Annotated in this window: 225 protein-coding genes, 3 tRNA genes, 1 other RNA gene and 2 pseudogenes (2 of these 231 running past the window's edge); 80 read left to right on the plus strand and 151 right to left on the minus strand. The window is 30.1% G+C overall.

From position 1 onward, the window contains the following. Positions 1-347, minus strand: the beginning of a protein-coding gene (sfsA, locus tag TOPB45_RS07090) for a DNA/RNA nuclease SfsA (RefSeq protein ID WP_013910154.1). It extends 811 nt beyond the left edge of the window; the window shows 347 of its 1,158 coding nt (coding positions 1-347); its start codon is at positions 345-347; its stop codon lies beyond the left edge, outside the window. A gap of 60 nt (positions 348-407) precedes the next feature. On the opposite strand from sfsA, the gene TOPB45_RS07095 reads away from it, so the two are divergent. After that, positions 408-965 carry an RNA methyltransferase gene (locus TOPB45_RS07095; RefSeq protein ID WP_013910155.1) on the plus strand — a complete coding sequence of 186 codons (558 nt, stop codon included), beginning with the start codon at positions 408-410 and terminating at the stop codon, positions 963-965. Positions 966-1,020: 55 nt separating this feature from the next. Beyond that, positions 1,021-2,799 (plus strand): GTPase HflX, encoded by a 1,779-nt coding sequence (gene hflX, locus TOPB45_RS07100; protein WP_013910156.1) that lies wholly within the window; start codon positions 1,021-1,023, stop codon positions 2,797-2,799. On the opposite strand, the gene rsfS is transcribed toward hflX, so the two are convergent. From rsfS to TOPB45_RS07190, 18 genes are all read right to left on the minus strand, one after another. After that, entirely contained in the window at positions 2,708-3,079 is a 372-nt protein-coding gene (gene rsfS / locus TOPB45_RS07105) for a ribosome silencing factor (protein WP_013910157.1), read from the minus strand. The genes hflX and rsfS overlap by 92 nt on opposite strands. Then, the gene (locus TOPB45_RS07110; protein ID WP_013910158.1) at positions 3,080-3,283 is read right to left on the minus strand and encodes a DUF6485 family protein; all 204 of its coding nucleotides are present in this window, start codon (positions 3,281-3,283) and stop codon (positions 3,080-3,082) included. Between the two features lie 10 nt (positions 3,284-3,293). After that, the gene (glmS, locus tag TOPB45_RS07115) at positions 3,294-5,138 is read right to left on the minus strand and encodes a glutamine--fructose-6-phosphate transaminase (isomerizing) (RefSeq protein WP_013910159.1); all 1,845 of its coding nucleotides are present in this window, start codon (positions 5,136-5,138) and stop codon (positions 3,294-3,296) included. A 3-nt stretch (positions 5,139-5,141) separates the two neighbouring features. Next, the gene (locus TOPB45_RS07120) at positions 5,142-5,444 is read right to left on the minus strand and encodes an HNH endonuclease (RefSeq protein ID WP_013910160.1); all 303 of its coding nucleotides are present in this window, start codon (positions 5,442-5,444) and stop codon (positions 5,142-5,144) included. A gap of 14 nt (positions 5,445-5,458) precedes the next feature. Then, positions 5,459-6,148, minus strand: a complete 690-nt coding sequence (cmk, locus tag TOPB45_RS07125) for a (d)CMP kinase (RefSeq protein ID WP_013910161.1) — start codon at positions 6,146-6,148, stop codon at positions 5,459-5,461. Then, positions 6,135-6,581, minus strand: coding sequence for a transcription antitermination factor NusB (gene nusB / locus TOPB45_RS07130; RefSeq protein ID WP_013910162.1), 447 nt, complete (start codon positions 6,579-6,581; stop codon positions 6,135-6,137). The genes cmk and nusB overlap by 14 nt, the downstream gene beginning before the upstream one ends. A gap of 3 nt (positions 6,582-6,584) precedes the next feature. Beyond that, positions 6,585-7,811 carry a type I glyceraldehyde-3-phosphate dehydrogenase gene (locus TOPB45_RS07135; RefSeq protein WP_201763794.1) on the minus strand — a complete coding sequence of 409 codons (1,227 nt, stop codon included), beginning with the start codon at positions 7,809-7,811 and terminating at the stop codon, positions 6,585-6,587. Between the two features lie 17 nt (positions 7,812-7,828). Continuing rightward, entirely contained in the window at positions 7,829-11,989 is a 4,161-nt protein-coding gene (locus TOPB45_RS07140) for a PEP/pyruvate-binding domain-containing protein (RefSeq protein WP_013910164.1), read from the minus strand. A 2-nt stretch (positions 11,990-11,991) separates the two neighbouring features. Further along, a complete protein-coding gene (locus tag TOPB45_RS07145; protein WP_013910165.1) occupies positions 11,992-12,993 on the minus strand; it encodes a type I glyceraldehyde-3-phosphate dehydrogenase in 1,002 nt (333 codons plus the stop codon). A gap of 12 nt (positions 12,994-13,005) precedes the next feature. Beyond that, positions 13,006-13,440, minus strand: a complete 435-nt coding sequence (gene rimI / locus TOPB45_RS07150; RefSeq protein WP_013910166.1) for a ribosomal protein S18-alanine N-acetyltransferase — start codon at positions 13,438-13,440, stop codon at positions 13,006-13,008. Beyond that, on the minus strand, positions 13,424-14,302 hold the full coding sequence (rapZ, locus tag TOPB45_RS07155; protein WP_013910167.1) for an RNase adapter RapZ: 879 nt from the start codon (positions 14,300-14,302) through the stop codon (positions 13,424-13,426). The genes rimI and rapZ overlap by 17 nt, the downstream gene beginning before the upstream one ends. An 11-nt stretch (positions 14,303-14,313) precedes the next feature. Beyond that, positions 14,314-14,820 carry a ribosome hibernation-promoting factor, HPF/YfiA family gene (gene hpf / locus TOPB45_RS08645; RefSeq protein WP_013910168.1) on the minus strand — a complete coding sequence of 169 codons (507 nt, stop codon included), beginning with the start codon at positions 14,818-14,820 and terminating at the stop codon, positions 14,314-14,316. Then, positions 14,813-16,240, minus strand: a complete 1,428-nt coding sequence (gene rpoN, locus TOPB45_RS07165; protein ID WP_013910169.1) for an RNA polymerase factor sigma-54 — start codon at positions 16,238-16,240, stop codon at positions 14,813-14,815. The genes hpf and rpoN overlap by 8 nt, the downstream gene beginning before the upstream one ends. Positions 16,241-16,250: 10 nt before the next feature. After that, positions 16,251-16,967, minus strand: a complete 717-nt coding sequence (gene lptB / locus TOPB45_RS07170; RefSeq protein ID WP_013910170.1) for an LPS export ABC transporter ATP-binding protein — start codon at positions 16,965-16,967, stop codon at positions 16,251-16,253. 12 nt (positions 16,968-16,979) lie between these two features. Continuing rightward, positions 16,980-17,447, minus strand: coding sequence for a lipopolysaccharide transport periplasmic protein LptA (gene lptA, locus TOPB45_RS07175; protein ID WP_013910171.1), 468 nt, complete (start codon positions 17,445-17,447; stop codon positions 16,980-16,982). 175 nt (positions 17,448-17,622) lie between these two features. Beyond that, on the minus strand, positions 17,623-19,242 hold the full coding sequence (groL, locus tag TOPB45_RS07180) for a chaperonin GroEL (protein WP_013910172.1): 1,620 nt from the start codon (positions 19,240-19,242) through the stop codon (positions 17,623-17,625). Between the two features lie 30 nt (positions 19,243-19,272). Continuing rightward, positions 19,273-19,563 carry a co-chaperone GroES gene (groES, locus tag TOPB45_RS07185; RefSeq protein ID WP_013910173.1) on the minus strand — a complete coding sequence of 97 codons (291 nt, stop codon included), beginning with the start codon at positions 19,561-19,563 and terminating at the stop codon, positions 19,273-19,275. Between the two features lie 91 nt (positions 19,564-19,654). After that, on the minus strand, positions 19,655-21,205 hold the full coding sequence (locus TOPB45_RS07190) for a bifunctional aminoglycoside phosphotransferase/ATP-binding protein (protein WP_013910174.1): 1,551 nt from the start codon (positions 21,203-21,205) through the stop codon (positions 19,655-19,657). An 87-nt stretch (positions 21,206-21,292) separates the two neighbouring features. Between TOPB45_RS07190 and TOPB45_RS07195 the strand changes: the two genes are divergently transcribed. From TOPB45_RS07195 to TOPB45_RS07235, 9 genes are all read left to right on the plus strand, one after another. Next, positions 21,293-22,039, plus strand: coding sequence for a slipin family protein (locus TOPB45_RS07195; protein ID WP_013910175.1), 747 nt, complete (start codon positions 21,293-21,295; stop codon positions 22,037-22,039). Positions 22,040-22,151: 112 nt separating this feature from the next. Continuing rightward, positions 22,152-22,376 (plus strand): YdcH family protein, encoded by a 225-nt coding sequence (locus TOPB45_RS07200; RefSeq protein WP_013910176.1) that lies wholly within the window; start codon positions 22,152-22,154, stop codon positions 22,374-22,376. Positions 22,377-22,449: 73 nt separating this feature from the next. Then, entirely contained in the window at positions 22,450-24,141 is a 1,692-nt protein-coding gene (gene ilvB, locus TOPB45_RS07205) for a biosynthetic-type acetolactate synthase large subunit (protein WP_013910177.1), read from the plus strand. 21 nt (positions 24,142-24,162) lie between these two features. Continuing rightward, positions 24,163-24,660: an acetolactate synthase small subunit gene (ilvN, locus tag TOPB45_RS07210; RefSeq protein WP_013910178.1), complete on the plus strand. Its 498-nt coding sequence runs from the start codon at positions 24,163-24,165 to the stop codon at positions 24,658-24,660. Between the two features lie 89 nt (positions 24,661-24,749). Continuing rightward, positions 24,750-26,696 carry a transketolase gene (locus TOPB45_RS07215; RefSeq protein WP_013910179.1) on the plus strand — a complete coding sequence of 649 codons (1,947 nt, stop codon included), beginning with the start codon at positions 24,750-24,752 and terminating at the stop codon, positions 26,694-26,696. Next, the gene (gene tatC, locus TOPB45_RS07220) at positions 26,689-27,435 is read left to right on the plus strand and encodes a twin-arginine translocase subunit TatC (protein ID WP_013910180.1); all 747 of its coding nucleotides are present in this window, start codon (positions 26,689-26,691) and stop codon (positions 27,433-27,435) included. Before TOPB45_RS07215 ends, tatC begins: the two co-directional genes overlap by 8 nt. A 1-nt stretch (position 27,436) precedes the next feature. Then, complete coding sequence (gene tatA, locus TOPB45_RS07225; RefSeq protein ID WP_013910181.1) at positions 27,437-27,670, plus strand: twin-arginine translocase TatA/TatE family subunit; 234 nt, start codon at positions 27,437-27,439, stop codon at positions 27,668-27,670. A 6-nt stretch (positions 27,671-27,676) separates the two neighbouring features. Then, positions 27,677-28,558 (plus strand): nucleotidyltransferase family protein, encoded by an 882-nt coding sequence (locus TOPB45_RS07230; protein ID WP_013910182.1) that lies wholly within the window; start codon positions 27,677-27,679, stop codon positions 28,556-28,558. Then, positions 28,555-29,490: an aminoglycoside phosphotransferase family protein gene (locus TOPB45_RS07235; RefSeq protein ID WP_013910183.1), complete on the plus strand. Its 936-nt coding sequence runs from the start codon at positions 28,555-28,557 to the stop codon at positions 29,488-29,490. Before TOPB45_RS07230 ends, TOPB45_RS07235 begins: the two co-directional genes overlap by 4 nt. A gap of 57 nt (positions 29,491-29,547) precedes the next feature. On the opposite strand, the gene TOPB45_RS07240 is transcribed toward TOPB45_RS07235, so the two are convergent. The 3 genes from TOPB45_RS07240 to dsrA all read right to left on the minus strand — a co-directional run bounded on the left by TOPB45_RS07240 (position 29,548) and on the right by dsrA (position 32,419). Further along, positions 29,548-29,811, minus strand: coding sequence for a dissimilatory sulfite reductase D family protein (locus tag TOPB45_RS07240; RefSeq protein WP_013910184.1), 264 nt, complete (start codon positions 29,809-29,811; stop codon positions 29,548-29,550). 20 nt (positions 29,812-29,831) lie between these two features. Beyond that, entirely contained in the window at positions 29,832-30,980 is a 1,149-nt protein-coding gene (dsrB, locus tag TOPB45_RS07245) for a dissimilatory-type sulfite reductase subunit beta (protein ID WP_049774835.1), read from the minus strand. Between the two features lie 140 nt (positions 30,981-31,120). After that, positions 31,121-32,419, minus strand: coding sequence for a dissimilatory-type sulfite reductase subunit alpha (gene dsrA, locus TOPB45_RS07250; protein ID WP_013910186.1), 1,299 nt, complete (start codon positions 32,417-32,419; stop codon positions 31,121-31,123). Between the two features lie 247 nt (positions 32,420-32,666). On the opposite strand from dsrA, the gene TOPB45_RS07255 reads away from it, so the two are divergent. The 3 genes from TOPB45_RS07255 to TOPB45_RS07265 are packed head-to-tail and all read left to right on the plus strand — an operon-like array spanning position 32,667 to position 36,890. Further along, positions 32,667-34,694: a GspE/PulE family protein gene (locus tag TOPB45_RS07255; protein ID WP_144011500.1), complete on the plus strand. Its 2,028-nt coding sequence runs from the start codon at positions 32,667-32,669 to the stop codon at positions 34,692-34,694. An 11-nt stretch (positions 34,695-34,705) separates the two neighbouring features. After that, positions 34,706-35,467, plus strand: coding sequence for a formate dehydrogenase accessory sulfurtransferase FdhD (fdhD, locus tag TOPB45_RS07260; protein WP_013910188.1), 762 nt, complete (start codon positions 34,706-34,708; stop codon positions 35,465-35,467). 25 nt (positions 35,468-35,492) lie between these two features. Beyond that, the gene (locus TOPB45_RS07265) at positions 35,493-36,890 is read left to right on the plus strand and encodes an MBL fold metallo-hydrolase RNA specificity domain-containing protein (protein WP_013910189.1); all 1,398 of its coding nucleotides are present in this window, start codon (positions 35,493-35,495) and stop codon (positions 36,888-36,890) included. On the opposite strand, the gene TOPB45_RS07270 is transcribed toward TOPB45_RS07265, so the two are convergent. Then, entirely contained in the window at positions 36,887-37,609 is a 723-nt protein-coding gene (locus tag TOPB45_RS07270) for a DUF3108 domain-containing protein (protein ID WP_013910190.1), read from the minus strand. The genes TOPB45_RS07265 and TOPB45_RS07270 overlap by 4 nt on opposite strands. 124 nt (positions 37,610-37,733) lie before the next feature. On the opposite strand from TOPB45_RS07270, the gene rpmB reads away from it, so the two are divergent. After that, on the plus strand, positions 37,734-37,931 hold the full coding sequence (gene rpmB, locus TOPB45_RS07275) for a 50S ribosomal protein L28 (RefSeq protein ID WP_013910191.1): 198 nt from the start codon (positions 37,734-37,736) through the stop codon (positions 37,929-37,931). Here the strand turns inward: rpmB and TOPB45_RS07280 are convergent. From TOPB45_RS07280 to xseA, 5 genes are read right to left on the minus strand one after another with little or no spacing between them, the layout of a single operon-like run. Beyond that, positions 37,928-40,105 (minus strand): RelA/SpoT family protein, encoded by a 2,178-nt coding sequence (locus TOPB45_RS07280; protein ID WP_013910192.1) that lies wholly within the window; start codon positions 40,103-40,105, stop codon positions 37,928-37,930. The two genes, rpmB and TOPB45_RS07280, sit on opposite strands and share 4 nt — an antisense overlap. Positions 40,106-40,157: 52 nt before the next feature. After that, a complete protein-coding gene (gene dxs / locus TOPB45_RS07285) occupies positions 40,158-42,023 on the minus strand; it encodes a 1-deoxy-D-xylulose-5-phosphate synthase (RefSeq protein WP_013910193.1) in 1,866 nt (621 codons plus the stop codon). A 3-nt stretch (positions 42,024-42,026) separates the two neighbouring features. Further along, complete coding sequence (locus TOPB45_RS07290; protein WP_013910194.1) at positions 42,027-42,932, minus strand: polyprenyl synthetase family protein; 906 nt, start codon at positions 42,930-42,932, stop codon at positions 42,027-42,029. Next, positions 42,919-43,179, minus strand: coding sequence for an exodeoxyribonuclease VII small subunit (xseB, locus tag TOPB45_RS07295; protein ID WP_013910195.1), 261 nt, complete (start codon positions 43,177-43,179; stop codon positions 42,919-42,921). Before xseB ends, TOPB45_RS07290 begins: the two co-directional genes overlap by 14 nt. A gap of 2 nt (positions 43,180-43,181) precedes the next feature. Beyond that, positions 43,182-44,552 carry an exodeoxyribonuclease VII large subunit gene (xseA, locus tag TOPB45_RS07300; protein ID WP_013910196.1) on the minus strand — a complete coding sequence of 457 codons (1,371 nt, stop codon included), beginning with the start codon at positions 44,550-44,552 and terminating at the stop codon, positions 43,182-43,184. Between the two features lie 203 nt (positions 44,553-44,755). Between xseA and TOPB45_RS07305 the strand changes: the two genes are divergently transcribed. From TOPB45_RS07305 to TOPB45_RS07335, 7 genes are all read left to right on the plus strand, one after another. Further along, positions 44,756-45,115, plus strand: a complete 360-nt coding sequence (locus TOPB45_RS07305) for a NifB/NifX family molybdenum-iron cluster-binding protein (protein WP_013910197.1) — start codon at positions 44,756-44,758, stop codon at positions 45,113-45,115. A gap of 107 nt (positions 45,116-45,222) precedes the next feature. Beyond that, positions 45,223-45,561, plus strand: coding sequence for a DUF5320 domain-containing protein (locus TOPB45_RS08815; protein WP_013910198.1), 339 nt, complete (start codon positions 45,223-45,225; stop codon positions 45,559-45,561). A gap of 92 nt (positions 45,562-45,653) precedes the next feature. Next, positions 45,654-45,971 carry a NifB/NifX family molybdenum-iron cluster-binding protein gene (locus tag TOPB45_RS07315; protein ID WP_013910199.1) on the plus strand — a complete coding sequence of 106 codons (318 nt, stop codon included), beginning with the start codon at positions 45,654-45,656 and terminating at the stop codon, positions 45,969-45,971. A gap of 17 nt (positions 45,972-45,988) precedes the next feature. Continuing rightward, positions 45,989-46,660 (plus strand): class I SAM-dependent methyltransferase, encoded by a 672-nt coding sequence (locus TOPB45_RS07320; RefSeq protein ID WP_013910200.1) that lies wholly within the window; start codon positions 45,989-45,991, stop codon positions 46,658-46,660. Further along, positions 46,657-47,499 (plus strand): ATP-binding protein, encoded by an 843-nt coding sequence (locus TOPB45_RS07325; RefSeq protein ID WP_013910201.1) that lies wholly within the window; start codon positions 46,657-46,659, stop codon positions 47,497-47,499. Before TOPB45_RS07320 ends, TOPB45_RS07325 begins: the two co-directional genes overlap by 4 nt. Then, positions 47,496-48,353: an ATP-binding protein gene (locus TOPB45_RS07330; RefSeq protein ID WP_013910202.1), complete on the plus strand. Its 858-nt coding sequence runs from the start codon at positions 47,496-47,498 to the stop codon at positions 48,351-48,353. The genes TOPB45_RS07325 and TOPB45_RS07330 overlap by 4 nt, the downstream gene beginning before the upstream one ends. A 160-nt stretch (positions 48,354-48,513) precedes the next feature. Continuing rightward, positions 48,514-48,735 (plus strand): hypothetical protein, encoded by a 222-nt coding sequence (locus TOPB45_RS07335; protein ID WP_013910203.1) that lies wholly within the window; start codon positions 48,514-48,516, stop codon positions 48,733-48,735. A gap of 42 nt (positions 48,736-48,777) precedes the next feature. On the opposite strand, the gene TOPB45_RS07340 is transcribed toward TOPB45_RS07335, so the two are convergent. From TOPB45_RS07340 to TOPB45_RS09270, 6 genes are all read right to left on the minus strand, one after another. Continuing rightward, on the minus strand, positions 48,778-49,212 hold the full coding sequence (locus tag TOPB45_RS07340) for a hypothetical protein (protein WP_013910204.1): 435 nt from the start codon (positions 49,210-49,212) through the stop codon (positions 48,778-48,780). A 31-nt stretch (positions 49,213-49,243) separates the two neighbouring features. Then, complete coding sequence (locus tag TOPB45_RS07345; protein WP_041430390.1) at positions 49,244-49,663, minus strand: RrF2 family transcriptional regulator; 420 nt, start codon at positions 49,661-49,663, stop codon at positions 49,244-49,246. Beyond that, the gene (cydB, locus tag TOPB45_RS07350; protein WP_013910206.1) at positions 49,659-50,681 is read right to left on the minus strand and encodes a cytochrome d ubiquinol oxidase subunit II; all 1,023 of its coding nucleotides are present in this window, start codon (positions 50,679-50,681) and stop codon (positions 49,659-49,661) included. Before cydB ends, TOPB45_RS07345 begins: the two co-directional genes overlap by 5 nt. A 2-nt stretch (positions 50,682-50,683) precedes the next feature. Continuing rightward, positions 50,684-51,988, minus strand: a complete 1,305-nt coding sequence (locus TOPB45_RS07355; protein ID WP_013910207.1) for a cytochrome ubiquinol oxidase subunit I — start codon at positions 51,986-51,988, stop codon at positions 50,684-50,686. Between the two features lie 150 nt (positions 51,989-52,138). After that, entirely contained in the window at positions 52,139-52,324 is a 186-nt protein-coding gene (locus tag TOPB45_RS07360; RefSeq protein WP_408033202.1) for a low molecular weight phosphatase family protein, read from the minus strand. Between the two features lie 28 nt (positions 52,325-52,352). Further along, positions 52,353-52,475, minus strand: a complete 123-nt coding sequence (locus tag TOPB45_RS09270; RefSeq protein WP_201763795.1) for a low molecular weight phosphatase family protein — start codon at positions 52,473-52,475, stop codon at positions 52,353-52,355. A 148-nt stretch (positions 52,476-52,623) separates the two neighbouring features. Here TOPB45_RS09270 and TOPB45_RS07365 point away from each other — a divergent pair, with 148 nt between their 5' ends. Then, the gene (locus tag TOPB45_RS07365) at positions 52,624-52,935 is read left to right on the plus strand and encodes a hypothetical protein (protein WP_013910208.1); all 312 of its coding nucleotides are present in this window, start codon (positions 52,624-52,626) and stop codon (positions 52,933-52,935) included. 121 nt (positions 52,936-53,056) lie between these two features. Continuing rightward, on the plus strand, positions 53,057-53,638 hold the full coding sequence (locus TOPB45_RS07370; protein ID WP_013910209.1) for an RNA ligase partner protein: 582 nt from the start codon (positions 53,057-53,059) through the stop codon (positions 53,636-53,638). Here the strand turns inward: TOPB45_RS07370 and lptE are convergent, their stop codons facing one another. The 3 genes from lptE to icd are packed head-to-tail and all read right to left on the minus strand — an operon-like array spanning position 53,639 to position 57,979. Continuing rightward, the gene (lptE, locus tag TOPB45_RS07375; RefSeq protein WP_041430393.1) at positions 53,639-54,145 is read right to left on the minus strand and encodes an LPS assembly lipoprotein LptE; all 507 of its coding nucleotides are present in this window, start codon (positions 54,143-54,145) and stop codon (positions 53,639-53,641) included. After that, complete coding sequence (gene leuS / locus TOPB45_RS07380; RefSeq protein ID WP_013910211.1) at positions 54,135-56,723, minus strand: leucine--tRNA ligase; 2,589 nt, start codon at positions 56,721-56,723, stop codon at positions 54,135-54,137. Before leuS ends, lptE begins: the two co-directional genes overlap by 11 nt. Positions 56,724-56,755: 32 nt before the next feature. Continuing rightward, the gene (gene icd, locus TOPB45_RS07385) at positions 56,756-57,979 is read right to left on the minus strand and encodes an isocitrate dehydrogenase (NADP(+)) (RefSeq protein WP_013910212.1); all 1,224 of its coding nucleotides are present in this window, start codon (positions 57,977-57,979) and stop codon (positions 56,756-56,758) included. Positions 57,980-58,077: 98 nt separating this feature from the next. Here icd and TOPB45_RS07390 point away from each other — a divergent pair, with 98 nt between their 5' ends. The 3 genes from TOPB45_RS07390 to TOPB45_RS07400 are packed head-to-tail and all read left to right on the plus strand — an operon-like array spanning position 58,078 to position 60,546. Continuing rightward, positions 58,078-58,758: a uracil-DNA glycosylase gene (locus TOPB45_RS07390; protein WP_013910213.1), complete on the plus strand. Its 681-nt coding sequence runs from the start codon at positions 58,078-58,080 to the stop codon at positions 58,756-58,758. Next, a complete protein-coding gene (locus TOPB45_RS07395) occupies positions 58,733-60,034 on the plus strand; it encodes an NfeD family protein (RefSeq protein WP_013910214.1) in 1,302 nt (433 codons plus the stop codon). Before TOPB45_RS07390 ends, TOPB45_RS07395 begins: the two co-directional genes overlap by 26 nt. Then, positions 60,031-60,546 (plus strand): hypothetical protein, encoded by a 516-nt coding sequence (locus TOPB45_RS07400; protein WP_013910215.1) that lies wholly within the window; start codon positions 60,031-60,033, stop codon positions 60,544-60,546. Before TOPB45_RS07395 ends, TOPB45_RS07400 begins: the two co-directional genes overlap by 4 nt. On the opposite strand, the gene TOPB45_RS07405 is transcribed toward TOPB45_RS07400, so the two are convergent. From TOPB45_RS07405 to TOPB45_RS07415, 3 genes are read right to left on the minus strand one after another with little or no spacing between them, the layout of a single operon-like run. Continuing rightward, complete coding sequence (locus TOPB45_RS07405; RefSeq protein ID WP_013910216.1) at positions 60,529-61,740, minus strand: pyridoxine 5'-phosphate synthase; 1,212 nt, start codon at positions 61,738-61,740, stop codon at positions 60,529-60,531. The two genes, TOPB45_RS07400 and TOPB45_RS07405, sit on opposite strands and share 18 nt — an antisense overlap. After that, a complete protein-coding gene (locus tag TOPB45_RS07410) occupies positions 61,740-62,507 on the minus strand; it encodes a tRNA (adenine-N1)-methyltransferase (RefSeq protein WP_013910217.1) in 768 nt (255 codons plus the stop codon). Before TOPB45_RS07410 ends, TOPB45_RS07405 begins: the two co-directional genes overlap by 1 nt. Positions 62,508-62,513: 6 nt before the next feature. Next, positions 62,514-63,905 carry an aminopeptidase gene (locus TOPB45_RS07415; protein WP_013910218.1) on the minus strand — a complete coding sequence of 464 codons (1,392 nt, stop codon included), beginning with the start codon at positions 63,903-63,905 and terminating at the stop codon, positions 62,514-62,516. A 125-nt stretch (positions 63,906-64,030) separates the two neighbouring features. Between TOPB45_RS07415 and TOPB45_RS09180 the strand changes: the two genes are divergently transcribed. The 3 genes from TOPB45_RS09180 to TOPB45_RS09185 are packed head-to-tail and all read left to right on the plus strand — an operon-like array spanning position 64,031 to position 65,218. Then, a complete protein-coding gene (locus tag TOPB45_RS09180) occupies positions 64,031-64,363 on the plus strand; it encodes a cation:proton antiporter (RefSeq protein WP_201763796.1) in 333 nt (110 codons plus the stop codon). Further along, positions 64,341-65,093, plus strand: a complete 753-nt coding sequence (locus TOPB45_RS09045; RefSeq protein ID WP_201763797.1) for a cation:proton antiporter — start codon at positions 64,341-64,343, stop codon at positions 65,091-65,093. The genes TOPB45_RS09180 and TOPB45_RS09045 overlap by 23 nt, the downstream gene beginning before the upstream one ends. Continuing rightward, positions 65,084-65,218 (plus strand): hypothetical protein, encoded by a 135-nt coding sequence (locus TOPB45_RS09185; protein ID WP_269077148.1) that lies wholly within the window; start codon positions 65,084-65,086, stop codon positions 65,216-65,218. The genes TOPB45_RS09045 and TOPB45_RS09185 overlap by 10 nt, the downstream gene beginning before the upstream one ends. A 5-nt stretch (positions 65,219-65,223) precedes the next feature. Here TOPB45_RS09185 and TOPB45_RS07425 read toward each other — a convergent pair. Both TOPB45_RS07425 and rpsT read right to left on the minus strand, forming a co-directional pair. Next, positions 65,224-65,297, minus strand: a tRNA-Ala gene (locus TOPB45_RS07425). Between the two features lie 4 nt (positions 65,298-65,301). Next, complete coding sequence (gene rpsT / locus TOPB45_RS07430; RefSeq protein WP_013910219.1) at positions 65,302-65,583, minus strand: 30S ribosomal protein S20; 282 nt, start codon at positions 65,581-65,583, stop codon at positions 65,302-65,304. Positions 65,584-65,738: 155 nt separating this feature from the next. On the opposite strand from rpsT, the gene TOPB45_RS07435 reads away from it, so the two are divergent. From TOPB45_RS07435 to TOPB45_RS07455, 5 genes are all read left to right on the plus strand, one after another. After that, positions 65,739-67,718, plus strand: a complete 1,980-nt coding sequence (locus tag TOPB45_RS07435) for an elongation factor G (RefSeq protein ID WP_013910220.1) — start codon at positions 65,739-65,741, stop codon at positions 67,716-67,718. Further along, positions 67,715-68,206, plus strand: a complete 492-nt coding sequence (locus tag TOPB45_RS07440) for a MogA/MoaB family molybdenum cofactor biosynthesis protein (protein ID WP_013910221.1) — start codon at positions 67,715-67,717, stop codon at positions 68,204-68,206. The genes TOPB45_RS07435 and TOPB45_RS07440 overlap by 4 nt, the downstream gene beginning before the upstream one ends. After that, entirely contained in the window at positions 68,193-69,248 is a 1,056-nt protein-coding gene (gene selD / locus TOPB45_RS07445) for a selenide, water dikinase SelD (protein WP_013910222.1), read from the plus strand. Before TOPB45_RS07440 ends, selD begins: the two co-directional genes overlap by 14 nt. A 126-nt stretch (positions 69,249-69,374) precedes the next feature. Next, complete coding sequence (locus TOPB45_RS07450) at positions 69,375-70,640, plus strand: double-cubane-cluster-containing anaerobic reductase (RefSeq protein ID WP_013910223.1); 1,266 nt, start codon at positions 69,375-69,377, stop codon at positions 70,638-70,640. A 14-nt stretch (positions 70,641-70,654) separates the two neighbouring features. After that, the gene (locus tag TOPB45_RS07455; RefSeq protein ID WP_013910224.1) at positions 70,655-71,413 is read left to right on the plus strand and encodes an acyl-CoA dehydratase activase; all 759 of its coding nucleotides are present in this window, start codon (positions 70,655-70,657) and stop codon (positions 71,411-71,413) included. Here the strand turns inward: TOPB45_RS07455 and TOPB45_RS07460 are convergent. Further along, positions 71,393-72,295 (minus strand): selenium metabolism-associated LysR family transcriptional regulator, encoded by a 903-nt coding sequence (locus TOPB45_RS07460; protein ID WP_013910225.1) that lies wholly within the window; start codon positions 72,293-72,295, stop codon positions 71,393-71,395. The two genes, TOPB45_RS07455 and TOPB45_RS07460, sit on opposite strands and share 21 nt — an antisense overlap. A gap of 159 nt (positions 72,296-72,454) precedes the next feature. Here TOPB45_RS07460 and fdnG point away from each other — a divergent pair, with 159 nt between their 5' ends. After that, on the plus strand, positions 72,455-75,496 hold the full coding sequence (fdnG, locus tag TOPB45_RS07465) for a formate dehydrogenase-N subunit alpha (RefSeq protein WP_013910226.1): 3,042 nt from the start codon (positions 72,455-72,457) through the stop codon (positions 75,494-75,496). Positions 75,497-75,513: 17 nt separating this feature from the next. Beyond that, positions 75,514-76,230 (plus strand): 4Fe-4S dicluster domain-containing protein, encoded by a 717-nt coding sequence (locus TOPB45_RS07470; protein ID WP_013910227.1) that lies wholly within the window; start codon positions 75,514-75,516, stop codon positions 76,228-76,230. A gap of 30 nt (positions 76,231-76,260) precedes the next feature. On the opposite strand, the gene TOPB45_RS07475 is transcribed toward TOPB45_RS07470, so the two are convergent. Genes TOPB45_RS07475 through TOPB45_RS07485 form a run of 3 tightly spaced genes read right to left on the minus strand, consistent with a single transcriptional unit; the run spans position 76,261 to position 78,689 of the window. Further along, the gene (locus TOPB45_RS07475; RefSeq protein ID WP_013910228.1) at positions 76,261-76,755 is read right to left on the minus strand and encodes a TlpA family protein disulfide reductase; all 495 of its coding nucleotides are present in this window, start codon (positions 76,753-76,755) and stop codon (positions 76,261-76,263) included. A 25-nt stretch (positions 76,756-76,780) separates the two neighbouring features. After that, complete coding sequence (lpxK, locus tag TOPB45_RS07480; protein WP_013910229.1) at positions 76,781-77,731, minus strand: tetraacyldisaccharide 4'-kinase; 951 nt, start codon at positions 77,729-77,731, stop codon at positions 76,781-76,783. Continuing rightward, positions 77,724-78,689 carry a flippase-like domain-containing protein gene (locus tag TOPB45_RS07485; protein ID WP_013910230.1) on the minus strand — a complete coding sequence of 322 codons (966 nt, stop codon included), beginning with the start codon at positions 78,687-78,689 and terminating at the stop codon, positions 77,724-77,726. Before TOPB45_RS07485 ends, lpxK begins: the two co-directional genes overlap by 8 nt. Before the next feature lie 115 nt (positions 78,690-78,804). Between TOPB45_RS07485 and TOPB45_RS07490 the strand changes: the two genes are divergently transcribed. Then, complete coding sequence (locus TOPB45_RS07490) at positions 78,805-79,299, plus strand: HIT family protein (RefSeq protein ID WP_013910231.1); 495 nt, start codon at positions 78,805-78,807, stop codon at positions 79,297-79,299. Here TOPB45_RS07490 and tyrS read toward each other — a convergent pair. The 5 genes from tyrS to TOPB45_RS07515 form a co-directional block, all read right to left on the minus strand. Further along, positions 79,296-80,504: a tyrosine--tRNA ligase gene (gene tyrS, locus TOPB45_RS07495; protein WP_013910232.1), complete on the minus strand. Its 1,209-nt coding sequence runs from the start codon at positions 80,502-80,504 to the stop codon at positions 79,296-79,298. The genes TOPB45_RS07490 and tyrS overlap by 4 nt on opposite strands. Next, positions 80,501-82,033, minus strand: coding sequence for a uroporphyrinogen-III C-methyltransferase (cobA, locus tag TOPB45_RS07500; RefSeq protein ID WP_013910233.1), 1,533 nt, complete (start codon positions 82,031-82,033; stop codon positions 80,501-80,503). Before cobA ends, tyrS begins: the two co-directional genes overlap by 4 nt. Before the next feature lies 1 nt (position 82,034). After that, on the minus strand, positions 82,035-82,952 hold the full coding sequence (gene hemC / locus TOPB45_RS07505) for a hydroxymethylbilane synthase (protein ID WP_013910234.1): 918 nt from the start codon (positions 82,950-82,952) through the stop codon (positions 82,035-82,037). Positions 82,953-82,964: 12 nt separating this feature from the next. Then, entirely contained in the window at positions 82,965-83,183 is a 219-nt protein-coding gene (locus TOPB45_RS07510) for an FmdB family zinc ribbon protein (protein WP_013910235.1), read from the minus strand. 114 nt (positions 83,184-83,297) lie between these two features. Further along, positions 83,298-84,656 carry a (Fe-S)-binding protein gene (locus tag TOPB45_RS07515; protein ID WP_013910236.1) on the minus strand — a complete coding sequence of 453 codons (1,359 nt, stop codon included), beginning with the start codon at positions 84,654-84,656 and terminating at the stop codon, positions 83,298-83,300. Between the two features lie 182 nt (positions 84,657-84,838). Here TOPB45_RS07515 and rfaD point away from each other — a divergent pair, with 182 nt between their 5' ends. Genes rfaD through lnt form a run of 3 tightly spaced genes read left to right on the plus strand, consistent with a single transcriptional unit; the run spans position 84,839 to position 88,209 of the window. Then, a complete protein-coding gene (gene rfaD / locus TOPB45_RS07520) occupies positions 84,839-85,822 on the plus strand; it encodes an ADP-glyceromanno-heptose 6-epimerase (protein WP_013910237.1) in 984 nt (327 codons plus the stop codon). Continuing rightward, positions 85,815-86,633 carry a transporter associated domain-containing protein gene (locus TOPB45_RS07525; protein ID WP_013910238.1) on the plus strand — a complete coding sequence of 273 codons (819 nt, stop codon included), beginning with the start codon at positions 85,815-85,817 and terminating at the stop codon, positions 86,631-86,633. Before rfaD ends, TOPB45_RS07525 begins: the two co-directional genes overlap by 8 nt. Then, complete coding sequence (lnt, locus tag TOPB45_RS07530; RefSeq protein WP_013910239.1) at positions 86,617-88,209, plus strand: apolipoprotein N-acyltransferase; 1,593 nt, start codon at positions 86,617-86,619, stop codon at positions 88,207-88,209. Before TOPB45_RS07525 ends, lnt begins: the two co-directional genes overlap by 17 nt. Here the strand turns inward: lnt and TOPB45_RS07535 are convergent. From TOPB45_RS07535 to TOPB45_RS07620, 17 genes are all read right to left on the minus strand, one after another. Further along, complete coding sequence (locus TOPB45_RS07535; RefSeq protein ID WP_013910240.1) at positions 88,169-88,741, minus strand: UbiX family flavin prenyltransferase; 573 nt, start codon at positions 88,739-88,741, stop codon at positions 88,169-88,171. The two genes, lnt and TOPB45_RS07535, sit on opposite strands and share 41 nt — an antisense overlap. After that, a complete protein-coding gene (gene deoC, locus TOPB45_RS08905) occupies positions 88,723-89,844 on the minus strand; it encodes a deoxyribose-phosphate aldolase (RefSeq protein WP_013910241.1) in 1,122 nt (373 codons plus the stop codon). The genes TOPB45_RS07535 and deoC overlap by 19 nt, the downstream gene beginning before the upstream one ends. A 5-nt stretch (positions 89,845-89,849) precedes the next feature. Further along, a complete protein-coding gene (locus TOPB45_RS07550; protein WP_013910242.1) occupies positions 89,850-90,953 on the minus strand; it encodes a class I SAM-dependent methyltransferase in 1,104 nt (367 codons plus the stop codon). Between the two features lie 4 nt (positions 90,954-90,957). Next, entirely contained in the window at positions 90,958-91,431 is a 474-nt protein-coding gene (locus tag TOPB45_RS08660; RefSeq protein ID WP_013910243.1) for a chemotaxis protein CheX, read from the minus strand. 18 nt (positions 91,432-91,449) lie between these two features. After that, entirely contained in the window at positions 91,450-93,072 is a 1,623-nt protein-coding gene (locus TOPB45_RS07560) for a methyl-accepting chemotaxis protein (RefSeq protein WP_013910244.1), read from the minus strand. Positions 93,073-93,099: 27 nt separating this feature from the next. Beyond that, positions 93,100-93,582 (minus strand): chemotaxis protein CheW, encoded by a 483-nt coding sequence (locus TOPB45_RS07565; RefSeq protein ID WP_013910245.1) that lies wholly within the window; start codon positions 93,580-93,582, stop codon positions 93,100-93,102. Between the two features lie 32 nt (positions 93,583-93,614). Then, positions 93,615-96,191: a hybrid sensor histidine kinase/response regulator gene (locus TOPB45_RS07570; RefSeq protein WP_013910246.1), complete on the minus strand. Its 2,577-nt coding sequence runs from the start codon at positions 96,189-96,191 to the stop codon at positions 93,615-93,617. A gap of 56 nt (positions 96,192-96,247) precedes the next feature. Then, entirely contained in the window at positions 96,248-97,108 is an 861-nt protein-coding gene (locus TOPB45_RS07575; protein WP_013910247.1) for an LD-carboxypeptidase, read from the minus strand. Next, on the minus strand, positions 97,093-97,857 hold the full coding sequence (locus TOPB45_RS07580) for a type III pantothenate kinase (RefSeq protein WP_013910248.1): 765 nt from the start codon (positions 97,855-97,857) through the stop codon (positions 97,093-97,095). Before TOPB45_RS07580 ends, TOPB45_RS07575 begins: the two co-directional genes overlap by 16 nt. After that, entirely contained in the window at positions 97,858-98,673 is an 816-nt protein-coding gene (locus tag TOPB45_RS07585; protein ID WP_144011501.1) for a 50S ribosomal protein L11 methyltransferase, read from the minus strand. It lies immediately after the preceding gene. A gap of 28 nt (positions 98,674-98,701) precedes the next feature. Then, positions 98,702-100,000, minus strand: a complete 1,299-nt coding sequence (locus tag TOPB45_RS07590) for a M48 family metallopeptidase (protein ID WP_013910250.1) — start codon at positions 99,998-100,000, stop codon at positions 98,702-98,704. Between the two features lie 311 nt (positions 100,001-100,311). Beyond that, positions 100,312-100,548 carry an FmdB family zinc ribbon protein gene (locus TOPB45_RS07595; RefSeq protein WP_013910251.1) on the minus strand — a complete coding sequence of 79 codons (237 nt, stop codon included), beginning with the start codon at positions 100,546-100,548 and terminating at the stop codon, positions 100,312-100,314. A 23-nt stretch (positions 100,549-100,571) separates the two neighbouring features. Further along, positions 100,572-101,081 carry a hypothetical protein gene (locus tag TOPB45_RS08665; protein ID WP_049774825.1) on the minus strand — a complete coding sequence of 170 codons (510 nt, stop codon included), beginning with the start codon at positions 101,079-101,081 and terminating at the stop codon, positions 100,572-100,574. Continuing rightward, positions 101,048-102,124 carry a prephenate dehydratase gene (pheA, locus tag TOPB45_RS07605; protein WP_013910253.1) on the minus strand — a complete coding sequence of 359 codons (1,077 nt, stop codon included), beginning with the start codon at positions 102,122-102,124 and terminating at the stop codon, positions 101,048-101,050. Before pheA ends, TOPB45_RS08665 begins: the two co-directional genes overlap by 34 nt. After that, complete coding sequence (locus TOPB45_RS07610; protein WP_013910254.1) at positions 102,111-102,365, minus strand: YlxR family protein; 255 nt, start codon at positions 102,363-102,365, stop codon at positions 102,111-102,113. Before TOPB45_RS07610 ends, pheA begins: the two co-directional genes overlap by 14 nt. Then, positions 102,358-103,617: a transcription termination factor NusA gene (nusA, locus tag TOPB45_RS07615; protein WP_013910255.1), complete on the minus strand. Its 1,260-nt coding sequence runs from the start codon at positions 103,615-103,617 to the stop codon at positions 102,358-102,360. Before nusA ends, TOPB45_RS07610 begins: the two co-directional genes overlap by 8 nt. Positions 103,618-103,641: 24 nt before the next feature. Then, a complete protein-coding gene (locus TOPB45_RS07620) occupies positions 103,642-104,109 on the minus strand; it encodes a ribosome maturation factor RimP (protein WP_013910256.1) in 468 nt (155 codons plus the stop codon). A 513-nt stretch (positions 104,110-104,622) separates the two neighbouring features. On the opposite strand from TOPB45_RS07620, the gene TOPB45_RS07625 reads away from it, so the two are divergent. Next, entirely contained in the window at positions 104,623-105,894 is a 1,272-nt protein-coding gene (locus TOPB45_RS07625; RefSeq protein ID WP_013910258.1) for an MFS transporter, read from the plus strand. A 24-nt stretch (positions 105,895-105,918) separates the two neighbouring features. On the opposite strand, the gene mgtA is transcribed toward TOPB45_RS07625, so the two are convergent. Continuing rightward, positions 105,919-108,351, minus strand: coding sequence for a magnesium-translocating P-type ATPase (gene mgtA / locus TOPB45_RS07630; RefSeq protein ID WP_013910259.1), 2,433 nt, complete (start codon positions 108,349-108,351; stop codon positions 105,919-105,921). Positions 108,352-108,639: 288 nt separating this feature from the next. Here mgtA and TOPB45_RS09275 point away from each other — a divergent pair. Beyond that, a pseudogene (locus tag TOPB45_RS09275) lies at positions 108,640-108,809 on the plus strand (carbon starvation CstA family protein); the annotation flags it as partial. A 275-nt stretch (positions 108,810-109,084) separates the two neighbouring features. Here the strand turns inward: TOPB45_RS09275 and TOPB45_RS07640 are convergent. Next, positions 109,085-109,159: transfer RNA gene (locus TOPB45_RS07640), tRNA-Gly, on the minus strand. A gap of 59 nt (positions 109,160-109,218) precedes the next feature. On the opposite strand from TOPB45_RS07640, the gene TOPB45_RS07645 reads away from it, so the two are divergent. From TOPB45_RS07645 to TOPB45_RS09190, 5 genes are all read left to right on the plus strand, one after another. Further along, entirely contained in the window at positions 109,219-110,607 is a 1,389-nt protein-coding gene (locus TOPB45_RS07645; protein WP_013910260.1) for an NAD(P)/FAD-dependent oxidoreductase, read from the plus strand. A 76-nt stretch (positions 110,608-110,683) separates the two neighbouring features. Further along, positions 110,684-111,805: a DNA polymerase III subunit beta gene (gene dnaN / locus TOPB45_RS07650; RefSeq protein WP_013910261.1), complete on the plus strand. Its 1,122-nt coding sequence runs from the start codon at positions 110,684-110,686 to the stop codon at positions 111,803-111,805. Positions 111,806-111,810: 5 nt separating this feature from the next. After that, positions 111,811-114,264, plus strand: a complete 2,454-nt coding sequence (gyrB, locus tag TOPB45_RS07655) for a DNA topoisomerase (ATP-hydrolyzing) subunit B (RefSeq protein WP_013910262.1) — start codon at positions 111,811-111,813, stop codon at positions 114,262-114,264. A gap of 6 nt (positions 114,265-114,270) precedes the next feature. Continuing rightward, positions 114,271-114,816 carry a hypoxanthine phosphoribosyltransferase gene (gene hpt / locus TOPB45_RS07660; RefSeq protein WP_013910263.1) on the plus strand — a complete coding sequence of 182 codons (546 nt, stop codon included), beginning with the start codon at positions 114,271-114,273 and terminating at the stop codon, positions 114,814-114,816. Continuing rightward, entirely contained in the window at positions 114,809-114,931 is a 123-nt protein-coding gene (locus TOPB45_RS09190) for a hypothetical protein (protein WP_013910264.1), read from the plus strand. Before hpt ends, TOPB45_RS09190 begins: the two co-directional genes overlap by 8 nt. A gap of 4 nt (positions 114,932-114,935) precedes the next feature. Here the strand turns inward: TOPB45_RS09190 and nrfD are convergent, their stop codons facing one another. From nrfD to polX, 8 genes are all read right to left on the minus strand, one after another. Then, positions 114,936-116,150: an NrfD/PsrC family molybdoenzyme membrane anchor subunit gene (nrfD, locus tag TOPB45_RS07665; protein ID WP_013910265.1), complete on the minus strand. Its 1,215-nt coding sequence runs from the start codon at positions 116,148-116,150 to the stop codon at positions 114,936-114,938. Beyond that, entirely contained in the window at positions 116,137-117,156 is a 1,020-nt protein-coding gene (locus TOPB45_RS07670; protein WP_013910266.1) for a 4Fe-4S dicluster domain-containing protein, read from the minus strand. Before TOPB45_RS07670 ends, nrfD begins: the two co-directional genes overlap by 14 nt. Positions 117,157-117,301: 145 nt before the next feature. After that, on the minus strand, positions 117,302-119,035 hold the full coding sequence (gene hmcA / locus TOPB45_RS07675; protein ID WP_013910268.1) for a sulfate respiration complex hexadecaheme cytochrome HmcA: 1,734 nt from the start codon (positions 119,033-119,035) through the stop codon (positions 117,302-117,304). Between the two features lie 13 nt (positions 119,036-119,048). Further along, complete coding sequence (locus tag TOPB45_RS09130) at positions 119,049-120,443, minus strand: (Fe-S)-binding protein (protein WP_013910269.1); 1,395 nt, start codon at positions 120,441-120,443, stop codon at positions 119,049-119,051. 21 nt (positions 120,444-120,464) lie between these two features. Continuing rightward, positions 120,465-121,136, minus strand: a complete 672-nt coding sequence (gene tmcC, locus TOPB45_RS07685) for a TmcC family electron transfer complex membrane anchor subunit (protein ID WP_013910270.1) — start codon at positions 121,134-121,136, stop codon at positions 120,465-120,467. Positions 121,137-121,152: 16 nt separating this feature from the next. After that, positions 121,153-122,415: an electron transfer complex subunit TmcD gene (tmcD, locus tag TOPB45_RS07690; protein ID WP_013910271.1), complete on the minus strand. Its 1,263-nt coding sequence runs from the start codon at positions 122,413-122,415 to the stop codon at positions 121,153-121,155. Between the two features lie 169 nt (positions 122,416-122,584). After that, positions 122,585-124,900: an AAA family ATPase gene (locus tag TOPB45_RS07695; protein WP_013910272.1), complete on the minus strand. Its 2,316-nt coding sequence runs from the start codon at positions 124,898-124,900 to the stop codon at positions 122,585-122,587. Between the two features lie 2 nt (positions 124,901-124,902). Continuing rightward, a complete protein-coding gene (gene polX, locus TOPB45_RS07700; protein ID WP_013910273.1) occupies positions 124,903-126,723 on the minus strand; it encodes a DNA polymerase/3'-5' exonuclease PolX in 1,821 nt (606 codons plus the stop codon). Between the two features lie 99 nt (positions 126,724-126,822). On the opposite strand from polX, the gene TOPB45_RS07705 reads away from it, so the two are divergent. Together TOPB45_RS07705 and TOPB45_RS07710 are read left to right on the plus strand one after the other, a co-directional pair. Continuing rightward, positions 126,823-127,923, plus strand: a complete 1,101-nt coding sequence (locus TOPB45_RS07705; protein ID WP_172632673.1) for a D-alanyl-D-alanine carboxypeptidase family protein — start codon at positions 126,823-126,825, stop codon at positions 127,921-127,923. A gap of 21 nt (positions 127,924-127,944) precedes the next feature. Beyond that, positions 127,945-129,252: a UDP-glucose dehydrogenase family protein gene (locus TOPB45_RS07710; protein WP_013910275.1), complete on the plus strand. Its 1,308-nt coding sequence runs from the start codon at positions 127,945-127,947 to the stop codon at positions 129,250-129,252. Here TOPB45_RS07710 and TOPB45_RS07715 read toward each other — a convergent pair. Genes TOPB45_RS07715 through TOPB45_RS07790 form a run of 16 tightly spaced genes read right to left on the minus strand, consistent with a single transcriptional unit; the run spans position 129,249 to position 145,189 of the window. Then, a complete protein-coding gene (locus TOPB45_RS07715) occupies positions 129,249-129,893 on the minus strand; it encodes an MBL fold metallo-hydrolase (protein ID WP_013910276.1) in 645 nt (214 codons plus the stop codon). The genes TOPB45_RS07710 and TOPB45_RS07715 overlap by 4 nt on opposite strands. Then, complete coding sequence (locus TOPB45_RS07720) at positions 129,890-130,420, minus strand: shikimate kinase (protein WP_013910277.1); 531 nt, start codon at positions 130,418-130,420, stop codon at positions 129,890-129,892. The genes TOPB45_RS07715 and TOPB45_RS07720 overlap by 4 nt, the downstream gene beginning before the upstream one ends. Next, complete coding sequence (gene aroA, locus TOPB45_RS07725; RefSeq protein WP_013910278.1) at positions 130,413-131,687, minus strand: 3-phosphoshikimate 1-carboxyvinyltransferase; 1,275 nt, start codon at positions 131,685-131,687, stop codon at positions 130,413-130,415. Before aroA ends, TOPB45_RS07720 begins: the two co-directional genes overlap by 8 nt. Continuing rightward, a complete protein-coding gene (locus tag TOPB45_RS07730) occupies positions 131,684-132,508 on the minus strand; it encodes a shikimate dehydrogenase (protein ID WP_013910279.1) in 825 nt (274 codons plus the stop codon). The genes aroA and TOPB45_RS07730 overlap by 4 nt, the downstream gene beginning before the upstream one ends. A gap of 6 nt (positions 132,509-132,514) precedes the next feature. Beyond that, on the minus strand, positions 132,515-133,195 hold the full coding sequence (locus TOPB45_RS07735) for a type I 3-dehydroquinate dehydratase (RefSeq protein ID WP_013910280.1): 681 nt from the start codon (positions 133,193-133,195) through the stop codon (positions 132,515-132,517). Next, positions 133,196-133,786 (minus strand): IMP cyclohydrolase, encoded by a 591-nt coding sequence (locus tag TOPB45_RS07740; protein WP_013910281.1) that lies wholly within the window; start codon positions 133,784-133,786, stop codon positions 133,196-133,198. It lies immediately after the preceding gene. After that, positions 133,779-134,948, minus strand: coding sequence for a radical SAM/SPASM domain-containing protein (locus TOPB45_RS07745; protein WP_013910282.1), 1,170 nt, complete (start codon positions 134,946-134,948; stop codon positions 133,779-133,781). The genes TOPB45_RS07740 and TOPB45_RS07745 overlap by 8 nt, the downstream gene beginning before the upstream one ends. A 3-nt stretch (positions 134,949-134,951) precedes the next feature. Next, positions 134,952-135,311 (minus strand): response regulator, encoded by a 360-nt coding sequence (locus TOPB45_RS07750; protein WP_013910283.1) that lies wholly within the window; start codon positions 135,309-135,311, stop codon positions 134,952-134,954. Positions 135,312-135,321: 10 nt separating this feature from the next. Further along, positions 135,322-136,944, minus strand: a complete 1,623-nt coding sequence (locus TOPB45_RS07755; RefSeq protein ID WP_013910284.1) for an AAA family ATPase — start codon at positions 136,942-136,944, stop codon at positions 135,322-135,324. Positions 136,945-136,985: 41 nt separating this feature from the next. Further along, on the minus strand, positions 136,986-139,340 hold the full coding sequence (gene priA, locus TOPB45_RS07760; RefSeq protein WP_013910285.1) for a replication restart helicase PriA: 2,355 nt from the start codon (positions 139,338-139,340) through the stop codon (positions 136,986-136,988). After that, the gene (locus tag TOPB45_RS07765; RefSeq protein WP_013910286.1) at positions 139,340-140,221 is read right to left on the minus strand and encodes a UTP--glucose-1-phosphate uridylyltransferase; all 882 of its coding nucleotides are present in this window, start codon (positions 140,219-140,221) and stop codon (positions 139,340-139,342) included. The genes priA and TOPB45_RS07765 overlap by 1 nt, the downstream gene beginning before the upstream one ends. A gap of 8 nt (positions 140,222-140,229) precedes the next feature. After that, the gene (locus TOPB45_RS07770) at positions 140,230-140,688 is read right to left on the minus strand and encodes a hypothetical protein (RefSeq protein ID WP_013910287.1); all 459 of its coding nucleotides are present in this window, start codon (positions 140,686-140,688) and stop codon (positions 140,230-140,232) included. Beyond that, positions 140,685-141,848 (minus strand): type IV pilus twitching motility protein PilT, encoded by a 1,164-nt coding sequence (locus TOPB45_RS07775; RefSeq protein WP_013910288.1) that lies wholly within the window; start codon positions 141,846-141,848, stop codon positions 140,685-140,687. Before TOPB45_RS07775 ends, TOPB45_RS07770 begins: the two co-directional genes overlap by 4 nt. 3 nt (positions 141,849-141,851) lie before the next feature. Next, positions 141,852-142,943, minus strand: coding sequence for a type IV pilus twitching motility protein PilT (locus TOPB45_RS07780; protein WP_013910289.1), 1,092 nt, complete (start codon positions 142,941-142,943; stop codon positions 141,852-141,854). Positions 142,944-142,996: 53 nt separating this feature from the next. Further along, a complete protein-coding gene (locus TOPB45_RS07785; protein ID WP_013910290.1) occupies positions 142,997-143,431 on the minus strand; it encodes an NIL domain-containing protein in 435 nt (144 codons plus the stop codon). Positions 143,432-143,446: 15 nt separating this feature from the next. Beyond that, on the minus strand, positions 143,447-145,189 hold the full coding sequence (locus TOPB45_RS07790; protein WP_013910291.1) for a YcaO-like family protein: 1,743 nt from the start codon (positions 145,187-145,189) through the stop codon (positions 143,447-143,449). 86 nt (positions 145,190-145,275) lie between these two features. On the opposite strand from TOPB45_RS07790, the gene mnmA reads away from it, so the two are divergent. The 6 genes from mnmA to TOPB45_RS07820 all read left to right on the plus strand — a co-directional run bounded on the left by mnmA (position 145,276) and on the right by TOPB45_RS07820 (position 150,066). Continuing rightward, positions 145,276-146,298, plus strand: coding sequence for a tRNA 2-thiouridine(34) synthase MnmA (mnmA, locus tag TOPB45_RS07795; RefSeq protein ID WP_013910292.1), 1,023 nt, complete (start codon positions 145,276-145,278; stop codon positions 146,296-146,298). Between the two features lie 62 nt (positions 146,299-146,360). After that, the gene (gene gatB, locus TOPB45_RS07800) at positions 146,361-147,791 is read left to right on the plus strand and encodes an Asp-tRNA(Asn)/Glu-tRNA(Gln) amidotransferase subunit GatB (RefSeq protein ID WP_013910293.1); all 1,431 of its coding nucleotides are present in this window, start codon (positions 146,361-146,363) and stop codon (positions 147,789-147,791) included. Further along, positions 147,788-148,918: an S-methyl-5-thioribose-1-phosphate isomerase gene (gene mtnA / locus TOPB45_RS07805; protein ID WP_013910294.1), complete on the plus strand. Its 1,131-nt coding sequence runs from the start codon at positions 147,788-147,790 to the stop codon at positions 148,916-148,918. Before gatB ends, mtnA begins: the two co-directional genes overlap by 4 nt. Before the next feature lie 7 nt (positions 148,919-148,925). Next, a complete protein-coding gene (locus tag TOPB45_RS07810) occupies positions 148,926-149,555 on the plus strand; it encodes a redox-sensing transcriptional repressor Rex (RefSeq protein WP_013910295.1) in 630 nt (209 codons plus the stop codon). Next, positions 149,552-149,992 (plus strand): dUTP diphosphatase, encoded by a 441-nt coding sequence (locus TOPB45_RS07815; RefSeq protein WP_013910296.1) that lies wholly within the window; start codon positions 149,552-149,554, stop codon positions 149,990-149,992. The genes TOPB45_RS07810 and TOPB45_RS07815 overlap by 4 nt, the downstream gene beginning before the upstream one ends. A 1-nt stretch (position 149,993) precedes the next feature. After that, a tRNA-Arg gene (locus TOPB45_RS07820) sits at positions 149,994-150,066 on the plus strand. On the opposite strand, the gene TOPB45_RS07825 is transcribed toward TOPB45_RS07820, so the two are convergent. The 15 genes from TOPB45_RS07825 to TOPB45_RS07890 all read right to left on the minus strand — a co-directional run bounded on the left by TOPB45_RS07825 (position 150,067) and on the right by TOPB45_RS07890 (position 164,999). Next, a complete protein-coding gene (locus TOPB45_RS07825) occupies positions 150,067-150,645 on the minus strand; it encodes a superoxide dismutase (RefSeq protein ID WP_013910297.1) in 579 nt (192 codons plus the stop codon). It abuts the tRNA gene before it with no gap. Between the two features lie 98 nt (positions 150,646-150,743). After that, on the minus strand, positions 150,744-151,145 hold the full coding sequence (locus TOPB45_RS07830) for a ferritin-like domain-containing protein (RefSeq protein ID WP_013910298.1): 402 nt from the start codon (positions 151,143-151,145) through the stop codon (positions 150,744-150,746). 180 nt (positions 151,146-151,325) lie between these two features. Further along, positions 151,326-151,686, minus strand: a transfer-messenger RNA (tmRNA) gene (gene ssrA / locus TOPB45_RS08835). A 46-nt stretch (positions 151,687-151,732) separates the two neighbouring features. Next, positions 151,733-153,190: a YcaO-like family protein gene (locus TOPB45_RS08680; RefSeq protein ID WP_013910299.1), complete on the minus strand. Its 1,458-nt coding sequence runs from the start codon at positions 153,188-153,190 to the stop codon at positions 151,733-151,735. Positions 153,191-153,194: 4 nt separating this feature from the next. Further along, the gene (locus tag TOPB45_RS08685; protein ID WP_013910300.1) at positions 153,195-153,611 is read right to left on the minus strand and encodes a ComEA family DNA-binding protein; all 417 of its coding nucleotides are present in this window, start codon (positions 153,609-153,611) and stop codon (positions 153,195-153,197) included. 82 nt (positions 153,612-153,693) lie between these two features. Further along, a complete protein-coding gene (locus tag TOPB45_RS07845) occupies positions 153,694-154,014 on the minus strand; it encodes a TusE/DsrC/DsvC family sulfur relay protein (protein ID WP_013910301.1) in 321 nt (106 codons plus the stop codon). An 81-nt stretch (positions 154,015-154,095) separates the two neighbouring features. Continuing rightward, positions 154,096-154,545 (minus strand): N-acetyltransferase, encoded by a 450-nt coding sequence (locus tag TOPB45_RS07850; RefSeq protein ID WP_013910302.1) that lies wholly within the window; start codon positions 154,543-154,545, stop codon positions 154,096-154,098. 5 nt (positions 154,546-154,550) lie between these two features. After that, complete coding sequence (locus TOPB45_RS08690) at positions 154,551-155,198, minus strand: SPOR domain-containing protein (protein ID WP_013910303.1); 648 nt, start codon at positions 155,196-155,198, stop codon at positions 154,551-154,553. A gap of 14 nt (positions 155,199-155,212) precedes the next feature. Further along, positions 155,213-156,865, minus strand: coding sequence for an arginine--tRNA ligase (gene argS / locus TOPB45_RS07860; RefSeq protein ID WP_013910304.1), 1,653 nt, complete (start codon positions 156,863-156,865; stop codon positions 155,213-155,215). Further along, on the minus strand, positions 156,846-157,043 hold the full coding sequence (locus TOPB45_RS07865; protein ID WP_013910305.1) for a hypothetical protein: 198 nt from the start codon (positions 157,041-157,043) through the stop codon (positions 156,846-156,848). Before TOPB45_RS07865 ends, argS begins: the two co-directional genes overlap by 20 nt. A gap of 23 nt (positions 157,044-157,066) precedes the next feature. Then, positions 157,067-157,834, minus strand: coding sequence for an RluA family pseudouridine synthase (locus TOPB45_RS07870; RefSeq protein ID WP_013910306.1), 768 nt, complete (start codon positions 157,832-157,834; stop codon positions 157,067-157,069). Continuing rightward, positions 157,809-161,474: an AsmA family protein gene (locus tag TOPB45_RS07875; protein WP_013910307.1), complete on the minus strand. Its 3,666-nt coding sequence runs from the start codon at positions 161,472-161,474 to the stop codon at positions 157,809-157,811. Before TOPB45_RS07875 ends, TOPB45_RS07870 begins: the two co-directional genes overlap by 26 nt. A 47-nt stretch (positions 161,475-161,521) precedes the next feature. After that, on the minus strand, positions 161,522-162,469 hold the full coding sequence (gene pdxA / locus TOPB45_RS07880; protein WP_013910308.1) for a 4-hydroxythreonine-4-phosphate dehydrogenase PdxA: 948 nt from the start codon (positions 162,467-162,469) through the stop codon (positions 161,522-161,524). A 9-nt stretch (positions 162,470-162,478) separates the two neighbouring features. Beyond that, positions 162,479-164,389, minus strand: a complete 1,911-nt coding sequence (gene dnaK, locus TOPB45_RS07885) for a molecular chaperone DnaK (protein WP_013910309.1) — start codon at positions 164,387-164,389, stop codon at positions 162,479-162,481. A 25-nt stretch (positions 164,390-164,414) separates the two neighbouring features. Beyond that, positions 164,415-164,999, minus strand: a complete 585-nt coding sequence (locus tag TOPB45_RS07890) for a nucleotide exchange factor GrpE (RefSeq protein WP_013910310.1) — start codon at positions 164,997-164,999, stop codon at positions 164,415-164,417. Positions 165,000-165,093: 94 nt separating this feature from the next. On the opposite strand from TOPB45_RS07890, the gene nadC reads away from it, so the two are divergent. After that, positions 165,094-165,954 carry a carboxylating nicotinate-nucleotide diphosphorylase gene (nadC, locus tag TOPB45_RS07895; protein WP_013910311.1) on the plus strand — a complete coding sequence of 287 codons (861 nt, stop codon included), beginning with the start codon at positions 165,094-165,096 and terminating at the stop codon, positions 165,952-165,954. Positions 165,955-165,988: 34 nt separating this feature from the next. On the opposite strand, the gene TOPB45_RS07900 is transcribed toward nadC, so the two are convergent. Beyond that, a complete protein-coding gene (locus tag TOPB45_RS07900) occupies positions 165,989-166,951 on the minus strand; it encodes a manganese-dependent inorganic pyrophosphatase (protein ID WP_013910312.1) in 963 nt (320 codons plus the stop codon). 203 nt (positions 166,952-167,154) lie between these two features. Here TOPB45_RS07900 and TOPB45_RS07905 point away from each other — a divergent pair, with 203 nt between their 5' ends. The 3 genes from TOPB45_RS07905 to TOPB45_RS07915 are packed head-to-tail and all read left to right on the plus strand — an operon-like array spanning position 167,155 to position 169,295. Next, complete coding sequence (locus tag TOPB45_RS07905; RefSeq protein ID WP_013910313.1) at positions 167,155-167,667, plus strand: PilZ domain-containing protein; 513 nt, start codon at positions 167,155-167,157, stop codon at positions 167,665-167,667. Continuing rightward, entirely contained in the window at positions 167,667-168,524 is an 858-nt protein-coding gene (gene motA, locus TOPB45_RS07910) for a flagellar motor stator protein MotA (RefSeq protein WP_013910314.1), read from the plus strand. The genes TOPB45_RS07905 and motA overlap by 1 nt, the downstream gene beginning before the upstream one ends. Positions 168,525-168,527: 3 nt before the next feature. After that, on the plus strand, positions 168,528-169,295 hold the full coding sequence (locus tag TOPB45_RS07915; protein WP_013910315.1) for an OmpA family protein: 768 nt from the start codon (positions 168,528-168,530) through the stop codon (positions 169,293-169,295). A gap of 14 nt (positions 169,296-169,309) precedes the next feature. Here the strand turns inward: TOPB45_RS07915 and der are convergent, their stop codons facing one another. The 22 genes from der to TOPB45_RS09060 form a co-directional block, all read right to left on the minus strand. Beyond that, on the minus strand, positions 169,310-170,623 hold the full coding sequence (der, locus tag TOPB45_RS07920) for a ribosome biogenesis GTPase Der (RefSeq protein WP_013910316.1): 1,314 nt from the start codon (positions 170,621-170,623) through the stop codon (positions 169,310-169,312). 1 nt (position 170,624) lies between these two features. Continuing rightward, positions 170,625-171,059, minus strand: a complete 435-nt coding sequence (locus TOPB45_RS07925; protein ID WP_013910317.1) for an archease — start codon at positions 171,057-171,059, stop codon at positions 170,625-170,627. Positions 171,060-171,085: 26 nt separating this feature from the next. Beyond that, the gene (locus TOPB45_RS07930) at positions 171,086-173,476 is read right to left on the minus strand and encodes a DNA internalization-related competence protein ComEC/Rec2 (protein WP_081460690.1); all 2,391 of its coding nucleotides are present in this window, start codon (positions 173,474-173,476) and stop codon (positions 171,086-171,088) included. Then, positions 173,445-174,140 carry a YggS family pyridoxal phosphate-dependent enzyme gene (locus TOPB45_RS07935; RefSeq protein ID WP_013910319.1) on the minus strand — a complete coding sequence of 232 codons (696 nt, stop codon included), beginning with the start codon at positions 174,138-174,140 and terminating at the stop codon, positions 173,445-173,447. Before TOPB45_RS07935 ends, TOPB45_RS07930 begins: the two co-directional genes overlap by 32 nt. After that, positions 174,118-174,699 (minus strand): 5-formyltetrahydrofolate cyclo-ligase, encoded by a 582-nt coding sequence (locus TOPB45_RS07940; protein WP_013910320.1) that lies wholly within the window; start codon positions 174,697-174,699, stop codon positions 174,118-174,120. Before TOPB45_RS07940 ends, TOPB45_RS07935 begins: the two co-directional genes overlap by 23 nt. A gap of 33 nt (positions 174,700-174,732) precedes the next feature. Next, a complete protein-coding gene (locus tag TOPB45_RS07945) occupies positions 174,733-175,161 on the minus strand; it encodes a F0F1 ATP synthase subunit epsilon (protein WP_013910321.1) in 429 nt (142 codons plus the stop codon). Then, the gene (gene atpD, locus TOPB45_RS07950) at positions 175,162-176,583 is read right to left on the minus strand and encodes a F0F1 ATP synthase subunit beta (RefSeq protein WP_013910322.1); all 1,422 of its coding nucleotides are present in this window, start codon (positions 176,581-176,583) and stop codon (positions 175,162-175,164) included. 38 nt (positions 176,584-176,621) lie between these two features. After that, positions 176,622-177,503, minus strand: a complete 882-nt coding sequence (gene atpG / locus TOPB45_RS07955) for an ATP synthase F1 subunit gamma (RefSeq protein WP_013910323.1) — start codon at positions 177,501-177,503, stop codon at positions 176,622-176,624. Between the two features lie 36 nt (positions 177,504-177,539). Continuing rightward, entirely contained in the window at positions 177,540-179,084 is a 1,545-nt protein-coding gene (gene atpA / locus TOPB45_RS07960; protein ID WP_013910324.1) for a F0F1 ATP synthase subunit alpha, read from the minus strand. Further along, entirely contained in the window at positions 179,085-179,624 is a 540-nt protein-coding gene (gene atpH, locus TOPB45_RS07965; protein ID WP_144011505.1) for an ATP synthase F1 subunit delta, read from the minus strand. It abuts the gene before it with no gap. 5 nt (positions 179,625-179,629) lie between these two features. After that, positions 179,630-180,223: a F0F1 ATP synthase subunit B gene (gene atpF / locus TOPB45_RS07970; protein ID WP_013910326.1), complete on the minus strand. Its 594-nt coding sequence runs from the start codon at positions 180,221-180,223 to the stop codon at positions 179,630-179,632. Beyond that, positions 180,220-180,645 (minus strand): F0F1 ATP synthase subunit B family protein, encoded by a 426-nt coding sequence (locus TOPB45_RS07975; RefSeq protein WP_013910327.1) that lies wholly within the window; start codon positions 180,643-180,645, stop codon positions 180,220-180,222. Before TOPB45_RS07975 ends, atpF begins: the two co-directional genes overlap by 4 nt. A 107-nt stretch (positions 180,646-180,752) precedes the next feature. Continuing rightward, positions 180,753-181,838 carry an FtsW/RodA/SpoVE family cell cycle protein gene (locus tag TOPB45_RS07980; protein WP_013910328.1) on the minus strand — a complete coding sequence of 362 codons (1,086 nt, stop codon included), beginning with the start codon at positions 181,836-181,838 and terminating at the stop codon, positions 180,753-180,755. Beyond that, complete coding sequence (mrdA, locus tag TOPB45_RS07985; RefSeq protein WP_013910329.1) at positions 181,828-183,714, minus strand: penicillin-binding protein 2; 1,887 nt, start codon at positions 183,712-183,714, stop codon at positions 181,828-181,830. Before mrdA ends, TOPB45_RS07980 begins: the two co-directional genes overlap by 11 nt. After that, on the minus strand, positions 183,711-184,223 hold the full coding sequence (locus TOPB45_RS07990) for a hypothetical protein (RefSeq protein WP_013910330.1): 513 nt from the start codon (positions 184,221-184,223) through the stop codon (positions 183,711-183,713). Before TOPB45_RS07990 ends, mrdA begins: the two co-directional genes overlap by 4 nt. 1 nt (position 184,224) lies before the next feature. Next, positions 184,225-185,046, minus strand: coding sequence for a rod shape-determining protein MreC (mreC, locus tag TOPB45_RS08695; protein ID WP_013910331.1), 822 nt, complete (start codon positions 185,044-185,046; stop codon positions 184,225-184,227). A gap of 31 nt (positions 185,047-185,077) precedes the next feature. Further along, positions 185,078-186,469 carry a threonine synthase gene (thrC, locus tag TOPB45_RS08000; protein ID WP_013910332.1) on the minus strand — a complete coding sequence of 464 codons (1,392 nt, stop codon included), beginning with the start codon at positions 186,467-186,469 and terminating at the stop codon, positions 185,078-185,080. Positions 186,470-186,473: 4 nt separating this feature from the next. Next, a complete protein-coding gene (locus tag TOPB45_RS08005) occupies positions 186,474-186,698 on the minus strand; it encodes a hypothetical protein (protein WP_013910333.1) in 225 nt (74 codons plus the stop codon). A gap of 20 nt (positions 186,699-186,718) precedes the next feature. Further along, positions 186,719-187,477 (minus strand): MBL fold metallo-hydrolase, encoded by a 759-nt coding sequence (locus tag TOPB45_RS08010; protein ID WP_013910334.1) that lies wholly within the window; start codon positions 187,475-187,477, stop codon positions 186,719-186,721. Beyond that, the gene (locus TOPB45_RS08015) at positions 187,474-189,006 is read right to left on the minus strand and encodes a tetratricopeptide repeat protein (RefSeq protein ID WP_013910335.1); all 1,533 of its coding nucleotides are present in this window, start codon (positions 189,004-189,006) and stop codon (positions 187,474-187,476) included. The genes TOPB45_RS08010 and TOPB45_RS08015 overlap by 4 nt, the downstream gene beginning before the upstream one ends. Further along, positions 188,984-190,363: an L-seryl-tRNA(Sec) selenium transferase gene (selA, locus tag TOPB45_RS09055; RefSeq protein WP_013910336.1), complete on the minus strand. Its 1,380-nt coding sequence runs from the start codon at positions 190,361-190,363 to the stop codon at positions 188,984-188,986. Before selA ends, TOPB45_RS08015 begins: the two co-directional genes overlap by 23 nt. Next, positions 190,364-191,566 carry an aminotransferase class I/II-fold pyridoxal phosphate-dependent enzyme gene (locus tag TOPB45_RS09060; protein ID WP_013910337.1) on the minus strand — a complete coding sequence of 401 codons (1,203 nt, stop codon included), beginning with the start codon at positions 191,564-191,566 and terminating at the stop codon, positions 190,364-190,366. A 152-nt stretch (positions 191,567-191,718) separates the two neighbouring features. Between TOPB45_RS09060 and TOPB45_RS08030 the strand changes: the two genes are divergently transcribed. Then, positions 191,719-193,521: a triose-phosphate isomerase gene (locus TOPB45_RS08030; RefSeq protein WP_013910338.1), complete on the plus strand. Its 1,803-nt coding sequence runs from the start codon at positions 191,719-191,721 to the stop codon at positions 193,519-193,521. Then, entirely contained in the window at positions 193,511-194,734 is a 1,224-nt protein-coding gene (locus tag TOPB45_RS08035; protein ID WP_172632674.1) for a PD40 domain-containing protein, read from the plus strand. The genes TOPB45_RS08030 and TOPB45_RS08035 overlap by 11 nt, the downstream gene beginning before the upstream one ends. On the opposite strand, the gene flgL is transcribed toward TOPB45_RS08035, so the two are convergent. From flgL to TOPB45_RS08115, 16 genes are all read right to left on the minus strand, one after another. Beyond that, positions 194,729-195,670: a flagellar hook-associated protein FlgL gene (gene flgL / locus TOPB45_RS08040; protein ID WP_013910340.1), complete on the minus strand. Its 942-nt coding sequence runs from the start codon at positions 195,668-195,670 to the stop codon at positions 194,729-194,731. The two genes, TOPB45_RS08035 and flgL, sit on opposite strands and share 6 nt — an antisense overlap. 15 nt (positions 195,671-195,685) lie before the next feature. After that, the gene (gene flgK, locus TOPB45_RS08045) at positions 195,686-198,589 is read right to left on the minus strand and encodes a flagellar hook-associated protein FlgK (protein ID WP_013910341.1); all 2,904 of its coding nucleotides are present in this window, start codon (positions 198,587-198,589) and stop codon (positions 195,686-195,688) included. Positions 198,590-198,592: 3 nt separating this feature from the next. Then, a complete protein-coding gene (locus TOPB45_RS08050; protein WP_013910342.1) occupies positions 198,593-198,922 on the minus strand; it encodes a hypothetical protein in 330 nt (109 codons plus the stop codon). 17 nt (positions 198,923-198,939) lie between these two features. Further along, a complete protein-coding gene (locus TOPB45_RS08055) occupies positions 198,940-199,263 on the minus strand; it encodes a hypothetical protein (RefSeq protein ID WP_013910343.1) in 324 nt (107 codons plus the stop codon). Positions 199,264-199,276: 13 nt separating this feature from the next. Further along, positions 199,277-200,443 carry a flagellar basal body P-ring protein FlgI gene (locus TOPB45_RS08060; protein ID WP_013910344.1) on the minus strand — a complete coding sequence of 389 codons (1,167 nt, stop codon included), beginning with the start codon at positions 200,441-200,443 and terminating at the stop codon, positions 199,277-199,279. Positions 200,444-200,456: 13 nt separating this feature from the next. Then, the gene (locus TOPB45_RS08065) at positions 200,457-201,164 is read right to left on the minus strand and encodes a flagellar basal body L-ring protein FlgH (protein ID WP_013910345.1); all 708 of its coding nucleotides are present in this window, start codon (positions 201,162-201,164) and stop codon (positions 200,457-200,459) included. Beyond that, positions 201,161-201,868 (minus strand): flagellar basal body P-ring formation chaperone FlgA, encoded by a 708-nt coding sequence (gene flgA / locus TOPB45_RS08070; RefSeq protein WP_013910346.1) that lies wholly within the window; start codon positions 201,866-201,868, stop codon positions 201,161-201,163. Before flgA ends, TOPB45_RS08065 begins: the two co-directional genes overlap by 4 nt. 3 nt (positions 201,869-201,871) lie before the next feature. Next, the gene (gene flgG / locus TOPB45_RS08075; protein ID WP_013910347.1) at positions 201,872-202,654 is read right to left on the minus strand and encodes a flagellar basal-body rod protein FlgG; all 783 of its coding nucleotides are present in this window, start codon (positions 202,652-202,654) and stop codon (positions 201,872-201,874) included. A gap of 9 nt (positions 202,655-202,663) precedes the next feature. Then, positions 202,664-203,428, minus strand: coding sequence for a flagellar basal-body rod protein FlgF (gene flgF / locus TOPB45_RS08080; RefSeq protein ID WP_236608014.1), 765 nt, complete (start codon positions 203,426-203,428; stop codon positions 202,664-202,666). Between the two features lie 199 nt (positions 203,429-203,627). Further along, entirely contained in the window at positions 203,628-206,264 is a 2,637-nt protein-coding gene (bamA, locus tag TOPB45_RS08085) for an outer membrane protein assembly factor BamA (protein WP_013910349.1), read from the minus strand. Between the two features lie 17 nt (positions 206,265-206,281). Continuing rightward, the gene (locus tag TOPB45_RS08090) at positions 206,282-206,977 is read right to left on the minus strand and encodes an ABC transporter ATP-binding protein (protein WP_013910350.1); all 696 of its coding nucleotides are present in this window, start codon (positions 206,975-206,977) and stop codon (positions 206,282-206,284) included. 2 nt (positions 206,978-206,979) lie between these two features. Continuing rightward, entirely contained in the window at positions 206,980-208,209 is a 1,230-nt protein-coding gene (locus tag TOPB45_RS08095; RefSeq protein WP_013910351.1) for an FtsX-like permease family protein, read from the minus strand. A gap of 2 nt (positions 208,210-208,211) precedes the next feature. Next, on the minus strand, positions 208,212-209,705 hold the full coding sequence (gene lysS, locus TOPB45_RS08100; protein WP_013910352.1) for a lysine--tRNA ligase: 1,494 nt from the start codon (positions 209,703-209,705) through the stop codon (positions 208,212-208,214). Between the two features lie 64 nt (positions 209,706-209,769). Beyond that, complete coding sequence (gene xerA, locus TOPB45_RS08105) at positions 209,770-210,672, minus strand: site-specific tyrosine recombinase/integron integrase (protein ID WP_013910353.1); 903 nt, start codon at positions 210,670-210,672, stop codon at positions 209,770-209,772. After that, positions 210,669-212,420 carry a hybrid sensor histidine kinase/response regulator gene (locus tag TOPB45_RS08110; RefSeq protein ID WP_013910354.1) on the minus strand — a complete coding sequence of 584 codons (1,752 nt, stop codon included), beginning with the start codon at positions 212,418-212,420 and terminating at the stop codon, positions 210,669-210,671. Before TOPB45_RS08110 ends, xerA begins: the two co-directional genes overlap by 4 nt. Before the next feature lie 71 nt (positions 212,421-212,491). Beyond that, positions 212,492-213,727, minus strand: coding sequence for an MFS transporter (locus tag TOPB45_RS08115; RefSeq protein WP_013910355.1), 1,236 nt, complete (start codon positions 213,725-213,727; stop codon positions 212,492-212,494). Positions 213,728-213,884: 157 nt separating this feature from the next. Here TOPB45_RS08115 and TOPB45_RS08120 point away from each other — a divergent pair. The 3 genes and pseudogenes from TOPB45_RS08120 to ppcA form a co-directional block, all read left to right on the plus strand. After that, a pseudogene (locus tag TOPB45_RS08120) lies at positions 213,885-214,085 on the plus strand (cold-shock protein); the annotation flags it as partial. A 131-nt stretch (positions 214,086-214,216) separates the two neighbouring features. After that, the gene (locus TOPB45_RS08125; protein ID WP_013910357.1) at positions 214,217-214,435 is read left to right on the plus strand and encodes a DUF4911 domain-containing protein; all 219 of its coding nucleotides are present in this window, start codon (positions 214,217-214,219) and stop codon (positions 214,433-214,435) included. A 13-nt stretch (positions 214,436-214,448) separates the two neighbouring features. Then, positions 214,449-215,930, plus strand: coding sequence for a phosphoenolpyruvate carboxylase (ppcA, locus tag TOPB45_RS08130; protein ID WP_013910358.1), 1,482 nt, complete (start codon positions 214,449-214,451; stop codon positions 215,928-215,930). A gap of 5 nt (positions 215,931-215,935) precedes the next feature. Here ppcA and aroC read toward each other — a convergent pair whose 3' ends face one another. Next, positions 215,936-217,033 carry a chorismate synthase gene (aroC, locus tag TOPB45_RS08135; protein ID WP_013910359.1) on the minus strand — a complete coding sequence of 366 codons (1,098 nt, stop codon included), beginning with the start codon at positions 217,031-217,033 and terminating at the stop codon, positions 215,936-215,938. 86 nt (positions 217,034-217,119) lie between these two features. Here aroC and ispD point away from each other — a divergent pair, with 86 nt between their 5' ends. The 12 genes from ispD to TOPB45_RS08195 all read left to right on the plus strand — a co-directional run bounded on the left by ispD (position 217,120) and on the right by TOPB45_RS08195 (position 228,346). Beyond that, entirely contained in the window at positions 217,120-217,812 is a 693-nt protein-coding gene (gene ispD, locus TOPB45_RS08140; RefSeq protein ID WP_013910360.1) for a 2-C-methyl-D-erythritol 4-phosphate cytidylyltransferase, read from the plus strand. 33 nt (positions 217,813-217,845) lie between these two features. Continuing rightward, positions 217,846-218,514, plus strand: coding sequence for a hypothetical protein (locus TOPB45_RS08145; RefSeq protein WP_013910361.1), 669 nt, complete (start codon positions 217,846-217,848; stop codon positions 218,512-218,514). A gap of 15 nt (positions 218,515-218,529) precedes the next feature. Then, entirely contained in the window at positions 218,530-220,467 is a 1,938-nt protein-coding gene (locus TOPB45_RS08150) for an aconitate hydratase (RefSeq protein WP_013910362.1), read from the plus strand. Positions 220,468-220,601: 134 nt separating this feature from the next. Beyond that, positions 220,602-221,342: a lytic murein transglycosylase gene (locus TOPB45_RS08155; protein ID WP_172632675.1), complete on the plus strand. Its 741-nt coding sequence runs from the start codon at positions 220,602-220,604 to the stop codon at positions 221,340-221,342. A gap of 121 nt (positions 221,343-221,463) precedes the next feature. After that, the gene (locus TOPB45_RS08160) at positions 221,464-221,706 is read left to right on the plus strand and encodes a DUF2703 domain-containing protein (protein ID WP_013910364.1); all 243 of its coding nucleotides are present in this window, start codon (positions 221,464-221,466) and stop codon (positions 221,704-221,706) included. Continuing rightward, positions 221,703-223,385 (plus strand): CTP synthase, encoded by a 1,683-nt coding sequence (locus tag TOPB45_RS08165; RefSeq protein WP_013910365.1) that lies wholly within the window; start codon positions 221,703-221,705, stop codon positions 223,383-223,385. The genes TOPB45_RS08160 and TOPB45_RS08165 overlap by 4 nt, the downstream gene beginning before the upstream one ends. Next, a complete protein-coding gene (locus tag TOPB45_RS08170; protein WP_013910366.1) occupies positions 223,382-224,224 on the plus strand; it encodes a PHP domain-containing protein in 843 nt (280 codons plus the stop codon). The genes TOPB45_RS08165 and TOPB45_RS08170 overlap by 4 nt, the downstream gene beginning before the upstream one ends. A 3-nt stretch (positions 224,225-224,227) precedes the next feature. Next, a complete protein-coding gene (gene nadA, locus TOPB45_RS08175; protein ID WP_013910367.1) occupies positions 224,228-225,142 on the plus strand; it encodes a quinolinate synthase NadA in 915 nt (304 codons plus the stop codon). Between the two features lie 80 nt (positions 225,143-225,222). Further along, entirely contained in the window at positions 225,223-225,441 is a 219-nt protein-coding gene (locus tag TOPB45_RS08180) for a hypothetical protein (RefSeq protein WP_013910368.1), read from the plus strand. A gap of 6 nt (positions 225,442-225,447) precedes the next feature. Beyond that, the gene (locus TOPB45_RS08185) at positions 225,448-225,771 is read left to right on the plus strand and encodes a cell division protein ZapA (RefSeq protein WP_013910369.1); all 324 of its coding nucleotides are present in this window, start codon (positions 225,448-225,450) and stop codon (positions 225,769-225,771) included. A gap of 231 nt (positions 225,772-226,002) precedes the next feature. Continuing rightward, on the plus strand, positions 226,003-227,565 hold the full coding sequence (rny, locus tag TOPB45_RS08190) for a ribonuclease Y (protein ID WP_013910370.1): 1,563 nt from the start codon (positions 226,003-226,005) through the stop codon (positions 227,563-227,565). Further along, positions 227,555-228,346: a TIGR00282 family metallophosphoesterase gene (locus TOPB45_RS08195; RefSeq protein ID WP_013910371.1), complete on the plus strand. Its 792-nt coding sequence runs from the start codon at positions 227,555-227,557 to the stop codon at positions 228,344-228,346. Before rny ends, TOPB45_RS08195 begins: the two co-directional genes overlap by 11 nt. Positions 228,347-228,348: 2 nt before the next feature. Here the strand turns inward: TOPB45_RS08195 and def are convergent, their stop codons facing one another. Then, on the minus strand, positions 228,349-228,843 hold the full coding sequence (def, locus tag TOPB45_RS08200) for a peptide deformylase (RefSeq protein ID WP_013910372.1): 495 nt from the start codon (positions 228,841-228,843) through the stop codon (positions 228,349-228,351). Positions 228,844-228,923: 80 nt separating this feature from the next. After that, the gene (fabG, locus tag TOPB45_RS08205) at positions 228,924-229,673 is read right to left on the minus strand and encodes a 3-oxoacyl-[acyl-carrier-protein] reductase (RefSeq protein ID WP_013910373.1); all 750 of its coding nucleotides are present in this window, start codon (positions 229,671-229,673) and stop codon (positions 228,924-228,926) included. 148 nt (positions 229,674-229,821) lie between these two features. On the opposite strand from fabG, the gene TOPB45_RS08210 reads away from it, so the two are divergent. The 3 genes in view from TOPB45_RS08210 to porA are tightly spaced (at most 4 nt apart) and all read left to right on the plus strand, a layout consistent with a single transcriptional unit that may run on beyond the window. Further along, positions 229,822-230,379, plus strand: a complete 558-nt coding sequence (locus TOPB45_RS08210) for a 2-oxoacid:acceptor oxidoreductase family protein (RefSeq protein ID WP_013910374.1) — start codon at positions 229,822-229,824, stop codon at positions 230,377-230,379. A gap of 2 nt (positions 230,380-230,381) precedes the next feature. Beyond that, positions 230,382-230,675 (plus strand): 4Fe-4S binding protein, encoded by a 294-nt coding sequence (locus TOPB45_RS08215; protein ID WP_013910375.1) that lies wholly within the window; start codon positions 230,382-230,384, stop codon positions 230,673-230,675. Between the two features lie 4 nt (positions 230,676-230,679). Next, a protein-coding gene (gene porA, locus TOPB45_RS08220) for a 2-ketoisovalerate ferredoxin oxidoreductase subunit alpha (protein WP_013910376.1) crosses the window boundary here: on the plus strand, positions 230,680-230,686 show its 5' end (the start). Its footprint extends 1,163 nt past the window's final position; 7 of the gene's 1,170 nt are visible here — the first part of the coding sequence; the start codon lies at positions 230,680-230,682; its stop codon lies beyond the right edge, outside the window.

The following is a 230,686-nucleotide window of genomic DNA, read 5'->3' on the forward strand; positions in this document are numbered from 1 at the left end:
GAATTAAATTTGGTTTCTTCTCTTAAAATTTTATAATTCTTCCAAAAATGAATTTTTTCTTCTTCAATAAGCTTTTTAATAATTTTATTAGTTAAATGAGTATGGAGAAGAATATAATTAGAATCTTTTTGACAAGCTAAAACAGTATAAGGAAGTTTAGAATTCTTTTTATTTTTAAAAACTAAAAGAGGTTTTCCGGGTAATAAAAGTTCCCAAAGTCTTCCAGGATTAGGAAGATAGGCTAATTTTTCTTTTTCTTTTAATTTTATTTTTACCACAAAACGATTGATCCTTTCTAAAAAATTAGCCTTTATCTTTTCAAAATTAAAGGGATAGTTAATTTCCATGTATTTATTTTACTACAAAATTAAATTATAATTATAGCAAAAACAAAGCTTTAAATCTTCATGAATTATAAAAAGCTTGAAGGAGAAGAAATTTTAAAAAAATGGAGAAAAAACCGTCCTCCTGAAAGATTCCCTATTGTTGCAATTCTTGATAATATAAGAAGTGCTTATAATGTTGGTTCCATGTTTCGTACTGCTGAATGTGCTTATATTTCAAAACTTATTCTATGTGGAATAACACCTTGTCCACCACATCCAAAAGTTGAAAAAACAGCTTTGGGAACTACAAATCTTGTTCCCTGGAATTATTTTCTTCATACTCTCGATGCTATAAAGAATCTTAAAAAAGAAGGTTTTAAAATTGCTATTCTTGAAATTACAGAAAAAAGCATACCTATACAACAATTGAAAAAAGAAGATTTTCCTTTAGCTTTAGTAATAGGAAATGAAGTTACTGGAGTTGATGAAGAAATATTTTATGAAGGAGATTTTATTTTGGAAATACCCCTTTATGGCGAAAAAGAATCTCTTAATGTTGCTGTAGCCTTTGGGGTAGCTATATTTTTACTTATTGAGAAACTTAAAGATATCCAAAGTTTTAACTCTTGTAATAAATGAAATTTAATTTATTATTTTATTTAAACTTAAATAAAAAAATTTATTTAGGAGGTAGATGGGCTCTCAAATTTTTGGAAATACTATAGGTTTAAAACCAAGTGAGTTAAAGAAATTAGAAAAATTATATAGACGTAAAGTTCCTCCCACATCTATTATCACTCATGAATTAGCTAAGGAAATTTCTCAAATCTCTGCAGAAATAAATCGTCAAGTTGGAATTCTTATAAATAGAAAAGGAGAAATTGATTATGTAATAGTAGGTACCTTTAATAGAATTGAAATTCCTGAACTCAAAGGCTATCGTGATCATATAGCAAGACTGAAGGGTTTAAGATGTATTCATACTCATCTTATTAACTCTCAAAATGACAAAACTAAACCTTCAGGTCTTGATCAGGATGATCTTATTGATTTAGCATTTCTAAGACTGGATTTGATAGGTGCTTTGGAAGTAAAACCTGATGGAGAACCTGGAAAAATCTATATTGCCCATATATTACCTGATCCTGAATTTTTTAAAGGGGCTCTTCTTGATCAAGAAGAAAAATTCTTTTATTTTTTAAAACCCTGCTATGTATGGGAACTTAAAGAAAATTTTTTAGAGCTTATCAAAAATTTGGAAGATGAATTAGACAGAATTAGACCTCTTAAGGAAATTGGTGAAAATAAAGACCGTGCAATTCTTATTTTTATTAAAGAACCTAAGGATATATATTTAGAAGAAAAAATGGAAGAGCTTGAAGAACTTGCAAGGACTGCAGGAGTTAGTGTAGTAGGAAAGGTTGTTCAAAAAAGAGTGTCCCCTGATCCAAAATATGTTATAGGTAAAGGAAAACTTGTTGAAGTTATGATTTTAGCTATGAGAAATAGAGCTAATTTACTTATATTTGATAGAGAACTTACTCCTTCTCAAGTAAGGGCTTTAACTGAAGTTACAGATTTAAGAGTTATAGATAGAACTCAATTGATTCTTGATATATTTGCTCAAAGAGCATCTTCAAGAGAAGGAAAAATCCAAGTTGAAATTGCTCAGCTAAGGTATGCTTTACCTCGTCTTAGAGCTAAAGATGATGCTTTCTCCCGTTTAACTGGAGGAATTGGAGGAAGAGGACCAGGAGAAACTAAATTAGAAATAGACAGAAGAAGAATTAAAGATAAAATTGCAAAACTGGAAAGAGAGTTAAGCAAAATTTCACAAGAAAGGGAATTAAGAAGAAAAAGAAGAAAAAAACTTAATTTTAAAGTAGTGTCTCTTATTGGTTATACAAATGCTGGGAAAACAACTTTACTTAATACCTTAGCTAAAACCAATTATCTTGCAGAGGATAAACTTTTTGCTACCTTAGATCCTGTTACAAAATTGATAAAAACTAAAAACGGAAAGGTATTTCTTCTTACAGATACAGTAGGATTTATAAGAGACCTTCCTGAAGATCTTAAAAAAGCTTTTAAAGCAACCTTAGAAGAACTTTATTCAGCTGACATCCTTTTACATATAGTTGATATTTCCCATCCTGATTTTGAAAATCATATAAAGGCTGTTGAACAAATTCTCGAAGAAATGGATCTTTTACATATACCCAAAATTTTGGTATTTAATAAAATAGACCTTCTTGAAAATAAAGAAAATTTTTCACCTCTTTGGTTAAAAAATTTAGTTTCCAAATATAATGCTATTCCTATTTCTGCTAAAAAGGGAATAAATTTAGATTTACTTATAGAGGCTATAGAAAATTGGTTAACTATTCTTGAGAAAGAGAAGCCCGAAAATTTTCCTGTCTTTTCCGAGGAGGAAAATCTCCCCAAAGTTCCTCGAGAGCATAGATTTTTCTAATAGGTTCATAAAATATGTGAAGAATTACTGTTTCATAATCCATTACAATCCATTGTCCCAATTCTAAACCTTCTATACCAAGTGGTTTAATATCTAATTTTTCTAATTCCAAGGAAATAAATTCACAAATTCCTTGAGCATGTTTTGTAGAACGGGAACTACAAATTATAAAAAAATCTGCATAATCTACTTTTTTTCTTACATCTATTAAAGTTATTTCTTCAGCTTTTTTTGATTCTAAAAGGTCTACAATTATTTTAGCTAAACTTTCACTTTTCATTTATATTTTTCCCTGCTTAACTAATTTAGCAAATAATTCAAAACTTCTATCATAAGTTTTTTCATATTCAGGAGGGAAACAACAAGCAGGCAATTGTCTCATTTTTAAATGATAATGCAAGCATTCACAACACATACCCTTTTTGGGACAGGGTTCATAGGTACAATTACACCTTTTTAAATTTTGCTCTTTTCTACATTCCATAATCTACCCCCTATTCTACGGTTACACTTTTGGCAAGGTTGCGAGGTTTATCTACATCACATCCCCTTAAAACTGCCATTTCATAAGCAAAAAGTTGTAAAGGAATTACGTAAAATATAGGCAAAAATTCATAAAAAGTTGAAGGAATCTCTACTAAATCTTCAGATAGCTTCTTAAATTCCTCTGAATTTTCCGAAACAAAGGCTATAATAGGCCCCCTTCTTGATCTCACTTCTTCAGCATTGGCAAGTGTTTTTTCATAAGTTATTCCTGTTTCTTTAGCAGCAAGAACTACAGTTGGGAATTTTTCATCTATCAAAGCTATAGGTCCATGTTTCATTTCTCCTGCAGCATATCCCTCTGCATGAATATAAGAAATTTCTTTTAATTTAAGCGCACCCTCAAGGGCTATAGGATACAAAATGTTTCTTCCCAAATAAAGACAATTTTCTACATTATACCATTTTTTAGCTATTTTTTTAACTTTTAAATGAACTTCTTTTACAAATTTTTCAAGCAATTGGGGAAGCTTTATTAAAATATTTATTTTTTCAGCTTTTTCGTTTTCTTTATAAAACATTGCTTTTAAATAAAAAGTTAAAAGAATAAAAATTAATATTTGAGTAATAAATGCTTTTGTGGAAGCTACACTAATTTCAGGTCCTGCCTGAGTATAAAGAACTACATCACTTTCTCTGGCAATAGTACTTCCTAAAACATTACAAATAGACAATATCTTAGCATCAAGTTGCTTAGCAAGTCTTAAGCTTGCTAAGGTATCAGCAGTTTCTCCAGATTGAGAAACAGCAATAAATAAAGTATTAGAATTTATTAAAGGATGTCTGTAACGAAATTCAGAAGCAAGATCAACTTCTACTGGAATTTTTAAATTTTTTTCTATCAAATACTTTGCTACTAATCCAGCATGATAAGATGTTCCACAAGCAACTATAAAAATTTTTTCTATATTTTCAAAAAATTCCTTTTTGAGCCCCTCTTTTGAAAAGTCTATAGCTTTTCTATCTAAATCTATTCTACCTAAAAGTGTATGTTTTACAGCTTCTGGTTGTTCATAAATTTCCTTTAAAAGAAAATGTGGGAATCCTCCCTTTTCTGCAGAAGCAAGATCCCAAGAAATAATTGTAGGAGTTCTTTCTATCTTATTTCCTTCTAAATCAAAAATTTCAACCTTATCTTTAGATAATATAGCTACTTCTCCGTCATTTAAAAATAAAACCTTTTTAGTAAAGGGAAGAAGAGCAGGGATATCTGAAGCTAAAAAATTTTCTCCATCTCCTAATCCTATCACTACAGGACTAAGATTACGAGCAACCATTATAAGATCGGGATTTTCTTTAGAAATAAGACCAATTGCATAGGCTCCTTTTAGTCTTTTTAACGCTGAAAAAAAAGCTGTTTTTAGATCTAATTCTTGATTTATGTAATCTTCTACTAAATGAACTATCACTTCTGTATCTGTTGCTGAATTAAATTTATGCCCCTTTTCTTGAAGCTCCCTTTTTAATTCATAATAATTTTCAATAATTCCATTATGTACTAAAGCAAGTATTCCTTTACAATCAATATGAGGATGAGCATTTTCATCAGAAGGTTCTCCATGAGTAGCCCAACGAGTATGCCCAAGCCCTGGAGCTTTTGGTTTTTGAGGAAAATTGTTAAAAATTTTTTCTTCTAAATTAAATACTTTACCTTTTACTTTTATTACTCTTATATTTTCATCTTCTAAAAATACCACTCCAGCAGAATCATACCCTCTATATTCTAATCTTCTTAAACCCTCCAAAAGTACAGGCAAAACTTGTCTTTCCCCTATGTATCCTATAATACCGCACATCAATTAACTCCTATTTCTGTTCTTTAAATTTTTTAAATATTCTTCCCATTCCCAAGGAAGTAAATATTTCTTTTTGTTATTACATTCTTTACATGCTGGAACTATATTAATTCTCTCTGAAGTTCCACCACGAGATAAAGGAATTTTATGATCCATAGTGAGTTCTTCAGGTTTAACTTTTTTTCCACAGTAATAACATATTCCTCTTTCTAATTGTTTTCTCCACCATCTTGTATTTTTGAGTTTTCTTGCTTTGGCCTTTTCTCTTTTTATAAATTCCTCACAACTTAAAACTTCTTTTTTCATATTCCCTTCAAACTTTATTTAATAATTTTTAAAATTTCATTTAAAACTTCCTCTGGAGTCAAATTGGAAGTGTCTATAATATAAGCTCCTTCAGGAATAATTAAAGGTGCTACCTCCCTCTGACTATCTAATTTGTCTCTAAATTTTATATTATTAAAAACTTTTTCATATAAATTTTTATCCTTATAAATCACTTTTCCCATTTTTTCTTTAAGTCTTCTCTGTGCCCTTATTTCTTCATTAGCAGTTAGAAATATTTTTATATCTGCATAAGGAAAGACAAAACTTCCCATGTCTCTTCCCTCAGTAATTAAGCTATCTTCTTTACCAAGTTTTCTCATAATTTCAGTTAAAAATTCTCTAACCTTTTTATTTGCAGAAACTTGAGAAACCATATTTTCTACTTCTTCTTTTCTTAGTTCATCTTTTATCAATTTTCCATTCCAATAAATAAATGTTCCCTCTGATGTTAATTCTATTTTCACTTTTTGAAAAGCTTCTTTTAAAAAATTAATTAATAAATCTTCATTTTCCATATAAGTTTGGATGGATTTTTCTGATTTTATTAAAAGATAAGTTACAAATCTATATAAAGCTCCTGATTCTAATAAGGGGACCTTAAATTTTTGAGCTATCATTTTAGCTACAGTTGTTTTACCTGAAGAAGCAGGACCATCTATAGTGATGATTTTAAATTTTTTCATCTCCTTTATGATCTTCAACCTTTATTTTAATTTCCTTTTTATAAATATTATCTAAAACTCCATTTATAAAAGCTGGGGAATCATCAGTTCCATAAAGTTTAGCAAGTTCTATAGCTTCATTTATAGAAACAATCTCTGGAATATCTGGTCTAAAAAACATCTCATAAATTGCCAATCTAAGGATATTTTTATCTGTAAGATTTAATCTTTCTAAGGGCCAAGAAGAAGGAATATATTTTTTAATTATATTGTCTATAAATTCTATATTTTCGTCTACTCCAAGAGCTAATTCTTGGGCAAAATCTAATATTTCATCGTCTTTTACACCAAAATAATTTTTGTAATTACTTATAGCTTCATGGATAGGTATTTGGGCTGTTTCTTTTTGATAAAGAATTTGAAGTGCTATTTCTCTTCCTTTTCTTCTCTTCATAAATTATATCATCTTTTCAGCAATAAAAACAGTAAGATCACCCATTAAGTTAGTATAAGACCCTAATTCATTATCATACCATCCATAAACTACTACTTGAGTAATAGGTATTTCAACATGGGTACAAACAGTTTGACCTATTTCTGGAAGGGCTTTACAAATATCCACCTTAGCTAAAGCTGTGCGGGTATGGGTTTCAGCTCCTTCAATAATTGCTGCAGCTCTTGGATAACCTATAATATCTGAGGAGACATTTTGTTCCATAGTAAATATAAGATAATCTTTATATTTTGTGTTTGCTGCTTCCTCATATATTTTATTTATTAAATCCCTGGTAATACGATTTTCCAAACTTTCATCTTGAATATTCACTGTAAGGATAATAAGACTTCCTGTAGTAGTTGGAACTCTTACACTTTCAGCCATGAATCCAATTTTTTGCATCTCAGGTATAACAAGTCCCAAAGCTTCAGCTGCACCAGTAGTAGTTAAAATAATATTATTAAAAACACTCCTCATTCTTCTTAAATCTCCTTTTCCTTCCTTAGGAAGTCTATCCAAAACCACCTGTGAACTTGTAACTGCATGAACTGTAACCATAGAAGCTGAGAGTATTCTATCTGAACCAAAGTAATCAAGCAAAGGTTTAACCATATAGGCTAAACAAGTAGTTGTACAAGAGGCTGAAGAAATAATATTATGTTTATTTGGCTGATAAACCTCTTCATTAATACCATAAACAATAGTTACTGCATCTTCTGGAATTCCCTTTTCCTTATCTCTTATTTTAAAAGGTGCAGAAACTATTACCTTTTCAGCTCCTGCTAAAAGATGTCCTCTAACTGAACCTTTAGGATCTTCTGGATCTATATTAGGATCTCTAAATTTTCCAGAACATTCTACTACAAGTTTTACCCCTTCTTTTCTCCAATCGATCTCTTTTGGATTTCTAGTTTTTCTTAAAATTTTCACCTTAATTCCATCTACATACATGGTTCCTTCTTTTTCGTCTAAATTTTCAATTACTCTTTTTCCTTTATGTCCATAAAGATATACTTGCAACCATCCATAAGTACTATCTTTTTCTATATAACTTGCTATATCAGAAAAAGAAGTCCCTACCTCCCTTCCTACATTTACTACTATTTCATCAAAGTATTTTCTTGCTACATGATGCCAAAGTGTTAATTTACCTATTCTTCCAAATCCATTTATACCCAATTTTTTCATATTTTCACCCCCCTCTTTCATTTTTCTCTATTTTTAGCTAATTCTTCTATTTTCCCTTTAAAAATTTGCCCAGTTATACCATTTAATGTAATCCAATCGCCTAACTTTAAAATATATCCGTTAATTTTAGCCTCTTTTTTAATTTCATTTATACTTAAATTTTCACAGCCCACTACACACACTTTACCAAGTCTTGAAGCTACAATAGCTGCATGTGAAGTCTGTCCTCCTCTTGCAGTAAGTATTCCATTTACTAAGGATATTTCTTTAATATTATCTGGAACTGTGTCATATCTCAATAAAATTAAAGGTTCATTAGTTGATTTAAATTCTAATATATCTTCCAAAGAAAACACAATTCTTCCAGAGATAAAACCTCCAGAAACACCTATTCCTTTTCCTATCACCTCTAAATTTTCCAATAATTTCTTATCAAAGAAAGGAATATCTTTTTCTTCTCTTAAAATAATATCTCTTACTTGAAGAATATAAAGATCTTCAGGATCTTCGCTTTCAAAGGTAAACTCAATTTCTTGATGTCCCCATTCTTTTTCATAAACTAAATAATAAGCAAATTTTAAAAGGGCTTTATAGATTTCAGGGAAAGCCTCTTCTAAGGATGGACCTTCTCTATTTTCTATTTTTCTTTGTTCTAAAGAGATAGGATAAGCATTAACTAACCCGGATACAATATCTTCTCCCTGATTATAGGGTGTATAATCTCCCCATAAAATAATTCTTGGAAATTTACCCACAGGTGAAGTGGTTAAAGTAACTCCGGTTCCTGAAGAAAGCATTTTATTACCAAATACCATCTGCTGAACTATAACTGCTGTTCCCCATTCTTCAGAAAGCTGCATAATTTCTCTATAAGCATTAGCTTTATAATTATGCCAAGAATTAAAAATAAGTTCTATGCCTTTAAAAAGTTGTTCCCAAGGATCATCTATAATATAGACTCCTAATTTTTCTACGGAGGTTTTATATAATAAAGCTAATTCTCTCATTTGTTCTCCAGCAAAATCTTTCTTTTTCTTTACTTTATATTTTCTTTTATGTTCCCTCATAAGATTATTAAAGAAATCGCGTGGAATTCCATAAGACATTGCCCAACTTTGAATAAATCTTCTATAAGTATCCCATGCAAACCAGGGATTTTTACTTGTTTCTGCTAATCCCTCTATGATCTCTTCATTTACACCTACATTTAAAAGGGTACTCATCATACCTGGCATAGAAAGTGCTGAACCACTTCTTATACTAAAAAGTAAGGGATTTTTTTTATCACCAAACTTTTTGTTAGTTAAATTTTCTAAAATTTTCACATGTTCTCTTATTTTTGCTTCATAATCCTCCCAAAGTTCTTTATATTTTTTTATTAGTTTATAACATCTAAAAACTTCTGTAGTTAAAATAAATCCATAAGGGATCTTTATACCTGTATTTCCTTCTTTAGCAAGAAGGGTAAGATTATAACCTTTGTTCCCTAAATAAAGAAGGTCATTAACAAAAGGATTAGGTTTATGAATAAGAGAAAGAGTTCTTCTTGAATCATAGCTCATAAGTAGATTCAAATCTTCAATATCAATCCTCTCTGCATAAGAAGAAAATAGATAGTATATTTTTTTAAGAAATTTGTCTAAATATTTTAAAACAAAACCATTATCTATGAGTTCCCTAATAATAATCTCACTTATGCAAAAATAGGCTTCTTCTCTATTATGGAGGTTTTTGAAGCATCTTTTATATTTTTCTAAAATATCTTCAGGATTAAGCGCTTCAAAAACTAAGGGAAATACTTTTAAAAAAGGACTTACATAATAGGCTTGTATAACATGCTGGACTCCATCAATTAGACCTCTAAAAATATCTAAGTATTGTTTATAAGAAAGAGGGTAACTTTTTAGTGAACTTTCTAAAAGACTTAAATAGGTATCAAATTTTTGAGAAAGAATACCATCAATATATAAAGCCTTCCTAAATAATTTTAAGATTTTTAAAATTCTAAAAAATGAAGCTTTTGTAATAAAACTTAATTCAAAATTATCTAATAGTTTCTCAAACAAATTATTTATTAAATATTCAATTCTAAAAGTTAAACCGAGCGCATCGAACTTTTTTTCCTTATATCTCCCATACATAGAGGGTATATCAACTGCTATATGTCTTTTAATTAATATCTGTTCTACAGGAGTAAATTTTTCTGGGGATAAAATGATATTTTCTTTTAAATCCTTTAACCATAACAATAACTTATCTATTTTTTTCTCAATTTCTAATTTTTTATTGAGAAGCAACTCCCTTAATTCAGAAAGAAAAGAAAACTCATCTATTGAATATTGAGCTAAAAATGTGTCTACATCTTCTAATACACCGTAATATTTTTGATACTCTAACTTATAAAGATATATAATTAAATAAAGTTTATTCTTATAAATTTGGTCAAAATTTATATCTTCTATATAAGATTTTATCTGATTTAATTCTTCTGCTAAAATAGATTTAAGATTCTCTTTACCAGATTTTTCAAGTAAGAGTTTTATTAAACTTTGCATCTTTAAATGGTATTCTTTTTCGTGATTAATTATTTTTTCATAGATTTCTTCAGGTAGATATTTTTTAATGAAGTTCCCATCAAGAGTTAACCAATAATTCAAAATGTCTTTAATAAAATTTACTGCTAAGCTTGAATTTTCTATATGAATAAATTTTCTTAAAAAGTGAATTAAACTATCTTTTCTTTGAAATATTTCATCTACTTCTGTAGAAAGGTCTCTTATTAATCCTTCTGCTCCAATCTCATTATAATAAACAGGCAAGATTTTACAAAATTGTTTTACTAAATTATAAACAGGTTTTATAGGGGAGTTTAAAAGGTGGGTTATCTCTCTTTGAAAAAGATCGGTATCTTTGATAGATACTCCATATAGTTTTAGATTTAATATAAGTGCTGAAAGAAGACTGCTACACCATTCAGGATTTACTTTAAATATTTCTAACCATGTTTTAATATTTAAGAGATGATTAGAATTTTGCCTAATCCTCCAATTAACATCAATCCCTTTAATTTGCGGAGGTTGGAAACCAAATTTTATAATTTCATTTATAAGAACTTCAATCAAATACACATCTTTTTTATTTAAAATGCATATCCCTATATTTTTTATACATTCCAAGGCTGTACATGGATAAAGATTAAGTTTTTCTTTTAGAATTTTAAAAAATTGAATTAAAAATTCATCTAAATTCTGAGAAGGTTTTAAATTGATTAAATAAATAAGATTTTTATTAACCTCTCTTATTAATTCTTCATGAATAAGTTTAAGGATAGGAGTTTCTATAAGCTTAAATAAAAAAAGAATTTTCTTTTCTTCTGGAAAAATAGAATCATCCAAGGAATTGATGAAATGTATAAGGCTCTTTAACTCCCTGAGAAGATCTAAATGGTCTGGTAGCTTAAGTAAATTAGTTAAGTTAAACTCAGAAGTGAGTAATTTTTCAATTAATTCATTAAAATAGGAAGTTTTTAAAATGAACTTTTCTTTTATATCCGAGATTTCTAACTTATCTATATCTTTTTCTACAAATTTTTTCCAAAGATTATAAGTAAAAATATAGGATCTTGTAAGTAAAGCCTTACAAACTTCTTCTATTTCAGGAGATAAATAAAAACGGGTACATTTAAAAATTAATTTTTTAAAAGAATAATAATTTTCTAAAAAGTTTAAGAAATATTTTTCTGGAAGATTAGTTAAAGCTTTTAAAATTTCTTTAACAACCGGTGAAATTTCTTTAAATGTATCTTCATCTACAAGATCTATCGTTTTATCAAGAACTGAAAAGATTGTTTCGGCTGTTTTAATATTTAAATCTTCTTCCTCACCAAAAAATCTAAATAAAATATCAAAGGTCAACCAATATCCCTGAATCTTTTGATTATGTTTAAGAAGAAGAGGAAGGTTTTTTAAAATAAAACTTCTAAATTCTTCTAAAACTAAATTATTATTTTTATAGGGATGAAAAATTTCTCTTAGTAAAAGCTTTATCTGCTTTTGTAAAGCTGGAAAATTAGAAAATATTTCTAAAAAAATGTTATATTTAGGTTCGTACTGAACTTCTTTTACAAAAGTATGAGTTAAATTAATTAATAGGGCTTTAGAAGTAAATTTATCATTCATCTTTAAACTTCCTTTTCGCTTATATAGTTTATTAAATCAAGCACTCTCACTGAATAACCCCATTCATTATCATACCAAGCTAATAATTTTATTAAATTTTTACCTATTACCTTAGTATTTAGCCCATCAACAATGGTACTATATGTCTCTCCAATAATGTCTGAAGAGACTATAGGTTCTTCGGTATAAGCTAAATATTTATTTTGATTTTCTTTGAAAAGTTTATTTATTTCTGCAGGAGTAGTTTCTCCTTTTATTAAAATAACAAAATCGTTTAAAGACACATCAGGAACAGGAACCCTTATACAAAAACCTTCAATTTTCCCTCTTAAAATTGGTAAAACCTTTATTATGGTTTCAAAATCTATATTTACGGGAACTATATTTAATGGAGCTGATCTTGCTCTTCTAAAATCCTTAGGATGAACCATATCCAGAAGTCTTTGGGTATTAGTATAAGCGTGAATGCTACTTAAATAACATTTTTCTATTTCATAGTATTTCATTAAAAGATTTAATAAAGGGGTAGCGGCATTGGAAATACATGAAGATGTGGAAATAATATAATGTTTGAGTGGATCATATTTTTCCTCATTTACCCCCATAACTATAGTAATATCCTCATTTATAGCAGGAGCTGTAATAATTACCCTTTTAACACCTCTAAGAAAATGTTTTCTTGCTAAGGATCCGTCAGTAAATTTTCCTGTAGCCTCTATTACATAATCTATTTTTTCTTCATCCCAAGGAATTCTTTCAGGATCAGGTTCTTGAAATATTCTTATTTTTTTATCTCCTATCTTTATGTATTCCTTTTTTACTTCTACTTGATAAGTTAACTTTCCAAATACTGAATCATATTTAAACAAATAGGCTAACATCTCTGGAGAAGAAAGATCATTTATAGCTACTATGTCAAAATTTTTAAAATCAGGATATTTAAGTTTTGCTCTTAAAATAGTTCTACCAATTCTACCAAATCCATTAATTCCTATTCTTAGCATAATTCTTAACTTTTAAATTTCTTTTACCATTACAATCGCTTCTTCATTACCATAATAATTTTTTCTTCTATACATTTCTTTAAATCCTAATTTCTTATAAAAATTATAGGCAGATAAATTAGAGGCTTTTACTTCTAAAAATATTTTACTTATATTTTTTTCTTTAGCAATTTCTATTAGTTTTTGCATAAGTTTAGTACCTACTCCTTTTCTTTGATATTCCTTTCTTACTCCAATTTTTAAAATCTCAATTTCAGGTTCAATTTCTCTAAAAATAAGATATCCGATAATTTCTTCTTTTTCTTTAAAAACTAAAATTTTTGAAAAATCATTTTTGAACTCTCTTAAAATTTGAAAATAAGACCACTTTTCTTCAAAAAATAGATCTCTTTCTAATTCTGAAATAATTCGTAAATCTTTTTCTTCTGCCTCATAAATGAGACACATCTTTTTCTATATCTCTATAGGTTTTAACTATTTCTATATCTGAATATTTCTCCTCTAATCTTTGAGATAAGATCTCTATAATAGCTGGGGATCTATGCCTTCCACCTGTACAACCAATACCTATAGTTAAATACTTCCTATTTTCTTTACAATAAAAAGGAATTAACCATTCTAAAAAAGACTCTAAATATTCTATAAATTTTAAAGTTTCAGAAAAATTTAATAAATAATCTATAACTTCTTTATCTTTACCACTTAAGGGTTTTAAGGAGGGAATAAAATAAGGATTGGGTAAAAATCTTACGTCAAATAAAAAACTTGCTTCATAAGGAATCCCATATTTATAACCAAATCCTATAAAATGGAGAATTAAATTTTTGTGAGCCTCCCTTTCCTTATAAAGTCTAAAGATTTCATTTCTTAATTGATGAACATTAAAATTTGAAGTATCTATAATAGAGTTTGCTATTTCTTTTAGATCACCTAAAAGCTCCCTTTCTTTTTCAATAGCCTCTTCCAAACTTTTTATTTTTCCTTTCATTAAAGGATGAATCCTTCTTGTTTGGTTAAATCTAGTAATAATTACATCATTTCTTGCATCTAAAAACAGGATCTCAAAATTATATCCCTTTTCTTTTAAGCTTTTGAAAACTTCCGGATATTCTTTCAAAAAATATTTATCTCTTATGTCCATTACCAAAGCAATATTTTTATCTTCTAAACTTTCTTTAACTTCTTCCAAAAACTGTAAAAGAAGTCTTATAGGGAAATTATCAATAGAAAGATATCCAATGTCTTCAAAAGCTTTTAAAGATGTACTTTTACCAGATCCAGAAAGACCTGTAATTATAACTATATTCATAAAAAGGAATTTTAAGAAATTTCAGGAACAACAATTACAGGTTTATCTTTTTCTAAATAGATTAGACAAACCTTTTCATAATCGGTATTATAAAAAAGCATAAAGCTGTCTTTATTTTTTTCAAACCATTCCAGAGCTTCTTGAGTAGACATAGGATTAATTTTTACAGTTTTTATAGTATAACTCTCTTCTTCTAATATAGGAGAAACTGTTTCAACAGCTCTTTTTCTAAATTCTTTTCTCTTTTCTTTAAATTTCTTAATTTGTTTTTCTAAAGTTTCATATGCTAAATCTATAGCTTCATAAATATCTGAAGTTTCTTCTTTAGCAATTATATTTTCTCCGTCTCCACTTACAATTACTTCTACCAGTTCTCTAAATTTTTCTCTTTTAAAAATTACTTGAATATTAACAGGTCCTTCAAAATATTTTTCAAATTTCCTAAATTTTTTTTCAGCATAGTTTTTAATTGCCTCTGATGAATCCATTCCTTTAAAAGTAAAATTAAATTCAATCATAAAATACCCCCCTTTCTCTATTGTTTTTAGAAATCTTTCTTTCTCTTATAGAGGGAATTTGGAGTTCTTCTCTATATTTAGTTACGGTGCGTCTTGCAATATTAATTCCGTATTTTTCTTTTAATATTTTAGATATAGCACTATCACTTAAAGGCTTTGATGGATTTTCTCCATTTATAATTTCTCTTATATAATCTTTAATAGCTTTTGCTGATAATTCTTCTCCTTCTTTACTTTTATAACCTATAGAAAAGAAAAATTTTAAAGGAAATAATCCTTTGGGAGTTTGAACATATTTTTGATTTATAATCCTACTAATAGTTGATTCATGTAAATGGACTTCCTCTGCAACATCTTTTAAAGTTAAAGGCTTTAAAAATTTTATTCCCTTTTCCAAAAATTCTTTTTGATATTTTAAAATAGCTTCTCCAACCTTATAAAGATTGGAATATCTACTATCTAAAGCTTTCAAAAGATCTTCAGCATCTTTAAGTTTTTGTTTAAGAAATTTTTTAACTCTGGGATTATTACCAAAATCTTTTTTCTTTTTTAAAAAATTCTTATAATAATTATTCAATCTAACTATAAATGGACCCTCCTTTACCACTTCCACTTTCCATTCATTTTCTTCCTTATAAAAAATTAAATCAGGTTCTATATAGAGAGTGTTTACATCAAAATAATTTCTTGCAGGGTAAGGTTCTAATTGTTTAATTACTTCTAAAGCACTTTCAATTTCTTTTTCATTATATCCATATAAATTTTTGAAATAATCTATACCCTTGGGTATTTCTTCTAAATGTTTTTCTACTAAAATATAAGGTATTGAACTTTTATCATAACCTATAAATTCAAGTTGAGTAAGCAAACATTCTTTTAAATTCAGGGAAGCAACTCCTACAGGATCAAGAAATTTTATAATATTTCTTATTTTTTCTACTTTTTCCAAAGAAACATTAAATTCTTTTGCAATTTCCTCTAAAGATATTCTTAAATAACCTTTATCATCTAAATTCCCAATAATATAATAGGCTATATCTTTTTCTAAAGGTGTAAGTTCTTTTAAATTAATTTGCCATAAAAGATAATCTATAAGTTTTTCTTCAGCTTTAAGTGTTTTTTCCCAATTCCACTCTTCTTCAGGTTCCTCTTTACCAAAATAAAATCTTTTCTCTATCAGTTCTTCCTCAAAATTAACCTCTTCTTTAAGCTTAATCTCTTCAAAATAGCTTTCTTCAATATAATTATTTTCTGGAAGATCTTTATATTCAAGCTCTAAAAAGGGGTTACTTTGAACTTCTTGAAGTAAAAAATTATGTAAATCTAAAATATTTAATTGTAATACCTTTAAAACAAGCTTAAGCTGAGGTGTAAGTATTAACTGAGGTTTAAGTTTTAACTCGTTTTTTAACTCTATCATTTTTTACTTTTTACATAAAAAATTTTTCACCTAAAAATTTTTCCTTTACCAAATCATTTTCTAAAATTTCTTCAGGAGTCCCCTTTCCTATTATTTCTCCACTTGCAATTACATAACCTTTATCACAGATTTTAAGTGTATCCCTTACATTATGATCTGAAATTAATATACCTATTTTCTCATTTTTTAGGGTTTCAAGAATCTCTTTTAGCTGTGCTACACCAATTGGATCTATTCCTGCAAAGGGTTCATCTAAAAGTATAAATTGTGGTTCAATTAAAAGGGCTCTTACTATTTCAACTTTTCTTTTTTGCCCTCCTGAAAGAGTATAAGTTTTTTGATTTAATATATCCTTAAGATCAAACAATTCTACATAATATTCAAGTTTATCTTTTATTTTTTTTAGATTATTTTTAAATCTTTCTAACACAATTTTGAAATTTTCAGCTACTGTAAGTTTTCTAAATACTGAAGATTCTTGAGGCAAATAGATTATACCCTTTTTTGCTCTTTCAGCTACATCTAAATGAGTAATAGGTTCTTCCCTAAGGATAATTTGACCATTATCTGGTTTTAAGAAGCCTGCAATAATATAAAAGCAAGTAGTTTTACCTGCTCCATTAGGACCTAAAAGTCCTACAATCTCACCTTGCTTAATTTGTAAAGATACATCTTTAACTACTAACCTTTTCTTAAAAGATTTTCTTAAATTTTCAGCTTTTAGCATAAATTTCTCAATTTATTCAAAATATACACGAGCCCTTACTCTACCTTGATCTTTAGCTAAAACTTCACTTTTATCTTCATTAAAATATATTACTATAATGTCTCCTTCTACTAAATTTTTATCATGCCAAACTTTAGGTGTTTCTTCTAGTACTAATTTTTCTTGATTTCTAAAATAAACTGCTTTTCCGGCATAGGCTTTCCATTTTCCTTTTTCTATAATAACCTTCCCTAAAGCAATAACTTTACTAACTTCTCTTTTACCTTGTTGATTAGTAGTATAATATACATACATTTGATCACACCAAACCTTTAAATCTCCTTTAACCCCAAAGACCTTTCCTGTAAATACAACCACTCCCTCACTTTCAAATACTTGCATTTTATCTGAAGTTATATCTATTTCGGAACTATATAAAGTTGGAACTAACATTAATAAAAGAAAAAAACCTATTATGGATAAAAATTTTAATATTTTCATAGTGGCTTTTTCTCTTTAATTTAATTTTAATATAATCCATATTTTGGTTTAAACAAGCTGAAATTAATGAAAGATCAAGAAAATATTGATAAATTATTGATTTTAGATTAGTGGATTTTTTTGAATTAAAAATAAAAAAGGGGGCTTTAAAAAGCCCCCTTTTTATTTTAGTTCTTTAAAATTCTCCCCCAGGTGGCATAGATGGACCTTTTTCATCTTTCTTAGGTTTCTCAGCAACCATTGCCTCAGTAGTTAAAAGTAATCCAGCAATAGATGCTGCATTTTGTAAAGCACAACGGCTTACTTTCTTAGGATCTATTATACCTGCAGCAACAAGATCTTTAAATTCTCCTGTTTCTGCATCAAATCCAATAGAACCTTTTTCATTTTTCACTTTTTCTACTATAATAGATCCTTCATATCCTGCATTAGAAGCTATTTGACGAAGTGGAGCTTCTAAAGCTTTTTTAACAATCTCTACACCATATTGTTCATCTCCATCTAATTTAAAGTTTTCTAAAGCTGGTAAGCATCTAATATAAACAGTTCCACCTCCAGGAACAATTCCCTCTTCTACCGCAGCTTTAGTAGCATTGAGTGCATCTTCTACTCTGGCTTTCTTCTCTTTAAGCTCTGTTTCAGTTGGTGCACCTACATAAATAACTGCTACTCCACCTACTAATTTAGCAAGTCTTTCCTGAAGTTTTTCACGATCATAATCTGAGGTAGTTTCCTCAATTTGAGCACGAATTTGTTTAATACGAGCTTCTATATCTTCTTTCTTACCAGCACCATCAATAATAGTGGTATTTTCTTTTGTAACTACAACTCTTCTTGCTCTACCAAGATCGGAAAGCTGAACATTTTCAAGTTTCATTCCAAGCTCTTCAGAAACAAAAGTTCCACCAGTCAAAATAGCAATATCCTGAAGCATTGCTTTTCTTCTTTCACCAAATCCAGGAGCTTTAACTGCGCAGCACTGTAATACCCCTCTAAGTTTATTAACTACTAAAGTAGCAAGGGCTTCACCTTCAACATCTTCAGCAATAATTAAGATTGGTTTACCTGCACGAGCTACTTGCTCAAGAAGTGGTAAAAGGTCTTTCATAGCGCTTATTTTTTTGTCATAAACTAAAATATAAGGATCTTCTAAAACACATTCCATTTTTTCAGCATCAGTTATAAAATAAGGAGAAATATATCCACGATCAAACTGCATTCCTTCTACTACTTCTAAATAAGTCTCAAGTCCTTTTGATTCTTCAACAGTAATTACCCCTTCTTTTCCTACTTTATCCATAGCATCAGCAATAAGATTACCAATAGTAATATCATTATTAGCAGAAATAGCTGCAACTTGAGCTATTTCTTGACGAGATTTACAAGGTTGGGCAATTTTTTCCATTTCTTTTACTACAACTTCTACAGCTTTATCGATACCTCTTTTTATAGCCATTGGATTAATACCAGCTGCAACCAACTTTAATCCTTCACTAAAAATAGCCTGAGCTAAAACTGTAGCTGTAGTAGTTCCGTCACCAGCTACATCGCTGGTTTTTGAAGCAACCTCTTTCACCATTTGAGCACCCATATTTTCAAACTTATCCTCTAATTCAATTTCCTTAGCTACTGTAACACCATCTTTTGTAATTAAAGGAGAACCAAAGGATCTTTCCAAAATAACATTTCTTCCTTTGGGACCAAGAGTTACTTTTACTGCATCAGCTAACTTATTAACGCCTCTTAAAATTTTTTCTCTTGTATTAGCTCCATAAATAATCTCCTTAGCAGCCATCTCACAACCCCCCTTTTTAATTTTTTATTTTTATTCTTCAATAATAGCTAAAACATCATCTTCTCTCATAATTAAATATTCTTCGCCTTTTATTTTAATTTCAGTTCCAGCATATTTACTGAAAAGAATTTTATCTCCTTCTTTAACAGTTAGAGGTTGTCTTTGACCATTCTCTAACAATCTACCATCTCCAACAGCTATAACTTTACCCATGATCGGTTTTTCTTTAGCTGTGTCTGGGATAATGATCCCTGATTCTGTTCTTTGTTCCTCTTCAATGCGTTGAACTAAAATACGATCATGCAAAGGTCTGATCTTCATACCTCCACCTCCCTTTGATATTAATTTTTAGTAAATTTTATGTTTAGCTGAAAAAATAATCATTTCTTTTTAAAAGACAAGGGGAGAGAATTTAATTTTTTAAAAATTGAAAAATTTTGTTTAACAGATCTTCTAGAGAATCTGATGTATTGAGGACTAATAAAGGAGAACAATCTTCTGGAAATATAAATTTTTGTTTTTGTGAAAGATAAATGTCCCAAAGTACATCAGAATAAGTATTTTCTAAGAGTCTTTTGGAAATTCTTTCTTTAATTACTTCATCTTCAGCAGTACATAATATCCAATAAACCTTTGCTTTTACTTTTTTTAATTTCTCTTTTAATAAATCTCTAAATTTTTTTTCTCTAAAAGTAGCATCTATAATTACGTCTCTACCATAAGATAATTCTTCTATAGCCATATCTATCATTTTTTCATAAGTATTAAGAGTTATCTCTGGAGAGTAAATACCTTTTTCAAATTGAGCATAGTAGTGTTTACTTGGATCAAGTTTTAATAAATTCTTTCTAATTATATCAGAGGCTAAATAAACAGCTGGCAATTTTTTTAAAAGATTTTGGGAAAGAAAAGTTTTTCCAGTTCCAGAAAGTCCGAAAAAAATAATTATCTTAGGAATACCTCCTGCATAGTAATAGGCAAGATCAAAATATTTGCGTGCAAAATCAAGGGCTTCTTTCTTTTCCTCTTCAGAGATTTCAGGAGATGCATAAGTAAAACAACCTATTTTCCCTCTTACATATGCTCTATAACATTTATAAAAATCCAATAACTTATAAATATCTTCATCCTTACTTTTTTCGACATAATTTTTAATAAAATAATCTGAAAGATCTTTATATCTATGATAATCTAAATCCATTGCTAAAAATGCAATATCACAACATACATCTCCACATCTAAATCTTTCATTAAATTCGATGCAATCAAATATATAAACTTTTTTTAAATCATCAAAACAGATATTAGCTGAATAAAGATCTCCATGGCCATCTCTTATAAATCCCTCTTTTATTCTTTTTTCAAAAAGTTTTTTATTTTGTTCAATAAAGCTATTATTATAATTAACAATATGAGTATATTTTTCTTCTGTTAAAGCAACATTTATAAAATTTTTTGTTTGTTCAAAATTTTCATTAGTGTTATAAAATATAGTTTCTATACTTCCATAAGAATTAACTTTTTCTCCTGTTTCTGCAGATTTATAAAAGGGAACCAAGGTATTTACGATTAAATCTATATGCTTTTCTGTGATTTCTCCCTTTTTAAGAAGTCCCTTCATCATGCCATTTTCAGGAAGCCTTTTCATTTTAACAGCATATTCAACTACTTTCCCACTTCCTTCAAATTGAAACTTTCCATTTTTCTCAGTTACAGGGACCACACCTAAATAAATTTCAGGAGAAAGCCTTCTATTAAGTTCTACTTCTCTTTCGCAAAAATATTTCCTCTTTTCTAAAGTAGTAAAATCAAGAAAACCAAAATTGACAGGTTTTTTAATTTTATAAACTAAATAATCTGTTATAAAAACATAAGAAATGTGAGTTTGAATTACCTTAAGTTGAGAGGCTTTAAAGGGAAAAGACTCTAAATTTATAAGTTTATCCCATAGAAAGTGGCTCATTTGTTATAAAATTATAACCTGTTTTTTGCCTTGACCAATACTTTATTCATAATTAAAATAATTTTAAAAATTTGCTGGAGGAAAAAGATGAGTTTAGTACTGCTTTTTTTAGTAATCATTTTAATTTTATTTTTACAGGCTTCTATTAAAGTAATAAACGAATACGAAAGAGCTGTAGTTTTAAGATTAGGAAAATTTTTAGCAGTAAAAGGACCTGGGTTAATTATATTAATCCCAGTAATTGATAAAATGAGAAAGCTTGATTTAAGAATAGTAACCTTAGATGTGCCTCCTCAAGAAGTTATTACCAGAGATAATGTATCTATTAGAGTTAGTGCAGTAGTATATTTTAGGGTTTTAGATCCAGAAAAAGCTTTTTTACAAGTTGAAGATTATCACTATGCTACCAGTCAATTAGCCCAAACTACTCTCAGAAGCATATGTGGACAGGCTGAATTGGATGAAATTTTAGCAGAACGAGAAAAATTGAACATGAAAATACAAGAAATATTGGATGCAGATACAGAACCTTGGGGGGTAAAAGTATCAAAAGTTGAAATAAAAGAAATTGACCTTCCTGAAGAAATGAAAAGAGCTATGGCAAAACAAGCTGAAGCAGAAAGGGAGAGAAGAGCTAAAATTATTAATGCTGAAGGAGAACTTCAAGCAGCAAAAACACTTCTTGAAGCTGCTCAAATTATGGCACAAAATCCCATAACTCTTCAATTAAGATATTTGCAAACTTTAACAGAAATTTCTACAGAAAAAAATTCTACTATATTGTTCCCCTTACCTTTAGAAATACTTAGAGCTTTATCAGGGGCTTCTAAGTGATTTTTAAAAAATTTTTAGATTAAGAGAAATTTTTCACAAATTGGCAATAATTTTTTTTTATTTAATTATAATTATAGTTAAAAATAGAAAAATCTTATGAAGGAGGATTTTAATGGATAAAGAGTTAATTAGAAAGTTCAGTAAAAAATATGAAGATATAAGGGATTTATTTGAAAAACATCAAGTATTAGAAAATGAGGTAGCTCAAATATCTCAAAAAAATTATTTAACACCTGAAGAAGAATTAAAAGTTAAACAATTAAAAAGGGAAAAACTCTATATAAAAGAGCAAATTTATAAGTTAATTAAAAAATACGAAGGAATAGAGATAGATTAAAGTTCCAAACTTTTAAATTTAAAAAAAGTTTAAAATTCCAAAAATAAGGAGGGGTTTAAAATTGGGTAAAATAATGACAGGAGCTCAAATGGTAATTGAAGCTTTAAAAAGAGAAAAGGTAGAAGTGATCTTTGGATATCCTGGTGGAGCAGTAATTGATATTTATGATGAACTTTATAAAACACCTGAAATAAAACATGTTCTTGTAAGACATGAACAAGGAGCTACCCATGCTGCTGACGGATACGCTAGATCTACTGGCAAAGTAGGAGTTGTTTTAGTTACTTCTGGACCAGGATCAACAAACACTGTAACTGGTATAGCTACAGCCTATATGGATTCAATTCCTATAGTAGTGTTTACTGGACAGGTACCTACAAAACTTATTGGAAATGATGCTTTCCAAGAAGTTGATACTACGGGAATAACAAGACCTATTACTAAACATAATTTTTTAGTTAAAAGAATTGAAGATTTACCAAGAATTTTAAAGGCTGCTTTCTATATTGCAAGTACTGGAAGACCTGGACCTGTAGTTGTTGATTTGCCTAAGGATATTCAACAAGCCAAGGGAGAATTTGATTATCCAGAAGAAATAAATTTAAGAAGCTATAATCCTGTTTATGATCCACATATTAAACAAGTAGAAAAAGCATATTCCCTTCTTGAACAGGCTGAAAGACCAGTTTTGCTTCTTGGAGGTGGTGTTATCTCTTCTGGTGCTTCTAATGAGGCAATTAGATTAGCAGAAACTTTAAATCTCCCTGTTACTATGACTCTTATGGGATTAGGTTCATTTCCTGGTGATCATGAACAATCCCTTGGAATGCTTGGTATGCATGGTACTTATTATGCTAATATGGCTGTAGCTAATTGTGATGTTTTATTGGCTGTTGGAGCAAGATTTGATGATCGTGTAACAGGTAAAGTAGATGCTTTTGCTCCCGGAGCTAAAATTATCCATATTGATATAGATCCTGCTTCTATTCAAAAAAATGTTAAAGTCCATGTACCTATAGTTGGTGACTGTAAAAGAGCATTAACATGTCTTTTAAATATTATAAAAAACGCTGGTAAACCTAAAAAATATTGGAAAGAAAGATTTAAAGATTGGTGGGAACAAATTGAGATATGGAAAAAAAGATATCCTTTATCTTATAAAAATGATCCTAATTATATAAAACCTCAATTTGTAATAGAAAAACTCTATGAATTAACAAAAGGTGAAGCAATTATTGCTACCGAAGTTGGACAAAATCAGATGTGGACTGCTCAATATTATAAATTTAAATATCCAAGAACTCTTATCACCTCTGGTGGTTTAGGAACCATGGGATTTGGATTCCCAGCAGCAATTGGAGCTAAAATGGGAAATCCTGATAAATTAGTAATAGATATTGCAGGAGATGGGTCTATTCAGATGAATATTCAAGAATTAGCAACTGCTATGGAACAAAGATTACCTATTAAGATAATTATTCTCAATAATGGATATTTGGGAATGGTAAGACAATGGCAAGAATTGTTTTACGGAAAAAGATATTCCCATGTAAAATTTCATGTATTACCAGATTTTGTTAAATTAGCTGAGGCTTATGGAGCAGTGGGAATGAAAATAACTAAACCACAAGAAGTTGAACCAGCTCTAAAAAAAATTTTAAATATGGATACTTTAGCAATATTAGATGTTCACATTGCTCCAGAAGAAGATGTTTTCCCTATGGTTCCTGCAGGAAAAGCAACCACTGAAATGATCTTAGTATAGATATAAGAGGAGGTAAAAAGCATGGAAGAAAAAAGACATACTCTTTCAGTTTTAGTAGAAAATACTCCAGGTGCTTTGGCAAGGATTGCTGGTCTTTTTAGTGGAAGAGGGTTTAATATTGATAGTCTTTGTGTTGCTGAAACATTAGATCCCACCCTTTCTCATTTAACTTTAGTAACCCATGGAGATGAATTTATTATTGAACAAATTATAAAACAATTAAGAAGACTTATAGATGTATATAAAGTAGTAAATGTTACAGAAGAAAAAGACTATGTAGAAAGAGAAATGGCCTTAATAAAAGTAAGGGCAGAAAAAGATTATAGAGAAGAAATTTTTAGAATATGTGAAATTTTTAGATGTAAAATCGTAGATGTAAGTCCACGAAGCTATATAATTGAAGTCACAGGGGATAGGGAAAAACTCCAAGCAGTAATAGAACTTTTAAAACCAATAGGAATTAAAGAAATTGCAAGAACTGGGATCATAGCTATGAGAAGAGAAAAGAAAAGTTCATAAATTTTTTTTCTTAATTTTCATCTTGATTTTTCCCTTTAACAAGTTATAAATGTCTTTTAACTTTTCTAAATCAAAAGGGGAGGATTTTTATGATAAGATTAGATATTAATAAAGAGGATCTATCAAAAGAAGAATTACAAGCTTTGGAAGATGCTTTTAAAAGGTGTGCAAGAAGAATTATATTAGCTACTACTTTAGCAGGTAGTGGACATCCAGGTGGTTCTCTTTCATCTTTAAGTATGCTTTTAGTTATATATGGGATTGCAAAAGTTGATCCTAAAAATCCAAGAGCTGAAAATAGAGATAGAATCGTTATAAGTCATGGACATATCAGTCCAGGAGTGTATAGTGTTCTTTGTGAATATGGTTTTTTCCCTGAAGAGCCTTTTTTAATGGAATTTAGAAGGGCTGGATCTGCTTTTGCTGGACATGTAGAACAGGCAGTTCCTGGAGTAGAGTGGAATACCGGAAACTTAGGGCAAGGACTTTCAGCTGCCTGTGGAATGGCTAAAGCTATTAAATTAAAAGGGCTTAATAATAAAGTTTTTTGTTTGATGGGAGATGGTGAGCAACAAAAAGGGCAGGTTATTGAAGCAAGACGTTGGGCTGTAAAATTTGGATTAGATAATTTGATTGTTTTAATTGATTATAACAAACTTCAAATTGGCGGTGATATATCAAAAGTAATGCCCCAAAAAATTAAGGAAGAAATATTGGCAACTGCTTGGAATGTAATAGAAATAGATGGACATAATTATTCTGAAATATTTAAAGCTTTGAAAAAAGTATTAAATAAAGAGGTAGAGAGCCCCGAAAATCCAACTGCTATTTTAGCTCATACTACAATGGGAAAAGGTATTTCCTTTATGGAAAACGATCCAAAATGGCATGGAATGGCTCTTCCAGAAGATTTGGCAAAAAAAGCTTTAGAAGAATTAGGATTTGACCCTAAGGAATTAGATATTCTTAAAGAAAAAAGAAAAAATTGGATAATTTCTTTTCCTCATCAACCACATGATCCTCTTCCAGTTAAAATAGAAATTCCAGAACCAACTATCTATTCTTCTGAAACTAAAACTGATTGTAGAAGTGCATACGGAAATGCACTTGCAAAGTTAGCAGAAAAAAACAATCTTCCTGGCAAACCTCCCAAAATTTTAGGACTAACCTGTGATTTAGAAAGCTCTGTAAAAATGGGAGGATTTAAAAAAATTTCTCCTTCAGCTTTCTTTGAATCTGGCATTCAAGAACATCATACTGCTTCGGTATCTGGAGCTCTTTCTAAAGAGGGATTTTTAGTATTTTTCTCAACCTTTGGTGTCTTCGCAATTGATGAAGTTTATAATCAAATGAGATTGAATTCTCTTAATAAAACTGCTTTGAAGGTTGTATCTACACATTTAGGAGCTGATGTAGGAGAAGACGGTCCTACTCATCAATGCATAGATTATTTAGGAATTTTATTTAATCTTCCAGATTTTGAAATATATATACCTGCAGATCCTAATCAAACAGATCATATAATAAGATTTATTGCTAAAAGACCTGGGAATATTTTTGTTGGTATGGGAAGATCAAAAGTTCCTATTATAACTAAAGAAGATAATACACCTTATTTTGATGAAAATTATAAGTTTGTTCCAGGAAAAGCTGATTGGATAAGGAAAGGAAATAAAGGCGTAATCATTACTTATGGAACTATGTGTCATTATGCTCTTTCTGCTTGGGAAATTCTTAAAAACAAGGGTATTGAAGTTTCATTACTGAATGTAGCCTCCATAAAACCTTTCCCTGAAGATGACCTTTTAGAAGCTTCAAAATTTAAAAATATAGTAGTAGTAGAGGATCATTATGTAGAAACTGGTTTAGGAAATAAAATAGCTTCCTTTTTTGCCTTAAAAGAAAAATTTGTTAAACTTAAACTTTTAGGTTTAAAAGGTCCTCTTTCTTCTGGAAGCCCAAAGGAGCTATTTAAATTATCTGGTCTAAATCCTGAAAATATAGCTAAAACTATGGAAGAATTAATAAATGCATGAAAAAATAGAAGAAGAGAAAAAACAAACACTTATAGACCACCTTATTGAATTAAGAGGTTGTTTAATTAAATCTTTTATTGGTTGGGTAATAGGTGCGATTGTTTCTTATCTTTTTGCAGAACATATAATTAATTTTTTATTATTTCCTTTATATAAAGTTATTTCTCCTCAGTCTAAGGTTTTTTTTAGAATTTTTCCAGAAGTATTTGTGGTTTATATAAAATTATCTATCATCGTAGGATTTATAATTTCAAGCCCCTACATTTTTTATCAAGTATGGCTATTTGTAGCTCCTGGCCTTTATCCCCATGAAAAAAAATGGGTAAAAAGCGTTGTCTTTTTAACTTGTTTTTCCTTTTTAATAGGAGATTTATTAGCTTATTATATTTTTCTTCCAGCTATTTTAAAATTTTTATATTCTTTTGGAGAAAAATTTCTTGTTTTCAAACCCTTTTTAAATGAATATATATCTTTTGTTTTGAAAATTTTTATTATTTTTGGAGTACTTTTCCAAATTCCTTCTTTTTTATTTCTTCTTTCCAAATTAGATTTAGTTACCTCTGAACAATTAAGAAATTTTAGACCCTATGCTATTATTCTATCTTTTTTTATTTCTGCTATTTTAACCTCAGGTTTTGATCCTTTAAATCAAATTCTTTTAGCTATCCCCTTGACACTTCTTTATGAGGTAGGTATACTTTTAGTAAGATTAGGAGAATTCAAAAAAAAGGGAGGTTAATATGTTTCCAAGTTTAGGAAGTCAGGAACTGTTTATCATTCTTTTTTTGGCTCTTTTAATTTTCGGTGCAAAAAGGCTACCTGAAGTTGGTGCTGGTTTGGGAAAAGGTATACGTTCTTTTAAAGAGGCTTTAAAAAGTGCAGATGTAAAAGAAGACCTTGAAAAATTAGAAAATAAAAAAACAGAAACCACATCTCCTTCTTCAGTTGAAAAAAGTTCTTCTAAAGAAGCTTAGTTTTAAGTGCAAGCTTTTATTCTTTCTGCAGGAAAAGGCACTCGTCTTTTACCTTATACTAATGTCCTACCTAAACCTCTTTTCCCAATTTTAGGAAAACCAATAATTGAAATTATTTTGGATCAACTTAAAAATTTAGGCATAACTTTTATAGGAATAAATACTTTTCATTTAAAAGAAAAACTCATAAATTTTCTTAAATCTTATCAAGAGAAAAATCCACAAATAGAGATAAGGATTTTTGAAGAGAGAGAGCTTATGGGAACAGGAGGCGCTATAATAAATGCTAAAAATTTCTTTAAAAAGGAAACCTTAATTATAAATTCCGACATCCTTACAAATTTTAATTTTAAAAAACTTTTTCACTTTTTTAATCAATCTTTTAGCCCTATTGTTATGGTATTATACAAAGGAGAAAATAATAATGTTGAAGTTGATATTAACTTTAGAACAATTATTTCTTTTAGAAATCAAAAAGAAAATAATTTTACCTTTGCAGGAATCCAAATAATAGATCCTCAAATAATCAGATATTTTCCTTTTAAAAAGGATCTTATTGAAATATATCAAAATTTAATAAACCAAGGTATTAAAATTTCTGCTTATATAGAAAACAATTCCTATTTTAAAGATATAGGAAATATTAAAAATTATCTTAAAGCTCATGAGGATATACTTATAAAGAAAGTTAACATCCCAGAAACAGATTTTTATTCTGAACCAATTGTAGTTAAAACAAAAAAAATAGGAAATAATGTAGTATTTAAAGATTGGGTATATATTGAAGAGGAAACTTTTATTGAGAAAAATTCTCAATTATCAAAAGTTGTAACCTGGAAAGGAGCATATATTAAATCTGGTATATATGAAAATCAAGTTTTAATATGAAAAATTTATTAGAATTTTTGAAAAATTTTAAAATTTATCCTAAAAAAATAGAACCTTTAAAAGGAGATGGATCAAATAGAAAATTTTTTCGTTTATATTTTGAAAATTCTTCTCTAATCCTTATTTTCCCTCAAGAAGGTTCTTATGGATTGAAAGAGGCTAAAGCTTATTACGAATTAGGAAATTTTTTTTATAAAAATAACATATCTGTTCCAAAAATTGAATTTTGGGATCAAGAAAGTGGGATTTTATTAATAGAAGATTTAGGAGATCTTAAACTTTGTGATATCAAAAATCCTTTCCCTTTTTATTATAAAACTTTAGAGATACTGGTTAAAATCCAAAAACTTGCTTCTTCTTTTCCTATAAATTCTACTTTAGATACCCCTATTTATGATTTTAATTTTGTATGGAAAAAAGAGATTAATTATTTTTTTGATTGGTATCTTAAAAAATATAGAAAATTAAAAATAGATCCTTCTTTTAAGGAAGAAATTTATAATTGGGCTAAGGAGAGAAGCAATTTTACTTTTAAGGTGGTTTTACATAGAGATTTTCAAAGCAAAAATCTAATGATCAAAAAGGGTGAAATATTTGTTATAGATTTTCAAGGGGCAAGATTAGGTCCTCCTTCTTATGATTTAGCCTCTCTTTTATTTGATCCCTATGTTAATCATTTTGAGGATCCTAAGCTTTTAGAAAATTTTCTAAAATATTACTTGAGTTTAAATGAATATCCAGAAAATGAATTTTTGGAGGAATTTAAATTTTTAGGAATTATTCGTTTGATGCAAGCTTTAGCAGCTTATTGTAAATTATCTAATATAGGTAAAGTATGGTTTGAAAAATATATTACTATAGCAGAAAAAAGACTTTTTAAACTATTAAAGACCTTTTATCCTGAACTTTATAAACTCTTTAAAAAGTTTTAAAAAATAAAAAAGGGGGATAACCCCCCTTAAAAACTTTTAAAAATTTTAAAAAATAACCTATTCTTCTGTTTCTTCTTTCTTAAAAGCCGTTTCTACTCCAATCCCTACACCGGGTATCCCAAATAATACTGTACTTCCTGAAGAAAAGTATTCAAGTTTCCCTTCTCTCACTAATTCATTAGCAGCATTTTTTATATCACGAGGACTAACATCTGGGAGTTCTCTTTGAATATCTTTTAAATAAACTTTGCTTTTCCCACCTTTTTTAACCTTTTCTTCTATAACTTGTAAAATCTTTTGCTTAAGTTCTTCTTTTGTCATTCCTTCTCACCTCTTTTTATTTATTTTTGAATATAATAATCTTCTAACTTAGTTTTTACATGTTTTGTGAATTTAAATTGAGTAGTAGTTCTATAAGTAACATAAGCTAATCTATAGTCATCAATACATTTTTCAGTGAAGGGAATATCAGTTAATTCAAAGAATTTTTCCCAGCCAATTCTTTGGATCCAATCACCCACTCTTTCATATTTTCTTGCATGCTTAGCATATACTTCAAGAATATGTTTTACCCATTTTACAGTAGTTGGCCAACGAGGTGGCTCATTAGGAATTCCACTAAGGACAACTCTTGAAAATTTGGGTGGAGAGATTCTATTAGATACCTTTCCACCAACTACTATAGTAATACAGTCTCCTTCTCCATCAGCAAGTGGCATAGCTGGACACATGGTATAACAGTTTCCGCAGAACATGCAACGCTCTACATTAACTCTTACAGTTTTCTTCTTCTTTCCATCAATTTCAACTGTTGCTGGTCTAATAGCTCCTAAGGGGCAGGCTGCAATAGTTAAAGGTATTTCACAAACAGCTTCTAATCTCTCATCTTCTACGAAGGGTGGTTTTCTATGAATTCCTACAATAGCAATATCAGAACAATGTACAGCTCCACACATATTTAAACAACAAGCAAGAGCAAGTTTTGTTTTTGCAGGTAGCTTGTGAGAACCGAAATATTCAAAAAGTTCATCCATTAAGGATTTTACAATTCCTGAAGCATCAATAGCCGGAGTATGACAATGTATCCAACCTTGAGTATGTACAATGTTGCTTACTCCTGCTCCAGTCCCACCAATAGGAAATTTATAAGAACCATTCGGATGTTTTCTATTTTTTAAGTCTTCAAGAAGTGCTTTTAATTTATCTTCTGAGTCTACAACAAATTCAACATTATTTCTTGTGGTCCAACGTACATAACCGCCACAATATTTATCAGCAATTTCACAAATTTCTCTTATATAGTCAGTTGTTTCTAATCTTGGAGTTCCACATCTTACTACATAGATAACATCCCCTGTTTCTGAAACTCTTTTTATTACTCCAGGTTGAATAATTTGATGAGATTTCCATTTTCCAAAGTTTTTCTGAACAATAGGTGGCATAAACTGCCAGAAATAGGGAGGTCCAATATCTGTAATTCTATTTTCCATAGGTTTCTGAGGATTATATAATTTTGGTGCCAATTCCGGATCATAAGGTTTCTGAAATATAGGATCAAGTTCTTTTAATTTTTCTAAAGCCATAACTCCCTCCTTTTTATTTTTAATTTTTTAAATTTTTTTCTCCCTAATTAAGCAGGATGACGTTTTCTAAATTCTGCAAGATCCCTTGTCCAACCACCAGGAACTTCTTCCTCTCTCCAGAAGATATAAGGATCAACACGTGGCATAAGAATATGCTGAGGTATAGGTTGAATTCCCATAACGTCAACTAAAAATCTATTTAATCCAACTCTCTGAATTAATTCTCCTACTCTTTCACGGTTCTTACCATTTTCCATCCACCAATCCCAAATCTTATAAACTAAATCCTTAATTTCATCATAGGGAGGTTCTGTTTTCATAAACGGAATAAGTATAGTTGAAAGCTGAGCACCCTCTAAAATAACTGATTTTGCTCCGATTAAGATACAAACTCCAGTATCTTCCCCTGGTTTTAAAGCTTCAGGCATAACAGCTATACAATGCATACATCTATTACACTCTTTATTGTTAATGTAAAGTTTCTTTTCTTTTTCATCCCAATACATACACTGAGTTGGACAAAGATCAATTACTTCTTTTTTAATATCAAAAGGACCCCAATCTCTATCAGAAAAAGCACCTGCATTAGGTGGAAGCTCACCACCTACATAAGCTCTTACTGCTTCTTGATCAATTCTTATATCATCTCTCCAGGTTCCAATAAAAGACAAGTCTGCCCTTGCAACAGCTGCTACACAATCAAGAGGACACCCTGAAAATTTAAGTTTAAATTTATATGGAAAAGCGGGACGATGAAGTTCATCCTGAAATGCCATACTTAATTCATAGTCCATTTCTTGAACATCAAATAAACACCATTCACAAAGAGAATATCCCATACAACAAGCAGGAGTTCTCATATTAGAACCAGAACCTCCTAAATCCCAGTTAAGTTGATGTGTAAGATCATAAAAAATATATTCTAATTGTTCTGTTACTGTGCCAAGAAGAATTATATCACCTGTTGAACCATGAAAATTAACAATTCCACTACCACGATGATCCCACATATCGCACATTTTTCTTAAGGCAGAAGTATGATACCACTTTGCAGCTGGCTGGTGCACGCGAATGGTGTGAAATGCCCATATAGCAGGGAACATTTCTTGCTGGTCAGAATATCTTCCAATAACCCCTCCTCCATAACCAAAAACTCCAACAATCCCACCATGTTTCCAATGAGTTTCCTTGTGCTTATAAGATAACTCTAACTGTCCCATAATGTCAAAACAAGCTTGTTTTTTGTGTTTTTCAGCATAGGTATAGATATCATCTACAAAACTTGGCCAAGGACCCTTCTTAAGCTCATCAACCATTGGAGTATCATGTTTTTTTACTTCACTCATAATTACCTCCTCTTTATTTTTATTGATAACTCTATTTTAAAATTGTCCATCTTTAAGTCAAGAACTAAAATCATTAATTATTTCGAAAGGTTCTTTAATTTCTAAAAATTTTCTTTGTTTTTTCATTCTTTTTTTATTATTTTTTAAAAAATTTATAAAAATATATTCTAACAATTTTATTCTTAATTTCAAAATCTAAAATTTACCCAAATATTGCCTTTTTATAAATATTAACTAAAATGAAACTATGGATATGCAAATAAGAAATTTAAAAACCTTCATTAATTCGAACCTTTCAAATTTAGAAGTTATAAAAAATACTATAGAGGATTTAGAATCTAAAACACCTCAACTTTATCTAATATTAGAAATTATTTTAGATGTTCTTCAAAATAGAAAAATACCTAAGGATATTGAAATTTTTCTTTTAGAAAAAGCTGCTCATATTTGCGAAAAACTTTATGAATTTAATAAAGCCTTAGAATTGTACAAGAAATTATTTCTCTTAACTTCAAGCTCTAAGTATTTAGATCAAATTGAAAAAATAAAGACATTAAAAATTTTTGAAAGATTAAAAGATATACTTAAAAAAATTAATCTTTCCTTTGACGACCTTTTAAAAATATACTATCAGTCTTTGGAAACCAATAAAAGCATAGAAGCTATAATAATGGAAAATTTTAAGATCCATAAAAAAGAAATTTTAGACTCTATAAAAAATTTTTATAAGATTCCTGTTTTTGAAATTACAGATTTGAAAAAATTTAAAAAAATTCCTCAAGTATTAACTATCAAAAAAGATTTCTTTTTAAATACTTTTTGTATTCCTTTCCAAGCTGGGAAAACTATATACCTTGTATGTTATAATCCTGAGGATATAGATACTATTGAAAAAGTTAAAAAAATACTTCAAATTCCCTCATCTGATGTACAATTAGCTTTCGCTATTAAAGAAGACCTTATGGAAGCCATAGAAATGTATTATTCCTCCATCTCCCCTTATATATCTGAATTTGACTTTGAAGTAGAACCTGTAGAAGAAAGAGAAGAAGAAATTGAGGAAGAGACTTTAATTGATAGTGCAATTGTTCAATTGGTAAATAAAATCATTGAAGAAGCTTACAAAATGCGTGCCTCGGACATTCATTGGGAAAGTTTGATAGATAAAAAGGGATTACAGGTAAGATTTAGAGTTGATGGAGAATGTTTTGTTTATACCACTATTCCAGAACATCAAAAAAGACCTGTAATTTCCCGTATTAAAATTATGGCTAATCTCGATATTGCTGAAAGAAGACTTCCTCAAGATGGGAAAATTAAATTTAAAACTAAAGAAGGGAAAACTTTTGAAATAAGAGTTGCTACCGTTCCTACTATTGAAAATAATGAGGATGTAGTTATGAGAATTCTCGGAGGAATAGAATTTAGAGAGTTAGAAGAATTGGATTTAACAGAGGAGAATTATAAAAATTTTAAAAGGATATTGGACTATCCTTATGGATTAATATTAGTAGTTGGTCCTACTGGATCAGGAAAAACAACTACTTTGCATGCAGCTTTAAAATATTTAAATAGTCCTAATAAAAAAATCTGGACTGCTGAAGATCCTGTAGAAATTGTCCAAGAAGGATTGAGACAAGTTCAGGTAAATCCTAAAATAGGATTAACTTTTGCAAGAGTTTTTAGAGCCTTTTTAAGAGCTGATCCAGATATTATTATGATAGGAGAAACAAGAGACCAAGAAACTGCCCACACTTTAATAGAAGCTTCTTTAACAGGACATTTAGTATTAACAACTCTTCATACTAATAGTGCTCCCGAGACTATTACAAGACTTCTTAATATGGGAATAGATCCTTATAATTTTGCAGATGCCCTATTAGGAATTTTAGCTCAAAGATTAGCTAAAAGATTATGCAAAAAATGTAAAAAACCTTACAAACCTAATAAAAATGAAATAGAGAGAATTAAAAGAGAATATGGATATCATCCTGTTAAACCTCTTACAGATGAAATGATAGAAAATGCAACCTTTTTTGAACCTGTAGGGTGTTCAGAATGTAATTATACAGGATTTAAAGGAAGATTTGCTATACATGAATTATTAATCCCTGATGATGAATTAAAATCGCTCATTATTAAAAATGCCCCTGCTAATGAAATTAGAGATTTAGCTATGCAAAAGAGATTTCTTACACTTAAACAAGATGGGATATTAAAGGTTTTAAAAGGAGAAACAACCCTAAAACAGATTTTAGCAGTAACAGTAAGATAGTCATCTAATAGATGGATCCTGTTATTTCCCGAAAAATTATTAAAGTTAAGGAGAATATTATTCAATCTTTAGAAGATTCTATAGCTATAGAAACAAAGATAAAAATTTTGGTAAATGATATAGAGATAATCTCTCTTTCTGCTACCCCTCTACACATAAAAGAATTGGTAGTAGGTTACATCCTGACTGAAAATATAATAAAAGAAAATTTTTGTCCCCAAGAAATTGAAATTATTGAAGAAAAAGAAGAGATAAAAGTAAAAATTTATTCAGCTGGTCCTTTAAATCTAAATGGAAAAACTTTAACTTCGGGTTGTATGTCTTCTTTTAGCTTTATTAACGAGTTACCAGAAAGTTATAAAGATAATTTTAAAATTGAAATAGAAAATCTCTTTTTACTCTTTAAAGATTTTCAAAAAAAATCAGAATTATATAAAAGTACAGGATGTGTCCATTATGCAGGGCTTGCTGAGAAAGAAAAAATTATTTTTCTCGCAGAAGATATAGGAAGACACAATGCAGTAGATAAAGTTATAGGTTATGCATTTTTAAATAAAATACCATTAGAGGATAAAATACTTTTAATAAGCGGAAGAATATCCTCTGAAATGGTATTAAAAACTGGTAGATGGAAAATACCTATTATTGTAAGCAAAAGCGCTCCCACATCCTTAGCTATTGAATTAGCTGAGAAAATAGGATTAACAATTATTGGTTTTTTAAGAGGAAATAGATGTAATATTTATACCCATCCTTACAGACTAAATTTGTAAAAACTTTAATAAGGAGTTTTAGAACATGGAAATATCTGTAGGATTTTATGGGGGAGCACAAGGTGTTACAGGGAGTTGTTTTTTACTAAATATTAGAGACACTCAAATTTTGGTAGATTGTGGATTATTTCAAGGATTAGAAAGTGAAAAAAATTATTTAAAATTTACTTTTGATCCCCAAAAAATTTCTTATTTAATTTTAACCCATGCTCATATAGATCACTGCGGAAGACTTCCTCTTTTAGTAAAAGAAGGATTTAGAGGAAAAATTATTTGCACTAAGCCTACATCTCAAATTGCAAAAATCATGTTGCTTGATGCAGCAAAAGTTATGAAAGAACATTATAAAACTCTTTATAAAAAATCCATAAGAAAGGGACTAAACCCTCCTCCACCCCCTCTTTATGAAGAATATGATGTAATAGAAAGCTTTAATTATTTTAAAATACTCGTTCCTTATGATACTCCTTTGCTTTTAAAAGATAATATTAAAGTAACTTTTAGAGATGCTGGACATATCCTTGGGTCAGCTTTTGTAGAAATTGAAGATCTAAAAACACACCAAAAAATAACTTTTTCTGGAGATTTAGGAAATAAGAATAAACCTATAGTGAGAAATTTTACTTATCCTTCTCAAACTGACTTTTTATTCATTGAAACTACCTACGCTGATAGAAATCACAAATCTTTTGAAGAATCCAAACAAGAATTTTTGCAAGCTATTTTAGAAACTTTTGAAAAGGGAGGGAATGTTCTTATTCCAACATTTGCTTTAGAAAGGGCACAAGAACTTATTTATATATTAAGAGAATTTTATGAGGAAGGAAAACTTCCAAGATGTCAAGTTTTTCTTGACAGCCCCTTAGCTATAAAAGCAACTAAAATTTTTAGAGATAATCCTGAATTTTTTGATGAAGAAACTTTTAATCTTTTAACCCAAAAAGATCCTTTTGATTTTCCCTATTTAGTATTAACAGAAGATATAGAAGAATCAAAAGCTATAAATAACATTAAATCAGGAGCCATTATTATTGCAGGGAACGGAACTCTTACTGGGGGAAGAATTCTTCATCATTTAAAATATAATTTGTGGAGAGAAGAATGTAGCCTTGTTTTTGTTGGATTTCAACCTAAGGGAACTCTTGGAAGAAATATTATTGATGGAGCTGAAAAAATTCATTTATTTGGAGAAGAAATTCCTGTAAGAGCAAGGATTTATACTATAAATGGGTTTTCCTCCCATGCAGGACAAAATGAGTTGATAGATTGGATTTCTAAGCTTGAAAAAGTTAAAAAACTTTTCTTAGTTCACGGAGAACCTGAAAAAATGGAAATTTTTAAAAATTTGTTGTTAGAAAACTTCAAAGAAAAATTTGAAGAAATACAAATTCCACCTTTTGGTGAAGTCGTTCAACTTAGTTAAAAGGTTTCTATTTTTCTTAATTTCCCTACCAAGCTACCAAAAATAGGCAATTTTCCTCTTAATTCTAAAGGCACCTTTTTATCTTTTAATAATAATATTTCTACTTCTGAAGCTCTCTCAAGCAATTCGCTTTTCTTAGGCAAATAAACTTCAATATATAGACATTCTTTTTTTTCTTTTCCTAATTCGCAATTTTTTATTTCTTTAAATTCAATTCTTACATATTCTCTCTTCTTTTTAATAAAAAGTGGTAACCTTATTCGGGGGTAAATATTATAGTTTATATAAAATGAAGCGATAAAAGAGGATAGCTCATCATATATGGGAAATTCTAAAAAAATGTTTTCAGGTTCTTCACAATTAGGTAAAAGTTTTTGATAGACAATTTTATTTTCTTCTTTTTTAAAATAGATTAATCTTTTCCTTTCTTTTCCTTTTTCATTCGAATAAATAACTGCTTTTTGGGGATATCCCCTTTTATCTACCCAAGTTTCCCACTTTGCATAAAAAGGAAAAATTGATTTTGCTAAACCTACACTATATACAATAGCGGTGTATTTTGAAGGAGTTATTTGAATTTCAGACTCTCCAACTTTAAAAGGACCATAATAAATTTCATAAAATAACTTTATCTCATTCGCTATGCAATTACCAAGAAGCAATAAATTAAAACTAATACTTATTAAGATAAGGTTAAGTGAATTTTTTATGTGCTTCATATTCTCATTCTAAATTTTAAAAATTAAAAACCAATTTAATAAAAAGTAAAGGTTGAAATTTAAAAACTTTGGAATATATTATTTGAGTCTTTTTAAGTAACAATTTGAAAGGGGGCTAATAGTAATGTCTAAAATTTGCGAAATATGTGGGAGAAAACCTCATGCAGGAAATCAAATTAGCCATTCTGCAAAAAAATCTACTAGATGGTGGCATCCTAATATTCAAAAAGTAAGAGTAAAATTACCAGATGGTAGAGTAAAGAGAATGAAAATTTGTACTCGCTGTTTAAAAGCAGGAAAGGTTCAAAAAGCGGTTAGCTAACCAATTCTTCTCTCTATATTTAAAACACCTTCTATTTTATATATATTAGAAATAATTTTATCTAAATGATTTTTGTCATTTACTTCTATATAAAATTCAAAGAAGGCTTTTTTATCTGAAGTAGTTCTTACTTCTGCTTTTAATATATTGCTTTCTGCAGCTGCAATGGCTGAAGAAATATTAGCAAGTAAACCCTTTCTATCTAAACAGATTATATATAAATGAACTGGATAAGTTCTATTATCATACCTTCCCCATCTTACTTCTACAAATCTTTCAGAATCAAGATCTTTTAAATTTGGACAATCAATACGATGAACTGAAATACCTTTTCCTCTAGTAATATAACCAATTATCTCATCTCCGGAAATTGGCTTACAACATTGAGCTAAATGAAATAAAACATCCTTTGTTCCTTCAACTACAATTATATCTTTTGTAGTTTCTAAGAATATTTTTTCTTTAGGAGCTTCCTTAGGAATTTTTTCTATTAATTCTTCTTCAGAAATAAATTTTCCTGTCTTTTCCGCAAAAATTCTTGCTACATTCTTAGCAGAAACTTTTGCACTACCTATTTGATAAAATAATTCATCTAAGGTATTTATTTTAAAATTTTCAAGAAAAGAAGAATTTTCATTTATCTCTTGAATAAATGCATTCAAAGAAGTTTTATATTTTTTTAATTCTTTATGTAAAAGCTCTTTTCCTAAGTTAATTAATTTTTCTTTTTCTTCTCTTTTAAACCATTGTTTTATCCTACTTTTTGCTCTTCCTGTAACAACAATTTTAAGCCAATCCCTACTTGGTTTCTGGTAAGGAGATGTTTCTATTTTAACTATATCTCCTGTGTTAAGTTTATAATCAAGCGGAACCAATTTATCATTTACAAAAGCTCTAACACATCTATTACCAATTTCAGTATGTATAGCATATGCAAAATCAAGAGGGGTAGCACCTACTGGTAAAACAATCACATCTCCTTTAGGTGTAAACACATATATCTCGTCAGGAAACAAATCAAGTTTTAAAGATTCTAAAAATTCCCTGGGATGTTTAAGTTCCTTTTGTAACTCAATTAATTTGCTTAACCATTCTAAATATTTATAATGTCCATGCTTAGAAGTAAAAATCCCTTCTTTATAAAGAAAATGTGCAGCTATTCCTTCATTAGCAACTCTATCCATGTATTCAGTTCTAATCTGGATTTCTATTTTTTTACTGTTTGGACCAAGAACTGTTGTATGTAAACTTTGATACATATTAGGTTTAGGAAGACTTATATAGTCTTTAAATCTTCCAGGAATAGGTGTCCAAAGTGTATGTACTAAACCTAAGGTTTTATAACATTCTTCTACTGTATTAACAATAATTCTAAACCCAATTAAATCATAAATTTGATCTAATTCATCAATAGTAAGATTGTATTTTTGCAGTTTTTTATATACACTATAAAGGTGTTTTACTCTTCCAAGAACTTTCCCTTTAATATTATTTTTTTCCAATAATTCTTCTAAAATTTTCTTAACATTTTCTACATATTCTTTAGCTTCTTTTACCCTTTTTTCTACTTCTATTTTTAACCTTTCGTACTCCTTGGGATATAAATATTTAAATGCTAAATCTTCTAATTCACATTTAACCCAATCAATACCCAGCCTTCCTGCAAGAGGTGCATAAATTTCTAAGGTTTCCTTTGCAATTCTCTGTCTTTTATGTTCAGCCTGGTATTCTAAAGTTCTCATATTATGTAATCTATCTGCCAGTTTAACTAAAATAACTCTTAAATCTTTTGACATCGCAAAAATTATTTTTCTCAAACTTTCAGCTTGCTGAGTAAGCTTATCTACTGAGCTTGGTAGATTTTTTAACTTTGTCACTCCATCTACAATAAAAGCTACTTCTTCTCCAAACTCTTTTTTGATATCCTCTATACTGACTTGTGAATCCTCTACTACATCATGAAGTAACCCTGCTGCAATGGTAGGGAGATCAAGTTTCATTTGAGCTAATATGTAAGCTACTTCCATAGGATGTGAAAGATAAGGTTCTCCTGATTTTCTCATCTGACCTTCATGAATACGAGCTGCCCATTCATAGGCTTTTTCTACAATACGAGTGTTGCAACCAGGTAAATAACTCTGTATTTCATCTAAAATTTTACTTAAAGTAGCCATCTTATATTTAAATTTAAATCTTATTTATAATTTTTACAAGGAAAAAGGATTATTAAGTATTAAGAAGTTCTAAAGCGATTTTTTTGAGAGTTTCTGAAGTAAGACCATATTTCCTTTTTAAGGTTTTAAGGTCTCCGTGTTCTATAAATTTATCAGGAAGCCCAATCCTTTTTATTTTAACAGGAATATTTCTATCTGCTAAAAGTTCGCAAACTGCCGAACCAAAACCTCCTATTAATGTATTTTCTTCTATAGTAATAATTTTACCTGTTTTTTTCGCAAAATCTAAAATTAAATCTTCATCAAGGGGTTTAATAAATCTCGCATTTATAACTGCAATAGATATATTTTCTTTTTCAAGATCCTCTGCTGCTTTTAAAGCTTGATAAACTAAATTACCAATAGCTATTATAGTAAGATCTTTTCCATCTTTTATTAATTCAGCTTTACCAAGAGGTATTTCTTTAAATTCCCAATCTAATTCTACTCCCTCTCCTGCACTTCTCGGATATCTTATAGCTACTGGGCCTGGATATTTAAGTGCACTATAAAGCATATGTTGTAATTCATTTTCATCCTTAGGTGCCATTATGGTCAAATTAGGAATAAGTCTTAGATAAGAAAGATCAAAGCTTCCATGGTGAGTTGGTCCATCTTCTCCTACTAAGCCTCCTCTATCAATAGCAAAAATTACCTTTACATTATTCAAAGCAACATCATGAATAATTTGATCATAAGCTCTTTGTAAAAATGTAGAGTAAATTGCACATATTGGAATATATCCTCCTAAGGCTAAACCTGTTGCAAAAGTTACTGCATGTTGTTCACATATTCCTACATCAAAAAATCTATCAGGATATTTTTCAGAAAAAGCTTTTAATCCTGTTCCAAGTCTCATTGCAGCAGTAATAGCTACAATTTTTGGTTCCATTTCTGCTAATCTTAAAATTGTTTTTCCAAAAACTTCTGTATAAGAAGGAGCTTCATCAGATTTTAAAATTTTGCCTGTTTTAATCTCAAACGGTCCTACTCCATGAAAGATTTCCGGATCTTTCTCAGCATATGGATAACCCTTTCCCTTTTTTGTAATAACATGAAATAAAATTGGACCTTTCATTCTTTTTATATTTTCTAAGATCTCAATAAGTGTTTCTAAATCGTGCCCATCAACAGGTCCTATATATTCAAAATTCAAAGCTGTAAACAAAGCTCCCGGAGTAATAGCCATTTTAAAAATATCTTCTCCCTTTTTTAGTAAACTAATTACACTTTCTCCTCCAGGAAATTTATGAGCCATTTTTTCAATTTCTCTTTTTATAAATCTTGCTAAATTTCCTGTTAATCTTTTAGATACAAAAGAGGATAAAGCACCTACACTTGGAGAGATACACATTTCATTATCATTGAGAATAACTATTAGATCTTCTTTGCGATAACCGGCATTATTTAAACCCTCAAAAGCAAGTCCTGCTGTTATCGAACCATCTCCTATTACTGCTATAACTTTTCCTTCTTCCCCTTTCATTCTTAAAGCTGTAACCAAACCAAGTGCAGCAGATATAGATGTACTACTGTGTCCTGTATCTAAAATATCATGAGGACTTTCACTTCTTTTAGGAAATCCTGCTAATCCATTATATTTTCTAAGTGTAGGGAATTGATCTCTTCTTCCTGTAATGATCTTGTGAGTATAACATTGATGTCCTACATCCCAAATTATCTTGTCTTTAGGAGAATTAAAAACATAATGAAGTGCCAAGGTTAACTCAACTACACCCAAATTTGGTGCTAAATGACCTCCATTTTTTGAAACTACCTCAATAATATAGCTTCTTATTTCTTCAGCTAAAGCTTTAAGATGAGAAATTTTTAATTTTTTAAGATCTTCCGGAGAATTAATCATTTTTAAAAATTTCATTATTTAATGCACCCTATATAATACAAATTCTGCTATAGCTTTTAAAGGAAGAGCACTTTTTTCAAAAGGCTGTAAAGCAGAAATAGCTTTTTCTGTATATCTTTTAGCTAACTCTTTAGTTTTTTCTATTCCAAAAAGGGAAGGATAAGTAAGTTTTTGTTTTTTTACATCGGAAAAAGTCTTTTTCCCGAGTTTTTTTTCATCCCCTAAAATATCTAAAAGGTCATCAACTATTTGAAAAGCGAATCCTAAATTTTTTCCATAAGAAGATAAAGCTTTAAGTTCTTTAGCTTTTGCCCCTCCTAATATAGCCCCACTTAAAACTGAAGCTTCAATTAAACGAACAGTTTTGTTAAGATGTATCCATTTTAATATTCTTGGATTACCCTTTTTACCTTCCATAAGTAGATCAACCATCTGTCCTCCTACCATTCCCTCAAAACCAATTGCTTTAGAAATAATATAAATTGCCTTTAGAAGTTTTGTTTTTTTAACATTTCTGACTAAATCTGGATGAGTAAAAAACTGAAATGCTAAAGCTTGCAAACCATCACCAGCAAGGATAGCAGTTGCTTCATCAAATGCCTTATGACAAGAGGGTTTACCTCTTCTAAAATCATCATCATCCATACAAGGAAGATCATCGTGAATAAGCGAATAAGTGTGAATACATTCTATTCCTGCTGCAAAAAGAAGGATTTTTCTCCAGTCTCCACCTACAACTTCACAGCTTGCTAAACATAAAATTGGTCTTATTCTTTTTCCTCCAGCAAAAAGACTATATTTGCCTGCAGAAATAACTCTTTTTCCGTAACCTTCCTCCTTAGGAAAATATTTTTCTAAAATCTCCTCAACTTTTTTTCCTCTTTCTTTTAAATAAGATTCAAGATTAAATTTATTTGAACCCATTTTTTAAAAGCTCATAAGCTTTCTCTAAATTCTCCAGTTTAAATCCCTCTTTATCTTTTAAGATAACTTCTATCCTTGCTCTTGCATTCTTGAGTTTTTCTTCACAAAAATGAATAAGTTTTAACCCCTCTTCATAGAGATTTATTGCTTCTTCCAAATCAAGTTCTTTATTTTCTAATTGTTTTAAAATTTGTTCAATCTTCCTTAATGCCTCTTCAAAACTTAATGAATTATTCTTAATCATCATATTTATTCCTCCACTTTTTTAACTTCTACCAAAAGTTTACCTTCGGAAAGGTAAACTTCTAATAATTTTCCTTCTTTCACTTCTTTAGCATTTTTAATAATTTTACCTTCAGGATAGGATTTTACTATACTATAACCTCTTTGTAAAATATTTAACGGAGAAAGGGAAATAAGCAATTTTTTTAAATTTTCTAATTTTTTTTCTTTTTCTATAAAATAGACCTTTATTGAATAAAAAAGTCTATTTTTAAAAAATTTAAGCCTTTCTTCTCCAAACTTTATATTTTCTTGAGGATGTCTTTTTTTAAGTAGGTTTTTTATCTCCCATAATTTTTTTTCCTTTAAACTAAAATATTTTTCTGTTTCTAAAACCAGTTTATGATAATAATCTTTAATTTTCCTTTCTAAATGATGAATAATTTTAAAAGGATTTTTATTTTCAAGCTCTATTTTAACTTCATAAAGACTTTTTTCTTTTTTAGTAAAAATGACTTCTAAAAGTTGGTCTAACTTTTCTTTATAAAGTTTTAATTTATGAAGAATATCTTCTTTTGAAGGGATAATTTCTTCTGCTGCAGCTGTTGGAGTAGCACATCTTCTATCTGCAATTAAGTCACATATAGTATAATCTATTTCATGCCCCACTGCTGAAACAACAGGTATTTTAGAATCTTTTATTCCTAAAATTATATCTTCAGTATAAAATGGAGCTAAGTCTTCAAAAGATCCTCCGCCTCTTGTTATTATAATTACTTCTACATCACTAAAACAATTGTTTATATCCTTTATGGCTTGAACTATTTCTTTTTCAGCACCCTCTCCTTGAACTCTTACTGGATAAATAAGGATTTCCAATTCCCATCTATCTTTACTAACCTTTAAAAAATCCTGCAAAGCTGCTCCAAAAATAGAAGTTATAAGCGCAATCTTTTTCGGATAAAGTGGAATAGCTCTTTTTCTATTAGGATCAAACAAAGGTTGATATTTTCTTATAAGCTCTTCTTTCTTTAAAGTTAAAAGCCCCTTTCCTAAAGGTTCAACCCTTCTAACTATAAAATAACACTCCCCTGAACGAGGATAAAAGCTAAGTTTACCAAAACACAAGACTTTTAGTCCATTTTTTAAATAAGGAGTAATTTCAATATCTTTTTGGTAACTAAAAATTATGGCTTTAAGAGATGCTTCTTCTTCTATTAGATTAAAATAGATATTTCCATTATGAGCGTATCTTAAGTTAGCAACCTCTCCCTCTATCCATAATAGAGGAAATTTAGCTTCTATAAAAGTTTTTAATTCCTGAGTAACCTCCTTTACAGTGAAATATAATTTTTCTCTTTCTTCTATATCAACTTTTACTTCCTCTAATTCATTCATTTAACTCTTTCTGCTTAAAATTTTGTAAGTTTTTATATTAAAAATTATATCTGTTATTATGCTTAAATTCAAGCTCTTTTAAATAATATAAAAGTTTTTTATTTATTTGCACTATAAAACTAATGCAACTATAAATCCCTTGACAATTTCCAAAAATTGAATATGATTATCATTATCAAAAAATATAGGAGGTTAAAAAAAAAATGAGAGTTGCAATTGCAACTGAGGGTGATTTTGTTGCACAACATTTTGGTAAATGCCCTGGCTTTACGATAGTTGACATTGAAAACGGAAAAATTACCCGTAAAAACTTTGTAGAAAATCCCAGTTATAAGTCTCATCAGCCAGGTGCTGTGCCAATGTTTTTGAAAAACCAAAATGTTGATTATGTCATCGCAGGAGGTATGGGACCAAAAGCAATTATGATGTTTGAATCTTTCGGAATAAAAGTATTCGTTGGAGTAACAGGTAAAATTGAAGAAGTTATTGAGGCTTTTATCAAAGGTACATTAACTACCGGAGAAAGTCTTTGTGAACGCGGGGAACATCGTTGCCAGCATTAAAAATTATTTTGATTAAAGTTATAAACTTGACTTTTAAAAAGAAGTGTTAAATTTTAAATTAAATTGAAAATTATTTTCATTATAAACAAAAAGGGGGGTGAAAAAAGATGCCTTGGGGAGACAGAACTGGACCTCTTGGATTGGGTCCAAAAACAGGTAGAGGTTTAGGATTTTGCTCTGGTTATGATATTCCTGGATATATGAATCCAGGACCAAGATTAGGGTTAGGTTGGGGAAGAGGAAGAGGTTGGAGATGGTGGTGTAGATGGTTTGGAGGATTTGGAAGAGGTTGGAGATGGAGATGGTTTTGGAGAATACCTTTTTTCGGAGGAGCTTCTTTTGGAGATGAAGCAGAACTACTTAGGCAGGAAGCAGAAATTCTCAAGAAAAATCTTGAAGCAATTGAGAAACGTTTAAGCGAGCTCGAAAAGAAAAAAGAATCTTAACTAACCAAATAGTTAATTTAAGAAATTTATTTTTTAAAACCTTGGAGACTTTACCTCCAGAGGTAATTTAAAATTTAAAATGGGGGAAAATTATGAAAATTTGTATTACTTCTCAAGGTAAGGATTTAGAATCAGAAATTGATCCAAGATTTGGGCGTTGTAAATATTTTATTTTTTATGATACAGAAACAAATCAATATGAGGTAGTTGAAAATCCTTGGAGAGAAGCTCCTAAGGGAGCTGGAACACAGGCTGGTCAATTTGTTGCCTCTAAGGGAACTAAAATTTTAATAACAGGAAATGTGGGTCCTGGTGCAGAATGGGTTATAATATCAGCAGGAATAAAAATTGTAGAAGCTAAAGGTAAAGTAATAGATGCAATAAATAAAGCTAAGAGGGAAATTGAATAAAAAGATAGCTTTTTAAAATGGACCAATCTAAAAATATACTCTACCCTTTTTCTGCTTTTGCTGAAAAATATGATGCCTGGTATGATTCTGAAGAAGGCAGGATTTTGTATGAAAACGAGAAAAAATGCCTTGAGCTTTTGATTAAAGATTGTGAAAAGGTTTTAGAAATAGGTGTGGGAACAGGAAGATTTTCTGTTTTAGCAAATCAAGCTATTGGCGTTGATATCGCTTTTCCTCCACTAAAAATTGCTAAAAATAGAGGAATTTTTGTTATTCAAGCAAGGGCAGAGAGATTACCCTTTAAAGATAAAACTTTTGAATGCATTATGTTTATTGTTACACTAAGTTTTGTTGAAGATTTAGTGAAAGCTTTGCTTGAAGCTAAAAGGGTTTTAAAAAAGAATGGTAAAATTATCATTTGCGAAGTTTTTAAAGAATCTGAGCTTGGAAAACTTTATGAAGAAAAAAAGAAAAAAAGACATCCCTTTTATAGCTATGCTACTTTTTATAGTTTTACTGAATTTAAAAAAATTTTAGAAAATTGTGGACTAAAAATTAATAATATCTACGGAACACTTGTAAATTATCCTTGTAAGCCTCCAAATTTAGAATCTCCATTAAAACTCTCTTTAGAAAATCCCTATTTTAACAAATTACCCGGATTTGTTTGTTTAGAAGTGATACCATGATTATTTCAGTTGCCAGCGGAAAAGGTGGTACAGGAAAAACTACTGTTGCAGTTTCTCTTGCCTTAAGTATTGAAAATTCACAAATAATTGATTGCGATGTAGAAGAACCAAATGTTCATTTATTTTTGAATCCAGAAATTAAAGAAAAAATTAAAGTAAAAACTCTCATTCCTGAAGTAGATAAAAATAAATGTAATTATTGTGGTTACTGTAGTCAAATATGTGTCTATAATGCTCTGGCTGTGCTAAAATTTAATTCAACTGGAGAGGTTTTACTCTTTCCTCATCTGTGTCATGGATGTGGGGGATGTATTTTACTTTGTCCTGAAAAGGCTATAAATCAAGGTTTTAGAGAGATTGGAGAAATTACAATAGGTTATAGGGAAAATGTAGAATTTGTAGAAGGAAAACTTAACATATCAGAAGTGCTTGCTCCTAAAGTGATTGAAAAAGCAAAAAATTTTATAAAACCTGATAAAATAGCTATAATTGATGCACCACCAGGAACAACTTGTCCTACAGTGTCTGCTATTAAAGGTTCTGATTTTTGCCTTCTTGTTACAGAACCAACTCCTTTTGGACTACATGATCTTGAACTTGCTTATGAAGTTACTAAGGCATTAAAAGTCCCTTCAGGTGTAGTAATTAATAAATCCGAAGATGATAAAATTATTGAAGATTTCTGTAAAAAAAATAATCTTCCCATTTTAATGAAAATCCCTTTTAAAAGGGAAATTGCTGAACTTTATTCTAAAGGAGTGCCTTTAGTAGTTGGCATGCCTAAATATAAAGAAAATTTTCAAAAACTTATTACTTTAATAAAAAATTTCAAAAAATGAAACAAATTTTAGTAATAAGTGGAAAGGGCGGAACAGGAAAAACCTTTTTTGCAGGTTGTTTAGCTGTTTCATTACCAAACAAAGTAATTGTTGATTGCGATGTTGATGCAGCCAATCTTCATTTAATTTTGCATCCAAAAATTGAACAATCCTTTGAATTTATTGGTGGTAAAATCGCTTTTATTGATGAAGAGAAATGCACAACTTGTGGAGCCTGTAAGGAAGTATGTCAATTTTCCGCTATAACAGAGGATTTTCAAATTGATGAATTTTCTTGTGAAGGTTGTACTATCTGTAGTTATGTATGTCCTACCTCTGCTGTTATTATTAAAGATAGAATATCAGGAAGTTATTTTATTTCAAATACTGATTATGGTAAAATGGTTCATGCAAAGCTTGGCATTGCTCAAGAAAACTCAGGAAAGCTTGTTACAAAATTAAGAGAGATTGCTAAAGAAATTGCTGAAACGAATGGTGCAGATTTTATTATTATTGATGGACCACCTGGTGTTGGATGTCCTGTTATGGCATCAATGACGGGGGTTGATCTTGTTCTTGCAATAACAGAACCAACAGTATCGGGATTTCATGATTTAAAAAGAGTCATTGACCTTGCCAAACATTTTAAAGTTGAAATAAAAGTAATTATTAACAAATATGATTTAAACATAGAGATGAGTAAGAAAATAGCTAAGGATCTTGAAAAATTAAATATTAAAATTATAGGAATGATACCTTTTTCTGAAGAAATCCTTGCCTCTGTAAAAGCAGGAGTCCCCTTTTTAAAATTTTCAAAAAGCAAACTGTCAAAAGATATTGAAAAATTAATCCACAAAATCTTAGATTCTCTTTAATTATGATTTCCTCATTTGGGGAAATTATTCCCCAAATGGGAAAATCTTAAAATTTTTATAAACTACTTAAATCATTTAAAATTAATCTTTAGCGGGTTTTTAAAAATAGGTATACTTTTTGCAATATTAAAAAACAAAAATTTAAAAAGGGGGGTTAGTTATGAAGAAGGTACTTAGTTTAATTACTGCTTTAATTCTTTTTGCATCACCTGTTTTTGCAACTAAACAAGCTGGTTCTGTAGCTGGAAATGCTACAAATGCTACTGCTACTCAGGAAGTTAAAAAACCTGTAAAGAAAGTTAAAAAAGTAAAGAAAGTAAAGAAAGTAAAGAAAGAAGAAAAGAAAGAAGAAGGTACAACAGCAGCTCCTGAGAAAAAGTAAATTTATTTAAACTTTAACCCTCTGGGATTTCCCCAGAGGGTTTTATTTTATAACATCATCCAATTTTATACCTAAGTCTTTAGCTTTTTTGAGCATTTCTAAAAGTTGAATTTTTAATTTTTCTTTTTCTTCAATTTCAGTTTCTTCTATCTTTGTTTCTTTTTCCATAAAATAAATTTTAAAACTTTCTAATGGTTTCATCTCCATTACTTCAATTGTCACAGAAATAGGTTTGAATTCATTATTCGGTGTATCTTCATATTCTATAGTTATTCTTGTAGGTTTCTCAGAAGCTTCCCTTTTATTCATTTCTTCGATAAGTCTTCTTGAAAGCTCAAGCCATATATTTTTATTTTTTTCTTTAATATCTTCAGACACATTTTTTCCGTAAAATAATGAATAAAACCACCTTTTTAATCTGAATATAGCTCCTCTACCTGTTGGTGCAATTTTAAATCTTTGTTGTTTTATCTCCATAATCAATATTATACATTATAATTTTAAAAACTTAAGTAGTTACATCTTGTGTTAAAAGACTCAAAAAATTAATCTCTTTTAGAGCTTCGATCAATTTATTTCTTACTTTAAACCATATAGGATGAACAGGGCATTGAGAAGAAAGGTTACAAATTTCTCTATTAATAACGCATCTATTTAGGGTAATAGCTTTTTCTATAGCCACAATAACATCATAAAGGGTTATATCTTTTGGTTTTTTGACTAATTTTACCCCCCCTGATACCCCCCTTTTAAGTTTCAGTAAACCTGCCTTTTCAAGTTGTTTTAATATTTTCATTAAAAACTTTTTTGGAATTTGCATTTCATTTGAAATCTCTTCAGCTTTTGAAGTATAATTTTCTTTTTTTGAAAGACAAAGCACTGTTCTTATTGCATAATCTGTTTCTCTTGTAATCTGTAACCCCTTAATAGCCTTCCTCCTTAAGTTCTTCTTCTGTTATTTTATACATAAATGTTTTATATGTCCAAGCCTGATATAAGAGAACAATAGGGACAAAAATTATCACTACAATGGTCATCACTTTCAAAGTATAGGGACTTGAAGAGGAATTAAATATGGTAAGATTATATTTTGGATCAATTGATGAAGGAATTAAATTTGGATATAGTCCTATCACTCCGCTAAAGACAAGAGCAATAATAAATAGAAAAGAAAATAAAAATGCGCTCCCGTTTTTATTTTTCATAATATAAGACCCAGTAAGAAGTAGGCAAACTAAAGCCAAAGCTGGAACAATAAACCATATAGGCATTTTTATAAAGTTATCATAGAGATTTGTAAATAGGGCTGTAAAAACAAAAAATAATACAGCAGTAATTGCCTGTAAAAACCAAAATTTCTTTGCTATTGAAAGTGCACGGTTAGCTAATTCCTCAGGGACTCTTAATGATACCCACAGTCCTCCATGAACTATAAAAGTAAAAAGAAAGAGTAACCCTACAAGCAATCCATAAGGATTAAGGAGGCTAAAAAAAGTTCCATAGTAGCCAGAATCATCAAAGGGAAGTCCTTTAAAAATGTTTCCAAAGGCAACACCAAAAAGTAGAGCTGGAATAAAACTGCCTACAAATAACCAAAAATCCCAAAATTTTTTCATTCCTTCAGAAGTTGATTTTCCTCTAAGTTCCACAGCAACACCTCTAAATATTAAAGCAAAAAGTATTATTAATAAAGGAGTGTAAAGATAGCTAAACATATAAGCATAAGTTGTAGGGAAGGCAGCAAAAGTAGCTCCTCCTGCAGTAATTAACCATACTTCATTGCCATTCCAAACTGGACCTATAGCATGTAGCACTGCTCTTTTGTCAATTTCACTTTTACTAATAAAAGGGTAAAGAATACCTGCTCCTAAATCAAATCCATCAAGGGCAAAATAAACTGCCCAAAGTAAACCCCATAAAACAAACCATATAATTTGGAATTCCATTTTTACACCTCCTTTGGTTCAGGTCCTTTTTTTGCATATTTTGAAAGAAGATAAATATCGATAATTCCAAGAGCGCTATAAAAAATTGTAAATCCAATAAGAGAAGCTATAACCTGTATAGGCTCCACTGCTTTGGAAACAGCATCAGAAGTTCTCAGTAATCCATAGACAATCCAAGGTTGTCTGCCTACCTCTGCTACAATCCAGCCAAGTTGTGCTGCTATATAAGGAAGCGGAATTGACCATAAAAGAATTCTTAAAAGTGTTGTGCTTTGCTCAATTTCTTTAAATTTAACCAAAGCTAAAAAGGAAAGAAGAATAAAAAGAAAACCAAATCCTACCATTAATCTAAAACTTACAAAAGTAAGTGTTACTGGGGGTCTATCTTGAGGTGGAAATTCCTTAAGTCCTTTAATTTCTTTCTTCCCAGCTAAAAAACTAAGCAAACCTGGAATTCCTATTGCCTCAACTAAATTTTTCTCATTTTTTGGGTCAGGAATAAGCAGGAGATACATTGGTGCATCTTTGGTAGTTTCCCAAAGAGACTCCATTGCAGCAATCTTTGTTGGTTGGGTATGGGCAACTTCATGAGCATGAAAATGACCAATAAACGCAACTAAAATAGAACTTATAAGTGCAAAGGTGGCTCCGATCTTAAAAGATTTTTTAAAAAATTCAGTTTCATTTTTTCTCAAAAGATGATAAGCAGAAACTCCCAGAATAAAAAATCCTGCTACAACCCAGCCTGACATAACAGTATGGAAAAATTTAAGTATTGCATAGGGATTAGTTACAACTGCCCAGAAATCAACCATTTCTGCCCTTCCATTTCTTATTACATAACCTACAGGATTTTGCATCCAGCCATTGGCAATTAAAATCCATAAAGCAGAAATATTAGTTGCTAATGCTACAAGCCATATTGAAAAGGCATGAAGTTTAGGTGAAATTCTATTCCATCCGAATATCCAAACACCAAGAAAAGTAGATTCAAGAAAGAATGCCAAAGTTGCTTCAATAGCAAGGGGAGAACCAAAAATATCTCCAACATAGCGAGAATATTCTGCCCAGTTCATTCCAAATTGGAATTCCATTGTTATTCCTGTAACTATTCCTAAGGCAAAATTAATCAGAAAAAGTACTCCCCAAAACTTTGCCATCCTTAAATAATCTTTATCTCCAGTTGCTACATATTTGCTTTCCATATAAGCTACAAGAACTGAAAGCCCCAAAGTAAGAGGAACAAAAATAAAATGAAAAGCAGCGGTTATGGCAAATTGAAGCCTACTTAACAAAACAATATCCATTTTTTACCTCCTGTAATTTTATTATTAATTACTTCTATTATCAACTTTTAAAATTTTATAAAGAACAATTTTTTCTAATTTTATTATTGATTAATTTTATCCACTTTAAAAAATTTGTCAAGAGAAATTTTTTATCAAAGGTATCTATTTTTATCTTAAGTTGTTAATTAGCTTTTCTACTTTCTTTTTTATCTCCTCTCTTACTTTTCTAAAAACTTCTAATTTTTCTTCTTCTGAGCCTTCTGCCTTTGCTGGATCTGGAAGACCCCAATATTCCCTATATGCAGTAGGTATATAAGGACAGGTTTCTGCAGAATCTTCACAAAGGATTATCACTATATCAAGTTCATTATAGGGTATATTTTCAATAGACTTTGGATAATGAGAGGGAAGGATTAACGTTTAATGCTGGAGAAGAACCTGCAGAATAAATTTCTACTTGCTTTCCATACAACTTAGCAAAATATTTAACATATCCTTCTGCCATTTGACTTCTTGCTGAATTTCCACTACATATAAAACCTATTTTGATATCCTAATTAAAATTTTATCAAAAAAAATTTAAATTGTAAAAAACAAAATTCGGGATTATAATTTAAAAGGCCAAAAATATCAAATAAGGAGGAGGTGAAAAGATGAAGAGATTTGTAGCCTTTTTAGTTGGAGTTTCTCTTTTAGGCTTATCTGCTGTTTATGCTAAAGGTCCTCAAGGTGGACCAGAAAAAGCTGGTCCTAAACCTTATCAAGGAGCTGGAATAGGTAAAGAGGTTAGCAATGCCACTAAGGAATTAAAGGGACAGGAAGAAAAAAAAGGATTTGGGCAAACTGTTAGAGAAAGAGCACGTGAAAAGTCAAGAATTCAAGAACATAAAGAGCTAAAGAAACAACAAAAAATTCAAAAACAAATCAAACCAAAAGCTGGTACTGGCAATGCAACCTCTCAATAATCTAATTTAGATAATTTTAAAACATTAATAAAACACTCTAATCTTTTAGGCATACTTAGTTATTTCTTAAAGGTTAATTATCGATTCTTGACTTAAATTTTTAAATTTTTAAAATTATGTTATGGAAAAGGAAAGGCTTGTTCCTGATACAAGTGTATTTACTAATCCTAATGTTTACACACAATTTGGAAAAAATCCTTCAGAAGCTTTTACCAATTTTCTTTTAATGGTTGCTGAGTTAGAAGGTGATGTTGCGGTTTATATTCCTACCTCGGTTTTTGAAGAATTAAAAAGAATGCTAACAGATCTTAAACTTCCTCCGAAAGCTCGTTCAGTCTTAAAAGTAAAATCTCCCAAAAAATATGAGCTTTATATACCTGCTTTTTTAATGTATGAATTTATTGAAGAATTAAGAAATAGAATTAATAAAGGTTTAAGAGTTGCTGAGGAAGCTGTAAAAGCATCAACTTATAAAAAGCCTGAAGAAGTTTTAAAGTTTTTAAGAAAAAGATATAGAGAAGTTTTAAGAGAAGGAATTGTAGATAGTAAAGAAGACCTGGAATTAATTCTTCTTTCTTTAGAACTTGATGCAATAGTTCTTTCTGCTGATAAAGGAGTTTTAAATATGGCAGATAAATTAGGATTAAGATATTTAGAACCAAAAGATATAAAAGATACTTTAGAAGGTTTTAAACTTTGGTAGCTATTTAATTTCTAATTCTTTAAACATAATATCCTGTAGGATAAGTTCTGCTAAATCCTTAGCTAAAATCTTTAAAGCCTCTTCTCTTCCAGGATCAAGAACATTTGAGGTAACTTCAATAGGAACGCGATATATCTCATATCTACTTAATTTGCCCTCTAAAATAACTTTACCTTCTTTTTTTTCTATAAGCTTATACTTTCCTTCAAATTCAATTTTTCTTTCCTTAGTTTGAATAAAGGTTTCATAAGCTACAGGAACTAAATATACTTTCGTTATTTCTCCTTTTAATATTAAGTCAGCTCTTGATTCATCATATACAGGCATTAAAAATTTCCCCTCAGCTAATTTATGTCTTAGTTCATAAGCGAGCATCTCTCCTAAGGCAGTTTCTGAAGTAAAGTTTTTCCAAGGGGCAATATAAACAGTTTGCCATTCAGGCTTAAAATAGGAAGGTCTTTCTTGAAATTGGTAACCACAGGAAAAAAAGAAAAAACTAAGAAACAACAAAATTAACCAATTTCTTAGGCACAAATACCACATTTTTTAAATTCTTTCCCTCCAAATATTTTTTTATTTTTGGACGCTCTTGAGCTAATCTTATAATTTCTTCCTTAGAAAGCTCAACAGGAACCTCTATCTGATCTCTTACTTTACCATTAACTTGAATTACAAGAATAAAGATATCTTCTTCAATAAGAGCAGGATCATATTCAGGAAATTTCTCTAAGGAAATAAAAGTTTTATGCCCCAATTCCTCCCAAAGTTCTTCTGCAATATGAGGACAAATTGGAGAAATAAGAAGTAAAACCTTATCAAAACATTCCTTTAAAACTTTTTTATTTTTTTCATCTTCTGTAGAAATCTCTTTTAAAGTATCCTCTAAAAGGTTTAAAAATTCCATAATAGCTGCTATAGCTGTATTAAAGTGGAGCCTCTTTTCTAAATCTTCTGAAACTTTTTTAATGGTTTGGTGAAGTTTTCTTCTCAATTTTAAAAGATTGTTGGGAAGATCTTTCAAATCTTCCTCTTTATAAGAGACTTCTTTTAATTTTTCTGCATAATTTATAACCAAATTATATAATCTTTTCAAAAATCTAAATGCTCCTTCAATTCCGTGATCACTCCATTCAAGATCTTTTTCTGGTGGAGCTGCAAAAGCTATAAATAATCTAACTGTATCAGCTCCATATTTTTCAATCATTTGATCTGGATCAACAATATTGCATTTGCTTTTAGACATTTTTTCAAATTTTCCAACAATAACCTCTTTTCCACATCCATCTTTTAAACATTTTCCTTCAGGAGAAACCTCTTCTGGATAAAGCCAGCCATGAATAGGACATTTATAGGTTTCTTTTATTACCATCCCTTGAGTTAATAGATTAAGAAAGGGCTCATCTAAATCAAAATAGCCAAGATCTCTCAAAACTTTTGTAAAAAATCTGGCATAAAGTAGGTGTAAAATAGCATGCTCTATTCCACCGATGTATTGATCAACAGGAAGCCAATATTTTATATCCTCTTTATTAAAAGGTTCAGGATAATTGGGACAGGCAAATCTTGCGAAATACCAAGAAGATTCTACAAAAGTATCAAAAGTATCAGTTTCTCTTTTTGCTTGAGAACCGCATTTTGGACATTTAGTATTTACAAATTCAGAAAGATTAGGAAGAGGCGACCTTCCTGAAGGATCTATTTGAGCATCTAAAGGTAAGATTACAGGAAGATTTTCTATTTTTTCCGGAACAATTCCACATCTTTCGCAATAAATCATTGGAATAGGACATCCCCAATATCTCTGACGAGAAATTCCCCAATCTCTTAACCTATAAGTAACTTTCTTTTTACCAAGTCCCTTTTCTTCTAAATATGCTGTTATTTTAGCTTTACCCTCAATACTGTCTAATCCTGTAAAGATGTCTGAATTAACCATAATGCCTGGTTCTTCATAAGCACTTTCCATCTCCTCAGGAACTAAATCTTTATCCTTAGGTTTAATAACAACTTTAATAGGAAGCTTATATTTTTTAGCAAATTCGAAGTCTCTCTGGTCATGGGCAGGAACACACATTATAGCACCTGTTCCATATTCCATTAAAACAAAATTAGCAACAAAAAGAGGCAATTTTTCAGCTGTAAGAGGATGAAAGGCATAGGTTTCCAAAAAGAGACCTTCCTTTTCAGCTATACCAGCTTCTATATCTCTTCTTTCTTTTCTAACTTTTTCTATAAAATTTTCTAATTCCTTTTTTAATCCTTTTTTCTCTGCAATTTTTTTAGCCATTGGATGTTCTGGAGACATACAAACGAAAGTCGCACCAAAAAGAGTATCTGGACGAGTAGTATACACAATAAGGTCTTCTTCTATTTCAGGAATTGGGAATTTGATTTCTGCTCCTTCACTTTTTCCTATCCAATTTATTTGCATGGTTATAACTTTTTCAGGCCAATGTCCTTCAAGTTTTTTAAGGTCTTCTAAAAGTTCTTCAGCATAAGCTGTAATTTTAAGAAACCATCCTTCCATTTCTTTAAGGGTGACCTCTTCTCCGCATCTCCAACAAGCTCCATTTTCTACTTGCTCATTTGCAAGAACCGTGTGACAAGAAGGACACCAATTTACTAAGGTTTTTTTTCTATAAGCAAGACCTCTTTCATACATTTCTATAAAAAAACGCTGTTCATGTTTGTAATATTCAGGATCACAGGTTGCGAATTCCCTACTCCAATCATAGCTAAAACCAAGTTTTTTTAATTGATTCCTCATATAATCTATATTTGAATAGGTCCACTTAGCTGGATGAACTCCGTGTTTAAGGGCTGCATTTTCTGCAGGAAGTCCAAAAGCATCCCAACCCATAGGATGTAAAACATTATATCCTTTCATTCTCTTTACTCGAGCTAATATATCTCCTAAGGTATAGTTTCTTACATGCCCCATATGAATTCTACCTGAAGGATAAGGAAACATCTCTAAAACATAATATTTAGGCTTTGAAGGATCTCTTTTTACTTCAAAAATTTTATTTTCTTCCCAAAGTTTTTGCCATTTAGCTTCTATAGAAGAAAAATCATATTTTTTCATAGATAATCCTCCTAAACTGCCTTTACAAAAATTTATTCTTCTTCATAAATATTTTTTATTATAGCATCTGCAAATTCAGAACATTTAACTTCTTTTGCTCCTTCAAGCTGTCTTGCAAGGTCATAAGTAACTATTTTTTGTTGAATAGTTTTAGAAAGTGCTTTCCATATAAGATCTGCTGCCTCTTTCCAACCGATATATTCGAGCATCATTTTTCCAGAAAGAATAAGTGAAGAAGGATTCACCTTATCAAGTCCTGCATATTTTGGAGCAGAACCATGAGTAGCTTCAAAAATAGCATATCCATCTCCTATATTAGCACCTGGCGCCATACCTAATCCACCTACTTGAGCTGCAAGGGCATCTGAAAGATAATCTCCATTTAAATTAGGAGTTGCAAGAACACTATACTCTTCAGGTTTCAAAAGTGCCCATTGAAACATAGCATCTGCAATTCTATCTTTTATTACTATAATTCCTTCTGGAACTCCATTAGGATATTTTTCAGGAACCTCATTTTCAAAAACGGTTTTATCTGGAAATTCCTCTTTAGCTAGTTCATACCCCCAATTTCTAAAAGCCCCTTCTGTATATTTCATTATATTTCCTTTGTGAACAAGAGTAACACTTGGGTAACCATTTTCTAAAGCATATTTTATAGCTTTCCGAACAAGTCTATAGGTCCCAAATTTACTTATAGGCTTAATTCCAATTCCAGAATCTTCTCTTATTTCTTTTCCAAAATTTTCTTTTATAAATTCTATAAGTTTTTTGGCTTCCTTTGATCCCGCAGGATATTCAATTCCTGCATAAACATCCTCTGTATTTTCTCTAAAAACTACCATATTTACTTTCTCTGGATACTTAACTGGAGATGGTGTTCCAGGGATCCATTTTATGGGTCTTACACAAGCATAAAGATCTAATACTTGTCTTAAAGTAACATTAAGACTCCTAAATCCACCTCCAACTGGTGTAGTAAGCGGACCTTTAATAGCAACCACACATTCTTTTATAGTTTGTAAAGTTTCTTCTGGTAAGTAATTACCTGTTTCTTTATAAGCTTTTTCACCTGCTAAAATTTCTTTCCAGAGGATTTTTCTTTTGCCATTATAAGCTTTTTCAATCGCTGCATTTAAAACTTTTAAAGTTGCTCTCATTATATCTGGACCAATTCCATCTCCTTCTATATAAGGAATTTCAGGATCATCTGGAACATCAAGAGAAAAATCACTTCTAAGTCTTATTTTTCCCATATTTTAAAAAACCTCCCCTAAAATTTATCCTAAAAATCTTAATCCAAGTAAGAATTTTGACAAGATAAAAAACTCCCTATATAATATTTTAAATAATTATGGATATTGCAAAAGAAATTAAAAAATATCTTATCTACCTAAATGAATTGGGATTTAGTTATATTCCTGCTGATGAAAATTTTAAAAAATTATTGAAAAATAATACCTATTTCTCAGAAAATAATTTAGAAAAAATTAAAAATGCTATAGCTAATTGTGAAAAATGTCCTCTTTGTAGAGTAAGAAAACAACCTATATGGGGTGAAGGAGATTTAGAAGCAAAACTTATGCTTATTACTGAGTTTCCAGATAAAGACGAAGATTTTTATGGTAAACCATTTGTAGGAGCTATGGAGGAACTTCTAGAGAAAATATTAAAAAGTATAAATTTAACAAGAAAAGACTTTTTCATTACCCATGCTGTTAAATGTAAGACCCCTGGAGGTAGACCTCCTGAATTTGAAGAAATTTCAGCTTGTAAAACCTATCTTCTTAAACAGATTAAGTTTTTAAATCCTAAACTTATTTTAGCTTTTGGATTTACACCTCCAAAAATCTTTTTTGATAATAACCCTACCCTCTCTTCTATCAGAGGACAGCCTATAAAAATTAAAGATTCTATCATTCTTTTTACTTATCATCCTAATTATATGCTTAAAAACCCAGCTGTAAAACGTTTATTATGGGAAGACTTACAAAAATTTAGGAAATTTTATGAACAAATTTTTAAAATTTCTTAAAATTTTTTTCCTAATTAGCTATTTTCTTTGTTCTTCAGGTTTTTGTAAAGAAAATAAGATTTTTTTAGTTAAAATCGATGCTCCTATAACCCCAGTTATTGCTAATTTTTTAATATATAGTATTGATTTAGCTAATAAAGAGGCTTCTCAAGCTTTAATCATAGAATTGGATACTCCCGGAGGATTAGTTGAGTCTACAAGAGAAATTGTGAAAGAAATTTTACAAAGTAAAGTTCCCATTATTGTATATGTAAGTCCCTCAGGAGCAAGAGCAGCTTCAGCAGGAACCTTTATTTTACTTGCTTCCCACTTAGCAGCTATGGCTCCGGGAACACGTGTAGGCGCTGCTCATCCTATAGAACTTACAGGAAAAGCCGACGAAAAGGTGATGGAAAAAATAACTAACGATTTAGTTACTTGGGCTAAAAATCTTGCCCAAATGAGAAAAAGAAATGAAAAATTTGCTGAAGAAGCTGTGAAAAAAAGTAAAAGTATTACAGAAACAGAAGCTCTTAATTTGGGAGTTATAGAAATAATAGCCAAAGATTTGAATGAACTTATCCAAAAGGCTCATGGAAAAAGTGTTATAATAGATGAACAAAAAATTTCTTTAAATTTAAAAAATTGTGAAATAAAAGAAATTAAAGAAGATTTAAAAACGAAGATCTTGAAAATTTTAACTAATCCCAATTTAGTATATTTACTTTTAATGCTTGGACTTGCTGGTCTTTATTTTGAATTTTCTCATCCAGGAACAATTTTCCCAGGGGTAATAGGAACAATTTGTTTAATTCTTGCCTTAGTAGGTTTAAGTATTTTACCTGTTAATTATGCAGGTTTAGCTTTAATTATTTTAGGTGGAATCCTTTTCTTTTTAGAATTACAGATAGCTTCACACGGACTCCTTGCTCTTGGAGGAGGTATTTGTCTTCTTTTAGGATCTCTTATGCTTTTTGGGAAAAATCCTCCCTCTCTGAGAGTTTATCAACCCTTTTTATACACAGTAATTCTAACCATTTCTGCAGCTTTGGGAGGTATTACTTATTTAGCTATAAAAACACTTAGAAAAAAACCTGTTTCGGGTAGAGAAGCCCTTATTAATAAAATCGGGAAAGTAATAGAAGATGTAGGACCAAAAGAAGGTAAGATATTTGTAGAGGGTGAAATATGGAAAGCTGTAGCTGATGAATATATTCCAAAGGGAACAAAAGTAATAGTAATTGAAAAGCAAGGATTTGTTTTAAAAGTAAAACCTTTAAAAGCGCAATTTAAATGAAAAAAATTATTTACCTCTTTTTGTTTTTATTAATCTTTAATAAAGCTTCTTATGGTTTAGAAAATTCTACTAATAATTGTAAAACCATAAATTTCGATTTAGAAAACAATGAATTTTTTATTGAGATTGAAGGATTTTCCGCAAAACCTGTAAAAAAGGAATCTATCACCTTTCTGGGAAATATTGTAATAGAAAAAAGAATCTATAAGAATTCAAATAAAAAATTAAAAGTCAGTTTATATAGAGGAAAAAATCTTATTAACAATTGGAAACTTTTGCTTTTTTCTCTAAGCGGCTTTTCTGAAGAAAGTTTAAAAGATTTAGAAATAGAAAATTTTAAAGCAAAAGTTTATGAAAAAGAAAATTATAAAGCAGTTATTTTACCCTTATTAGAAAGTGAAAATATGGGATTAGTAATTATTTTTAGCTCTGAAACCTTAACCTTAGAAGAAATGATAGATCTAATAAAAAAATTTCCTATTCAAAAATTCTATTTATCCTCTTGCTCTTAAAATTAACTCTTTCATTTCTCTTACAGCATCTTTAATTCCTACAAAAAGAGCTCTTGAAACAATGCTATGTCCTATACTAAACTCTTCTATCTGAGGTATAGCTGCAACAGGTCCTATGTTTTCATAATTTAAGCCATGTCCAGCATGAACTATAAAACCGAGATCTTTAGCTAATCTTGCAGAAATTTCAATTTTATTAAGTTCCTCTTCTCTTTTTTCATCTGTTTCAGCTTCTGCATACATTCCTGTATGAATTTCTATGATTTGAGCACCTGTTTTTTTAGCAAGTTTTATAGCTTTTTCATCTGGATTTAAAAATAAGCTTACTTTTATCCCTGCTTCGTTAAGTTCTTTAACTGCTTTTTTAACCTCCTCTACCCTTCTCTCTAAATTCATTCCTCCTTCTGTGGTAATCTCTTCTACCCTTTCTGGAACCAAAGTAACCTGATAAGGTTTTATTTCTTTTGCAAATTTAATTAGATAATCATCTATAGCCATCTCTAAGATAAGTTTAGTTTTTATAATCTCCTTTATAATTCTTACATCCCTTTCTTTAATATGCCTTCTATCAAGCCTTAAATGAACAACAATTCCATCAGCCCCTCCAAGTTCTGCAAGTACTGCAGCATGAACAGGATCAGGATAACAGGTTCTTCTTGCTTCTCTTACAGTTGCTACATGATCTACATTTACTGCCAATTTTGCAGGCATATATTCCCTCCTTTTAAGAAAATTTATAAGTTTCTTCTTATCTTTTTTAAAGGCAATTTTATTAAGTAAGTTTAACTCATTTTTTAACATAAGAAAAGGTGAAAACCATCCCCTTTCATGGTCATAATCTAAAAGATGAAAAAGTCCATGAGTAACTAAAGCAAGAAGATAATTTTTAAAATCAATTTCATAAATTTTTGATTCCTCTTTTGCTTTCTCAACAGATATAATAATTTCTCCCAAAATATTAGAAATCAAAGGGCTTTCCTTAGCAAATGGAAAGGCTAAAACATTAGTAGGATATGGTCTTCCTAAATATTGAGTATTGAGTTTTTTAATATGTTTATTATCTGTAAAAACTAAAGATATTTCCTTATGGAAGAGTTTTAAATATTTTAAGGCTTTTTCTATTCTTTTTTTTAATTCATTGATTTCTTTTTGGGAAATAAGTTTTTTAGAGGTAAGATGTATTAAAATTGGCATTATTTTTCAAAGACTTTTTTAGCAAATATTAAATATCCTGTATGAGCAACCATTCTGTCTTCTGGACGAAGTCTTTCTGGATTAGTTTTATAATGTCTTAAAAGTATTTCTACAACCTCTATTTCTATAAAAGGGCATTTTTCAAGTTCTGAAAGGCATTGAGAAACTTGATTAGCTGTAGGAACCAAAATACCAAGTGGATGACCACCTTTTAAAGCTTCCCAAGAACCTTTAATGAGTACCCAAGGTGTTTTTACATCTAAAAATACTGCATCAACTTCTTTTTCTTCAAAATTTTCTAAAACTTCTACATTTTTAAAAATAACTCTATGCAAAAGCCCAAGTTTTTTTAAATTTTTCTTTGCAACTTCCTGAAATTTTAATTCCTTTTCATAGGAAATTACTTTTCCTTCCTCCCCTACTATATAAGCAAATGCTGAAGTAAGAGCACCTGAACCTCCTCCACATTCAAGAACTATTTTCCCAGGACCTATGTTGAGTTTTAATAGAATATATCCTATGTCCTTAGGATAAATTATTTGGGTTATTCTTTCTATTTTTTTTATAAAGTCATAGATTGTAGGCTTTAAAATATAAAATTTTTCTCCCTTTTTTCCATAAATAACATCTCCGTAAGTTTTTCCTATTAAATCTTTTAAATTTAAAAAGTCTTTATGAGTATGAAAATCTTGGTCTTTTATTTCAACAAGATAGGATTTTTCATCTGAAGTCAAAAGTAAAACATAATCTCCTTCTTTTAGAGACATTTATGATTAAACTTTTAAAAAAGTTTTAAAAGCTTTATAAGTCATATATAAATCACCTTTATGAGCAATTTCAAATGGAGAGTGCATAGAAAGTAAAGGGGGACCAGCATCAACTATATCCATACCATAGGAGGCAAAATATTTAGAAACTGTTCCTCCACCACCTTCATCTACTTTTCCCATAGAACATACTTGATAGATAACTTTATTTTCATCCCAATTTTTAAGAAGCCAAGCTAAAAATTCAACGTGAGCTTCATTTGCCATATACTTACCACCATGACCTGTATACCTACTTACTGCTATTCCAAATCCAAGCTTCGCATCATTAAGTTTATCATGAACTTCCATATAATTAGGATCAATTCCTGCTGTTACATCTGCTGATATAGCTTTTGTTTTAGTCATTATATTAAAAAAGTTATCTGCAGTAGAAGAAAGACCAGAATTTTTAATTAGATTATATATAATTCCTTCAAAAATTCTACTTTTTGCAGATGTATTACCTTCAGAACCAATTTCCTCCTTGTCCATAAATAAAATTAAATTAGTATACTCTGGGTCTTCTACTTCTAAAAAGGCTTTTAAAGATGTAAAAGCACAAATTCTATCATCCTGTCCATATCCCCCTACAAAGGATCTATCAAGTCCAACTTCTCGAGCCGAACCAGCTGGCACTATATATAACTCTGCAGATACAAAATCTTCCTCTTTTATTCCATATTTTTTGTAAATAAGTTCTAAAAATTTAAGTTTTACTTTTTCTTTTACTTTTTCATCTTTCCCTTCAACAGGAATACCTGCTACCAAAACATTCAATTTTTCTCCCACAATAGCTTCTGAGAGTTTCTTTTCTGCTTGAATTTTTTTTGCAAGATGGGGAAGTAAATCACAAATTGTAAAAACAGGATCTTCTTTGTTTTCACCTATGACTATTTTAATTATTCTTCCATCTTTTTTAGCTACAACCCCATGTAAAGCAAGAGGTTGAGCTACCCAATGGTATTTTTTAATTCCTCCATAGTAGTGAGTTTTTAAAAAAGCTAAATCTGTGTCCTCAAAAAGAGGATGAAGTTTTAGATCAAGTCTTGGGGTATCAATATGACTAACAATAATCCTTAAGCCTTCTGTAATTGGTTTTTTACCAAGTTTCCAACAAGCTAAAAATTTGTTTTTATAAATAAAGTATCCCTTTTTAAAATCATTTTCTTTGAAGCCTTCTTTTTCAAGAAGTTCCTTCCCAAATTCTACAGTTTCTCTTTCAGTTTTAACTATTGAGAGAAATTCTATATATTCTTTAGCTATTTTTTCTAAAAGGTTTTTTTCCTCTTCATCTATTTCTTCATAAACGTGTTTGGCTTTATAAGTTAGTTCTTTTTCAAGTTCTTCTATTTTCATACCCTTCCCTTTTTAAAAATTCTAAATTTTAGCAATATATAATACCATTAATTTTGCCTTTTAACAACGAAATCTTTTTCTTCTAAAAGTGACATTTTTAAGTTTTTTTGTTTATAATATAAAACATGGAAGTCCACGTAATTTTCCTTTATCTTGCCATTCTTTTATTTTTTGCAAGGCTTACAGGAAATATTTTTGCAAAATTTGGAATTCCCTCTGTTCTTGGTGAAATTTTTGTTGGAATTCTTCTTGGACAAAGTGTTTTTGGAATAGTTCCTCTAAATGATATAATAAGGCTTCTTGCTGAAATGGGCATAATATTACTACTTTTCCATATTGGTCTCGAAGCAGATTTAAAACAATTGAAGCGAGTAGGCTTTTCAGCTACTACTGTTGCTATTACAGGGGCTTTATTTCCTATGATAGCAGGGTTTTTTGGTTTCCTATTATGTTTTTAAATATCCATTTATCGCAGCGCTATTTATTGGTGGTACACTTACCGCAACCAGTATCGGAATAACTATGAGAGTGCTTGAGGATATTGGAAAAATAAGGGAAAGATTTGCTCAGATTGTTTTAGGAGCTGCAGTTTTAGACGATATATTTGGAGTTATTCTTTTAGCTTCGCTTTTTGAATTCTCTAAATATCAAGAAATAAATATAAATGCTATAATGTTACTACTTTTTTATATTGCAACTTTTTTCTTTTTTGCTCCTATTATTGGTAAAATTCTTGCATACATTGTAAGTTTTATATCTAAAAGACTCCAAACTCTTGATTTTATTCCTCCGGTGGTTGTTGCTATAATACTTCTTTTCGCTTATGCAGCTCATGAAATAGGTTCCCCTGAAGTTCTTGGTGCTTTTCCTGCTGGTATAGCTTTTTCAAGAAGATTTACAATTCCCTTTGCAGCAACTTTTCAGACAGATGAAGAATTTATTCATAAAATTGAAGAAACTTTAAAACCTCTTATATGGCTTTTTACTCCTATTTTTTGTGTTTATGTAGGATTGCAAATAAATTTAAAGGTAATCAATCTCGCTTCGTTAGATTTTTGGATATTAAGTTTTGTTTTGCTTTTTATCGCAATTGTAACTAAATTATTTGCAGGATTCTTTATAAAAGGTGACTTAAAAGAAAAGTTAAGTGTAAGATTTTCAATGCTTCCAAGAGGTGAGTGGGTTTAATATTTGCAGAATTTGGAAGAATAAGCAAAATTTATAACGATGAGCTTTATGCAGTCATCATTTTTGTAGTAGCTCTTACTACTCTTATTTCGCCTATTGTGCTTAAGCGTTTGTGGGAGGAATAAAATTTTGGAGATGAGGGGATTCGAACCCCCGACCTCCGGAGTGCGATTCCGGCGCTCTCCCAAGCTGAGCTACATCCCCTTTATTATTGGGTAGTAGCTTGAAACTTAGCTTGATTAAATTTTTGGAAAAGTTTAGATATTTTATTAGCTGCCTTTTTCCAATGAAAAATACCTTTACTTACACCCTTATGAAGCAAACTTTGAGCTAATCTCAATTGGGCTTCAGCCTTTTCTAAATCACCAGCTTGTAAATAATTTAAAAATTTTTTAATTTCGGTTTTTACTCTACTTTTAAATGCCCTATTTCTGAGTCTTCTTTTTTCACTTTGCCTTAAAGCTTTTTTAGCTGATTTGTGATGTGGCACCCTTCTCCTCCTTTTTAATATTGATTATTTCTAAAATTTAATAAGAAGTTTTAGTTTTGTCAAGCATTGTTAAATTCAATTTTTTCAAACTCTTGACTTATCTATCAATTCCTATATTTTAATAATGTACTTTAAATCAAAAGGAGGTTAATATTATGGAACCAAAAGTATTAGCTATTTTAGGCCAAACCGAATCTGGAAAGGCTACCTTTTGTGAAAACCTTTGTAAATTATGTGGAGAAACTATCAAAACACCTAAAAAGGAACCATTTTATTATTTAAAGATCTACGGGCTTAAATACAAAAATAATCCTTTTTATCTTCTCAATACACCGGGAGATGAAAATTTTATGGGAGAAATTAAATGGGCATTAAAGGTTGCTGATGCTGGTATACTTTTAGTTGATACTACCTCTGTTTTAAAATATCATAACCTTCGTGTATTTGAATTTGCAAAAGAAGAAGGAGTTCCTTTATTTGTATTTTTAAATAAAATTGATGACCTTGAAAAATCTAACATTGAAGAAACTTTATCTAATTTAAATAACACCTTAGAGATTTCGCATATCCCTATCACATACGCTTTCAAACAATCTAACTCTTTTTCTCTTATAGATCTCATTGAAGAGAAAGTATTTATAGAAGAGGGATTAAAAATTAAATACCAAGAATTACCTGAAAATTTAAAAGATAAAATTATAGAAATGAGAGATAAGCTTATGGAATCCGCAGCTGAAAGCTCTGATACACTCATTGAAAAATATTTAGAAGAAGGGAAACTTGAAAAAGAAGAAATTTTAAATGGACTTAAAGAAACTGTCAAAAAAGGAAATGTAAATTTTGTTTTTACAGGCTCTGCTAAAACTGGAGCAGGATTAGTGGTATTTCTTGAATATATGTTACATCTTCCACCTTCCTATAAATTAAAATTAGAAAAAGAAAATATAACTCCCTCCAATGCTATCGGATTTATCTTTAAAAATTATATAGATCCTTATGCAGGAAAACTTTCTTATGGAAGAATCTTTGTAGGCAATTTTACTTCAGATGGAGTAGTATATACTTCTGAAGGAAAAGAAGAAAAATATACTCAAATATTTATTCCAAAAGGAGATTACTTAGAGCAAGTTAAAGAAGTTAATGAAGGAGAAATAATTGTATTTTCAAAAGTTGAAAGCCTTACAACAGGAAGCACTTTTTCCAATGCACCTATTTCTGTAAGCTTTAGTGTACCTGAAATGCCATTTCCAATGATTACCATGGCTCTCCATCCTGAAACAAGAGCTGATGAAGACAAAATAAGTGGTGCTATTTCAAAAGTAAAAGAGGAAGATCCATCCATTGTATTTAAAAGAAACGAAGAAACAAGAGAACTTTTAATTTCTGGTGTAGGACTACCTCATATTGAAAAAACTGTAGAAAAGCTCAAAGAAAAGTATGGAGTTAAAGTCAAATTAACTACTCCCAAAATACCTTACAGAGAAACTATTAAAAAACCTGTTCAGAGTGTAATTTATAGACATAAAAAGCAAACTGGTGGAAGAGGACAATTTGCAGAGGTACATTTCCATATCTTCCCTTTAGAGAGGGGGAAAGGATTTGAATTTGTGGAGACCCTAACTGGAATGAATGTTCCCAGAAATTATGTTCCTGCTGTAGAAAAGGGAGTTAGAGAAGCTATGGAAAAGGGTCCCTTAGCAGGTTATCCTGTAGTTGATGTAAAAGTTCAGTTTTATGATGGAAAATCTCATGAGGTAGATTCTTCAGATCTTGCTTTTAAAATTGCTGCCTTCCATTGTTTTAAAAAAGGAATAGAACAGGCAAATCCTGTTCTTTTAGAACCCTATCTTGAATTAGAAATAATAGTGCCTGATGAAACTGTTGGAGATGTGGTAGGGGATTTAAATGCAAGAAGAGGAAGGGTTTTAAGTCTGGAGAAAGAAGGGAAACGTACTAAAATAAAGGCTCTTGCTCCTATGGCAGAACTCCAAGGTTATGTAATTACCCTTCAAGGTATCACTGCTGGAAGAGGTTATTTCATAGCTAAATTTTCTCACTATGAAGAAGCCCCTCCTTTTATAGCTGAAAAAGTAATTGCCGAAAGTAAAGAAGCCCAAGAAAAGGAAACTAAGTGATAAAAGTTGGTATTTTAACCCTTAGTGACAAAGGAAGTAAAGGAGAAAGAGAGGATCTTTCAGGTAAAATTTTAATAGAACTTTCAGAAGCTGAAAATTGGAATGTTATAAAATATGAAATTATTCCTGATGAAAAGGATCAAATTGTAGAAATTTTAAAAAATTGGGCTGATAAAGAGAATCTTGATTTAATCATTACTACAGGTGGAACAGGAGTATATCCAAGAGATGTCACTCCTGAAGCAACTAAAGAGGTTATAGAAAAAGAAATCCCGGGAATTCCTGAATATATAAGATATATAAGTTATCCTATAACTCCTATGGCTGCACTAACAAGAGGTTTAGCAGGAGTAAGAAAAACTACTTTAATTATAAATCTTCCGGGAAGCCCAAAAGCTATCAAAGAGATATTTCCTAAGTTAGTTCCTATTATTAAACATGCCATAGAGAAAATAAAAGGAGATCCCAGTGAATGTGCAAGAAATTAAACTTACCCAAATGACTAAAGCTTCAGGTTGAGCAGCAAAACTTCCACAAGAGTTTCTTGTGGAAATATTAAAAGATCTTGAAATACCCTCTCATCCCTATTTAATCCAAAGTTTTGAATATGGTGCCGATGCTGCTATTTTTAAAATTAATGAAAACACTGCTCTTATCTTCTCAGCAGATTTTTTCACTCCGGTAATTGATGATCCTTTTGTCTTTGGGCAGATATCTGCTGCTAATGCCCTATCTGATATTTATGTATGCGGAGGTAAACCACTTTTGGCCTTAAATCTCATCTGCTTTCCTAAAAAGGGTATACCAAAAGAAATACTTAAAAAAATTTTAGAAGGTGGACTTTCTAAAATAAAAGAAGCTGGAGCATTTCTTGTGGGTGGACATAGTATTGATGATCCAGAACCTAAATATGGCTTAGCTGTTGTTGGAATAGCTCATCCAGAAAAAATTATTAGCAACAAAAATGCTAAAGAAGGCGATTTACTTTATCTTTCTAAACCCATTGGTTTAGGAATACTTGTCACTGCTTATAAAGGAAATCTTTTAGATGAAAAGAGTAATATCTATAAAGCTATGATAAAAACTATGACAGAACTTAATAATAAAATAGCTGAAATTTTACTTGAACTTGATATAAAAGCAGCAACAGATATTACAGGATTTGGACTTTTAGGACATGCCTTGGAAATGGCAATTGCAAGTAAAAAAGATTTAATTATTTATGCTCATAGGGTCCCCTATTTTAAAGAAGCAAAAGATTTTATTGAAATGGGGATTATTCCAGAGGGAGATTATAACAATTTAAATTATTGTAAAAAAAATGTAGAAATCCATCCTGAGGTTTCAGAAAATGATCTTATTCTACTTTGTGATGCCCAAACTTCAGGAGGTTTTTTAATAGCTGTGCCTCAAGAAAAACAGGAAGTTTTTGAGAAAAAAGCAATAGATGCAGGACTTAATAACTTAGCTCTTATCGGAGAGGTTAAAAACCCAGAAGGTCACTGCCCCACTGTAAGAGTATATCCTTAATTTATAAAATTTTCCAATATATATTTTAAAAATTTATTAGCAAAATTTATTTGACTTTTTCTTTTTCTAAGAAAAATTCCACTCCTATAGAACCAATTTTTGATAAAAAACAAAAAGGGAGGAATTATGGCGCAAGACTACGTTAAAATGTGGCAAGATTTAGGAATAAATTTAGAAAATCACGATTGTTTGCTCAAGGCTTTAGCTGATATCTATCAGCAAATCTACCTTTCTCAAAAAAACCGTCCTGAAGGAATGAAATACTTTGATTTTGTTATCTCAGAGGCACATGGGCTTAGAATAAAAGAACTTCTTGAGGCTAAAAAACAAGGAAAAAAGGTTATAGGAACTTTCTGTGTTTACGTGCCTGAAGAAATGATACTTGCAGTAAATGGAATATGTGTAGGACTTTGTGCAGGAGCTCAAATAGGTTTTGATGAAGCAGAAAAAGTTTTACCTAAGAATACCTGTGATCTCATTAAGGCTTTTATAGGGTTTAAGCTTACACAAGTTTGTCCTTATACCGAAAGCTGTGACCTTTTAGTAGGGGAAACTACCTGCGACGGAAAGAAAAAGGCTTACGAAATCCTTGATAAACTTACCAGAAAAGTTTATGTTATGGAAGTCCCCCACAGAAAGACAGAAGCAAGTAAAGAACTGTTTTTAAAGGAACTTTTTAGTTTAAAGGATAGGTTAGAAGAATTATCTGGGGTAAAAATTTCGGTAGAAAGCTTAAAAGAAGGCATAAAAATCGTAAATGAAAAAAGAAAGGCCTTGATGAGGCTTGAAAACTTAAGGGCTTATGACCCAGCCCCTATTTCAGGACTTGATGCCCTTTTAATAAATCAGATCGCCTTTTACGATGACCCTGTAAGATTTACCCAAAAAGTAAACGAACTTTGTGATGAGCTCGAAGAGCGGATTAAAAAAGGTATAGGAGTTAAACCTAAAGGAACTCCAAGAATATTTATTACTGGCTGTCCCTTTGCCTTACCTAACTGGAAACTTCATCACATAATAGAAACAAGCGGAGCTGTAGTGGTAGGAGAAGAGTCTTGTGTAGGAAGAAGGTATTATCATACCTTAGTTCCTGAAAACTTTAGCAGTGTAGAAGATGGTATCAAACTTTTAGCTGAAAGATATTTAAAAACTCACTGTGCCTGCTTTACCCCTAATGCAGAAAGGATAGAAGATATCAAAAACATGGCTAAAGACCTAAAAGCTCAAGGAGTTATTTATTATTCTATCCAATTCTGTACCCCCTATCTTTTTGAAGCTTATCAAGTAGAAAAAGAGATTAATCTTCCATTTTTAAAAATAGATACTAACTATAGCATGGAAGATGTGGGACAACTCAAAACAAGATGTGAGGCTTTTATAGAAACCTTATAAAGTTTAGACTTTTTATGAAGGTTTTAGGGCTTGACGTTGGGTCTACCTATATAAAAGTAGCTTTTTTTGAAAAAGGGAACTTAAAGGCTTTAGAAAGGGATAATACTTCTTATCAGCCTTTAGAAAAATGTTTTAGATACATAGAGAAATACCAACCAGATCAGGTGGTGGCTACTGGATATGGAAGGAATCTTATAAATACAAATCTTGAAAACTGTATTACTATTTCTGAGATTAAGGCTTTTGCAATAGGTGCAAAATTTATCCATCCTAAAGTAGGGACTATTTTAGACATAGGAGGGCAGGATACTAAGGTAATAAGCCTTGATGAGAAAGGTAAAGTAGTAAAATTTGAAATGAACGACCGTTGCTCAGCAGGAACAGGAAGGTTTTTAGAGATAATGTGTAAGGCTTTAGGCTATAAAATTGAAGATTTAAACCATTTAGAAATAGAAGGCGAAGTTAAAGTAAAAATAAGTAGTCTATGCACAGTTTTTGCTGAATCAGAGGTTATCTCCCTTATAGCCCAAGGGGTGCCAAGGGAAGAAATTCTAAAGGGAGTTCATCTTTCTGTGGTCTACAAGGTGCTTTCTATGCTTAAAAGAATTCCTATTAGAGAAGATTTAGTTTTTGCTGGAGGCTGTTCCCAAAATAAGCTTTTAAAAAGACTTTTAGAAAATCAGCTAAAAACTAAGGTTATAACCTTAAAAGAATCTCCCTTCTTAGGGGCTATAGGAGCAGGGTTTTTTGGATTAAAATCTACCACTTCGTAAGTGGTAGAAAATGAAATTTATAAATTTTTCTTCTGAAGAAGTTAATTTTTTAACCCTGGGATAGATAAGATAAAATTTTCTTTTTATAGAAACATCTTTAATCTTAACTATTTTAATAAGATTTAATTTATTTTCCAATTCTATAGCTAATGAGGAAACAAAACCACATCCAAGTCCACTTTTAACAGCTTCTTTAATAGCTTCAGTGGAGCCCATCTCTCCAATAATATTTAATTTCATAATATCTAATCCCTTTTTTTGCAAATTTTCTATAGCATTTTTCCAAGTCCCTGAACCTTCCTCTCTTTTTATCAAAGGTATTTTGTAAAGCTTTCCTAAATCTATTTCATCTTCAGAAAAATCAGGAGGTGCTATTAAAACTATTTCATCCTCATAACAACTTTTAAATATCAAATCTTTATTTTTAAAAACTGCTCCCACCATTCCAAGATCAAACTCTCCTTTAATTACCTTTTCAACAATTTCTCTACTATCACCAACTTTCAAAAAAATAGAAATCTCAGAATATTTTTCTTTAAATCCTTTTATTATCTTAGGAAGTATATATTGTCCTGGGATAGTACTTCCTCCTATTTCAACCATACCTTTTTTCTCATCTCTATACAATTCAAGCTCTCTTTCCATTTCTTTTAAAAGCTTTATTATTTCCTTACCATATTCATAGATAATTTTCCCAGCTTTACTTGGTATTACTTTGCGAGTATTACGATCAAGCAGTTTAACACCAAGTGTTTCTTCTAAATCTTTTATATGAAGAGTTATAGTAGGTTGAGTAAGATAAAGGATTTTTGAAGCTTTAGAAAAACTTTTGGTCTCATAAACTTTAAGAAATACTTCTAACTTCCTAAAGTCTATCATCATAAAATATTATACTACCAAATTTTTTTATTTAAAACTTATTTTAATTAATATTTCCAATAAATTGTTTCTAATTTAATTTAAATTTTTTATTTGACTTTTTTCATAATATTTTTGAAAATTTTCCTTTTAAAGGATCAAAATAAAAGGAGGTGGGGGGGTATGGATATTAGATTGACAAGAAGGGATTTTTTAAAGTTATCCATAAGTTCTTTAGTTTTAAGCTCAATTGGAATTAATTTAGAACCTGTTAAGGCTTATGCAAAAGAATTAAAGATTAAAGATGCCAAAGAGACTACAACCATTTGTCCTTATTGTTCTGTTGGATGTGGAATTATTGTTTATTCTAAAGGGGGAAAGGTAGTAAATACAGAGGGAGATCCTGATCATCCTATTAATGAGGGTTCTCTTTGTCCTAAAGGAGCTTCTCTTTATCAGCTGGCAAATAATCCAACGAGGGTTTTAAAACCTTTATATAGGGCACCCTATTCTGATAAATGGAAAGAGGTTTCTTGGGACTGGGCTCTTGATAGGATTGCAAGATTGGTAAAGTCTACCAGAGACAAATACTTTATAGTTAAAAATGAGAAGGGGCAGGTTGTAAATAGAGTTGAGGCAATTGCTCATCTTGGTTCAGCTGCCCTTGATAATGAAGAATGCTATATTTTACAAAAATTAATGAGAGCACTTGGTCTTGTTTATATAGAACATCAGGCACGTGTCTGTCACAGTCCATCAGTTCCTGCCTTGGCAGAATCTTTTGGTAGAGGAGCAATGACCAATCAATATATTGATATTAAAAATGCTGATGTAATTTTGGTAATGGGTGGAAATCCTGCTGAAAATCATCCTATTTCTATGAAATGGATCCTTAGAGCTAAAAAAGAAAGAGGGGCAAAACTTGTGGTTGTTGATCCTAAGTTTACAAGAACTGCATCTCAAGCTGATCTATATGTTCCTATTCGTCCAGGAACTGATATAGCCTTTCTTGGTGGTTTAATCAAATACATCATTGATAATGAGCTTTATTTTAAAGATTATGTAGTTAATTATACAGATGCAAGTTTCTTAGTAGATCCTAACTTTAAAGATACTGAAGATTTAGGTGGTGTATTTTCTGGATTTGATCCTGAGAAAAGAAAATATGATAAAGCAACCTGGAAGTATCAAGTTGATGAAAATGGAGTTATAAAGAAGGATCCCACTTTAAAGGATCCAAACTGTGTATTTCAATTATTGAAAAAGCATTATTCAAGATATACCTTAGATACTGTTTCTGCAATTACTGGTGCTCCAAAGGAAAAGTTACTTAAAGCTTATGAGATTATTGCGGAAACAGGAAAGCCAAATAAGGTAGCGACTGAATGTTATGCTATGGGATGGACTCAGCATACTGTTGGTGTTCAAAATATAAGAACCATGGCAATTATCCAACTTCTTCTTGGAAATGTGGGAATGGCAGGTGGTGGAATTAACGCTTTAAGAGGAGAATCAAATGTTCAGGGTTCAACTGATATGGGACTTCTTTTCCATATTTTACCAGGGTATTTACCTACACCAAAGGCTTCCTGGGTAGATTTAAAGACTTATATTGAGAAAAATACTCCTAAAACTAAAGAGCCAAAGAGTTTAAACTGGTGGAAAAATAGACCTAAGTATATAGTAAGCTTACTTAAAGCTTTTTATGGAGATAATGCAACTCCTGAAAATGATTTTTGTTATAGTTATTTACCTAAGCTTGATGATGACAAACAGTATACTTGGTATGATCTTTTTGATGCTATGTATAAAGGTAAAATTAAGGGATTCTTTGCTTGGGGGCAGAATCCAGCTTGTTCTTCTGCAAATGCTGGTAAAGTAAGAACTGCACTTTCTAAGCTTGACTGGTTAGTTTGTGTAAATCTCTGGGATAGTGAGACAGCCTCATTTTGGAGAGGACCTGGTATGGATCCTAAGAAGATAAAGACTGAGGTATTTTTACTTCCAGCTGCAGCATCCATTGAAAAAGAAGGAAGTATTACTAATTCTGGAAGAATAGCTCAATGGAGATATAAAGCAGTAGAACCTCCTGGTGAGGCAAGACCTGATGCAGAGATTATAAACGAGCTTTATAAGAGAATTAAAGCACTTTATGCAAAAGAAGGTGGAGCTTTTCCTGATCCTATACTTAAGCTTAATTGGAATTATGGAGACAAACATGTTGATACAAAGCTTATAGCTAAGGAATATAATGGATATTTTACTAAGGATGTTACTGTAGGGGATAAGTCTTTTAAGAAAGGAACTCAGGTTCCCAGTTTTGTATTTTTACAGGATGATGGATCAACTGCTTGTGGAAACTGGATATATTCTGGTAGTTATACAGAAGAAGGAAATATGATGGCAAGGAGGGAAAAGGTTGATATAGCTGGTCTTGGGCTTTATCCGAAGTGGGCATGGTGTTGGCCGGTTAATAGAAGAATTCTTTATAATAGAGCAAGTGTTGATCCTAATGGTAATCCTTGGGATCCTCAGAGACCGGTTATTAAATGGGATCCTCAAGCTAAGAAGTGGGTTGGAGATGTTCCTGATGGACCACAGCCACCACTTGCAATGGAAGGAGGAGTATTACCTTTTATTATGAAACCTTCAGGTGTAGGAACTATATTTGGAGCAGGTCTTGCAGATGGTCCATTCCCCACTCATTATGAACCTGTAGAATCACCCTTTGAAAATCTTCTTTATCCAAAAGTTAGATTTAACCCAGTTGCAAGAATTTTTAAGGATACACCTCTTGATAAGATTATACTTGGTGCTGATCCAAAATATCCTTATGTTGCAACTACATATAGAGTTACTGAGCATTGGCAGACAGGGCTTATGACGAGAAATATGCCTTGGTTACTTGAGCTTCAGCCTCAGGTATTTGTAGAAATGAGCAAAGAATTAGCAAAGGAACTTGGAATTAAAAGTGGAGATAAAGTAATTGTTACTTCTCCAAGAGGAAAGATTTGGGCAATAGCAATAGTTACTGAAAGAATTAAACCTCTTAAAATTATGGGGCATACTTGTCATGTTGTAGGAATACCTTGGCATTATGGATGGAGATGGCCTGAAGATGGAAGTGGTGGAGATAGCGCTAATCTTTTAACTCCACCTGCATATGATCCAAATACTTCTATTCAGGAAACTAAATGTTTTGCAGTAAATATAAAAAAGGCATAGAAAAAGGGGGTTAAAAAATGGGAAGAAAAGCACTTCTTATAACACCAGATTTGTGTATAGGATGTAGGGCTTGTCAAGTAGCGTGTAAATCTTGGAATGGATTGCCAGCAGAAAAAACAAAGAATAACGGGACTCATGAAAATCCTCCTGATCTTTCAGGAAATACTTATAATAAAATAAGGTTTATAGAAAAATCTGTTGATGGTGAAGTGAGATGGCTTTTTGTTCGTCAATCCTGTATGCATTGTGGGGAGCCTGCTTGTGTTTCAGTTTGTCCTGTTGGAGCTATGCAAAAGGATTCAGAGACAGGGATTGTATTTTATGATAAAAATGTTTGTATAGGTTGTCAGGCATGTAGATCAGCTTGTCCTTTTGATATTCCAAGATATGATAAACAAGGAAAGGTTAGTAAATGTCATATGTGTATAGATAGGGTTAAAGCTGGGCTTGTTCCAGCCTGTGCCAAGACTTGTCCAACAGGAGCTATAAAGTTTGGAGAAAGGGATGAGCTTATAGCTAAGGCAAAGGCTGAAGGATATAAGATTATTTATGGTGAAAAGGAATTAGGAGGCTTAGGACAGGTATTTGCTATTAATGAGGCACCAAGTTATTACCAACTTGCAGAAAATCCAAAAGCACCTGAGAAGGTTGTTGCTCTTGGTGAGATGTTAAGGATTCTTGTTGCTAAAGGAATTCCTATTAATAACTCCATAATTAAAGAATTCCTTAGCTAAGATTTTTTCTTGGGGAATCTCCCCCTACTTTTAATTACAATTTACGTATTTATTTAAAATTTTTGTCCAGTCTTTTAAGTTTTTATATCCCACTACCCTTTCTACTAAATTACCATTTTGATTTAATATATAAGTTGTAGGAGTAATAGAAAAGTCAGGAAAAATTTTGAAGATATCTGAAGGTGCTATCCCTACAATATAAGTAAGATTGCGAGAATTCACAATTTTGGGAAGCAAGGGCATTCCTTCTTTATCAACTAATAAAGAAATTATTTTGTATTCATTAGATTTACAAATTTGATTAAGCTTATTTAAAGTATTAAGTTCTACTAAACACATAGGACAATAACTTGTAAAAAGATTTAAAAGCACATATTTTCCTTTAAATTTTTGCAAGCTATATTTTTCTCCTTTATAGGTATAAAAGTCAAAATTTATAACAGATGAAGAATTTAAAGCTGAAAAAGAAAACAAGCTAAAACTAATAACAAAAGCTAATATAAACAAAAATTTTTTAATTTTCATGTTAAACCTCCTCCTGCAATTTTATTTAATATATTTTTAAAAATTTTAAAATAAATTCAACTAATCCTTTAACTTCTATTTCAAAATCTAAAAAATAAAGATTTTCCTGAAAATCAAGCTTTATTCCATCCTTTAATGTAGTAATATAATTTTCCTTAGGATCAAGTTCAAAACCTTTATAATGATAATGATCCGGAAAAGAAAGCCGTTTTTTAATTCTTAAACCAAGCTTTTCTAAAATATCAAAGAATTGTTTATTATTAGCTAACCCACAAAATGCTATAAAATCTTTTTCTTTAAAATCATCCACTTTCTCCAAGTTTTTATTTAAAATTTTCCAGTTTTTTCTATAAAGTTTAAAAACAGGCTTTTCTTTATAAGAGAAATCAAAAGGTTTATATTCTTGATAAGTTAAAATTATAGCGTCTGCCCTTTCTAAAGAACTTATAGGCTCTCTTAGTCTCCCAAAAGGGAAAAGCTTATCATCCAAGTCTTCTTTTTTTAAAAGAACAAGATCTAAATTCCTTTTTATTCTTCGGTGCTGAAAACCATCATCTAACAAAATCAAATTAACTCCCAAATCTTTAAAAGCTATTTCACTTCCCCTTTTTCTATCTTCATCAACTAAAATACTTACTTTAATACCCTTCTTTTCAAAAATTTTACCAAGTAAATAAGGTTCATCTCCTGCCTTTTCCCAGTCTACTTTAAGTTTTCCTTTTTCCATAACCATAACTGATCCCTTACTTTTTCTTTTATATCCTCTTGAGATAACTGCTATATCAAATTGGGAAAATAATTTTTCACATAAATATCTAATAAGAGAGGTTTTTCCGCTCCCACCAAGGGATAAATTCCCTATGGAAATAACAGGAACAGGAATTTCAAAACTCCTAAAAATATTTTTATCATATAAAAAATTTCTTGTTTCTATAATATAGAAGTAAGGATTTATATAGTCTAAAAAATTAAACATTTCCTTTATAGGCATCCTTCATAATTAGCATTAAAAATAAAACACCTCCGATGATTGCAGATAGGTATTGAGTTATTATTCTCCATAAAATGGCAAATATGCCTAAAAAATCGGCACCTATAAAATTATCAAATATAGACAGAGCGCCTATTTCACCTATACCACTTCCTCCAGGAGTTGGACTCATAAAAATAGCATAAAATAAAGGAAGTTGAGCTAAAAAAATTTTTTTTATAAAAGCTTTTTCGTTGAAAGCTTTTACCAAAAAAACACCTGTCAAGAGCAAAGAATTGTACATAAATAAAGTAAATATAAAAATTATTAAAAAAACTTTTTTCTTTTGTTTAAAAAAGTCTTGGCAAAGAGTAAAATATTTTGATATGGTGTATTTTACACTTCTTAAAATTTCCTTATTTATAAATTCCGATCCTTTTTTAAAAAACAGTTTCCAAAGAGTAAATAATATAGTAGTTATAAAAATAATTATGAAAAGTAGAGAAATTATTTCTTTGGCTTCTTTTGGGTTATTCAATATAGAGTGAATAGTAAAAGGTAAAAATATTACATAAAAAAATATACCAGCAACACATTTTAAAGTTGCTATATACATTATTTGATAAATTTCTCCTCCCACTCTTTTTAGAGTATAAAAAAGAAGAAGCTCCCCTCCTAAAAAATATGGAGTTACTGTAGCTCCAAAACTATTTATTAAAGTTATTATATATCCATATAGAAAAGGATAATTAAGACCTATGGTTCGTGCAATAATAAAAATCCTTAAGTTATCAAAAGTATGAAAGAAAAAAAGGGTACATAAACTTAAAAAAAGATATTTTTTGTTTATTAAATAAATTATTTGAGAAAAATTTGAAGGAATACTTTTGTTAAGTACATATAAAAAAGATAATAAAATTATGGTAACAGTAAAAAAAAGACCATATAAAATATTTTTATACATACATTAAAACCCTTAAACTTTTTAAAATTTTTATTACTTTTAAATATTGAATTTTATGGTATTTTTTAAATATTACTATTTTAACCTTAACTTATAATTCTATAAAGAGGAGAATATGGAGAGAAAAATTTTATGGGCTCCTTGGAGAGGAGAATATGTATCTGGAAAAAAAGAACCCGGGTGCATTTTCTGTCCTCCTAATAGTCCACTCCCTGACGAAGAAAGACTTATTCTTTACAAAGATGAAAAAGTTTTAGTAATAATGAACAAATTTCCCTACAATACAGGCCATTTATTAATTGCTCCAAGAAGACATATAGCTGATTTAGAAGCTCTAACTGAAGAAGAACTTTTAAATATAATGAAAATGTCTCAAGAAGCTGTAAAAATCCTTAAAAAAGTGTTAAAACCAGATGGATTTAATATTGGATTTAACATTGGAAAAGTAGCAGGTGCCGGTTATCCAGATCATATTCATCTTCAATTAGTGCCTCGTTGGGAAGGAGATATAAATTTTTTAGCGGTATTAGATGAGGTTAGGGTTATCTCTCAACATTTAAAAACATTATACAGAGAACTTTTTCCTCATTTTCAATCTATAAAACTTTAATCTACTTCTAATCTAATAAATTTTTTCTTTCCAATTTTTAAAAAATATTCTCCTGGAAAGAGTTCTATTTCTTCTTGAGTAATAGGGGCTTTGTTTAAATCTATAGCTTTTTGAGAAATTAATCTTTTTGCTTCAGAACTACTTTTTACCAATCCTTGATCTCTTAAAAATCCTGGAAGCCAAATTTTCCCAGATTTAACTTTTATTGTAATTGCTTCTGTAGGCATCTCCTTTTTACTAAAAACTCTTTCAAATTCCTCCTCTGCTTTTAAAGCTAATTCTTGGGAATGAAATTGAGAAACTATGTATCTTGCAAGCTTTTTCTTTACTTCCTTAGGATGGTACTCCCCTTTTTCTACTTTTTCTTTCATTTCCTCAATCTCTTTTTCAGAAAAATCAGTTAATAATAAATAGTATTTCCACATAATATGGTCAGGAATAGACATTATTTTTCCATACATTTCAAAGGGTGGCTCCATTATTCCTATATAATTTCCGAAACTTTTACTCATCTTTTGAACTCCATCAATACCCTCTAAAAGAGGAAGAGTAATTACTATTTGTGGTTCTTGACCATATTCTTTTTGAATATCTCTTCCTATTAATAAATTAAATAATTGATCAGTCCCTCCAAGTTCTACATCAGCTTCCAAAGCTACAGAATCATATGCCTGAAAAAGAGGATAAATCAATTCATGAATACTAATAGGGATACCTGATTCAAAACGTTTTTTAAAATCATCTCTTTCCAAAATTCTGGCTACTGTATATTTAGCGCAAAGTTTTATTACATCCTCCACAGTCATTTTAGAAAACCATTGACTATTAAAAACTACCTTTGTTTTATTAGGATCTAAAATTTTAAAAACCTGTTCTTCATATGTTTTTGCATTTTCTAACACTTGTTCTTTAGTCAAAGCTACCCTTGTTTCAGATCTTCCAGTAGGATCTCCTATCATACCAGTAAAATCTCCGATTAAAAAATAAATCTCATGTCCAAGATCTTGAAATTGTTTAAGCTTTCTTAAAAGTACTGTATGTCCCAAGTGAAGATCAGGTGCAGTAGGATCAAAACCTGCTTTTATTTTAAGAGGTTTTTTTTCTTTGTAAGATTTTTCCAATTTTCTTATCAGTTCTTCTTCACTTATAAGATTAACCACCCCCTTTTTTATAATTTCAAGAGCTTTCTTAATTTCCTCTTTCACTTTATAACACCTCCTTCATTTTTTGAAAAATAGTTTTCAATTGCTCTAACAAGTCCTTCTATGGTATATTCTTCAGCTTCAATATGAGGTTCAAAACCAAATTCTTTTAAAGTGGAAGAGGTAATAGGACCAATAGAAACAAAAATAATATTTTTTAGTTGCTCTTTTTCGGCATCTTCAATAAGTTTAAAAAAGTTTTTTACTGTGGAAGAACTTGTAAAGGTTATTAAATCAACCCCTTCTTTTAGAATTTCTTTTAATTTTTCCTTAGATTCTTCACAAATTTTTGTTTCATAAATTGGAAGTACTTCCACTTTGGCTCCTAATTCTCTAAGTTTTTCAGGAAGAACTTCCCTTGTCTCTTTTGCTCTTGCTATAAGAATATATTTATTTTTAAGATCAAGCTTTGAAAAAGCAGAAACTAAACCCTCTTGGGTATAATCTTTTTCTGGTATTAAATCTGGAAAAATCCCATAATTTTCTAAAACATTTTTAGTTGCTTTTCCTATAACTGCTATTTTTACACCTCCTAAAGCCCTCAGATCTTTTCCTTTTTTCCATAAAGTTTTTAAAAATGTTTTTACTCCATTTTCTGAAGTAAAAACTATCCAATCATACTTTGATAATTCCTCTATCATCTGAAAAACCTTCTCATTTAAAATTGGTTCTACTTTTATGGTAGGAATCTCATAACAGATTGCTCCAAGTTCTTCTAATTTTTCAGCCAGTTTACTTGCCTGTTCTCTTGTGCGAGTAATTATTATTTTTTTACCAAAAAGAGGCTTGGATTCAAACCAATTAAATTTTTCTCTAAGCTTAACCACTTCTCCTATAATAATTATAGCTGGAGCTGTAATACCTTTTTCTTTTACTTTTTCTGCAATATTTTCTAATGTACCTGTAACAGTTTTTTGGTTAGGAATTGTACCCCATTGGATTACTGCAACAGGAGTATTTGGATTTTTTCCTTCTTCTATCAGCCTTTTAGCAATGTAAGGTAAATTCTTAACTCCCATTAAAAAAATTAATGTCCCTATTTTAGAAAGAGCTAAAAAATCTATCTTACTTTCTTCTTTATTTTCAGCCTCGTGCCCTGTAATAATTGCCAAAGTAGAAGTGTAGTCTCTATGTGTTACAGGAATTCCTGCATAAGCAGGAACTGCAATAGCTGAGGTTATCCCAGGAACTACTTCAAAGGGGATATTTTCTTCAACCAAAGCTTCTGCCTCTTCTCCTCCCCTACCAAAGAGAAAAGGATCTCCTCCTTTAAGCCTTACTACTATTTTCCCTTCTTTAGCTTTTTCAACAAGGAGTTTATTAATTTCCTCTTGTGGTAAAGTATGAGCTCCAGCCTTTTTACCAACATAAATCTTCTCTGCTTCTTCCTTACAAAAATCTAATAACCTTGGATTAGCAAGATAATCATAAATTACTACATCTGCCTCTTCTAAAACCTTTTTACCTTTTAAAGTAAAGAGCCCTGGATCTCCTGGTCCAGCTCCTACTAAATAAACCTTTCCTTTTTTCATCTTATTCTCTCTTATAAATCTCTTTTAAAATTTCTTCTCCGCCAGCTTTTAGAAGTTTTTTAGCAAGTCTTTCTCCGAGTTTTTCTGCTTCAGAAATACTCCCCTCATCCCTTAGTTTATAAAATCTTTCTCCCTCTAAATCACTTATAAATCCAATTACAAAAAGTTTAGAATTTTCAATCCAGCAATAAGCTCCTATAGGTACTTGACAACCACCTTCTAAGGTCTTTAAAAATGTTCTTTCTACCTTTATACAAATTGCTGTAGTTTCTGAATGAATTTTACTTAGCATTTCTTTGAGTTTTTTATCATCTTTTCTTATTTCTATTCCAAGAGCTCCTTGACCAACAGCTGGGACCATCTCCTCTATAGTTAATCTTTTATAGCTAATTTCTATTCCTAATCTTTTTAATCCAGCTTCAGCTAAAATAATTCCATCAAATTGCCCTTCTTTCCATTTTCTTAAACGGGTATCTACATTTCCTCTAAGAGGTAAAATTTCTAAATCTTTCCTAAGTTTTTTTAACTGGGAAAGTCTTCTCAAACTACTGGTTCCGATTTTAGAATAAGATGGTAATTCTAAAATATCTTTATAATTTGAAATCCAAACATCGAAAGGAGATTCCCTTTGAGGAATACAGGCTATTTCCAAACCTTCAGGTATTAGAGAGGGGACATCTTTCATACTATGGATAGCAAAATCTATTTCTCCTCTTAAAAGGGCTTCTTCTATTTCTTTTACAAAAAGTCCTTTTCCCCCTATTTTACTTAAAGGAGAGTCTAAAATTTTATCTCCAGTTGTTTTTATAATTATTTTTTCAAAATTAATTTTAGGAAAAAAGGATTTTAATTGTGAAATTACCCAATCAGTTTGAGCTAAAGCTAATTTGCTTCCTCTTGTTCCTACTTTAATAACCATTTTTAATGAAGTTTAATGACAGCTACTACAAGTTCCACCTTTACAAGTAGAACAAGCTGAACCTAAGGAACTGACAAATTTACTTCCTGATTTAAAAGCTACCTGAGACATTAATTTTTTTACCCTTGAACTTTTACATTTTTTACAGACAATTTCATCCTCTCTATTTCCTAAGATTAATTCTTCAAAAATTTCTCCACAATCTTCACATTGAAATTCATAAATAGGCATAATTTATCACCTCCATAAAATATTCCATAAAAGCCCCTTTTAAAATAATACCATTATTTAATTTCGTCAATGTTGAAAGATTAAAAAGATTTAAAAAATTAAAGAAATCTCAAATTAGGCTATTTCGGTGGTTTCAAGTAAGATATCCCACATAAATTTAACTTCTGCATTTATATTATAGGCTTTTACTATATCATGAATACCTACGTGACAATTGTGACAAGGAGCAATTACTATTTTTGCCCCTGTTGCTTTTATTTGTTCTGCTTTAACTTTGTTGCTCTCAACCCTTACTTTTTTCCAAGGAGACCCAGCAGCTATTATTCCTCCTCCAGCATTACAACAGAAATTATGTTCCTTATTAGGATACATTTCTCTAAAATCTTCACACATTTCATTAATTAAATATCTAAGTTTATCACCTGCTCCCTTTTTTCTTACTAAATTACATGGATCTTGTAATGTTACAGGTTCTTTAATTTTCTTTTTAATTTTTAATTTTCCTGTTTTTAAGAGTTCATAATAAAATTCTGTAGCATGTAACACTTCAAATGGTAATTCCTTATAACCAAGTAAAGGCGGAGCTGCTTTACAAAGAGCAAAGGTTGCATGCCCACATTCAGTAACTACTATTCTTTTTGCTCTTAATTTTACTGCTTCTTCAAATACCTCTCTTACAATTCTTTGCATTGTAAAATAATCCTGAACAAACATAGACATATTGGCATAGTCTTTTAAGGAATAACTCCAATTAATCCCTGCATGATACATTATTTTCCCTATAATTTGTATATATTGAGGAGCTCTTGCAGGTTCAGTTCCCAAAGTTACAAATAATACATCAATTCCTTCTTTATTAAAAGGAACTTGAAAATCTTTTATATCTACAGAAGTTTCTTCCTCCATCCACTGAAGTGAATCAATCCAATCAGGTTGAGGAATCCAAAGTTGTGTCAAGGTAGCAGATAAACTATAATTATAATCCATTAAAATGTAAGGGACTACACCAAGTAAAAAACAAATCCTTCTTACCTGCCCTATAAGAAATGCTATATCTATTCCAAAAGGACAATACATACTACAACGATGGCACTGAGTGCATTCTGTAAAAGCAATTCTTGCACAATCTCTTATAAATTCTGGAGAAACCTTTCCTTTTCTTTTTATCATTTCCCAAAGAGTTATTTTTACTTTACTAACAGGAGTGTAAGTTGGATCTTTATCACGGGATAAATAATGATGACAAGCATCGGAACAAAGCCCACAATGCATACATGTTTCTATAGCTGCCTTTCTTCTTAAAGAAAGTCTACCTAATACTTCATTTATTGTTTTTTCTATTTTTTCTGGGGTAAGATTTTTAATTTTCTCATCAATACCAGGATCCTCAACCTTTTCTCTTATATATTCTGGAAAATACTTACTTACATAAATTGCCTGATTTTCTTTAAATTTGCTTTCCTTTTTTATCATTTCTTATCACCTTATTTAGGAAATTTTTAAAATTTTTAAAATCTTTTAATAAAAAGTCAAATAGATTTTTTAAATAAAAATTATTCTAATTTATTAATGATTGATTTTTTTAAAAAAAATGTTATAGAAACAATTTACTTAGAATTTAAAATCTAAAGAATTTTAAAATCTAAGGGTAAAAAATGAAAAAACCAAAAATAATAGTTACTGGAGGAGCAGGTTTTATAGGATCAAATTTAGTAGAAACTCTTAACCAAAAAGGGGAAGACCGAATTATTATAGTTGATCATTTAAATGAAGGAAATAAATGGAAAAATTTATTAGGCCTTAAGTTTTTAGATTATATAGAAAAAGATGAATTTTTAGAAAAAATTGAAAAGGGGTATTTTAAGGATGTTTCCGCTATTGTCCATCTTGGTGCCTGTAGCAATACTACTGTAAAGGATTTACACTATTTATATTTAAACAATTACAAATATTCTCAAAAATTAGCTCTTTTTGCTTTAGAAAATGAAATTAACTTTATTTATGCCTCTTCTGCTGCCACTTATGGAGATGGTTCAATGGGTTTTTCTGATGAAGAAGCTTTACTTCCTAAATTAAAACCTCTTAATCCTTATGGCTTTTCAAAACATCTTTTTGACTTATGGCTTTATTATAATAAACTTTTAAATCAAGTAGTAGGATTAAAATACTTTAATGTATTTGGAGAAAGGGAATTTCATAAGGGTGAGATGAAAAGTGTAGCTTTAAAAGCTTATGAAGAAATTAAAAAAGAAGGTAAAGTAAAATTATTTAAATCCTATCACCCTGATTATAAAGATGGAGAACAGCTTAGAGATTTTATTTATGTAAAGGATGCTGTAGAAGTTACTATCTTTTTTTTAGAAAATCCAAAAATCAAAGGTATTTTTAATGTAGGAACAGGTAAAGCAAGGTCTTTTAAAGATCTTGTTTTAGCAATCTTTTCAGCCCTCTCCTTACCTCCTAATATTGAATATATAGAAATGCCGGAATATTTAAAAAATCAATATCAATATTTTACTCAGGCAGATATTACCAAACTTAGAAAAGTAGGTTATAATAAACCTATGTGGGAATTAGAATCTGCAATTAAAAATTACGTAAATTATTTAGAAAAAAACTATAACTCCTTTTATGGATAGTGATTCCATATCAGAATTTATAAAACTATTTTTTAAAAGAAAACCAAAACAATTTTCTGAAGTAGAAGAGGAAATAAAGGAAGTATTAGAAGATTTTAAGGAAGAAAGGATTTTAAGTGAATTTGAAGAAAAGCTCGTTTTGGCTTTTTTTAGTTTAAAAAGTTTAGAAGTCAGAAATGTGGTAATTCCAAGAAATATATTAGAAGGATTAGACATTTCTTTATCTTGGCAAGAAATTAAAAAAACTATCATTCAGAAACCTCATTCTTTTTATCCTATTTATAAAGAGATTTTAGATAATTTTTTAGGATATGTTTCTCTTAAAGATTTAATAAAAGGCTTTGAAGAAAATAATTTTCAATGGCAAGAATATATAAAACCACCTTTAATAATTCCAGAAAACATTCCCTTAGTTTCTGCCCTTGAAAAAATGACAGAAAAAAAAGTTGAAGTTGCCTTTGCTGTAGATGAACATTCAGAATTAACAGGTATTATCAGATTAAAGGATATATTTAAGGAATTATTAAAAACTGAACAAAAATGCCCTCATCCTGATAAAGAGGGTTGGTTGATTTTACCTGGAACCTTTAAACTTAAAGATTTAGAAGAATGCTTAAAAATAAGATTATCTAAAGGTGATTTTGAAACTATCTCTGGATTGATTATAAGTCATTTAGGAAGAATTCCTAAAAAGGGAGAAAAAATAAAAATAGGTCCTTTAGAAATAGAAATCATTAAAGCTGATGAAAGAAAAATAGAAATTGTTAAGTTAAGATCTTTAACCTCTACTGAAGGTGAGAACTCCAATTAATCTAATTGCACCTATCTTTTCAGCCCTTTTATTAACTCTTTCTTTCCCAAAATGGAATTTATGGATTTTTGGTCTCTTTTCTTTTGTGCCTCTATTTTTCAGTCTTATCTTTACTAAGGAAAACAAAAATAGATTAATTTTGGTTTTTATTTTTGGAATTTTTCATTTTTCAACCCTTCTCTACTGGTTAGTATATACCCTTACCAAATACGGAAACCTCAATTTAATCATTTCTTTAGTTCTTCTACTTCTTCTTTCCTCTTATTTAGCTCTTTATTATGTTTTCTTTTTTTATACCAATTTAAAACTCAAAATATTTAAATCCCCTAATTTTATAAAAGGTATCTTTTTTAGCTTAACCCTTGTAGGTATAGAATATCTGAGAGGAAAACTATTAACAGGATTTACCTGGGGACAGTTAGGCTATATTTTAAGTAATTTTTCACCTTTTTTACAATTAGCTGATATATGGGGGATTTGGGGCTTATCTCTTGTTTGCGCTTTAATAAACTACTATATCTTTTTCTTACTATATTCCTTTTATTTTTCTTTTAGTTCTTTGCTAAATCTTAGATTTTTAATTAATAATTTTTGTTTTCTTATTCTTTTTATTACCTTTTTAAGCTATGGAATCTATAAGAAGAGTTTTTGGGAAAAAGTAATTTCTCAAGAAAAAGATTCTATAAAAGTTTCTCTTTTGCAAGGAAATATATCTCAGGAAATGAAAGAAATAAATGAAATTGAGTATTCTCTTAAAATTTATGAAAAATTGACTCTTTCTGCTTTAAAAGAAAAGCCTCAAATTATCTTTTTTCCTGAAACTTCTTTTCCTTTCTTTTTTCCTCATGAAAAAGAACCTACTCTCAAATTCTTAGCTTTTTTAGATAAAATAACTTTAGAATCTGAAAAATTTAATTATTCACCTATCTTAATCTTCGGCACTTTTAGACTTAAATATAAAAATGGAGAACCCCTCGTATACAATAGCTTAATTGTTTGGGATGGAAAAGACTTTGTAGATCTTTATGATAAGGAAAAACTTGTTCCCTTTGGAGAATATGTTCCCTTGGAAAAGTATCTTTCTTTTCTAAGAAGAATAACTGTTGGGCTTGGAATTATTAAACCTGGTTTTTCTAAAAATCTTACTTTTCCTTTAAATGATAGAATTATTAAAGTGACTCCTCTTATTTGTTTTGAAAGTGCCTTTTCTGAAATTTTAAGAAAAAGACTTGAAGAAAATCCCCAGCTAATTTTTATTGCTACAAATGATGCATGGTTTGGTAAAACTTCAGCTCCCTATCAACACTTTCAAATGGCAATAGTAAGGGCTGTTGAAGCAAGAAGATATACTCTACAAGTTGCTAATACAGGTATAACAGGAATAATTGATCCAACAGGAAAAGTTATAAAAACAACTCAGCTTGAAAAAGAAGAAATTGTTTATGGAGAAATAAAACCCTTTTATGAAAGAACTCTTTTTATAAAATACGGAAATATTTTAGGAATTTTAGGTTCTTTAATTTTATTGCTTTCCTTTATTCTAACACTATCTCCTGCCAAATTTTTAAATCCTTAGGACTAAAGCCTAAAAATTGAAGAATTCTTTTTACAAATTGGGCAATCAATTCTTCTAAATTTTTTGGTTTATGATAAAAACCTGGCATGGCTGGAAATATGACCGCCCCTGCTTTACTACAAATTTCCATATTTTTTATATGAATTAAGTTAAAGGGAGTTTCTCTTATAACTAAAATTAAAGGTTTTTTTTCTTTTAGCATCACATCTGCAGCTCTTTGTAAGAGGTTTCTTGCAGAACCACTTGCAATAGCAGATAAAGTCCCCATGGTGCAAGGTATAATAATCATTCCAGAATAATTACTTGAACCACTTGCAGGGGGAGAACTTATTTCATCTTCTTTATATAATTTTTCTGCAAAATTTAATATTTCTTCCACAGGCTTTTCCAACTCATGATTCCAAACTATTTCTCCTGCTTTAGTAATAATTACTTCTGCAGAAATTCCAAGATTTTTCAGCTCTTTTAAAAAATAGTAGGCATAAATAACACCACTTGCTCCTGTAATTCCTACTAAAAATTTTTTTTCCATTTCTCTGCACTCTCCTTAGCAATTTTATCAACCCTTTCATTATAAAAATCACCACTATGCGCCCTTACTTTTTCCCATTTTATTTTATGAAAATTAACCAATTTTTCTAATTCTTCCCAGAGTTCTCTATTTTTAACAGGATTCCCTTCTGAGGTTATGTAACCTCTTTTTTTCCATTTTGGTAACCATTCTGTAATACCTTTAATTACATATTCTGAATCAGTATAAATTTTTATTTTTTTGGGTTCCTTAAAATGTGAGAGTGCATAAATAACTGCTTTAAGTTCCATTTGATTATTTGTAGTAAAAGGTTCTCCTCCTGTAAGTATTTCTTCCTTTTCTCCTAATCTTATTAAAACAGCCCAACCTCCTGGACCAGGATTACCCAGAGAGCATCCATCTACATAAATTTCTATTTCTTCACTTTGAGATTCCTCTTTTAAATTTTCCAATTCTTGAAGAATTTCATAACCACTACTTGTTCCAATTACATCAGCTCCTACAGATAAAAAATTTAAGACATCTTTCAAAGTTCTTATCCCTCCAGAAGCCTTAATTTTTATTCTTTCCCTGGAAAATTTTTTGATAATTTTTATATCTTCTAAGGTTGCTCCTCTTTTTGCAAAACCAGTTGAAGTTTTGACAAAATCTATCCCTGTAAAAATAAGAAGTTCCACTGCACTTTTTATCTCTCCCTCTTTTAAATATGCAGTTTCTATAATTCCTTTTAATACTTTATTTTCTGCAATTTTTCTAATACTTAGAAGTTCCTTTTCAAGTTTTTTATACTCTTTAGATTTTAACCATATTAAATTTAAAACAAAATCTATTTCATCAACTTCCAGTTTTAAAAGATTTTCAATTTCTGCCAATTTGGTTTCTGTTAAAGAGAATCCTAAAGGGAATCCTGCTACAGAAGTAATTTTAAATTCTAAATTTTTAAAATTTTCTCTAAGATAAAAAACTAAAGTAGGTGGGATACATATACTTCTAAAGGGGTATTTTTTTGCTTTTGACAAAAAGTCTTCAAATTCCTTATATGATCCCTCTTGTTTTAAGTAAGTATAATCAATTTTGCTTGCTATATTTTTTATTTTATTCATTTAGATTATTTATAAAGTAGGTAAATACGATTGCTTAAAGAAAAGCCCTTTAATTCTTTTTTAAATTTCTCTTTTGGTAGCTTTGCTTGCACTAAAACCCAATGAGAAGTTCCAAATCCCTCTGGAAAAATCAAAAATTTTAAAGACTCTATATCTTTCCAAGTTTTTTCTGAAATTTCATAAAATACCTCGTTTATTCCAAGGGCTACTAAAAAGGAGCCTTGTTGAGTAAATCCAATATTTGAAAATCCATATTTTTCTCCAAATTCTCTTAATAAAGTAAAATCTACATGAGAGGTTATATCAATCTCTCCTGGTTTAAAATAGGGATCACTTATAGCTTTATGTTCATAATAGCAAAGAAGTGTTCCTTTACTTCTTTCTGAAGAATAATAATCTTGTCTGGGATATCCATAATCTATGGTTATTATAAAACCTTCTTCCATTTTTTCTGAAAGATCTTTGTAAAATTCTTCTATCTTCAAACAAACCTCTGTCCTATAACCATCTTCCCAAAAAGGAAAATAAGGCTCTATTATCCTTAAAATTTTTTCATCTTCTAATTTTCTTAAAAATTCTTTAATATTCCCATTCTTTTCTACTTTAATACATACTTCATATATCTTATCATCTTTCTTTTGAATCAATTTTACAGGAAAGGAATCAAAAAGCTCATTTGATAAAAAAACTCCTCTAAACTTGGGTAAATCTCTTAAATTTTTTACCCACTTTATTTTTTCTTTAAAAGCATTTAAAGTTTCTTCTTGAATTTTTCTTATAGATGAAAAAGGTTCAATTATTAAGTAATTAAATTTATAGCCTTTTTTTACAGTATATTCTAAGATATCACCAGCTAAAAAGCCATGCCCTGCTCCAGCTTCAACAATTAAAAAATCATCTATCTCTCCCAAAATCTCGTACATTTCAATAATTTGGCGAGCCAAAGTTGCTCCAAAAATTTTACTTATACAGGGTGATGTTATATAATCTCCTTTTTTACCAGGAAGCATACCCCTTGCATAATAACCGTATTTAGGGTGATAAAGAGAGAGTTCCATATATTTTTCAAAAGTTAAAGGTGACTCTTGGCTTAAAATATTTAAAAACATTAAATTACTTTTTAACTAAACCAAATTCTATCATCAGATCTTTGTTCCCATCTATTTGATACAAAAAAACCATTCTGGGAATTTTACTTGGAATTTCTATTTTATGGTCTTTACCTGTAACTATAGATGGAGTTGAAGCCTGCAAAGTAATGCCAGTTTTTTCAAACTCTCTTCTAAATACTCCACATATTTGATTAGTAAGTTCTCCACCAGCATCAATAACATCTTTATTAATTTCTTCTACATTTTCTCCAAGAACATTTTTCATAAAATCAAAAATTATCCTTTTATCATAACTAACAATAAAAACACCTTCAAGTTTTTCAGAAGCTAAACCTATAATCACTGAAATATCTTTAAGTTCTGTATTTTCCCTTTTAACTTTTGTATCTTTCAAAACAGGAGTTTTAGCTAAGTAGGTACCTATTACCTCTTCCACAGCCTTCTTGATATAATCTGATATAGATGAAGCCTGCATTTTCACCTCCTAAATGTTTTAAATCTTAAACTTTTCTACAGCAGATTTAAGTTCTGTTCCTAATTTAGCAATTTCTTCAGTTGCTACAACCACTTGTTCAACTCCAATTTTAAGATCTTTGGTAGCATTGGCTACACTTCCTATATCTTTTGCTATAGCTTCTGCAGTGACACTCATTTCTTCAGTTGCACTTGCTATGCTTTGTATCCTTTCCTGAAGTCTTTCAGAAGCAGATGCTATTTCATTTAATATGTTTGCTGCCTCTTCAGATAGTTTTACTCCTACCTCAACTTTACCTGACATATTTTCAACCTCTCTTTTTACATCATCTACAGCTTTTCTTATCTCTTTTATAGTCTCAGCTATCTCTTCTGTTGATTTGCCTGTCCTTTCTGCAAGTTTTCTGATCTCTCCAGCAACAACTGCAAAAGACCTTCCGTGTTCTCCAGCACGGGCAGCTTCAATTGTTGCATTAAGGGCAAGAAGATTTGTTTGTTCTGCTACATCTTTTATAAATTCAACTACTGACTCTATAGCTCTTGCTCTTTCTTCAAGTGCACCCATTACCTCTTTTAAGCTCTCTGCTACTTTTTCAATAGCTTTAACTTCATTTGCAGTTCTTAAAGTATAATTTTCACCATCTTTTGCTATTTCAGCTGTTTTTTTACTTTCTTCAAGTATTTGTGTAGTATTCTTTGCTATATCAACTACAGTGGTGCTCATTTCTTCGGTTGCACTTGCTATTTGAGTTGCTTTTTCAACCTGAGTCTCTATACTTGCACTAAACTGCTTTGTTATAGCAGAAAGTTCTTCACTTGAACTTCCTAAGGTTATAGAAGCTTGCCTAATTTCCTCTATAAGTTTTCTCATTGAAGATAAAGCTTCTGAAAGATCTTTTGCCATAGTTCCTATTTCATCTTGAGAGACAATATCAATATTGACTGAGAGATCTCCCTCTCTTACTCTTGCTAACACTTTTCTTAATCTTTCAATAGGATTTCTTACAGAACTTGAAACACTTATAATTACTGATAGAGAAACTATTGCAAAAATAGCCCCTGAAACTATAAGAACTACAAACACCCTTTTTATATACCCTAAGGATCGGTAAGCTTCTTCATCTGCTCTTTTTTTATGGAAATCTACCAAATCACCAAGCTCTTTTTGCATAGCTCCTATTTTAGGAAGCACCTCTTTTTCATGAATTAAAATAGCTTCGTTAGTTTTCCCATCTAAAGCAAGTTGAATAACTTTGTTGTTACTCTCTTTTAAACTTAAAATAGCATTAATAGCTTCATTTAGTTCTTTTTGTCCTTCAGCTGATCTTGTAGTCCTTTTCAAAAACTCTAAATGTTCTTTATAAGCTTCCCTTGCTTTTAAAATTTCATTATAAAATTCTTTTCTCTTTTCTAAATCCTGTGTTAAGAGCATTTTGGCAATATTTAACTGAATACCTGTAAGAATTCTCTCCCTCACTTCTTGAACATTATTAATTTTAGCTATTCTTTCATCTAAATCTTTTACATCATTTTTTATGACATACAAACTATATAAAGTATATAGGGAAACTATAATAACTATAAAAACTATTACTCCGAAACCGAAATAGAGTTTTTTAGTAATGCTCCAATTTTTAAACATTCTCTACCTCCTCTTTTAAAGTTTTTTTTATTCTTTAACTATTTTTTCTATGTCAAGGATTAGTAAAAGTTTATCTGGTAATTGGTAAACATTTTTAATATATTCTTTAGAAAGTCCCTCTAATTTATCAGGCACTTTTTCAAGTTTGGAAGGTGTTATCTCTAAAATTTCTCCTATTTCTTCTATTACAAAAGAAATTGGTGCCTCTCCTTCATCTTTTACTATTAAATTAAGCTTAGGAGTGACTTTTAAGTCTATTTTTAATTTTTTTGCAAGATCCATAACTGTTACAATCTGTCCTCTTAGGTTCATTATTCCAAGTATGTGCTCATCTGAAAGAGGAACAGGGGTAATATCTATTTCTTTGTTAATTTCCATCACTTGACTTGCTGGTATACCAAAAAGAAAATCTCCTATATAAAAGGACACCATCGTTATAGTGTCAGCAACTTTAATTGAAGTATCTTCTTTTTTCAATATTACTAAATTTTCTTTTTTTACTAATTCCATAAAGTTCCTCCCTTATTTTCTTTTTAAAAACCCTAACTTAACAGTCTTTCAATTTCTTCTAATAATTTTTCTCTATTAAGTTTTATTTCATAAGCATTTGCACCTAAATCTAATACTTTTCTTCTTACATCTTCTCCTGCAAGGGATGTTACAACTATTATAGGAATATTCTTATAATCTGGACTTGCCCTTACTTCTTTTATAAGCTCAAATCCATCCATTTCTGGCATTTCTAAATCGGTAATAATTAAATCAAATTTTCCAGAAAAAAGTCTATTTAAAGCTTCTTTTCCATTTTCGGTAGTTTCAACCTCATACCCTGCCCCTACTAAATAATTCTTAATCATACCCCTAAAAAAGGGAGAATCTTCAGCAAGAAGTATCCTTTTTACTACTTTTTCTTTTTCTATTTTCACAATAAACCAATCGGGATCATACATTTCAATTATTTTGTAAATATCAATAAAAAGGGTAGTTTTACCTTCAATAATTCTATGACCTAAAATTCCTGATTGAGTATAAATTCCCTCTTCTATTTCTGGAGTAGTTTCTAAAGTTCCTACAATGTTTGTGCAAAGGATACCACAAGTTTTACCTCTTTCTGTAAAGAATAAAACATTATAGCTTTCTTGAAGCGGGACTTCTTTTAAAGGTAAGTAATTTTCTAACCTTATTATAGGAACAACTTCATCTCTATAGATAATTATTTCTTTACCTCCGGAAATCTTTATTTCATTTGCTTTGATTTTGTCAAGTCTTGAAATTAAAGCTATAGGAATTGCAAACCTTTCCTCTCCTACATCAAAAAGAAGTAAAATTATAGTTTCCTGAGCAGAGGTTTTTATTTTTATTCCTGCTCCCTCATAAGTCTTTTCTATTTCTTCAATACTTATTCCAACAAATTGGGAAAGACCCACTACATCTAATATAAGAGCAAGTTTACCATCACCCATTATAGTTGCACCAGAATAAATAGGAATATTTTTAAACCACCTACCAAGCGGTTTAACTACAATTTCTTCAGAAGCGAATATTCTATCTACTAAAAGCCCTATAAATCTTTCTCCTGTATTTAAAATAACTAAGTTTCTTTGTTCTTCAGATTTTCCATTTACTTTTAAAACTTCTGATAATCTTAAAACAGGTATTATTTCTCCTCTAAGTCTATAAAACTCAGTATTCCCAACTTTAAGAAGGTTTTTATCAGGATCTACATTAACGAGTTCTTTAAGATTTACCTGAGGGATAGCATAGCGATAATCTCCTGATGTAACTATTAGGGCAGGTATAATGGCAAGGGTAAGAGGGATTTTAATTTTAATATTTGTACCTTTACCACGAATAGTATTAATTTCTATAGAGCCTCCAAGTTTTTCTATGTTTGCTTTAACTACATCCATTCCTACTCCACGTCCAGAAAGCTGGGTGACAGTTTCAGCAGTTGAAAAACCTGGTTTAAAAATAAGATTTAATAATTCCTTTTCAGAAGCACGTTCTACCTCCTCATAACTCATAAAACCCTTCTCTACAGCCTTCTTTTTTATTTTTTCGATATCTATACCTCTTCCATCATCATCTATTTCTATAACAACTTGCCCTCCTTCTTGATAAGCTCTAAGAACAAGATTACCTTCTTCAGGTTTCCCAAGCATAACCCTTTCTTCAGGTGTTTCAATCCCATGATCAATAGCATTTCTAATAAGATGGGTAAGTGGATCCTTAATAGCCTCAATTATTGAACGATCTAATTCTGTTTCTGTTCCCTCTAAATGTAAGTTCACCTTTTTACCTAAAGCTTTAGCTAAATCTCTTACAATTCTTGGGAATTTATTAAAAATACTTCCAATAGGTTGCATTCTCGTTTTCATTATAGTTTCTTGCATTTCTGTAGTTATCATAGAAAGTATTTGCACACTTCTTGTTAATTCTTCATCCATTATCTTTTGAGAAAGTTGCACCACTCTATTTCTTGCAAGAACAAGTTCTCCAGCAAGATTCATTAGCTGATCAAGAAGTTTTACATCAACCTTTATGTGAGTTTCTGCAAGTTCAACATGAGGGGAAAGAGGAGCTTCTTTTTCTTCTTTAACTTCTTCTACCAGCTTAACTTCTTTTTTTTCTTCAATTTTTTCTTTGACTTTTTTTTCAGCTTCTTCTTTCTTTTCTTCTAACTTTTCTTCTCCTATCCTTTCTTTTGGCTTTTCTTGAACTTTTTTTCTTAGCTTTTCATTAAAATTAGATAGTTCAACTAAAAAATCTAAAATTTTATCTTCTACAGGTTCAGTTTTATTTTCTTCTATGTAAGAAATGATGTACTTTATATAATCAACTGCTTTTAATAATATATCTACAACATCTTCTTCTGGTTCTATTAAACCATCTCTTAATTTTGAAAGAATATCTTCAGAAAAATGGGCTATACTTTCTAAAGTTTTAAAACCAAAAAATCCAGCAGCTCCTTTTAAAGAATGCATAGTTCTAAAAAGCTCTTTTAAGACTTCAACTCTTCTAGGATCCTTTTCCAATTCTATAAAACCTTCTTCAAGTTTAGTTATTCCTTCTTTTGCTTCAACTAAAAAGTCTTGCAAAATATCTTCATCAAAATTCATTCCTTTCTCACCTCCTTACCTTTTCTGCATCTTTATTATAATTAATTTCTTAATTTTTAAAATTTAAAACCTCTTTGAAACAACTTTGCTTTACCATTTTTTACTACTAAATAAGCTTTCTCTCCAACTATTAGAGGTAAATTATTTTTGATGTGTCCAAAGGAAAAGTTATAACCAATAGGTATATATTTTGGCAAAAACTCTTCCACTCCTTTTAAGAATTCTAAGGAATTAACTTTACCTATATCACCTATTATTATCCCCTTTATATTTTCAATTCCTAAAGTAAAAATCACTTGCAAAAATGCCCTTTCAATTCTATATTTTTTTTCATTCGTTTCTTCTATCATTAAAATTAGGGATTTTTCAGTAGGTAAATAGGTAGTCCCACATAAACTTGCCAAAGTAACCAAATTTCCTCCTAAAAGTATTCCTTCTGCCTCGCCCTCTTTATAAGCAAAACCTTCTAACTCTATATCTTTATTTCCGGCTATTACTTCTAATAGATTTTTTAAAACTTCTTCACTTAAATCTGGCAAATTAACAATCATTGGAGCGTGTAGCCCCTTTTTTTTAAATTTTTTATAAAAGTATAAATGCAAAGCTGTAATATCGCTAAATCCAATTAAAGAGGAATATATATTTATTTTTTTATTTTCGGAAAAAATTTCATCTAAATAAGGAATTAATTTTATAGCTCCAAATCCTCCTCTTACCGCCCAAATAAAGTCATATTCTTTTGCTGTAATCAATTCATAAAATAAAAAAGCTTTAAATGAAGGAAAAGATTCTGAAAAATCTACAAAAGATTTAAAGGATATATTGTTTTTTCTTAAAACTTTAATTCCTCTTTGATAGCTTCTTATAGAGGGCGGGCTTGAGGGTGAAAAAAGAGCTATTTTTATTTCTTTTTCCATAAATAATAAAGTCCTTCTAAAGTTAAATGTGGTTCTATTTTTTCTATCTTTTTAGAATAGGGAGCTATAAATTTAGCGAGTCCTCCAGTAGCTATAACTTTAGGACTTGTTCCCATTTCTTCTGAAAGTTTTTCTATTAAAAAGTCAGTAAGCCCTATAAATCCATATATTAAACCACTTTTTAAAGCTGAAATGGTGTCCTTCCCTATAACTTGAGAAGGTGGCTCACTTAAATCTATTTTGGGTAATTTAGCAGTTTTTTTAAATAAAGCTTCTGTAGAAATTAAAATACCAGGTGCTATTGCTCCTCCTAAATAAGCCCCCTTCTCTGAAACGCAATCAAAGGTTATAGCTGTTCCAAAATCAACTATAATTAAAGCACTTTTATATTTTTCCCATCCTGCTAAGGCATTTACTAACCTATCTCCTCCTACTTCACAAGGATAGAAGAGTTCTATAGGAATTTTAACAGTTTGATGATCTGCAACTAAAACTTCTCTTGCCAATAACTTTTTCCCCATTTCAACCCACCAATGTAGCACGGGCGGAACTACACAGGCAATGCAAACTCCTTTAAGGTCTTTTAAAGCTATTTTATAAATATCCAAAAAACTTTTAAGCTTTACTAAAACTTCGTGAGAAGAAACAGGTATCTCAGTTTTAAAACTAAAAGTAGCAACTAAATTGCCGTTTTCTTCAAAAACACCGCAAACTGTGGAAGTATTCCCTATATCCACAGTTAAAAGCATCTAAATTCCCTCCTTAATACTTTCTAAAAGCCAGCTTACCCAATCTTCTTTTTCTCTTCTCTTAAGTATTTTTACTTTACAGTTTTTTAAAATTTCTAAAAGTTCTTTTTCCATATTACTCATAAATCCAGATATTAAATAAAATTTAGAATCCCAAAAAGAGGAAAGATTAAATAATTCCTCTAAAAGACCTTTGTAAAGATTTGCTAAAACTAAATCTACTTTAATAGGTAAAAGCTTTTTTATATCTCCTTCTATGACCTCTGCTGAAAGACCATTTAAAATTAAATTATGTTTAGTTACTTTTACACATAAAGGATTAATATCTACAGCTATAACATCAGCTCCAAGCTTAGCCCAAAAGAGAGTTAAAATCCCTGTTCCACAACCAATATCAAGAATTTTTTGGGGTTTACCAAAATTTTGATAAAATTCCCAACTTAACTCAAGGATCATGGAGGTTGTGGGGTGAGTTCCTTCTCCGAAAACTATACTTGGATCAAAAATAAGATCCCATTCTCCTTCATACCAAAGAGGAGCTATTTTATAAGGTCCTACTTTAAAAGGTTTTAGCACTCTATTTTCATTCCATTTTTCATAGGGCATTGCATCTTTAAAATCCAGTTTAAGCCCATATTTTTTTATTAATTCCTCAACAAGCTCATCTTTTGATTTATGAAAAAAAAGAATTCCTATTCCATCTTCTTCCCATACTCCTATTAAGTCTTCATCTTCAAATTGATTAAGAGCTGGATGAAAGTTTTTAAAACTGTAAATATATAAAGTTTCGTATTTTTTATACTTGCCTTTTAACATTTTTATAAATTTTATTTTATTAACAAATTTAAATAACACAAGAAAGAAGTAAGTTCAATTCTTTTATTATATTTTCAAGATATAAAATAACTAAAATAAGGGCTAAATTTAAGATTATCCATAAAAGTAAAATAATGCGAATTCTTAAAAATTTTTTCTGAATTTTATTAAAAATTTCCTCATTTATTAGAGCATTTTTCAAAAATTCAATTCTTTCAAATATTCCATAATGATGCCAACTTTTTCTATACAATTGCCCTGTAACTTCTCCTATTTTAAATAGGGCTGAAATAATGGGTTGAGGACTTTTTAATATAATAGCAGAAAGAAAATCTGCTTCCCTTTCAAATTGTCTTAAAAAGAAAGAAAAAATGTATCTTATGTAAATAAAAGCTAAAAAAATAAGTCCTATACCTAAGCTTATTTCTAATGAAACCGGTAAAGTCTTTTTATTTTTTATAATATCAATTAATTGAGGTGAAAAATAATAGGCTATTAAAAAACTTAGTATTAAAAGCGTTAACAAAAATAAAGGGAGATTTAAGAGTAAGAGCAAAAGCCAAAAATTATGTCTTTTTTTGAGATGTCCTATCTCATGAGCTACTACTCCTAAAATCTCTTCTGGAGAAAGAATACTTAAAAGTGGTTTAGAAAAAAATAAATATTTAAAAGGGGGTAAAAAACCTATAATACCTGCTGTATAAAGCTTTTTTCCTAAGTCATCTAACACATAAATTTCACTTATTTTAACCTTATTTTTTTTCAAAAAATTTAAAATAATTTCTCTTAAAGCTAAATTGTCTAAGGGTTTTACAGGCCAAATTTTAATTATCAAAAAGGGAGAAATAATAATAATGATGATCAAAAAAAGAAAAAACTCTCCCTCAAAATTTAAATTGAAAATATTAAAAATATCTTGAAAAATAACTAATAGTAATACTGGAAGAATAATACCTAAAAGGATTTTTAAGTAATTAAGTGTAAATCTTAAAAGTAAAAACCTTACTAAGAACATATAATGCAAAAACCATAAAATTCCTATAAGAGAAGAAAAATAGATTTTATCTAAATAGGTTTTAAAACTAAGAAAACTCAAGTCTATAATATAAAAAATAAAGCTAAGACCTATAAAAATTTTATCTAAAAAATTAATAAAGTGGGATTGATAAATTTTTTTTCTAACTATTAAAAGCAAAAAAATAAAAAGGAATTCTTTAAAAATAAAAAGGGAGACGAGAAAAATTGAGGAAATTTTATAGGAAGTTACAGGAATAAACTCATAAATAATAAAAGCTAACCAAAGATATATAAGATCTTCATAGATCAAATTTTAATACCACCAATACATATAATAATCAAATTAATTCAAATAAATGAACTTTACTTTAATTAGAAACTCCAAAACAATAAAAATATATCAAAAAATAAAAATATGACAAGTCTTACATTGATTATTTATCTTTCCCACCACTTTTCAAGTTTTTCTATTTTTCTTTTAGTTAAAGTTTCTCCATTAGTGATAGTTTCATATCCTTAAATACCCATGACTTGCTCAAGGCGAAAATAATGATTTGGACATTTGAAGTGGTAAAATTATAAATTTTTCATTTCCTCCTAAAAATTTTTAACTACTATTTTCTAAAGAAGTATTTTCTTTTTTTTGTTTTTCTTTCTTTTCCTTTTCTTTTCCTTTTCTTTTCTTGCATAATCTGTAACATACCATCCAGTACCCTTTAAGATAAAACTACTTTCACTAATAAGTTTTATTAATTCTCCACCACATTCTTTACAAACTTTCAAAGGCTCATCTGTTATTTTTTGCCATACTTCAAAGTGCTTTCCACAACTTTTACATTCATATTCATAAATTGGCATCCTTCTTCACCTCCTTGAAGATTTTAAGAATAAATTTGGTCAAAATAGTAAAAAACTTTATTCATATGAGGTAAATTTGTGAAATCTTTTAAGGCTTTTTTGGTAAGATTATGCACAAATTTTTCTTCTTCCCATTTATATTTAGAATAAAAATTACTCTCATATCTAATAAATCTAACTAAATGGATCAATTCGTGAGTTAAAATATAAAGCAAAAGTTCTTTTAGAAAAGGGTTTTTTTTGTGAAAAATTTTATTTTTATTAAGACATATAACATAAAAGTCCTTTCTTTTTGATGGTAAATCATGTAATATTTTACCCTTTAAAATAGTTGCAAACCTGTTTTTAAAAAACTTGTTTTCCTTTAAAATGTATATATCATAAATTAATCTACTAATCTCTCTTTCTGAAAGCTTAAATTTTTCAATAAGATTTAATTCGCAAAGATAAAAAATATTTTCTAATTCATAAAAATTATTAAATTTTCTTAAATATGAAGTTACTTTTTTCCCTTGGGATAAGATCCTAACCAAACTACTTGAAGACAATAATTTTGCATTTCCTCCAAACATTCTTTTATCTTCTCGTCTTTAATATGTCCTTCGCAATCTAAGAAAAAAACATATTTCCAAGGTTCATCTTTAGAGGGTCTGCTTTCTATTTTAGTAAGATTTATTTTTCTTACAGCGAAACATCTAAGCACATCAAAAAGAGCACCAGGTCTATCTGCTACACTAAAAAGAAGAGAAGTTTTATCATCTCCAGTAGGTTGAACCTCTGTTTTTCCAATAATCCAAAATCTTGTAGAATTTCCTTTTATATCTTCTATATTTTTAGCTACAATCTGAAGATGATATAATTTTGCTGCTACTAAACTTGCAATTGCACCTACACTTTCATCTACAGCTGCCCATTTTGCTGCTAAAGCTGTTGAAGGAACTGTTTCAATAGGAACTGAAGGTAATTTTTTCCTTAACCATTTCCTACATTGAGCTATAGCTTGAGGATGGGAAAGTACTTTTTTAATGTCCTCTATTTTCCCAGTTTGATTCATAAGATGATGAGAAATAGATTCATAAATTTCTCCACATACTTTTAATCCATATTCATAGATAGCATCAAGAGTTGTTGCTACAACCCCTTCTATAGAGTTTTCAATAGGAACCACTCCAAAATTAACTCTTTCACTACTTACTTCTTCAAAAACATCAGTTATAGTTTCTACAGGTATAAGTTCAGCAGAGGTCCCGAAATAATTTAAAGCTGCAATGTGACTAAAAGTTGCTTCAGGACCAAGATAAGCTACTTTTATTTTTTGTTGAGCACTTCTACAAGCTTTTATAATTTCTGAATAAATTACTTTTAATGCATCCTCAGGAAAGACTTTTTGATTAATTTTTAAAACTTTATTCAAAATCTCTTTTTCTCTCAATAAATCAAAACTTTCATATCCCATATTCTCTTTAAGCTTTCCTATTTCTTTTGCAACCTCTATTCTTTCTTTTAAAAGTTCAACAATTTGTGTATCTATTTTATCAATTTTTTCTCTTAATTCTTGAAGTTTATTGTTCTTCATAATTTATCTCTACTTCGTTATTTTTTATTCTCAAAGAATGAAACAGTTTTCTTTTTACCTTCAAGTTTTTTATTTTAGGAAGGCAGCCCCAACAAAAATAAGCTCCTCTTCCACCCTCTTTTTGAAGCTTATCTAAAACTATTTTATTTTCTTTTATACAAAATCTCAATAAGTCTTTTTTAGGCATTTTTCTCTTGCAAACTATACAGGTCCTCTCAGGAACATGCCCTTTTTTAGGCATTTATCTCTTTCTTAGCTTTTTCAACAATTTTTTCTACCTCTTCTAAGGGTAGCTTTGTTAATTCAGCAATTTTTTCTATAGGTGTTTCTACAAGAGTTTTCAAATCTTTAATATTTGCTTCATAAAGATAACCTGCAATTTCATCAGATAATCCTGTTACTTTAAGTAACCTTAAAAATTCTGGTTCTTGACGTCTCAAATACTGGGTTTCGCTTAAAATGTCTATTCTCCATCCTACAAGTTTAGAAGCAAGTCTAACATTTTCTCCCTTTTTACCAATAGCAAGGGACAATTGGTCATCAGGAACAATAACTTCAAGAGTTTTATTTTCTTCATCCACTATAACTTTACTACATTCTGCTGGAGCTAAAGCATTATAAACAAATTTAGCAGGATCAGGATCCCATAAAACTACATCTATCTTTTCTTTCCCCTCCTTTTTATCAGCTTTTGCTATATTAAGTTCCTCTAAAATAGTAGAAATCCTTGAGCCTCTTACTCCTATACAGGTTCCTACAGGATCAATATTGGGATTAGTCGAGGTAACTGCAATTTTTGTTCTTGAACCGGGTTCTCTTGCTATAGCAACAATTTTAACTATACCTTCTTGAATTTCAGGTACTTCCTTTTCAAAAAGTTTTTTAACAAAAGCTGGATGTGAACGAGAAACTATAATTTGAGGCTCCTGTTGTCTATATACCTCTATAACCAAAGCTTTCAATCTATGCCCTCTAATATACTTTTCTCCAGGTACTTGTTCTTCCTCAGGTAAAAGAGCTTCTGCTCTTCCTAAGGAAAGAATTACTCCTCTTTTGTCAAATCTGTGTACATACCCACTAACTATTTCTCCAATTTTATATTTATATTCATCATATATAAGGTGTTTCTCTGCAAGTCTTAATTTTTGAGAAAAAAGTTGTTTTACAATTTGAGCAGCTATACGTCCTAAATCTTGAAGTTCCACCCTTTCTCCAATGATGTCCTCAATTTTAATGTTAGGATAAATCTTTTGAGCCTCTTCTAAGGAAATTTCTGTCTCCTTATCTTTAACTTCTGCTACCACTTTTTTTAATTTGTAAATCTCTATATCACCCTTTTCTTCATCATATTTAACTTCAATACGGGCTTTGTTACCAAATCGTTTTTTTGCTGCAGTTCTAATCCCTTCAATTAAAGCCTCAACAACTATCTCCTTAGATAAACCCTTTTCTTTACTTAAACTTTCTATAACCCTTTTTAATTCTCCCGGCATAGATATTCTCCTCTACTTTAAAATTCATTTAAACTTAATTTTAGGCTGTAAATTTGCTTTTTTAATATTATCCAAAGAAAACTCCCAAACTTTCCCTTCTACTTCCATCTGAACCAAATCTCCTTTTATTCCTAAAATAATACCTGTAAAATTTTTTCTCCCAGAAATAGGTGTTTTTAAAATAATTTTAGCTTTCTCTCCTTTAAATCTTTCGTAATCTTCTTTTTTAACCAAAGGTCTTTCTATCCCCGGAGAAGAAACTTCTAACACATAGGAATGATGAATAAGATCTTCTTTATCTAATATTTTGCTTATCATTTCGCTTATTTTTGCACAATCTCCTACAGTAACTCCTCCTGGTTTATCTATAAAAATTCTTAAAACCCAACCTCCTCTTTCCCTTCTCCATTCTAAATCCACTAACTCTATATTTTTTCTTAAAATAGGAATTTCTATAATCTCTCTAATTTTATCTTTAATTTCTTTTTCCATAATCTTAAAATTAAAAATTATTTTTTAAAATTATATCACAAATATACCAAAAATTATCAATTTTAAAAGTGAAGTTTTAGATTTTGATTTCTCTTTTACTTAGTATATAGAGAAATAGCTACAGGATTTAAATCAGCTTAAAGATCTTTTAAAAATTACAACTTAAAGATAAAATTAGGTTTTCTTTAAGCTTTTCAATTTCTTCTTGATATTCCTTTGCTGGTCTTTCTATACCACAGGTAAGACACCTTACCTTAGCATTAGCTCAAGTTCCTTCTATAACTGCCTTACCTCCGCAGTATTTACAAATAAGGTGTCCTTTATTATCTTTGTTTTCAAAAAAATCAAACGAACTCATTTTTTAACTCCCTCTAATTAAAGTATTTTATAGGTTAACTATTTTTATTTTCTCGTCAAGAGACAATAAATACAAAAGGGAACTATTATGAAAGATATTGAAAGGAAAAACTATTGTGCTACTTTTAGGATATTCATAAAATTATAAATATAAAGATGAAATCTTCAAAAAGTATACTTATTTCAGCTGGACTTATTGGGAATGTAATTGAGTGGTATGATTTTATTGTCTATGGATACTTTGCACAAGTTTTTGCTAAACTCTTTTTTCCAACCCATGATCCTGTAGTATCTCTTATTTTAAGCTTTTTAACTTTTGCAGTTGGTTTTTTAGCTCGTCCTCTTGGTGCTCTTTTAATTGGCTATTTAGCAGATAAAAAGGGTAGAAAACCAGCCTTGGTTCTTTCTATATATCTTATGGCGGTTCCTTCGATCCTTATTATGCTTCTTCCTACTTATCAAAGTATAGGAATTGCTGCTCCTTTCATTCTTGGAATTCTAAGAATTTTCCAGGGTCTTTCTGCTGGTGGAGAATATACTACTTCAGTTACTTTTTTACTTGAGCATAGCAACCCTGAGCGCAGAGCCTTTTATGCAAGTATTAACCTTTCAGGAGCTATTCTTGGTATTCTTATTGGTTCTTTTGTAGCTACTCTTTTTCATCGAATTTTTTCTATGGAAGAGATTCTATCTTATGCTTGGCGATTGGTTTATCTTCCTTCTATTATTTTAATTTTCTTAGGAGTTATTATATTAAAAAGAACCTATGAAACCCCTTCTTTTGTTAAAGAGATCTTGTCTCCTTCCCGGGGATTTCCTCTTTTTACCGCTATAAAACATTATAAAAAATCCTTAGTCTTAACCTTAGCTTTATCAGCAGTGCAAGGAGTTGCCTTTTTTACTCTTTTTGTCTATTTGTCTACTTATTATAATAGAATTTTAAAACTCCCAGCTGACCAATCTTTTTTAATTAACACTTTAGCCATGTTACTTCTTGATCTACTTATCCCAATTATAGCCCTTCTTTCAGACCGCTATGGAAGAAGGCCTTTTTTCTTAATTTCCCTTTCTCTTTATAGTTTTCTTTCTATAGGACTTGTTAAGCTCATGCTGTCTGCAGTTTTTATGACTGTTCTTTTAAGCCACCTTATCTTTGCCTTAATATCTTCTCTCTTTATGAGTATTCTTCCTGCTACCTTAGCAGAGTTATTCCCTGTTAAAATAAGAGGAACCTCTTTTTCAGTTCTTTATAATATATCCCTTGCTATCTTTGGTGGAACTGTACCAATGGTTTGTACCCATTTTGTAGAAAAACTTAACATTTTAACTTTTCCAGGAATTTATCTTTCAGCAATTTCAGCTTTAGCCCTTATTTTATCAATCCTTTTTCTACCTGAAACAAATCCAAGAAAATCTAAAATTAAGTAAAATTTTCTAAATTATTTTACAATTTCATAAGTCATACTTTTTATAAAACAGCTTTTTACCAATTTCTACTGTTAAAATATAAAATATGATTACTATCGCTATGAAAATGTAAAGTTGAATAGTCAAGGGTTTAAGTTCTAAAAGTTTACCAGGAGGTGTAAAAGGTAAAATAAAAACTATTATAGATATTGCAAGTGTATTTAGGAGTAGAAAAATTGAGGGATTGCTATTTAAGAAGAATTTCTTGGTACGTAAAACCAATAAAATAAATATTTGTGTCAAAAGACTCTCAAGAAACCAGGCAGAACGGAAAAGTTCTATGCTTGTCTTAAAAATGAAAAGCAAAGAAGTAAAAGTTATAAAATCAAATATTGAGCTTATTAATCCAAAAACTATCATAAATTTTTTAATAAACTCTATATCCCACTTTTTTGGACTTTTTATCCAATCTTCATCTACATTATCAGAAGGTATAGACATCACAGCAGTATCTGATAAAAGATTAGTTGTTAATACTTGTTTTGGCAACATAGGAAGAAAGGGCACGATAAAAGATGCTCCTGTCATAGAAAATACATTCCCAAAGTTAGAACTAACTTGCATAAAAAGATATTTCATAGTATTTAAAAAAGTTTTTCTACCTTCAAGGATAGAATCTATTATGGTATGTAAATCTGACTTTAAAAGAACTATATCTGCGCTTTCTTTTGCCACATCTACTGCATTTTCAACAGATATTGCCACATCTGCACTTCTCATTGCAGCGACATCGTTTATACCATCTCCCATATAACCAATTACATAACCTGCTTTTCTAAGTGCAAGAACTATTCTATCTTTTTGTAATGGAGAAAGTTCAGCAAATATAAAAGTATCTTTTACTCTTTTAATGAGAGCATCCTCAGAAAATTTATTAATTTCATCACCACTTAATACTCTACCTTTAAGCCCAAGATTTTCAGCTATATGCTGAGCTACAAATTTGTTATCTCCTGTAATTATTCTTAATTCTATCCCTAAACTTAAAAGTCTATCAATTAAATCTTTTGCATCTTCTTTTAATGGATCATGGAGAATAACGAAACCAAGAAAGATTTCCTCATTCTCATCTTTAAAATCAATTTTGTCTTTATCAACTTGTTTGTAAGCTACAGCAATTAATTTAAAACCTTGACCACTATAATATGTGTAAAGCTTTTCAATCTTTTGAATAACTTCTTTAATATTAACAACCTTTCCATCAATTTCTGCATAGCTACAAATTTCTATTACATGAGAATAAGCACCTTTTGTGATTAATAGATTTTGCATATCTTTTTTAACAAGAACTGATAATCTTTTTCTGTTAAAATCGTAGGGAAGTTCATCTAACTTTTTAAATTCCGAAATATTGACAGATTTTAAGCTTTCTTTTATTGCTTCGTCTATAGGGTTTTTATAGCCGGTTTGAAAATAAGAGTTTATACAAGAAAATAGAGCCGTCTTTTCGTCATCTTCATCATTTATATTTTTAAATGCAAACACTTTCATCTTTCCTTCTGTCAATGTTCCAGTCTTATCACAACACAGAACATTCATACTACCAAAATTTTCTATGGATGCCAATCTTTTTACTATTGCACCTTTGTGAGCCATATATCTTGCACCATAAGAAAGACCCACACTTATTACTGCAGGTAGAAGTACTGGGGTTATACCAATTCCAAGAGAAAGGGCAAATAAAAGGGAATTTATTACACCTCTATTATAGTAAGCATTGACTGCGAAAACAATTATTATAAGAATTGTAGCTATTTCAAGGAGTGTATACCCAAATCTTCTTAAACCTCTTTCAAAGTCTGTTCTTCCTTTACCAAGTCTTAGTCTATCTACAATTTTTCCATATTCAGTATCCTTGCCAGTTTTTATAACTTCCATAACTCCAAATCCACTTATTACATGGGTTCCCATAAAAAGATTGCTTCCTTCAAATTTTTCAACAGGATATGCCTCCCCAGTCATTAAAGATTCATTTACAAATAAATCTTTAACTTTAAGTATTACACCATCAGCAGGTATCATATCTCCTGCTCGCAAGATAACTATATCTCCTGGAACTACATATTCAATTGGTATTTCCATTTCTTTACCATCTCTTATCACTGCTACATAAGTTTTAACCATAGAAAGAAGCTTTTCTATAGTTTTATAAGCACCTCTTTCCTGCCAAAAATCTAAGAGCCCTCCAAGTAATATGATACTAATTATTATAAAAGCATCTATTTTTTCACCTAAAATAGCCGAGAGTAAAGCAGTAAAAAAAAGTAGTAAAATATAAGGACTTTTAAATTGATTTATTAATAACTTTATATCTTTAAATTTTCTATCTTCCTTTATCTTATTATAACCATACTTTTTAAGCCTTTCTTCCGCATCTTTTGTAGATAGACCTAATCTTTCAGAAAGTTCAATTTCCATAAAAAAATCTCCTTATAAACGTTTAAATAAATTTATTATAGAGAAATTTTTTGTAAAGTTTATTTTATATTAAAAATCTGAATAGAAAAAATTATAGCAAATTAAGCTAAGATTAAGCATCTTCTAAAGGAAATATTCATCAAATAATGTGTTTGATAGTCCAATAGACCTTATTAGTAGGAGATATCAAATAAAAATTTTTCTGTAGTTAAAAATTTTTATTTGGAGGAAGCATAGCTTTAACTATAAGTCCTACATCTACTCATCTTTTAAATGATGACGAAGAGGTATATACCTACTAATAGATGGTTAGTCTTTGGACCCATTTTGCTGCTATTGCTGGAGTAGGACCTTTAATTGGACCAGTTTTAGCTGCACAATTTGGATATCTACCCGGTTTTTTCTGGATTTTAATCAGAGGCGTTTTAGCAGGAGCTGTACACGACATGGTAATACTTTTAAGAATTGATTTTCTCTTAGCTCTTGTCAAAACTATGTTAAAAAGATTTATAACCTCTATTGCTTTATTTTCTAAATCCCTTTCTGAGTAAATCTTCTACTAAATTAACTACAAGTTCAGCTTCAAAAGGATTTTCAAAAGATGTAATTCCACTGGCTAAGAATGTAACTTTTCTAAATTAATTGTCAAAAGTACAAAATAAAATGTGATAAGTTACGTAGAGATGGTATAATGTATTAGTTTAAATTTTATATTTAACTTTATGAGAAAATATGGAGCGGGCGACGGGATTCGAACCCGCGACCTGAAGCTTGGGAAGCTTCCGCTCTACCCCTGAGCTACGCCCGCTTTATTATAATTATAATTAATTTTAAAATTTTAACAAGCAAAAATTTAGGAGGGTTAATTTGAAGGAAAATTACGATGTAATTATTGTTGGTGCAGGACCTGCAGGAATATTTGCTGCCTTAGAAATTATCTCAAAAAGTAATCTAAAGGTTGCTATAATTGAAAAAGGAAAAGATATTGATAAAAGAACCTGTTATATAGAAAAATTAGGGAAATGTTTAAATTGCAAAGTTTGCGATATGCTAAATGGTTGGGGAGGAGCAGGTGCTTTTAGTGATGGAAAACTCAATCTTTCTCCTGAGATTGGAGGATTTCTTTTAGATTATATTCCAAGAGAAGAACTGATTGATCTAATTAATTATGTAGACAGTATATATGTAAAAATGGGAGCCCCCCAAAAAATTTACACCTTAGATGAACTTAATATAGAAAGAATTAAAAAATTATGCTCTAAACAAGGACTTATATTTATACCTTCAAAAATAAGACATATAGGAACTGAAAAATGTAAGGAAATTTTAAAAAATTTAAAAGAAGAAATTTCAAAAAAAGCTGATATTCTTTTTGAAAAATCTGTATCTAAAATTTTAACTTCAGGAAAAAAGGTAAAAGGAGTTCAATTAAAAGATGGAACTAAAATTATGGCTAATTATGTAATTGTTGCTCCAGGAAGGGCAGGAAGTAGTTGGTTAGAAGTTGAGGCAAAAAGATTAAATCTAAATACTAAAATAAATCCTGTAGACATTGGAGTTAGGGTAGAAGTCCCAGCTTCTGTAATGGACGAGTTAACCTCTCTTTGCTATGAGCCAAAATTTCTTTATTATTCTAAAACTTTTGATGATCCTGTGAGAACTTTTTGTGTTAATCCATATGGAGAGGTTATCATAGAAAATGTAGAAGGGGTATGGACAGTAAATGGACATAGTTATAGTTATAAAAAAACAGATAATACCAATTTTGCTATTTTATGTAGCACTTACTTTACTGAACCCTTTAAAGATCCAATTTTATATGGAAAAAGTATTGCAAAACTTGCCAATCTTTTAGGAAAAGAAGTTTTGGTTCAAAGATTAGAAGATATTAGAAAAGGAAGAAGGTCAACAGAAGCAAGAATTTCTAGAAATCCAGTTAAACCCTCCCTAAAAATTGCTACTCCTGGAGATCTTAGTTTTGTTTTACCTTATAGATATTTAGTAAATATTCTTGAAATGCTCGAAGCTCTTGATAAGATCCTCCCTGGTGTTAATTCTCCCCATACTTTACTTTATGGAGTGGAGGTTAAATTTTATAGCCTTAGATTTGAATTAAGTCGCTCCCTTGAGACAAAAATTAAAAATCTTTTTATAGCTGGAGATGGAGCAGGAATCACAAGAGGTCTTATTCAAGCTTCGGTCTCAGGAGTTATAATTGCAAGAGAAATTGTAAAAAGGAGCTTAATTTTAGGTTAAAAATTAAAATTAAAATGCAAATCCTAAATTTTATGCTATAATTTTAAAAAATCGCTTCTAAAGGAGGTTTTATTTTATGAATGCAAAAATTGAAACCTCAAGATTAGAAAAAATATTGAAAAAAATTGAAGGAGTTGCAGACAAAAGAGCTTCTATGGCTGTTTTATCTATGGTCTTGATAGAATATAAACCTACGGAAAGCTATCTCCATTTGCTTTCTACTGATTTGGAAATAGGTTATAAAGGAAAAATATTTGCTGAAGTTGAAGGAGAGGAAACCTCCTTCTGTGTGCCTGCAAGAAAATTTTATGAAATAGTTAAAAACTTTCCTGAAGATGAAATTTATTTAATTAAAGACGAGAATAGATTAGTTATTAAGGATGCACAGGAAAGAATTGTATATAATTTAGCTATTACAGATAGTGAAGAATTCCCAAGTTTACCTGAATTCATAGAAGAAAATGCTATAGAAATTCCAGGAAAGGTCTTAGCTGAACTTATTTCAAATACTATTTTTTCTACCTCTAAAGAAGAAAGTCATTTTGTATTAGGAGGTATTTATTTTGAACCTATAAAAGAGGAAGGTATTTTAAGAGCTGTTGCTTCAGATGGGCATAGACTGGTTAAACTTGATAGAGAAGTAATAGGAATAGAAAATGTAAATTTTAACGAAGGATTTATCGTGGGAAGAAAAGCTGCTAAACAAATAGAAGATATTGCAGAAGAAGAATTAATAGTAAAATTGGGGTATATAAACAATTATGTAGTAATATGGACATCAAATTCGGTCTTTTTTGCAAGAACTATTGAAGGAACTTATCCAGATTATAGAAGCGTAATACCTTCTCATTATGAAAATGTTTTAAAAGTAGATAGAAAACTGCTAATGGATGCTTTAAAAAGGGTGTCTCTAATAATACCAGAAAAATTTAAACCTGTTACTTTTGATCTAAAACCTGACGAAATCATTCTTTCTTCTCAAGAAGTAGAATTAGGAAAAGCTCAGATTAAGCTTAGTGCTATTTATGAAGGAAAACCTCTTACAGTAAATTATAATGCGGATTATATTTTAGATGCTTTAGAAGTAATGAATTCAGAAGAAGTAGAAATAAAAATAGGTGAAGAGAGAACTCCTGCTTTAATAACCGGTAGAAGAGACGAAGGTTTTCTTTATTTGGTAATGCCTATGATCTTATAAAGATTATGAAGATTCTCAGTAAAAAAGAAAAGGAATCTCAAAAAAATATGGATTTTACCCAAAATTACGAAGCAAGTAGCATCAAGGTCCTCTCTGGTTTAGAGGGAGTCAGAGCTCGTCCTGCAATGTATATAGGATCAACAGATATCTCGGGTTTTCATCATCTTTTATGGGAAGTTCTTGATAATGCGGTTGATGAAGCTTTAGCTGGATATGCTACAGAAATAATTGTAACTCTTCATAAAGATGGATCTGCAAGTTGTGAAGATAATGGTAGGGGGATTCCAACAGATATACATCCTGAAGAAGGTATTTCAGCACTTGAGCTTGTAATGACAAGACTTCATGCTGGTGCTAAGTTTGATCACGGTGTGTATAAAGTTTCTGGAGGTCTTCACGGAGTAGGTGTTTCTGTAGTTAATGCCCTTTCAGAATGGTTAATTGCTGAAGTTTATAGAGATGGAAAAATTTTTAGACAAACTTATAAAAGAGGAATCCCCGACGGTCCGATACAAGTTGTAGGTGAAACTAAGAAAAGGGGAACCTTGGTAAGATTTAAACCTGATCCGGAAATTTTTGGGAACTTAGAATTTGATTTAGAAATAGTTCAAAAAAGAATAAAAGAATTATCTTATTTAAATCCAGAAATCAAATTTTATTTAATTGATGAAAGAATCGGATTTTTTGAGAAATATCATTACAAAGGCGGTATTGTTGAGTTAGTAAAAGCTCTAAATGCTAAAAAAAATCCTATTCATTCAAAGGTTATTTATATTTCAGGAGAAAAAGAAAATGTTAAAGTAGAAGTAGCTATTCAATATAATTCAAGTTATACAGAAACTTTATACAGTTATGTAAATAATATTCATACCAAGGAAGGAGGAACCCACGTTATTGGTTTTAGAAGTGCATTAACAAAAGCTATAAACAGATATATTTCCGATGAAAAAATTCCTAAACAATTTAAGATCAAAGTGGAAGGTGAAGATGTAAAAGATGGACTTTGTGCTGTTATATCTCTAAAAGTGCCTGATCCTCAATTTGAAGGTCAAACAAAAATGAAGCTCGGAAATAGCGAAATTAAACCTATTGTTGAATCTATTGTATATGAAGGTTTAATAAAATTTTTAGAAGAAAACCCAAGTGAAGCTAAAAAAATTATTCAAAAAATAACTATTGCTGCTAAAGCAAGAGAAGCTTCCAAAAAAGCAAGAGAACTTATAAGAAAAAAGAGTGAAATAGAAGAATTTTTAGTAGCTGGAAAGCTTGCAGATTGTTCTGAAAAAGATCCTGAAAAAAGAGAACTTTTTATAGTAGAAGGAGATTCTGCAGGAGGCTCAGCTAAACAAGCAAGGGATCGTAGATTTCAAGCTATTCTTCCTTTAAGAGGAAAAATCTTAAATGTAGAAAAGGCAAATATAGAAAAAATGCTTTCCTCAGAAGAGATAAAAAGTATAATTGCAGCTTTGGGAGCTGGCATAGGACCTGATAATTTTAATCCTGAAAAATGTAGATATCATAAAATTATAATTATGACTGATGCTGATATAGATGGAGCACACATTAGAACTCTTCTTCTTACTTTTTTCTATCGACAAATGCCTGAATTAATAGAAAAAGGCTGGCTTTTCATAGCTCAACCTCCTCTTTATCGAGTCGTAGAGGGAAAAAAAGAAACCTATTTAAAAGATGATGAAGAATTGGACAAGTATATTTTAAAAAGAATTTCAGAAGGAGTAAAAGCCTATTTTATAAAAGACTCTCTTAAAGAAAAAATAGAAATTAAAGACTTTCGCAACCTCTTCTTAACCTGTGCAAAACTTGATAGAATATTGTTAAATCTCTTCAAAAAAAATTATCCTCCTCAAGTTATCTTACTACTTTTGAAAGCAGGACTAAACAATCTTTCTTTCTTTGAAGACCTTTCTAAAATGGAATCCTTAGCTAAGGATTGTCAAAATTTAGGTTTCAAAATCTCTAAAATAAAACCAAGTGATTATAATCCTAAATACTATGAATTTTTTATATATTCAGAAAAGGAAAGCTTTATTTCAACTCGTATAGGCCCTGAACTTATTTTAGAAAAAGATTATAGAGAAGCCTTTAAAATTTTTGAAAACTTAAGACCTTATGTTTTTTATAAATTACAAATTGTTTATAAAGATTCAATTAAGGTATGGGAAAATTGGATCTTTTATATAGGGGAATTTTTACAATATTTAAGAGAGGAAGGAAGAAAGGGGCTTTTTATTCAAAGATATAAAGGTCTTGGAGAAATGAATTCTAAACAATTGTGGGAAACTACTATGGATCCAAAAAACAGAGTTCTTAAAAAGGTAAGTATTTATGATGCAGAAAAAGCTGATGAACTCTTTTCTATTCTTATGGGTGAAGATGTAGAACCTCGTAAAGAATTTATTTATCAACATGCCTTAGAATATAGAGAACTTGATATTTAAACAAAAATGAATTCAAAATTACTTAAAAAAAATTTAAAATTAGTTTTATCTAAAAAAGAAATCTCTCAAAAAATTAAAGAATTAGCTAAAAAAATTGAAAAAGATTATAAGGATGAGCCTTTAATATTTATTGGAACCCTTAAAGGAGCTTTTATTTTTTTAGCTGATCTAGTGAGAAATATTAAAAATCCCAATGTGGAAATCGATTTTGTAAGGGTTAGAAGTTATGGATTTTCGGATACATCTTCTGGTAAAGTAGAAATTACAAAAGATATTGAAGTTTCCTTAGAAGGTAAAAATGTTATCTTAGTAGAAGATATAGTTGATACAGGTATTACTTTAGAATTTCTTTATAATTACATAAAAACCCTTAATCCTAAGAGTTTAAAAATTTGCGTTTTAATTGATAAAAAAGAAAGAAGAAAAGTAAGGATTCCTATAGATTATGTAGGTTTCGAAATAGAAAAAGGTTTTTTAGTAGGTTATGGACTTGATTTTGCTGAAAAATATAGGCATTTACCTCACATAAAAGAGGTTATAAAAAATGAGTAAAAAGAAATTTGTATGGAATTATCTCAAAAATAGTCCTTGGTATATGTGGGTGATAAGAATTACAGGGGCAATTCTTATTGCTTATATTGTAATTAATGCCTTAAAACTTAAATAGCTACTTAATGCTCAGATTTATACTTAGGATGTTCATAAAGTACAGGCATACGATTTAACACAAAACGATAGGTCAAAACTAATAAAGTAACTACACCTGCACTAAGAGCTATCTCAGTCCAAGCTGGATAATATTTTTGAGAGAAAGGTACATACCATTTATAAGCTATTAAACACACATTTAAACGATTTACTATTACTCCAAAAGCAGTTAACACTGCTCCTAATTTTACAAGCCAAACAATTCTATTTCTAACAGCAGAAGTAAACATAAGTGCTGGAATAAAAACAAAGGCAATTAATTCAACTGCATACCAAAATCCATAAAATCCTTTTAGATAATGCCACTTTTCATAGTGGGCAAAATCAAGAAGTTTTAAAATTAAATAAATATAAAGGGCACAGGCTGCAGCTTTTCCTAATCCAATAAGCTTTTTGTTAAAATCTTCTTCATCAAAGTCTTTTATTTGATGCTTAAAAGCTTTATGAGTAATAGTTCCTTCAATAATAACAATTGAAATTCCTCCAAAGATTGCTGAAATAAGAAAAAAAGGAGGTAATAATGCTGAATACCATAAAGGATGAAGTTTATAAGGAACCACTAAATATAAACCACCAAGAGCTGACTGATGTCCTCCAGCAATAATCACTCCAAAAATAGTTGCCCAAATAACAAGTTTAGCAAAGAAATCACGAGCTCTTTTTAAATCTAACCATTCAAATACTACCGGAGCAAATTCTATAAGACAAATAATTGTATAAAGGAAGAAATGCCAACCTACTAAGAATAGAACAGAAGAAAAGCCCCAAGACCATATTAATAAATTATATAAATTGTAATATCTTCCCAAATCAAATAAAAGTGCAAAAATAGCAAAAACATATCCAAGAAGACTTGATAAAGCTACAGGTTTTGCAAAATGGTGGTATTCTTTAAGACCAAATAAATGAATTGCAGTCCCCACTGTAAGCCCAGGTGCTGCAAGAGCAATACCTACTAAAATATCAAAACCAATCCAAAAACCCCAGGGGTATTCATCTGAAAGATTTGTAGCAGGACCTAATCCATAAATAAGTCTATATACCATAGCATAAATTCCGAAAATTAAAATTATAAGGGCAATCATATTTCCAATAGTGATATTATCTTTTATGAATTCTCCAAATGTTCTTCCCATAAGAATTTTTTCTCTAAACCAAGAGGTATTATTTCTTTCCATGGCCCTCTCCTTTTTCCTCATTTATGGATTGTTTTTTCTTGCGGGATTTTGAAATTTGATAATAGGCTCCAAAAACTAAAGGCCAAGCTCCTACCACTTCAAAAAGTTTTACCATAAATAAAAATCTCTCACTATATTCTGGTATAGGAGTTTCTTCAAGTTTTGGAAATCCTATTTCTTCAAAAGGAACTGGCGATATATAAAGCCAACTTGTCCCACCTACTTCTTTTTCTCCATATACATGAGGAACATATTTACCGGGATTATTATGAATCCTTTCCCAAGCTATTTTAATAATTTCACTTCTTTTACCAAAAGTTAAAGCTCCTGCAGTACAAATCTCTACACAAGCAGGGACTTTACCTTCAACTATTCTATCATAACACATGGTGCATTTTGTAATTTGTGGAGTAATTGGATCATAATATTCATAGGCAGGGATATCAAAAGGACAAGCTACCATACAATATCTACATCCAACACATACACTTTTATTATAAATAACAGGACCTTCAGGGGTTTTTCTGTAGGCTTCAACTAAACAGGCAGAATAACAGCCAGGATGTACACAATGCATACACTGTCTTTTTACATAAAGAGGTGTTCCATCTTTGGTATAAAATCTATTTACTACAGTAAAATTCCCAGCATGAGGTCTTCTTATTTTATCAAAAACTGAAGGCTTTTGATGAACAGAAGCCTCAAACTCCTTTAATGGTCTATTAGGATTTTGGTTCCATTCATTACATGCCCATTCACATCTTCTGCATCCAATACACTTAGAAATATCTACTAAAACTGCATAAGGTTCTTCTGGAGGGGGCAAATGCTTTTTCTTTCTTTCCTCATAAATTTTCCAAACTTTTTCATTAGCTTTATTCCCGGTAGCATAAATAGATGGTGCATCTCCTTTACTGTATGCCTGAGAAATTGAGGGTTTAGTAATTATTAATGTCCCAGCTAAAGCTCCCAATCCTTTTAAAAATTCCCTTCTATTTAACTTCATAAATAGCCCCCTTTTAATATTTCCGCTCTGTGCTTAAGAGATAATAAATAAATATAAAAACAAAAGCTGCTGTAACTGCAACTACATATTCAAATCCATGAGCAGTAAACAATTGTTCTATAGCATACATATTTCTCTCTCCTTCTTATCTTTTTATTCCAAGCACATCTGTTGGTAAAGGTCTTGGACTCTTTTCTTTATGGCAATCGGTACATCTATGAGTAGGTTTCTCAAGTCTCATATTGTCATGACAACCAATACACTGCACATGGTATGCAGATTGTAATTTTAACTTATTAGGATTAACAGGGTTAAAATACTTAGGATGACAATTCTGACAGGATGGAGGTATATCTTTTTTAGCTTCAGCAGAAGATTTTCTTTGATGATGACATCCCTCACAAAGAACTTTTAAATCATTATGAAAATACCTTGCCAATTTATTATTATTGGAAATATCTACTAATTTATCTATAATTTTGCGATGTGGAAAATCTGCAGGTTCAAATTCTTTTTCTAATACCTTTATTTTAATTTCCTTTTTAACTACTTGAGGATCAAGCCCAGCTGTTGAAAGTGACGGAGGTAAAGTAACTTCTTTTTTACCTGTATGACATCTATCACATACTTCTTTATTAGGTTCCTTAGCTTTAATATCTATTAGAGGAATAAATTTGTGACATCCTGCACAATCTTTTTCCAGTTTCTTTTTATTATGACATCCTGCACAACTATGTTCTGAAAAAGGAGCATGATAGGCATCTACTAAATTTACCCAAGCTCCCTCAGGAATCCCTTCTAATTTATGACAATCTTTACAGGCTCTTAATCTTTCATGATGACAAACTCTGCAGGTTTTATGATAATATTCATGATTTTTATGATTAAAACCAACACCTTTCATTTTGGCATTTTCTATGTTTATAAAATAGGTTTCCTTTTGTCCTCTATCCGGACGCGGAACTTTCTCAAGATCAGCTATAGTTCTATATTTTCCTGTATGGCATTTTCCACACTCAAGTGGAGGAGCTTTTTCTCCTTCCTTTTTGCTAACTTCCATTTCTTTATTAATTTTTATATGACAGCTCAAACATCTTTCATGAGCAGTTTTTTGATAAGAAAGTCTCTTTTCTGTAGTAACTTTAACTATTTGAGAAAGTTCTGATCCTCTCTTTTTCTTACTTAGGTCATGACAATAATAACAAGATTCCTCTGTTCCATTTTGATAAACTAATTTTTTTTCTTTTAAATCATAGGTATGGTGACAAAGACCACAGTCTTTTTCTCCTGTTCTTTCTTTAAGCTTTGTTTCATGGTCATAATGAAATTTAGGATCAAACTCAACCAATGGATACTTTATTTTAACAAATTCCTTTTCCTTTACATGACAATCTCCACAAGTAAGAGGACCTGCTTTTTTCTTCTCTTTTAACTTTTCTTTATGACAACCTATACATTCATCATGATAGGCTTTCTTATAAGCTTCTTTGTCTAACTTAACTATTTTCTTGGGAAATTCAAAAACTAAAACATCTCTTTCTTCTGTTTTCTTTTCTTTTATTATTTCATCTTCTTTTTTTATCCTAGTTAACTCTTCTTTTTTCTCTCTGTGACAAACACTACATGTTTCCCACTCTTTCTTTCCTTCTTTTTTAATGGCCTCTACATGCTTTTTATGATCAAAAATAACCGGGGGTCTTTCTAAGGAGCCAAATATTTCTGTATGAGCAATAACAATTTTATCCTCCGGCTTAGTAATTATTATTTCCTTAGAAGGTGGAATAGCCGGTGCAGTATAAACCTGTTTTATTCCATAGACAATAAGGATTAAATAAATTAAAGCTCCCAAAAGTATTAAAAATAGTGTTTCTTTTCTCATATTCTACTCCTTTTTATCCTTCTTCAGGTAACATTTCTTCAGGAATATACATAGTATTAACTATAAGTTCATCAAAAAACATGGTTTTTACAGGTAATTTGTAATAATTTATTATATCTTTTATCCCTACGTTACAATTATGACAGGGTGTAATTACTATTTTTGCTCCTGTTGCCATAATTTGTTCAGCTTTTATTCTATTTCCTCTTGCCTTATGAGAAATCCACTGAGCTAATACAGCAAGACCTCCCCCTGCATTGCAACAGAAATTATGCTCCCTATTTGGATACATTTCTCTAAAATCTTCGCAACATTGCTCTACAATATATCTAAACTTTTCTGCTGCACCTGCCCTTCTTATAACATTACAAGGATCCTGTAAAGTTACAGGTTCTTTTATTCTTTTTGCAGGATCTATCTTAATTCTTCCACTAACTAAAAGTTCATAGTAAAATTCACCTGGATGCATAGCTTCAAAAGGTGTTTCTTTATATCCTAACATAGGTGGTGCCACATAACTTGTGGCAAATCTCGGGTGCCCTCACTCAGTTAAAATTAATTTTTTAGCCCGCAGTCGTGCTGCATTATCATAAAGCCCCCTTACAATTCTTTGCATAGTAAAGAAGTCACGAATAAACATGGGCATATTACTACTATCCCAAGAATCATTCATAGTAACCATTGTCCACTTCACACCAGCTACCTGAAATATTTTAGCAATACGGTCTATATGATAAACTCCTGCCTTTGGTTCAGCAGCAAGGGGATACCATATAACTTCAACTCCTTCTAAATCCATAGGAATTCTTAAATTCTTTAATTCATACATGCCCTCTTCTTCTCTCCAAAATAGCGTATCAATATAATCACTTTGGGACATCCATACCTGATTCAATGTAGCCATAAAAGCTTGATTCATCTCAAACATTCTTTGAGGAACAACCCCTAAAAGGAAACAAAATCTTCTTACTAATCCAATAATAAAGGTAATATCTAAACCAAAGGGACAATATAAACTACAACGATGACATATATTACATTCAGTAAATGCTATTCTTGCAATATCATACACTAAACTTGGTTCTACTTTCCCTTTTCTTTTCATCAATTCCCAAACAGTCATTTTTACTTTTGAAACAGGTGCATAGGTTGGATCCCTATCATTTGATAAATACCACTGGCATGCTTCGGCACAAAGTCCACAATGTATACATGTTTCTACAATAGCTTTAATTCTTGCAGTTTCTTTCCCAAAAACTGCTTGATAAGCTTTTTCTATTTTTTCTGGTGTTATTCTTTTTATTGTCTCATCAAGACCAGGATCCTCAATTTTAGGTCTTACATATTCAGGAAAATGAGAACTTACATATACTTCTTTTTCTTCTGAAACTTCCGGCTTAATTGCCATTATTTATCCCCCCTTATTTTTTTACCAATCCTTTGTTTTCCAACTTGCTGCTTGAGAAGCCATCCAAGCCCTTGTAAAGAAGAAGTAATACATATGGGTAAGTCTTGTAAATGGAATAGCTATAAGCATTATCTCCCCAAATAGAATATGAAGATTTAACATAGCCCTATAAGGTAATAGCCATTGATAATGAGCTAAAAAACCCGTTAAGAAAGTAAAAAGACATATAAATACAAAGATAAAATCAGAATAGGTAGTAACAAATCTAACTGTAGGATCAAATATTCTTCTTCCAATAAAAAACAAACACCCAATAATTACAAAAATTGACCAAACATCTGCTACAGTCTCTGGTAAAGTCCACCAAGAAATTTTCCAAGATTCATACCATAAAGCATTATGGGCATAAAGAAAAATAGGAATAAAAACTATACCTGTATGGAAAACAAAAGTAAAAAGGGTAAAGTAAGGTCTAAGCCTCCAGCTTCTTGAACCAAAAGGAATTAACCAATGAAAATAAGATTTAATAGCTGCTTTAAGATTAATAAAAGGTAACACAACTTTCTCTTTCTTAGCTAAATTTATTAAGGTGTAAATTCTATAAATACTTCCAACTATAAAAACTATAAAAGTTATCCATACCATTGGACCTCTTAAAAAACTGTAAAGAGCTACACTTTCTAAAAACCCCATATCCTTCCCTCTTTATTTATATTTCATTAACAGAAAAAACTTTTCTGCAATACTTACCATCTTTTATACATCTTACAAGAATTTTAGAACCATCCGGACTAAAAACAGGGTCCCATAACCATTCATAGGCTTCTTTACTAACTTTTCCATCAACTACAATAAAATATTTTCCGTCTTTTTCTGCTCTAACAGCTATCTTATCCCCTGTTGGAGAAAATATCGGATCCCATACATTATCAAACCAAGTTTCCCAAGGATATCCGTCAACTGCTATGGTCCATTTATTATTATGTTTTACTACAGCAGCTACCTTTTTACTATCTGGACTAAAATGAGGATCTAAAACCATCTGATTAAAAGTAATCTTCCAAGGATTCCCATCTATAGCTACAGTCCATTCTCCCGAAGCTAAAGCTACAACTGCTGCTATTTTTTTACCATCAGGACTAAATTTTTGTTTCCAAACTTGCAAAAAGTAAGGCCATATAGGATCTCCATTTTTAGCCAAAGTCCATCCTTCTTGTGTTTGAACAGGTGCAATTACATCAGAACTCTTAGGTACAAAAATAGGCTCCCAACAACCCCCGAATTCTTTATTCCAAGTTTTACCGTCAACTGCTATAGTATATTTAGAAAGATCAGTCATTACACAAACTGCTACATGATTCCCATCATCGCTAAATACACCACCATAAATACTCATAAATGAATTATCCCAGGGTATACCATCAACTGCAATAGTATAATTTTTTTCATAAAACCAAAAAATATCTAATTCTCTTCTTGGATTTATCTGCACACGAGAAGCTGTTCTTTGACCATCAGGGCTCATTATTACGTCTCTTACTTCAACAAAAAGATTTTCCCAAGGTTGATCATTAAGACAAACTCCTTGGGTCATTTCTGGAGTTCTAAAATTAATGGCTATACTTTTGGTGTCAGGACTTAAAGTTAGATTCCATGCCATATCAAAAGTATTTTCCCAACGAGTTTCACCTTTCTCTCCTATTATTAAATTCCACTGATAATCTGCATAACCAAGACAAATAGGCTCATTATCTAAATTAAACTTAAGAGAATACATCCTATCAAAAAGTTCTTCCCAGGTCTCTCCATTTATACATAAGGTAAATTTACGAGTTTCAGGTTGAACAATTCCTGCAATTTTTTCTCCATCAGGAGAAGGAGTAAGTTCTCTTATATCAATAAATTTTTCCTTCCACTCATTTATATTTGCAATTACTTTATTCTTAGTCTCCCAATCCCAACCTTCTCTCATTAAAATTATCCTCCCTCTAAGAATACTTTTAAATTTAAAATTTTGGTAAAACTCTCCAAAAAAGTCAAGAGCATAAAAATCTTAAAAATTCAATATTTTTACAAATTTTTCAAAAAAATTTTTTTTAAATCTTTCTTTTTTTAACTTTTTACGTTTTTTAATCATATATTTATTTATCAAAAAAATTATGATAAAACAAAATTTCTTCTTTAAAATTTTTATCTTCCAAAGTTTTTAGCCAATCTTTAGGATATCCCATAAATTTTGGCTTTCCTTCCTTGATTTCTATAATCCATTCACTTAAAAATAAAGTTATTAAATTAGTATCTAAAATAACTATAGTAATATTTTTTCTTTTTAAGGTGTTTAGCCAATTTGCAAAATATTTAATGTCTTCTAAATGTAACCCCTGTAAAGGATACTCTAAAAAGAGATAATCAAATTTTATATTACCTAAAAGTTTTTTTGCTATGAAAAGCCTATTTCTTTCCCCTCCTGAAAGTTCTTCAATACTCTGTCCTAACTTTAAATAAGAAAGATTGAGTTCTTTAAGCAGTTGAACTTTTTCCTTTATTTGATAAACGCCGCTAAATATAGATAATATCTCTTCTATAGTAAAATCAAAAATTTCAGAAATTTTAAATCCTTTGTAAGTTAGATTTAATACTTCAGGATTTAAACGTTTACCAAAACATTCTTCACAGATAGAGCTAAGTTTTAAATTTTCTGTTTCCCAAATTCTTTTTCCTTTACCTCTACAGCTTGAACAAACCCCTTCCTTGGTATGAAAACTAAAATTCTTTTGAGTTAGTCCTTTTATCCTTGCAGAGGGGAGTTTAATCAATATTTCTTTTAAATCATCCCAAATACCTGTATAACTTATTATAAGGTCATCCCTACCTTTAAGTTCTTTTGCTTCAATTTTTAAAATTTTTCCTTCTTTTTTCAAAACCTCATAAAGCTTTTCAAAAAATAAAGTTTTTTTGCTACCTATTTTCCCATAAATTAAATTAATCCCCTCTTTTAATAGATTTACTTTCTGTTTCTCTACAAAAACTTCAATTAGTTTTTTTTCCTTAGGATAGTCTTTAGAAATAAAGGATAAATCTATAAGTTTTCTTTTTCCCTTTAAATATTGAGAAGTGAGAGTATCAGGTTTTTTAAAAAATTCTTCTTTAAAATCTGCTTTAATTAAATAGCCTCCCCTTTCTCCTCCTTCTGGACCAAGTTCTATTATATAATCAGCATTTTCAATAATATAGGGATCGTGTTCTATTAAGATTACCGAGTTATCATGGTTTATTATGTTTCTTAAAAGAATGAGAAGTTTTTTCTTTTTATCTATATCTAAACCAAGTGTCGGCTCATCTAATATATAGATAACTTTATTTAAATTGATACCAAAAATAAGAAGTAATTCTAAAAGTTTTCTTTCTCCAATGGAGAGATTAAAAACTGGAGTTGAAAGCTTTAAATAATCTATCTCTAAAAATAGGGCTTTTTCTAATTTAAAAAATATAGATTCAAACCATGATTTCAAACCCTCAGGAATATTCAGTTCTTTTAAAGTATAATAAAATTCTTTTATAGATAAAATAAGCCATTCTTTTATAGATTTTCCTAAAAGTTTACTTTCCAAAATAACAGAAGTTATTTTTAATCCTTCACAATCCTTACAAACTTCTTTACCTTTATATCCATATCCTTTACAAGATTTACATTTTATCCATTCTGTTAAAAGTTGGGTTCCACATCTTAAACAAATAGGTTTAAGATTAAAAAAATATTCTCCTCCTTTTAAAAATTTAAGAATTATTCTTCCTTGATTTAAACTTTGACTTATTCTTAAATTTTCCAAAAATCTTTCCATAGATCCCTTTTCTTTCACCATCCTATCAAGCAAAAGATATATTCTTTCAATTTTAGCTGGAATACTTTCTTCAGAAAGATCAATTTCTTTGTCATCAATTATATATTTGGTATATCCTTGAGAAATCAAAAATTCTAAAGCTTTAGGTGAACTTTCTGGAAGAGGTAAAAGGAAATAAAATTTTTCTCCTTCCTTCAAATTTTGGTACCATTTTATAATTTTATTAAGATTGGTTACCTTATTAAATTCTCCACAAGCAGGGCACTTATATTCTCCAAATTCTTCAAAAAGTAATCTTAAGGTTTGATATAGGAAAAGAAATTCTCCTATAGTTTTATAGGGATGCCAATTTTTAACTCCTTGAGTCATTGCTATGATAGGTGGTAAAGGGGAAACAAATTTAGCTTTAGGAACTACATTTAAACTAACTTCTTGAGAATAGTTTAATATTTGAAAGAGTCTATTTTTAGCTTCCTCAGCTATAGTATTAATTGCCAAAGAACTTTTTCCAGAACCAGAGGGACCAGTTATTACTACTAAGGAGTTGAGAGGAATTTTTAAATCTATACCCTTTAAATTATGAGTATAAACTTCTTTGAGTTCTAAATAAGACAAGGTTACTTTTTAGATAAATTTCTCAATTTTTTTAGCCAAGCCATAAATTCTTCATAAGTTAAAGTATTTAAAATATCCTTTTTTTCGCACCAACCTCTTCTTGCAACAGCTGTTCCAAGGGGTAAATATTCTAATTGATCTATAAAATGTGCATCAGTTCCTATAATCAGAGGTATGCCCCTTTCTTTAGCTGCTCTTGTGTTTATATCATCTAAATCAAGCCTCTTATAATAAGCATTTATTTCTAAAGCTTTACCATATTCACTTGCCACTTCTAAAATTTTAGGCATATTTACTGCATAAGGTTCTCTTTCTCCTATAACTCTTCCTGTAGGATGAGCAATAGCGTGAACTAAAGGATGTTTTAGAGCTGAAATTATCCTATTAGTAATTTGTTCCTCTGTTTGTTGAAATCCTGTATGAATAGCTGCAATAACAAAATCTATCTCTGCTAATACTTCATCAGGATAATCTAAAGTGCCATCAGAAAGGATATCAACTTCGGCTCCAAAAATTAATTTAACTTTCGGAGACTTTTTATTTAATTCTTCTATATGCTTCTTTTTTTTGAAAAGATCTTCGATAGGGACACCACCCGCAACTTTTAATCCTTGTGAATGATCACATATTGCTATCCAAGAAAGACCCATTTTTTCAGCTTTAGCTATTATTTCTTCTAAACTTGCAGTTCCATCACTATATTTGGAATGCACATGACCATCACCTAAAATTTCATTATATTCAACTAACTTAGGTAATTTACCTTGCAAAGCTGCCTCTATTTCTCCTCTATCTTCTCTTAACTCCGGAGGGATAAAAGGAAGTCCAATGGAGGCATAAACTTCTTCTTCTGTCTTTCCTGCAATTTTTTCTTCTCCTCTAAATACTCCATACTCATTTATTTTTAATCCTTTTTCTAAAGCCAGTTCCCTAACTCTTATATTATGAGCTTTTGAACCTGTAAAATAAGCAAGTGCTGCACCCCAAGAATCTGGTTCAACTACTCTTACATCCATCTGAATACCTGTCCTAAGTCTCACACTGGTTTTAGTTTCTCCAAAAGCTATTACCTCCTCAACTAAAGGAAGTTCAGTAACTTTTTTCATTACCTTTTCTGGCTGAACAGAAGTAATAAGAATATCTATATCCTTTACTGTTTCTTTTTTTCTTCTTATGCTTCCTGCTACAGCAATATTTTCAACAGGGCTTTCTCTTTTGAGAGTTTCTATAATTTCTTCAGCTAAAGGTAAAACTTCTCCAAGAGGTCTCCTTCCTCTTTTTTCTCTAAAAAGAGCTATGCCTTTTAAAATATTTTCCTCTGTTTTCCAGCCAAAACCTGGTAATTTTGCTATTTTATGTTCTTTACAAGCTTTTTCTAACTCTTCAATATTTGTAATTCCCAACTTTTCATAAAGAACCTTTACTTTTTTAGGTCCAAGACTTGGAATTTCTAAAAAATCCAATAATACTAAAGGAATTTCTTTCTTTAATTCTTCATAAAGAGAAAGTGTCCCTGTTCTTAAAATTTCTTTTATCTTTCCTGCTAAATCTGCACCTATGCCAGGTAATTTTTCTAATTTTCCTTGTCTGGCTAATTCTTCTATATCTGTAGTAAGTGCCTCAATAGTTTGAGCTGCCTTTTGATAAGCTCTTATTCTATAAGGGTTATCCCCTTTTATCTCTAAAAGCGCTGCTACTTTATTAAAAATTTCTGCTACTTCTTTGTTTTTCATTCTAATTTTAAAAATTTTATAAGCTTTTTCAGACTTTACAAGATTTAATAAGATGCATTTATTAAATAAATTTACTACATTTTCTTCCATTTTCTAAAATTTCCTAAAAATTTCTCTTTTTTTTAAAATTTGACTTTTTAGAAATCTTATGTTATTTTACTTAAAAATTTTTCTTTATAAATGAAAAAAATGAAAAAACTTTTATTTATTTTTATCGTTTTTTTTCTATTTTTAATTTTTGTTAACTTTAATTTAAGTAAAGCAAATACACCTGATTTCTATCCAGAAGTCAATGCTATTTGTGCTGTAGCCATTGATGGAAAGACAGGAAAAATTCTTTATGCTAAAAATCCTCATTTAAAGATACCTCCAGCAAGTACTGTAAAATTAGTAACTGCAATGGTAGTTCTTGATCGTCTTTCTTTATCAGAAAAAATAAGAATATCCAAAAATGCTGAACAGACACCAAGTGTAGCTCCTAAATTATATGAAGGAGAAGTTTATACAGTAAAAGACCTTCTTTATCTTTTACTTATGAAGTCTTCTAACCAAGCAGCGGTAGCCCTTGCTGAAGCTGTTGCTGGATCAGAGGAAAATTTTTCTGTATTAATGAATAAAAAGGTTTATAGTTTAGGACTAAAAAATTCTCATTTTGTTACAGCTTCAGGATTACCTGCTCCAAATCAGTATACCACTCCTTATGAATTGGCTATTATATTTTATGAAGCTTTAAAATATCCTTTAATAAAAGAGATTATAAGCACTCCAGTTAAAGTAATAACTTCAGAAACAGGAAGAACTTTAATAATTAAAAACACAAATAAACTTTTAGATGATTCTGAACCAGAAATTAATATTATTGGAGGAAAAACTGGTTTTACCCGGGCATCTAAACATTGCTTAGTAAATGGAGCTTATGTAGAGGATAGATTGATTATAACTTCGGTATTAGGCTCCCCAAATAGAGAATCTCTTTGGAGGGATTCCAAAAATCTTATAAATTTTGCTAAAATGGTTTTAAATCATAAAATATCTCCTGTATATATTACTACAGTAGTAAATACTAATGTTTTGGCAAATGAAAATTTCAAAAAGCCTTACTCAAGAATTTACAAAAAAGCTAAATTAGGTTATAATGAATATGCTAAGAAGAAAGGTTCTAAAAAGATGATAGTAAAAAGGATAAGCTCTAAAAAGATACTAACTAAGAAGGATTCTAAAAAGACATTTGTTAAGTCTAAAAAATCTTCTATAGCGAAAAATATCAAAATTAAACATACTAAATCTTAAAAAATTTTTGGAGTCTAATTTATGCATATTGCAGTAATTGGTGCTGGATATGTGGGTTTAGTATCAGGTGCCTGCCTTGCAGATTTTGGAATGAAAGTTATTTGCGTAGATAAGGATGTTGAGAAAATTGAAAAATTAAAAAAAGGAGAGGTACCCTTTTATGAACCTGGTTTAGAAGAATTAGTTAAGAAAAATATTAAAGCTGAAAGACTTTATTTTACAACTAATCTTGAATCTGCAGTAAAAAATTCTTTAGTAATTTTTATTTGTGTAGGTACTCCTTCGAATCCAGACGGATCTGCTGATTTAACTCAAATTAAAGAGGTAGCTCTTTCTTTAGCAGAAGTAATAGATGAATATAAAGTAATTGTTACCAAAAGTACTGTTCCAGTAGGAACAAACCGTTGGATAAAATCTTTAATTGACGCTAATAAAAAAAGTGACGTAGCAGTTGATATTATTTCTAATCCGGAGTTTTTAAGAGAAGGGGCTGCTATTGAAGATTTTATGCATCCAGATAGAGTTATAATAGGTGGAGAAAGTGCTTATGCTATTGCTATTATCAAAGACATTTATCGTCCTCTTTATTTAGCTGAAACACCCTTTATTATTACTAACCTTGAAACAGCGGAACTTATTAAATATGCATCAAATGCTTTTTTAGCAACAAAAATCACTTTTATAAATGAAATAGCTAATTTTTGTGAAAAAGTGGGAGCTGATGTAACTGTAGTTGCTAAAGGTATGGGGCTTGATCCAAGAATTGGACCTAAATTCTTAAATCCAGGACCAGGATTTGGAGGTTCCTGTTTTCCGAAAGATGTCAAAGCTCTTGTACAACATGGAAGATCTATAAGTTCTCCTTTTAAAATTTTAGAGGCAGTTCTTGAAGTTAATGAAAGACAAAAATTAAGAGCAATTGAAAAGTTGGAAACCTATTTAGGGGATCTTTCTGGAAAAACTATAGCTATCTTTGGTCTATCTTTTAAACCAAATACCAGCGATGTTAGAGAAAGTCCTGCTTTAGTGATAGTACCTACATTGATCAAAAAAGGAGCTAAAGTTAAAGTTTATGATCCTGTAGCAATGGATGAATTTAAAAAAGCTGTAGGCGATTCAAATATTGAATATTCAAGCAATCCTTTAGAATGTGCCAAAGACTCAGATGCTATAGTAATCCTTACAGAATGGAATGAATTTCGTTTCCTTGATTTATCTCAAATTAAAAAGGTTATGAGAACTCCGGTTCTTATAGATATGAGAAACATATACGAACCTTCTATAGTAAAAAAACTTGGTTTTAGTTATTCTGGAATAGGAAGAGCTTAAAATTCTTGTAAAAAGGGATTATTTTCTTTTTCTTCTCCTATAGTTGAAGTTGGTTTAGGTCCATAATCGTGTCCTGGATAAATTTTGGTATCATCAGGAAGAATTAGAAGTTTCTTCTGAATTGATTCTATCATCTGAAAATAATTTCCTCCAGGAAGATCTGCTCTTCCTACAGCTTCTACAAAAAGGGTATCTCCTGTAAAAAGAACTTTATGTTTTTCATTATAAAAACAACTTGAACCAGGAGAATGCCCAGGTGTATGAATTACTTTTAAATACTCATTACCAAATTCAATTGCCTCTCCCTCTTCAAATACTTTATCTGCTCTTGGATTCTCAGTAAAACCCCAAGATTTAAACATAGAAAAATTGGTAGGATCTTTAAAAAACTCTTCATCTAATTTATGGACTAAATACGGAGCTTTTAACGCTTTCCTTAAATATTCAACTCCAGCTACATGATCAGCATGAGCATGAGTCCCCAAAATAGCTACTATTTTTATATCAAGCTCTTTAACCTTTTCAAGAATTCTTGGATCTGCATCTCCTGGATCAATAATTATTCCCTCTTTAGTTTCTGGAGAATATACTATATAGCAGCAAACTTCTAAAGGCCCAACTATTAATCTTTCTATTTTCATCTTTTCCTCTTCTGAGATAATTTTTCTAAAATCTCTTTCACTGCGGATTCAATATTTAAATTATCAGTATCTATTCTAAAATGAGAAAATTTTTCATATAGAGGCATTCTTTCTTTTAAAATCTCAAAGATTTCTTTTTCTAAATCTAAATTTTTAAGAGCTGGTCTTTGAAAAGAAGTTTTTTCATCTTCTTTTATTCTTTTTATTATAACTTCAGGTGAAGAATATAACCATACTACTAAGCTATTTTCTAAAAGATTTTCCATTTCTTCTTGATGAAGCACACTTCCTCCTCCCAAAGCAATTACTATTTCTTTTAATTCTTCAAGTTTTTTCATTTCTTCTTTTTCTATTTTTCTAAAATAGCTCCAACCTTTTTCTTCTACTATTTCTTTTATAGTTTTACCTAATTTTTTTTGAATTTCTTCATCAAGATCTAAAAATTTCCACTCTAAAACTTCTGCTATTTTTTTTCCGATAGTAGTCTTTCCTACACATCTAAAACCAATTAATATAATCTTATCCATAAAGCTTTTCTATATATTTCCAAAATTCTGGAAAAGACTTAACTACACATTCAGGATTTTCTATTTTAATACCCTCTTTTTTTAATCCTAAAATAGCAAAAGACATAGCAATACGATGATCATCATAGGTATTAATAATCGCGGATTTAAATTCTTTAGTCCCTTCAATTATAGCTCCATCTGGTAATTCTTCTACTTTAACTCCAAGTTTTCTCAATTCTGTAACCATAGCCTTGATTCGATCAGTTTCTTTATAACGTAGATGCGGAGCTCCTTTAAGAACTGTTTTCCCTTCTGCAACAGCTCCTAAAATGCATAAAGTAGGAAAAAGATCTGGGGTATCGCTAAGATCTATCTCAATCCCTTGAGGTATTCCTTCAAAACTTACTTTTACTCCTAAGGGATTTAAAATTTCAATTTTTGCTCCCATTTTTTTTATATATTCTAAAAACTTTACATCTCCTTGTTTAGAAAAGGGGTTATAATTTTCGATTATTATTTCTCCTCTTCCTAAAACAAGTGGAATAGCTAAAAAATAAGATGCTGTTGAAGCATCTGCTTCAACTTCATAAGATGTAGGTTTATAAAAAGAGGGTGAAACTTTAAATTTGTTTTCAAAAAATTCTACTTCTACTCCATAAGTTTTCATTATATTAGTTGTAAGATCTACATAAGCTTTAGAAAGAAGTTGCCCTTCTATAAAAATTTCTAAACCATTAGGTAAACAAGGTCCAATAAGAAGAAGGGCAGAAATAAACTGACTGCTTATATTACCAGGAAGGCTTATTTTTTGAGAAACAAGTTTTCCTTCCTTAATTCTTATGGGCAAAAATCCTTCTTTTTCAAGACATTCAATATGAGAAGAAAGTTTTCTTAAACTTTCAATTAAAGGATCCATTGGTCTTTCATGAAGTCTTGGTTTCCCATAAATTTCCACATAAGAACCTTTACCTAAGGAAGCTAAAGCTATAAAAAATCTTGCACCGGTGCCATTATTTCCTAAGTATATTTTTTTTCCTGAAAGAAGAGGAGGAAATCTTCCTTCAACCTCCCAAATATTTTCTTTTTCTTTTATATTTACTCCGATAGCTTTTAAAGCATCTTTTAGTAAAAGAGTATCTTCACTTATCAAAGGATTAATAATCTGAGAAACTCCTTGAGCAAGAGCACTACATATAAGGGCTCTTTGAGTTAAACTTTTAGAAGCAGGAAGCTTTAAACTGATCTTTTCAAAATATTTTAAGGGTTTTACTTCTTTGATATTCATTTTAAAATCTCTTTTTCTATTCTTTTTGCTTCTTCATATAGAGCTTTTTTCATTAACTCTACAGGGGGTTCTATACCTGTCCAAAGTTTAAATTGTTCAACTCCTTGATAAAGAAGCATTTGCAACCCATCAATTATTTTTCCGTATCTTTCAGCTATAGACAAAAATTTAGTTTTTAAAGGCAAATAAACTATATCCATAGCAACTTTAAATCTGGAAATTATCTCTTCTTCAACTGGGGTTTCCCAGGATTTTAATCCTACACTAGTTGTTTGAATAATAATATCTCCCTCTGCATTCTTTAGTTCTTCCCAAGGTTTTGCAATTATTTTAAATTTTTCTTCTAAAATTTTAGCTTTTTCAAAGGTGCGATTATAAACATGGATTTTCTTTGCCTTACTTTTTATAAGAGCATAGATAACTGCTTTTGAAGCCCCTCCAGCTCCTATAACAACAATTTTTTTATCTCTAAGTTCTACTCCATTTACTTCAAAAGCCTTTATAACACCTATCCAATCGGTATTGTATCCTTTTAAAATACCTTCTTTATTTAAAACAGTATTAACTGCCCCAATTTCATAAGCTATTTCATCTATTTCATCTAAATATTCTATAATTTTTTCTTTATGAGGAATGGTTACAGAAAGACCTTTTATATTAAGAGCTTTTATTCCCTCTACAGCTTTTGCCAACTGATCAGCACTTACTCTAAAAGCTCCATATACTGCTCTTATATTTTTTTCTCTAAAAGCAAGATTATGCATTATAGGAGATAAAGAATGACTCACAGGATCTCCAATTATTCCATAAACTTCATACATAATTATTTAACTTATCATTTGTTTAAGATTATTATAAATTTTGAGAGCTGATTTTATATCAAATTGCCCTGGAGCAACCACTTCTTTTTTAGAAAAAACTACATAAGTAAAGGGAGATCCGCAAAATAAAGAAAGTATTCTACTAAGTCTTCCTTTTTCTCCCATACCAAAACTTATTAACTCAATTCCCCTTTTTTTAGCTAAAAAGATAAGATTTAAAAGTTTAAAAGAATCCTCAAAAGTTTTACATAAACAAACTATTTTAGCTTTTTTTACTTTTCTTTTTTTCATTTCCAAAAGTATTTTTATCAGATAATTTTCAGATGGAGTTTTTTTGAAATCATGATAAGAAAACAAAATTTTATCAAAATCCAAATCTTTCAATTTAGTAGAAAATTTTTTAAAAAATTTCCATTCTAAATCAACTAAGTAAAAATTTTGTTTTAAAGCCCAAGAAATCCATTTTAATTTAAAATCATCTGAGAATTTTTTATAACCACCCTCTTCATAGCTCCTAAGAGTAAATAAAAATTTGTAGGGCAATTTAAGAAGTTTTTCTAAATATAAAGTGTTCAACTCTTCCAAATAATCTGCTCTTATTTCAAAAAAATCAGTATATTTAGCTCCTTTTTTTATTGTGTCTAAAAGTTTTTTATAGGAGGTTTCTGCTACAGTGATGCAAAACATTTAGATATCAATTTGGGAAAGATAGTTAAAAATCATCTGGTCATAATTACTTGTTAATTTAAAAACCTTTTTAGCAAGTTCAAATCTTGTTTTTAATGTTGTATTTCCGTACTTTTTGATTTCTTCTAAAACTAAGGGATAATCTTCCTTATCAACAACTACTGTAACGTATTTAAAATTTTTAGCTCCTGCTCTTATTAAGGTTGGACCTCCAATATCAATGTTCTCTATAGCTTTCTCAAGATTTGCACCTTCTTCTACAACTTTTTCAAAGGTATAAAGATTAACTACTATTAAATCTAGGGGTTTTATTTCATATTTTTTAATAGTTTCTAAATGTTCTTTTTCATCTCTTTTAAAGAGTATACCGCCATGAACTTTTGGGTGAAGAGTTTTTACTCTTCCTTCAAGTATTTCCGGAAAACCTGTTAAATGAGAAATATCAATTACTTTAACTCCTCCTTCTTTTAGAACTTTTGCTGTTCCACCTGTAGAAATAATTTCTATACCAAGATTTTCTAGTTCTTTTGCAAATTCAACAATGCCTGTTTTATCTGTAACACTTATTAAAGCTCTTTCTATTTTATTCATTTTTATTTTCTGAAATTCCTATTTCTTCATCAGTTAAATAACAAGCTGGATCTGGAGCCCATATATCCCCTGTTACTGCTTCAGCTCGGGCTCTAAAATTACCTGCACAAAGGTCTAAAAATTTACACTTAGCGCATCTGCCTTTTACATATTTTTTCTTTTCTTTTAATTTTGCCATTAAGGGATTTGAAGTATCCATCCATATTTTACTAAAAGGTCTTTCTCTTACGTTCCCAAAGGTATAACTTCTCCAAAATTGATCAGCATAAACAAATCCATCCCAAGAAACGCAGCCAATTCCAACCCCACTATTATTCCCTCCGTTTATTTTAAGAAGTTCATAAACTTCTTCTGCTTTGGGATGCCCCTCTTTTTTCATTCTTAAATAAAGATAGGGACCATCTGCATGATTATCAACTGTTAAAACCTCTACTTTTAAATTTTTATCATGTAGTTCTTTAGTTCTATTAATAATATAATCTACCCAATAACGAGTTTCTTTGTGACTTAAATCTTGCTCTATAAGTTTTGATCCTCTTCCTGAGTAAACAAGATGATAAAAACAAATTCTTGGAATTTCTAATTCCTCAACTAAATCAAAAATTTTAGGTATTTCCTTAGCATTAAGTTTACTCATAGTAAACCGTAAACCCACTTTAAGATTTTCTTTTTTGCAAGCCAAAACAGCTGAGATTACCTTTTCAAAAGCACCTTTTACCCCTCTAAACTTATCATGAACTTCTTTCCAACCATCAAGACTAATCCCTACATAAGAAACACCAAGCTTTTTTAATTCCTTTGCCAAAGAATCATCAATAAGTACACCATTTGTAGAAATAACAGTTCTTAATCCTAATTTTACTGCCCTATTGATTAAATCAAGAATATCAGGTCTTACTAAAGGCTCACCACCGGAAAAAAGGATTACTGGAGAACCAAATTGAGCAAGATCTTCAAGAAACTTATAACCTTCTTCTGTAGTTAGTTCATCAGGTGCTCTCTTATTATCAGCTTTAGCATAACAATGAATACATTTTAAGTTACAAGCTTTAGTAACATTCCAAACAACCACAGGTCTTTTATCTTTAAAAGATGTTTTTCCATATCTTATATGGTCAAGAGCTTCAACAGCACCACAATAGAGTTTAGATATACTTATCATGTCTTATTTACCTTTCATCCATTTTTCTATTTTTTCAATTATTTCCTTTTCCTCAAAAGGACAAAATATTATATCATCTACTCCGCAATCTTTGGCTTTTATCTCTTCTTCTTTATATTTACACTTACAAACAGCTAAAATAGGAATATCTTTTGTTTTCTCATCAGATTTCAATAAAAGAGTTACAGCAAAACCGTCAAGAAGAGGCAAGTCTTTTTCTAAAATAATAAGTTTAGGTCTTTCCTTTTTAGCTAATTCTAGCAAGCTCTCACCATCTTCAATGATTTTGTATTTAATTTTATATTCTTGCAGAAGTTTAGCTAATTTATTATATAGGCTCTCTGAAAGAGCTAAATATACCATCTAATTATTTTCAAATTAAAAGATATTCTTCTATAAACTTCTCCGGATCCCTAAAAGCTAAAGAATTTATATAAATTACTTCTTTATCCCTTATCTCTTTTAAATAATTTAAACTATATTCCAATTTAGACATTATATTTTCACAATAAGTAAATACTCCCCAATTTTTCTTTATTACTGCTTCTAATATATTATCCACAGCGTCTTCAGTAAAAATTATTTTTAAAAAGTTTTTTCTTTCAAAAGCCATTTCATAGCTTTTTATCTGTCTCCAAAGAGATAAAATCTCTTCCAAAGCTTTGTTTAGCTCTATGTCTTTTTCTTTATATAGTTTAAATATAAGTTCTAATCTTTTTGGTGTAATTTCCAACTTATCCTCAGATAATAATTTTTCTCTACGGCTCAAATAATTTTTTACTCTTCTTTTTTCATCTTCTAAAGCTTTGTAATAATTTTCTTTCCATTTAGGGTTATAGGGTGATTCACTCATAGCTAACAAAACTTTATAAGGATCTTCAACAATTTCTTTAGTCACACCTAAAAAATTAAAAGAAAGAGAAGGAAGGGTTCTTTCAAAGGGAATAAGAATTCTTTCTAAAATACGGGCAAGGGCACGAGCACCTGTATTTTCTTTATAAGCCATTTTAGCTATTTCTCTGAATGCCTCATCTGTAAATGCAAGATCAATTTCATAAACTTTAAAATCCCTTTTTTTATTTATCACAACTGGATCATTAGGATTGGAAAGTATTTCATACAATTCATCCTCTGTTAGAGGTTCAAAAACTGCAATAACTGGAAATCTTCCCACAAATTCTCTTTCAAATCCATAATTTACTAAATCTTCAGGAATAACAAACTTAAAATAATTAATTTTTATCTCCTCTTTATTTTCAATTTCGGAAATAAATCCCATACTTTGTTTTTTCATTCTCTTTTTAATAATTTCTTCCAATCCTTGAAAAGCTCCACTTACAATAAAAAGTACATATTTGGTATTAAGAGTAACTTTTTTTCTTTTTAGCTTCCCCTGTGATTCCGAAACTTCAAAGAGGCTATAATTTTCTTGGGGAATTTTAATTTCTACTTCAGTTTCTTCTAAAGGTTTTAATAAGGCTCTTTGAACTCCAGTTCTTGAAATATCTGGACCTATTGTTTCTCCAGAAGAGGCAATTTTATCAATCTCATCTAAAAATATTATTCCAAATTGAGCTTTTTCTAAATCTCCATTTGCCTCCCAATATAAATCTCTAATTAAATCTTCTATATCTCCTCCTACATAACCTGTTTCACTAAATTTAGTTGCATCTCCTTTTACAAAGGGAACTCCAATTTTTTTAGCAATAAGTTTTATCATATAAGTTTTACCTACCCCTGTAGGTCCTATAATGAAAATGTTATTTTTTATAAATTCTGTTGCATCTTCTTTGCCTTGTTTTAAAAGAAAGTTTTTGATTTTATGAAAATGGGTACAAATCTTAGTTGCTATAATAGTTTTAGCTTCTCTCTGTCCTACAATATATTCATCCAAATAGGCTTCAAGTTCTGCAGGCTTAAGATTAAAATCATAAAAGGACTTATAACTTTTTGAGGAATCAATTTTTTCTATTTTATATTTTGGTGTTTTAAGCATAACAAAATTTAATATACGTCTTTTTAAAAAAAAGTAAATATTTATAATAAATCTTCTGGGTCTACATCAACAGACAGTTTTAATCCTACTACTTTAAATTTTGTTAAAAATTCGAATAATGCCTTATTTAATAATTTGTAGTTTTTTGTTTTTAAAATAATATGCCACCTATAAAAGCCTTTTAATTTTCTGAAAGGACAAGGGGCGGGACCTAAAATTTCTACATTTTTTATATCCATTTTTAAAAATAAATCTTCTAGATATCTTTTAGCTTCTATACATTTTTCTTTTACCTTTTCTTCTTTTATTCCCTCAATTCTTATTAAAACAAGTCTTACAAAGGGAGGAAAAAGAAATCGTTTTCTAAGTTTAATCTCTTCTTCAAAAAATCCTTCATAATTTTGCTCCAAAGCGTACTTTATAGCATAATGATCTTTTATAGAACTTTGTAAAATTACTTTCCCTTTTTCTTTTTTTCTTCCTGCTCTTCCTTCTGCTTGTATTAAGAGTTGAAAGGTTCTTTCTCCAGATTTATAGTGAGGAAGAAATAAACCTTCTTCAGCTCTTAAGATGCTAACCAAATCTACTTCTGGAAAATTATGTCCGTGAACTCCCATCTGAGTTCCTACAATAATTTTAGGCTCAGCTCTGTAAAGCTTCTCCAATATCTGCGCTAATTTTCTTTCAGTATTTACCGCATCTCTGTCTAATCTTATAACTTCTACTTTAGGAAAAATTTTTTTAATTTCTTCTTCTACCCTTTCAGTACCTGCTTTTCTAAATTTCATCTTAAATCCTCCACATTGTGGGCAAACGGTTAAAGAGCTTATTTTAAAATTACAATAATGACATAAAAGCACCTTTTCTTCCTTATGATAGGTAAGAGGGATTCCGCAATTAGGACAACCCCATATATAACTACATTCCACACACTCAACAAGAGGTGCATATCCTCTTCTATTTAAGTAAAGAAAAACTGATTTTCCTTTTTTAAGTGTTTTTTCTATTTCTTTTTTAAGTTCTTCTGAAATAAGTTTAGGAGGTTTGTTTTCAACAAAAGTAATTTCTGGTAAACTGGCAAAGGGTCTTTCCTTTAATGTAAAAAGATGATATTTTCCTTTTTTGGCAAAATAAAAACTTTTAATACTTGGTGTTGCAGAGCCAAGGATTACAGGAATATTTTCTATTTTCCCTCTAATTAAGGCTAAATCTCTTGCGTGATATTTACAAGCTAAATTTTCTTCTTTATAAGAGGGATCATGCTCTTCATCAACAATAATAAGACCTAAATTTTGGATAGGAGCGAATATAGCCGATCTTGTTCCTATTACTATATGAACTTCTTCTCTCAATATTCTCATCCATTCATTTAGTCTTTCAGAAGGAGAAAGTCCGCTATGAAGAAGTCCGATTTTGTCTTTAAAATAATTTAAAAGTAACATCTCCATATAAGTAGTTAATGCTATTTCAGGAACCAAAACCAAAACTTTTTTTCCACTTTTTAGAACCTCTTTTATAATTTCTATATAAATAAAAGATTTCCCGCTTCCTGTGACTCCATAGAGAAAAATAGGTTTAAATACTCCTTGAATAACCAAAGCTCTAATTCCTTCAAAAACATCCTTTTGTTGAGGCGTAAGTTTGTATTCCTTAGGAATTTCTAAAGAAAGCATTATTTTTCTAATTTTGGGGTATTCAACCTTTTCTAATATGCCCATTTCTAACAATCTCTTTATTTCTTTTAGAGAAAATCTCTTTTTTAAAATTTTTTCAGGAACCTCTGTTTTTTCTTTTAGATATCTTATAATTTCCTCTTCTAAAAGAGGATCCTCAATTTTAGATTCTTTAAGTCTTATAAACACTTCTGTAGGAATTTTAGTTTGGGGAAATTCCGCTTTTATAGTAAGAAATCCTTCTTCTTTAAATCTGTTTATCTCTTTTAAAGAGATTCCAAATTTTTTTATAAAATATTTCAAACTATATCCCTTTCTTTTAATAAAAGAATAGCTCTCAGGTAAATAGCCCTCTTTTATTGCTTTTTTCCCTTTTTCAGTGAGGTAGATTCTTCTTTTAGGTAAAGAGAATATTCCAGGTGGTAAAGCAATTTTATAAACAAGGCCTATAGGGGTAAGGTAATACTGAGATACCCAATCTAAAAAATCAAAAAGATTTGGAGGAATTAAGGGTGAAGTATCTAAAATTTCCTCTATCCATTTATATTCTATTTTAGGAGAAAGTGCTTCTTCTGTTACCTTAAAACAATTTTTTACTATTCCAATTAAAAGATAATTTCTAAAAGGAGCTAAAACTCTTATTCCAGGAATAAGTAAATTTTTACTTAGATAGGAAAAACTTTGATAAAGAGGAAGAGGTAATACAACATCAACTAAATACATTAACAAATTTTTCTTTCATTTACGAATCTTATCAAAACTTCTTTTAAATTGGGATTTTTTATAGCGTAATGAAGAATTGTTCTAAAAAATCCTTCTTTATTTCCTGTATCAAATCTCATTCCCTCAAATAAATAAGCATAAACCTCATAACCATTTTCTATCATTAACTGAATAGCATCAGTAAGTTGATATTCTCCGTGAGTTTTAGGAATTTTTTTTAGAAAATCAAAAATAACTGGGTCGAAAATATATCTTCCTATAATAGCTAAATTTGAAGGAGCTTCTTTTGGAGAAGGTTTCTCTATAACTTTTTTTATTTTTATTAAGTTATTATCTACTCTTTCCCCATCAATAATTCCATATCTGGAAATATCTTCCTTAGAAACCTCTTCCACAGCAATAATGCTGTGATTTTTAGTTTTATTAGAAAGAAGATTATAAATATTTATCATCTGTCTTAGACAAGGAATCTCTGCATCAACCAAGTCATCTCCTAATACTACTGCAAAGGGTTCATTTTCAACAGCCCTTTCAGCCATAAGTACAGCATGCCCAAGCCCTTCAGGAATTTTCTGTCGCACTTCTATTAAATGTTTTATCTTTTCCTCTACTTCCTCTACTATTTTAAGAAGGTCTAATTTCCCTCTTTCTTTCAAAAAACTTCTTAAATTTAGATTGGTATCAAAATAATCAATAATTCCCCCTTTTCCTTGGGAAATAATAAATATAAGTGTAGTTATTCCCGAAGATATAATCTCATCAACTATGTATTCTATGGTAGGTCTATCTATTATGTTAAGAAGTTCTTTAGGAACTACTTTAGTTATAGGAAGCATTCTTGTGCCAAGTCCAGCAACAGGAATAACTGCTTTTCTTATCATAAAACTTTTTAGATTGGGACTTCCTTTTTAAAATTTTCGTAAACTTGTTTAAAATCTTTATACAATTCTGACCAATATTGAAAAGCCTTTTCATATATTCTTTCAAAATTAGAAAGGTGCTCTTCTGAAACAACTAAATTAGCACTTAACAAAAAAGTCTCTTTGGGTTCTAAAGTTTTTGCTTTAGGCAAAACATAAATTAAAAATATCTCTCTTCTTCTATAAATAGGAAGTTTTTCATTTATAAACTTGACCATTTCTTTTATCTCTTCCAAATCCTTTACTCCGAAAATTAATACTTTTACCTCTGCTACTTTACACCAATAATTTAAATCATTTATAGTTTTTATTTGTCTAATCTCAAAATTTTTTGAAAAATAATTTTTAAGGATATCATAATTTGAGTTTAAATTCCAATAGATTAAGCATAAAGGTTTTTGAATAAGATAATCTTGATATTCTATCATTTAACGCCTTTTTCACCCAATTCTAAAAAAGCTTCTGTTTCTTCTATACTTTTTAGTTTTTTTATTAAATCTATTTCTCTGCTTACTTTATCTTTTCTAATAGCATGCATAATAGCTATCTCCTCTTCTATAAGCCCTTTTTTATAAAGCTCTATAAGGTCTTGGTCAAAAGTTCTCATTCCAAAAGCACTTCCTTGGGTCATTACATCATAAAAAGTTTTACCCTCTTTTTCCCCAGTCATAATTATTTCTCTAACTCTTAGACTATTATATAAAATATCAAAAATAGGGATTCTTCCGCCTCCAATTTTAGGAAGAAGTTTTTGGCCTATAATCCATCTCAAACTACCTGCCAATCTGTATCTTATAGTATGTTCTTCCTCTGGTAAATAAAAACCCAAAATTCTATTAAGTGTTTGTGATGCACCTATAGTATGTAAAGTAGAAAATACTAAATGCCCAGTTTCTGCTGCAGTTAGAACTATATCCATAGTTTCTCTGTCGCGAATTTCTCCTACTAATATCACATGAGGAGCTTCTCTTAGAGCTGCTCTTAACCCTTCAGCATAGGAACTAAAATCTGTACCAAGTTCTCTTTGATTTATGGTAGCTTTTATAGGCTGATGAATATACTCAATAGGGTCTTCAAGAGTAATAATATGAACATTTTCATTTTTATTTATTTCATGAAGAATAGCAGCTAAGGTTGTGGTTTTCCCTTGTCCTGTTGCACCAGTTACTAAAACAACCCCATATTTTTCTTGGGCAATTTTATAAAATACCTTGGGTAATCCCCAATCTTCTATAGATTTAACTTTGCTTTCTAATTTTCTCATTACAATATTATAGGTTCTTTGACGGGAAAATATATTTACTCTAAATCTTGTATCATCATCTAAAAAATATGAAAGATCAGCATATCCATCTTTAAGAAGTTTTTTAAATAAATGGGGATTTTCTTTAAGCATATTAAAGGCTATAGTCTCAACTTGAAAGGGAGAAAGTTTTTCTATAGGAAAATCATCAAAATAAATAGATTTTACTTTTCCATAAACTACAATTTGTAAGGGGTAACCAGAGAAAATAAAAATATCAGAAATACCTGGTTCTAAGTTAGCTAATCTATAAATTAGCTCTTTAATTTCAAATTCTGTTAACATTTCTTAGCCTGGGATTTCAGTAAAATCAGCAATTTCTTTATCTTGAATAAAAGGCAAAAACCTGCTTTTATCTATAGCTTTTATAAAAGCTTCTTCAGGAGAGATATATCCTTTATTTAAATAATCCATAATACAGTCATCTAAAGATATCATTCCATATTTTTTGCCTGTTTGAATAAGAGATGGAATTTGATGAATTTTATTTTCTCTTATAAGATTTCTAATGGCAGGGGTGGCTATCATTATTTCTACAGCAACTATTCTTCCTGGTTTATCAATTCTTTTAAACATGGTTTGAGAAACAACTGCTCTTAAGGCTTCAGATAAAGATACTCTTATTTGGTCTCTTTCCTGGGGAGGAAAAGCATCTATTATTCTACTTACAGTTTGAGCTGCACCAATAGTGTGTAAAGTAGAAAAAACTAAATGACCAGTAAGGGAAGCCTCAATAGCAAGGGCTATAGTTTCTAAATCACGCATTTCACCTACAAGAATTATATCAGGATCTTCTCTTAAAGCTGCTCTTAAAGCATTGGCAAAGCTTTTTGTATGAACTCCAACTTCCCTTTGATTAATTAAACAATTCTTAGGTTCATGTACAAATTCAATAGGGTCTTCAATAGTAATAATATGGTCATAACGCATTCTATTCGCGTAATCTATAATCGCTGCAAGAGTAGTTGACTTACCAGCACCTGTAGGACCAGTTACTAAAACTAGTCCTCTTGGTAAAAGTGCAAGTTTATTTAAAAGTGGAGGAAGACCTAATTCTTCTACGGTTTTAATTTTATTTGGAATAAGTCTAAAAGCTGCTGCAATACCCTTTCTTTGACGAAAATAGTTAATTCTAAATCTCGCAAGCCCAGGAATTTCATATCCAAAGTCTACTTCTCCTTCTTCTTCGAATTTTTTTATAATTTCTTCTGAAGCTATTTCATAAAGCATTTCTCTTAATTCATCTTCCTCTAATACTTTATACTTAACTCTTTGAAGTTCACCATGGACCCTCAAAAGAGGAGGATTCCCTGCAGAAAGATGAAGGTCAGAAGCTTGTGTATCAACCATTAATCTAAAAAAGGGATCAAGTTTAGCCATATCTATTGATTTATACTTTGATAATTATAAAAGTCAATACTTTTAAAGCATTTTTATAAAATTTTTTGGGTGCTACTTTCTACATGAACTTCCATAGCTTTAGTGATACAAACTGCTACACAAAATTCACAAGCTGTACACTTCTGAGGATCGAAAAGAATTTTAAAAGATTCTCTATCCACATAAAGTGCAGATGTAGGACATACAGCTGTACAGCTACCACACTGTATACAAACCTCTTCATTCTTAATTATCTGCTGTTCTAAAGGTTTTACTTCAACACCTATCTTTTTTAGATACTCTAAACCATTTTTAACTTTTTCAGGTGTTCCCTCTAATTCCATTATCATAATTCCTTCTTTTCCAGGAGTGATAGTTGCTTTTAAAATATTAAAAATTAGGTCATAATCTTTTACTAATTTATAAACTATAGGTTTATCTACAATATCTGGAGGAAACTTTAAATATAAACCCTTTTTATATATCAATTTTCTACCTCCTCCTTAATTTTTAGAATTAAGAATCCTTTCGCAATATTCTAAACCTCTTTTAGCCATTGTCAATTCTGGATCAATTTCAAGAGCTTTTTTAAAATAAATTTGAGCAACAGGTAGATAATTAATTGCTTTTAAACAATATCCTATATTTGCATAATCAACTGCTGAAGCAGGATTTAGATCTATTGCCCTTGAAAATGCCTCCATAGCTTTTAAATAATTTCCTAACTTATAATAAGCTCTTCCTAAAATATTATAAAGTTCTGGAATTTCATCTATTTCTAAAGCCATTGCCACTAAATTTAAAACTTTTTCATATTCTCCTTTTCTAAAATAGGCATCTGCAAGGTGTGAAATTATGGCTAATTTATCTGCTGGTGGAGGAAAAAATTCTAAAGCCTTTTGATAACAATCTATAGCTTCATTTTCTCTACCTATCTCTTTGTAAATATTCCCTAAATAAGCCCAGAGATAGTATTTGTCTTTTATTTCTTTTAAAAGAGATAAAAGAAGTTCTTTCAATTTTTCTTTTGGCAAATATAAATTCAAAGTTCTCACCATTTGGTAAAGATAAGAAATGCGAGTTCTTTCTCTAAAAAGAACTCCAGGAATTATTGCATAAACTGCAGGAATATTTAGTTGAGGATGGGTGATATCTATTAAATAAATTTCGTAACCAATTTCTTTCAATTTTTGGGAAAGATTGAGCATTTCTTCTACATGATCTTCAGAAGATATATTAGGTAGATCTTTAAGATCAACTTGGTAAGTCCATTCAATAACATTTTTAGCTTCTTCAAGTGTTTTAAATTTAGGAAGTCCACTTTCTACATATTTGCCCTCTGTATCAAAATCTCCTGCAAGTTGAGCAACTTCTGTTAAAGCTCTTATTAATGCCCTTTCAGGCGAAGTTGCTGTTCCTGCTGCATACACAATTTCACTCCTTTCAGGATAGGTAGAAGGATCCATAGCCATTACAGCTACTGTAGGAACTGGCATACCAAAAGTCATATCTCTTATCCACAATTTTATATTTAATCTTTCATAACAATTTATTAATTTTTCTCCTTCTCCCTGAATAGAATCTCTTTTTATAGCAGGCATAGGTGCGTTTTTCCTAACAGATAAAGTATTAGTATGTCTTTCTATTAATTCACATATTGCTTGAACACTTGCTTCAGGATAGGTATTTCCTCCTGCAGAACCATTGTATTCATAAAGAAGCCAAAACCAGTGGAAAGGGATAAATTTTTCTTTTTGTGTGGCTACTTCAAAAGCTTTAACAAAATAAAAAGGAACTTCTTTTAAATATTTAATAGCTAATTTTTTAATATCTTCCGATTCTTCATCTTCTACAGATTTTAAAATTTCATTAAAAGGGATAGCCTTTTCTTTTAATTCCTCAAAAGTACTTAATATCCCCTTTTTTTGAATTTCTTTATAGAAAGAAAATAAAGAAAATCTTTCCACTAATTCCATAAGCGCACTTGCCTGGGAAAGTGTTTCTGTGCTTCCCTTCCCCATTTGTTTAAAATTTCCGGTAATTTTTTGTCCATCTATGTCATAGAGACTTAAATAAATAGGAATCCCTAATCTCCCTTTATCAATTCTTTTAAGCCCCTTATAAATTCTAATTCCTGCTAATTTTAGCCTTTCTTCTACTTCTTTTACTGTTTCTTCTGGAAATTTAGCCTTATCAGCTATAACTTTTTTAGAACTTTTTAAAAATTTTTCCCTCAATTCTCTCATCAATCCACCAAAAACTTTAAATTTTAAAAAAGTTATAGTATAATTTTTGATTAATTTTCTAAAATATTATATCTCTAATATTAAAAATGAAAATAGCAGTTGCTTTAAGTGGTGGGATCGATAGTGCAATAACTGCTTACATTTTAAAAGAAAGAAATTATCAACTTATAGGTATTACTTTTGAACTTTTTGAATCTCAAAAGGAAACTATTGAAAAAGCTAAATATGTTTCTCATTTCCTCAATATACCTCATTATGTTTTAGAGTTAAAAGAATTTTTTAAAAAAGAAATCATCTCTTATTTTGTAGATTCTTATGCTAAAGGATTAACACCGAATCCATGTGCTTGGTGTAATAGAAAAATTAAATTTGGTAAGGTTTTAGAATGGTCTATTAAAAATTTAAAAATAGAAAAATTTGCCACAGGTCATTATGTAAAAATAGAAAATTATAAGGGAAACCCTCTTTTAAAAAGAGCAAAGGATAAAAATAAAGATCAATCCTATTTTTTAGCCTTGATAGATTGTGAAATTATTCCTTATTTAATTTTCCCCTTAGGAGATTTTACTAAAGATGAAGTTAAATCCTTAGGAAAAAATTTATTTAAATTTTTGGATTATAAAGAATCACAAAACATTTGTTTTTTAAAAAACAAAACTTTAAAAGAATTTTTATCTACTTATCTCCCAGAAAAAAAGGGCTTTGTTGTTTATAAAGATAAAATTATAGGTACCCATTCAGGTATCCATTGGTATACTATTGGACAAAGAAAGGGACTTGGAATACCTTTTGGTAAACCTTTATATATTATTGATTTAGACTTTAACGAAAATAAAATAGTTTTAGGAGATGAAAAAGATTTATTTTCCAAAGGACTTATTTTAGAGGATCTGAATTTTCACCTTCCTTTAGATTTATGGACAAATCCTTCAGCTCAGATAAGATATAAAGCGCCTATAGCGAAAGTTAAAGATATAATTAAAAATGATGAAGAATATAAAGTTTTATTTGAAACTCCTGTAAAAGGGGTAACACCTGGACAAATATGTGTTTTTTATGAAGATGAATTTTTACTTGGAGGAGGTGTAATTAAAAAAGCAATAAAATAATTGTTTTAGGTTGACAGAAAAAAGAAAAAAGGTAAGATTTTATTTTTAAAAGGGAAAAGTCTATGGAATTTGAAGCAGTAATTGGCTTAGAAGTTCATGCTCAGCTTAGTACAAAAACAAAAATGTTTTGTTCCTGTTCCACTAAATTTGGAAATCCTCCTAATACACAAATTTGTCCCGTTTGTACAGGTCTTCCTGGAGTATTACCAGTAATAAATAAAAAAGCTGTTGAATATGCTTTGAAATTAGCTTTAGCACTTAATTGCAAAATAAATCTAAAATCTATTATGGCTCGTAAAACTTACTTTTATCCTGATCTTCCCAAAAATTATCAAATTTCTCAATATGAAATACCTATTGCAGAAGGTGGAGCTGTTGAAATTGAAATAAATGGAAATAGAAAGAAAATAGGTTTGGTAAGGATACATATGGAAGAAGATGCAGGTAAATTAATTCACGATGAAAAGAAACCTTATTCTTACGTAGATTTTAATAGAGCCGGGGTTCCTCTTCTTGAAATTGTAAGTGCTCCAGAAATTTCTTCTCCTGAAGAGGCAGTAGTTTATTTAAAAACGTTAAGAAGAATTTTAAGATATCTTGAAATATGTGACGGGAATATGGAAGAAGGGAGTCTAAGATGTGATGCAAATGTTTCTGTTAAACCAAAAGGGAGTGATAAATTTGGAACTAAAGTAGAATTAAAAAATATGAACTCCTTTAAACATATAGAAAGAGCTTTAAGTTATGAAATAAAAAGACAAATAGGTCTTCTTATGGAAGGTAAAGAGATTATCCAAGAAACAAGACTCTATGATGAGACTACACAAACTACTCATCCTATGAGAGGAAAGGAAGAGGCTCATGATTATTGTTATTTCCCTGATCCAGATTTAATAGAAATCCAAATAAATGAAGAAATTCTTGAAAAACTTAAAACTGAACTCCCTGAACTTCCTCAAGAAAAAAAAGAAAGATTTTTAAAAACTTATCTTTTAACGCCTTATGAAGTGGACATTTTAATTGAAGAAAAAAATTTAGCCGATTTTTTTGAAAAAACAGTAGAAATCTATCCTAATCCTAAGAGCATTTCTAATTTCATGCTTACAGAAGTTTTAAGGTATTTAAACCGTGATGGAAAAGATATTAGTGAAACAAATCTCAAACCCGAAATTCTTGCTCAATTACTTGATTTAGTAGAAAAGGGAATAATCTCTATAACCATTGCAAAACAAATTTTTCCGGAGGTATATGAGAAAGGAATTGAACCAAGAAAGATTGTGGAAGAAAAGGGGCTAATTCAAGAGAGTTCAGAAGATAAATTGAGATTCATTTGTGAAGAAGTTTTAGCAGAAAATCCTAAAGAAGTAGAAAAATATAGAGCTGGTAAAAAGGGCATTATAGGATTCTTTGTAGGACAAGTTTTAAAGAAAACACAAGGTAAAGCAAATCCCAAAATAGTTAATAAAATCCTGACTGAGCTCTTAGAAAAATGAAACCTTCTTTCTTGAAAAAAGAAATTTTAAAAGAACCTGATAAAGCTGATTCAATAAAAGCTTGGTTCTGGACAGAAAAAGGGCTTTATCTCCTTGATCAGAGAAAACTTCCTTTAGAGGAAAAATACATTTTTTGTGATAACCTTAACAAAATAAGAACTGCTATCAAAGAAATGGTAGTAAGAGGAGCTCCTGCTATAGGAATTTGTTCAGCAATTGGATTTGTTATAGAATTTAAAAATTTTTTATCTTCTTTAAAAAGCGAAGAAATTTTAATTCATAAAGTAGAAGAGGAAATAGGAAAAATAAGCAATCTTTTAGTTACCGCGCGTCCTACAGCCATAAATCTTTCTTGGGCTGTTTCAAGAATGAGAAAAATTTCCCTTAATTTCCTTGAGAAATTTAAAGAAAAAATAAATAAGTCTGAACTTAAACAACTTGAAGAGTTACTTGAAAAAGAAGCACTTAAAATATGGAAGGAAGATATAGAAGCTAATTTAGCTATAGCTGATTATGGAAAGGATATTCTTCCAGAAGGAGGTATACTCACCCATTGCAATACAGGTGCTTTAGCAACTGGTGGATATGGAACAGCTTTAGGAATTATACGAAAATTTTATGAAAAAAATAAAAAGATAAAAATCTTTGTAGATGAAACTCGTCCTTTTTTACAGGGTGCAAGACTTACTGCTTGGGAACTTTACAAATTAAAAATTCCTTATACTTTAATTTCTGATAATGCTGCAGGTTTTCTTATGAAAAAAGGAGAAATCTCTGCAGTAATAGTAGGTGCTGATAGAATTGCAAAAAATGGAGACACAGCTAATAAAATAGGAACCTATTCTTTAGCAGTTTTAGCTAAATTTCACAATATACCTTTTTATGTTGCTGCTCCTTCTTCTACTTTTGATTTAAGTATAGAAAAAGGAGAAAAAATTCCTATAGAAATTCGCCCTTCTAAAGAGGTTTTAACCTGTCATAAAAGTAAAATTGCTCCTTCTAAAGCTAAAGCTTATAACATAGCTTTTGATATAACCCCTAATGAATTAATTTCTGCTATTATAACAGAAAAAGGTATTATCTACCCACCCTATGAAGAAAATATTCCTAAATTTATAACTCCTTAAAGAAATAATGAAAGTAAAAGATACTCCAGAAAATACTTTAGAAAGATTAATTATTTATCTAAAAGTTTTGGAAGCTCTTGAAAAAAAGAAGATAGATTTTATAAGTTCTGAAGATTTAGCTAAAAATTGTGGTGTAAATTCTGCTCAGTTAAGAAAAGATTTAAGTTTTGTAGGATCCTTAGGTACTAAAGGTGTAGGGTATAGTGTTAAAAGTTTAAAATTCAGTCTTAAAAATTTCTTAGGAAGAGCTCAAGAATGGAATCTAATTTTAGGGGGGTTAAGCCCTTTAGGAATATTTCTTTTGCAAGATAAAATTTTACAAAAAGAAGGATTTTATTTTTTAGCTGCCTTTGATACAAAAGAAGAAAACATTGGTAAAATATATAATGGCATTATAGTTTATAATCTAAATCAATTACCTCAAGTAGTAAACGTAATAAAAGTAGATATAGGTGTAATTACTGCAGAAGAGAATCCAGAAATTTTTTTGGAAGCTTTCATAAATCAAGGCATAAAAGCTATTTTAAATCTTAGTAAAGTACCTCTTTTTGTAGAAAATCAAGAAATAAAGATTGAAAATTTTTCTTTTTCTATGCCTTTAACTAAATTATCTTATTTTTTAAAAAATAGCTTATGAAAATAAAAGTTTGGAAAAAAGATCCCAGAGCCCAAATATTAAAAAAGAGCACTGAACAATCTGTAGGATATGATCTATTTGCTTTGGAAGAAGTTTCTATAGAGCCTGGTGAATTTGTTCTTATTAGAACAGGCCTGGTAATAAAAACAGAACCTCCTTATGCCCTTTTTATTTTCCCAAGATCTTCTCTTTTTAAAAATAAAAGCTTGATAATGCCAAATTCTGCTGGTATTATAGATTTTGACTATTGTGGAGAAGAGGATGAGATAAAAATTCCTGTATTAAATTTAGGAAAAGAGAAAGTGATCGTAAAGGCTCATGAAAAAATAGCTCAAGCTGTATTTATTAAAATCGGAAATCCTGAAATAGAAGAAATACCTATTCCTCCTAAATCTTCTTCAAGAGGCGGATTTGGATCTACTGGGGGTTGGAAATAATGAGCCTGTAGCTCAGAGGATAGAGCGTGGGGCTCCGGACCCCAAGGTCGGGGGTTCAAATCCCCCCAGGCTCATTATTTTATAATTCTTTTTTCAACTTCATTCCAATTAATATTATCAAAAAAAGTCTTAATATAGTCTTTCTTTTTAAGCCCATAATCAATTATATAGGCATGTTCAAAAACATCCATAACTAAAAGAGGGTTACCCCCTGCTGGATGCCCTATATCATGTTCATTTATCCAAAAATTTATTAATTTACCAGTGTAAATATCTTGATACAAAATAACCCAACCTATCCCACGCATCAAACCAATACCTATAAATTCTTTTTTCCAATTTTCAAAGCTTCCAAACTGCTCATTTATTAGTTTAGAAAGGATTCCCTCTTGAGGAAAAATTCCATTTCCTCCTAAATTTTCAAAATAAAGCTCATGAAGACGCATACCATTCCACTCCCAACCCAATCTCCTTTTAAGTTCTGCAAATTCTGGAGTCCCAACTTCATCTTCTTCAAACATTTTCATTAGTGCTTCTAATAACTTGTTACAGTTAGTAACATATCCATTATATAAAGTAAAATGATTTTTCAAAAGAATTTCGCTAAAACCTTTCATTCCAACTAACTTAGAATAGTCTTTTGCCTCATACATTTTTTATCCCCCCTCTAATTTTTTTATTTTATAAACCAAGAATCAAGCTCCCTCAAGTCCCCAATGTTCTTTAAAAGTATGCCAAGAGGTGGGATCTTTTAAAAGAAGCGTTTAACCTTAGGATCTTTAATTTTTTCAGAAAGTTTTTGATAATATTTTACAGATTTTTCCTCAAAGCTTAAAGCTTCTTCCAAAGCTGCAATGTCAGTTTCAACTCCTGCTACCTTTTCAAGCTGTTTTAGATCAAAAACTGGATTAAATTGCTTTTTTGACACTTTAGTAATATATTGAGGTAGCTTCTTTTTTTGTTGAAAAAATTGGTAAATTTCTCTTATTTTCTCTGAATGAAGATCTTCTTCATAAGCCAGATGTTTAAATAATTCTTTAACTGAAGGAATAAGTGTTTTCTCTGCTGCTTTAAGATAAAATTGTTTCCCTTCTAATTCTTCTAATTCTAATTCTTCAGCTTTTAAAAGTGCTTCTAATAATTTTTCAGACATGAAGAACTCCTTAAAATAATCATTTTGAAATTAAAAAAATTATAAAAAACAAATAAATAAAAGTCAAGTTAATATATTTGGTTGTGGATCAAAAGCTTAAAAACAAATTGAAACACAAATTTTTAAAAATAAGAAGATTTAAGGGGTAATATGAAAGATTTTAACTATGGGAAAGAATATTGGTGGAGGCGGCGGGAATTGAACCCGCGTCCGGAGATAGTTCAGGTTAAACTTCTACAGGCTTAGCCTGTGTTTTGATTTCTCGTAGAAAGCCAGGCACAGGCACCTAAGCTTTCTACCAGGTAGGTTTTTTTCTCGGCTAAAGGAACCCTACCAATTCCTTTAGCCAAAGCCTGTTTAGGTCACACACCTTTAGACCCACAGGCAAGGTCTAAAGATGCGTGGCAGCTTTTTCTATTAAGCTGCCAAAGCGTAGGAGTATTCGTCGGCAGTTGTGTTTTTGCACCCTATTTAACGTGGGGGGTGCGACCACGGCCTGCAGTTTAACCCTACCTATCCCCGTCGAGCCCTCTTCGCCCCCATTTTTCAAAGAACTTTAATTTAAAATAACCCTTTTTTTATAAATTTCAAGCTTTAATATTAGAATCGGCAAAAAATGACTCTACAATATTTATAAATTCATTAACAAATTTAGATGAACCTATAAGTTGAGGATAGATCTCAAGCAAATTCTCATAATATTCCATTGATTTTTTATATTCCCCTGCTAATTTCGCACAGGTTGCTGCTTGGGAAAGAATTTGAGGAAGCTTTTTATAAGATGGAGCTTCTTCAAAAGCTTTTTCAATATAAAATAAAGCTTCTTTATAAAATTCAATATCCATAAGTTGCCGAGCAATCAATAAATAGGGATGAAGCTTTGTACTGGGACGATTAAGCCTAGCTCCAGGAATATGAACAATTACAGAAGAAATCCCAAGCATAGGATGAGTTGTTTCTACTAAATATGCCTTTAATCCTTTTTTAGAAATTTTATTCAAAATATACTCTATTTCTACTTTAAAATCTGGATGAGAAAAATAAGGTAAGTGTTCAAATGAAATTTTTCCCCCTTTTAATAAAAATTTAGCATCATCTAAATCTTTAAATTTTAAAAAACAAAATGTAGGTCCTCCGGGTTTATTTAAAATAAATTCTCGATAGAGAACTTGAGCTCTATGTTGAACTAACTCAGTTATAGCTCTTATTAAAGCTATATTTGGATTAGGATGGGTACCTGCAGCACCATAAACTTTAAGAGTTGGTGTAGGAGCTAATGAATCATAAGCAATTATAGCTACGGTAGAAACCCCTAAATCTAAAGAAAAATCTTTTATAAATATTTCAATTCCTGAAGATAAAATTTTTTTTAGTGAATCCTTTATCAATGGATTCTCGATAGAATCAATTTCAATAGTAGGAACTTCTAATCTTTCCTCCATAACGATAGAGATACAGTGTCTCTCAATAATTTCACATAAAGCTTGAAGTGTTGCTTCTTCTAAGGTATTTCCTGCTGCCCAACCTGTTGTTCCATAAATTCTATAAAACCAGTATAAGGGGAAGATTACTTTTTTAGATTCTATAAGGTCATAAGCTTCAACCCAACGCAATTTAATATTTTTTAATTCTTCTAAGAAGCTATTTTCTCTAAAAACACTATGTAAGGGAAAAAGTAAAGATTCAAGAGGTATAGTATTTCCTTTTAGGTTAATATAGGAATCTATAAAGGGATTGGCATTTAATAAAAAAGAGAAATTACTATACCTTTCTATCAATTCCATAAGGGCACTTGCTTCTGCTTGTTCAGGAGTTATACCTTTACCAAAACTATCTCCTACTCCCAAACTCTTACTTATTTCTTCCTCGACTCTATATAAATATACGGGTATACCTATTCTATCTAAATTATCTATCCTTAAAACTTCTTTGAGGATAGGTTTTTCAGTTTGATTAAGTTTTTTAAAGACTTTTTCTATTGTTTCAATGGGAGAACAAGCTTTTTCCTGAGCATAGGTATATTTTTTAAGACAAGACTTAAGCATAAAGTTATTCTAATTTTTTAAGAGTATTTCTATATTTTTCAGGTACAGTTTCAGGAAATTGGGTATAATGAATTATTCCTTTTTCGTCTTTATAATAATAAATTTCTAAAGACTTTTCTTGCTCTTTAGAAATATCTGGAGAATTTGTTTTTTCTTTATTAATTTTTAAATATTTCTTAATTTGTTCAAGCTTTTTGGGACCTATTCCTTTAACTTTTAATAACTCTTCAATAGACCTGAAGGGGCCGTTTTTTTCTCTATATTCAACAATATTTTTGGCTATTTTTGGACCTATTCCAGGTAGTTTTTCTAACTCTTCAACTGTAGCCTGATTAATATCTATTTTGTTTGTAGAAAAAGAATAAAAAGGAATAAGTAAAAATAAAATAACTATAAAAATTGATTTAATAAAAGAAAACATTTATAAAAAGTTATATAAGGGGAGAGAAGTATAAAAACTTCTTGCTCCCCTTATATAGGAAATTTTTAATTTGATAACTTAATTATACACAACCTGTTGGTTTAGGAAGACCTGCCATTTTACAAGCACCTTTACCAGGACCAGAAGGAAAGAGTTCATAAATTTTCTTTAAAGGATAGCCAGTCACTTTAGAAAAAATTCTAACCATGGGTGCAACACCATTTTTCCTGTAATAATCCTGGAGAAATTTAATGCATTTCCAATGCTCCTCTGTGAGCTCTTGAATACCCTCTAAATGTTTTACATAATCTACCCATTCTGGACACCATTCATCTAAACCACCCTGTAAGAAACCATCCTCATCAACCTCAAATTTCTTACCTTTCCATTCTACTATTGGCATAGAACCACCTCCCTTTTTAATTTTTTCATTTGAAATATATTTTTATATATTTTTAAAAAATTGTCAAGAGTTGTAAAATCTTTAAATTTCTTTAATTACAGGTACCTCATCACATTCTGGAAATTTACTACATCTTATACAATCAGCCCAAACTTTATGAGGTAACTCATTTTTAGTTATTTTTCTAAACCCCAATTTTTCAAAAAATTCAGGTACTCTGGTTAAAGCAAATACTTTTGGAATTTCTAAAATTTTAGCCTCTTCTATACAAGCTTCTACTAATTGAATACCTATTCCTCTTTTTTGATATTCTTCACTTACTACTAAAGATCTTATTTCTGCTAAATCTTCCCAGCAAATATGAAGAGCACAAGCACCTACGATTAAATCCTTATCTTCATAAACAAAAAAATCTCTTAAATGTTCATAAAGTTCTGCTAAGGGACGAGGCAATACATCTCCTTTTTTGGAAAAATGTAATATAAGTCTATAAATATATTTAATATCTGAAATTTTAGCTTTTCTTAACATTAAAATTATTTTATTTCGGTTACAAAAGGATGCTCTACATTCAAATCTTTGGCTATTTGGGTAATATATTTTTTTGCTTCTTCTTTAGTTGAATATTTTCCTACATATACTTTATATAAAATTTCACCATTAGTTTTATATTCTTTCATAAATGCTTTATATCCTTTGGATATAGCATTATCTTTTAATTTTTCAGCAATTTCTTTTTTTGAAAAAGCACCTATTTGAACAGAATAAAATACTGTAGGAATTTCTTTAATCTGAGTAGCGATTTTAGCTACTTCTTTTTTTTGATACTTAGCTTTCTTTTTTTGTTCTACTGGAACTTCTTTTTTAGCAATCTCTTCTTTAACCGGTTTTTCAGAAGATGGAGGTGGTGAAATTTTTACAGGTGCAGGTGGGGTAGTCTCATTTGATACTGAAGGTGCTGGGGGTGGTGTAGTTTCATTTGATAAAACCACTGGAGGGGTACTTGGAGCTTGAGAGGGAACAGGTTGTTCTAGTACTATTTCTTCTTTTTGTGCCTTCTTTTCTATTTTAGTTCCTACCCATACCCCTATTACAAAACTCCAAATTAAAAGAGACAAACCAAATAAGATAATAAAAACCAAAGCTAATCTACTAACTTCAATTTTAACTTTTTTTTCTTCCATCCCCTACCCCCTTTTTACATTTTTTTAGGAGCTGATACTCCTAAAAGCTCTAATCCATTTTTTAAAATTATTTTGCAAGCTAAACATAAACCAAGACGTGCATAAGTAAGAGACAAATCTTCTGTTAAAATTCTATATTTAGAATAGTATTCATGAAACTGTTTAGCAAGTTCAAGAAGATAGTAGGTAATTTTATAAGGTGCTAAAGATTGAGAAGCAGATTCTATCACTTCTTGAAATTCTTCAAATTTTTTTAACAATTCAATTTCTTCTTTTTCATTAATTTTTTTAAAATCTACATTTTTCCAAGATATTTCATTTATACCACTTTCTTTTGCTTTTTCAAAGATACTACAAATACGGGCATGAGCATACTGTACATAATAAACTGGATTTTCTTGAGATTGTTTTTTTGCAAGTTCAAGATCAAAATCTAAAGGGGAGTCAGCTGATCTGGAAAGGAAAATAAATCTTGTTGCATCAACACCAACTTCTTTTACCAATTCTTTTAATTCTAAAAATTCTCCTTCACGAGTAGACATGCTCTTTTTCTCTCCGCTTTCAATTAAATTAACCATTTGAATAAGGAGTATTTTTAATCTCTCCTGATCAATTCCAAAAGCTTGTAAAGCTGCTTTTAATCTGCTAATATAACCATGATGATCAGCACCCCATATATTTATAGCTATATCAAAATTTCTCTCCATAAATTTTTCATAATGATAAGCTATATCTCCAGTAAAATAAGTAGCTTCTCCATTAGAACGTATTAGAACCCTATCTTTTTCGTCTCCAAAAAGAGTAGCTTTAAACCACAAAGCTCCTTCTTTTTCATAAATTAATCCCTTTTCTTTTAAAATATTTAGAACCTTATCCACTTTACTATTTTCATAAAGGGAACTTTCTGAATACCAATTATCATAAAAAACTCCAAAATTTTCAAGGTCTCTTTTTATATCTTCTAAAATCAATTTTATAGCCAACTCTTTACAAACTTTGATAGCTTTTTCTTTTTCCATAAAAATCAAATCTGGATATAAATTAAGGACCTCTTTAGCGATATCATAAATATACTTTCCTTTATAGTAATCTTCAGGAAATTGTATATTTTCTCCTGAAAGTTCTTTGGCTCTTAAATAAACCGATTCCCCCAAAATATCCATTTGAGTTCCTTTGTCATTAATGTAGTATTCCTTGGTTACTTTATACCCTGTAAAGTTGAGTACCCTTGCCAATGAATCACCATAAGCTGCTCCTCTACCATGACCTATATGAAGAGGTCCTGTAGGATTAGCTGAAACAAATTCAATAAGTACTTTCTTTCCCTTCCCCAAATCTATTTTTCCATATTCATCTTTTAATTCCAAAATCTTCTTTAAATTTTCTATATAATATTGAGGGGAAATCCAAAAATTTATAAAACCAGGATTAACTACATCTATTTGAGAAAAAATAGGTGTCTTTTCTTTAAGTTTTGAAGCTAATTTGTTAGCTATTTCCATAGGAGAAAAATTTAGCTTATTTTTTAAGACTAAGGCTACATTAGTAGCATAATCTCCATAAATTTCTTTTTTTGGTTTTTCTATTTCAAAAACAAGCTCTCCTATTTCTCCAAAAAGTTCTTTGATAGCTTCCTCAATAAGTTCTTTAATCTTTCTTTTTATCACTTTCTAACTCCTTTTTCTCTTTTTTAAGTTCTTTTAAAAGTTCTGGATCTGGAGTATAATCGGGACACTTTATAGGAGCGGTGCTATCAAAGGAAAACTGTTTGACACAAACACTTCTCCAAGCACATGTAGCACAAAGAATAGGTAGTTCTTTTTCTTGATTATTATTTTTTTCCATATTTTAACCTTCCTCCAAAGTTTTTATTTTAAAACATCAATTGCTTTATATTTTACACCATCCCAATATTTATACATCCTTTTAATAATTTCAAAAATTTTATTTTCATATTTAACATCAAAAGAGAAGTAATCTGGTATATTCGCCCAAAATTCGAGCCTTTCTTTACTCATAGGATGAGGAAAGCTTAGATAAAGGGAATGTAAAAGTATAGCTTTTCCATTTAAAATTTTTCTTTTTGATCCATATTTTGTATCTCCAACAATAGGATATCCTTTTTTCGATAAAACTGCTCTTAACTGGTGTTTTCTTCCTGTAAAAGGCATTAATAATAAAAAAGTTTCCTTCCCAAGAGAATAAAGAGTAGAATAGATGGTAATAGCTTTTTTAGCATTTTCAGAGACTCTTTTTAAAACAATAGCTCTTCTCTTTATATTATCCCACAATAAATAGTCTTCCCATATCCCTTCTCCCTCTAAAATACCCTCAACTTTTGCGATGTATAACTTAATAACTTCTTTTTTTTGAAAGCTTTCAAAAAGTCTCTTTGCTGACTTACTTCTTTTTGCAAATACTAATATCCCTGAAACTTTTTTATCTAATTTATGTACTACACCTAAAAATATATCCCCAGGTTTTTTATCTCTTTCTTTTATAAAATCTTTTAAAATCTTTAAGAGAGATTCTTCATTTCTTTTTGTTCCCTGAACAACAAGTCCTGGTGGTTTATAAACAACAAGAATATATTTATCTTCATAAATGATTTCAGGGATTTTCTTCAATTTTTTCATATTTTTCTTTAAGCTCTAACATTTTTTGTTTCTGTAATCCCTTGGTTTGGGGCGCCTTTTGGAAGAATTCTTCAGGGATACCAAAAATTCTAAAAATAAAGTCAAAAATTCCTTTACCTATACTACTTGGATGCAAAGGAATAATACTATAATTTCTATAAGAACCTGTCACTTGTAAAGGTAAATAAACAAGCATTCTCGGTTTCCCAAGAATTAATTTTCCTAAATAGGGAATTTTTTCTATAATTACATCTATAGTTTTAAAGGGAGATACATAAAAAGTAAGATTTAAATTTTCTTTAGATAAATCTACAATTCCTTCTCCAAAAAGTCTAAAACCAATTGCTGATAAAAATCCATTGTCTAATTTTAAAGTACTATTTTCAATAGTAGTGTTTATACTAAGTTCCTCATATTCAAGAAGATTGTTTTCTAAATTAGTTACCTTTCCTCTAAATAGATCTATAGGACTGAGAAATGCAAGAACCTTTGCTAAAACAGGAACTCTATATATATATCCTTTATTTGAAGTTATTTCAAGAACCCCTTCACTTTTTTTAATAAGTTTTTCCTTATCTCCTTCTGCATAAAAATAGCCCTTTAATTTATAGGGTCCTTCTAAAATTGCTTCAGGCATTTCTTCAGGATATAAACAGGAAAATAGATCTAAAAAATCACCCTTTGAAGGAAAAACCTCTACAAAGGTATATTGAGAATTGGAAGTCTTTTCATATATAGCCTGTCCATTAAGCCCACAAAAATGAAAATTAGGTATTTCAACCATAAGTAGTTTATTTCTATTATCAAAAATCAATTCTCCATTTATATTTTCAAATTGATGAGAGGTAGGTAATATCAAATTGTCTACATGAAGGTTTATATTAATCACTAAAGGAATTTCATCCAAAATTTGAAAAATATCTTTAGGTTTTTCTGAGGGTTTTTCTTTTTTAATAAGTTTTCTTAAATCTGCATCCTTACCAGATAAATTTCCACTTAAATAAAGATAATTTTTTTTCTTACTAAGTGTAAAATCTCCTTTTATCTGATGACTATTCCATTTTAAAGCAAAGTCATTTATCTTTAACTTTTCCTCAGTAAAATTCCCCAGAAGATCTACAGAAAAAATAGGAGTACCATTATAAAAATATTTAAGATTATCAAGTTTTAAATAGCTATCTTGAGAAATTAAATGGGAAGTTAAATAAAAATCAAACAAATTTTTGATATTTTTAGTTTCTAATTTATTAGGAATGCTTAAATTTAAAGATGTTTCTAATTTTCCAGAAAAGCTATGTTTTTTAAGATCAAAAACCTCTGATAAATCTTTAAGCTCAAGTTTACCATTTGCTTTTATATCTGTTTGATTAGACTGCCTCTTTATTTGAATCTTTAAATCTGAAGTTTGATCCAAAAATAAAGCATTTAAGCTCAAATAATCCTTTTTCTGATTCAAATCTAAATTAAGATTATGTTCAGATATTTCATGATCACCTAAATAAGAAATTGTGCCATTATCATAAATAACTTTAAAGTTTTTAAATTTAACTGGAGTTTTTATAGAAACTTCTGGAAATACGTTTGAAAACTTTTCGAGCTTATTTTTTAACTCTTTATTTAGTTCCCCATTCCCCTCTACAACAATTTTTTTATTATTGATTTTTCCTCTAACTTTAAAAAATGAATCTTTCACTTTAACTAAGGTATCATCAAAAGTAAGTTCTCCTTTCTCATATTGAAAAGGAAGGTTTTCTGTTTTTAAATCAAAGATTTCTTTTTCATAGGGAACTTGAAAGGAAATATTTTTTACATTACCCTTAGCTATAAGATCTTTATTTAAAAAATCCACTTCTGAAGAATCTTTGTTTTTAAGAAAATTTAAATTGTCTTTATATTTAAGATAATCAAAGTATATCCCATCAAAGGAAACATTATATTTAGAAATGAGATCCTTTATTTTCTCGTTTTTCTTACTAAGTTCTTCAACAAATTCTTGAGAAATCCATACTTCCTTAGCAAGCATATCTATATCTAAATTTTTTAAAGAGAGCTCTCCTGTTAAATCTTTTATATATACATCTTTAGAAGAAAGAAAAATGTTTTTAGCAAAGATTTTATTGAAATCATAAACTAAGTTTCCTTTTTCTATTAGAATCTCTTTTTTATAATAGGGGATTTTAACTAAGAGATTGTTCAGAAGAAGACCAATTTCTCCTTTTATATTTGTTATTTCACCCTTTAGTTTTATAGCTCCTTCTAATCTTCCATTAAATTCATATTCTTTAAAATATTCACGATTTTCCATAAAAAGGGATAAAATATCTATGAAATCTTTAGCAGAACTGTAAAAATTTCCCTCTATAAATAAATCTGGATTTTTTTTGTTAAAATCTAAATTTAAAACTTTTATTTTTAAAGCAACATCTTTATTTATTGAAGCATTTCCTTCAAAATTCAAAACCCCCTTTTCTAAACTAATTTCCCCTTGAATATCCTCAAAATCAAAAGGAAGTTCTGAGATTCTAATTTTTCCTTTCTTAAGATTTGCTTTTAAAGTTAAATTCTTAATTTGAAAAATATCTTCTATATTTTTCCCTGAGGTTTCTATTTTTATATGGTAAAATTCCCCTCCCCTAAGAACATTTAAGAATTCCTTTACATCCTTATTTTCAGGAAAAATCTTTATTAAAAGGCTTTCAATATCTGAAAAATTAAGTTCCTTAGCATTTACTAAAACCTTATATCCTCCTTTATCTTTGACTAAATCAAGAGATCCATTTATTTTAGGATAATTTATTATTAAAGGATTAAGATCAATCTTTGTTTGAGCTTTATTAGAAATTATCAAACCCTCTATATAACCACCTAATAATTTTTCAGAGGGAGCTCTTTTTAAAAATACATAAGGATTTGATATAACAAAGGCTAAATTAAGGGTATCCTTTTCAAAAACTATTTCACTTTTAATGTCTAAAGAAGTCCTTAAAATCCCATATTCAGCTATTTTCTTTAAATTAGATAGATTTAAATTTTTGATCTCTAAGGAATTTTCAGAAAAAAGATTCCTATAGTTAAATCTTCCTTTAAAATTTATGCTTTCAAATAGGTCTGCTTTAGAAGTTAGTTCATATAAAGCTTGATTTTTATCTACTCTAAGTTTTAAATTTAAATTTCTAAATTTGACCCATCCTGAGGGTGTTTCATAATCCAAATTTGTATTATTTGCATTTAAATATAAAGGATGTAACTTTGAAAAAGTTTCCACAAGGTCTTTTAAACGAAAGGGCTTTTCGGTCTTGTAAATTTTTAAATAGGCATTTTTAGTTTCTATTTTTTTGGGAATAAAATTAAATTTTAAAATTTTAGGGAGGGAAAAAATAAAATTTCCCTCTGGTAAAAATAACTCATATTGAGGAGATTTGAAAGATAAGTTTTTAATAAAGGCTTTTTTTTGTAAAATTTTAACTTTAATTTCATCATAATTTAGCTCTATTTTATAGTTTTCTTTTAAAAAATTTGAGAACCTATTTTTAATTTGGGGATTATTTAAAAGATAATTAAAGTTTAAAATTATTAAGAAAAAACTTAAAATTAAAAAAAGAAAAAATCCTAAAAAAATAAAGGCAACTTTTTTAAACATAATTTGAAAAATTTTATCTTATTTTATTGAAAGAGGCAAGAGTTATTTTAATTAGAAAGAAGTTTTAGAGATAGATTTATCGCTGAAATAAAGCTTTTAGGATTTGCTATTCCTTTACCAGCAATATCATAAGCTGTGCCATGACAGGGAGAGGTCCTAATAATTGGGAGTCCTAAGGTAACATTTACTCCATCTTCAAAATGAATGAGTTTAAAAGGAATTAAGCCTTGATCATGGTAAAGAGCAATAATTAAATCAAATTTTCCTTTATAAGCCCAATAAAATAAACTATCTGAAGGATAGGGTCCATAAAGAGGGATGCCATCTTTTTTACATTTTTCTACAGCTTTTTCTATAATAGTTTTTTCTTCGTCACCCAAAATCCCACCTTCTCCGGCATGAGGATTTAGTCCACAAATAGCCATTTTAGGATTCTCAACTTTGAGTTTTTTTAGAAATCCGTAAGAAAGTCTTGCGGTATTAACTATTTTTTCAATATCTATATTTTGGAAAACCTCCTTTAAAGGAATATGTATGGTTACTAAGGAAACTATCATTTTTTCTCCATAAAAAGCCATTACATATTTATCTACATTAAACTCCTTAGCTAACCAATCTGTATGTCCTGAATAATTAATTCCTATTTTATTAAGGCCCTCTTTACTAATAGGGGCTGTAACAATAGCTTGAATTTCTTTATTTTTTGCTAATTCTATAGCTTTTTTAAAATAATTAGCCATAGCTTTATAACCTTCTAAATCTGGTTTACCAGGAATTATATCAAGATGAGAAAGAGAATCTATTTCCACTTCCTTAGGAATGGACAATCCAAGATTATTAGAAATATTTAAAAGAACCTTTTTATCTCCTATTATTACTATATTTTTTAAAATAGAGGGATTTTCTTTTTTAAAATAATCAAGAGCTTTCACAATAATTTCAGGACCAATTCCTGCAGGACATCCCATTGAAATAGCTATCTTAAAAAATCTCATAAAATATTTTTATTTCATCTCTTCAAAATCAGCATCAATTACATCATCTTTACCTTTTCCTTTTGAAGAACCTCCAGTTTCTTCTGCAGTACCTGTAGCTTTATGTGCCTTTTCTCTATAAAGCATTTCAGCAAGTCTATAAGATGCCTGTGTTAATTCATCACTTGCTTTACGAATAGCATTTATATCCTCTCCTTCCATTACTTTTTTAAGTTCTGTTATTTTTTCTTCGACTTCTTTTCTTAAGCTCTCAGGAACTTTATCTCCAAGTTCTCTTAAAGTTTTTTCTACAGAGTAAATTAAACTATCGGCCTGATTACGAGCCTCGGCAAGTTCTTTCTTTCTTCTATCCTCTTCAGCAAATTGCTCAGCTTCTTTTATTATTCTTTGAATTTCTTCTTCTGTCAAACCAGAGGATGGTCTTACTACAATCGATTGTTCTTTTCCTGTTCCAAGATCTTTTGCTGTAACATGTAAAATACCATCAGCATCTATGTCAAAGGTAACTTCAATCTGAGGAACTCCTCTTGGTGCAGGAGGTATTCCCACAAGGTCAAAACGAGCAATACTTTTATTATCTTTTGCCATAGGTCTTTCACCTTGCAATACATGAATAGTAACTGCAGTTTGATTATCTGTAGCTGTAGTAAAAATTTGACTTCTTCTGGTGGGGATAGTGGTTCCTCTGGGAATTATAACTGTAAATACTCCTCCAAGAGTTTCGATACCAAGAGAAAGAGGAGTGACATCTAAGAGTAGGACATCTTTCACCTCTCCTTTTAATACACCAGCTTGAATAGCTGCACCCATAGCCACTACTTCATCTGGATTCACTCCTTTAACAGGTTCTTTTCCAAAAATTTCTTTTACTTTTTGCTGAACCCTTGGCATACGTGTCATCCCGCCAATAAGAATCACCTCACTTATATCCTTAGGAGTAACCCCTGCATCTTGCATGGCTATACGACAAGGTTCTTCAAGCTTATCAATAAGGTCTTCAACTAAACTTTCAAGCTTAGCTCTGGTAAGCTTCATTATTAAATGTTTTGGACCAGAAGCATCTGCTGTAATAAAAGGAAGATTAATTTCTGTTTCTAAAGTGCTTGAAAGCTCAATTTTAGCTTTTTCTGCAGCTTCTTTTAATCTTTGTAAAGCCATTTTATCTTTTCTTAAATCTATACCATGCTCTTTTTTAAACTCTTCTGCAATATAGTCTACAATCCTCATATCAAAATCTTCTCCGCCTAAGAAAGTATCTCCTGAGGTTGCTTTTACTTCAAAAACTCCCTCTCCAATTTCTAAAATGGAGATATCAAAAGTTCCTCCTCCAAGATCAAAAACAGCAACTAATCCCTCTTTTTTCTTTTCAAGACCATAAGCTAAACATGCTGCTGTAGGTTCATTAATTATTCTTATGACATTAAGCCCTGCAATTCTTCCTGCATCTTTAGTAGCTTGTCTTTGAGTATCATCAAAATAAGCTGGAACAGTAATAACTACATCTTTAACTTCCTGTCCAAGATATTCTTCTAAATCCTGTTTAATTTTTCTTAAAATCATAGCAGAAATTTCTGGAGGACTATACCTTTTTCCTCTTATTTCTACATGAGCATCTCCATTAGGTGCTTCTACAATTTTATAAGGAACTCTTTTTCTCCATTCTTGCACTACAGGATCATTAAATTTTCTTCCCATGAGTCTTTTAATGCCATAAATAGTATTTTCAGCATTTATTATAGCTTGTCTCTTAGCTGGAAGTCCTACTAAGATTTCTCCATTTTCTTGAAATGCTACCACAGAAGGTGTAGTTCTTGTCCCTTCGCGATTAGGGATTACTTTAGGTTCTCCTCCCTCAAGAATAGCTACACAAGAATTGGTAGTTCCTAAATCAATCCCAACAATTGGTGTTTTTCCTGCCATTTTTTCTCCCCTCCTTTAAATAAATTTATTCATTTTCTATTATATTTTCTTCCTCTTCCTGAGTTGGTTCTTCTTTAACTTCTTTTTTACCTGTACACACACATACAAGTGCAGGTCTTATAATTTTATCATAAAGTTTATATCCCTTTTGATAAACCTTAGTTATACCACCATTAGGTATTTCAGGATGTTCTTCTGTAGATAAAGCTTCATGTAAATAAGGCTTAAAAGGCTCTCCTATAGAAGGTACAAATTGTTGTAATCCAAATTTTTCTAAGGTTTGAATTATAGCTCTCAAGGTTAATTCTACTCCCTCTTTTAGAGCTTCTTTATTTTCGGATTTTTCAAAAGCTTCTAAAGCCCTTTCCAAATTATCAATACTTGGTAAAAGTTCTTTAAATACTGTCTCTAAAGCAAATTTATAATATTCTTCTTTTTCTCTTTTAAAAGCTTTTTTTAAATTCTCAAGTTCAGCAGCGTATCGTAAAGCAAGATCTTTCCAATATTTAATTTCTTCCTCTTTTTGTTTTAATTGTTCTTCTTTTTGTATTTCCTCTTGAAGTTCCTTATTTTCAGTGCTAACTTGAGTTTCTTTTACCAATTCTTCCATTACAAAAACCCCCAAAAACTTTACTTTTTAACTCTTTAAGTTATGATAAAAATTAAGACTTATATTTTATTTTTCCAGAGGTATAAATGAAAAAATGTTAGAAAAATGGCAAATTAGAGAAATTGTAAAATCTGCACTTAAAGAAGATCTGCCTTTTGGAGATATAACTTCTGAAATTTTAATTCCTTCAAAACTTTATGGTAAAGCCTTTTTTTTAGCAAAGGAAAAACTTGTTGTGTGTGGTAAACCTGTTGTTGAAGAAGTTTTTAATCTAATAGATCCAGAAATAAAAATTATTTGGCAAGTTGAAGAAGGAAGTGAAGCTCCCGCTCAAACTAAATTAGGTTTTGTGGAGGGAAATATAAAAAGTATTCTAAAGGGAGAAAGAGTAGCTCTTAATTTTTTTCAACATCTCTGCGGTATTGCTACATATACCCGAAAAATTGTTCAAAAATTAGCTCCCTATTGTACTATAATTCTTGATACCAGAAAAACTCTTCCTGGATTAAAAATTCTTCAAAAATATGCTGTAAGAGTTGGAGGAGGTAAAAATCATAGATTTTCTCTCTCAGATGGGATATTAATAAAAGATAATCATATTAAAGCCTTAGGTGGAATAAAGGAAGTTATTAAAAAACTAAAAAATACTCCTCATTATCTCAAAGTTGAAATAGAAATTAAATCCTTTGAAGAACTGGAAATTCTTTTGAATTCTGAAGTTCCAGTTGACATAATTCTTTTAGATAACTTTCCTGCTGAAAAACTTAAAGAAGCAGTAAATATGATAAAATCTATTAAACCCCATATAAAAATTGAAGTTTCAGGAGGGATAACTCTTGAAAATATAGAGTCAATTGTTAAAACAGGAGTAGATTATATTTCTTCTGGAGCTTTAACTCATTCAGTTAAAGCTGTAGATATAAGTCTAAAGATTGATTCAATTTATAGTTATTAAAATAGAGGGGGCTTTAAAGCCCCTCTCTATCTTTTTAGAGATTAGCAAAGGTTTTTTCAAGAGGAGGAACAACTTCTTTCTTTCTGCTCATTACTCCAGGCAACCAAACACTTTTACCTTCTAATTTCTTACCAAAAGTAATCTCTATAATCTTAGGTTCATCAGTTATAACCATTAATTCTGTTCCCTCTTTCATAATATCTGTAAGCATAAGAACTACAGTATGATAAGCTCCTTCGCTTTTGATTTTATTTAATTCATTATAAATTTCTTCCAATCTTCCTTCTACCATTGCTAAATCTATAAGTTCAATTTGTCCTACTCCTACTTTTTTACCACTCATATTATAATCTTTAAAGTCTCTCATAATTATGTCTTTTGCTGTCATTCCAGATACATCAGAAAGTTTAGATTTAACTTCCACACCAAATTTAATTATATCATCTATACCCACAATTTTAGCAAGTTCTTCTGCTACTTCTTTATCCATAGGAGTAGTAGTAGCTGATTTAAATACTACAGTATCACTTAAAATTGAAGCTAAAAGAAGTCCTGCTAAATCCTTAGGAAGAGCAACTCCTGTTTTGTCGAAGAGAAATTTCAAAACAGTTGCTGTACATCCCACAGGAAAGTTTACAAAAAGTATAGGATTAGGAGTTGTTACATCTCCAATTTTGTGATGATCAACTACTGCTACAATTTCAGCTTTATCAATATTGTCTAAACTCTGAACCTTATCTGAATGATCAACTAAAGCAACTGTTTTACCTTCACCATCAGTTATAATTTCGGGAACCTTAGCACCAAATTTTTCCAATACAAATTTGGTTTCTGCATTAGGTTCTCCTTGAATTACAGGAACTGCTTCTTTATCAACTTTCATAATTTTACAACCTGAATTTTTCCACTCATTCAAAAGATAAGCAAATACAATAGCAGAGCAAACAGAATCTGTATCGGGTTTCTTGTGACCAACTACATAAATTACATGTTCCATATTACACCTCCTAAGTTTATTTTTTTTAAATGTCTTTAAAAAAAGTTAAAATTTATTATTAATTATCTTTTTATCTTGTCAAGATTTAAATTTTCCTTTATAATTTTATAAAAATTAATTTTTTCCAAAAATTTTAAGTTAAGCCTCTTAATTAAAGTTTTTTTTATTTTTTCCGAATTTTATAGCAGATAATAGATAAAACAATGGAAAGAGAAGCTGTTAGAATAGACGTGATCCTACCTTTTAAAGCAGAAAAAATATCTTCTGAAGAAGTAAAAAATAAAATTGCTCGAATTATAGGAGATATTCCTCTTTTTTCTTATATTCCTTTAAAAGATACCATAGATGAAAGTTTAAATGCCTGGCTTAAATTAATCAATGCTAAATTAGATTATCTAATAAGTGTTTTGACAAGAGAAAAAGAGGGTTTTAATGATCTTCCTTTTCAAAAGATCAATATAAGTGAAAAAGGAATTAGATTCCCATCTGAAACCCCTTATGAAATAGGAGATTTCGTTGAAATTAAAACTGTAATTGATATTTATCAACCCTTAGGATTTTATCTTTATGGTGAAGTTTTAAGATGTGAAAAAAAAGAAAATTATTATGAAGTAGCAATAAAATTTATTAACCTCCCTAAGGATATAAAGGAAAAAATCAGCTATTTTATCTTTTGTAAAGAAAGGGAATTCATCAGAGAATTGAGGTCCGAATAATGCCTTCTGCAGTGGGATTATTTATAGTATTAGTATGTGTTTTTGGAGGTTATGCTCTTGAACGTGGTAACTTTTCAGTAATAATCCAACCTGTTGAATGGATGATCATATTTGGAGCTGCTTTTGGAGCCTTATTTACTGCTTCATCAAGTACTGCATTAAAGGGTGTCTTTCAAGGAGCGGTTCAAGCTTTAACTAAACCTCAAATATATACAAAACAAGATTTTATTGAACTCCTTCTTCTTTTAAATGAAATTTTTAGAAAAATAAAAAAAGAGGGGTTAATTTCTATTGAACAAGATATAGAAAATCCAGAGGCAAGTAGAATTTTTTCAGCCTATCCTAAAATATTAAATAATCATATAGCGATTGATTTTATAAGAAATACTTTTAGATCTATTTTGACTACTAACATTACTCATTTTGAATTGGATGCTCTTTTAGAAAATGAGATAGAAATAATCCATCAGGAATTTAAAAGCCCTGTGGAAAGATTAGAAAAATTAGCTGACTCAATGCCAGGACTTGGTTTAGTCGCTGCAGTTTTAGGAATTATTTTAACTATGGGAAAGATTGATGAACCTCCTGAAGTATTGGGGCACCATCTTTCTATAGCTCTTGCTGGAACTTTCTTTGGAATACTAACCTGCTATGGAATTATGGCACCTCTTGCTCAAAAAATGGAATTTTTTTGTGAACAGCATAAAGAATACTTAAATGTAATTAAAGTAGCTATTGTTCATTTTATTGGAGGAGGAGCACCCCAAATAGCAGTTGAGTTTGCAAGAAGAAATATATCTCCCCATTTAAGACCCTCTTTTGAAGAATTAGAAAGTTTAATCAGAGGAAAAAAATAATAAATGAGCACACCCCCCATCATTATCAAAAAGGTTAAAAAAATAGTTGCAGGACATCATGGAGGTTCTTGGAAAGTAGCTTATGCTGACTTTTTAGCTGGAATGATGACTTTTTTTCTTCTTATGTGGTTAATTACCATTATGGAACCCAAACAAAAAGCTCAAATAGCTGCTTATTTTAAAAAATTTAATATTTTTCAAAAAGCAGGAATAAGTATGCTTATGGAATATTATAGAAGTGGAAAAATAAGTTCTCCAAAATTGCAAACCCTTTCCACAGAAATTCCACCAATAAAAGGAGAGGCTGAACATTTTAAAAGAATTATAGAAACTCGTTTGAAATCTCTTAGAGAACATGTTCTTATAAATATAGAGGAAGAAAAAGAAGTTCTTCGTTTAGAAATAATAGAACTTGTTAATAAACCTTTATTTTATAGTGGAAGTGCCGAATTAACACCAGATGCAAAAAAGATATTGGCATTCTTTGCAAAGGAGTTAGCAGAAAGACCTGTAACAATTGAAGTAGAAGGACATACTGATGCGGTTCCTTCAAGGAGAGGAAAAATAGGGAATTGGGAATTATCAACTGCAAGGGCTCTTTCTGCTATGTTAGAATTAGAAAGAAATGGAGTTCCTCCTGAAAAAATATTATCTGTTGCTGGATACGCAGATAATTTCCCATTATTTAAAGATAATCCTTTAGACCCAAGAAATAGAAGAATCACTTTGGTAGTTAAATTCCAAAAATCTACTTCTCTCCCTAAGGAATAAAAAGATAATTTTCTTTAATCTCTTAACCTAAAAACTACTTTAACTGGAACCTTATTAAATTCTAAAAATTTTCGAAAGCTATTTTCCATAAATTTTTCTATATGCTTAGGGATTTCATCAGGATTAATATTAATAAAAATTACAAATGTAGGAGGTTTTACTTCAACTTGAGTAGCATAATAAAATTTAATTCTTTTACCCTTTACATTAAAAGTATAATTTTTTTTCAAATCTTCTAAAATTTTATTTACCAAAGCGGTATTTACTCTTTTATTGTATTGCTGATAAACCTCTTCAATTAAGGGAAAAATTTGATTAACCCTTCTTCCAGTTTTTGCAGAAATCGTCAAAATAGGAACCCAAGAAATAAATCTGATGCCATATTTTATATTCTCTAACATAAGATTTCCTGCCTCTCTTTTAGTATCAAATAAATCCCATTTATTAACAAGAAGGATACATGCTTTATAATTTTTCTGTATCTGTCTTAATAATCTTTGATCTTGATTGGTTATCCCTTCTTCAGCAGTTATCATAAAAAGAACTATATCTACTTTTTTAATGGTTTCTAAGGCTTTATCTACACTAAATTTCTCTGCTCTCTTATCAATTTTGGTTCTTCTTCTTATTCCTGGGGTATCAATCAAGAGATATTTTCTCCCATCTGGTAAAGTTAAAAAAACATCTACACAATCTCTTGTAGTTCCTGGTATTTCAGAAACAATCATTCTTTCATAACCTAAAAGTCTATTAAGTAAAGTGCTTTTTCCTACATTTGGTCTTCCTATTATTGCAATTTTAATAACCTCAATCTCTGGTATCTCTTCTAAATGATCTTTAGCATATTTTTTTATTAGATCTTTTAATTGAGCAATATTTTTTTGATTCTTAGCAGATATAAAAACTATATTCTCAAAACCTAACTTGTAAAATTCTATAGCCCTTTCTTCGTCTTCTTTCCCTTCTACCTTATTAACTACTAAAATGACCTTCTTATCTTTCTTTCTTAAATATTCAGCAGTTATTAAATCTTCACTTGTAAGTCCTTCTTTAGCATCAACTACTAATAATACAAGATCTGCCTCAGCTAAAGTCTTGTCAACCAATTCAATGATAGTTTTATTAAAAAAATCCTTTCCACCCCAATTAATACCTCCTGTATCGATAAGAAGGATACCCTTTTTATCTTCTAATTCCGCATAGCCTTCGATTATGTCTCTTGTAATTCCTGGAGTTTTTTCTACAATAGCTTTTCTTTCACCTATTAAGGTATTAAAAAGAGTAGATTTTCCTACATTTGGTCTTCCTACAATGGCAACTTTGAACATATTACACATCCACTACACATTGAACTATCCATAAATTATTTTCTTTTTTTACTTCAGCCATAGTAAAAGTTGCTCCTTTTACTTCTACTCCGTAACCAAATTTCTCATGTAAATAGGTTTCACCTAATAATTCACCTTTTAGAATATATTTTCCATTTTTTTCTTTTATCTCTCCCTTAAATTCAAAAAAAAGAATCTTTTCAAGATAAAAAAGGCTTAAAACTTTATTTATAAACACTACCAACAATTCATCCAAAAATTCAGACTCAATTTCTATGGGATATTTTTTATTTAAACTCAAATCTTTCCAATTTAAATTTTCGACCAATAAAATTGCTAAAGCTTTTAAAATATTTGAAAAGGCTTCAGAAAGAGTTTCTCCATATCCTCTTATCCCTATGTCTGCACCATGCTCAAAAGTTTCAAATTTAGTCATATTAAAATCCTCCAAAATTTTATTTTTTATAAATTTTTATGGTATTCAAATTTTCTACAAAATTCATCTTCAAAATATAAAGGAACAAAAGGAAAAAGCGCTGAGAATAAAAAATTTTTTTTCTTCTCCCTTTCAAAGCATATTAAATAATAATCATCTTTTGGAAAAATAAAAATAGCTCCTACCCTTTCTGTAGAAAATTGTGGTTTATTAAATCTTTCTAAAACCTTTAAATACTCTTGATGAGGAAAATTGCTTCCTCTACCTGAAGTTAAAACAACTTTTGGATTTAACCAATTTATAATATTTTCATCTATACTGTATTTCGAACCATGATGTGGAGAAACCAAAATTTCTACAGGAAATATTTCCCCTTTTTCTTTCATGCGATAAAACCTTATTTTATCTATATCTCCAGGAAAAAGAATAGTTAATCCTTTATATTCTATATAAACAACTAAACTTTCTCGGTTTAGATCTTCATAGGGCATTTTACCAGGAAAAAGAAAAATTTCTGCATCCTTTATTTTTAAAGCTTCGGGATTTTTAATAGGATCTGGCAAAATTAAAATATTTGTTTTTTTCCAATTTTCAGGATCAAAATTTCCGGAAATTACTTTTTTCATATAAAAATTTTCTTTCAAAGTTTCTAATCCTCCACTATGATCCAGATCAGGATGGGAAATAATTGCAAGATCTATTACTTCTACACCAAGTTTATCTAAAACTGGTAACAAGTAAACTTTTGTCCAGTTAAAGTCTTTTAAATAATTTGGTCCTGTATCAATTAAAATAAAAGAATCTTTATTTTTTATTAAATTTGCACTTGCTCTTCCTACATCAAAAATTAAAATGTAAAAAGTTTTTTCATAAAAATAATAAATTGATAAATAAAAAATTAAACTAATTAAGCACCATAAAAGATATTTTTTATAATTTTTTATAAAGTGACTCAAAGCAATAAAAATTAATAAGCTAAAAATTGTAAAAAGTATGACCAAATTAATAGGTACTTTAAATTTATAGGTCCATTCAAAAAAAGGAATTTTAATGTAATAATCAAAAACTTTAGCTAAAATATTAGCTAAATTTAAAGCAATATTTTCATTTAAAAAAGATAAAAGAGCTATAAAAATAGAAAAGGGAATAAAAATAAAGCTCCAAAAAAATGTGGCTATAAGGTTATTAATAGGAGTTGCTAAAGGAAATGTTCCGTTAATATAAATTATAAAAGGAAATACAAAAAGACTCACTATAAAAGAAAGTAAAAATAGATAGAAAAAATAGTTAATACTTTTTAGAATAGTATTCGAAGTAGAAATAAGTTCTTTAAAATAGGTTTTGAATATTCTATCACCTATTATTAATCCTAAGGTTGCTACAAAAGAAAGCTGAAAGGAAAGATTCCCAATTAAATAGGGCTGAAAAATTAAAATCAAGGATGCAGTGAGAAAAAGTAATATTAAAGATGAGGTATTCCTAAAAAATAGCTTACTTATTATAAAAAGAGACAAAAATATAAATGCTCTGAAAGCTGGAGGGCAAAATCCAGAAAGAAGTAAAATTAAAAATGCTGAAGGTAAGGCCAATAAATAAGAAATATTTTGTAAAGGATAGCCTATTTTTATTAAAGGTGTAAATTTTAAAAGGTGATAAAATATTTTATAAAAAATACCAAAAAGAACAGCTAAATTAAAGCCAGAAATAGCTAATTGATGATAAAGTCCTTGATCTTTCAATTTTTCTTTATATTCTTCTGGAAAATTATATTCAACTCCTAAAACTAAAGCCTGAATAAGTCCTTTTGCTGTTCCAGATAGTTTTTCAGAAAAATTAAAAAGCTTATATCTAATTCTCTCTAAATTAAAATTTTTATTTTCTTCACAAACAAAACCTTTTTCTTTTAAAAATTTTAATTCTGCTTCTATTCCTTTTACTAAAAGCGAAGTTTCCTTTTCAAAAGAAAAAGGATTAAAATATTCTTGGTATTCTTTATTTTGAAAAGTTATAAGACACCTTTGTCCAGGAAAAAAATATTTTTTATCTGTTTTAAATATAAATTTTCCTAAAGACGCGCTAAATGCAGTATTTAAATATCCATAATAATATGGTTCTACTTTTTCAATGGTAGCTAAAAGTTCTATTTTCTCTGCTTTATGTTGATTTAAATAGGAATTTTTAAGATTTTTAAAATGAAAATAGCCTATTAAATAAAAAATAAGCAAAAATCCTAACCATAAACTTAAAAAATAACGATTTTTATAAAAAAGAAATATAAAAACAAAATATCCTAAAATAAAAAAAATTAAAATTAAAAAGGGAAATTTATAAAAACTGAGAAAAAATCCTAAAATAAAAGAGGAAGTAAGTATAAATATAGGTGTTTTAACTTCTTTTACCAAATAGTGCTTCTCCAATTCTTATAATAGTTGCCCCTTCTTCTATAGCAATTGTATAATCATTGCTTGTACCCATAGAAAGTTCCTTAAATTCTGAATTCATGTAAGTTTTTATTTTTTCAAAAATTTTTTGCATTTTCATAAAATAGGGACGTACTTTTTCAGGATCTTCTTCATAAGGTGGCAAACACATAAGACCTTTTATTTTTATTCTATTAAAATTTTTAACTTCTCCAATAAAATCCTCTAATTTTTCTGGATATACTCCTCCTTTAGTAGGCTCTTTACCGATATTTACCTCAACTAACACAGGAACTATTAAATTCTTTTTTTCTGCTTGTTTTTGAATTTCTTGAGCTAAGTTTATTCTATCTAAGGTTTGAATCATGGAAAATAAATTTAAGGCTTTTTTTACTTTGTTTGTCTGAAGCCTTCCTATAAAATGCCATTCTATAGGAAAATCTTTAAGTTCAAAAATCTTTTTTTCAGCCTCTTGAACATAATTTTCTCCAAACAATTTAATCCCCAGCTTAAAAGCTATTTTTATCTTTTCAGAAGTCTGTTTTTTTGAAGCCCCCAAAATTTTTATTTCTTCAAATTTCCTTCCTGATTTTTCACAGGCCCTTTGGATATTTTCTAATATTCTAAGGTAATTTTCTTTAAGTAAAGTTTCCCAATCCATTAATAATTCCCTTCTCTGTAATAATTATATTTACTTTTTGATCGTGTTTTTCTAAAGGTAAATTTTCAAATATTTGAAAGGAAAAAGCTACTCCAATTTTAAAAGCTTTTGTTTTTTTTAATATTTTATCATAAAATCCTCCCCCATAACCTATTCTTCCCTTTTTAAGATCAAAAGCAACACCAGGAACAAATATTATTTCAAAATTTTCTGGCTTTAATTCAGGATTTTCAAAAGGGGGCTCCAATAATCCAAAAGGACCTGGTCTAAGATCTGAAAAACTAAAAATTTGATGAAAGGTTAGAGTTTTTTCTTTAAGCCAAGTTTTAGGTAAATAAACTTTTTTACCTTCTAAAAAAGCTTTTCCTATTAAATATTCTAAGGATACCTCCTTATCTTTTGCAAAATAAAAAGCTATTTTTTGACTTTTTTTATATAAAGGTATGGGTTCTATTAATTTACAAATCTCAAGACTAAAATTTTTTAAAATTTCTGAGGAATATTTTTTCCTAAGTTGGAAAATATAAGATCTTATATGAGATTTAGAAAAATTTTCCATAAAAATAGCCCCCTGAAAAGGGGGCTATTTAGGTTATCTGGGAACTCCTCTTTTGGCTCTTTCTGCTACATAAAGTCTTGTTAAAGCCCTTTGTAAAGCAGCTCTTGCTCTTGCGTAATCTATTTCTTCTGTTCGGGCTAAATAAGCTTGAATCCTTTTTTCAGCTCTTTCCTTTGCTCTTAAAGCCCTTTCTACATCTATTTCGTATGCTCTTTCTGCTGCCTCAACCAAAAAAGTAATTTTATTTCTTGAAACTTCGCAAAAACCTCCACTTATAGCTACCCATTCCTCTTTATCTCCTACTCTATAATGAAGGGGACCAATTTTAACTGCTGCTATCATGGGAGCGTGATTAGCAAGTACTCCAAATTCTCCTTCAACTCCTGGTGCTGTAACTATATCAACCTCTTCACTAACAACTACTCTATCTGGCGTCACTACTTCAAGAAGAATCTTAGCCATTTAGCCCTCCATTATTTTCTTAGCCTTTTCTACAGCTTCTTCTATTGTTCCAACCATATAAAATGCTGGCTCAGGAAGTTCATCATGTTTTCCTTCTAAAATTTCTTTAAATCCTCTAATAGTATCTTCAAGTTTTACATATCTACCAGGTGTTCCAGTAAAATGTTCTGCTACATGGAAAGGCTGAGACAAGAATCTCTGAATCTTTCTAGCACGAGCAACTATTATTTTGTCTTCTTCAGAAAGTTCCTCTACTCCGAGAATTGCAATAATGTCCTGAAGGTCTTTATATCTTTGAAGAACTTGCTGAACTTGACGAGCAACTGTATAATGCTCCCATCCAATTATATTAGGATCTAAAATACGAGATTGAGAATCTAAGGGGTCAACAGCTGGATAAATTCCAAGCTCTGCAATTTGACGAGAAAGAACAACTGTTCCATCAAGATGTGCAAATGTAGTTGCAGGTGCAGGGTCTGTTAAGTCATCTGCAGGAACATAAATACATTGAACTGAGGTAATAGAACCTTTAGTAGTAGAACAAATTCTTTCTTGCAAAGCCCCAATATCTGTAGCAAGAGTAGGCTGATATCCAACTGCTGAGGGCATTCTTCCTAAAAGTGCTGAAACCTCTTGGTTTGCTTGAGTGAAACGATAAATATTATCTATAAAGAAAAGCACATCCTGCCCTTCTTCATCTCTAAAATACTCGGCTACTGTAACTCCAGTATGAGCAACCCTTGCACGATGCCCAGGAGTTTCATTCATCTGGCCATAAACAAGAGCAGCTTTATCTAAAACTCCTGAACGCTTCATTTCTAAATAAAGTTCGTTTCCTTCACGAGTTCTTTCTCCAGCTCCACAAAAAACAGAGATTCCTCCGTGCTCCATAGCAATATTATGAATCATTTCCATCATAACTACTGTCTTCCCAACTCCGGCTCCACCGAAAGTTCCCATCTTGCCACCACGAGGGAATGGAATAAGAAGATCAAATACTTTAATTCCTGTTTCTAAAACTCTAATAGTCGTATCTAATTCAGTTAAAGCAGGTGCTGGTCTAAAAATAGGATAATATTTATCAGAAACAATAGGGCCAGCTTCATCAACAGGATCTCCTGTAGCATTCATAATTCTTCCTAAGGTAGCTTTACCAACAGGAACCATTATAGGTGCTCCTGTAGCTAATACTGGATCACCTCTTTTTAATCCATCAGTATATTCCATAGCGACACAACGCACTATATTATCTCCTAATTGCTGAGCTACCTCTAATACCAAATTCCACTCTCTATCATCTATCATAGGATTAGTAGCCCTAAGACATTCAAGAAGCTTAGGAACTTTACCAGGAGGGAACTCCACATCAACTACACATCCCATAATTTGAACTATCCTACCTATTACTTTCTCTTCAGCCATATTTTAACCCCCTTTACTTAAATTCTTTTCTTTTATATTTAACCTTTAATAAGTGCTTCTGCTCCTCCTACAATATCCATTAATTCTTTAGTAATGGTTGCCTGTCTAACTTTATTATAAAATAAGGTTAACTGTTTTACCATATCTCCACAGGCTTTGTTAGCATTATCCATAGCTGTCATACGAGCTGCCTGCTCACTTACTGCAGTCTCAAGCATAGCTGAAAATACAAGAGTATTTATATAAAGAGGTAAAATTTGAGATAGAAGTTCTTCCTCCTCCGGTTCATAAATATAGGCATATGAAATCTTTTTCTCTCCTGGTTCTAAAGGTTTTTCAAAGCTCAAAGGAAGTAGTTTTTCCATCTTAGGAATTTGTCTTACTACATTCACAAAATATCCATATATAATATATACCTCATCCCATTCACCTGCAAGATAGGCCATCATAGCAGAACGGGCAATTTTACGAGCATCTTGCATTAAAATTTTGCCCATTATATTAAGATAACTCTCTCTAATAGCAACCTTTTTTCTAAAATAAGTGAACCCTTTCCTACCTACACAAATAAGTTCAACCTCTTTTCCTTCCTTTTTAAATCTATCTATAGCCTTTTCTGCTTCTTTTATTAAATTTGAATTAAAAGCTCCACATAATCCTTTATCTGCAGTTATTAAAATTATCCCTACCTTTTTTACTTCTCTTTTTTGTAAAAAGGGAATTTTTTGAATATTTATCCCACCCGCACTTAATACATTATCAATTGCTTCTTCAAATTTTCTTCTATAAGGACGGAAACCCTCTAACCTCTGCTGTAAAGTACGTAATTTAGCTGAAGCAACCATATTCATAGCTTTAGTGATTTGACCAATTCTTTTAACAGCTTCTATCTTTCTTCTAATATCTCGCAAAGCTGGCATGTTTTATCCTCCTCTAAAGGTACCACCTTTAGTTTTTTATGGTACTGGAACAGGTTCTATATTATTTCTCTTTTTAAATTCTTCATTAAATTCTCTAAATACCTGCTTCATTTTTTCTTCTAACTCTGGACTAATTTCTTTCTTTTCTTTTATTTCTTTGTAAATTTCTGGATATTTACTTTCTATAAATTCATAAAGCTCCTTTTCATATTGAGCTAAAACTTCTAAAGGCATTTCATCTAAAAATCCTCTTGTTCCTGCAAATAATATACAAACCTGTTTTTCAACTGGAAGAGGTTGATACTGAGGTTGTTTAAGAATTTCAACAAGTCTTGCTCCTCTATGTAAAACTCTCTGGGTAGCTCTATCAAGTTCAGAACCAAATTGGGCAAAAGCTGCTAATTCTCTATATTGAGCAAGTTCCAGTCTTAATCTACCTGCAACCTGTCTCATAGCTTTAATTTGAGCTGCTCCACCAACTCTAGATACAGAAAGCCCAACGTTAATAGCTGGACGAATACCTGCAAAGAATAAACCAGGCTCTAAGTAAATTTGTCCATCTGTAATGGAGATAACATTTGTAGGAATATAAGCTGAAACGTCACCTTGCTGAGTTTCTACAATAGGTAAAGCTGTTAAAGAACCTCCACCATAAGCATCATCTAATTTAGCTGCCCTTTCTAAAAGTCTTGAATGGTTATAAAAAATGTCTCCTGGATAAGCTTCTCTTCCAGGAGGTCTTCTTAAAAGGAGTGAAATTTCACGATATTCTGCTGCTTGTTTTGAAAGGTCATCATATATAACTAAAGCATGTCTTCCTGTGTCTCTAAAATATTCTCCTATAGCGCAAGCTGAATAAGGTGCAATCCATTGTAAAGCAGCAGAATCAGAAGCACAAGCTGCCACTACTGTAGTATATTCCATAGCTCCATATCTACGTAAAGTCTCTATAATTTGAGCAACAGTAGATTTTTTCTGACCTATAGCACAATAAATACAATAAACATCTGTATCTTTTTGAGCTAAAATAGCATCTATAGCTATAGCAGTTTTTCCAGTCTGTCTGTCACCAAGAATTAATTCTCTCTGCCCTCTTCCAATAGGAGTCATGGCATCTATTGCTTTAATTCCAGTATACATAGGTTCATGAACAGGTTTTCTCTTAATAATTCCTGGAGCTTTTATTTCAATTCTCCTATATTCTTTTGCTTCAATTGGCCCTTTCCCATCTAAGGGTCTTCCTACTGGATCAATTACTCTTCCAATAACTGCTTCTCCTACAGGAATAGAGGCAACCCTTCCTGTTCTTTTAGCTATGTGTCCTTCTAAGATTTTGGAATAATCTCCCATTATGGGGATACCAACATTATCAAATTCTAAGTTTAAAGCAATCCCTACTTCTCCACTTTCTGGAAATTCAATAAGTTCCATATATTCGCAATTCCTTAAACCAAATACACGAGCAATACCATCTGCAACTGATATAACAACTCCCATTTCATCAAGATCTATTTTTTTCTCAAACTCCTCAATTCTTTTTTTAATTAGATCACTAAGTTCTTGTGCTTTTATGGCTTCCATTTATAACACCTCCCCTTTTATTATTTCTTTAAACTTTCCTAATTGAGTTTTTAAAGTTCCATCAAATATTAAATCCCCTATCTTTATTTTAATTCCTCCTATAATTCCTTCATCTACCTTAGATTCTAATATAACTTCTTTTTTTAGATATTCTTTTAAAACACTTTCTATCTCTTTTTTCTCTTCCTCACTAATTGGATAAGCTGTAATAACTTCTCCACGAGCAATATTAAATTCCTCATCTAATAATTCTTGATACATAGCAACTATTTCCTTAATATATTGGATTCTTCTTCTTTCTACTAAAAGCTTAAGAAATCTCTCAATCTCAGGATCTACTTTTATAACTTTCAAAATCTCACCTATAATTTCCATTTTAAGATCTGGTAGATAAATAGGATTTTGTAAGGCTGACAAAACTTCTGGCATGGAAATTAAAAGTTCCTTTATTTGCTTTAACTCTTCTCCAAATTCTTTTATTTTACCTAATTCTTTTCCTACACTAAAAAGACCTTTAGCGTATTTAAATGCTATCGCCATTGCTCTCAATGTAGCACCCTCCCTTTAATTTCATTTATAAAATCTCTAATCATTCTTTTTTGATCTTCTTCGGTTATGTTTTTCTTTAAAATTTCTTCAGCTAATTTAACAGATGCCTCAGCAATTTCCTCCCTTAATATAGCTTTAGCTTTTTCCATTTCATGCTGAATATAAAGCTGTGCTTGCTGTTTAATTCTTTCAGCTTGAGCATTAGCTTCAGCTATAATCCTTTCTTTCTCTTTTATACCTTGTTCTACATAATTTTGATAAATTTCCTGAGCTTCCTTTTCTAAATTTTTAATCTTCTCTTGAAGTTCCACATATTTTGCCTCTGCTTCCTTTTTCTTTTCTAATAATTCATTGTATTGTTTAAGTATATTCTCTTGTCGAGCCTTAAACATATCTACAATAGGTTTTTTAAGAAATTTATATAAAATCAAACATAAAACTATAAAATTAAGAGTAAACCAAAGTAAATTTTTTAATTGAGTAGAAGTAACTCCATGGTGCTCACCACCTGCCTCAGCTCCAAAAACTAAAGAAACGGTAGTTATAATAAAAAAGAAAATTAAGCTTCCTATCCCTTTTAAATTTTTCATACTTTCCTCCCTAATAATCTTTCAACCATAAGAGAAGCAAAATATTCTACGCTACCCATCAATTCTTTTCTTACCTCTTCTAATTGCTTAGAAAATTGCTCAGCCCATTTAGCTTTATATTCCTCCATTTCTTTCATAACTTTGGATAATATTTCTTTTTCTATCTTTCGAGCCTCTTCCTTCAAAAGTTCTCTTTTTTGAATTCCTTCAGATCTCGCTTTATTTAATTCTTCATGATATTTTTTAATAGCTTCTTCAGCTAAGGCTATCAATTCTTGGGTTTCTTTTTCTAAAGTTTGAAAATGAGATTCTCTTTCTCTTATATACGACATAACAGGTTTAACCAGAATATAATAAAGAACAAAAGTCATTATTAAAGCTTCAGCAATTTGGATAAATAAGGTAATATCAAAGTTGATCATCTCTTAACCCCATTTTTTGAATTTTTTTAAAATGCTAAATTTGTATTGCTACATTTGTATTATAAATTTTTAAAAAGTCAAGTTATAAAAAGTTATAAAAATTAAAATTATTTAAAGAAATATCTTTTAAAAGCAACATTAAACATTAAAGAAAGTAAAAAATAAAGTGAAATTGTTATAGATCCACCATAACTTAAAAAAGGAAAAGGTATACTGGTCATAGGAAGAATACCAGAGCAACCACCTAAGTTAAATAGAGCTTGCCAAAATAAAACCAATCCTACCCCCAAGGAAAGATATTTCCCTAACCAGTCTTTAGCAGTTGAGGAAATTTTTATACAAAAACAAAGTAAATATCCGTATAAAAATAAGACTAAACTTACACCTATAAAACCCCATGTTTCTGCCCATACTGCAAATGCAAGATCTGTATATTTAGCTGGAAGATAATGAAGTCTTGTAGACCACCCCCCTTTAATTCCTTGCCCCCAAAGACCACCAGATCCTATAGCAATAAGAGATTGATTAAGTTGATAACCCCAAGTTTGAGCATATTTTTCAGGATTTAAATAACCATAAATTCTACCTTTTTGATGAGGTTTAAGTTTCTCCCAAATTATAGGAAAAACTAATAAAATGACTATTAATCCCACTAAAAATAAAAAAAACAAAATTTTTCTTGGAATTCCTATAAAAATTAAAAAACTTATAAACATAATGCCCATTATAAAAGCATAATCCAAATCTGTAGGAAGAATAAGTATTAAAGGAATAAAAATTATTAAAAAAAGTTTAGCCAAGGTTTTTAATTTTAAATAAGGATTAGGTTCCTTAGAAGCTACTAAACTGATTAACAGTACTAAAACAGGTTTTATAAATTCTGAGGGTTGAACACTAATAAATCCGAAATTAATCCATCTTTTTTTAAAAAAGAACAATATAAAGAGAATGAAAATTAAAATTAAGTAGGAGTACCAAACTATATTAAAAGGAATTTTTCTATAATCTAATAAAAGGGATATAAAAATTAAACAAATTAAGCCAACTAAATGCCAAAATAAATTTTTCCAAAATATAGAAGATGTTTCTGCAATTATCCATTGATTTACGACCCCTAAAATTGCAAGAACAAAAACTACAAATAATCCCCAAAAATTTTCTCTAAAAATTTCTCTTATATTATTAGTTTTCATTTGTCAAATCTTGTTCATTAATTTCTGGAATAGTACTTTTTGGTTCTTTAATACCAAAATAGATCTTGTATAATTCCCGTGCAAGAGGAGCTGCAGCTGATCCTCCATGCCCTCCATGTTCTACTAATATAGCTGAAACTATTTGAGGAGAGGACATCCCAGCATAACTTATGAACCAAGCATGATGTTCTAAGGATTTAATTTTTTTAAGAGCTGAGCTAACAACTTGAGCAGTTCCAGTTTTTCCTGCTACATTAACTCCTGGAACAAAAGCTGCTCTACCTGTACCTATTTTAACTACTTCTGAAAGACCTTCTCTTATCCATTCTAAATGTTGTGGATCTAAATTTAGTTTTTTTTCTAAGTGAGGATTTATATTAATTGTATTGCCATTAAGGGTTTTTATTTTTTTTACTATGTAAGGTTTATAAAGATAACCTCCGTTAGCTATTGCCATATAAATTCTTGCCATTTGTAAAGGTGTAACAAGTAAATAACCTTGTCCTATTCCCATTACTACAGTTTCTCCTTGATACCAAGGTTCTTTAAAAGTCTTTTCTTTCCATGCCCTATCAGGCACAAAACCTTCTTTTTCCTCACTCCATCCTAAACCTGTAGTTTTACCAAGGCCCCATTCTTTTGATACTTCTGCTAAATAATCAATATCAAGTTTAGAAGCAAGATTATAAAAATAAACATCGCAAGAATATGCTATAGCCTTAATAAAATTAACAGTCCCATGCCCTTTAGGTTCCCAACATCTAAATACACGAGATCCTAATTTAAAACAACCTGGACAAAAAACTGAATCATTAACACTATTTATAACACCAGCTTTAAGAGCAGCAATAGCTGTAATTATCTTATAAGTAGAACCAGGAGGATAAGCCTGTAAAGCACGATTTAAAAAGGGTTTATCTGGACTTGAGTTTATTCTTTCCCATTCTTCCTCTGTAAAGCCATTAATAAATTTTTGGGGATCTATAGAAGGGGTACTAACCATAGCTAAAATAGAACCATCTTGAGGAGAAAGGGCAATTATAGTTCCTTTTTTATCTTTTAAAAGCTCATAAGCTTTTACTTGCAAATTATGATTTACTGTTATCAACAAATCTTCTCCTGGAGTAGGTGGTATTCTATTAATTACTTTTCCTAAACGCCCGTAAGCATCTCTTTCAATTTCTATAACTCCATTTTTTCCTTTTAATATGTTTTCATAAGCCCTCTCTATTCCCATTCTTCCAATATAATCCTCTATGGAATAACCTTTTTCTTTCAAATTTTTATATTCCTCAAGTGTTATTTTTGAAATATACCCTAAAAGGTGGAAATAAATTTCTCCATAGGGATAAAATCTTTCTGATTCTACTTCTACTTTCACCCCAGGAAGATAATATCTTCTAACCATTATTTTAGCTACCTCATCCCAACTTAAATTTCTCTTTATTAGAACCCTTCCTAAGGAAGTTTTTTTTGCTAAATAATATCTTTCTTTCAAACTTCCAATCTCTTCTCCCAAAATTCTACTTAGCCTATATAAAATTTCGTCTTCTTTATCTTTTATTAATTCAGGATCTAAATAAAGCTGAAATACCGCTCTATTTGTTGCCACTACTACTCCATCTGAAGTTATAATTTCTCCTCTCGGAGCTCTTATTATATAACTTACTACTGATCTTTCTTTAGCTTTTTTTAGATAATATGAGTATTTAATAACTTGGAGATGAAAAAATCTTAACCATAAAATAACAAAGGAAAATACAATTAAAATTTTTGCCCAAAATAGCCTTCTTTCCCAAAAAAGTCCCTTTAGTATTTTTTGTTTGGTTTTTAAAAAGTCCCTAATAAAAAAAGCATTTTCGTTAGATTTTCTCATACTTCTTTATAAAGAAAAAGGCCTAAAATTTTATAAAAAACTAATACCCAAAGAAAAGTGGTACTTATATAAAAAAAACTTTTTAAAGCTAAATTTAAAATAAATAACCTATCAACAAAAGTATTAAGTTTATAAAAATAAATTACAAATCTTAAGATAAGAAATGAGAAAATACTTAAAAACCAGACAGCTATTTTAGATTCAAGTCTTTCAAAAGCAAAATATTTTCTGGAATGATTTAAGAAGATCCCTAAAAAAATAAAATAAGTAGATAAAAAAATTTCTATACCTAAAAAATCTAAAGATTCTAATAAACCTAAAAAAAACAAAAAAATATAAAGCAAAATTCCAGAATTTCGGAAAGTCAAAATTGCTAAGGTAAAAGCAAATATAATATCTCCCGGATAAAAAAGAATAAAACTTGACATATAAGATTTAATAAATAAAGCTAAAATTAAAAGTGGTAATATGATCCTTAAAAGTTCTTTAATGTTTATAGTTAACCCCATATTACAGAGGTATTTCAGGCAATTTTAATAATACAAAAACCAAATCAAGATTATGGAGATTTACTGAAGGTTCAATTTCTGCATATTTAAACATTCCTTGAATAGGATCACGATTAACAGCTATTACTTTTCCTATTAATAATCCAGGAGGAAAAAAGGCATCTTGTCCAGATGTTAGAACTTCATCTCCTTCTTTTACTTGGGAAGCAGATGGTAAATATTGTAAATTACAGTATTTTTCAGCCTTTCCTACTAATATGCCTCTATCTCCTGTTCTTTCTATTTTAACATCAGCCGAAAATGAGGGATCTGTAATCAATATTACTTTGCTCCAATTTCTATAAACCTCTGCTACCTGACCCACTAAAGCTACACCTTCACCACTAACACTTGCAAGAACAGGCATTTGTGGTAAAAGACCATCCTTACTTCCTTTATCTATAAAAACTATCCCTGAAAAGGGATCCATGGGTTTGTAAATAATTTTAGCTGCAATCTTTGGATAATTAATATTTGTAGAGAGTTTATAAAATTCTTCTAATTCTTTGTAAATTCTTTCTCTTTCTTTATAATAAGCAATTTGTGACTTTAAAAGAAGAATTTCTTCTTTTAATCTTTCATTTTCTTTTTTAAGATCTACTAAATATAGATAATCCTGAAAAAAATTCCTTGTTTTACCTCCTGAGTAAGTAGCACCTTCTAAAAAGGAAGAAAATGTAAAACCAATAATTTCGTTAAAAAGATTAGTTCCTTTAATAAAATACCATGCTCCACTCAAAATTACTATCAAAATTATCAACAAAAAAATTCTACTTCTTTTCATCTTAAAATAACTTAAAGTTAAATGCTGTTTTTTAAATTGCTTTTTCACTTATGAAAGCTTTAACCTTTTCTACATCCTTAGGAAGGATTTCAAATTTTTGAGGAAGTTTATAAAGTTTTTCTATTTCTTCAGGTAATTTAATAGAAAAACCTAAAGCTTTACTTACTGTTTCAGGGAATTTGGCAGGATGAGCAGTTGCTAAACAAATTAAAGGGTATTTATCTTTAAACTTTAATCCTGCCTTTACTCCTACTGCAGTATGAGGATCAAGTATATAACCTGTTTCTTTATAAAATTCCTTTATTGTTTCCAAAGTTTCTTCTTCATTAACGGAGGCAGAAAGAAAATCTTTTTGAACTCTTTTTACTTCTTCTTCTGAAAATTTAATAGCTTTTTCTTTAGCAAATTTTTCCATAATCTCTTTAGTTTTTTTTGCATCTTCATGATAAAAATAATAAATATATCTTTCAAAATTGCTTGCTACTTGAATATCCATTGAGGGACTTATAGTTGGTTTTACTTTTCTCACAGAATAATCTCCATTATTAACAAATCTACAAAGTATATCATTTTCATTGGTGGCTAAAATAAGTCTTTCTATCCTTTTTTCCCCCAACATTATCTTTGTCAAATATCCTGCAAATATGTCTCCAAAATTTCCTGTAGGAACTGAAATTCTAATGCTTTCACATTTCTCTTTTTCAGAAACTCTAAAATAAGCCCAAAAATAATAAACCATCTGTGCCATTATTCTTGCCCAATTTATAGAATTAACTGTAGTTAATCTATATTTTCTTTTAAATTCTAAATCCATAAATAAACTTTTAACTATAGCTTGACAATCATCAAAGGTTCCTTCTATAGCAATATTATAAACATTAGGATCAGTTACAGTTGTCATCATTAAAGCTTGGACTTCAGAAACTTTTTTGTAGGGGTGTAAAATAAATATAGCTATATTTTTTTTGCCTCTTACTCCATAAATAGCTGCTGAGCCTGTATCTCCTGAAGTTGCTCCTAAGATATTAATTTTTTTGTTTGTTTCTAAGAGCAGTTTTTCAAACAATACCCCTAAAAATTGTAAAGCTATATCTTTAAAAGCCCAAGTAGGTCCGTGAAAAAGTTCTAATATATAGATATCTCCTACTTTTACTACTGGAGTTATATCTTTTACCCTAAAAGTTTTGTAAGCTTTTTCTATAATCTCTTTTAGATCCTTTTCTTCTATATCAGAAACATAGTATTTAAAAATTTTAAGTGCCAATTCTTGATAATTTAATTTTCTTAATTCTTCTATCTCCTTTTCTGAAAGTTTTGGTACCTTTTCAGGTACAATTAAACCACCATCAGGAGCAAGTCCTTCAAAAACTGTGTCTTTAAAAGAAATTTTAGGCATTTCTCCACGAGTACTTATGTACTTCATAATTCTAAAATCCTTTAGTTTTAATCACTTCTAACCTATTTTTCATTCTATCTATATATTTTCTTATATCTGCTTTAAATTCTGCCAAGGTTTGATGATTCTTCTGATAAACCTTTATTAGCTCATTCATCCAATATTCTAAAGTCTCTTTTTCTTTTTGAATAAGTTCTTTCTGAACCTTTTCTTTTAATTTATTTAAAATTTTAGGATCTATTCCCTCCAAAATCATCCACCTCTTTTTAAAAATTATTATATCTCTATTTCCATAAAATCCTTAGCTAAATATATTTCTCCTTTAAATCTTTCTTTTATTATATCTAAATCTACATTTTCGCTATGGGGATAAAAATGAGAAAGAATTAATCTTCTTACTTTAGCCCTTTCTGAAATAAGTGCAATATCTTCCGGAGATAAATGATGTTCTACGTAGAATTCTTTAGAATTGGAGCATTCTATTATTAATAAATCTGCCTCTTCTGAAAGCTCTATCAATTCTTCACAATAGCCTGTATCTCCTGAATAAACAAGACTCCTTCCTTCGTATTCAAGTCTTATAGCTAAACTCTCAGGATTATGCTTTACTGGTGTAGTATAAGCTTTAAAGGGTCCTATAGAAAATCTATATTTTTTTTGCTTAGGAAGAAGATTGATGTTTAATAATTCTCTGGGTGGTTCAATCCAGTCTCTAAAAGCTATCTTTAAAGTATTATAAAATTGAGAGAAATCTTCAGAAACGTATAAACTTATAGGTAATATTCTTTTATAGCCTAAACTATATCTTGTTGCAAAAAGAAAAGGAATAAGGTCTGTTACATGATCAGGATGGAAATGGGATATAAAAATTGCTGAGATGTCTTCGAGCTTTTTTCCGATTTTTAAAATTTGCCTTAAAATCCCTGGACCTAAATCAAGAAGAAGAGAAAAATCATCTACTTCTACTAAATAACCTGGAGAATTCCTATCCAAACGAATCCAACCTGTTCCAGATCCAAGAACAAAAATTTTCATCGAATATCCAATCCAAACTCTTTTTTAATTTTTTCAATTTCTTCAGGAGAAAGTATTTCTTGTGCTTCTTTTAATAATGCCTGAGATATTTCTTTTTCTTTATTAAAATAAAGATAAAGCCATGCAAGAAAAAGTAATGTTTCTCCATCTCTTTCTTTAAGAGTAAGAACATCTTTTAAATATTTAAATGCTTTTTTATATTCCTTTTTATAAAAATAAAATTTTCCAAGATAAATTCTTTCTTTTAAAGAAAGGTTTTTTAGTGATGTTAGAAAATCTCCTAACTCTTCATATTCTTCAAAATCCCATAAATATTTTATCAAAGCTTCTCTAAAAACATTATTTTCCGGATCTAAAAGATGGGCTTTATAAAAATGATATTTTGCCTCTTCTTTTTTCTCCTTTTTTAGATAAATTAAAGCAAGGTTGTAATGAATTAAAGGGTCCTCTTTTTTACAACTACAAAGCTCTTTTTTTAAAATTTTTTCTGCCCTATCAAGTTCTCCAAAAGTATAATAAATAGCCGATTCACTTAAGGCTAATTCAACTGGTTGTTTAGTATAATCTCTTGAAAGTAGATAATATTTAAGAGCTTTACCAAGGTCTTTCCATTCATAATAAAGATCCCCTATTACATGATAGGTAAAACCCTCAAAAACTTTTATATTTATTTGATTAACTCTTTTTGCATGTTCATAAGCTCCTATGAGAAAAATTAAAGGAGTTGAACCTTTATCTTTAAATTTCCCCCAAACATCCCAAGACAAAACCCCTGTTTTAGTTGAATTTTCTTTATATAAAGAAGTTATTTTATTTAAATCTAAATTTTTAACCAAAAAGAGACTATTTTCTCCTTCAAGTTCTTTTATTATTTTTGCTCCTACCTTTTTCAAATCTTCTTTTATGTCCCTTTTCGAAGATAAAATTAGAACCCCCTCTTTTATTTTTAAAAATTTATTTGTTATTTCTGAGAGTTTATTTACTTCTAAGGTAGGTAAATAATTTTCCAAAGATTTCAGAGCCTTTTGAGAAAGATAAGAAAATTCTAATATTTGGGCAAGTTTTAAATTATTTTTTATATCTTCTTCTGAAAATTCTTTGTAAAAATTTACTTCAACAGAAAAAAATCTTACTTTTTTCTTCCATAAATTAATAAGAATTTTAAAGGCATTTCCCCATTCAGAGGGATAAAAATAATAGGTTTCATTAAGTCTTATGAAAGGAAACTCAGAAAATATTTTTTTATTTTCAAAATTTTTATAAGGAAAGAAAAATAAATAACCAGATACTTCCCTTTCTTTCAAAACTAAATTTAGCAATTTATAGGAAAAAAAATTATTTTCTATATTTTCCCATAAAAATCTCTCTGCTAAAAGTAAGGGCAATAAATTCTTAGAAGTTTTATAATTCTTTATAAGTTCCTCAGTAGAATACCTAAAAATTTCTTTAAAGTTTATTTCTTTGAAAATTTCAAGATTTTGTAAATATGGAATAAACCAGTGTATATTAGGAGGTATATTTTTTATCATTTCCAAACTTTTCAAATGCGGAAATTATTTCTTTATAGTCCTCATCAAAAAGACACCTTACGTCAATTAAAAGTCTTTCTTCTTCTATTCTTGTTATTATAGGAGGTTCATTTTCTCTCAGAATTTTTTGTAAGTTTTGGGGAGAAAGGGGAGATTTTACAGCTACTGCATAAGAAATTAAATCTAAAGTGGGAAGAGCCCCTCCTCCGGTTTTATTGATAGTCTCAATCACTTCAAAATTAAATTCTTTAAGTTTAAGTTTTCTAAGTTTTTTTAAAAGATATTTTGCTCTTTTCTTCAAAATTTCCTTAGGAGTTAAAATCATTTTAAGTACAGGAATGTGCTCTAAAGCGAGGTTTTCATCTCTATATAATCTTAAAGTTGCTTCTAAACCAGCTAAGGTTAGCTTATCAATTCTTAAGGCACGATTTAAGGGATTTTTTCTTATTTTTTCTATAAATTCTTTTTTCCCAAGAATAATTCCCGCTTGAGGACCTCCTAAAAGTTTATCTCCTGAAAAAGTAACAATATCAACCCCTGCCTTCAGAACTTCTTGTACAGTAGGTTCTTTTTTTAATCCATATTTGGAAAAATCGATAAAACATCCACTCCCAAGATCTTTCATGACTGGAAGTCCAAATTTTTTACCCAGAGTTACCAAATCCTCTACTGAAACTTCTTTAGCAAAACCTATTATCTCAAAATTACTTTTATGTACTTTTAAAAGTAAAGCAGTATTTTCATTGATAGCATTTTCATAATCAGATAAATGAGTTTTATTAGTAGTTCCTACTTCCTTTAAAATACACCCTGCCCATTTCATCACTTCAGGTATTCTAAAAGATCCTCCAATCTCAACAAGCTCTCCTCTTGATACTATAACCTCTTTTCCATAGGCTAAGGTATTTAAAGAAATTAACACAGCTGCTGCATTGTTATTTACTATTAAAGCACTTTCAGCTTGGGTAATTTCTTTTAATATTTCTTCTACATGAACATATCTACTTCCTCTTTTCCCTTCCTTTAAATCAAATTCTAAATTGGAATAATATTTCGCTACTTTTGTTATCTCTTCTATCGCTTTTTTACAAAGTGGAGCTCTCCCCAAATTAGTATGAATTACTACTCCAGTTGCATTTATCACTCTTTTTAAAGACGGAGTTTCATATTTTTTAAAGACTTCTTTCATTAAGTTTTCTAAGTAAGATTCTTCAAGTTTTTGAAGTTCTTTTTTTTGCCATTTTTCTCTTATAATTTGAGCTACTCTTCTTGAAGGTTCTGTAAAATAAGATATAGGATAATTAGGATAAAGTTTTGAAAATTTTTCTTTTAATTCATTTACTGAAGGAATTCGCATCTAAGAAATAAGTTTTTTAATAAATCTCTCGATTCTTTCTAAAGCTTCTTCAAGGATCTTTTCTTCTGGTAAAAATATAATACGAAAATGTTTAGTTCCTGGTTTCTGTCCGAAACCGCTTCCATGAACTACAACTACACCTTCTTCTAAAATTAATTTTTTTGTAAATTCAAGATCATCAATATGAGGAATTTCTAATCTTGGGAAGGCATAAAAAGCTCCTAAAGGTTTAACACACGAAATGAAGGGTATTTGATTTAATCCCTCCACTAAAATGTCCCTCCTTCTTCTAAGCATTTGAATTACTTCTTTAATATAATGATTTTCATTATTTAAAGCAACAGGAATAGCATATTGTAAGGGATGTGGAGCACAAAGACGAGTTCTTGCCAATTTATGAATTGCTTCTATATAATCTTCTAATAAATCTTTAGGACCAGAAATAATCCCCCAACCTATTCTAAATCCCGGAGCAAAATAATTTTTAGAAAGTCCATTAAAAGTAATTACAGGTACTTCATCACTTAAAGATGCTATAGAAACATATTTTAAATTATCCTCTAATATATATTGATCATAGATTTCATCAGAAAGAATTACTAAATTATATTTTTTAGCTATTTCTACTATTCTCTCTAAGGTTTCTTTTGAATAGATTGCACCTGTTGGATTATTAGGATTTATTATTACAATAGCTCTGGTTTTTTTATCTATTAAAGGTTCAATACTTTCTATATCTGGTTCCCAGTTTTTATTTTCATCTAATAAATAATATCTTGCCTCTATTCTAAATTTAGAAACAATAGCTTGATATAAAGGATAACAAGGGCATGGAAGTAAAATATTTTCTTCGGAATTAACCAAAGCTGAGATAGCAAATTCTATAGCTTCAGATGCTCCTTGAGTAATATAAATATCAACTGGTTTTATACCCTTTTTAAGAGCATTAGCTTCTATAGCTTTTATAGCCTCTGGTATACCAGAAGATTCAGAATAGGAATTGTAATTTTTTTGTAAGGCTTTACAAACTGCCTCAATTATAGATTTAGGAGTTTTAAATCCATATTTTACTGGATCACCAATATTTAAATAAATTAAATCCTTTCCCCGCTTTTTTGCTTCTTCAGAAGCCTCAACTATATCTCTTATAGCATACTCTACTTGAAGTGTCCTAAAAGCTGGTTTAATTTTATTTTTTCCCATTTTTACTAACCTATTTAGGATAATTAAAGTTTATATTTCTCCCAAAAATTTATTTGTCAATCCCCTTATTAAAGATTTTAAAAATTAACTTATACTTGATTTTACCAAAATATTCATTAGTATTTTTAAAAGGTAGATAAAAGGGGGTAAGTATGCTTAAGTATAAACCTCTCAGAAAATTTTATACTTTACAAGAAACAGAAGAACCTAATTTATTAAAAGATTTTTTTCCCTATGTAGAACCTCCAAGAATTTTTTTTGATGGGAAATATATTCCTCCTCAACCTGCAAAAGATTTTTATATTACTGATACCACTTTCAGAGATGGTCAACAAGCAAGAACTCCTTATACCCCTGAACAAATAGAAACTCTTTATAAATTTTTACACCAATTAAGTGGACCTAAAGGAATAATAAGAAAAACTGAATTCTTTTTATATACAAAAAGAGACAGAGAGGCTTTAGAAAGGTGTCTTTCTTTAGGTTATCAATATCCTGAAATTACAGGTTGGATAAGAGCAAAAAAAGAGGATCTAAAACTTGTTAAAGAGGCGGGGCTTAAAGAAACAGGAATTTTAACTTCCTGTTCTGATTATCATATCTATTTAAAATTAAAAAAAACAAGAAAAGAAGCTTTAGAGGATTATTTAGCTATAGTGAAAGAAGCTCTTTCCTTAGGAATCAGACCAAGATGTCATTTTGAAGATGTAACCCGTGCAGATATTTATGGATTTGTTATCCCCTTTGCTATAGAACTTATGAAATTAAGAGAAGAAAGTAAAATAGATATAAAAATAAGGCTTTGTGATACCTTAGGTGTAGCTGTTCCATTTCCTGAAGCTTGCTTACCTATAAGTGTTCCTAAATTAATAAGAGCACTTATAGAGGAGGCTGGGGTTCCAGAAACTCTTTTAGAATGGCATGGACATAATGATTTTTACAGAGCAGTAATTAATGCTACAACTGCTTGGCTTTATGGTTGTACCTATGTAAATACTTCTCTACTTGGAATAGGAGAAAGAACCGGAAATACTCCTTTAGAAGCTATGGTTTTTGAATATATATGTTTGAGAGGAACTGCCGACGGAATGGATACCACAGTAATAACAGATATTGTAAACTATTATAAAAATGTTTTGCATGAAAAAATACCTGTTAGGCAACCTTTTGTAGGAGAAGAATTTAATGCAACCAAAGCAGGTATTCACATTGATGGGATTATTAAAAATGAAGAAATTTATAATCCTTTTGATACTTTAAAACTTCTCAAAAGACCTATTCAAATTATTATTACAGATAAAAGTGGAACAGCAGGTATTGCTTATTGGATAAATACCCATTTTGGACTTGAAGGGGATAAAAAAATCGATAAAAGACATCCAGGAGTGGCAAAAATTTATAAAAAGATCCTTGAAGAATACGAAAAGGGAAGGGTTACCCCTATTTCAAATGAAGAAATATATACCTTGGTTAGAAAATATATACCAGAACTTTTTGTATCAGAATTAGACCACTTAAGAGATTATGTAATAGATCTTATGACCAAGTATATAGAAGATTTAGCCCAAGATCCGAATATAGTCTCTTTAGATCCGCAAAAGATGAAAAGGGTTTTAAAAACTTTTTTAGAAGATCATCCCTATGTTCAATTTATCTATGTTGTAGATACTGAAGGTAAACCCATTATAGGGCTTACTAATGATTTTGAGTATATTAAAAAATTTGAGGAACTTCTAAAAACCGAGACTTTTGAAAATAGGGATTGGTTCATAAACCCTATGAAAACTGGAGAAACTTATACTTCTAAATTTTATACCTCAAAAATAACCTCTAACCTTTGTATTACTATATCTACGCCTGTTAGAAATAAATATGAGGAAATAATTGGTATTCTTGGAATGGATATAAAATTTGAAGATGTAGTTAAAATGGAAAATGGATCCTATGAAGTCTAAAATTTTTTTTGTTTTTCTATTTTTAGTTATTCTTTTTAAATATTCTTTTTGTGAAGAAATACCTACCATTACTGTAGAACCAACCTCTTTTAGTAAAACTATAATAAGAATTCCTGATTTTGAGGGAGATAAAAACCTTTCTGCTCAACTAACCCCTCTTTTAAGAAAACTTCTAAACTACCATCTATTTGTTTTAGCCTTAAAAAATCCTCCTCTTCCAAACTATCCTTCTAAGGAATATTATTTAGTAGGAAATGTAGAAAAAAAGGGAAACGAAATTTTTATTAAAGCTGAATTAAGAGATACTCTGGAAAATAAAATCCTAAAAACTTATAAAATTTCTGGTTCTTCAGATTATCCACAAACTTTAATTTATGCTCTTTGTGATAAATTGATAGAAAGTATTTCCCATTATAAAGGAATTGCTTTTACAAAAATTGTTTTTGTAAAAAGAACCTCTAAAGGAGATAAACTTTATGTAGCTGATTTTTCAAAAGAAAATCCTCGCCTTTTAAGATCAGCACCTCTTATACTTTTCCCAAAATTTTCTAAAAGCGGAAATAAACTTGCCTATCTTGTTTATGAAGAAAATAGATATTTTTTAGAAATTTATAATTTGAAAGATTCAACAAAAGAAAAATTTACTATCAAGGGGATCTGCTCTACACCTGTATGGTTCCCAAATGATAAAGAATTAGTTATTACTGCGGAAGAAGGACAAGAAATGGTGCTCTATCGTTTTAATACAGAAACAAAAGAATTAACTCCCTTAATCAAGGGAAGGGGTATTCTACAGGCAGGAAGTGTTTCTCCTGGGGGAAATTTTTTAGCTTATGTATATGGGGAGAAAGCAGGAAATCCTCAAATTTATCTTTTAGATTTAGAAACTTTAAAACCTTATAAAATCCCTCAAAAAAGAATTTACAATACTTCTCCAAGATTTTCTCCAAAAGGAGAATACCTCCTTTTTCTCTCAAAAGGAGGTGGATTATCTTCAATTAATCTTTATAACTTAAAAACAAAAGAACAAAAAGAAATTAAATTCTCAGGCAATCTTGAAGACCCTGCCTTTTCTCCTACAGGAGATTATCTTATAGCTTTTGGAGAAGGAAAAGAAGGAAAGGGATTATATTTAATTCATTTAGATTCTTCACTAACTTATCTTTACCTTTCTGGAAGTAATTTTATCTTTCCTGACTGGGCTGAATTATAGGTATTTTGCTAAGCTTAAATCACTAACCATAACTGTTGCTCTTAATGCTGCATCATAGGCTATAGTAAGACTTTGAAGTTTGGTTGCCAATTCTGCAAGATCGGCGCTTTCTACGTTTCCAAGATTGGTTTGTAGGGTCTCTTTAAAGTCCTGATAAAGATTTTTCTTAGTTTCTAAATGGGAAATCTTAGAACCTATTTCCCCTCTTTTAGCAGAAATATAATTGTAAACATTATCAAGTTTTCCTATAAATTCTTGGATATTATACTGTTCTTTTTTGTAATCCACAGTATTATTAGCTTGGAGAGTCCTTTTCAAACCTAAAAGAGTTTCAAAAAGACCTGAATCAATAAATATCTTTTGTCCATTTTCTCCGAGATTTATAGATAAATTTTCATCATATCCTACTTCTAAATCTTCTATAGATCCATTATAAACAACTTTTTCTATAATTTGACCATCTGGTAAGGTTTCTTTTACTAATTCAAAAGGTTTTTCTCCTGGAGTATATCCGCTTGTTTTTTTGCCTGCAAAAATATATTTTTCACCAAGCTGAGAATTAGTAAGAGAAAGTATAGCTGAAATTATTCCCTCTATTTCATTAGCAATAGCTTGTCTTGATTGAGCATTTTGAGTATTATTAGCTGCTTGAATAGCAAGTACTTTTGCTCTTGCAATTAAATCTTGAATATTGCCAAGCGTTGCCTCTTGGGATCTTAAAATACTTAATCCATCTTCTATAGCTCTCTGATATTTTTCTATATTAAAAATTCCCTGCTTATAATTAAGACTTATTACCACTGAAGAAGGATCATCTGAAGGGCGAAGAAAATTTTTTCCTGAAGAAATTTTAAGTTGTGTAAGATTAATTTCTGAAGAAAGGCGATTTAAATCTGCTAAAATGCTTCTAAATCTTGTATTAAAACCTATTCTCATTTTTATCCCTCAAAATTATCTTTTAGCATTAAGAAGTGCTTCAAACATATCTTCAACTGTAGTCAAAACTTTGGCAGAGGCAACAAAAGCCTGTTGATACTTTATTAAATTTGCCATTTCTTCATCTAAGGAAACACCAGAAATACTTTCTTTCATACTTTTAAGTTGAGAAATAAGAGTTTCTAAAAAACTTTTACTATCTTTTACTGAGTTAGTTGCAGAACCAACCTCTCCAACAATACTGGAATAATAATTTTGAAGAGTAGAGTAATTTAGAGATTTTCTGGTTACATTTGCTGAATCTGCAATAGCTTGAGCAACTCTATTATCCCCTCTTTTTAACTCATAACCCTTTAAAAAATTAATAAATCCATAATTGTAAGATGTTTGTATATAGTTAGTTCCGTCATATAATTCATCTTGAATAATAAAAGTTTTAGTATTATATAAACCAGTTGTCTCAATGATTAGCTTTCCATTTCTATCAAAACGAGCAGAAAGTCCATATACTGCATTTTCATAGGAATTTATTTTTTGTAAGAGTGTAAAAATGGTTCCACCATTAGATATAATTTGATCAAGATCTATTCTAAAGGGTTGGTTATTTATAAGATTTCCATTTTCATCAAAAAGATAAAAGGATAGATAATCCTTTATAGTGGGGTTTAAATTAAATCTTTCAAAACCTGTTATTACTCTTGTCTCAGAGGTTCCATCCCATCTAAATGCAGGGATATACATCTTTTCATTATTTAATAAATCTACAAAATCATTAGTTGAGGAATTATCTCCTATCTCAAACCCGTAAACTGTTGTTTGGTTAGGCTCAAGAGCTAAAACCATTTTTCCTTCAGCATCTACATAGGCTCTAAGAAAGGGAAGACTATCTAATTTATCAAGGATTTGTTGAAGAGAGGTAGAAGGATCTATATCTATTTCATAGGCATTTAAGTTGTTATTCCAAATAATTCCCTGATTAGTTAGATCTAAAGGAGGTGAGGTTATAATATTACCCTTTTGGTCATAAAGCCTTATATAAAGTTTTGTAATATTAAAGGTTTGAGAAGGATCTATAGGATTAGAACTTTTAAACAAGCCAAAAAGTGGTTCTTCACTTCTAAAAGCTGAAATATCCATTTTACCAGAGGCAATAAGTTCTGGTTTACTAACTAAAAGTTCATTCACTTTAAAATTAGCTGGATCTGAACCAACAAAAAAGATGTTTATTCCTGTAGCTAATAATATCTTTGAGGTATCATTAGAAAAGCCAAAAGAATATCCTTCTTGAGCCTGAAAAACAAGTCTTCCATTTCTTACTAAAGTCCTTATGTTCCAGCTGTTAGAATCGATATAAAAACCTGCCTCACGCAAGGCTGAATTTATCTTTTGTGCTAAATCATCCAAAGTAGCATTAATACTTAACCCATCTAAGGATACTTTAACAGGTGTTATTTTACCTGTAGGATCTTTAATCCAGATATAGAAAATTCCTGTAAATTGGTTTCCATCAGGGGTTTTAGTTATATCTAAAAAATAAGGTAGTTCCTTAATATATTGATTTACCCAGTAAGCAGCCTCTAATTCTTTTTCGTAAAAAACTAAACCTACTCCTTGGGTATGAAGCTCATTCACAGCCTTTATCAATTCTTCCCCAAAAAGTTTAAGTCTTCCTGCAAGATTTAGCTCTATTACTCTTCTTTGATATGTGGGGTCATCAAAAGATCCAAAATTTATAGGTCCAGTAATAGAAAAATTTAATTCCCCAGATCCTCTATATTTATCTTCAATAAAAAGTCTTCCATCTTTTAGATAGGCAGAAACTGTATAGTTAAAGGCAGACTCTATAGCATTAAGTAAATCTTTAACAGTTTCATTTCCGGTTGTTATAGTAAAACTTCCAGAAATAGTATTTCCAAAATGATCTTTCCCAGAAAAAGAAAAACTGGCACCTATAGATAATCCCAAGTCATCTACCAATTTATCTCCTTCACTTATCAATTTCCCAGAAAGATTGTAAACTATCTTATTTCCAGAAACGTATTCATAGTTAAATTCATCTGAGAGTTGTTCAAGAAGTCTTAACCACCCTCCAAGTTCTCCAGAATTAACCTCTTTGCTTGTTAGAGGTATTTTTTCTCCCTTTGTGCTAACCCAATAAACATCAGTTCCAGAAACTTCAAGTTTCCAAGTTTTCCCAAGTTCAACTAAATTAAATCCTTTTCCAAGCACTATATTATATGCTCCTTCTTTTGTTTCAAAATATTGAATGGAAACAAGCTGAGATAGCTCGCCAACAAGTTTATCTCTCTGATCTCTTAAATCATTAGCTGACTTCCCTCCTGTCTCCATAGCTGAAATTTGAAGATTTAGTTCAGCAATTTGAGAACTCAAAGCATTTATTTTATCCACAATAGTTTTTAACTTAAGTCCAATCTGAGTCTCTAAATCTTGCATACCTTTAAATTTAGCTCTTAAAGCTTCAACTATCAGTTTTCCTGTTTCTATTATTTGAGTTCTTGCAGAAAGATTTTCAGGATAATTAGAAAGATTTTGCCAAGCTGTCCAAAAATTTTGCAATATACTAATAAGGCCACTTTCTTCTGTAACCTCATTAAAAAGTGTTTCTAAAATAGTTAATCCTGTTTCTTCAGCAGAAAAAAGTCCATAATCTGTTCTTTTTAAATTTATATTCTTTTCCAAAAAGGCATCAAAATAACGCTGAATCATTTCTATTTTTACACCACTTCCAATAGGACCTGCAGGAGATGGACTTGAAGGATAAGTAGTCTCTATAGGTTTTTGTCTGCAGTAAGCTTCGTTACTTACATTGGCTATATTATGGCTGATTACTTGAGTAGCAGTTTGAAAAGTAAGTAAAGCATTTTTAGCTATGTTTAAAGCTGCTGTTAATCCTGCCATAATTTATGCTGATTTTGAAATAAGATAGGGATCCATTTTTATATCCTTTTTCCCATAAATCTCTCTTTCATAAAGGATTTGAGTTAAAAATTTATAAGCCTCTTCAACAAAATTAAGTCCTGCTTCAATAATTTTTTTATTTCTCTCGTTTATGTATATTATTTCTTTTAAAATTGCTTCTTCTTCAGGAGTAAATTCTTTATCTTTTAGATAATTCGCCAGTCTTGCTTTATAAGATGCCCATCTTAAAATTTCTTCTACTGCGCCATTTATAAGTGCTTCTTTTTCTTTTTCTAAAACTTCTTTTAATTCAAGAAGCTCCTTTTTTACCATAAAACTTTCCTCCTTCTTTATTTATTATCGGCATTAGTGGTTTTATACTTAAAATAGGAACTTTTTATTAAGTTTTTGTATAAATAATTTCCTAAACTACCTGGTCTTCCTGAAATAGAACGGGCTATTTCTTGATAAAGATAGTCTTGGAAAATTTTTCTTTCTAATGTTTCAGGGAAAAAGTTACTTTTTATTATAGTGTTATCAAGTCCTTTTAAAATTTCATACCATAATAGGGATTCAAATTCTGAGCAAGCCCTTTTCAAAGCTTCCTTTGGGTCTCTTTTACTGAGATTAATAAGTTCATTCAAGTTTTGATAATAAATCCCGTAATTTTTCACTTCTCTTTTCCTTCTAAATAATTATCAATTCAGCCTGTAAGGCACCTGCTGCTTTTATGGCCTGTAAAATGGAAATAAGTTCTGTAGCTGTTGCACCAACTGCATTTAAAGCTCTTACAAGCTCTCCTAAGGTGGCACCCTCTTCTAAAATAACTACTTTTGCTTTCTTTTCTTTAGCTTCTATTTCTGTTCTTGGAACTACAACTGTTTCTCCAGGAGAAAATGGATAAGGTTGATATACCTCTGGATATTCTTTAACTTGTATGCTTATATTCCCATGAGCAATAGCTACTTTGGAAATTCTAACATTTTCTCCTATTACCACTGTACCTGTTCTCTCATCAATAACTACTTTAGCTGGAATATCTGTTGGAATTTCTAAGTTTTCAAGTTCTGCTAAAAGTTTTATTTCTTTTTCTCTGTAAGAAGAAGGAATTACAAGTTCAATATTGCGATTATCTTTTGGTTGGGCATAATTACCTTTTAAATAAATATTAATAGTTTCTGCTATTTTATAAGCTGTTGAAAAATCAGGTTCCTTCAAAGATAGAGTTATTCTCGGTTGTAAATCCATTTCTCCTTTTTTAATTATTTTTTCTATTTCTTCAGGTGTTCCCTTAGGTAGTCCGTTAAATTTTAAACCTTCTTCTACTGGTCTTTCTACTATAGCTCCATTAGGAATTTTTCCTGCCGTAGGATGAGCTGTTTGTATACGAGCACCTGCTCCCTCTGCTGCAAATCCACCCAAAGATACAGGACCCTGAGCAAGGGCATAAACTTTTCCATCTGGTCCTAAAAGTGGGGTTAAAAGAAGGGTTCCACCTTGTAAACTTTTAGCATCTCCGAGAGAGGAAACTTCTACATCTATTCTTTGCCCAGGCATAGCAAATGGAGGAAGATAGGCTGTAACAAGAACTGCTGCCACATTTTTAAGAATTATTTGTTCTTTAGGAACCTTTATTCCGAATCTTTCAAGCATGTTAACCACTGACTGTACTGTAAATTTACTCAATACCCCATCTCCTGTTCCTTTAAGCCCTACAACAAGTCCGTATCCTATTAAATAATTTCCTCTTACTCCTTCTATATCAACTATATCTTTAAGTCTTGCACTAAAACCTGAGGTAACTAAAAAAAGGCTAAAAATTAAAGAAAAAATCTTTATTTTTAAATTTCTCATCTTTTAACCCCTCCTAAAAGGGCCAAAAAATATGTAAAAGTCTAGTAATAATTCCTGGACCGCTTACAACTTCACTTGTAGGTCCTTTACCACTGTATTCTATATAGGCATCAGAAATCTGAGTTGAAAGTATAGAATTATCATAACCTATATCTTCTGGTCTTATTATTCCTGTAAGAGTAATGTATTCTAAATCGTTATTTTTCTTAATAGCTCTTGTTCCTTGAATAACAAGATTCCCATTAGGTAAAACTTTAATTACTCTGGCAGTCATAGTAGCTAAAATTTTACTTTCCCTTGATGTTCCACCTTGTCCTGTTGTTGAAGTACTTAAACTACCTTCAAAAAGATCAGAAGGGGTAGCATCTTTAAAGATACCTTCAATTCTATTTTCAAATCCCATTAGTTTATCTATTCCTGCTTTTGCAGAGCTTTTTTTAGCTGTTTGTTGTTTAACAGAACTTGAAGTACTATAAGTTTCTACAATCTTTATAGTAACTATATCCCCCACTTGTCTTGCTCTTAAATCAGAAAAACTAATACTGACTGCTCCATCTTTATATAAAGATCCTTTACTCAAAGCTTGAGGTATTTCATAGGGTATATCTACACTTGGAGGAGGTGGAGGGGGAGGAGGAGTTTTAGGATTATATTCAAAACATCCATAAATAAAAAAGAAAGAACTTAAAATAGTCAAAAATTTTAAATATTTTTTAATCAAAGTGACACCTCCACTTCTTCAGGAGAAATTACTTTACCCCATAAAATTTTTTTACTACTTATATTTTTAACCTTTATACTTGCTCCCTCTCTTCCCTCTTGAAGAGCTAAACCTTTTGCTTTCACAACAAAGTTTTTTCCTCTTGCAATTATATAAACCACCTGGTTTCTTTTAATAATTATAGGTCTTTCAATATGAGAATATCTAAGAATAGTTCCTGCATTTAAACTCATTCTTACTTGCTTACCTAAAGCTGCATCTTTATCTAAAATTACATCCTGAGGAAGTCTTGAAAGTGGCTTTAATTCTATCTCTATATCCTCTTCACTTAATATACTTTTATTAAGAACAGGTCTCTTTAGAACTATTACAGGAACTTTAGCTTCAACATAACCCAAAATTTTTATCTTTTCTAAAGTATCATCCTTTTTAAATTCTAAGACAAGAAGATTAGATCCTATTTTAGGCTTAGCCATAAAAATAGCTTTATAAGGTGTGTTTTTGGGGATAATTGCGGATTTTGGCTCTATTCTTATGCTTTCTACGTATATCTCTCCTTTAACCCAGGAAAATTTGTTTTTTATTTCCTTTAAGAATATTTCTTTAAAGTCTTCAGGAGTATAGATCTCATTTGAAAAGGTTAAATTTATTTTTAAAAAGAATATTAAAGAAGCAAAAAATGTAATTAGTATAATTTTTCTCATTTTTTACCTCTTAAGATTATTTGCCATCTCTAAAAGGTTATCTGCAGTAAGAACAGCTTTAGAATTAGCTTCATATGCTCTTTGGGTTATAATCATCTTTACCATTTCTTCAACCACATCTACATTTGACATTTCTAAGTATCCTTGAGCTATGGTTCCGAAACCATTCTGCCCAGGAACTCCTTCTATTTCATCCCCTGCTGCATCAGAGGCTTTAAAAAGATTTCTTCCTACTGCATAAAGCCCTGCAGGGTTTGGAAAATCATATAGAAGTATTTGACTTTGTGCTAAAACATTTCCATTGGGATCAAGGGCTGTAATTATTCCATCCTGGGTAACCTCAATTTTAACTGTCCCTGTAGGAACAGTAAATTCAGGGTAAAGTCTTGCCCCATCTGCAGTAACTATATATCCATCTCTATCGAGTTTAAAATTTCCTGCACGAGTATAATATTCTTCTCCTCCTAAGGTTACTTTAAAAAAACCTCTTCCTTCTATAGCTAAATCCAATTCTTGATTAGTAAGCTGATATTCTCCCTGGGTAAAAAGTTTAGCTACAGCTACTGGTCTTACTCCAAGTCCAACCTGCATACCCACAGGTGTTAAAGTTCCTTCTGCTGTAAGAGCACCAGGAAGTTTTAAATTTTGATAAAATAAATCTTCAAAATCAACTCTGCTTTTTTTGAATCCTGGGGTGTTCACATTAGACAAATTATTGGCAATAACATCTAATTGAAGCTGTTGTCCTTGCATACCTGTTGCTGCACTCCAAAGCGCTCTAATCATAACTCCTCCTTATCTTTGTGTAGTGGTTATCAATCTTTCTGTTTCCTCATCTAAACTTCTAATTGATCTTTGAATAGCTTCAAAGGTTCTTTGGATCTCTATAAGATTTACCATTTCCCTTATAGGGTTTACATTAGATTTTTCAATATATCCCTGTTTAATTTCATAATTTTCAGCCCTTATCTCTTGTGCACCATCTGAAACGTAAAGATTCTGCCCAAGTTTTCTTATCTTGCTATAATCATCAAAAGTAACCACATCTAATCTTCCTATTTCAGTCATATCTATGGATAAAATACCTTCTGGGGAAACTTGAAGTTTTGAATTTTCCATAGTAATATAACCTTCTCTTGTCATTCCGGGATCAACTACTACAGGAGTTCCATTAGCAAGGACAGGATATCCCTCTGGTGTCACAAGCCTTCTCTCTCTATCTAAGGTAAAATTACCTGCTCTGGTATAGGCTATTCCATTTGGTGTCTGTACTTTAAAAAATCCTTCACCTACAATAGCAAAATGTAAAGGATTCCCTGTATATTCTAAAACTCCCTGCTCCCTTTTAATAAAAACTTGATTTTCCTTATAAATTTTTTTATATTTAGGACCTATTTTTTTCATTAAAATTTCAATAAAAGCTATGCTATCAGCTTTATAACCAGGAGTATCAACATTTGCTAAATTATTTGCAGTAACTGTTAGTCTTCTATCCATAAGTTGGGCTGCTTCAAGCGCTTCTAATAATCCTAAATGGGGATTTATTCTAATTCCATCCATAGCCATTTATATCCTTAGAGCTATTTATTTTTTTTCAAAATTTGTGCCTAAAAATAGTTTAGCTTTTGTATTAAAGAGCTTTAAAAGAAACTTTTTAAAACCTCTAAACTCTTGAGAATTTATTTCCTATTTTAAAAAGAAAAAGTGAAATTTTTTCCTTGTCAATTTTTTGACTTATTGTCAAATAAAGATAAAGTTATCAAAATTCTCCACCAATCTGGAAATTGAAATTACTTGAGTCTTCATCAGGTTTTCTTTTTATATTATAACCCCATTCTATTCTAAGTGGTCCAAAAGGAGAAAGCCATCTTAATCCAAAACCGACGCTTTTCCTAAGGTCTGAACTTTGAAAGCCTGTTTTTAAATCCCATACATTACCCATATCAAAGAAAACAACCCCATTTAAATTAATACTTTTCATAAGTGGAAAAATAGCTTCTGTTTGAAGATAAAACATCCTTGTTCCACCTATTTTATTTCCAGTTTCAGGATCTTTGGGAGATATATCTCCATATTTAAATCCTCTAACTGAGTTTATACCTCCAAGAAAGTATCTTTCAAAAACAGGAACTTTTTTTGCTCCTCCTTCAGTTATATAACCATAACCTAAATTTACATGACCTGTAAGCTTAAAAATAGGAAAATAAACTTGATGTTGTCCTTCAATCTTAAAGAAATTGCTGTCTCCTCCAAGGTATTCTCCAGCATATTCAGTTTCGATCTTGTGATACCATCCCTTTGTAGGTAAAAAATATCTATTGCGAGAATCGTAGATTAAGCCTAACTGTAAGGCACTGGTAACATGTATATCCTTTGATTCAAGAATTATCTTAGCCACATTTTCAGAAAGATTTTTAAGTTTTGTATCATCATATCTATATCCCATATAAGCAGAAAGTTCAGAAGTAAAACCATATCCAAATCTTATAGAGCCTCCTATACTATCTTTGGTAAAATCGTCATACTGTAATTCATAATTATATAAAGACCATCCCATAGAATAACGGGAATCTCTAAAATAGGGATCAAAAAAGTTTAAAATATATCTTGTGGTTCTTGCACCTAATCTTGCAGAAAGAGTAACCCTTTGTCCTTTACCCAAAAAGTTTCTTTCTGTAATATCTCCCATTATAACAAATTTATCATAGGAGCTATAACCACCTCCTATAGCAAAAGAACCTGTAAGCATCTCTTTTACTTTCACTTTCAAATTTACTTCCTCTTCTTTGGCTCCTTTTTCTTTATCAATCTTTATTTCTTCAAAATACCCCAGCCTTCTTAATCTTCTTTCACTTTCTTCGATACGGGAGGCACTATATGGCCATCCTTCAGCTATTTTAAATTCCCTTCTAATAACTTTATCCCTTGTTTTTGTATTTCCTTCAATATCTATTCTTCCTATATATACAACAGAACCTTTATCAATATCAAAAGTTATGTTTACCAATTTGTTTTTAGAATCTTTATCGATTTTTGTGTTTACTTTAGTATAAGCATATCCGTAGTCAGAAAAAAGATGAATAAGAATTGACTCGTCTTCTTTTAAAGTTTTAAGACTGAAAATTTTTCCAGGAGAAGTTTGGATTTTTTTATAGATTTTTTCTTCAGGGAAAAGATCTTGGTTTATTTTTACTTTTCCCACTTTATATTGAGGGCCTTCTTCAATAGGAATTTTTATAATTACACCATCTGGTTCCTCTTCCACTATAGGATCTCCTACTTTTACATCTATATAACCTTTGTTTTTGTATGCTGTTTCTATTTTAGCAAGATCTCTATAAAGAAAAGCTATATTGTAAACTCCTGGTTCTGCAAGTGGTTCAGGACGAACGAAAGCCCTTAAATATTGAGTTATTTTCTTCACAGGAGAAAAAACAGTTTTTTCTGAAATAGAAAGATAACTTTTTAAATCTTTATCAGAAAAGGCTTTATTTCCTATAAATTGAATCTGCTTTATATATTTCTTTTCCCCCTCTTTAATATTAAAAATCAATTTTATTTGAGCTGGTGGTGCCTTTTCAGTTTCTACAGAAACTTGAGTACCTAAATATCCTGATTGCTCATAATACATTTTTATAGTTTCTAAAGCTTTATCAAGCTCCTTAGGAGTAACTATCTGTCCTTCTTTAATCTCAACAATTTTTGAGAGATCTTCTGTTTTAATTTTTTTATTACCCCTAAAAACTATCTCTTTAACCGATGGATTTTCTTTAACTTCAAAGGTAACAATTACACCTTTGGTGCCTTCATCAATCTTTAATTCTACATTTTCAAAATATCCCATTTTATAAATGTTTTTTAAATCTTCGTTTAATTTTTTAAGATCAAAAATATCTCCTTCTTTAGTTTTTATATTAGGTAAAATGACATCCTCTCCTATTCTCAAATTCCCAGCAATTTGAATTTTTTCAATTATTTTTCTTTTTTCCAAAATACTTTTTATCAATTTAGAAGTTTCATTTACAAGCTCTCCTATATTCTCCTTTTTTCCTGAAACATAAAAATAATAGGGTTCTTTTTTTTCAAATTGATAGAGCTTCCACTCTATACTAAGATTATCTTTTACAGTTATTACTTTAAGTTCTGCTATTCCACTATAAACTCCTGTTTTCAAAAAACTAAAAGCCTCTTCCTGAGAAAACTTTTTTATTTCAACTTTTCCTCCCTCTTGAGATAACATTTTTTGTAAGTTTTCAAAATAGCTCTTTAAAATTTCTTCTGGCAAATAGTCTCCGTAAGTCTTAGTTGAATAAATGAGAATTTGAAAATTCTCTGCTAAAAGAGACTTAGGAAAAATAAAAAGTAGGAGAAAGAAGAAAAATCCAATTCTTCTCAAGAGAATCCCTCTAATTTTTAAGTATCTTCTAATTTTACCAAAAAACCACCTTTTAGCAAAAATATTTTATCCATTTTTTTTGCAAGTTCCCAATTATGGGTAACCATAATGATAGTAATATTTAATTCTTCATTTATCCTTAAAAAAATATCCATAACTTCTTTTGCGCTTTCTTGGTCCAAATTACCTGTTGGCTCATCTGCTAAAAGTAAGGTAGGATTTAAAAAAAGAGCTCTTGCTATAGCTACTTTCTGTCTTTCTCCTCCAGAAAGCCTAAAAGGTTTATAATATTTTTTTTCAGAAAGATTAAGTTTTTCAAGAAGTTCATAAGCTCTTTTAAAACAGTCTTCTTTTTTCCATTGAGATATTAATCCTGGTAAAATGATATTTTCTAAAACTGTAAATTCTGGGATAAGGTAGTGAAGTTGAAAAATAAATCCTATATTTTCTTTCCTTAGTTTTAATAATGTTTCTTCATCACTATAATCTAATTTTTTTTCAAAATAATATATTTCACCAGATGTAGGATAATCAAGGGTTCCTATTATATTTAACAGAGTCGTTTTCCCAACTCCAGAAGGACCAACAATAGCAATCTTATCTTTTTTATAAACCTTAAGATTTATCCCTTTTAATACCTCAAGCTCTCCTTGAGGATAAAAATACTTTTTTTTAACATCTTTAAGTTCTACTATAACTTTATTTTCGTTCATAATTATCCATGCCTTAAAATTTCTGCAGGAATGATTTCACTCGCTTTTTTAGCTGGAAAGATGCATGCTAAAACACTTATAAACACTGCAACAAAGCTTATTATAAAAATATCTATAATTTTTAACTTCACAGGCATATATTCAACTGGATAAACTTCACTGGGAAGCTTAATAACAGGATAATGAGAAAGTAATATACAAAGAGAGCTACCCAATATTAAACCTGCAATAACTCCCATTAAAGAAAGAATTAAACCGCAAAAAAAGAAAATTTTTAAAATACTTTTGGAGGAAACACCAAGAGCCCTTAAAATAGCAATATCCATCTTTTTTTCAGAAACAAGCATAGTCATTGCTGCAATTATAGTAAAAAGAGAAACTGTAATCATAAGAGTTAAGACTACGAAAAGTCCAATTTTTTCCATTTTTAAAGCAGCAAAGAGATTTTTATTCCATTCCTGCCAATCAAATATAGTTATACCAAAACCAAGATGGGAAAGGATACCCTTTTTAAATTCGTTCGATTTGAAAGGATCTTTAAGTTTTATTTCTAAGGCATAATTATTAGGTTTAAATTTTTGAGAAAATAATTTAAAAGAAGTAAAGACAAGATTTAGATCATAATCATAAACACCAGTTTCAAAAGTTCCTGCCACTATAAAGGTAGTTATTTTAGGAAAAAATCCAAAGGGTGTATAGAAACCTTCTATACTTATAAATCTTATTTTTTCTCCTAAACTAAGCCCAAGTCTTTCTCTCAGTTTTTCACCTATTATTATTGGTAAGGCTTCTCCGTTATTATCAAAATAAGTCTTTTCAATTTGGAATTTTTTAAACCCTCTTTCTTTTTTCAAATTCTCTAAATTTGTAGCTTTTAAAATGATTCCCACAGGAGTTCCTGAAAAAATTATTAAACCTTGCAAAGTTGATGTTTCTTGAATACTAATAATTTCTTTAGAAGGTATTTCCTTTTTAATAATTTCTAAAAGTCTTTCTCTTGCTTCAGGATTTCTAAAAGTTATGCTTATATGAGGATTTAGGCTCAAAATTTTTTCTGAGAGAGCCTCTTTAAAACCTGTCATAACAGAATTAACCACTGTTAAAGCTCCTACACTTAAAGCAACTCCAATAATAGAAATAATAGAAATGATACCAGTCAATCTTTCTCTTTTTGGAGAAAAAACGTATTTTAAAGCTATCCAAAATTCCCAATTTAATCTAAAAAATCTCATATTTATAAATCTTCTTTTTTTCTTAAATGAGGAAACAAGATAATTTCTCTAATAGATGGACTATCTGTAAAAATCATAACTACCCTATCAATTCCTATTCCTTCTCCTGCACAAGGAGGCATACCATATTCTAGAGCCCTTAAGAAATCTTCATCTATTTCCGGAGGTATTTCTTCATCTATTTCTCTTAATTTAAGTTGTTCTTCAAAACGTTTTCTCTGATCTCTTGGATCATTTAATTCGGAAAAGGCATTAGCAATTTCCTTCCCACCCATATAAAATTCAAATCTATCTGCAAACCTTGGATCTTCGTCATTTCTTCTTGCAAGTGGAGAAACTTCTACAGGATATTTTATTACAAAGGTAGGTTGAATGAGCTTAGGTTCAACAAGTTCTTCAAAAAGTTTAGTCCACCATTTACCAATACGGGGATCTTTTAAATTAAGCTCGATCCCCTTTTCTTTAGCAAAATTGAAAAGTTTTTCTCTGTCATTTAAAATTTCTTCAGGTATTCCTCCTAACTCAGTTAAAGCTTTTAAAAATTCTATTCTTTTCCAAGGAGGAGTAAGATCAATTTCATTACCCTGATAGGTTATTACTGGAGTTCCTTTTATTTCCAATGCAAGACCGTAAAACAGTTCTTCTGTTCTTTTCATAAGATCTTCATAGGTAGCGTAGGCTTCATAAAATTCAAGCATAGTAAATTCTGGATTGTGTTTGCTTGAAACCCCTTCATTTCTGAAATTTCTATTTAATTCAAAAACCCTTTCAAATCCCCCTACAAGGAGTCTTTTTAAATAAAGTTCAGGAGCAATTCTCAAATAAAGATTCATATCTAAGGCATTATGATAAGTCACAAAAGGTTTTGCAGTTGCACCTCCTACAATAGGATGCATCATAGGAGTTTCTACTTCTAAAAAACCTTCAGAAATAAAATAATCTCTTATATATTGGATAATTTGGGTTCTCATCCTAAAAATTTCTCTTACCCTTTGATTCATTATTAGGTCTAAATATCTCATTCTATATCTTAGTTCTGTATCTCTTAATCCATGATATTTTTCAGGAAGGGGTCTTAAGGCTTTGGTAAGAAGTTTTAAAAATTTAACCAAGATGGTTATTTCACCTGTTTTGGTTTTAATAAGTTTGCCTTTAACTCCTATAATATCTCCTATATCTATAAATTTTTTGAAGAAATTAAAATCTTCCTCTGGTAACTCAGATTTAGCTATCAAAATCTGGATTTTGTCTGTCTCATCTTGAATATGAGAAAAAATAATTTTCCCCATTTCTCTTTTACTCATAACCCTACCAGCTAAGGAAAATTCAGCTTCTCTTTTTTCAAGTTCCTCTGGAGGCATATCTTTATAAATTTCTTTTAAATATTTAGCTTTATCTTGAGGACGAAAATCATTAGGATAACTTTTTATTCCCATTTTTTCTATAGCAGAAAGCTTCTCATATCTTACCTTTATAATTTGGTGTTCCTCTGTCATCAATTCTCCTCCTGAATAAAAAATTTCTTTCCTATTTTATTACGAAAATACCTTTTTCCAACTCTTAATCTTCTTTTGCTCTTGGGTGAGCTTGAAGATAGGTTTTGAGAAGATATTCATAATTTACTTTTGTATAAACTTCTGTGGTAGTAAGAGATGAGTGTCCAAGCATTTCTTGAATACTTCTTAAATCTACCCCTGCATTTAAGAGATGGGTAGCAAAGGCATGTCTTAAAATATGAGGATGTAAATAGGTTAATCCCCTTTTTTTACTTCTTTTTTTAACAATATATCTTATACCCCTTTCAGTTAACTTTTCCCCCTTAAAATTTAAAAAAACATAGGGACTTTTCTTTTTTAATTTCGTTAATAAAAACTCTCTTATTTTTAGATATTCTCTTAAGGCTTTAAAAGCTTTTTTACCAAAAGGAACAATTCTTTCTTTTTTTCCTTTCCCTAAAACTCTTATAATCTGTAATCCAAAATTAATTTGATCTATAGTTAAATTAGCTATTTCACTAACTCTTAAACCACATCCATAAGCAACTTCTAAAAGTGCTCTATCTCTAATATCTAAAAACTCTTCATTACTTCCTAAACTATCTATAAAACTATTAATCTCCTCTTCTGTAGGAATTAAAGGTAACTTTTTTGATACTTTTGGATTTGACAAATAGCTAAATAAACTTTTTTTAATCTTTTTCTGTTTTAACAAGTATTTTAAAAAACTCCGAATACTGCTTAGTTTTCTTGCTATGGTGGTTGCCTCTTTTTTCTCTTTCTTTAAAAAAAGTAAATATAGCCTAATATGAAAAGGTTCTAAAGATTCTAAGGAATTGATATTCTGATTCTTTAAAAATTCTAAAAACCCTTCTAAATCTTTTTTATAGCTCCTTATGGTATTAAAGGAGTAGTTTTTTTCAAAGGTGAGATAATCTAAGAACTCTTTTAGATATTTTTCAATCACTGCAAAAGTTCTTTTATTTTTAAAAATAAATCATTTATGGTAAAGGGTTTTAATATTACCCTATTACTTGGAAGCTCTGCTAATCCAAATATATCACCTGTTAGAAAAATTACATCTATATTGGGAAATTTTTGCTTCAAAATCTGATATAATTCCCCTCCCTTAATATCAGGAAGATGAAAATCACTTATTAATAAATCTGCTTTCTCAATCCTTTCAAGATTTTCTTTAACCTCCTTACCAGAAGAAAAGGCATAAACCTTATATCCTTCTTTCTCAAGAATCTCTTTCAAATTTTTTCTTATTTCCTCTTCATCTTCCACCAATATTATGTAAGTCTCTTCAGGTTTTTTTCTTTCCTTTTCTATTTTTTTAACTTCCATTAAAGGAACATATACTTTGAAAACAGTTCCTTTACCTACTTCGCTTTCTACTTCTATCTTTCCTCCAATATTATTTATATGACTTTTTACTAAAAACAAACCCAAACCACTGCTTTTTTCTTTAGTAGTAAAGAAGGGTTGAAAAATTTTATTAATATATTCTTCAGGGATCCCGCATCCTGTATCTTTTATAAAGATAAGAAGATACTTCTCTCCATTTTCTATTTTAGTTCTAAATATAAGGGAAATGGTTCCTTCTCCTTCTATAGCATCTTTGGCATTACTTATAAAATTAAGGAATATATATCTCCAAAAAGATTCATCTCCAGGAACCCAAGCTGAAGAGAGGTAATTAAAATCAAGTTGAATAAAAATATGAGATCCAGCTATAAGCTGGAAGAGTTCTAAGTTGTTTTTCATAAATCCTATAATTTCTGTTCTTTTCTTTTCTATTTCTCTAAATTCTTTAGTGTAATCCAAGAGTAATTTATTTAAATCTATCCAAGAAGATAAAGTCTTTTCTGTTAAATTGAGATATTTTCTTATTTTTTGGGGATTATTTATATTTTCTTTTATATCTTTAAGATACTCTCCTACTTGCTGTAATATATTATTAAAATCGTGAACCATACTTCTTAAGAAACTTCCAAAACTCTGAGTTTTATGGATACTATCTAATCTTTGCCTAAGATCTAAAAATTCTGTGATATCCATACCTGATACAATTAAGATTTTTTCTTTATCTATATCATCTATAGCAAAGCATTTTCCCAAATAGGTTTTACTTTTTCCCTCTCTATTTACAAGATTTATCAAAATTTCCTCCTCTTTGTCTTCTACTAACACTTCATTAAAGGTCTTTTCTATATTAAATCTTTCTTCCGGAGATACTATAAGTTCTGCAAAAGTTTTATCAAATAGTTCCTGTTTTGTATAACCAAGATTTTTTTCGGAAAAACTATTTAGATACTTTATTTTTCCTTTTTTAATAAAAATGATCAAAAATGGAAGGTTTTCCAAAACTCTGAAATAAGAATTTTTATAATAAGATTCTTCATCCATATCTCTAACAAGAATAATAATTTTATCTTCAGAAAAATAGCTGTATTCAATAAAATACAATTTTTTACCAAGAGAAAGAGTTAATTTAACTTCTGGCTTTTCAGGAGTTAAGTGTTTTTTTACACAACTTGCACAAGGATCTGAATATTGATAAAACAGAGAATAACAAGTAATAGGGGAACTTAAATCTAAATTAAAAATTTCTTTAGCTTTCTTATTAGCATAAATTATATAGTAATTTTTATCAACAATTAGCACACCTGTATCTAATTTATTTAATATTTCATCAAATCTTATTTCCATAAAGCAATAACCTCCGTGTCATATATATCTATCGAACAAATGAGTAAAAAGTTTAAAAAAATTTTTTTATTTTAGAATTTTGAGGATTTTGATTTGAGGTATAGGAAATAGATATTAAAAAAAAGTAAGAAGATCACATAAAGAGACAGGGTTGAATGTAAACCGATTTTATTTGCTAAAAAACCTGCTATAAAACTTCCTATAGGGTGCATTCCTAAAAAAGCTAAAGTAAAAAGACTAATTATTCTTCCCCTTAAATGATCAGGGGTATTTTCTTGAAGATAACTATTTGCTACAGGGAAAAAATTGGCAAAAGAAAATCCTATTATAAAGCAAAAAAATAAAGTAAAGTACCAATTTTTAATAAGATTTAAGCCTAAAAGACCTAAACTTAAAATTATAGTAGTTTTAAAAAGATGTTTTATTTTATCACTGATTGGTTTTCCAAAAATTACCAAAGTAGCTCCAAATATAGCACCCAGCCCCAAAATAGAGGACAAAAAAGCAAACTCTTTTCCACCCTTCCCATGAATTTTATGAACAATGATAGGAAGAAGAATTATTGCAGTAGCACCAAAAATTGTAAAATTAGCTGTAGAAATAATTACATTTAGTATTTTCTTTTCCCTTTTTAAAAACTCATAAACTTCTTTATAAGATCTCTTTATTTCTCCTTTTTCTATTTTTTTAATTTCTTTCTGTTTTGTAGTTTTTATAAAAAAGGTTAGAAAAATAAAAAAGGGAATAAAACTTAAAGCATTTATATAGAAACATTGGTACAAACTACCGTAGGAAATAATTAAACCAGCAAAAAAGGGCCCTAATATACGTGCTGTATTAAAAGATAAAGCTTGAAAGGAAAGGGCTTTAGTTAAAAATTTCATAGGAACTATCTCTGAAATAAAAACTTGTCTTAAAGGAACATCCAAAGCTGATAAACATCCAGATAAAAAAGCAAGAAAAGTAACTTGCCAAAAAGTTACTAATTTAAACTGGGTTAAAATTCCTAATATTAAAGGCGGGAAAATAGAGAAAAAGGCAATAAGGCTTAATAATTTTCTTCTATCAAAAAGGTCTATTAGAATACCAGAAACGAAAGTAAAAATAATGGTTGGAAATGAACTTAGAAAATTAAAAATTCCCAAATAAAGCGCAGACCAGGTTAATTCATAAACTAACCAAATTTGGGCTGTGTTCTGAATCCAAGAACCTGTAAAGGAAACAAAATGCCCGATAATAAAAAATCTAAAATCTTTGATTTTTAAAGGATTATCCTCTAAAGAGAGACTTAATCTAAAATTTTTCATGCTTTTATATTAATTGTTTACCAAAGTTTTGAACAATCATTTTTAAAAATCAAATTTTTTAAAAATTTTTTAAAATTTTTAAATTTACCTCTTTACAAAAATTTTTTAAGGTGTAGTTTAAGAAACATAAGAAAAAATTTTAGGAGGTTTAAGTAACATGTTTAGAGGTAAAGTAAAGTGGTTTGATGAGAAGAAGGGTTACGGTTTCATTTCCAAGGAAGATGGCGGAGATGTCTTTGTACATTACTCTGCCATCGAAATGCCAGGTTTCAAAACCCTTAGGGAAGGTCAGACTGTAGAATTTGAAGTAGTTCAAGGTCCTAAGGGAGAACAGGCTTCCAAGGTTAGAGTTTTAGATGCAGGTACTCCCAGAAGATCTCAAAGAAAACCTTCCAGAAGAGAACAGAGCTAAGTTTTCTTGATTAGGTTAAACCGGGGGTTCCTACCCCCTTTTTATATTCTTAATTTTTATATTCTTAATTTTTTTATATGAGAAGTTCTTTTTTCTTAGTTAAATTAAACCCTCAAAAATTAGCTTATTTAAAATTTATTTTAGAAGGATATGATCACTTAGCCATATTAAGTGTTCTCGATTCTAAAAAGGGATTAGCAAAAATTTATTTTTTTGAAAAGGAAAAATCTCTTATAAAAGAAATATTAGAGGATCTAAAAGATTTTCTTTCTCTTGAATTAATAGATATTTTTTGATAAAGTATATTTTATGAAAATCCCGAGGGTAATGTCAACTCAACATCCAGATAATGTATCTATTCCTTTTTTTGCTGAACATGCAGATATGTCAGGGGAGGACGAAATTCAGGAAGCCTATTATGCTTTTTCTCATCTTGGTTGCGATGAACAAATGTGGGATAGTGAAGGAAAGGAGGTAGATGACTTTGTAGTAAAAAAACTTCTTTCTAAATATCCTACTTTTTTCAAAAACAAAAAACTGGGAAAAGACGTCTTTATAACCCTTAGAATTCCCAATCCTACAGTAGAAAAAGAAGAAGCAAAAATTCTTGTTGAAGCATTAGAAAGTATTCCTCGCTCTATGGATGCAGCAAAAGTTTTTTACGAAAATCCCTATCCTCCCATTTTTGAAGTAATCCTACCTATGACCACATCAGCTAAAGAATTAAATAGGGTTTATTATTTTTATAAAAATTTTATTTCCGGGAAACAATATCAAAAAATTTATGAAGAAGATATTACTGTTGCTGAATGGGTAGGAGAATTTTTACCAGAAAGAATTAATGTAATTCCCCTCTTTGAGGATGTAGAAACTCTTTTTAATGTGGACAAAATTTTATTTGAATATTTAAAAGATAAAGATTTTAATTATTTAAGGGTTTTTTTGGCAAGATCTGATCCTGCTCTGAACTATGGGATGATAAGTGCTGTATTAGCTATTAAAGTGGCTCTTAAAAAATTAGAAAAAGTTGCCCAAGAAAAAGAAATTGAAATATATCCTATTTTAGGTGCAGGAACTCCTCCTTTTAGAGGAAATCTTTCTCCTTATACTGTAGATAAAGTTCTTAATGAATTTTCACCTGTTGAAACTTTTACAGTACAGTCTGCCTTCAAATATGATTTTCCTATAGAAGATGTTATTACAGGAATTAAAAAATTGAAAAATTTTATTCGTTATCCTTTAGAAGATGTAGATGAAAAATTTTGTAAAAAAATTATAGAAAAATTCTCTAAGGAATATCATAGTCTCATTTCTCCGCTTGCTCCTGCTATAAATGAACTTGCTAAATATGTGCCAAAAAGAAGAATGAGAAAACTTCATATTGGTCTTTTTGGGTATTCAAGAAGTGTTGGAGGTGTTACTCTTCCAAGGGTTATAAATTTCTGTGCTGCCTGTTATTCTATTGGTCTTCCTCCGGAACTCTTAGGTGTTAATTGCTTAGATAAAGAGGAATTAAAAGACCTAAAAAATATATATAAAAATCTGGAATACGATTTTTCAATTGCTTTACAATATTTCAATCCCAAGTGTTTGGAATTATTAAATGAAGAAGAAAAAAATAAAATTATTAAATCTTTGGAAGTTTTGAATTCTCTTGACATAAAATATACAGTCCATATAGAACATAAGGAAGTTACTACTAATATTTTGAAAAATTTAAAAAGGGGAATAACTTCGAATTTAAGTGAACTTCTTATTGAAGGAGCCTATTTAAGGAAATTTTTAGGTTAAATTTTCTAATCCTTAAAAAAATCAGGAAATTTTAGTCTTTTTTGAAAAGCAAGATTAGCAAGTTGTCTTAGTAAATGATCTGCAAGGACAATTCTTACCATTGCTTCTATCACTGGAACAATTCTTGGGATTGCAGAAATATCGTGTCTTCCTCCTATAGAAATTTCAACTTCCTCTTTTTTTTCATTTATGGTTTTTTGGATTTTTTTTATACTTGGAATAGGTTTCACAGCAACTCTAATAATTATATCTTGTCCTGAAGAAATTCCTCCAAGAATGCCTCCTGCATCATTTTTTAAAAATCCATAGGGAGTTATAGGATCATTATTTTCTGAACCTTTCATATAAGCAACTTTAAAACCTGCTCCCATTTCTATACCTTTTACTGCACCTATGCTACAAATAGCTTTAGCAAGATCAGCACTCAATTTGTCAAAAACAGGTTCTCCTAATCCTGCGGGAACACCTTTTGCAAGAACTTCAACCACTCCTCCTAATGAATCTCCTTCTTTTTTAGTTTCTTCAATTTTTTCACACATTTTTTCATAGGCAGACATATCTGGACAAAAAAGATGATTTTTATAAATAACTTCTAAATTTTTTTCTTTAACTTCAATTCCTCCAAGAGAAATGGTATAAGCTATAACTTCAATTCCATATTCTTCTAACACCCTTTTTGCTACAGCCCCTGCTGCAACTCTTGCAACTGTTTCCCTTCCACTACTTCTACCCCCACCTCTATAATCTCTATACCCTCCATATTTTATAAAATAGGTAAAATCAGCATGCCCAGGTCTAAAAACATTTTTAATTTTTTCGTAAGCTGATGAGTCAACATCCACATTATAAATTAATAGAGCTATAGGAGTTCCGATGGTATAACCTTCAAAAACTCCGGAAAGAATTTCAACTTTATCCTTTTCTTTTCTTGGACTTTGACCGGAAACTTTTCCAGGTCTTCTTTTTTCAAGTTCTTTTTGAATATACTCTTCTGTAAGAGATAATCCAGGAGGACATCCGTCAATTACTGCACCAAGAGCTTTACCATGAGATTCTCCAAAAGTAGTAACTCTGAATAATTTTCCTATAGTATTTCCGCTCATTTAAACTTCTTGTTAAATTTTATAAAATTTATTTTACACCTAATTTTAGATTAGACAAAAATTTTCAAAATGCTATATTTTAGTATATGATTATAGCTGTTATTCCTTCAGCTGGTAAAGGGGAAAGATTTAATTCTAAAAAACCCAAACAATTTTTAGAAATAAAAGGAAAGCCCCTTTTTATTTATACCCTTCAAAAATTTGAAAAACATCCTCAGATAGATGGAATTGTGCTTAGCGTTTCTCCTGAATATATAAAGGAAACCGAAAAGCTTATATCTTTTTATAATTTAAAAAAAGTTTTAAAAATTACCGAAGGCGGTAAAACAAGACAAGAATCTGTTTTTAAAGGAATTAAAGTTTCCCCTCCTGAAACTGAAATATTTCTTATTCATGATGCAGTTAGACCTTTCGTCTCTTTAGCATTAATAAGTGAAGTAATTGAAAATACTAAAATATTTGGGGCTTGTGTCCCTGCTATTCCTGTTAGAGATACTCTAAATAGAGTATTTCTCCGAGAGGTTAAAGAAAATGTTGATAGAACTAATCTTTTCTGTATTCAAACTCCTCAAGGAATAAGGGCTAAAATTTTAAGACACCTTCTTGAAAGAGCTCAAAAAGAAAACCTTATCTTTTCTGATGAAAGCACTCTTCTTTCACACTATGGATACAGGGTTAGAATTGTAGATGGTTCCTTTATAAATTATAAAATTACCTATCCCGAAGATCTTTTTCTTGCAGAAAAATTAATTGATTGTAAAATAGAAGACCTGCTATAGGTTATTAAATAAATCCTGAAAATTTATAAAATTATGGAAATTAAATGGTTAAGTAATATTCCTCAAGAACCTCAAGATTTTTTTAATTTTTTAAAAAAACAACACAAATTGTCTTCAGAAGATGCCCTTAAACTTACTTATATAACCTTAAAATTGAAAGCTTTAAGCGATAGCCCCATTTATAAATTCTTAGAAAGAACTATCAGTGGAATAAAATTTGATGAAATTGAAAAAAGAGAATATCTTTTAACCTTTTCTATATACACTCTAAGAGCACTTATAAAAGAACATTTAGATTTAAAGTTGGTTAAAAATTTATATCTTATTCTTTCTAAAAAACTCCCTAAGGAATTTATAAAAGATGTCTCTCCAAAACATTCTGTAATTGCTTCTCAGGATATAACTCTTGAACTTCTTTCTCAAGAAGAAAAAACAGAACTCCCTTCTTTTTTAAAAGCAAAGCATTTAATTTTAATTTTTTATTTAAAAGGAACTTGCGAAGAATTAATTTCCCTTTTATCTTTATTTCCCAATAATTATGTATTAAAAAAAGAAGATTTTTATCAAATTTTTACCCCTTTTTCTATCTCTGAAGCATTAATTTTTCTCTTAAAATTGAAAGAAGGGGTTTTAAGAGATACTGCGGAAAAGATTTTAGAAAATATAAAAATTTTTTTCCCAGAATGTTTTGGAGAAATTTAAAAATTTGGAGGATTTATGGGATTAACTCTTACTCATAAAATCCTTGAAAGTCATTTAGTATCTGGGAAACTTGCCCCGGGAGAAGAGATCGCTATAAAAATAGACCAAACATTAACTCAGGATGCAACAGGAACTATGGCTTATCTTGAATTTGAAGCTATAGGAATTAATAGAGTTAAAACGGAACTTTCTGTTTCTTATGTAGATCATAATATTTTACAAACAGATTTTAAAAATGCAGATGACCATAGATTTCTTTTAAGTATTGCTAAAAGATATGGAATATGGTTTTCCAAACCAGGAAATGGCATATGTCACCAGGTTCATTTAGAAAGATTTGCAAAGCCTGGAAAAACACTTCTTGGCTCTGATAGTCATACTCCTACTGCTGGCGGATGCGGGATGATTGCTATAGGCGCAGGTGGGCTTGATGTAGCTATGGCTATGGCAGAATATCCTTTCTATTTAAAAATGCCTAAAATTGTAGGAGTTTATTTATATGGAAAACTTCAGCCCTGGGTTTCTGCAAGAGATGTAGCTCTTTATTTACTTTCTAAGCTTACAGTAAAAGGTGGAAGAAATAAAATTTTAGAATATTTTGGTCCAGGGATTAAAACTCTTACTGTTCCTGAAAGAGCAACTATATGTAATCTTGGAACTGAAACCGGGGCAACAACAAGTATCTTTCCCTCTGATGAATTAACTTTTTTTTGGTTAAAAGCCCAAAATAGAGAAGAAGATTATATAGAACTTAAACCTGATGAAGATGCTCAATATGATGAAATTATTGAAATTGATCTTTCAAAAATTGAACCTCTCTGTGCCTGTCCCTCCTCTCCTGATAATGTTAAAAAAGTTGCTGAAGAAGCTGGAAAACCGGTAGCTCAAGTAATTATAGGCTCTTGTGCTAATTCATCTTTAAAAGATCTTCTAATAGTTTCAAAAATCCTTGAAAATCATAAGGTTCATCCAGATGTTTCTTTTGAAATTAACCCAGGTTCTATTCAGGTTTTAGAAAATTTAGTAGCCCTTTCTGCATTTAAAAACCTTTTAAAAGCTGGTGCTCGTATTCATCAATGTGGATGCCTTGGATGTATAGGAATGGGACAAGCTCCTCCTACTAATTCTATTTCCTTAAGAACTTTTACCAGAAATTTCCCAGGAAGATCAGGAACCTCACCTGACTTTATATATCTTGTTTCTCCCGAAACAGCCACTGCATCAGCTATAAGAGGAGTAATAACTGATCCGAGAGAATTAGGAGATTATCCTGAAATTATAATCCCGGAAAAATTTATTATAAATGATTCAATGCTTATTCCACCTTTACCAGAAGAGGAAGCTCAAAAAGTAGAAATTATAAGAGGACCTAATATTGTTCCCCTCCCACCCTTTGATCCACTTCCTGAAAACTTAGAAGGGATTTTTCTTTTAAAAGTGGGAGATAATATTACTACCGATCATATAATGCCTGCAGGTGCTCAGATTTTACCTTTAAGAAGTAATCTTCCTGCTATAAGTGAATATGTATATAAAAACTTAGATCCTGAATTTTCTAAAAAAGCTTTAGAAATAAAAAATAAAGGTTTAACTATAGGAATTGTAGGTGGAGAAAATTACGGACAAGGTTCTTCAAGAGAACATGCAGCTCTTGCCCCAAGATATTTAGGGGTAAGAATAAAACTTGCTAAAAGTTTTGCAAGAATTCATAGAAGTAATCTTATAAATTTTGGCATACTCCCTCTTGTTTTTGAAAAAAAAGAAGATTATAACCAAATTGAACAGGGAGATGTTTTCTTTATAAAAGATATTAGGAAGGCTCTTTTAGAAGGAGAAAAAAAGATAAAAATAATTATTAAAGGTAAAGGAGAAATATCAGTAATTTTAGATCTAAGTGAAAGAGAGAGAAATTCTGTTCTTGCAGGATCTCTTTTAAATTTAGCAAAAAAATAAAAGGATTTTTGAAATGAAAATAATTACTTTTTTTTTTATTTTTAATTCTTTTGATCAAACCCTTTAAAACTTATGCTGATTCTACTTTTCTTGCCCCTTTTATAGAGAATCTAAAAATAAAAGTTAAGGAGGATTTGAAAAACAAAGTTCCTGAGGAGTATATAGAAAGCATTTTTTCTTCTCCTCAATTAACTTATCTTCCCGATATAATGATAAAAAGTTTAACTTGGAAAGAGACAGAACTTCCCTACTCTCAATTTTTAGAAAATGAAAGGATTGAGAGAGCTAAAGCTTTTATAGAAGAAAACAAAACCCTTTTAGAAGATATAGAATTTGTATTTGGTGTAGAAAAAGAAGTGATAGTTGCCATTTTTCTTGTAGAAACTGATCTTGGCAAAAAAACAGGAAAATTTCCTGTAATAAATGTATTTTATAGTTTAGCTCTCTCTGGAGAAAAGGAACTTTTTGAAAAATTTATTAATGGTTCGGAAATTTCTCTTAATGATGAAAATATTAAAAAAAGATTAGAAAAGAGAAGTAATTGGGGATATAAAGAACTTCTTTATTTTATAGAAATAGCCTATTTAAATAATTGGGATCCCTTTTCTATAAAAGGTTCTATTTTTGGAGCCTTTGGTTTTCCTCAATTTGTTCCTAAAAGTTATTTAATTTATGGTTACGATTGGGATAAAGATGGAAAGATTGATTTATATAGTATTCCTGATGCCTTGGCAAGTATAGCTAATTATCTCAAAAAAGAAGGATATAAAAAAGAAGAAAGTTTAGAGTATAAAAAGAAAATAATAATGAAGTATAATATAAGCGAACCCTATGCAAATACAGTTTTAGCTATAGCAGAAAAACTTAAAAATTAAGTAATAATGCTCTTTTTAAAAAAGATTAGCAAGAGGTGTTTTATTAATCGGGCTTTCTCAAACAAACTTTTAGAGATTGGATTCTTTTAAAATAAATAAAAAGAGGGTAAAATTAAAATCTATGAACACATTAAAAATTAAATGGCAAAGGCTTTTAATTAATGGAAAAACATGTCCAAGATGTAAGTTAACTGAGGAAGAACTTGAAAAGGATATTTCTATCCTTAAGCAATACCTTAACCCTTTAGGGATAGAAATAATTTGTAGAACTATTAAAGTAGGAAATAGGGTTTACGAAACAATTCCTGCTGAGTTAATAGTTAAAGCTGGACTTCTTGCAGCTTTACAATTGATAAAAAAATGAGATCTCCAAGGAATATTAGAAAACTTCATACTAAATTTATTTTTATTACTGGAGGAGTTTTATCTTCTTTAGGAAAGGGATTAGCAGCTGCATCTATAGGTGCCTTACTTGAGGCTCGTGGGCTAAGAGTTACCCTTCAAAAACTTGATCCTTATATAAATGTAGATCCAGGAACTATGAATCCTTTCCAACATGGAGAAGTATATGTAACAGAAGATGGAGCAGAAACAGATCTTGATCTGGGACATTATGAAAGATTTACCTCAGCACAAATGGGTGTTAAAAACAATTATACTTCTGGGAAAATTTACTATTCAGTTATTAAAAAAGAAAGGAAAGGAATATATTTAGGAGGAACTGTCCAAATTATTCCTCATGTGACAGATGAAATAAAAGCTTGTATTCTTGATCTTGCAAGTCCTCAAATTGACGTAGCCATAGTAGAAATAGGTGGAACTGTAGGAGATATTGAAAGCCTTCCTTTTTTAGAAGCCATAAGACAACTTGGATATGAATTAGGGAAAGAAAACGCTTTATATATTCATCTTACCTATGTTCCTTATATCAAAACTGCAGGAGAACTTAAAACTAAACCGACACAACATAGTGTAAAAGAATTAAGAGCTATCGGAATTCAGCCTGATATAATTCTTTGTAGAACTGATAGATTCTTACCTCCTGAGATAAAGAAAAAAATTGCTCTTTTTTGTAATGTAGAAGAAGATGCTGTAATAACAGCAAAAGATGTAGATTGTATTTATGAAATACCTCTTATTTTCCATAAAGAAGGACTTGATGACAAAATTATAGAATATTTAAATATGTGGACAAGAGAACCAGATTTACATGTATGGGAAGAAATAGTTAAAACTTATAAAAATCCAGAAGACGAAGTTACCATCGGAATTGTAGGAAAATATGTAAGTCTTAAAGACTCTTATAAGTCTTTAAATGAAGCTCTCATTCATGGGGGTCTGGCAAATAAATTAAGGGTAAATTTAAAATTTATAAATGCAGATGAATTAACTCCAGAAAATATAGAGACTTATTTAGGAGATGTAGATGGAATTCTTGTTCCTGGTGGTTTTGGTATAAGGGGTATAGAAGGAAAAATCCTTGCTATAAACTATGCAAGAATTAAAAAGATACCTTTTTTAGGAATATGTTTAGGAATGCAACTTGCTGTAATTGAATTTGCTAGAAATGTTCTTGGATGGAAAGAAGCTCATTCTACAGAATTTGATAAAAATACACCTTATCCAGTAATTTATTTAATGAAGGAATGGTATGATTATAGAACTGGTCGCATAGAAAAGAGAGAGGAAGGATGTGATCTTGGAGGAACTATGCGTTTAGGAGCTTACCCATGTGTTATTAAGCCAGGATCTAAGGTATGGGAAGCCTACCAAAAAGAGGAAGTATTTGAAAGACATAGACATCGTTACGAATTTAATAATGCTTATAGAGAAGCTATAGAAAAAGCTGGATTAAAAGTTGTGGGATGTTCTCCAAATGGAGAATTAGTAGAAATAGTAGAACTGGAAGATCATCCCTGGTTTGTGGGGGTTCAATTTCACCCTGAATTTAAATCTAAACCAACCAACCCTCATCCCCTTTTTAAATCCTTTATTAAATTTTCTTATCAAAATAAGCTTAGTCGTGGAGTAAAAAAGGTTTGATAGATCTTCATACCCACTCAACAGCTTCAGATGGAACCTTTTCTCCTGAGGAATTAGTTTACCTTGCTAAAAAAGAAAAATTACAAGCCCTTGCTCTTACTGATCATGATACAATAGATGGCTTAAAACCTGCTTATAATACCGCCAAGGATTTAGGTCTTCCTTTTTTATGTGGAGTAGAAATAAGTATTAAATTTGAAGGACCTGGACATTTTCATCTTTTAGGATATTTTTTAGAGCCTGAAATCCCAAAAATAAATGACACTCTTTTAAAACTCAAAAAAGCTCGAGAAGAAAGAAATAAAAAAATGATTGAAAAATTAAATAATCTCGGCATAAAGATAACTTTAGAAGAGTTAAAAGAAATTGCCCAGGGAGAAATAGGAAGACCTCACATAGCAAATCTTTTAGTTAAAAAAGGTTTTGTTAAGTCTTTTGAAGAGGCTTTTCAAAAATATTTAAAAAAAGGAGCTCTTGCTTATGTACCTAAAGCACTTCTTTTACCTGAAGAAGGTATCAAATTAATTCTTGAGGCAAAAGGAATTCCTGTTCTTGCTCACCCTATAACTTTAAAATTAAATCTTTTAGAATTAAAAGAATATATTAAATTACTTAAAAATTTTGGATTAATGGGAATAGAAGTGTTTTACCCTGAACATACAGCAGATTTTACTAAATTTTTAATTGAATGTGCTAAGGAATTAGGATTGTTATTAACTGGAGGAAGTGATTTTCACGGAGAAAATAAGCCTGATATAAAATTAGGAAAGGGCTTAAACAATCTAAATGTACCCTTTGAATGCTATAAAAATTTAGAAAAAGCACTGAAAAATCTCTAATTTATGAATAAAGAAAAGTTGATAGAAAAAATTTTAAAATTGAAGAAACAAAGAAAAGCCATTATTCTTGCTCATAATTATCAACCCCCTGAAATTCAAGATATAGCAGATTTAAGAGGAGATTCCTTAGAATTAAGTTTAAAAGCAAGTAAAACTGATGCAGAAATTATAGTATTTTGTGGTGTATTTTTTATGGCAGAAACAGCAAAAATTGTTTCTCCTAAGAAAAAGGTGTTACTACCTGTTAAAGAAGTCCCCTGTGAAATGGCAGATATGATAACTCCTGAAGACGTAATAGCTTTAAAAAACAAATATCCTTCTGCTCCAATTGTAACCTATGTAAATTCTTATGCTGAAATAAAAGCTCTTAGCGATATTTGCTGTACCTCGGCTAATGCAGTAAAAGTAGTTGGCACATTAAAAGAAAAAACAGTAATTATGCTTCCAGATATGAATTTAGCTCAATACACTCAGAGATTTTATCCAGATAAAAAAATTATTTATCATGAAGGTTTTTGCCCTTTCCATCATTTTTTAACTCCTGAAGAGGTAATAAAAGCTAAAGAGAAACATCCTTCTGCTATATTTATAGCTCATCCTGAATGTCGTCCCGAAGTAATTGATCTTGCGGATTATGTAGCTTCAACCAGTGGAATGTTAAGGCTTGCTAAAGAACTTCCTTATAAGGAATTTATTATAGGAACAGAAGTTGGTCTTCTTTATCCTTTAAGTAAAGAAAATCCAGATAAAAAATTTTATCATCCTTCTCCAGAAAAGATGGTATGTCCTTCTATGAAAAAAATTTCTTTAGAAAATGTATTAAATGCTTTAGAAAACTTAGAGTTTGAAATAGATCTCCCAGAAGAAATTATAAAAAATGCCTATTCTGCTGTTAAAAAAATGTTAGAAATTGTTTAATTTAAATTACTCTTGACAAAAGAATTAAAATAGATTTTAATATTTTTAACAGAAAATTCTAACAATTTCTGGAGGTACAAATGGATTTTCAAGATATTGCAGATTTAGAAGAAAAAATTGATGCGCTTCTTTCTTTGGTAGTTCAGTTAAAAAATGAAAAAGAAGCTTTGTTGACGAAATTAAAAGAGAAAGAACAAGAAAATATTAAACTTTTAGAAGAAATAAATAAGAGGGAGGAGGAAAGAAGGATAATAAAAGAAAAGATAGGTAGTTTAATAGAAAAACTCTCCCAAATATAATTAAAAATGCAAAAAGCTAAAGAAATAAGTTTTGAATTTTTAGGTCAAACCTTCCTTTTCCGGTCTCATGTTCCGGAAGAGGAAGTTAAAGAAGTTTTGGAATATTTAGAAGATAAAAAAAGGGAAGTAGAAAATTTTAAAAAGGTTCCTACTTTTAAATTAGCTGTTTGGCTTCTTTTACAAGTTGCACATGATTATATAAAAATTAAAAAAGAAAAAGAAGCTTTAGAAAGGTGTATTAAAACTCAACTTAATAAAATGGGAGAGTTTTTAGAAAAAGAAAGGTTATCCTGGGGTGTCCGTGAGGATGAAGTTGACCTGCCAAGCTAACACTGTTGAAATGAAGGGGCAAGGTGGTTCTGAGGCTCTTTTGCCTTTAAAAAGGCGTTTAGGGCTTATCAGACCCCACCCCAAAAGTATTTTCCACAGAGCTTTGAGCAGGAAGTCCTTACGGCACCCTGGGGTCTTTTAATTTCTAATAAATATCGTTTTTTATCCTCTTTCCTTCTCCCTCTAAAATTTAAACTTTTTAACTTTTAATTTATAAAGGGGGAATTAGGGATGAATATCCTTTTGGGGATAATAATTGGATTTGTAATTGCTCTCTTTTTATTGGGGATTTATTTATATATTCAAAAAAAGAAAGAATTAGAAGCAAAAAAGACAGTAGAAAACCTTATTAAAGATGCTGAACAAAAAGCTAAAGAAATCTTAGAAAAAGCTGAAAAAGATGCTAAATTAAAACTTCAACAAGCAGAAATTGAAATAAAAGAAAAACTTTTAGCCCATAAGCACGCTTTAGAAAAAGAATTTGAAAAAAAAGTAAAAGAAGTCTCTTTAAAAGAGGAAAGGCTCCTTCATAAAGAAGAAACTCTTATCAAAAAAGAAGAAACTTTAGAAAGGAAATTAAAAGAAGTTGAAGATCTAAAAGCCCTTATTGAGGCTGAAAAAAAACAAATTGATGAAATATTAAAGCAAACAAAAGAAGAATTAGAAAGAATTTCCGGACTTACAGAAAAGGAGGCTAAGGAATTACTTCTCAAAAAAATAGAAGAGGAATTAAAAGAGGAAAAAGCAAAACTTATTATGAAATACGAAAACGAAACTAAAGAAGAGGCTAAAAGAAAATCCCAAGAAATTTTAGCTTATGCCATTTCAAAAGCTGCTGTGCTTTTTGTAACAGAAAAAACAGTCTCTGTCGTTCAACTTCCAAATGAAGAAATGAAAGGAAGAATAATTGGAAGAGAAGGAAGAAATATAAGAACTTTCGAAACTTTAACCGGCGTTGACCTTTTAATAGACGATACTCCTGAGGTTGTGGTTCTATCATGTTTAGATCCTTTAAGAAGAGAAATCGCTCGTATTGCTTTAGAAAGACTTATAGCAGATGGAAGAATACATCCCTCAAGAATTGAAGAAGTTGTTAAACAGGTAGAAGAGGAAATGGAGCATCATCTAATGGAGGTAGGAGAAAAGGCTTGTTTTGAATTGGGAATTTATGGACTCCATCCTGAACTCATTAAAATGATTGGAAAATTAAAATATAGAACAAGTTACAGTCAAAATGTTTTGCAACATTCAATTGAAACAGCCATAATTTGTGGAGCCTTAGCAAGTGAACTAGGAATGGATGCAAAAAAAGCAAGAAGAGCTGCACTACTTCATGATATAGGAAAAGCTTCTTCCTATGAAATGGAAGGTCCTCATGCATTAATAGGTGCTGAAATAGCAAGAAAATATGGAGAAGAGGAAGATATTGTAAATGCAATAGCTTCTCATCATGAAGATATTCCCATTACGAGTTTATTAGGAATAATCTTGCAAATATCTGATGCTATATCTGGAGCAAGACCAGGAGCAAGAAGAGAGTTATTAGAAGCTTATATAAAAAGAATAAAAGAACTTGAAGCAATTGCTTCCTCTTTTGAGGGGGTAGAAAAAGCTTTTGCTATACAAGCTGGAAGAGAAATAAGAGTTATAGTAGATGATAAAAAAATAAGTGATGAAGAAGCCTATATATTAGCCCGTGAAATTGCTCAAAAAATAGAAAAAGAATTGACCTATCCAGGAATTATAAGAGTAACTGTAATTAGAGAGACAAGAGCTATTGAATATGCCAAATAAAGTAAAACTGCTATTTTTAGGAGATATAGTAGGTAATTCTGGAAGAAAAGCAGTAAAAATTTTTCTTCCAGAATTAGTTAAAAAATACAGTCCTAATTTTATTATAGCTAATGGTGAAAATGCAGCAGGTGGATATGGATTAACAGAAAAAGTTGCTGAGGAACTTTTTTCTTATGGAATTGATGTCCTTACTTCAGGAAATCATATTTGGAAAAAAGAATTTTTCCCCTATTTACAAAAAACAGAAAGAGTTTTAAGACCAGCAAATTATGGAGAAAATGCTCCTGGTAAGGGTTGGACTATTTATACTAAAGAAAATATTAAACTTGGAGTAATAAATTTAGAAGGTAGAATCTTTATGAGACCCTTAGAAAATCCTTTCACTGTAGGTAAATTTCTTGTTCAGGAAATAAAAAAGGAAACTCCCTTTATAATAATTGATTTTCATGCAGAAGCAACCTCAGAAAAACTTGGGTTGGGATATTTTTTAGATGGTCTTGTTTCAGCAGTAATAGGTACCCATACACATGTGCAAACTTCAGATGAAAGAATTATGCCTAAGGGAACAGGTTATATCACTGATGTGGGAATGTGTGGCGCTGTAGAAAGCATTATAGGAATGAAAATAAATCAAGCCTTAGAAATGTATCTTACTATGGTTCCAAGAAAATTGGAAGTAGAAAAAAGTGAAAAGGTAAAGGTGGAAGGAATTTATCTGGAATTTAATAAAGAGGGTTATACAACTTATATAGAAAGATTTAGATTGATTAACGAACCTTAAAATTATTTTTTATAATGTTTTTTCCACCATTTCTTGAAAAGTTGCTTTCTAATAGGTGAAAGCCTATCTATAAACAAGATTCCATCAAGATGATCATATTCATGTTGAAAAACTATAGCAGAAATTTCATCTAATTCTCTTTCAATAGGTTTACCATCTATATCATAAGCTTTAATATAAATTTTGGCATATCTTTTAACAGGAGCAAAGTACCCAGGAATACTTAAACAACCTTCTTCATAAATAGTTTCTCCTTCTGTAAAAACTATCTCTGGATTTATATAAACTTCTAATTTATTTTTTCCTTCTCTTTGAGAAACATCCATTATAAAAAATCTTTTTAAAATCCCTACCTGATTTGCAGCAAGACCAATACCCTTAGCTTTATACATAATTTCAGCCATTTTATCTATAGTTTCCTTTAGCTCTCCATCTATATTTTCAACTGGTTTGGCTTTTTCTCTTAAAATAGGATTTCCAAAAATAAGAATTTCCATATTTTTTTTCTCTCCTAATTATAATTAATTTTATTTTAAAACTTTTTTAAAAATTTTCAAGAAATAATTTTCAAAAAATATTAGCCTCTATATAAACCACCATTTACATGAAAAACGCAACCGGTAATGTAGCTTGCTTTTTCACTAGCTAAAAATGTAGCTAAATAAGCTACCTCTTCTGGAAGTCCAGTTCTTCTAAGTGGAATTTGTTGCAAAAACGCTTCTTTTACCTTTTCTGGAAGTCCTGCTGTCATATCAGTTTCTATATAACCTGGAGCAATTACATTTACGGTTATATTTCTACTCGCAACTTCTAAAGCCAGTGCTTTTGAAAATCCTATAATTCCTGCTTTTGCAGCTGCATAATTTGTTTGCCCAGGGTTTCCTGTAAATGCCACTACCGAAGATATATTAATAATCCTTCCCCATCTCTCCTTTATCATCATTGGTAAAACTGCCTGTGTAACATAAAAAACTGAATATAAATTAGTTTTAATAACTTCATCCCAGTCTTCTTCTTTCATTCTCAAAAATAAAGCATCTTTTACAATACCTGCATTATTAACTAAAATATGAATATTTCCAATTTCTTTTTCAATTTCTTTTATTTTCTCCTTTATTTCTTCAAAATTTGCTACATCAAATTTTGCTAAATAAGCCTTTCCTCCTATTTTTTCTATTTCTTCAACTAAGCTCTTTGCTTTTTCTTCCGATTTTCTATAGTTAATAATTACTTTAGCACCCTCCTTAGCAAGTTCATAAGCTATAGCCCTTCCTATACCTCTTCCTGCCCCTGTTATTAAAGCCACTTTTCCACTTAGTTCCCCCATTTCCATTTTCCTCCTTTTTAAAAAATCTTAGAAAACACATTTTAAAAATTAATGAAATTTTTGTCAATTTCTCTTGACAAGATATTTATTTTGTGATAGAGAAAAATCAATATGTAAAGTAAACAATTTTCTAAAAAAGGAGAGTTTTATGATAGAAATAAGAATTCATGGAAGAGGAGGTCAAGGAGCTGTAACCTCTGCTGAATTGATTGCTGTAGCAGCTATTAATGAAGGTAAATTTGCCCAAGCATTTCCCAGTTTTGGACCAGAAAGAAGAGGAGCACCTGTTCAGGCTTTTGCAAGAATTGGAGAAGAAAGAATAAGAACAAGAGAAAAAATATATCATCCTGATATAATTTTGGTGCTTGATCCATCTCTTCCTAAAATAACTAAGGTTACTGAAGGATTGAAAGAAAATGGCGTAGCTATTTTGAATTCCCATCTTTCTGAGGAGGAGGTTAGAAAAATTTTAGGAGATTATAAAGGTAAACTTGCTTTAGTTAATGCAACTAAAATTGCTATTGAAGAAATAGGTGTCCCTATTACTAATACTACTATGTTAGGGGCTCTTCTTAAAGCTACAGGACTTATTGAAGTTAAAAGTATGGAAGAAGCATTAAAGGAAAGGTTTGGTAAACTTGCTGAAAAGAATATTAAAGCTTTACACAGAGCTTTAGAAGAAACTCAAATTTATAAAGGAGTATAAAGATGCCAAAGGATCAAGGACTAATCAGTTGGAAAGAATTAGCACCTGGAATGTTTATTTTAGAACCTGGAAATTCTGTAAAATTTAAAACTGGAGATTGGAGAGCCTATAAACCAGTTTTAGATAAAGAAAAATGTATAAAATGTGGAATGTGTTATGCTCTTTGCCCGGATCTTTGTTATGAAAAAGATGAAGAAGGTTATTTTATTTGCAATTTGTACTATTGTAAAGGTTGCGGAATATGTGCAGCTAACTGTCCTAAAAATGCTATAACTATGGTTTTAGAGGAGGCATAGAGAAATGGGTA

The organism is Thermodesulfobacterium geofontis OPF15, from assembly GCF_000215975.1.
GTDB classification, from domain to species: Bacteria; Desulfobacterota; Thermodesulfobacteria; order Thermodesulfobacteriales; family Thermodesulfobacteriaceae; genus Thermodesulfobacterium; species Thermodesulfobacterium geofontis.

Excerpts from the sequence above, each read along its gene's own strand:
- TOPB45_RS07990 (WP_013910330.1), bottom strand. The coding sequence starts at position 184,223 with ATGGGGTTAACTATAAACATTAAAGAACTTTTAAGGATCATATTACCA.
- TOPB45_RS07935 (WP_013910319.1), bottom strand. The coding sequence starts at position 174,140 with ATGGATTGGGAAACTTTACTTAAAGAAAATTACCTTAGAATATTAGAA.
- TOPB45_RS07570 (WP_013910246.1), bottom strand. The coding sequence starts at position 96,191 with ATGAATTTTGATGAAGATATTTTGCAAGACTTTTTAGTTGAAGCAAAA.
- TOPB45_RS07265 (WP_013910189.1), top strand. The coding sequence starts at position 35,493 with ATGGAAATATCTGTAGGATTTTATGGGGGAGCACAAGGTGTTACAGGG.
- rpoN (WP_013910169.1), bottom strand. The coding sequence starts at position 16,240 with ATGATAGAGTTAAAAAACGAGTTAAAACTTAAACCTCAGTTAATACTT.
- ispD (WP_013910360.1), top strand. The coding sequence starts at position 217,120 with ATGATTATAGCTGTTATTCCTTCAGCTGGTAAAGGGGAAAGATTTAAT.
- TOPB45_RS08165 (WP_013910365.1), top strand. The coding sequence starts at position 221,703 with ATGAGATCTCCAAGGAATATTAGAAAACTTCATACTAAATTTATTTTT.
- TOPB45_RS07215 (WP_013910179.1), top strand. The coding sequence starts at position 24,750 with ATGATAAGATTAGATATTAATAAAGAGGATCTATCAAAAGAAGAATTA.
- TOPB45_RS07730 (WP_013910279.1), bottom strand. The coding sequence starts at position 132,508 with ATGTATGAAGTTTATGGAATAATTGGAGATCCTGTGAGTCATTCTTTA.
- TOPB45_RS07290 (WP_013910194.1), bottom strand. The coding sequence starts at position 42,932 with ATGGGTTCAAATAAATTTAATCTTGAATCTTATTTAAAAGAAAGAGGA.
- TOPB45_RS09190 (WP_013910264.1), top strand. The coding sequence starts at position 114,809 with ATGAGTAAAAAGAAATTTGTATGGAATTATCTCAAAAATAGTCCTTGG.
- TOPB45_RS07735 (WP_013910280.1), bottom strand. The coding sequence starts at position 133,195 with ATGTTTTGCATCACTGTAGCAGAAACCTCCTATAAAAAACTTTTAGAC.
- ilvB (WP_013910177.1), top strand. The coding sequence starts at position 22,450 with ATGACAGGAGCTCAAATGGTAATTGAAGCTTTAAAAAGAGAAAAGGTA.
- TOPB45_RS08090 (WP_013910350.1), bottom strand. The coding sequence starts at position 206,977 with ATGAACGAAAATAAAGTTATAGTAGAACTTAAAGATGTTAAAAAAAAG.
- TOPB45_RS08180 (WP_013910368.1), top strand. The coding sequence starts at position 225,223 with ATGGATTTTCAAGATATTGCAGATTTAGAAGAAAAAATTGATGCGCTT.
- TOPB45_RS07110 (WP_013910158.1), bottom strand. The coding sequence starts at position 3,283 with ATGGAATGTAGAAAAGAGCAAAATTTAAAAAGGTGTAATTGTACCTAT.
- TOPB45_RS07580 (WP_013910248.1), bottom strand. The coding sequence starts at position 97,857 with ATGCTTTTAACTGTGGATATAGGGAATACTTCCACAGTTTGCGGTGTT.
- TOPB45_RS07510 (WP_013910235.1), bottom strand. The coding sequence starts at position 83,183 with ATGCCTATTTATGAATTTCAATGTGAAGATTGTGGAGAAATTTTTGAA.
- TOPB45_RS07790 (WP_013910291.1), bottom strand. The coding sequence starts at position 145,189 with ATGAGAGAATTGAGGGAAAAATTTTTAAAAAGTTCTAAAAAAGTTATA.
- pdxA (WP_013910308.1), bottom strand. The coding sequence starts at position 162,469 with ATGAGATTTTTTAAGATAGCTATTTCAATGGGATGTCCTGCAGGAATT.
- thrC (WP_013910332.1), bottom strand. The coding sequence starts at position 186,469 with ATGAAGTACATAAGTACTCGTGGAGAAATGCCTAAAATTTCTTTTAAA.
- TOPB45_RS08660 (WP_013910243.1), bottom strand. The coding sequence starts at position 91,431 with ATGCAGGCTTCATCTATATCAGATTATATCAAGAAGGCTGTGGAAGAG.
- xseA (WP_013910196.1), bottom strand. The coding sequence starts at position 44,552 with ATGAATGAATTAGAGGAAGTAAAAGTTGATATAGAAGAAAGAGAAAAA.
- rpmB (WP_013910191.1), top strand. The coding sequence starts at position 37,734 with ATGTCTAAAATTTGCGAAATATGTGGGAGAAAACCTCATGCAGGAAAT.
- TOPB45_RS07815 (WP_013910296.1), top strand. The coding sequence starts at position 149,552 with ATGAAAATAAAAGTTTGGAAAAAAGATCCCAGAGCCCAAATATTAAAA.
- dsrB (WP_049774835.1), bottom strand. The coding sequence starts at position 30,980 with ATGGAAAATAGAATTACAGATATTGGACCTCCCTATTTCTGGCAGTTT.
- TOPB45_RS09270 (WP_201763795.1), bottom strand. The coding sequence starts at position 52,475 with ATGGCAGAAGGATATGTTAAATATTTTGCTAAGTTGTATGGAAAGCAA.
- TOPB45_RS07940 (WP_013910320.1), bottom strand. The coding sequence starts at position 174,699 with ATGGAAAATTTTTCTAAATCTCATATAAGATCTTATATTTTCCAACTT.
- mreC (WP_013910331.1), bottom strand. The coding sequence starts at position 185,046 with ATGAAAAGAAGTAGAATTTTTTTGTTGATAATTTTGATAGTAATTTTG.
- TOPB45_RS07490 (WP_013910231.1), top strand. The coding sequence starts at position 78,805 with ATGGAGAGAAAAATTTTATGGGCTCCTTGGAGAGGAGAATATGTATCT.
- TOPB45_RS08690 (WP_013910303.1), bottom strand. The coding sequence starts at position 155,198 with ATGGAAGAAAAAAAAGTTAAAATTGAAGTTAGTAGATTAGCTTTGGTT.
- TOPB45_RS07320 (WP_013910200.1), top strand. The coding sequence starts at position 45,989 with ATGGACCAATCTAAAAATATACTCTACCCTTTTTCTGCTTTTGCTGAA.
- lysS (WP_013910352.1), bottom strand. The coding sequence starts at position 209,705 with ATGACAGAGGAACACCAAATTATAAAGGTAAGATATGAGAAGCTTTCT.
- TOPB45_RS07235 (WP_013910183.1), top strand. The coding sequence starts at position 28,555 with ATGAAAAATTTATTAGAATTTTTGAAAAATTTTAAAATTTATCCTAAA.
- TOPB45_RS08110 (WP_013910354.1), bottom strand. The coding sequence starts at position 212,420 with ATGGAAATAAGATTTGATGAAATATTAAATAAATTAGATACAGGTGTG.
- TOPB45_RS07585 (WP_144011501.1), bottom strand. The coding sequence starts at position 98,673 with ATGTTAAAAGGCAAGTATAAAAAATACGAAACTTTATATATTTACAGT.
- ilvN (WP_013910178.1), top strand. The coding sequence starts at position 24,163 with ATGGAAGAAAAAAGACATACTCTTTCAGTTTTAGTAGAAAATACTCCA.
- mnmA (WP_013910292.1), top strand. The coding sequence starts at position 145,276 with ATGAAAATAGCAGTTGCTTTAAGTGGTGGGATCGATAGTGCAATAACT.
- selA (WP_013910336.1), bottom strand. The coding sequence starts at position 190,363 with ATGCGAATTCCTTCAGTAAATGAATTAAAAGAAAAATTTTCAAAACTT.
- TOPB45_RS07435 (WP_013910220.1), top strand. The coding sequence starts at position 65,739 with ATGGAACCAAAAGTATTAGCTATTTTAGGCCAAACCGAATCTGGAAAG.
- TOPB45_RS07870 (WP_013910306.1), bottom strand. The coding sequence starts at position 157,834 with ATGAAAAAATTGAAGAAAATCCCTGAAATCATTTATGAAGATAAATAT.
- dsrA (WP_013910186.1), bottom strand. The coding sequence starts at position 32,419 with ATGAGTGAAGTAAAAAAACATGATACTCCAATGGTTGATGAGCTTAAG.
- atpD (WP_013910322.1), bottom strand. The coding sequence starts at position 176,583 with ATGGCTGAAGAGAAAGTAATAGGTAGGATAGTTCAAATTATGGGATGT.
- TOPB45_RS08685 (WP_013910300.1), bottom strand. The coding sequence starts at position 153,611 with ATGTTTTCTTTTATTAAATCAATTTTTATAGTTATTTTATTTTTACTT.
- TOPB45_RS07945 (WP_013910321.1), bottom strand. The coding sequence starts at position 175,161 with ATGGCTAAGATTCTTCTTGAAGTAGTGACGCCAGATAGAGTAGTTGTT.
- TOPB45_RS07390 (WP_013910213.1), top strand. The coding sequence starts at position 58,078 with ATGGATATTGCAAAAGAAATTAAAAAATATCTTATCTACCTAAATGAA.
- motA (WP_013910314.1), top strand. The coding sequence starts at position 167,667 with ATGCCTTCTGCAGTGGGATTATTTATAGTATTAGTATGTGTTTTTGGA.
- nrfD (WP_013910265.1), bottom strand. The coding sequence starts at position 116,150 with ATGGAAAGAAATAATACCTCTTGGTTTAGAGAAAAAATTCTTATGGGA.
- der (WP_013910316.1), bottom strand. The coding sequence starts at position 170,623 with ATGTTCAAAGTTGCCATTGTAGGAAGACCAAATGTAGGAAAATCTACT.
- TOPB45_RS07770 (WP_013910287.1), bottom strand. The coding sequence starts at position 140,688 with ATGATAGAATATCAAGATTATCTTATTCAAAAACCTTTATGCTTAATC.
- TOPB45_RS07625 (WP_013910258.1), top strand. The coding sequence starts at position 104,623 with ATGAAATCTTCAAAAAGTATACTTATTTCAGCTGGACTTATTGGGAAT.
- priA (WP_013910285.1), bottom strand. The coding sequence starts at position 139,340 with ATGTATTTAGTTGATGTTGTATTACCTCTTCCTCTTTATCAAAGTTTT.
- TOPB45_RS07720 (WP_013910277.1), bottom strand. The coding sequence starts at position 130,420 with ATGGATAAGATTATATTAATTGGTTTTAGATGTGTAGGAAAGACTACT.
- TOPB45_RS07745 (WP_013910282.1), bottom strand. The coding sequence starts at position 134,948 with ATGATAAGTATATCTAAACTCTATTGTGGTGCTGTTGAAGCTCTTGAC.
- gyrB (WP_013910262.1), top strand. The coding sequence starts at position 111,811 with ATGAAGATTCTCAGTAAAAAAGAAAAGGAATCTCAAAAAAATATGGAT.
- TOPB45_RS07560 (WP_013910244.1), bottom strand. The coding sequence starts at position 93,072 with ATGTTTAAAAATTGGAGCATTACTAAAAAACTCTATTTCGGTTTCGGA.
- TOPB45_RS07825 (WP_013910297.1), bottom strand. The coding sequence starts at position 150,645 with ATGTATGAGGCAAAAGACTATTCTAAGTTAGTTGGAATGAAAGGTTTT.
- flgA (WP_013910346.1), bottom strand. The coding sequence starts at position 201,868 with ATGAGAAAAATTATACTAATTACATTTTTTGCTTCTTTAATATTCTTT.
- flgG (WP_013910347.1), bottom strand. The coding sequence starts at position 202,654 with ATGATTAGAGCGCTTTGGAGTGCAGCAACAGGTATGCAAGGACAACAG.
- hpf (WP_013910168.1), bottom strand. The coding sequence starts at position 14,820 with ATGATTGAATTTAATTTTACTTTTAAAGGAATGGATTCATCAGAGGCA.
- icd (WP_013910212.1), bottom strand. The coding sequence starts at position 57,979 with ATGGGAAAAATAAGACTTAGAAGTGATTTTTCTCTTGATGTTCCAGAT.
- TOPB45_RS07280 (WP_013910192.1), bottom strand. The coding sequence starts at position 40,105 with ATGGCTACTTTAAGTAAAATTTTAGATGAAATACAGAGTTATTTACCT.
- TOPB45_RS07830 (WP_013910298.1), bottom strand. The coding sequence starts at position 151,145 with ATGTCTGAAAAATTATTAGAAGCACTTTTAAAAGCTGAAGAATTAGAA.
- fabG (WP_013910373.1), bottom strand. The coding sequence starts at position 229,673 with ATGGGGGAACTAAGTGGAAAAGTGGCTTTAATAACAGGGGCAGGAAGA.
- tmcC (WP_013910270.1), bottom strand. The coding sequence starts at position 121,136 with ATGGGGTTTTTAGAAAGTGTAGCTCTTTACAGTTTTTTAAGAGGTCCA.
- TOPB45_RS08005 (WP_013910333.1), bottom strand. The coding sequence starts at position 186,698 with ATGATTTTGGAGGGAATAGATCCTAAAATTTTAAATAAATTAAAAGAA.
- TOPB45_RS07470 (WP_013910227.1), top strand. The coding sequence starts at position 75,514 with ATGGGAAGAAAAGCACTTCTTATAACACCAGATTTGTGTATAGGATGT.
- TOPB45_RS07900 (WP_013910312.1), bottom strand. The coding sequence starts at position 166,951 with ATGGAACATGTAATTTATGTAGTTGGTCACAAGAAACCCGATACAGAT.
- TOPB45_RS08150 (WP_013910362.1), top strand. The coding sequence starts at position 218,530 with ATGGGATTAACTCTTACTCATAAAATCCTTGAAAGTCATTTAGTATCT.
- nusB (WP_013910162.1), bottom strand. The coding sequence starts at position 6,581 with ATGAAGAGAAGAAAAGGAAGAGAAATAGCACTTCAAATTCTTTATCAA.
- cydB (WP_013910206.1), bottom strand. The coding sequence starts at position 50,681 with ATGGAATTCCAAATTATATGGTTTGTTTTATGGGGTTTACTTTGGGCA.
- TOPB45_RS07670 (WP_013910266.1), bottom strand. The coding sequence starts at position 117,156 with ATGAAGTTAAATAGAAGGGAATTTTTAAAAGGATTGGGAGCTTTAGCT.
- TOPB45_RS08195 (WP_013910371.1), top strand. The coding sequence starts at position 227,555 with ATGCCAAATAAAGTAAAACTGCTATTTTTAGGAGATATAGTAGGTAAT.
- TOPB45_RS07975 (WP_013910327.1), bottom strand. The coding sequence starts at position 180,645 with ATGATCAACTTTGATATTACCTTATTTATCCAAATTGCTGAAGCTTTA.
- ppcA (WP_013910358.1), top strand. The coding sequence starts at position 214,449 with ATGAAAATCCCGAGGGTAATGTCAACTCAACATCCAGATAATGTATCT.
- TOPB45_RS07710 (WP_013910275.1), top strand. The coding sequence starts at position 127,945 with ATGCATATTGCAGTAATTGGTGCTGGATATGTGGGTTTAGTATCAGGT.
- fdnG (WP_013910226.1), top strand. The coding sequence starts at position 72,455 with ATGGATATTAGATTGACAAGAAGGGATTTTTTAAAGTTATCCATAAGT.
- TOPB45_RS07575 (WP_013910247.1), bottom strand. The coding sequence starts at position 97,108 with ATGGAAAAAGAAATAAAAATAGCTCTTTTTTCACCCTCAAGCCCGCCC.
- TOPB45_RS07925 (WP_013910317.1), bottom strand. The coding sequence starts at position 171,059 with ATGACTAAATTTGAAACTTTTGAGCATGGTGCAGACATAGGGATAAGA.
- TOPB45_RS07415 (WP_013910218.1), bottom strand. The coding sequence starts at position 63,905 with ATGAAAATAGAAGAACTTGAAAAAGAACTAACTTATAAAGCCAAACAC.
- TOPB45_RS07450 (WP_013910223.1), top strand. The coding sequence starts at position 69,375 with ATGGCGCAAGACTACGTTAAAATGTGGCAAGATTTAGGAATAAATTTA.
- TOPB45_RS07365 (WP_013910208.1), top strand. The coding sequence starts at position 52,624 with ATGAAGAGATTTGTAGCCTTTTTAGTTGGAGTTTCTCTTTTAGGCTTA.
- TOPB45_RS09180 (WP_201763796.1), top strand. The coding sequence starts at position 64,031 with ATGGAAGTCCACGTAATTTTCCTTTATCTTGCCATTCTTTTATTTTTT.
- hflX (WP_013910156.1), top strand. The coding sequence starts at position 1,021 with ATGGGCTCTCAAATTTTTGGAAATACTATAGGTTTAAAACCAAGTGAG.
- TOPB45_RS07810 (WP_013910295.1), top strand. The coding sequence starts at position 148,926 with ATGAAAGTAAAAGATACTCCAGAAAATACTTTAGAAAGATTAATTATT.
- mrdA (WP_013910329.1), bottom strand. The coding sequence starts at position 183,714 with ATGAGAAAATCTAACGAAAATGCTTTTTTTATTAGGGACTTTTTAAAA.
- TOPB45_RS07875 (WP_013910307.1), bottom strand. The coding sequence starts at position 161,474 with ATGTTTAAAAAAGTTGCCTTTATTTTTTTAGGATTTTTTCTTTTTTTA.
- lpxK (WP_013910229.1), bottom strand. The coding sequence starts at position 77,731 with ATGTTTAATTTTTTAGACTATATAAATCCTTACTTCTATATTATAGAA.
- mgtA (WP_013910259.1), bottom strand. The coding sequence starts at position 108,351 with ATGGAAATTGAACTTTCTGAAAGATTAGGTCTATCTACAAAAGATGCG.
- TOPB45_RS07120 (WP_013910160.1), bottom strand. The coding sequence starts at position 5,444 with ATGAAAAAAGAAGTTTTAAGTTGTGAGGAATTTATAAAAAGAGAAAAG.
- TOPB45_RS07740 (WP_013910281.1), bottom strand. The coding sequence starts at position 133,786 with ATGAATAAAATAGAAAGAGCTTTAATAAGTGTTACAGATAAAACAGGC.
- leuS (WP_013910211.1), bottom strand. The coding sequence starts at position 56,723 with ATGAAAAAATATGATTTTTCTTCTATAGAAGCTAAATGGCAAAAACTT.
- TOPB45_RS07140 (WP_013910164.1), bottom strand. The coding sequence starts at position 11,989 with ATGAATGATAAATTTACTTCTAAAGCCCTATTAATTAATTTAACTCAT.
- TOPB45_RS07485 (WP_013910230.1), bottom strand. The coding sequence starts at position 78,689 with ATGTATAAAAATATTTTATATGGTCTTTTTTTTACTGTTACCATAATT.
- rny (WP_013910370.1), top strand. The coding sequence starts at position 226,003 with ATGAATATCCTTTTGGGGATAATAATTGGATTTGTAATTGCTCTCTTT.
- TOPB45_RS08185 (WP_013910369.1), top strand. The coding sequence starts at position 225,448 with ATGCAAAAAGCTAAAGAAATAAGTTTTGAATTTTTAGGTCAAACCTTC.
- cmk (WP_013910161.1), bottom strand. The coding sequence starts at position 6,148 with ATGAAAAAATTTAAAATCATCACTATAGATGGTCCTGCTTCTTCAGGT.
- rapZ (WP_013910167.1), bottom strand. The coding sequence starts at position 14,302 with ATGAATATAGTTATAATTACAGGTCTTTCTGGATCTGGTAAAAGTACA.
- TOPB45_RS08215 (WP_013910375.1), top strand. The coding sequence starts at position 230,382 with ATGCCAAAGGATCAAGGACTAATCAGTTGGAAAGAATTAGCACCTGGA.
- TOPB45_RS07340 (WP_013910204.1), bottom strand. The coding sequence starts at position 49,212 with ATGGAGATAAAACAACAAAGATTTAAAATTGCACCAACAGGTAGAGGA.
- TOPB45_RS07715 (WP_013910276.1), bottom strand. The coding sequence starts at position 129,893 with ATGAAAATAGAAAGATTAATAGTTGGGCCTTTAGAAGTTTGCTGCTAT.
- TOPB45_RS07240 (WP_013910184.1), bottom strand. The coding sequence starts at position 29,811 with ATGACAAAAGAAGAACTTAAGCAAAAGATTTTACAAGTTATAGAAGAA.
- TOPB45_RS07405 (WP_013910216.1), bottom strand. The coding sequence starts at position 61,740 with ATGCCAATTTTAATACATCTTACCTCTAAAAAACTTATTTCCCAAAAA.
- TOPB45_RS07980 (WP_013910328.1), bottom strand. The coding sequence starts at position 181,838 with ATGAAAACTAATAATATAAGAGAAATTTTTAGAGAAAATTTTTGGGGA.
- TOPB45_RS07135 (WP_201763794.1), bottom strand. The coding sequence starts at position 7,811 with ATGAAAAAATTGGGTATAAATGGATTTGGAAGAATAGGTAAATTAACA.
- TOPB45_RS08010 (WP_013910334.1), bottom strand. The coding sequence starts at position 187,477 with ATGAAAATTTTTGTTCTTGGATCTGGAACAGGTTGGATTCGTTTGGAT.
- TOPB45_RS07620 (WP_013910256.1), bottom strand. The coding sequence starts at position 104,109 with ATGGAAAAAGAAATTAAAGATAAAATTAGAGAGATTATAGAAATTCCT.
- TOPB45_RS07565 (WP_013910245.1), bottom strand. The coding sequence starts at position 93,582 with ATGGAATTAGTAAAAAAAGAAAATTTAGTAATATTGAAAAAAGAAGAT.
- TOPB45_RS08035 (WP_172632674.1), top strand. The coding sequence starts at position 193,511 with ATGAAGTCTAAAATTTTTTTTGTTTTTCTATTTTTAGTTATTCTTTTT.
- hpt (WP_013910263.1), top strand. The coding sequence starts at position 114,271 with ATGAATTCAAAATTACTTAAAAAAAATTTAAAATTAGTTTTATCTAAA.
- TOPB45_RS08115 (WP_013910355.1), bottom strand. The coding sequence starts at position 213,727 with ATGAAAAATTTTAGATTAAGTCTCTCTTTAGAGGATAATCCTTTAAAA.
- xseB (WP_013910195.1), bottom strand. The coding sequence starts at position 43,179 with ATGATGATTAAGAATAATTCATTAAGTTTTGAAGAGGCATTAAGGAAG.
- TOPB45_RS08210 (WP_013910374.1), top strand. The coding sequence starts at position 229,822 with ATGATAGAAATAAGAATTCATGGAAGAGGAGGTCAAGGAGCTGTAACC.
- TOPB45_RS07535 (WP_013910240.1), bottom strand. The coding sequence starts at position 88,741 with ATGGAAAAAAAATTTTTAGTAGGAATTACAGGAGCAAGTGGTGTTATT.
- TOPB45_RS07850 (WP_013910302.1), bottom strand. The coding sequence starts at position 154,545 with ATGTTAAGAAAAGCTAAAATTTCAGATATTAAATATATTTATAGACTT.
- hemC (WP_013910234.1), bottom strand. The coding sequence starts at position 82,952 with ATGGTTATTAAAGTAGGAACAAGAGGAAGCAAATTAGCTTTAGCTCAA.
- TOPB45_RS07190 (WP_013910174.1), bottom strand. The coding sequence starts at position 21,205 with ATGAGCCACTTTCTATGGGATAAACTTATAAATTTAGAGTCTTTTCCC.
- TOPB45_RS07395 (WP_013910214.1), top strand. The coding sequence starts at position 58,733 with ATGAACAAATTTTTAAAATTTCTTAAAATTTTTTTCCTAATTAGCTAT.
- TOPB45_RS08050 (WP_013910342.1), bottom strand. The coding sequence starts at position 198,922 with ATGGTAAAAAAGGAGCTTCTTGAATTAAAAGAAGTTTTAGAAAAAGAA.
- nadC (WP_013910311.1), top strand. The coding sequence starts at position 165,094 with ATGTTAGAAAAATGGCAAATTAGAGAAATTGTAAAATCTGCACTTAAA.
- TOPB45_RS08015 (WP_013910335.1), bottom strand. The coding sequence starts at position 189,006 with ATGATAAAAAATATACCTCCTAATATACACTGGTTTATTCCATATTTA.
- TOPB45_RS07460 (WP_013910225.1), bottom strand. The coding sequence starts at position 72,295 with ATGATGATAGACTTTAGGAAGTTAGAAGTATTTCTTAAAGTTTATGAG.
- hmcA (WP_013910268.1), bottom strand. The coding sequence starts at position 119,035 with ATGAGAAAAGAAACACTATTTTTAATACTTTTGGGAGCTTTAATTTAT.
- lptB (WP_013910170.1), bottom strand. The coding sequence starts at position 16,967 with ATGCTAAAAGCTGAAAATTTAAGAAAATCTTTTAAGAAAAGGTTAGTA.
- TOPB45_RS07305 (WP_013910197.1), top strand. The coding sequence starts at position 44,756 with ATGAGAGTTGCAATTGCAACTGAGGGTGATTTTGTTGCACAACATTTT.
- TOPB45_RS07410 (WP_013910217.1), bottom strand. The coding sequence starts at position 62,507 with ATGTCTCTAAAAGAAGGAGATTATGTTTTACTTTTGACTTCAGATGAA.
- tatC (WP_013910180.1), top strand. The coding sequence starts at position 26,689 with ATGCATGAAAAAATAGAAGAAGAGAAAAAACAAACACTTATAGACCAC.
- TOPB45_RS07255 (WP_144011500.1), top strand. The coding sequence starts at position 32,667 with ATGGATATGCAAATAAGAAATTTAAAAACCTTCATTAATTCGAACCTT.
- TOPB45_RS07845 (WP_013910301.1), bottom strand. The coding sequence starts at position 154,014 with ATGCCAATAGTAGAATGGAAAGGTAAGAAATTTGAGGTTGATGAGGAT.
- flgL (WP_013910340.1), bottom strand. The coding sequence starts at position 195,670 with ATGAGAATAGGTTTTAATACAAGATTTAGAAGCATTTTAGCAGATTTA.
- TOPB45_RS07865 (WP_013910305.1), bottom strand. The coding sequence starts at position 157,043 with ATGGAAAAAAATAATAATCAAGAAAAAGAACTACCTATTCTTTGTGCT.
- dnaN (WP_013910261.1), top strand. The coding sequence starts at position 110,684 with ATGAATGCAAAAATTGAAACCTCAAGATTAGAAAAAATATTGAAAAAA.
- groL (WP_013910172.1), bottom strand. The coding sequence starts at position 19,242 with ATGGCTGCTAAGGAGATTATTTATGGAGCTAATACAAGAGAAAAAATT.
- cobA (WP_013910233.1), bottom strand. The coding sequence starts at position 82,033 with ATGAAAAAAGGAAAGGTTTATTTAGTAGGAGCTGGACCAGGAGATCCA.
- TOPB45_RS09060 (WP_013910337.1), bottom strand. The coding sequence starts at position 191,566 with ATGGGAAAAAATAAAATTAAACCAGCTTTTAGGACACTTCAAGTAGAG.
- TOPB45_RS07755 (WP_013910284.1), bottom strand. The coding sequence starts at position 136,944 with ATGCTTAAAACACCAAAATATAAAATAGAAAAAATTGATTCCTCAAAA.
- aroC (WP_013910359.1), bottom strand. The coding sequence starts at position 217,033 with ATGAGCGGAAATACTATAGGAAAATTATTCAGAGTTACTACTTTTGGA.
- dxs (WP_013910193.1), bottom strand. The coding sequence starts at position 42,023 with ATGAAATTTTTAAAAATGATTAATTCTCCGGAAGATCTTAAAAAATTA.
- tatA (WP_013910181.1), top strand. The coding sequence starts at position 27,437 with ATGTTTCCAAGTTTAGGAAGTCAGGAACTGTTTATCATTCTTTTTTTG.
- TOPB45_RS07200 (WP_013910176.1), top strand. The coding sequence starts at position 22,152 with ATGGATAAAGAGTTAATTAGAAAGTTCAGTAAAAAATATGAAGATATA.
- glmS (WP_013910159.1), bottom strand. The coding sequence starts at position 5,138 with ATGTGCGGTATTATAGGATACATAGGGGAAAGACAAGTTTTGCCTGTA.
- TOPB45_RS07780 (WP_013910289.1), bottom strand. The coding sequence starts at position 142,943 with ATGGCTAAACTTGATCCCTTTTTTAGATTAATGGTTGATACACAAGCT.
- TOPB45_RS07330 (WP_013910202.1), top strand. The coding sequence starts at position 47,496 with ATGAAACAAATTTTAGTAATAAGTGGAAAGGGCGGAACAGGAAAAACC.
- TOPB45_RS07335 (WP_013910203.1), top strand. The coding sequence starts at position 48,514 with ATGAAGAAGGTACTTAGTTTAATTACTGCTTTAATTCTTTTTGCATCA.
- TOPB45_RS07905 (WP_013910313.1), top strand. The coding sequence starts at position 167,155 with ATGGAAAGAGAAGCTGTTAGAATAGACGTGATCCTACCTTTTAAAGCA.
- flgF (WP_236608014.1), bottom strand. The coding sequence starts at position 203,428 with ATGGATGGAATTAGAATAAATCCCCATTTAGGATTATTAGAAGCGCTT.
- TOPB45_RS07515 (WP_013910236.1), bottom strand. The coding sequence starts at position 84,656 with ATGATAAAAAAGGAAAGCAAATTTAAAGAAAATCAGGCAATTTATGTA.
- TOPB45_RS08060 (WP_013910344.1), bottom strand. The coding sequence starts at position 200,443 with ATGAGAAATTTAAAAATAAAGATTTTTTCTTTAATTTTTAGCCTTTTT.
- deoC (WP_013910241.1), bottom strand. The coding sequence starts at position 89,844 with ATGAATAAAATAAAAAATATAGCAAGCAAAATTGATTATACTTACTTA.
- TOPB45_RS07705 (WP_172632673.1), top strand. The coding sequence starts at position 126,823 with ATGAAAAAACTTTTATTTATTTTTATCGTTTTTTTTCTATTTTTAATT.
- atpA (WP_013910324.1), bottom strand. The coding sequence starts at position 179,084 with ATGGAAGCCATAAAAGCACAAGAACTTAGTGATCTAATTAAAAAAAGA.
- TOPB45_RS07455 (WP_013910224.1), top strand. The coding sequence starts at position 70,655 with ATGAAGGTTTTAGGGCTTGACGTTGGGTCTACCTATATAAAAGTAGCT.
- TOPB45_RS07775 (WP_013910288.1), bottom strand. The coding sequence starts at position 141,848 with ATGTTAACAGAATTTGAAATTAAAGAGCTAATTTATAGATTAGCTAAC.
- TOPB45_RS08145 (WP_013910361.1), top strand. The coding sequence starts at position 217,846 with ATGGAAATTAAATGGTTAAGTAATATTCCTCAAGAACCTCAAGATTTT.
- TOPB45_RS08125 (WP_013910357.1), top strand. The coding sequence starts at position 214,217 with ATGAGAAGTTCTTTTTTCTTAGTTAAATTAAACCCTCAAAAATTAGCT.
- TOPB45_RS07525 (WP_013910238.1), top strand. The coding sequence starts at position 85,815 with ATGGATAGTGATTCCATATCAGAATTTATAAAACTATTTTTTAAAAGA.
- TOPB45_RS07610 (WP_013910254.1), bottom strand. The coding sequence starts at position 102,365 with ATGCCTAAAAAAGGGCATGTTCCTGAGAGGACCTGTATAGTTTGCAAG.
- lptA (WP_013910171.1), bottom strand. The coding sequence starts at position 17,447 with ATGAAAATATTAAAATTTTTATCCATAATAGGTTTTTTTCTTTTATTA.
- TOPB45_RS07145 (WP_013910165.1), bottom strand. The coding sequence starts at position 12,993 with ATGCTAAGAATAGGAATTAATGGATTTGGTAGAATTGGTAGAACTATT.
- TOPB45_RS07915 (WP_013910315.1), top strand. The coding sequence starts at position 168,528 with ATGAGCACACCCCCCATCATTATCAAAAAGGTTAAAAAAATAGTTGCA.
- atpG (WP_013910323.1), bottom strand. The coding sequence starts at position 177,503 with ATGCCAGCTTTGCGAGATATTAGAAGAAAGATAGAAGCTGTTAAAAGA.
- TOPB45_RS08815 (WP_013910198.1), top strand. The coding sequence starts at position 45,223 with ATGCCTTGGGGAGACAGAACTGGACCTCTTGGATTGGGTCCAAAAACA.
- TOPB45_RS07765 (WP_013910286.1), bottom strand. The coding sequence starts at position 140,221 with ATGATAAGAAAAGCAGTTATTCCTGTTGCTGGACTTGGCACAAGAATG.
- TOPB45_RS08030 (WP_013910338.1), top strand. The coding sequence starts at position 191,719 with ATGCTTAAGTATAAACCTCTCAGAAAATTTTATACTTTACAAGAAACA.
- flgK (WP_013910341.1), bottom strand. The coding sequence starts at position 198,589 with ATGGCAGGATTAACAGCAGCTTTAAACATAGCTAAAAATGCTTTACTT.
- TOPB45_RS07400 (WP_013910215.1), top strand. The coding sequence starts at position 60,031 with ATGAAAAAAATTATTTACCTCTTTTTGTTTTTATTAATCTTTAATAAA.
- TOPB45_RS07370 (WP_013910209.1), top strand. The coding sequence starts at position 53,057 with ATGGAAAAGGAAAGGCTTGTTCCTGATACAAGTGTATTTACTAATCCT.
- aroA (WP_013910278.1), bottom strand. The coding sequence starts at position 131,687 with ATGAATATCAAAGAAGTAAAACCCTTAAAATATTTTGAAAAGATCAGT.
- TOPB45_RS07355 (WP_013910207.1), bottom strand. The coding sequence starts at position 51,988 with ATGGATATTGTTTTGTTAAGTAGGCTTCAATTTGCCATAACCGCTGCT.
- atpF (WP_013910326.1), bottom strand. The coding sequence starts at position 180,223 with ATGAAAAATTTAAAAGGGATAGGAAGCTTAATTTTCTTTTTTATTATA.
- polX (WP_013910273.1), bottom strand. The coding sequence starts at position 126,723 with ATGGAAGAAAATGTAGTAAATTTATTTAATAAATGCATCTTATTAAAT.
- fdhD (WP_013910188.1), top strand. The coding sequence starts at position 34,706 with ATGGATCCTGTTATTTCCCGAAAAATTATTAAAGTTAAGGAGAATATT.
- TOPB45_RS07890 (WP_013910310.1), bottom strand. The coding sequence starts at position 164,999 with ATGGAAGAATTGGTAAAAGAAACTCAAGTTAGCACTGAAAATAAGGAA.
- TOPB45_RS08680 (WP_013910299.1), bottom strand. The coding sequence starts at position 153,190 with ATGCTTAAGTCTTGTCTTAAAAAATATACCTATGCTCAGGAAAAAGCT.
- nadA (WP_013910367.1), top strand. The coding sequence starts at position 224,228 with ATGAATAAAGAAAAGTTGATAGAAAAAATTTTAAAATTGAAGAAACAA.
- gatB (WP_013910293.1), top strand. The coding sequence starts at position 146,361 with ATGGAATTTGAAGCAGTAATTGGCTTAGAAGTTCATGCTCAGCTTAGT.
- rfaD (WP_013910237.1), top strand. The coding sequence starts at position 84,839 with ATGAAAAAACCAAAAATAATAGTTACTGGAGGAGCAGGTTTTATAGGA.
- rimI (WP_013910166.1), bottom strand. The coding sequence starts at position 13,440 with ATGTGTCTCATTTATGAGGCAGAAGAAAAAGATTTACGAATTATTTCA.
- tmcD (WP_013910271.1), bottom strand. The coding sequence starts at position 122,415 with ATGAGAGAAGGTTGGGATTGGGAGACTAAGAATAAAGTAATTGCAAAT.
- TOPB45_RS07475 (WP_013910228.1), bottom strand. The coding sequence starts at position 76,755 with ATGAAAATTAAAAAATTTTTGTTTATATTAGCTTTTGTTATTAGTTTT.
- groES (WP_013910173.1), bottom strand. The coding sequence starts at position 19,563 with ATGAAGATCAGACCTTTGCATGATCGTATTTTAGTTCAACGCATTGAA.
- nusA (WP_013910255.1), bottom strand. The coding sequence starts at position 103,617 with ATGCCGGGAGAATTAAAAAGGGTTATAGAAAGTTTAAGTAAAGAAAAG.
- TOPB45_RS07550 (WP_013910242.1), bottom strand. The coding sequence starts at position 90,953 with ATGTTTTTAAATATTTTAAGCCAAGAGTCACCTTTAACTTTTGAAAAA.
- dnaK (WP_013910309.1), bottom strand. The coding sequence starts at position 164,389 with ATGGCAGGAAAAACACCAATTGTTGGGATTGATTTAGGAACTACCAAT.
- TOPB45_RS07270 (WP_013910190.1), bottom strand. The coding sequence starts at position 37,609 with ATGAAGCACATAAAAAATTCACTTAACCTTATCTTAATAAGTATTAGT.
- TOPB45_RS07315 (WP_013910199.1), top strand. The coding sequence starts at position 45,654 with ATGAAAATTTGTATTACTTCTCAAGGTAAGGATTTAGAATCAGAAATT.
- TOPB45_RS08160 (WP_013910364.1), top strand. The coding sequence starts at position 221,464 with ATGAACACATTAAAAATTAAATGGCAAAGGCTTTTAATTAATGGAAAA.
- TOPB45_RS07750 (WP_013910283.1), bottom strand. The coding sequence starts at position 135,311 with ATGGTATATTTAGCTCTTTCAGAGAGCCTATATAATAAATTAGCTAAA.
- TOPB45_RS07195 (WP_013910175.1), top strand. The coding sequence starts at position 21,293 with ATGAGTTTAGTACTGCTTTTTTTAGTAATCATTTTAATTTTATTTTTA.
- pheA (WP_013910253.1), bottom strand. The coding sequence starts at position 102,124 with ATGAAGAACAATAAACTTCAAGAATTAAGAGAAAAAATTGATAAAATA.
- atpH (WP_144011505.1), bottom strand. The coding sequence starts at position 179,624 with ATGGCGATAGCATTTAAATACGCTAAAGGTCTTTTTAGTGTAGGAAAA.
- TOPB45_RS07325 (WP_013910201.1), top strand. The coding sequence starts at position 46,657 with ATGATTATTTCAGTTGCCAGCGGAAAAGGTGGTACAGGAAAAACTACT.
- rsfS (WP_013910157.1), bottom strand. The coding sequence starts at position 3,079 with ATGAAAAGTGAAAGTTTAGCTAAAATAATTGTAGACCTTTTAGAATCA.
- TOPB45_RS07095 (WP_013910155.1), top strand. The coding sequence starts at position 408 with ATGAATTATAAAAAGCTTGAAGGAGAAGAAATTTTAAAAAAATGGAGA.
- def (WP_013910372.1), bottom strand. The coding sequence starts at position 228,843 with ATGGAAATTCTTATTTTTGGAAATCCTATTTTAAGAGAAAAAGCCAAA.
- mtnA (WP_013910294.1), top strand. The coding sequence starts at position 147,788 with ATGAAACCTTCTTTCTTGAAAAAAGAAATTTTAAAAGAACCTGATAAA.
- TOPB45_RS07595 (WP_013910251.1), bottom strand. The coding sequence starts at position 100,548 with ATGCCAATTTATGAATATGAATGTAAAAGTTGTGGAAAGCACTTTGAA.
- TOPB45_RS08095 (WP_013910351.1), bottom strand. The coding sequence starts at position 208,209 with ATGAGATTTTTTAGATTAAATTGGGAATTTTGGATAGCTTTAAAATAC.